Raw genomic sequence first — 224617 nt, 5'->3', positions numbered from 1 at the left:
TGCTGCCGACGTTCGCGACGGTGGCGCCGACCCTCGGCGAAACCGAGCCGCCGCGCGTGAGCTTCCCCGGCATCGAGATCGACCTGGCCAAGGTGGTGCACGGGCACCAGGAAGTAGTGGCGCACAAGCCGATTCCGGCTGCGGGCAAGGCGCTTTGGGCAGGCCGGATCGTCGAGATCTGGGATAAAGGCGCCAACGCGGTGATCGTGCAGGAGCACACCATCACCGGATCCGACGGTGAACCGCTGTGGACCGCGCGGTCCTCCATCTTCGCCAGGGGTGAAGGTGGCTTCGGCGGCGAGCGTGGTCCCAGTGCCCGCACCGAACTGCCCGACCGTGCCCCCGACGCGGAACTGCTCACCCCCACGTTGCCGCAGCAGGCCCTGCTGTACCGCCTCTCCGGCGACCGCAACCCGCTGCATTCGGACCCCGAATTCGCCCGTGGCGCAGGATTTCCCGCCCCGATCCTGCACGGGCTGTGCACCTACGGCACGGTGTGCAAGGCCATCACCGACGCCCTGCTCGACAGCGACGCGGGCCGGGTCGGCGGTTTCCGGGCCAAGTTCGCCGGCGTGCTCTACCCGGGCGAGACCCTGCGCACCAAGGTGTGGCGCGAGGGCGAGGAGTTGATCGCGGTCGTCACCGTGGTCGAACGAGACGATGCCCCTGTCCTCAGCGACGTCGCCCTGCGTATCGCCTGATCTGGACCACTGATCACCAGGTCGCCGGAGCGTGAAAACTCCGGTGGCCTGGTGATCATTTTTCAAGTGCGGTGATCGCTTGGGCGATGCGGCCGTCGGCGCACGCCGCTTCGATGGCCGCGAACCCGGCCGGGCGCATCCGCCCCGCGGCGATGAGAGCTTCGGCCTTGGCGACGTTGAGCTGCGACCAGGGGCTCCGTGCGCGACGCGGCGAGTATCGCTGCAGGTAGTGGTGGGCGTCGAAGCTGCGGCGATGGCTGTCGATCCAGCCGTAGCAGAGTGCGCCGTCCAGGGTTTCGCTGATCGTCACCGACTTCTCGGGGGCCTTCTTCTTCGAGATCAGCACCCACACGTCGCGGGCGTCGGCGTGGTTCGCCGCCAACCACGTGTCCCAGGCTTCGGCGTCGGGGCAGGTGATGAATTCGATGTCCATGCCTCCTATCCTCCGACTCAAAGCGCTCACCGAATGAGCACTTTGAATCACTCCGGTTCGAGTGTTGCCAGCAGGGCGCCGGCGGCTCGGGTGGCCTGCTCGGTCCGCCGGGAATCGACGACTGCCTGCAGGTGAAATGCCCAGTGCGCCTCGAACAGGCACGCGAGCCCGTAGGCGCTGGTCGCGACGCGATCCGCCGGGGCGGCCGGGTACGCGGCGGCGAGCTGTCGCTCCAGTTCGGGTAGCCACCGCTCGGTCCACAACTCCCGGAGGCTGTGCCGGACCGCCTCATCGCGTGCCGCGAGATTCACCAGTTCGCTCCACACCACCAGGTCGTCGCGGTTTCCGTAAGCGCCCGGTGCGAACATCCGTGCCACTCGATCCTCGATCGGCCCCTCGGCGCCCAGCCGCAGCTGCGCGTCACCGTAGGCGGCGACGGCCTCGGTGACGAAGGCCCGCATCAGCCCGTCTCGACTGCCGAAATAGTGCAGCACCAGCGTGCGCTGCACCCCGGCCGCCGCGGCCACCCGCGACAGGGTCGTCGCGGCGAAACCGTCGGTCGCCACGACGGAATGAGCGGCCCGCAGGATCTGACCGATCCGCTCCTTGGCCTTGCTCGGCCGCCCGACTTTATTTACTGTCATGTTAGTCAATATATTCGACGGGGAGGCAGTCATGCGAGTTCTGGCACTGGGTGGGGCAGGGGAGATGGGCAGGGTCGCCGCCCGCATCATGTACGGCGACGACAGGGTGACAGCACTGACGATCGCCGACCGGGACGAGGCCGCGGCGCGCGCGCTCGCCACTGAACTCGGCGCCAGCGCTTGTCGCCTGGACGCCACCGACGGCCCGGCGCTGACCGCGGCGATGCGGGATTTCGACCTGGTGGTGAATACCGTCGGCCCGTATTTCCGCTTCGGCCCACCGATCCTGGCGGCGGCGATCGCCGCGCGCTGCGACTACATCGACATCTGCGACGATCCCCAGCCGACCCTCGACATGCTGGAACTGGACGCGGCGGCGCGAGGCGCGGGGGTGACGGCGCTGGTCGGCATGGGCGCCAGCCCCGGTATCGCCAATCTGCTCGCCGTGCTGGCGGGCCGGGAACTCGACCGGGTCGACTCCGTGATCACCGGCTGGAACATTCACTCCGCGCACACCGAACCGGCCGGTCCGGGGGCGAGCGCGGCAGTGGTGCACGGCATGCGGCAGATCGCCGGTGACATTCCGGTCGTCCGCGACGGCGTGCGCGCCCAGCGCCCGGCGCTGGAACGGATGCGCATCGACTACCCGGGCCTCGGCACCGGCGAAGGCCGCAGCTTCGGTCACCCGGAGGCGATCACCGTGGCGCGAGCCTTCCCCGAACTCCGCGACGCGACCACCGTGGTCGTCGGCGACCGCTCGACCTCGGCGGCGCTGCTGGCACTGCGCTGGGTCATGGGCGCTCGCCTGTTGACGCTCGATCAGGCGGCCGGGGTGGCAGCCCGCGTCGAACGACTCCTCCCCGCCGATCCGGCGAAACTGATCACCGCCGGTGGCCTGCCACCGCTGTTCGCCGTCGCGACGGGCCTGCGGGCTGGAGTCGCCGCGACCGCCGCCACGGCGCTGTGTCAGGTCCCCGGTCTCACGATGGCCGACAACACCGGCGTGCCGTTGGCGGTCGCGGCACTGCTGCGGGCGAAGAGCCCCGGCGTCCACACGCCGGAGACCCTGCTCGATCCGCACGAATTCTTCACCGCGTTCGCCCCGCACTGTCTCGGCGCCCCTGGCCCGGCCGCGATGACGGTCACCACGCGCAGCTGGGACACCGAGGAGGCCAACGCCGCGGCACTGTCGTCCGCGCTGCTGACCGCACTGCTCACCGCGAGATGAGCTGGCTGCGACAGTGCACGCCGCGGAGGCCGTGACCGCCTGGTCAGGCCGGTCGATTCACAGCCAGGTGTCGAGGCTGGTGGTGGTGAGGAAGTGGTCCAGGTCCGCGCGCCAGGGGGCGGGGGTGGTCTTGTCCGGCTCGATGCCGGTGTACTGGCCGCGGTAGAACAGCAGCGGACGACCGCCGGTGGTGGCCGATTCCGAGAGCGCGTGGACCCGGCCGATCACGATGTAGTGGTCGCCGCCGTCGACGACGGAGTCGACCGTGCATTCGATGGTGGCCAGCGAATCGTCGATCACCGGAACCCCGAGTGCGGAGGTGCGCCACGCGACTCCGGCGAACTTGTCGGTCTCCCGCGAGCCGAAACGCGCGCACGTCGGCTGCTGTTCCTCGGAGAGCACGTTCACGCAGAACCTGCCCGCCGCCTCGATCGCCGCCCACGACCGCGACCCCTTGGTGGGGCAGAACAGCACAAGGGGCGGGTCGAGGGAGAGCGCGGCGAAGGACTGGCAGGCGAACCCGATGGGCTCACCCGCCGGATCGAGCGCGGTGATCACGGTGATGCCGGTGCAGAACTGTCCCAGCACGGTGCGGAACTGCCTGCCGTCGATCGCCGGTGTCTGTTCAGTCATGTCCTTCGCCGCCGTTCCTATTGCTGCTTGAATCCGACGGTGAAGTCGTGACCCCACAGGCTGACCGCGGTCGATTCGCGGGCGACCCAGGCGTGGTCGTCGACTTCCAGTCCTTCACAGCCGAATTCGATGTCGAATCCGCCGGGAGTCTTCATGTAGAAGGACAGCATCTTGTCGTTGATGTGGCGGCCGAGGGTGGCCGACATCTTCACTTTCTTGCGGTAGGCGCGATCCAGGCAGAGGCCGACGTCGTCGGCGTTCTCCACCTCGACCATCAGGTGCACGATGCCGGTCGGGTTGGGCAGCGGCAGGAACGCCAGCGCGTGGTGGCGCGGGTTGCAGCCGTAGAAGCGCAGCCAGGCCGGGTCGCCGTCGGCGGGACGGCCGACCATCTGCGGGGGCAGCCGCATGGAGTCGCGCAGCCGGAAGCCCAGGATGTCCTGGTAGAACGCCTGCGCCGCGGCATCGTCGGTGCAGGTGAGAACCACGTGGCCCAGACCCTGCTCGGCGGTGACGAACTTGTGGCCGTAGGGGCTCACGAAGCGGCGGCCCAGGTACTGCGCGCCGTAGAACGCCTCGAGGGTGTTCCCGGACGGATCCTGGAACCGGATCATGCCCTCGACGCGGCGCTCACCCAGCTCCTCCTTGGTGCCCTCGGTGAAGGCGACGCCGGCCTTGCTCAGGGTCTCCCGCAGCTGCTGCAGGCCCGGTCCATCGGTGACTTCCCAGCCCGAGACCAGCAGCCGGTCCTGCTCGCCGGGAACGATCACCAGTCGCGCGGCGAAATCGTCCATGCGCAGGTAGAGCGCGTCGGGGTCGAGCCCGGTGCCCTCCATCATGCCGAGAACCTTGAGGCCGTACTCGCGCCAGGCCGCCATGTCGGTGGCCTCGATGCGCATGTAGCCAAGGGCGCGAATGCTCATTACTTCTCCCCGAGGAAATCGACCGTGAGCCGGTTGAACTCGTCGAACTTCTCCAGCTGTGCCCAGTGCCCGCAGCCACCGAACACGTGCAGCTGGACGCGCGGGATCACCTTGGTGGCCACGAGCGCGCCGTCCAGGGGGTTCACCCGATCTTCGCGACCCCAGATGAGCAGCACCGGCTGACGCAGCTTGTACGCGTCACGCCACAGCATGCCCTTCTCGAAGTCGGCACCGGCGAAGGACTTGCCCATCGCCTTCATCGCGGCCAGCGACTCGGGGGTACTCGCGAAGGCGAACCGCTCGTCGATGAGTTCCTCGGTCACCAGGGACTGGTCGAAGACCATGATCCGCAGGAACTTCTCCAGGTTGTCCCTGGTCGGTTTGTAGGTGAATTTCGAGAGCAGCTTCACGCCCTCGGTGGGGTCGGGCGCGAACAGGTTGGTGCTCAGTCCGCCCGGACCCATCAGCACGAGTTTGCCCGCGCGCGTGGGGTGGTCGAGCGCGAACCGCACCGAGGCGCCGCCGCCGAGGGAGTTGCCGAGCAGGTGCACCCGGTCGGTGATCTCCAGATGGTCGAGCAGCGCGAGCAGCGCGTTCGAGCTGTGCACGAAGTACTGCGGGTGGTCGATCGGCTTGTCGGACTTGCCGTATCCCGGCTGATCGGGCGCGATCACGTGATAGCGCTCGGCCAGTACCGGGATGTTGCGGGCGAAGTTCGACCACGCCGAGGCGCCGGGTCCGCCACCGTGCAGCAGCACGATCGTCGGCCCGTTGCCCACACCGGCTTCGTGGTAGTGCAGCTTCAGATCGGGGGTGACCTGCGCGAAGCGTGAGGTCGATGCGTAAGTCAGTTCAGCGGTCCGGGTCATCGGCTACACCATGGCGTCGGTGACGGGCAGGCCGAACTCGTGCGTGCCGTACATGACGTAGGCGCGCTCGGGATCGTTGGCCGCGTGCACCCGCCCGGCATGCGCGTCACGCCAGAAGCGCTGCAGCGGCGTGCCGTTGGCGAGCGCGGTGGCGCCCGAGGACTCGAAGAGCTTGTCGATCGAGGCGATCACCCGACCGGTCGCGCGCACCTGGTCGCGACGGGCGCGCACGCGCAGATCGAACGGCACCTCCTCGCCCGCCACCAGCAGCGCGTACTCCTCGGCGACATTGCCCGAGAGCTGACGCCACGCGGCGTCGATATCGCTGGAAGCCTCGGCGACGCGCACCTTGGCGAACGGATCGTCCTTGGCGTTCTCGCCGGCGTAGGCGGCGCGCACGCGCTTGCCCTGATGCTCGACGTGCGCCTCGTAGGCGCCGTAGCCCATGCCGACGATCGGCGTGGAGATGGTGGTGGGGTGGATGGTGCCCCACGGCATCTTGAACACGGCGTCGGTGTTCTGCTCGAGGCCGGGCGCGCGGCCCTCGCTCATCGCGCGGAAGCTCAGGAACCGGTGCGACGGGACGAAGACGTCCTCGACGACCACGGTGTTGGAGCCGGTGCCGCGCAGGCCGACGACGTTCCAGACGTCATCGATGCGGTAGTCCGAGCGCGGGATCAGGAAGCTGCCGAAGTCGACCGGCTTGCCGTTCTTGATCACCGGACCGCCCAGCACCGCCCAGGTGGCGTGATCGGAGCCCGAGGACCACGCCCACGAGCCGCGCACGATGTACCCACCGTCGACGGCCTGTCCCGCACCCATCGGCGCGTACGAGGACGAGATGCGCACATCGGTGTCCTCGCCCCACACGTCCTGCTGGGCCTGCTGATCGAACAGCGCGAGGTGCCAGTTGTGCACCCCGATGATGCCCGCCACCCAGCCGGTGGAACCGCACGCGCTGGCGATCTTGCGCACGGTGTCGTAGAAGACCACCGGGTCGGCGGCGTGGCCGCCCCACTGCTTGGGCTGGAGCAGCCGGAAGAAACCGGTCTCCTGCAGCGCCTTCATGGATTCGTCGGGAATGCGGCGCAGGTCCTCGGCCTCCTGCGCACGCTCGCGCAGCGTCGGCAGCAGTGCCTCGACCCGTTCGGTCACTTCTTGCGTCATTTCGGAGCCCGCTCCTGCCCTTGTCGGATCGACAACCGGTTCTATTCGTCTCTGAGATTAGAACAGGTTCTCGTTTCTGTCGAGAAGATCGCCCTACCTCGGATATAACAGGAGTCAACAAGGAAGTTCGCTGGACAACTGGCGTGAAGTGGCTCAGTTTTGTAACGTGTTCTAGTGAACGAGGAGGGTTCGGGATGGCGATCAACCCCAAGGTGAGGGAACTCGATGTCGGCGCACCGCCGACGAGGTTCGCGCGCGGCTGGCACTGTGTCGGCCTGGCGTCGACCTTCCGTGACGGTAAACCGCACGCGGTAGAGATCTTCGGTACCAAGCTTGTCGTGTGGACCGATACCGACGACCAGATCCGCGTGCTCGACGCCTACTGCAGGCATATGGGCGGCGACCTGAGCATGGGCACGGTGAAGGGCGACGACATCGCCTGCCCGTTCCACGACTGGCGCTGGGGCGCCAGCGGAAAGTGCACCGCGATTCCGTACGCGCGCCGCGTGCCGCCGCTGGCCCGCACCCGGAAGTGGACCACGCTCGAGCGCAACGGTCAGCTGTTCATCTGGCACGACCACGAGGGCAACGAACCACCGCCGGAGGTCACGATCCCGCATATCGAGGGACCGTACACCGACGAACAGGGCAATCCGACCGAGACTCACAACAGCGGCTGGACCGACTGGACGTGGGACTCGTTGCTGATCGAGGGCGCCAACTGCCGCGAGATCATCGACAACGTCGTGGACATGGCGCACTTCTTCTACATCCACTACGCCTTCCCGACGTTCTTCAAGAACGTCTTCGAAGGGCATGTGGCGACGCAGTTCCTGGAGACCAAGGGCCGCCCCGACGTCGGTATGGCCGCCAAGCACGGCGGTGACACACTGCTGAAGTCGGAGGCGTCCTACTTCGGCCCGTCCTACATGATCAATCCGCTGGTGAACATCTACAGCGGGTACGAGATCAAGGTTCAGCTGATCAACTGCCACTACCCGGTGAGCCAGGATTCGTTCGTGCTGCAGTGGGGCCTGAGCGTCGAGAAGCCCAAGGGCATCCCCGACGAGGCCGCGAAGAAGCTAGCCGACACGATGGCCAAGTTCTTCGGCGACGGCTTCCTGCAGGACGTGGAGATCTGGAAGCACAAGTCCAAGGTCGAGAACCCACTGCTCTGCGAGGAGGACGGCCCGGTCTACCAGCTGCGTCGCTGGTACGACCAGTTCTACGTCGACGTCGCCGACGTGACCGAGAAGATGACCCAGCGCTTCGAATTCGAGGTCGATACGACCAAGGCGAATCAGGCGTGGGAGGCCGAGGTGGCGGAGAACCTGCGCCGCAAGGCCGAATCCGAGGAAGCGGGCGTCTGAGATGAGCTCGAGCGAGCCGCAAAGGTCCGGCGATCCGTCGCAGCTCGCTTCGGCGGAGCCCGGGTCGGGCGAGTCTCCGCAGCGTGCGGGGACTCGCCCGACCTGGGCGAAAGCCCCCGATTTCGCTGATCAACCCGCGCGACAGGCCGCGGTGCGGGCGCAAACCGTGGTCGACAAACAGCACTATCTCGACACGGGTCTGACGCCACTGCGGTGCCAGGCGTGCTCGGCGCAGGTGTTGGTGCGTAAGGCGAGCCAGCACCAGACCTCGGTGCAGTGGACCGAGCGGCCCGACGCGCACTGCCCGATCTTCGCGCAGCTGACCGCGCACGGCGCGCGACCAGGACGGCCGGAAACGTGTCCGTCACTGGAGAAGTCGATCAAGTGGGCGGTCGACGAGGGTGTGCTCGAAGTCGGCGAATAGTCAGCCGAACGGGGTGTGCGGACGATCCTGTCGCACCCCGTCGAGGTAGATCTCGACCTTCTCGTTGTAGAAGCACGCCAGCCCCGCCACCTTCTGGCTCTCCGGCAGCGGCGTGCGATAGATCCAGACGATGTCGGCGTGCTCGGTGTCGCCGACGCGCACGTTCCAGTAGTCGGCGGTGCCCTTGTACGGGCAGCTGGTGTGGGTGTCCGAGGGGGTCAGCAGATCCATCCGGACATCGGTGAGCGGCAGGTAATACCGTGCGGGCAAGCCGGTTTCGAACAGGATCCGGGGCGAATGCGAGTCCGCGACGGTCACTCCGTCGATCTCCACCCGCACGTGCCGGGAGCTGCCGAGAATGTCCACGCGCGAATACGGGTCGCGCGGATGGACGAAGACCTGCTCGTCTTCCTCGAACCAGTCGAACGCGGCGATGTCCAGGCGCACAGCGTCTTCGAGCTCGGGCAGCGGTGAATCGAGATAGCGCAGCGCCGCACCGTCGGCGCGCAGACCCTCGATCGTCACGTCGTACCCCGTCGAATCGCCGCGGCTGGGGGAGTGCTCGGTGATCCCGTTCGGATCGAGGTCGGCGCGCAAGTCGGTGAGCGGCACGTAGTAGGTCGGGTAGTACGGGATCTCCCAGACGAGCAGCGGCCGGAGCGTATCGGCCACCAACTTCCCGCGCAGATACACCCGCACTCGCTTCTGTCCCGTTTCCACCTTGACGCGCCCGCGTCGGTCCTCGGTCATGTCATCGACGCTACGCTCGAGACAGCGAATCGCCCCTGACACTCGTGGTACCAGGGGCGATTCGGATGCACCGACGGGGATGGATCAATCGCCGACGGTGATGACCTGTGCTTCTTCGACGGAGTGCGGGGCGGGGTCGTGGTCGTCGATGTGAGCGAGCGCCCCGCGCCCGATGTAGAGGACCGCGACCGCGGCGGCCGTCCAGACCGCGCCGAGCCAGAACGGCTGCGACATGTTGTGCTCACCGAGCTTGCCCGCCACCCACGGCGCGGCCGCACCGCCACCGAATCGGACGAAGCTGTACGCCGCCGACGCGGTCGAGCGCTCGACCGGCGCCGAGATCATCACGGCCTCGGTGATCAGCGTGTTGTTCACGCCGAGGAACGCACCGGCGATGACGACGCCGACGATCAGCACGATCTTGTGTTCGGTGAACATCGCCATCACCGCCAGGTCGATCGCGAACAGGGCCAGCGACAGGGCCATCATCGGCAGCGAACCGAAGCGCGCCTGCAGTTTCGGGGCGAGGAACACCGAGGACAGGGCGAGCAGGATGCCCCAGCCGCAGAAGATGAAGCCGATCGCGTAGGTGCCCATGTCCAGCGGGAACGGGGTGAACGCGAGCAGGGTGAAGAAGCCGAAGTTGTAGAGCAGCGCGGTGATGCTGACGGTCAGCAATCCCTCGTGTCGCAACGCCTTGAACGGCGCGGTGATCGAGGTCGGATGCGCTGCCTTCGGCATATCGGGCAGGAGCACGACGATCGCGATGAACGCGACGGCCATCAGCACCGAGACTCCGAAGAACGGTCCACGCCAGCTGATTCCACCGAGCACGCCACCCAGCAGCGGACCGGTCGCGATGCCGATGCCGAGTGCGGCCTCGTAGAGAATGATCGCCTTGGCGACGCCGCCGGTGGCCGCGCCGACGATGGTGGCCAGCGCCGTCGCGATGAACAGGGCGTTGCCAAGACCCCAGCCCGCGCGGAAGCCGATGATCTCGCCGATGCTGCCGGACATGCCCGCCAGCGCGGCGAACACGATGATGATCGCCAGCCCGGACAGCAGCGTCTTCTTCGCGCCGAAGCGGCTCGAGATCACGCCGGTGACCAGCATGGCGACGCCGGTGACGGCCATGTAGCTGGTGAACAGCAACGACACCTGCGACGGCGTCGCGTTCAGCTGTTCGCCGATCGGCTTGAGGATGGGATCGACGAGGCCGATGCCCATGAACGCGATGACGCTCGCGAAGGCGACGGCCCACACGGCCTTGGGTTGGGAGTTGGTGGTTGCGGCGTTGTCGTCGCGAGTCAGCTGGCGGGTGCTCACTGGCGCTCCTGGTTGCATCACTGATGACCGCGGGCAACCGCGCGAAGGGCTGTCAGCAGGTCGTTCATGTCGGTATCGAGGCGGATCAGCCGATCGAGATCGAAATCGGCCAGTCCGGGTGCCATGGCGGCGGCGAACGCGCGCCTGGCCTCGGTGAGGCGGGACCGGCCGGCCGGGGTGAGCTCGATGAGCACTGCCCGGGAGTCGTGCGGGTCTTTGGTGCGGGTGGCGAAGCCGTCGGTGACGAGTCGACCGATCAGCGCCGTTGCCGCCGGTTGGGAACATCTGTCGATCCGGGCGAAGTCGCTGACCCGCAGCCCGCCGTGCTCGTCGAGCACGGAAAGGGCCCGCAGGACCGCGCGGGGCAGGTCGTCGTTGCTGATGGCCCCGGCCAGCCGGGTGAGTCGACCCGCAGTGACCAACAGGTCGACCACGATGTCGTCTGCCGATGGCTGCGGTGTCTGTTTCACGGGAGTTAATATTACATAAGCTAACTATCTAAATCTAGGCCGGTCGGCCCCGCGGCCACGGTGAAATGGCGCACAGCATGCCGAAAGCCCTGGCCGCAAGGCTGCGACCAGGGCTTTCGGCGAATTCGGCTAAGCCGCGACCGGACGTCGGCCGGTGCCGAACAGCTCGGCGGTGGCATGGGCCCGCTTGAAATAGAGGTGGGCGTCGTGTTCCCAGGTGATGGCGATGCCGCCGTGCAACTGGATGGTCTCGGCCGCCACTGTGGAGAAGGCCTCGGTGCAGTGCTTGCGGGCGACCCACACGTCCTCCGCGGCGGACGGACTGTCCTCGGCCACCGCGAGGGCGGCGGCCAGCGCCGCCGATTCGGCCGACTCGACCAGCACGTACATATCCGCCATCCGGTGCTTGAGCGCCTGGAAGCTGCCGATCGGACGGCCGAACTGCACGCGCGAGGCCGTGTACTCGACCGTCATCTCGAGGCAGTGCCTGGCCGCGCCGACCTGCTCGGCAGCCAGTGCCGCCCAGGCGATTTCGCGCAGACGGCGGCGCAGCGCGGCCGGGTCGCCGGTGCCGATCCGAGTGGCCGGTGCATCGGTGAAGGTGATGGTGGCGAGCTTGCGGGTGGGGTCGAGTGCGGGCGTCGCGGCGACGGTCACGCCGGGGGCGTCCGCTGTCGTCTCGAACAGTCCGTCATCGGTCAGCACCAACAGCAGGTCGGCCTGCGCTCCGTGCAACACGTAATGGGCTGCGCCACTGAGCTTCCCGTCAGTCGCGCCGACCCCGGCCGAATCCCAGCCGCTGGCGTCTGCCCAGCACAGGGCCGCCGTGCGTGACCCGTCTGCCAGATCGGGCAGCAGCCGGGCGCAGGTCTGCTCGTCACCGGCCAGCAGGATCGCCTGCACCCCGAGCACCGCCGACCCGAGCATCGGCACCCCGCCCAGCGTGCGCCCCACTTCGCCGACGACCATCAGCGATTCGACGAGGCCCGCGCCCGCGCCACCCCACTCCTCCGGCACCGCGAGCGCGGCGACCCCGACCTGCTCACACAGCATCCGCCACAGCTTCGGGTCGTACCCGAGCTCGGTGTCCATCGCGGTACGCAGCGCGGCTGACGTGGCGTGCTTGCCGAGCAGCGCACGCACGGAAGTCCGGAATTCGAGTAGTTCATTCGATGACATGGGGTCCCTCGTAAGGCTCGGTGATCGCGTCGCAGGCGGCGCTGGGGGAGTGTCGGCGGCGGTTCGGCGGGATTCGGCTGCCACCGCGACAGACGCCTGTGCGGCATTCGGCAGGTGCTGCCGTCGGTGGCATCGCGGGTCTCAGCTCGTCGCGGCCGCGGGTTCGGCGGCGCGCAGGGCATCGGCGATCCTGCCGCGGTGGAAATCGGCGGTGCCCCAGGCAGTCCGCAGCGCGGCGACCTTGGTCAGCCACAGCGACAGGTCGAATTCCGCGGTGTAGCCGATCGCGCCGTGGACCTGAAGGCCCACCCGTGCGGCGCGGTGGGCGGCGTCGCCGCAGGCCACCAGGGCCGCGGAGACGTCGCGGGCGCGGTCGTTCGATTCCAGCGTGAGCGCCGCGCGGTACACCAGCGGTTCGGCCAGGTCCAACGCGATCAGCACATCGGCGAGCTGCTGCTTCACCGCCTGGAATTCGCCGATCGCGCGCCCGAACTGCTTGCGCTGCTTCGCGTAAGAGGTGGTCTGCTCGAGAATCGACCGGCCCGCACCGAGCAGCTGGGCGGCACAGGCGAGAACGCCGGCGTCGAAGGCGTAGTCGATGGCCGCTTCGACCTCGGGACCTTCGGCGATCAGCTCGTCGGGCGTGACGCGGAACAGCTTGCGGGCGGCGTCGATCGAGGTCAGCGCATCCGGCGCGGCAACGCCGAGGGTCAGTCGGCCGTCGGCGGCGACCAGCACCGGCTCGGCGATATCGGCGTCGAGAGCGATGCCGCGCTGCGCCTCGAAGGTGATGGTGCCCAGCGCCTCGCCGCTCGCGAGGGCGGACAACCATCGCTGGGCGGGTGCGTCGTCCGGAAGACGTTGCAGCAGCGCCGGAAGCACGGCGGCGGACTCGATCACCGGGCCGGGCGCGGCGCCGCGGCCCAGTTCGATCAGCGCGACGACGAGATCGACGGTGGTCGCGCCCGCACCGTCGTACTTCTCATCGACGATCAAGCCGAAGACGCCCATCTCGGCGATCTGCCGCAGCAGCGATCGTCCCTTGGCCGGGTCGCCATCGGCCCAGGCCCGCACTGCCGCGGGCACCTGTCCGGCATCGAGGATCTTGCGCAGCTCGGCCGCGAAGTCGAGCTGTTCGGTACTGAGCGCGAATCTCATCGCAGACCTCCTGTGTTCGGAAGGGCGATTCGGCCCGAATGATTGACGTTCATCGCTTGCTCTCGCGGGGCAGGCCGAGGATGCGTTCGGCGATGATGTTGCGCTGGATCTCGTTGGTACCGGCGTAGATCGGACCCGAGAGCGAGAACAGGTAGCCGTCGGTCCAGTTGCTGCGCTGTTCGGCGGCCCCGCCGAGCAGGTCGAGCGCCGTCTCGTGCATCGCGATGTCGAGCTCGGACCAGTACACCTTGGTGATCGACGATTCCGCGCCGAGCTGCCCACCGTCTTGGAGCCGGGTGACGGTGCCGAAGGTGTGCAGGCGATAGGACTCGGCGCCGATCCAGGCGTCCACCACCGCGTTTCGGGCGGCGGTGTCGGCCGGTTCGGTGGTCTCGGTCCACAGGTCGATGAGCCGCCGCGCGGTGGCGCTGAACCGGCCGGGGCTGCGCAGCGAGAGGCCACGTTCGTTGGACGAGGTCGCCATCGCGACGCGCCAGCCCTCGTTCACCCCGCCGATCACATCGTGGTCGGGCACGAAGACGTCGTCGAGGAAGATCTCGGCGAAGCCGGGTTCGCCGTCGAGCTGGGGGATCGGCCGCACGCTCACGCCCTCGGCGGTGAGCGGGAACATCACGTAGGTGAGTCCGTGGTGGCGCTGGGCCTCGGGATCGCTGCGGAACAGGCCGAACGCCCAATCGGCGAAGGACGCACGCGAACTCCACGTTTTCTGGCCGTTGAGCAGCCAGCCGCCCTCGGTGCGCCGAGCGGTGGAGCGCAGGCTCGCGAGGTCGCTGCCCGACTCGGGTTCGGACCAGGCCTGCGCCCAGATGTCGTCACCGCGCGCCATGCGCGGCAGGATCCGCGCGAGCTGTTCGGGGGTGCCGTGCTCGAACAGCGTCGGCGCGAGCAGGAAGATGCCGTTCTGCGCGACCCGGCCCGGTGCACCCGCGGCGTAGTACTCCTGCTCGAACAGCACCCATTCCAGGATCGACGCGTCACGCCCGCCGAACTCGTGCGGCCACGACACCGCGGACAGCCTGGCCTGCGCCAGCTTCGCTTCCCATTCCCGGTGCGCGGCGAAGCCTTCCGCCGTATCCATCGAGGGCAACGGCTCGGCCGGCACATTGGCGGCGAGGAACTCGCGCACCTCCAGCTGGAATTCCCGGGCAGCCGGGTCGATCTCGAGATCCACTTACTTCGTCCCGTTCTGTTCGGTGGAGGTGGCCTTCATCGAGCGGGCGTTCATCCCGCCGAGCGAATCGGTGCCGACCTCGGCGTTGTGCGCGTGCGCGAAATGGTGCAGCCCGAAGACCGAGTCCATGCCACTGCGCATGCCCATCAGATCCTCGGCCTGGTTGACGGCTTTCTTGGTGAGTGCCAGCCCGAATTGCGGCATGGCGGAGATCTTCTCGGCGAGGCCCATCACCTCGGCCTCTAGCTCCTCGCGCGGCACGACCCGGTTGACCATGCCCCACTCCTTGGCCTGCGCCGCACCGAAGCGGTCGCCGGTGAACAGGAACTCCTTGGCCGCGCGCGGGCCCATCACCCACGGATGCGCGAAGTACTCCACACCCGGAATGCCCATCCGGACGACGGGATCGGAGAAGAACGCGTCGTCGGAGCAGACGATCAGGTCGCACACCCAGGCCAGCATCAGCCCGCCCGCGATGCACGCGCCCTGCACCATCGCCACCATCGGCTTGGGGATCTCCCGCCAGCGCCTGCACATGCCGAGATACACCTCGGACTCCCGCGCGAACCGCTGATCACCGCCGGGGCGATCGAGGTGGTCCCACCACAGCGCGGCCTTGTTCTCGTAGTGCACGTCGTGGTCGCGGCCCGGCGTGCCGATGTCGTGGCCCGCGCTGAAGTGTTTTCCGTTGCCCGCCAGCACGATCACCTTGACCTCGGGATCCTCGACGGCCCGCACGAAGGCGGCGTCGAGGGCGTAGGTCATCTTCGAGTTCTGCGCGTTGCGGAAGTCGGGCCGGTTCATGGTGACGACGGCGACCGATCCGCGCACCGCGTAGGTGACGACCTCGGTCTCGGTTTCGGAACTCACGACTTCTCCTCACGTAGCTCACGCTTGAGCACTTTGCCCGCGGCGCTGTAGGGCAGCTGGTCGCGGAACTCGACAAGCCTTGGCACTTTGAAGTTGGCCAATTTGCCCGCGGCGAAGGCGATGACCTCGTCGGCGCTCAGCGTCGACCCGGCCCTGCGGACGACGACGGCCTTGCCGACCTCGCCCATCCGCTCGTCGGGCACGCCGATCACCGCCGACTCGGCGACGCCGTCGAGCCGGGCCAGGGTCTGTTCGATCTCGGCGGGGTACACGTTGAACCCGCCGGTGATGTACATGTCCTTGAGCCGGTCGGTGATCTTGAGATAGCCGCGCTCGTCGACGATGCCGATGTCGCCGGTGTGCAGCCAGCCCTCGGCGTCGATGGCCTCGGCGGTGGCCTCGGGGTCATCGAGGTAGCCGAGCATCACGTTCGGTCCGCGCAGCAGCACCTCACCGGCGTCGGACAGGCGCAGTTCGAAATCGGCGATCGGCCCGCCGCAGGTGTTGGCGATCGTGGCCGCGTCGTCGGAGGGGCGGCACATGGTGCCGAAACCGGCCGTCTCGGACAGGCCGTAGGCGGTGATCACCACCTCGAAGGCGAGATCGTCGCGCATCCGCTCGATCAGCACCACCGGCACGGTCGCCGCGCCGGTCACCGCCACCCGCAGCGAGCTCAGGTCACGCTCGGTGCGCTGGGGATGCTCGAGGATGGTCTGGTAGATCGTCGGTGGCCCGGTGAGCACGGTGATCTGTGCGGACTCGATGAGCGCCAGCGCGGCGGGCACGTCGAAGGTGGCCTGCGGCACGATCGTGGCCCCGGTGACCAGGCACGCGAGGATGCCCGCCTTGTAACCGAAGTTGTGGAAGAACGGCGGGATCACCAGATAGCGGTCGCCCGCGCGCAGGGTCGAGCACTCGACCCAGCCGCGCACCACGCCCAGCGCCTGCCGGTGCGCGACGAGCGTGCCCTTGCTGCGGCCGGTGGTGCCGGAGGTGAACAGGATGTCGGAGATGTCGTCGGGACGGACCTGGTCCGCCCGCTCCTCGCCGACCGCGTCGGGCACGGTCGCGGCCTGGGCGAGCAACTCGTTCCACGTCACCGTGGTGCGGTCGGGCGCGGCCGCGGCGGGGGCGTCGTCGTCCTCGATCGGGATGACGACGACGGTCCCGATGCCCAGTTCCGGCGCCGCCGCCGCGAGTTCGGCGGCCCGATCGCGACCGAGGAACGGACCGGCCACGAACAAGGCCTTCGCGTCGACGCGGGCCAGCACGTCGACAGCCTCGGCTGCCACGTAGCGGGTGTTCAGCGGAACCAGCGCGGCCCCGGCGGAGTGCGCGGCCAGGGCGGCGATCACCCAGTGATAGGTGTTCGGCGCCCACATCGCGACCCGGTCGCCGGGGGAGATGCCGCGGGCGATCAGGGCGCGGGCGGCCACCCGGACCTGGTCGAGTAGCTCGGTCCAGTCCAGGCGGATCGCGCCGTCGATCAGGGCAGGCTCGTGCGGATGCGCCGCTGCGATGTGTCGCAGCGCCCGCGGAGTGGTCTGTGCAGGGGGTGTCACGGGGTCCTCACCGTTGTGCGGTTCGCTGTTCTTCCGAAGCAGCTAACAAAGCAAGTGCTTGGTAGGTTATCCTACCGAGGTGGGCGTGATCCAGACCTCAGATTCCGATACCGCGACTTCCGACGCGGAGTTTCGCGCGGAAATACGCGATTGGCTCGCCGAAAATCTTTCGGGCGAGTTCGCTGACCTGCGCGGCACCGGTGGACCCGGCCGTGAACACGAATTCTTCGACGAGCGATTGGCCTGGGACCGCCACCTCGCCGCGGCGGGCTGGACCTGCCTCGGCTGGCCGGTGGAATACGGCGGTCGCGGCGCGAGTGTGCGTCAGCAGGTGATCTTCCACGAGGAATACGCCAAGGCCGACGCGCCCGCGCGGGTCTCGCACGTGGGTGAGGAACTGCTCGGCCCCACCGTGCTGGCCTTCGGCACCGAGGAGCAGAAGAAGCGCTTCCTGCCGGGCGTGCGCTCGGTCGGCGAACTGTGGTGCCAGGGCTACTCCGAGCCCGGCGCCGGTTCCGACCTGGCCGCCGTCGCGACCACCGCGCGCCTCGACGGCGACAAGTGGGTGATCAACGGCCAGAAGATCTGGACCTCGCTCGCCCACGTCGCCGACTGGTGCTTCGTGATCGCTCGCACCGAGCGCGGTTCGAGCCGTCACAAGGGCCTGTCCTATCTGCTGGTCCCGATGAACCAGCCGGGCATCGAAGTGCGGCCGATCGAACAGCTCACCGGCACCTCCGAATTCAACGAGGTCTTCTTCGACGATGCCGTCACCGACGCGGACCTGGTGGTCGGCGCGCCGGGCGACGGCTGGCGCATCGCGATGGGCACGCTCACCTTCGAGCGCGGCATCTCCACCCTCGGTCAGCAGATCCGCTTCGCGCGCGAACTCTCCGACATCGAGGACCTGGCGCGGCGCACCGGCGCCGCCGGCGACCCGCTGATCGCTGATCGCCTCGATCGCGCCTGGGTCGGGCTCCGGGTATTGCGCGCGCACGCGCTGCGCACCATGAGCGAGGACCACGACGACGCGGGCGGCGCCTCGGTGTCGAAGCTGTTGTGGGCCAACTGGCATCGCGACCTCGGTGAACTGGCGATGGCCGTCCAAGGCGCGGCGGGCCTGGTCACCGGCCCCGACGACATGACCGCCTGGCAGCGGCTGTACCTGTTCAGCCGCGCCGACACGATCTATGGAGGTTCGAACGAAGTGCAGCGCAACATCATCGCCGAGCGTGTGCTCGGTCTCCCGCGAGAGGCACGCCCGTGAGTGAGCAGAAGTTTTCGGGTGCGCCGCAGTCGCTGTCGATCGCGCCGGCCTCGATTTCCGGGCACGGTCTGCTCGCCGGCCGGACGGCTGTGATCACCGCCGCCGCGGGCACCGGCATCGGCTCGGCCACCGCGCGCAGGCTGCTCGAGGAAGGCGCCGATGTGGTCGTCTCCGACTGGCACGAGCGCCGCTTGACCGAGACCGCCGAGTTGCTGGCCAAGGAGTTCCCCGAGCGCCGGGTCGGCGCCGTGGTCTGTGATGTCCGCGACACCGCGCAGGTGAATCAGCTGCTCGCCGACGCGGCCGCCGAACTGGGCCGGATCGACATCATGGTCAACAACGCGGGTCTCGGCGGTGAGACCCCGGTGGTCGACATGACCGACGAGCAGTGGGACCAGGTTCTCGACATCACGCTCACCGGCACTTTCCGCTGCACCCGTGCGGCGCTGGGGTATTTCCGCGGCGCGGGCCACGGCGGCGTGATCGTGAACAACGCCTCCGTCCTCGGCTGGCGGGCCCAGCACGGCCAGGCGCACTACGCCGCTGCCAAGGCGGGTGTGATGGCGCTGACCAGGTGCAGTGCGGTGGAAGCCGCCGAATTCGGGGTGCGGATCAATGCCGTCGCGCCGAGCATCGCCCGTCACCCGTTCCTGGACAAGGTGAGCTCGACCGAGCTGCTCGACTCGCTCAGCGAGCGCGAGGCCTTCGGTCGCGCCGCCGAACCGTGGGAAGTCGCGGCGACGATCGCCATGCTGGCCAGCGATTACACCTCGTATCTGACCGGCGAGGTCGTCTCGGTGAGCAGCCAGCGCGCATGATCGCCGTCGCGGGTTCTCCGAAACCAAGCAAGTGCTTGGTTGTACGATGACGGGTGTGACCGCACCCGACACCGTGAAACGCACCCGCCGCGCCGAACTCCTCGACCTCGCCGCCGACCTGTTCGCCGAACGTGGACTGCGCGCCACGACGGTGCGCGACATCGCCGACTCGGCGGGCATCCTGTCGGGCAGTCTCTATCACCATTTCGACTCCAAGGAATCGATGGTCGACGAGATCCTGCGCGGATTCCTCGACGACCTGTTCGGCCGCTACCGCGAGATCGCGGGCGCGGGCATGAGCTCGCGAGACACCTTGGAGTCCTTGGTGATCGCGTCCTACGAGTCGTTCGACCGCCATCACGCCGCCGTCGCGATCTACCAGGCCGAGGCCAAGAACCTACGCGACGCCGAGCGGTTCGGTTACATCCGTGACTTCAACACCGAATTCCGCGACCTGTGGCACCGCGTGCTCGCCGCGGGCGTGGCCGACGGCAGCTTCCGGCCCGAACTCGACGTGGAACTGGCCTTCCGCTTCCTGCGCGACACCGTGTGGGTCGCGGTCCGCTGGTACACCCCCGGTGGCCCGATCACCGTGCAAAACCTTGCCCAGCAATATCTCACCATCGTGCTCGACGGGCTGACCCTGCCCGAGAGCACCGCGAAATAGGAGTTCCATCATGACCGCATCCGCCGAGCGCCGCCCCTACGCCCCGTTGCGGGAGGCCTATGTGATCGATGCGGTGCGTACCGCGGTCGGCAAGCGCGGTGGCGCGCTGGCCGAGGTGCATTCCGCCGACCTCGGTGCGGCCGCGCTGCGTGGACTCGTCGAGCGCACGGGCATCGACCCGGCCGTGGTCGACGACGTGATCGTCGGCTGCGTCGACAACCTCGGCCCGCAGGCGGGCAATATCGGCCGCACCATGTGGCTGGTCGCCGGCTACCCCGAAGAGGTCCCCGGCGTCACCGTCGACCGGCAGTGCGGTTCCAGTCAGCAGGCGATCAACTTCGGCGCGCAGGCCATCATGAGCGGCACCGCCGAGGTCATCGTGGCAGGCGGCGTGCAGAACATGAGCGCCATCCCGATCGGCGCCGCCATGCTCGCGGCCAAGCCGTACGGCTTCGAGTCCTCGTTCATCGGCGCGAAGGGCTGGGACTCGCGCTACGGCACCGGCGAGGTCTCCCAGTTCAAGGGCGCCGAGATGATCGCCGAGAAGTGGGGCATCAGCCGCGAGGACATGGAGCACTGGGCGCTGCAGAGCCATCAGCGCGCCAAGACCGCCATCGCCGAGGGCCGCTTCGACAACGAGATCGTGCCGGTCGGCGAGTTCACCGTCGACCAGGGCCCGCGCGAGACCAGTCTGGAGAAGATGGCATCGCTGCAGCCGCTGTCGGAGGGCAGCCCGCTCACCGCGGCCGTCGCCAGCCAGATCTCCGACGGCGCCAGCGCCACCCTGCTCGCCTCGGAATGGGCGGTCCAGGAGTACGGCCTCACCCCACGCGCCCGCATCCATCACGTCAGCGCGCGCGGCGCCGACCCGATCTTCATGCTCAGCGCGCCGATCCCGGCCACCCAGTGGGCGCTGGAGAAGACCGGCCTGACCATCGACGACATCGACGTCATCGAGATCAACGAGGCCTTCGCCCCGGTGGTGCTGGCCTGGATCAAGGAGATCGGCGCCGATCCGGCGAAGGTGAACGTCAACGGTGGGGCCATCGCGCTCGGCCACCCGCTCGGCGCGACCGGCGCCAAGCTGTTCGCCACACTGCTCAACGAGCTCGAGCGGGTGAACGGCCGCTACGGCCTGCTCACCATCTGCGAGGGTGGCGGCACGGCCAACGTGACGATCATCGAGCGGCTGGACGCCGGCGTGAAGTAGCTCCGGGGAATTCATCCCACCTATGATGGCCTGGTGAAGGTGCTCGGTGCATGCCCGCTGGACTGCCCCGACGCGTGCTCCTGGGTGGTGACCGTCGAGGACGGGGCCGCCACGGGGCTGCGTGGGAACAAGGAACACCCGGTCACGCGCGGTGCGCTGTGCGTGAAGGTGAACCGGTATCTCGAGCAGGTCGGTGCGCCGGGTCGGCTCCGGTATCCGATGCGCCGGGTGGGGCCGAAGGGGTCGGGACAGTTCGAGCGGATCAGCTGGGACGACGCGCTCGACGAGATCGCCGCGCGCGTCACCGGCATCATCGACGAATTCGGAGGTGAGGCGGTCTGGCCGTTCCACGGCACCGGCAGCCTAGGCTACATCCAGGGGATGGAGGGCTTTCCGGGCCGCCGGATGTTCAACCTGCTCGGGGCCTCGCATCACCGGCCGACCATCTGCTCGGTCGCGGGCGGTGCCGGGCTGCGCTATACCCTCGGCACCTCCGGCGGGATGGACCCCGAGGACTTCGCGCAGTCGAAGCTGATCCTGCTGTGGGGTACCAACCCGCTCACCTCCGGCCATCATCTGTGGAAGTTCGTGCAGGACAGCGGCGCGTACCTGGTGTCGATCGACCCCGTGCGCACCAAGACCTCCGAACGCTGCGACGAGCACATCGCCCCACTGCCCGGCACCGACGCGGCGCTCGCACTCGGCCTGCTGCACGTGATCGTCTCGCTCGGCGCGCAGGACGAGGAGTTCATCGCCGAGCACACCGAGGGCTGGCCCGAATTCCGGGACCGCATCGCCGAATTCACGCCGGAACGCACCGCGGCGATCACGGGCGTTGCCCAGGATCGGATCGTCGCGCTCGGTGAGCGGATCGCGCGCACCAGGCCGACGGCGATCCGCGCCTCCCAGGGCATGCAGCGCCACGCGGGTGGCGGGATGGCCCTGCGCGTGCTCGCCTGCCTGCCCGGCGTCACCGGTGACTGGGCGATACCCGGCGGAGGACTGCACTATTCGACCAGTGGGCACTTCCGGCTCGACGTCGACGCGCTGACCCGCGACGACCTGCTGGCGCAGCCGGTCCGCACACTCTCGATGACCAGACTCGGCGAAGCCCTGCTCGAGGCCGAAGAGCCACCCGTGAAGGCACTGTTCGTGATCGGGGCCAATCCGGTCGGCTCGAATCCCGACCAGCGTCGCGTGATCGAGGGGTTGTCTCGCGAGGACCTGTTCACCGTGGTCCTCGAACACTTCGGCACCGACACCGTCGACTACGCCGACATCGTGCTCCCCGCCACCATGCAGCCCGAACACCTCGACGTGCTCGCGGGCTACGGCCACCTGTACCTGATCTGGAACGAGCCCGCCGTCGAGCCGCCGGGCGAATGCCTTTCCACGACAGAGACTTTCCGCAGGCTCTCGCATCGGTTCGGTCTGACCGAACCGGCGCTGTACGACTCCGACGAAGAACTGGCCAGGCAGCTGCTGAAGGGCTACGACCTCGACCGGCTCAGAACCGACGGTTTCCTCAAGGTGCAGGCCGGTCCGGTGCCCGCGGGCAAGCTCCAGTTCGTGTCCGCCAGAGCGGAATCGGCAGGCCACGACCCGCTGCCGGGCTACACACCCCCCGCCGATACCGGCGACGGTCTGGTGCTGATCTCCGCCGCCTCGCACTACTTCCTGAACAGCTCCTTCGGCTCCAACCCCGAATTACGCCGTCGCGCAGGTGAATCCAGCATCACCCTGCACCCCGAAGACGCCGCCGCGCGGGGCATCGCCGATGGTGCCGCGGTGGTCGTCGCCAACGATCGCGGCTCCTTCGAGGCTGTCGCCGAGGTATCGGACCGGGTGCGACCCGGGGTCGCCGGTACCACCAAGGGCCGCTGGGCCAAGTTCACCGGCGGCGCCACCGTGAATGCCACGATCGCCGAACGAGATTCGGACTACGGCGGCGGCGCGGTGTTCCACGACAACCGCGTCGAGGTGCGTCCCCGCTGATCGCCGCGCCGCCGGGCCCCGCTCAGAACTCGACGGCGTCGCGGATCAGCGGGCAGGTCATGCAGTGGCCGCCGCCGCGACCGCGACCGAGTTCGGCGCCGACGATGGTGATCACCTCGACGCCTTCCTTGCGCAGGGCGGCGTTGGTGTGGGTGTTGCGGTCGTAGGCGAACACGACGCCGGGTTCGACGGCGACCAGGTTGTTGCCGCTGTCCCACTGCTGGCGTTCGTTGGCGTAGTAGCCGCCGCCGGTCTCCACCACCCGCAGCTTCGGCAGGTTCAGTGACGCGGCGACCACGTCGAGGAACGGCGCGGTCTCCTCGATCACCTCGACTCCGGGCGCGCGGTCGCTGGGCCGCAGGGAGAACGGGTGGATGCTGTAGACGATGTCGGGGTACACCGTGACCAGGTCGCGGTCGGCGAAGGTGAACACGGTGTCCAGGTGCATGGCCGAGCGCAGCTTCGGCATCCCCGCCACGATCACCCGCTCGGCGGCACCAGCCGCGAACAGCGACGCGGCGACCTGGGTGATCGCCTGCCGCGACGTTCGTTCACTCATCCCCACCAGGACCACCCCGTTGCCGACCGGCATCACATCGCCGCCCTCGAAAGTGGCCAGGCCCCAGTCCTGTTCGGGATCGCCCCACCAGATCTTCGCGCCGGTGAAGTCGGGATGGAAGGCGTAGATCGCGGCCATCAGCAGCGTCTCGTCGTGCCGGGCGGGCCAGTACAGCGGATTGAGGGTGACCCCGCCGTAGAGCCAGCATGTGGTGTCGCGGGTGTAGAGGGTGTTGGGCAGCGGCGGCATCAGATACTCGCGAACCCCGGTCTGCTCGCGCGCCAGCGCGAGGTACCCGGAACGGAATTCGGCGGGCAGGTCCGCGGTCGCGAGTCCGCCGATGAGGTAGGTCGCCAGGGTGCGGTCGTCCACCGAGTCCAGGTAGGCCCTGGTGTCGTCGATCAGCCCGAGCCCGACTTCGTTGGCCACGATCTTGCGGTCGAGAATCCAGTCCTTCGCGCCGGGCACGGCGAGGGTCTCGGCGAGCAGATTGTGCAGCTCCACCACCTCGACGCCGCGGTCGCGCATCTTGGTCATGAAGTCGAAGTGGTCGCGTTTGGCGTTCTGCACCCACAGCACGTCGTCGAAGAGCAGGTCATCGCAATTGGTCGGGGTGAGCCGTTCGTGCGCCAGGCCGGGCGCGCAGACCAGCACCTTGCGCAGGGTGCCGACTTCGGAATGGACGCCGAACGCGGTGGCGGGGGTTGCCGTCATTTCTGCTCCTCGAGATCGGGCGGACTCAGATCGAGATGGCGCCGGTCGCCAAGCCGACGATGCCGATGACGGCGCCGAGGGCGACGGCACCGAACAGGACCCCCTCCCAGAGCGAGAAGACTCGCTTGCCCGCTTCGCGACGGGTCAGGGCGAACAAGATGGTGCCGGGCGCGTAGATGATGCACGACAGCAGCAGGAATTCGAGGCCGGCCGCGACGAGCATGAACGCGGTGTAGAAGGTGGCGACGAAGGCGATCACGAGCTCTTTGGTGCGATCGCCCGGCTGGATCCGCTCGTAGGTCTCCCTGGTGTAGGCGAGCTTGAGCGCGTAGGCCGCGGCCAGCAGGTACGGCACCAGCGACAGCGAACTGCACAGCTTGAGCGTGAAGGTGAACGCGTCGTCGGAGAACAGCGTCGTGACCAGCACGATCTGGATCAGCACGGTGGTGAAGATCAGCGCGACCACCGGCACGTTCGCGGCGTTGACCCGGGCCAGGAACGACGGCATGTCCCGGTCTTTCGCCGCCACGAACAACACTTCGGCGGCCATCAGCGTCCAGGCCAGGTAGGCGCCGAGGACCGAGATGATCAGCCCGATACTGATGAACCAGGCGCCCCAGGTGCCGACGGCGGATTCGAAGACCGGCGACATCGACGGCTGCTGCGCCACGGCGAGTTCGTCGCGCGGCATGATGCCGAACGACACCATCGTCACCGACGCGAAAATAGCCAGCACGCTGAGGAATCCGAGCACGGTGGCGCGACCGATGTCCTCGCGCTTGCGCGCGTACCTGGAGTACACGCTCGCGCCCTCGATACCGAGGAACACGAAGACTGTCACCAGCATCGTCGAACGCACCTGTTCGACCAGCGATTCGGAATACGCGTCGCCGCCCCAGAAGTTGTCGGCGAAGACACCGGCGTCGAAGTAGAACAGCAGCACCACGATGAACACCAGGATCGGCACCAGCTTGGCCACGGTGACGATCTGGTTGATGGTGGCGGCTTCCTGGATCCCGCGCAGCACCATGAAATGGAACGCCCAGATGCACACCGTCGACAGCAGCACCGCGGGAACGGTGTTGCCCTCGCCGAAGATGGGCAGCACCTGCCCGAGGGTGGATTTGATCAGTACCCAGTAGCTGACATTGCCGACGCAGGCGCTGGCCCAGTACCCGAACGCGGAGAAGAAGCCGAGGTACTCGCCGAAGCCGGCCTTGGCGTAGGCGTAGACACCGGCGTCGAGGTCTGGTTTGCGCACGGCCAGCGTCTGGAAGACGAAGGCCAGCATCAGCATTCCGGTGCCGGCGATCGTCCAGGCGATGATCGCGCCGAATCCGCCGGTGGCCTGGCCGAAGTTACGCGGCAGCGAGAAGACGCCCGCCCCGACCATGGAGCCGACCACCATCGCCGACAAGGTCAGCAGCGGCATCTTCTTGGTCGCGGTCTGTTCCGAGGCTGTCATCGCGCTACTCCTGTGGGTCGGTGCTGGCGATGGGGCGGACACGGGCCGAGGGCCGCGGTGAGGAGGGTGGCAATCATCGCGCATACCGGCACCGTCGAGCCATGGACCTGCCGTGGAAACTCGGCGTCCATGCGACCTCCCGGTGCGATGTCGATGTACGGCAAACTTTAGGCGACCGGGCACCGTCGGGAGCGGGTTCGGGCGCGTGTCGCGACCACGAGACACCCTGAACCGACACAGCACCGGACCCGATGCGCACCTCGTGAGTGCGGCATCGGGTCCGGTGCTCGATCGCCCCGTGGGAGCGACGGTTGGCTCAGGGCCGTCGATCGGGGCGAGTTCGTGGCGGGAGCGGGGTGTGGCTCCGGGTCAGTGGGCTTCGGCGGCGGACTCGACGGTGAGCGCCGAGATCGCCTCGATCCGGGCGAGGGCGTCGGTGACGATTCCGTCGATCAGCTCCGCCACCGTGGGCAGGCTGTCGATGATGCCGGTGACCTGGCCCGCGGGCAGTACGCCCGCGTCGGTGCGACCCTCGACGAGACCGGCCTTGGTCAGCATCGCCGAGTTCGCCGCCATCACGACCTGAGACCAGCTGAGGTCCTTGGTCTTTCGCATGGCCAGACCGTCACGCATCAGCGTCGACCATTTCATGCCGGTCATGCTCTTGAACTTGGCCGCGTTCGACACCGCCGCCGACAGACCGCGCCAGCCGCCGGAGTGTTCGAGCCTGGTCACCAGTTCGGTGTTGAGCATCCGATGCGGCATGCCGTCGACCTTCACCGACACCACCGTGTCCCCGAGGCCACGTGCCAGGTACTCCTGTTTCACGGCCTCGGGAACGGTGCTCTCCTGGGTGAGCAGGAAGCGGGTGCCCATCGCGACACCGGCCGCACCGTAGGACAGCGCGGCGGCCAGGCCGCGACCGTCGAAGAAGCCACCCGCCGCGATCACCGGGATATCGACCGCGTCGAGCACCGACGGCAGCAGCAGCGTGGTGGCGACCGGACCGGTGTGCCCACCGCCCTCACCGCCCTGCACGATCACCGCGTCGGCGCCCCAGGACGCCACCTTCACCGCGTGCTTGGCCGCACCGATCGACGGAACAACCACCACACCGGCGTCTTTGAGCCGGGCGATGAGTTCCTTCTTGGGCGCGAGCGCGAACGACGCCACGCGGACCTGCTCGCGGATGAGCAGTTCGATGCGCTCGCCCGCGTCGGTGGCGTCGGCGCGGATGTTCACGCCGAAGGGCTTGTCGGTGAGCGACTTGGTCTTGGCGACCGCCGCTTCGAGCTCCTCGAACGTCATTGTCGCCGAGGCGAGAATGCCGAGTCCGCCCGCGTTGGCGGTGGCCGCGACCAGCCGTGGGCCGGCGACCCAGCCCATCCCGGTCTGCACGACCGGGTGTTCGATGCCGACCAGTTCGGTCAGCGGAGTCCGCAAGCGCGCGCTCATGCCGCTACTTCCTTCTCCCGGAAACCCTTGGGATCGAGCACGGTTCGGATGATCCGCAGCTCTTCCTCGGTCGGCAGCCTGGTCTCGCCCGCCGCACCCAGCTCGGCGATCTCGAAGGAGGTGTTCTCCGCGACCTCTTCCGGGCTCACGCCGGGGTGTAGCGACAGCGCGCGCAGGGTGTGATCGGGGCCGTTGAAGTCGAACACGCCCAGGTTGGTCACCACGCGGTGCAGGTGATGGAAACGGTAGGCGGGGTTCTCGGGATCGATTCTGTCGTAACCGATTCCGGAGATGATGTCGACGTTCTCGACGAACACCCGATTGTTGTGCCGGGGCACGAAGTAGCTGGTCGCGTGGTTGATCGTGTTGCCCGGCGCGCCACGTACACCGAACATCTGCCGGGTCGGCTGCTGGAGCGGGCCGAAGGCCGACAGGTTCTGGTTGCCGAATCGGTCGATCTGGTTGGCGCCCATCACCACATGGCGACGACCCGAGGCGACCACGTCGAACACCCGGGAGAACGGAATCCAGCCCTCGACAGGAGCTTTCGCGCCGATCGCCGGTACCTCGGCGAAGAACAGCGCCTCACCGTCGGACAGCAGCAGATCGGGTTCGAAGGTGAGCCGGGCGAGCCGGGCGCCGATGGTGGTGATCGTCGACATCGGGCTGGCCATGATCTCGCCCGCGCCACGGAAGATCTCCGCCGCCGCGACGACACAGACCTCGGCGCGGGTGATGGTTCCGCTCTGCACTGCGGTCATGACTTCTGCTCCTCGGCGAAAGTGGCTACGGCGGACTGGTATTCCTCTTCGGAGACATCCAGGTAGCGAGCCTTGAACTCGGCCCACGACTCCGGCGTCTTCGCGGCCGCCACATAGTGCTTCTGAAACTTCTCATCGCGCCCATAGCTGCCGGAGAAGGTGAAGTGCGCGCCACCGGGCGACTCCACCACGCCGTCGACCAGCATGCGATTGAGGATGATCGACTGTTGCGGAACGGCTTTCACCAGTTCCTCGGTCTCGACGAGGCGATCCACCGAGACATAGCGACGCTCGGCCGCGAGGCAGTACAGATCGTCGAAGTACGGATCGACGCCCGTGTAGGCGGCGTTGCCGTGCTTGTCGGCCAGATCCAGGTGCACGAACGACGCGTCGAGGTTCAGGGCGGGCATCGCGACCAGGGTCTCGACGCGGCCGTCGGCAGCGGGATACGGCGACGCGACGGTCTTCAGCTCGCCCTCCCAGAAGTCGAGCACCGACGAGCCGAGCCCGGCCCGGATCGGCAGGAAGGGCAGTCGTGCGGCGGCCGCTTGCAGCCCGCACTTCACCATTCCCTCGTCCATCTCGCGCACGGTGATCGCGCCCTCGGTGCGCGCCTTCGCGAACCACGGGTCGTAGAACGGCGCCGAATCCAGCGAGACGAACCCGTAGTACGCCTTGCGGACCTTGCCCGCCGAACACAGCAGACCCAGGTCGGGACCGCCGTAGGTGACCACGGTCAGGTCGGTGACATCGGAGCGCAGCAGCGCGCGCACCAGCGCCATCGGCTTGCGCCGTGAACCCCAGCCGCCGATGCCGATGGTCATGCCGCTGCGCAGCTCGCCGACCACCTCGTCGAGGGTCATTCTCTTGTCGCGCATGGCTTTCAGCTCTCCTTCTTCTGCGCGGCGAGATCGTCGTCGAAGCGCGCCCTGATCTCGTCGGCGACACCGGCGAGGTTGAGCTCCATCGTGAAGCCCTGTTCGTAGCGGTAGGAACGGTGCACGTCCTGCACATCGATGCCGTTGAGCGCGCGTTTGGCGGCGCGGATCACGCGGCCGTCCTTGTTCGCGATATTCTTCGCGACGTCCATCGCGGCGGCGTCGAGTTCGGCGCGCGGCACCACCTTGTACACCGAGCCGAAGTGGTGCAGCTGCTGGGCGGTGAGCTTGCCCGCGGTGTAGAACATGGTGCGCATCAGGTGCTGGGGGACCAGCCGGGCCAGGTGTGTGGCGGCGCCGAGCGCGCCACGGTCCACTTCGGGCAGGCCGAACGTGGCGTCGTCGGAGGCGACGATGACGTCGGAGTTGCCGACCAGGCCGATGCCGCCGCCGAGGCAGAAGCCGTTCACGGCGGTGACCACGGGTACCTCACAGTCGTACACCGCGGCGAAGGCGTCGAAGCAGCCGTGGTTGGCGCGGATCAGCGCGGTGTGGTCGGCGTCGGCGTTCATCTCCTTGATGTCGACGCCCGCGTTGAACCCGCGGCCTTCCGCGCGCAACACGACCACCCGGGTCTGCTGGTTGCGGCCCGCGGCCCGGACAGCGTCGGCCAGTGCGAACCAGCCGTCCGAGGGCAGGGCGTTGACCGGCGGGTAGTCGACTGTGACGACCTCTACCCCGTCGGCTTCGGTGTGACGGTTTATCCCCATCGCGATGTCTCCTCGTGCGCGCCCCGGCGAACCCGAGACAAAGCAAGCAATTGCTTGGTAGGTTAACACGGTGGCTGTAGAAATCGACCTTTCCGAGCAGATCGTTCTGGTGACGGGCGGCGTACGCGGTGTCGGCGCCGGCATCAGCCGGGCCTTCCTCGCCGCGGGCGCGACGGTGCTGACCTGCGCGCGCAGACCGGCCGACGAACCGATCGCGGTGGGGGAGCGCGGCACCGAACACCTCACCTGCGACGTGCGCGATGTCGACGCGGTGGCGGCCATGTTCGCCGAGATCGTCGCCAGGCACGGCCGGATCGACCATGTGGTGAACAACGCGGGTGGTGCGCCGTTCGCGATGGCCGACGCCGCGAGCCCTAAATTCCACGCCAAGATCGTCGAGCTGAATCTGCTCGCGCCCCTGCTGATCTCCCAGCAGGCCAACGCGCTGATGCAGAAGCAGGACGCGGGTGGCTCGATCGTGATGATCACCAGCGTCAGCGGCCATCGCCCCTCGCCCGGCACCGCCGCTTACGGCGCGGCCAAGGCGGGCCTGGACAACCTGGTCTCCTCGCTGGCCGTCGAGTGGGCCCCGAAAGTCCGGCTCAACTCCGTCGTCGTCGGCCCGGTGGAAACCGAACTCAGCCACCTGCACTACGGCGACGCCGACGGCGTGGCCGCCGTGGCGAAGACGGTCCCGCACGGTCGCCTCGCCAACCCCACCGACGTAGGCAACGCCGCCCTGTTCCTGGCCTCGCCCCTGGCCACCCACATCAGCGGCGCCGCCCTGCTCGTCCACGGCGGCGGCGAACGCCCCGCCTTCCTAGACGCCGCCAACACGAACCACTAGACGCCCATGCGAACCCTCAGTAGTCACCCCGCCTAGCGACTGAACATCCCCCACCTACCGCAACCAACGCCACCCACCCACCCCAACCACCACGATTTTCGGCCGCCTCGCATCCGAAGGGCGAGACGGAACGCCGAAGGCGCAGTATCGCCCTTCGGATGTGAGGCCCCCAGGGCCGAAAATCCCGCGGCGCCAGCCGCCAATAAACACAGGAGCTCAAGATGGATGACCAGATCTGCGCCGGGCGCACAGTGATCGTGACCGGCGCGGGCCGGGGTATCGGCCGTGCCCACGCCCTCGCCTTCGCCGCGGCGGGCGCCCGCGTGGTGGTCAATGATGTCGGCACCGCGCTCGATGGTGCCGCGACCACGGAAACCCCCGCTCAGCAGGTCGTCGACGAGATCGTCGCGGCCGGTGGCGAGGCCGTCGCCAACTACGACGACGTCGCCGACTGGGAGGGCGCCCGGCGGCTGATCCGTCAGGCCGTCGACACCTTCGGCGGGCTCGACGTGCTGGTCAACAACGCGGGCTTCGTGCGCGATCGCATGCTGGTGAACCTCGGCGAGGACGAGTGGGACGCCGTGGTTCGCGTGCACCTCAAGGGCCACTTCGCCACCATGCGGCACGCGGCCGAGTACTGGCGCGGCGAGTCGAAGGCGGGCCGCCCGGTGGACGCCCGCGTGATCAACACCAGCTCCGGCGCCGGCCTGCAGGGCAGCGTCGGCCAGGGCAATTACGGCGCCGCGAAGGCCGGTATCGCGGGTCTCACACTCACCGCGTCGGCCGAGTTCGGGCGCTACGGCGTGACCGTGAACGCCATCGCTCCCGCCGCCCGCACCCGGATGACCGAGACGGTCTTCGCCGACACCATGGCCGCCCCCGGCGCGGGCTTCGACGCGATGGCGCCGGAGAACATCTCGCCGCTGGTCGTGTGGCTCGGCAGCGCCGATTCCGCCGGCGTGACCGGCCGGATGTTCGAGGTGGAAGGCGGAAAGGTGGCGTTGGCGCAGGGCTGGCTGCACGGCACTCCGGTCGATCGCGGCGCCCGCTGGAATCCCGCCGAACTGGGTCCGGTCGTCAAGGAACTGATCGAGAAGAGCACCCCGCCGGAGCCTGTGTACGGTGCATAGCAAACTTTGAGTCGTGCGGCCGGGGAAAGTCCCCGGCCTGCACTTATGGCATGTCACACACGTCCAGGGGGCTGGACGACTCTTGCTCTCTTCTGCGGTCCCGGGACCGTGGGTTTACTATGGGCTACTGTTCGTCGATCCCGGAATGTGTCGCGACCGGGGGTAATTCTGCGCTGAATAACTAAGGGGATGATCTAGCGCATGGCCATTGGTCGCATGTTGCGCGTATTTGCCGCTGCGAGTGTGCTGGCCGGTTGTGCGCTCTTAGGGCCCGCGGTCGCCATGGCCGCCCCGGAAAAGCCGCCGACGCCCGCCGCCCAGCCTCCCGGTAGCGGCAGCGCCGGGCAGGGCAACGGCGGCGGTCAGGGCACTCCGGGGCCCAAACCCGATGAGCTGAGCCTGCCCGGTCAGGCGACCAACCCGGCTCCCGGTGTCGACCCGGTTCCCTCGCAGTCGGGCGCCCCGGTTGCCGACGAAGGCGAATGGACCCCGCTCACCATCCCCGGCCAGGCCGGCGCTGACGTCCCCAAGAAAGAAGTCGCGGGCCCTCTCTCCGGATCAGCCGCCGTCGGCTCCGCCGCAGGCGCGGGTTCGGCCGCCGCGGGCGCGGTCCTCGGCACCGGTTCCGCTGGCCTCGGAGTGCTGCTCGGTACCGGCTCGGCGGGACTCGGGGTGGTCCTCGGCACCGGCTCCGCGGGCGCGGCCGCCATCCTCGGCACCGGCTCGGCGGGTGCGGCCGCGGTCCTCGGCACAGGTTCGGCCGGTGCCGCGGCAGTACTCGGTACCGGCTCGGCCGCGGTCGGCTCGGCCGCCGCGGGGACCGGTTCGGCCGCCCTCGGCGCGGGCTCGGCGGTCCTCGGAACAGGTTCTGCGGCAGTGGGTTCCGCTGCTGCCGGTTCTGCCGCGGTAGGTTCCGCGGGCGCGGGCTCGGCCGCTGTCGGTTCCGCCGCCGTCGGTTCGGCGGCAGTCGGCTCGGCCTCGCCCCTGCTGTTGCTCCTGATCCCGATCCCTTCGGTACCGGCCGTACCCGCTCTTCCGTCGATCGCGATCCCACCCACGCCCGCGGTTCCCGGTGTCCCGAATATCGCTGTGGCAGTGCCTGTTCCGGCCGCAGCACCGCCGGCGGCCGAGGCTCCGGCACCTGCCGCGCCGCCCGCTGCGGCGGCACCGGTGCCGGCGGCCAAGCCGAACCACGAGTTCAAGCCGACCAGTGACAACAGTGGCCTGCCCGAACCCGAGCTGCTGTCGGTGATCGGCGGCCTGATCGCGCTGACGCTGGCCGGAACCGGCTCGGGCGCAGTGAGTTTCCAAGGTGCGGCGGCGGCCCAAGCGCGGGTGAACGCGGCGCGTGCCGAATTCTTCGGACCGAGGTCGTGAGGGGATCTTCGATGAGTAAGAGCACGACCCAGAGCACCTCCCGGTCCTATCGCCGCGTCGCCGCCGCCGTCGACGCGGTGTGCGCGGTGGCCGCCGACTCCGACGCCACCAGCCTCGACGAGGTGGTCTATGCCATCTCGCTGGAGCGCAAACGCGAGATCGAGATCACCAGCGCGAACCTGGGCCCCGGCGTCTGCGGTCAGCGCCGGTTCTATCCGGAACGCGACATCATCGTGCTCGCCGACGCCCTGCCGAGTCGCGATCACACCCTCGCGCACGAACTCGGCCACATCGTCTTCGACCACGAAGGCGCCCCCGCGGCGGAGACGACGCTGGAAGTCAGCGACGATCTGATCGCCTACATGCTCAGCCAGCGCGCCCACGCGCAGATCGTCGACGACGGCGCCGACGATCTGGCCGAATGGGAAGCCGAGACCTTCGCGGCCATGCTCATGACCCGTCTGCGCGTGTTCAGCAACCGGGGCGCAGGCGTCTCGGTCCTTCGATTCGATGAGGCACTCGGATGACACTCTGGTTGACAGCCCTGCTGGTCTGGGTTGCCGCGGGAGCGCGAGTGGGTCGCGTGCTGGTGAAGCCCGCGACGACCGCCCGTGTGGCGATCGTCGTCGCGGTCGCCGCCGTGGCACTCGCGGTCACCGTCGCCATTCCCGAGATGGCGGTTGCCATCGACAATCTGATGAAGAGCGGTGTGCACAGCGGCTGGCTGTCCACCGGCCTCGTGATCTCCGCCTGGATCCTGTTCACCACGGCCACCTCGGTGGTGGCCTCGGCCGCGTGGCCGGTGGTCTCGCGGCGCAATCTGCGCCAGGTCGCGATGGTCGTCTACGGCATCGGCGCGGTGGCGATCGCCATCACCCTGGCGTGGTCGTTCACCTTCGGCTGGATCGCGGTCGCGCTCGGCGCGGTGTTCATCGTCACCACCGGGCTGCGCAACCTGGACTGGACCATCCTCGGTCGCGGCATCGCCGTCTACATCACGGGTACCGCTCTGGTCGCGGTGCTCGCGGTCGCCAATGTGGGCCGCGCGTTCCAGCACGCCGCACCGACGCCGCCCAACGAACCGCTGTGGGGCTGGGCCGCGTGGGAGATCGCGGCGCTGCTGATCGCGCTCGGTGCCGTGTCGATCGTGATCGAGCTGTGGTGGCGGGCCAAGCTCCTGCTGCGCAAGATCCGGCCGCTGCACCAGTTGATGGTCGGCCGGTTCCCCGAGGTGGTCGCGCCCGAACAGAACGCCACCTCCGCACAGCTCAAGGCTTCCGATCACATGGCACAGGTGATGGACTCGCTGTATCTGCTCTCGGGCAGCGGCATCGTGATTTCGGCGGCCGGTGAGCCGCCGAATTCGGTGCCGCAGCGGGCCGCGGTGGTGGCCGAGTGGGCGCGAAATCCGTTGGGGGACTTGTTCGTCGACGCGCGCTGGATCGCTCCGCCGCCCGGCATCAGCCCCCGCGGCTGGGTGCTGGCGCTCGCGAATCAGTACGAGTACGCCGTGGCGGACGCGAAGGCGGCACCGCGGACCGCCGCTTCCCCGACCTAGGCCGATACGCAGAAAACGGGCCTGAGCTGGTGGTTTTCCACCGTCTCAGGCCCGTTGTCTGCGTATCCGACGTGTTTACGGCCGTACCCAGGACACCATCAGGTGCGTCAGGCCGGCCGCTGTGTGGATCCTATTCTGTTCCGTCCGGAGGAATTTCGGGCAAGCCTTCGCTGGCCCGTAGCTTCTCCGCCATCGAGGTGAGCAGATTCTGTGATTCTTCGGACAGATCGAATGCCCTACTCGACAGTCGACGAAGTCCGTAACCCTGTAGCTGCGCGAGCAGCTCCAGGTCGTGATCGATCTTGGCCGCGTAGATATCGTTGAAGAAGTAGTCAGGCTTGACCTTGAAGAACTTCGCCAGGGCGGCCACCGTCTCATCGGACGGATTCGTTCGTTGTCCCGACCGCAACTGCGAGAGATACGGCTTCGAGATCGGATGCCCGGAGGCAGTCAGCGCAGCCGCAACCTCTGCGTTGGTGTGCGGCTTGCGCCCCGGGGGATGCACGGTTTCGAACAGCTTGTTCAGCCGCGCCGCGAAATCAGCCATTGTGAGCCGCCCAATTCCCTTCACTGTACTAACAGTCGTTATCTCGGATACGTATCATTGATATTAGCGGCTCAGTAACTGAAAACCTACGCCTGATTGGGGATTTCTCTACGATTTCCGACGCTCACCTGCGTGCAGGGGCGGCGGTGAGCGTGTTTGCGGGTCACCCCAACGACTCTTGTCGAGCGCTGGGGTACCCGGGTTCGTGCCCGTCGCGGGGTTCTTCCACCACGCACCCATGATAGCCCAAAGATAGCTGACATCTCATGATCCCCCTGCCCCCCGTGACTTTGTGGCGTACGACACGTTCCGGGCGCCCTGGGATGAATGTTCAACCTGGGCGCCCGGTTTCGGTAAGGGGCAGTCTACAGACGCTCGATGATGGTCCCCGTCGCGAGTGCGCCGCCTGCGCACATCAGCACCATGGCAGTGCCCTGACCTGTGCGTTCGAGTTCGTGTAACGCGGTCGTGATCAATCGGGAGCCGGTAGAGCCGACAGGATGCCCGATTGCGATCGCGCCGCCGTTGACATTTACCCGTTCCATGTCAGGTTGATGTACGGCGGCCCACGAAAGTGCAACCGATGCGAATGCTTCGTTGATCTCGAATAGATCGATATCGCCAATCGTCATTCCGGAGCGCTCGAGCAGGCGGGCGCACGCCTGTACCGGACCGTCCAGATGGAACTCCGGTTCGGCGCCGACGAGTACCTGGGTGTGAATCCGGGCGCGCGGACGCAAACCCTTTCGGCGCGCGACGGTTTCGTCCATCAGCAGCACCGCCGCGGCGCCGTCGGAGATCTGCGACGAGGTGCCCGCGGTGTGGATGCCGTCGGCCACGACCGGTTTCAGTGCCGCCAGTCCTTCGCGGGTGGTCGCGCGCAGACCCTGGTCGCGGGCGACCTCCACCTTCTCCCCGGTGGCCACGCCCTCGCTGTCGAGCACCGGCGCCGAGACCGGGAGCACCTCGCGGTCGTAGCGGCCCTCCGCCCACGCCTTGGCGGCCAATTGCTGAGAGCGCAAGCCGAATTCGTCGATATCGGACCGGGTGATCCCGCGCCTGCGGGCGATGCGCTCCGCGGCCCCGAACTGGTCGGGCAGGTCGATCGACCACGAGGCGGGCCGTCGCGGTCCCGCCTCGGTGCCGACGTTGGCGCCGAGCGGCACCCGGCTCATCGCCTCGACGCCGCACGCGATGCCGACGTCGATCGCGCCGGTGGCGATGAGGCCCGCGACGAGGTGATTGGCCTGCTGGGCCGAGCCGCACTGGGCGTCGATCGTGGTCGCGCCGGTCTGCCACGGCAGGCCCGCGTGCAGCCAGGCCACGCGGGTGACGTTGTTGGATTGCTCGCCCGCCTGGGTGACGCAGCCGCCGATCACCTGCTCGACCTCGGCCGGGTCGAGGCCGGCTCGGTCGAGTAGTCCGCGCTGGGCCAAGCCGAGTAGTTCGGCGGCGTGCAGTCCCGAAAGTTGCCCTCGACGTTTGCCGATGGGGGTCCGCACGGCCTCGACGATCACGGGTGTGCCCATGTGATTCTCCCTCATAACTGCAACAGGTTCTGATCTTGAGCTCAGGGTAAAACCGCGAGGTTCTTCCGTCGCGGCGACCGCTATGCTTGAATGATTATAGAACGTGTTTCAGTTTGTCGAAGGAGACATCTGGTGGTAGATCCGAGCACCGAACACGCCGGCCCTGTGACGGGTGCCCGGCCGAACCTGCCGGACGGGTTCGACGTTACCGACCCGGCCATCTACGCCGAGCGGATTCCGGCCGAGGAGTTTGCCGAGCTGCGTCGGACGGCCCCGATCTGGTGGAACGAGCAGTCGCCCGAAGTGGGCGGGTTCCACGACGAGGGCTTCTGGGTAGTGAGTAAGCACGCCGACGTCAAAGAGGTGTCGCGGCGCAGCGATGTGTTCTCGACCTTCGAGAACACCGCGATCCCGCGCTTCAACGACGACATCCAGCGCGAGCAGATCGAATTGCAGCGCTTCGTCCTGTTGAACAAGGACGCCCCCGAGCACACCAAGCTGCGCAAGCTGATCGCCAAGGGCTTCACCCCGCGCGCGATCAACGGCCTGCGCGCCGAACTCTCGGCCCGTGCCGAGGGCATTGTGAAGCGAGCCCTCGAGTCCGGCAGCGGTGACTTCGTCACCCAGGTGGCGTGTGAGCTGCCGCTGCAGGCGATCGCCGAACTGATCGGCGTGCCGCAGGAGGACCGGATGAAGGTCTTCGACTGGTCCAACGACATGACCAGCTACGACGATCCGGACAGCACCGCTGATCCGGTCGCCGCGTCGATGGAGATCCTCGGCTACGCCTACCAGATGGCCGAGGCCAGGAAGGCCTGTCCGGCCGACGATCTGGTGACCACGCTGATCGAGGCGGACGTCGACGGCGAGCACCTCACACCGGAGGAATTCGGCTTCTTCGTGATCGTCCTGGCGGTCGCGGGCAACGAGACGACCCGCAACGCCATCACCCACGGCATGATCGCCTTCATGGAGAACCCCGACCAGTGGGAGTTGTTCAAGAAGGAGCGCCCCGCCACCGCGGCGGACGAGATCATCCGCTGGGCCACCCCGGTGACCTCCTTCCAGCGCACCGCGCTCGAGGACACCGAACTCGGCGGCGTGCAGATCAAGAAGGGTCAGCGGCTCGTGATGCTGTACCGCTCGGCAAACTTCGACGAGGACGTGTTCGAGAACCCGGAGAAGTTCGACATCACCCGCGCCGACAACCAGCACCTGGCCTTCGGCGGCACCGGCGCCCACTTCTGCGTCGGCGCGAACCTGGCTCGGCTCGAGGTCGATCTGATCTTCAACGCGATTGCTGACCATCTGCCCGATATCACGCAAATCGGTGATCCGAAACGTCTGCGTTCGGGTTGGCTCAATGGGATCAAGGAGCTGCCGGTCGATTACAAGCCCGCCGGCTGCCCCGTCGCGCACTGAGTCACTGACAACGAGAACAGCCCGAGACCGAAAGGTCCCGGGCTGTTCTCGCGTTTACCGCTATACGGGGCGCGTAGTTGCGACCGCGCGGTCTACTTCCCAGAAAGCGCGCAAGGCGGCGATCTTTCCGTCGGCGTCGACTTTGTAGGTGAACACACCCTCGGCGTCGATGACGTGCCCGGCCATGGTGGTGCGGATGAGGCCGGTGAAGGCGATTTCGTTCCCGCAGGCGAAGGAGTCCTCGAAGCGGAATTCGATGGATTCGGTCAGGGCGATGGCCTTGTCCCAGAAGGCGCCGATGGCCTCGTGGCCGCGGTGGCCCACGCCCTCGGGATCGAAACCAGAGGGACCGACGGGATCCTCGACGATGCCGTCCTCGGCGAACAGGGCGACCCAGGCCGCCCGGTCCTTCGCTCTGACCGCGGCCTGGGATGCCAGGCCCGCGGCACGGGCGGTGCGTTCGATGGTGGTCATGGCTACACCTTCGCGATGATGGGGTCGGCGATGTACTTCTCGGCGAACTTGCGCACCGAGTCCTGCTTGGCCGCCAGCTCGCCGTCGAACCCGATACCGTCGGCCAGCCAGGGCACCACGATGTTGTCGGTGACGCCCGCGTCGGCCAGATCCTGATAGCCGTCGCGGCCGAACTTGTCGATGCAGACGGACTGGATCTCGAAGGGCTCCTCGGACCGGCCGTATTCGGCACGCAGGTCGCGCAGCGTGTCGATGGTGGTGACCAGGTCGTCGAACTTCATCATCGCCGAGGTCCAGCCGTCACCGATGCGGGCGGCCCGGCGCAGCGCCGGACCGGTGTGCCCGCCGATGTAGAACGGCACTCGCTCGCTCGGCGCCGGGCTCATCTGCAACTGGTCGAAATCGAAGAACTCGCCGTGGAATTCGACCATGCCGCCGTCGAGAACGAGCCGGATGACCTCGATCATCTCGTCGACTCTGGCGCCGCGGCGCGCGTACGGGACGCCGCACCATTCGAATTCCTCCGGTGCCCAGCCGATTCCGATGCCGAACCCGAACCGGTTTCCCGACAGGTTGGCGATCGAGCCGACCTGGCGGGCCAGCAGCAGTGGATTGCGCGAGCCGAGCTTGAGGACATTGGTGTAGAACCGCAGGTCCGTGGTGACCGCCGCCATGGACGCGGCGGCGATCAGCGGATCCACCCACGGCGTCTCCGGGCCCCAGAAGCGGCTGCCGTCCGGGGTGTACGGGTAGTCGGCGGCCTGCGACTTCATGTAGAACAGCGAATCGGGCAGGCCGATGGAGGTGAACCCGCATTCCTCGGCCGTCTTGGCCAGCTCGGTGAGCTGGTCCAAGGGGCTCAGGGCGACACCGAGGGTGAACTTCACGCCGGACGCTCGCTTCCCACGACCCACATCGAAAAGTACTGGGAGCCACCGCCGTACGCGTGCCCGAGGGCCTTGCGCGCATTCGGCACCTGGTACGCGCCCGCGCGCCCCATCACCTGCTTGGCCGCTTCGGCGAACCGGATCAGGCCGGAGGCGCCGATCGGGTTGGACGAGAGGACGCCGCCCGACGGGTTCACCGGAATGCGTCCGCCGATCTCGGTTTCACCCTTGTCGGTGAGTTTCCAGCCGTCGCCCTCGGCCGCGAAGCCGAGATTCTCGAGCCACATCGGCTCGAACCAGGAGAACGGCACATAGATCTCGGCGACGTCGATCTCCTCCAGGGGATCGGTGATCCCGGCCGACTCCCACAGGGCCGCGGCCGCGACCCGGCCCGCCTGCGGATTCACCTGGTCGCGACCGGAGAAGGTTGTCGGCTCGGTGCGCATCGCGGTGCCGTGTACCCAGGCCACCTTCTTGCCCTCGGCTTCGACCACCGCGGCGGCCTCGGCATCTCCGATCACCACGGCGCACGCGCCGTCCGACGACGGGCAGGTCTCGTCGAAACGGATGGGGTCCCACAGCATTTGGGAGGCCAGCACCGACTCGATGGTGATGTCGGGCTGATGCAGGTGCGCGAGTGGGTTCTTCGCGCCGTTGCGCCGATCCTTCACCGCCACCATCGCACCGATGTGCAGTGGTGCGTTCGAGCGCCGGATGTAGGAGCGCACGTGCGGAGCGAAGTACCCGCCCGCGCCCGCGCCGACCGGCATGGTGAACGGCACCGGAATCGACAACGCCCACATGGCATTCGACTCCGACTGCTTCTCCCAGGCGATGGCGAGAACACGCTTGTGCACCCCGCCCTGCACCAGGTTGGCGGCGACGACGCCGGTGGAACCGCCGACCGAGCCCGCGGTGTGCACGCGGATCAACGGCTTGCCCGCCGCACCGAGCGCCTCGGCCATGTACAGCTCGGGCATCATGACGCCCTCGAAATAGTCGGGGGCCTTGCCGACGACGACAGCGTCGATGTCGGCGATGGTCAGACCCGCGTCATCGAGTGCGCGATCGATGGCTTCACGGCACATGCCCGCCATGGACACGTCCGCACGTTTTGTCACGTGATGGGTTTGGCCGGTGCCGAGCACCGCTGCGGGGAAGCTCACTTGACCTCCATGACGGCGACCAGATTCTGTTGCAGCGCGGGGCCGCTGGTCGCATGAGCGAGGGTCCGGTTCGCGGTGCCGGACATGATGGCTTGGGCGGCGCTGCCGATTCGTTCGAGACCCGCCGCGAACATCGGGTTGGCGGCGAGGGCGCCACCGGAGGGGTTGATGCGGGTGTCCGCGGACAGCCCGATCGCTTCCGCGAGGATCAACTGCTGGTGGCTGAACGGCGCGTGCAGCTCGGCGACGTCGAAGCTGGTGTTGCCGCCGGTCGCCAACGCGGCCGCCTTGGTGGTGGAGGGCGAGCGGGTCAGATCGCGACCGCCCAGTGCCTGGGCGTCGATGTTGTGCGCGATTCCGGTGATCCACGCGGGTCGCTCGCAGAGCTCGCGCGCGCGATCGCCGACCGCGAGCACGATCGCGGCCGCGCCGTCGGTGATCGGCGCGATGTCGTGGGCGCGCAGCGGGTCGGCCACATAGGGTGCGCCGAGATCACCACCCGCGACCGCCGCCATGTCCTGCTCGGTCCACCGGCCGGAATCCAGACCGGCCCGCGCCTGCAAACCCGCGACCGAGACCGCGTCGGGCCACAGCGGCGCGACCAGGTAGGGGTCGAGCTGCATGGTCAGCACCTGGCGCAGCGTGCCTGCCGACGACTTGCCGAAGCCGTACACGAGCGCGGTCTGCGCCTGTCCGGAACGCAGCTTCACCCACGCTTCGTAGAGGGCCCATGCGGCGTCCATCTCCACATGCGACTCGTTGATCGGTGGGACGGCGCCGATCGCATCGATCGCCGAGATGAACGAGAACGCCCGTCCGGCCAGGAAATCAGAGGATCCCGAGCACCAGAAGTCGATATCGGACTTGGTGATGCCGAGCTCGGCGTAGAGCTGCTGGAAGCACGGCACGAGCATCTCGACGCCGTTGGTGGTGCCGTGGGTTTCGGGTACGTGGGGTGCGTGGGCGAAGCCCACCACCGCGATCTCGGGCAGGCTCGCGTCGCTGCCGGAGGATGCTGATGTGGTCAACGTCGCCTCTCTAGAGGTGGTGCTGGTAGGACTCGTAGGGAGCGTCGGGCTCCCCGGTGGGCCGGAAGTGGTCGATATTGGCCAGCGTGTGGCCCCACTCCTCGCGGGGCTTCCACACCGCCTCGACCTGCATGCCCATCCGCACCTCGTCGGCCTCGCAGCCGAGGATCAGGTGCAGGAACGGGATGTCGGCGCCGTCGAGGAGCACGTAGGCGGCCACGTACGGCGGCTTGATCCGCTGGCCGAGGAACGGCACATTGACGATGCAGAACGTGGTCACCGTGCCCTTGTCGGGCAGTTCGACCAGGTCGTCGGTGGGCCTGCCGTCGGTGGGGTTGGCGCCGCGCGGCGGGAAGTACACCCGACCGCCCGCTTCGGAGCGACCGCCGATGAGCTTGCCTTCGGCCAGCCCGCGCAGGTAGACGCTCTCCTGGGGAGAGGCCGTGTGCTTGTAATCGAGGTCGACGGGCGTGGTCAAGATGGTGATCGGTGTTTGTTCGGAGTAGTCGGCGGGGCTGGTGCTCTCGCCGGGTTCGAAGTGGGCGATGTCCTGGATTCGGCCGGTGCGCTCGTCGGCCCAGCGGGCACTGACCCGCATTCCGGTGCTGAGTTGTGCTGGGTCGGTCACATCCAGCGCGTGCAGCAACGACGTGTCGGCGCCGTCGAGCTGGATCAGCGCCCACGCGAACGGACGGTCGAACGGCTGGCCGGGCAACGGCTCGGACACCCACGTCCAGGACGTGACGGTGCCGGTCGCCGCGACCTCGACCAGTTCGGCCAGCGGTGCGCTGGTGTGCGGATCGTATTCGGGCGGTGGCACGAGTATTCGCCCGTCGCTGCCGCGCGCGCCGAGTATCCGGCGTTCGCGCAGTCCGGTCAGAAAGGCGCCGATGATGGGTCCGACGGACCTGGTGTAGTCGAATCGCACCCTCAGGGGTGCACTCAATACTTCCACTGCGGTATTCCCCTGGGTCACGATATCGAGTAGAACAGGTTCTTATTCTGCTCGCAAGGATTCGCCGAAAGGGCGCCGATCATGAAATTCGGATTGCAACTCGGATACTGGGGCGCGCGGCCGCCCGCCAACGCAGGCGAGCTGGTGGTCGCGGCCGAGGAAACCGGCTTCGACGCGGTGTTCGCGGCCGAGTCGTGGGGCTCGGACGCCTTCACTCCGCTGGCCTGGTGGGGATCGTCCACCGAGCGCGTGCGACTGGGCACCTCGGTCGCGCAGATGTCGGCCCGCACTCCCGCGGCGGCCGCGATGCACGCGCTCACGCTCGATCACCTCAGCGGCGGCCGGGCCATTCTCGGCCTCGGCGTCTCCGGTCCGCAGGTGGTGGAGGGCTGGTACGGACAGCCCTTCGCGCAGCCGCTGCGGCGCACGCGCGAGTACGTCGACATCGTGCGCAAGGTGCTGGCTCGCGAGGCGCCGGTGACGTCGGACGGCAAGCACTACGGCCTGCCGTACACCGGCCCCGCCGCGACCGGGCTCGGCAAACCGCTCAAGCCGATCGTGCATCCGCTGCGCGCTGATCTGCCGATCTGGCTGGGTGCGGAGGGTCCGAAGAACGTCGCGCAGACCGCTGAGATCGCCGACGGCTGGCTCGCGATCTACTACGCACCCCGACTGGCCGGGATGTACAACGAGTGGCTCGACGAGGGCTTCGCGCGGCCGGGCGCGCGTCGTTCGCGCGACGATTTCGAGATCGCGGCGAGCGCGCAGGTGGTGATCACCGACGATCCGGCGGCGGAGATCGAGCGGATGCGCTGGGTGAGCGCGCTCTACATCGGCGGCATGGGCGCACCCGAGCTGAATTTTCACGCCCAGGTGTACCGGCGGATGGGCTACGGCGCCGAGGTCGACGAGATCTCCGCGCTGTTCCAGGCGGGGCGCAAGGCCGAGGCCGCGGCGGCGGTGCCCGACGAGCTGATCACCGACACCGCGATCTTCGGCGACGAGGCGCACGTGCGCTCCCGGTTGAAGGAATGGGAGGACGCGGGCGTGACGATGATGCTGATCTCGGTCTCCGACGCCGAACAAATGCGTAGGCTCCAACCCCTTGCCGCCATGTAGAACACGTTCTAAATTCGAGGGGTGAGCCAGCAGACAACGGAAGTCCTCGGACTGTGGAATATCGCCGCGACGGATCCCGAGCGGATCGCCGTCGTCGACCCGGACGGCAGGGAGATCACCTACCGAGAATTGGCGACCTTGGCCAACCGCTACGCCAACGGGCTACGTGGCATCGGATTGAAGACCGGCGACGTCGTTGTCAGCATGCTGCACAACGGTGTCGAGGCGATCGCCGCGTATTTCGCCGCGTATCAGGCGGGGCTGTACATCGTCGCGGTGAACTGGCATCTGACCGCGCCGGAGATCGCCTACATCCTCGGTGACAGTGACGCCGCGGCGTTCCTGGCCAGCGAGCGGTTCGCGGCCACCGCCGCCGAGGCCGCCGACCTCGCCGAACTGCCGGAGAACGCCCGGTTCGCGGTCGGCACGGTGCCGGGCTTCCGGCCGGTGTCGTGGCTCGGCGCGGCCGATACCGGCAGGCCCTCGGAGCGTTCGGTCGGCGCGCCGATGCTCTACACCTCGGGAACCACGGGGCGGCCCAAGGGTGTTCGCCGTCCCCTGACCGGGGCCGACCCCGATGAGGTCCCCGCACCGAACAAGGCCTTCTTCAGCCTGTTCGGGCTCGCGCCCTATGACGAGCACGTCCACATCTGCGGTTCGCCGCTGTACCACACGGCTGTACTGAACTTCTCCACCATCTCGATCCAGTTGGGGCACAAGCTCGTTCTGATGGATCGCTGGGACGCGCAGGACATGCTGGCGCTGATCGAGCGGCACAAGGTGACGCACAGCCACATGGTGCCCACCCAGTTCCATCGCCTGCTCGCCCTGCCCGACGAGGTCCGAGCCCGCTACGACGTGTCCTCGCTGCGCAGCATGGTGCACGGCGCGGCACCGTGCCCGCAGCAGACCAAGCGGCAGATGCTCGACTGGTGGGGCCCGGTCGTCACCGAGTACTACGCGGCGACCGAGGGCGGCGGCACCGTGATCAACGGCGCCGAGTGGCTGCTCAAGCCGGGCTCGGTGGGCAAGGCGTGGCCGTGGTCGGTGATCAAGGTGCTCGACGAGACCGACGGCACCGAACTCCCTGCGGGTAAAGAGGGCCTGGTCTACATGCGGATGGGCGCTTCGAGTTTCGAGTACCACCACGCCAAGGAGAAGACCGAGGAGTCGCGCGTCGGTGACCTGTTCACCGTCGGCGACATCGGCTACCTCGACGAAGACGGCTATCTGTTCCTGTGCGACCGGCGCTCGGATCTGATCCTGTCCGGTGGCGTGAACATCTACCCGGCCGAGATCGAGGGCGTGCTGATGAGCCACCCCAAGGTGGCCGACGTAGCGGTTCTCGGTGTGCCGGACCCGGATTGGGGCCAGCAGGTGAAGGCGTTCGTGCAGCCCGTCGAAGGGCTCGCCGGCGAGGAATTCACCGCCGAACTCCTGGAATTCGCCGCCGGGCAGCTCGCGAAGTACAAGCTGCCCCGCACGGTGGAATACCGTGCGGAGCTGCCCCGCGATCCCAACGGCAAGCTGTACAAGCGTCGCCTGCTGTGAATTGCGTTCCCGCTCAGACGGGCTCGCGCCACTCCGGCTCGAGCCCGAAGAGCGGAAACAGGCGCTGGGTGTCGAGGAAGAAGTTGAGGCCGGCGATGGTGTCGCCCTCGAGTTCGAGCACCGTGATCGACCACGGCACCCAGACGCCGGGCTCCTCGCTCGGCTTGTAGTGGCCGAAGGCGGGCGAACCGTTGGCGCCGACCAGCGGCACCATCCGCGAGTTGCGGCACGCGCTGCCCGTGCTGAGCATGAACGCGGCCACGTTCTCCGGGCCCGAGATCCACAGATCGAACGGCGGCATCGACAGCGCCACATCGGCTTTGAGCAGGGTGGTGAGCGTGTCCATGTCGTAAGCCTCGAACGCCTTGACGAAATCGTCGATCAGTTTGCGCTGGTCCGGATCGGTCTCGTCGAAGCTGTCGGACACGGTGGGCTGCACCTTCGACATGGTGGCCCTGGCCCGCTGTAGCGCGCTGTTCACCGACGCGGGCGACATCATCAGCGCCTCGGCGGTCTCACCGGCGGAGAAGCGCAGTACCTCGCGCATGATCAGGATCGCGCGCTGGGTGGCGGGCAGGTGCTGGCAGGCCGCGACGAAGGCCAGGCGCAGCGTGTCCCTGGTGGAGGCGTGGTCGGCCGGGTCGGCGCCGAAGGCCAGCGCGTTCGGGATCGGTTCGATCCACACGTAATCGGGCTGGGGCATGGGCAGCGGGGAATCCGGGCGGCCCGGCCCGTTGAGATCCATCGGTCTGGCGCGACTCTGGGGACGGTCGAGCATGTCCAGACAGATATTGGTGGCGATCTTGTACAGCCACGAGCGCAGACTCGCGCGGCCTTCGAAGGAATCGTAGGAGCGCCAGGCGCGGGTGAAGGTTTCCTGCACCGCGTCCTCGGCCTCGAAGGAGGAGCCGAGCATCCGGTAGGCATACGCGCACAACTCGCGCCGATGCGTCTCGAATTCGGCGAGTACAGCGGGATCGGGGCCGGTGGTGGCGGTTGTGGCGTCGCTCATAGTTTCACGATGCCACAGGGGTCCGACAGTCGACAGAGGCGAAAACGGACTATCGCGATTTCGCGAACTTCGCGCCGATGCGATGAATTCGCGTCGACCGCCACGTCTACATGTTCGAGACCGCAACGACGCCCCGAAAGGCTGAATCCCATGACCAACAAGATGATCTTCATCAACCTCCCCGTCGCCGACCTCGACCGCTCGAAGAGCTTCTACGAGGCGCTGGGCTGGAAGGTCAACGAGGATTTCACCGATCAGAACGCGTCGTGCATCGTCATCGATGACAACATCTGCCTGATGCTGCTGACCAAGCCGTTCTTCTCGACCTTCAGCACGCGCCCGATCGCCGACACCATCAACACCGCCGCCGCCGGGTACGCACTGTCGCTGGCCAGCGCCGACGAGGTCGACGCGCTGACCGACGCCGCCGTCGCCGCGGGCGCCACCGAACAGACCAACGACGACAAGCGCGCCCAGGAGGCCCAGGTCGGCATGCACGGCCGCACCTTCCTCGACCCCGACGGCCACCAGTGGGAGCCGTTCTACATGAACTACCCGGGCGCGTAGGTCCTCAGCGCGGTCAGGGCGCCGGGCGCAGAGCCCGGCGCCCTGAGGCGTGTCAGGAGCCGGTGAAGTTCGGCTTGCGCTTCTCGGCGAAGGCTCGCGGCCCTTCCTTTGCGTCGGCTGATCGGAACACCTCGATGCCGATCTTCGCCTCGATGGGAAACGCCTCGTTCTCCGGCATGGCCTCGGTTTCACGCAGGGTGCGCAGCATCGCCTGGACGGCGAGCGGGCCGTTGTCGGCGATCTGGCCGGCCAGCGCCATGGCCTTGTCGAGGGCGGTTCCGTCGGGGACGACGTGGCCGATCAGGCCGATCTCCTTGGCCTCGGCGGCGGTGATGTGCCGACCGGTCAGCAGCAGATCAGCGGCCACCGTGTACGGGATCTGCCGGGCCAGCCGCACCGCGGAACCACCCAGCGGGAACAGGCCCCAGCGGGCCTCGGAGACGCCGAACTTGGCGCTTTCCCCGGCCACGCGCAGATCGGTGCCCTGCAGGATCTCGGTGCCACCGGCAATGGCAGGGCCCTCGACGGCCGCGATCAGCGGCTTGGCCAGGCGCCGCCCCTTCAGCAACGCGGGGAGGTAGGCGGGGTCCCAGCTGCCTGCGGAGGCGGTGTCTCCCGGATGCTGCGAGCTCATCGCCTTCAGATCCATCCCCGCGCAGAAGGCCCCGCCCGCACCGGTGAGGATCGCGACGCGGATGTCGGGATCGCTGTCCACCTGGTCCCAGGCGTCGCGCATGATCGCCATCATCTCGCCGGACAGGGCGTTGCGCGCCTCCGGCCGGTTCATGGTGACGATGAGGACATGGTCGCGTTTCTCGACCAGGCAGTCGGCCATTTTCGTACTCCTGACAAGTTGAGTCTTGTCAGAAACAGTAACACGTTCTATTTTTGTCCTTGTGAGCTACAACATAGCCGATCTCGTCGAACATGCCGTCGACTTGATGCCCGACCGGATCGTGCTGGTCGGCGAACATCGAGAGTCGACCTACGCCGAACTGGAGGAGCGGGCCAACAAGTTGGCCCACTACCTGCTGGAACAGGGTGTGCGTCCCGGCGACAAAGTCGGAATCTATTCCAGGAACACCGTCGAGGCCGTCGAAGCGATGGTGGCCGTCTTCAAGGCGCGGGCGGTGATGATCAACGTCAACTTCCGCTACGTCGAGAACGAGTTACTGCACATCTTCGACAACTCCGACATGGTCGCGCTGATCCACGAGCGCCGCTACACCGACAAGGTGGCGGCGGTTCGGGAGAAGGTGTCCGCCCTGAAGACGGTGATCGTCGTCGATGACGGCACCGATGGGCCCACCGGCGCGGACACTGTGGAGTACGAAGCGGCCCTGGCCGATTCGTCGGGTGAACGTGACTTCGGGGAGCGCTCGCCCGACGACATCTACATGCTCTACACCGGCGGCACCACCGGCCTGCCCAAGGGCGTGATGTGGCGGCACGAGGATGTCTGGCGGGTGCTCGGCGCCGGCATCAACTTCGTCACCGGCGAGTACACCAAGGACGAATGGGAGCTGGCCAAGGTCGGCGCGGCCAACCCGCAGATGGTGCGCTTCCCGATCCCGCCGATGATCCACGGCGGCTCGCAGTGGGCCACCTTCCACAGCCTGTTCGGCGGTGGCAAGGCCGTGATGATTCCCGAGTTCAGCGGGCACGGAGTGTGGCAGGCCGTCGACAAGCACGGCATCAACCTGATCTTCATCACCGGCGACGCGATGGCGCAGCCGATGCTCGACGCGCTGGCCGAAGGCAACCCGGAAACCGGTGAGCCCTACGATCTTTCGACCCTGTACGTGCTGGCCAGCAGTGCGGCGCTGTTCTCGCCGTCGCTCAAGGACAAGTTCCTCGACGTGCTGCCCAACCGGATGATCTCCGATTCCATCGGCTCCTCGGAGACCGGTTTCGGTGGTCTTTCCCTGGTCGCCAAGGGCGCCACCCACACCGGTGGCCCCCGGGTGAAGATCGACGCGGCCACCCAGGTGCTCGACGAGGAAGGCAATCCGGTCGAACCGGGTTCCGGCGTCGTCGGTCTGCTGGCGCGCAGCGGGCACATCCCGCTCGGTTACTACAAGGACGAGGTCAAGTCGGCCGCGACGTTCAAGGAGTTCAACGGCGTTCGCTTCGCGATCCCCGGCGACTACGCGCGCGTCGAGGAGGACGGCTCGGTCACGATGCTCGGCCGTGGTTCGGTGAGCATCAACAGCGGTGGCGAGAAGATCTACCCGGAAGAGGTGGAGGGCGCCCTCAAGGCGCACCCCGAGATCTTCGACGCGCTGGTGGTCGGTGTCGAGGACGCCCGCTGGGGCCAGCGAGTCGTCGCCGTCGTCCAGTGTCGTGGCGAGAACCGCCCCACCCTGGCCGAACTGAAACCGATCCTCTCCCAGGAGATCGCGTCCTACAAGCAGCCTCGCAGCCTGTGGTTCGTCGACGAGATCAAGCGCTCGCCCGCGGGCAAGCCGGACTACCGCTGGGCCAAGTCACAGACCGATGAGCGGCCTGCGGACGAGCACGCGGAGGCGGGCTCGGCGTAGAACCCTCTACCACGAAATAGCCCGCCCGGCAGTATCGCCGGGCGGGCCTTCGTCGTGTCCGGAACCGTTTGTGGGGAAAGCGTTCCGGTCAGTGATTCAGCGCGGTGGCGAGGCGGGATGCGATCTCGGGGACGTCTACAACCGTGCCACTGGCGACGTCGATCACGAGGTCGTAGGCGAGGTCTTCGTCGAGGGCGTGCGTGTCGATTCCGTTGTAGGCCAGGAAAACGATCGCGCCCGCGATGGCAAGGCGTTTGTTGCCGTCGACGAGTGGATTGTTGGCCGCAATCGAATGGAGGAGCGCTGCGGGCTTCTGCCAAATGCCAGGGTAGGCATCGGTGCCGAACACTGTGGTCGCCGGGCGCGCGGCCGCAGACGCGAGCAGGCCTGCGTCGCGTACGACGTACGGCCCTGCCACATCCTCGGTGATCGCTCGCAGGTCGGCGACGGTGAGGTAGTAGATCTTCGTTTCGCTCACTCGGCGAGCCTGTCGAGCAGGCTCCTGTGACGCTCGGCGAATTGTCGCGACAGTGCGCGGACTTGGCTGTCTGCGGTCTCTGCCATCGAATCCGGCACCACGGCTGCTACGCGGCGGCCGTGGCGGGTCAAGTGCACAACGGTGCCGCCTTCGGCAGCCGCGATAACTTCGGCGAAACGCTCCCTGGCTTCACTGACCGGGAGCTCCCAGTTCTCGGACGAGGATGCGGCGGTCATGCCATGAATTGTACATCTTCACCGATAGTTCGTACGAATTGTCGGTGAAGGGCAAGCTCGCCAGTTCCGCGCCGACGCCCTTCGCTGAGCGGTTGTCATCGGTCGCTCAGTTCGTCGCACGGAGTAATTGTGCGAGCGCGGTCAGCGGTTGCCGAGTTCGGCGAGTTGGTAGGCCAGCGTGGTGCGGACTGCGGGAATGCGGGTGAGTAGGCGGAAGACGGTGTTGCGTGCGGTGCGCGCGAGGGCGGACTGGACGGTGGCCATCGTGGTCATGCGGTCGGTGAAGGCGACGACGTCGCGAGCGATCGGCCTGCGGATGGTTTCGTAGGTGTCGAGAATCGAATCCGGTTCGCCTGCGGTGACTTTCGTCAGCAGGGTGCCCAGCAGGGCCGCGTCCTGGATGCCGGTGTTCATGCCCTGGCCGCCTGCCGGGCTGTGGACGTGGGCGGCGTCGCCCGTGAGGAAAACGCGGCCTGCGCGGTAGTGGTCGGCCACGCGGTGGTGGACCCGGAAACGGGAGCTCCACAGGACTTCGTCCACACGGATCTCGCCTGCCGGGCCGCGGGTGTTCAGCAGAGCCTGGATGTCGGTGCGGGTGGGGTGCTCCGGTGCCTCGTCGACGGTGGCGACCACGCGGTAGCGGTTGTTCGCCTCGTCGGGCAGTGGCGCCACCACGGTGACGCCTTCGGGGGACAGGTGCAGCGAGACTTCCGAGCGCGGAGCCGGCCAGCTCATGTGGACGTCGGCGAGGATGAACGAGGCCGGGTAGGTGTCGCCGGTGAAGCCGATGCCCGCGTGTTCGCGCACGACGCTGTGCATGCCGTCGGCGCCGATGACGTAGTCGGCCTCGATCTCGCCTCGCTGGTCGTTCTCGTCGAGGTATTCGACTGTGACGCTGTTGTTCTCGTCGGTGACCCGGGTGACGGTGAGCGGCCGGTGCACCGTGCCGCCCAGTTCGCGCAGTCGGTCGAGGAGCACCTGCTCGGTGACGTTCTGCGGCACCATCAGCGTGTACGGGAAGGCGGTGGGGAGATCGCCGAATTCGATGGTGGCCAGCGTCTTCGCGCCGTCGTGGAGCTTGAAGGTGGGCACCCGGATTCCGAGTTCGACGAGCTTGCTCGTGACGCCGAGTCCGTCGAGCACCTCGAGCGTCCTGGCGTGCACCACCGCGGCCCGGGAAGTGTTGGCGCCCTCGCCGATCCGGTCGATGAGCACGTGGTCGACGCCGGCTTCGGCGAGCACGATCGCGGCGGTGAGCCCCGCGGGCCCCGCGCCGACGATGACAACGGAGGTGGCTTCGGGCAGGGAGATGGCGGCCATTTCGACTCCTGGTCAACGCTTGTTTGCCAACTCTTGTAGGCATAACGGTAAACCCGCTCACAGATGAAAGTCAACAGTTGTTGGCCTACAATCGTTGACATGCCTGACCAGGAGATTCCCACCCGTCGTTCCGATGCGACGAAGGCTGCCATTCTCGAGGCCGCCCGTGCCCGCTTCGCCGCCGACGGCTACGCCAAGGCCACGATCCGCGCGATCGCCGCCGACGCCGAGATCGATCCCTCGATGGTGATGCGCTATTTCGGCAGCAAGGACGGCCTCTTCGCCGCCGCCGCTCAGATCGACCTCGACCTCCCCGACCTGAGCGCCGCAGACCCGAACACCATGGGCGAGTTGATGATCCGCCGCTTCCTCGAGATCTGGGAGGGCAACGACAACACGGTCCTGCTGATCCTGCTCCGCTCCTCGATCACCGACGATGCGGTCGCGGCCCGCTTCCGAGAGATCTTCGCCGACCAGGTCCTACCCGCCGTCCTCCGCTTCGGCACCCCCGCCGACGCCCCCCGTCGAGCGGCGCTGATCGTCACCCAGCTGCTGGGCCTTGCCCTGTGCCGCTACGTCCTGCGACTGCCCCCGGTGGTCGCGCTCACTCCGCGACAGATCATCGAAGACATCGCCCCCACCCTTCAGCGCTACTTGACCGCAGCGGCATGACCGGGGCTTTGGCGCAAGACGCGACAGGGCCGGTACGGATCGGATTCGATCGGTACCGGCCCTGGAGCGAGAGTGAAGCTAGCTCGCCAGCTCCGCGCCAAGGGCGAGCAGGTGCGGGGTGGCGCCGCCGAGGGCGAATTCGTGGTGCTTGGCGGCGGTGAAGTAGTTGTGGGTGATGTGGTCGCGGTCGATGCCGAGGCCGCCGTGGACGTGGACCACGGTGTGGGCGACCTTGTGGCCCGCTTCGGCTGCCCAGAACTTGGCGATGTGGACGGCCTCGGCGGCGGGCAGGTCCTCCGCCAGGCGCCAGGCGGCCTGGGTGACCGTGAGGCGCAGGCCGCCGATGTCGATGTAGGCGTCGGACAGGCGCTGGGCGACGGACTGGAACGAGCCGATCGGCTTGCCGAACTGTTCGCGGGTGCGGGTGTGCTCGGCGGTCAGCTCGAGCGCGCGCTCCAGCGTGCCGAGTTGCAGGGCAGACAGGCCGAGCCAGGCGTGTTCGCGCAGCCAGGTGAGGATGTCGGCGCCGGCCTCGATGCTGCCGAGCAGTGCGGCCGGGGTGGCGGCGAGGTCGACGACGAACTCGGGGCTCAGGTCCACGATCTGCTGGGCGGTGCGGGTCACCGAAGCGTGTTCCGGATCGACCACGAAGACGCCGACACCGGTGGAGGTGATGGCGGGCACCAGGATTCGTTCGGCGCGATCGGCGACGGCGACGGTGGTCGCGGTACCGGTGAGCGTCCACCCGGCACCGGCGGCCTCGGCGACGATCCCGGGCGCGTCGGTGGTGGCGCGCAGTTCCTCGGCGAGCGCGGCGGTGAGCACGATCTCGCCCGCTCCCGCCCGCGCCGCCAGCTGCTGCTGGTCGGCGTCGCCGAACTTCGCCAGCGCGCCCGCGCCGAGGACGATCGACCACAGGTAGGGCACCGCGGCGACGACGCGGCCGAGTTCACGCAGGACCGCGGACTGCTCGAGGATGCTGAAATCGCTGCCGCCCAGGGCTTCCGGCAGCGCGGCGGCCAGCACGCCGGTCTCGGCGAGCGACTTCCAGAGCTGTTCGTCGAAGCGGTCGGCGGTGTCGAGTTCGCGCAGGCGATCGGCGGTGACGAGCTTGGCGCAGATCTCGCCGGTCAGCCGGGCGAGATCGGTCTGGGCTTCGGTAGGAGTGAAATCCATGGGGAGATACCGGCTTTCGAGATCAGCGGGCTGAGGCGGGCTGGCGCAGGGCGGTCATGGCGATGATGTCGCGCTGCACCTCGTTGGTGCCGCCGCCGAAGGTGAGGATCAGTGCCGCACGGTGCATCCGCTCGAGCCTGCCGAGCATGCGCGCCCCGGGGGAGTCCTGGCGCAGGTAGGCGTGCGGGCCGACGACTTCCATCAGCAGGCGGTAGGTCTCGGTGGCGAGTTCGGTGCCGTAGACCTTGCACGCGGACGCGTCCCACGGCTTGGGCGCCGCTTCGCCGCCCAGATCGGCGCGACTGGCGATCTCCCAGTTCAGCAGCTTGAGGTATTCGACCTTGGCGTACACGCGAGCCAGGTTGAGCCGTACCCATTCCTGATCGATCACGCGCTTGCCGTCGGCCAGGGTGGTTTCCCTGGCCCATTCGACGGTCTGCGCGACCGCGAGGCTCAGCGGACCCGCCGAGGTCAGGGCGACGCGCTCGTGATTGAGCTGGTTGGTGATCAGCGACCAGCCGCCGTTCTCCGGTCCGACCATCGCCGAGGCGGGCACCCGCACGTCCTGGTAGTAGGTGGCGCTGGTGTCGGGCCCAGCCATCGTGTGCACCGGCGTCCAGGAGAACCCGTCGACATCGGTCGGCACGATGAGCATCGTGATGCCCTTGTGCTTCTTGGCGGCCGGATCGGTGCGCACGGCCAGCCAGATGTAGTCGGCGTAGGCGATGAGGCTGGTCCACATCTTCTGGCCGTTGATGACGAAGTCGTCGCCGTCGCGGACCGCGGTGGTCCGCAGCGAGGCCAGGTCGGTACCGGCGCCCGGCTCGGAGTAGCCGATGGCGAAGTGCAGCTCACCGGAGGCGATCTTGGGCAGGAAGAATTTCTTCTGCTCCTCGGTGCCGTACTGCATGATCGTCGGCGCCACGGAATTGAGCGTCAGGAAGGGGACCGGCGCGCCCGCGATGGCCGCTTCCTCGACGAAGATCAGCTGATCCATCGTGGTGCGGTCCTGGCCGCCGTACTCCTTGGGCCAGCTCAGGGTGAGCCAGCCGTCGCGGCCCATCTGGCGCACGACCTCGCGGTAGACATTGCCGGAGCCGTATTCGCCGGTCGTCATGCTCAGCGCCGCGCGGCGTTGCGGCGTCATCAGCTTCGCGAAATATTCGCGCAGCTCGGCGCGCAATTCTTCCTGCTGCGGCGTATACGCGACGCGCATGCTTCCTACCTCGGTGTCGAGCTGAAAGGGCGGGTGGCGGGGCGCAGGGGGCGAGCCCCGCCGAAACCGATCATTGCATATGAACTGGAACATGTTCCAGTATTGAAGGTGATTCGGTGCCTGTTCCGCCTCGGGGGCCGGGCTGTCTGGGTTAGTGTCGCGAAGACCGTGTGGAAGGAAGTTCTCATGAAGATCATCGTCGATTTCGACCGATGTGAAGCGAACGGCGTCTGTGTAGGAATCGCCCCTGACATGTTCGAACTTGATGACGACGACATGTTGACCGTCGCCGAGGGCGATGTCGCGCCCGATCGACTCGCCGACGCGGAGGAGGCCGTGGCGCAGTGCCCCAAGGCCGCGCTGAGGTTGGCGTGATCCGCTCTTGTCGGATGGTGGAACACGTTCTAGAGTCGGCCGAATGAGTGTGACGCAGATTTCATTGGAGGGCCGGGTCGCCGTCGTGACCGGTGCGGGCGCCGGGCTCGGCAGGGCCGAAGCTCTCGCGCTGGCGTCGGCCGGTGCGGCGGTGGTCGTCAATGACCTGACCGAGGACGCGGCGGCCGAGACCATCGCCGCCATCCGCGAGCTCGGTGGCAAGGCCGAATTCGTCGGCGGCTCCATCGCCGAACGCTCGACGGCCGACGCGCTCGTCTCGACCGCGCAGGAATCGCTCGGCGGGCTCGACATCGTCGTCAACAACGCGGGCATCACCCGCGACCGCATGCTGTTCAACATGTCCGACGAGGACTGGGACGCGGTGATCGCGGTGCACCTGCGCGGACACTTCCTGCTCACCCGCAACGCGGCCGCCTACTGGCGCGCGGCGTCCAAGGCGGCGGGCGAGCCGGTCTACGGCCGACTGGTCAACACCTCCTCGGAGGCGGGCCTGCTCGGACCGGAAGGCCAAGCGAACTACGGTGCGGCCAAGGCCGGCATCACCGCTCTCACGCTGACCGCCTCGCGCGTCCTGTCCAGGTACGGCGTGCGCGCCAACGCGATCTGCCCCAGGGCCAGGACCGCGATGACCGAGGCGGTCTTCGCGGACGCGCCCGACGGCGCGGTCGACCCGCTGGCGCCCGAGCACGTGGCCAAGCTCGTCGCCTACCTCGCCTCGCCCGCCGCCGACGCCGTGAACGGTCAGGTCTTCGTCGTCTACGGACCGATGGTGGCGCTGATGGCGGCGCCGACGGTCGAGCAGCGCTTCGATGCCGCGGGCGCGGAATGGTCCGAGGCCGACCTCGCCGCCACCCTCGGTGGCTACTTTGCGGAGCGCCCCGCGGATCACACCTTTTCGGCGCGCGACCTCCGCGATCTGGGCTGAGTAGCCCGGTCCACGGTTTGCCCGATGTTGGCCGGCCGCACACCCCGCCGGATTTGTCTCGCCTGTCGTGTTGATCACCAGTCCAGGTATTGGTAGACATGACCGTCGGGGTGTGTGACGCCTCACAGGAAGGCCGCCGATTTGAATAAGTATCCGTTTCAGTTTTGACAGCGTTTTACGAGAAAAAGTCCTGCTCTGAGTCTACGAATATGGCAGACATTAGTAGGAACATGTTCTAGTCTTTGGGCAGTCTTCAGATCGGGGTGGCGGTGAAGTACGGGTACGCGGACAAATCGGTCCGCCCGTCGAAAGAGGAGGACTCGGTATGAACAACCTCCTTGCTGTCCCGTTGCGGGCGGTCGGCGGATTCTTCGAACTCGGCGCGGAAGTGGCACGTGCCACCGTCCGCAAACCATTCCAATGGCGTGAATTCGTCGACCAGGCCTGGTTCGTGGCGCGCGTCTCGATCGTGCCCACACTGCTGGTCGCCATCCCGTTCACGGTGCTGGTGGTCTTCACGCTCAACATCCTGTTGCGCGAGATCGGTGCCGCCGACCTCAGTGGCGCGGCCGCCGCGTTCGGCGCCGTCACCCAGGTCGGCCCGATCGTCACGGTGCTGATCGTGGCGGGCGCGGGCGCCACCGCGATCTGCGCCGACCTGGGCGCACGCACGATTCGCGAAGAGATCGACGCGATGAAGGTGCTCGGCATCGACCCGGTCAGCCGGCTGGTCGTGCCGCGCGTGTTCGCCTCGATGTTCGTGGCACTGATGCTCAACAGCCTGGTGTGCACCATCGGCATCGCCGGCGGCTTCGTGTTTTCGGTCTTCCTCCAGGGCGTGAACCCCGGTGCGTTCGTCAACGGGATTCCGCTGCTGACGAATCTGTCCGAGCTGATCATCTCCGAAATCAAGGCGGGCCTGTTCGGTCTGATCGCCGGAATGGTCGCCTGTTATCTCGGGCTCCAGGTCAAAGGCGGACCCAAGAGCGTCGGTGACGCGGTGAACCAAACAGTGGTATTCGCGTTCATGGCGCTGTTCGTGGTGAATGTCGTTGTCACCGCGATCGGCCTGAAATTCACGGTGCGGTGACCACGATGGCATTCATAGTTCGCAGCAAGTTTCCGCGCACGGTCCGCCGTTTCGACCGGATGTCGAAATCGGTGGATTCCCTGGGAGATCAGGCGATCTTCTACGTCAAGGCGCTCGGCTCGGTGCCGCGCGCGCTGGTGCACTACCGCACCGAGACCATCCGCCTCATCGCCGAGATCAGCATGGGCAGTGGCGCATTGGCCGTGATCGGCGGCACTGTGGTGATCGTGGGCTTCCTGACTCTCATGGCAGGCGGCACCATCGCGGTGCAGGGCTACAGCTCGCTCGGCAATATCGGTGTCGAGGCGCTGACCGGCTTCTTCGCCGCGCTCATCAATGTGCGCATCGCGGCACCGGTGATCTCGGGCATCGGCCTGGCCGCCACCATCGGCGCCGGCGCGACAGCGCAGCTGGGCGCGATGCGCGTGGCCGAGGAGATCGACGCGCTGGAATCGATGGCGATCCGGCCGATTCCGTTCCTGGTCGGCACCAGGGTGCTGGCCGGCATGATCGCGATCGTGCCGCTCTACGCCCTCGCGGTGATCGCCTCGTTCATCGCCAGCCGGTTCGCGACCGTCGTGATCTACGGGCAGTCGGCAGGCGTCTACGATCACTACTTCTCGACCTTCCTCATCCCGAGCGACATCCTGTGGTCGTTCGCGCAGGCGATCGTGATGGCACTGGCCGTGATGCTCATCCACACCTACTACGGTTTCCACGCCGCGGGTGGTCCGGTCGGCGTCGGCATCGCGGTCGGTAACGCGGTGCGGTCGTCGCTGATCGCTGTCGTCACAGTGACGCTGCTGATCTCGCTGGCCATCTACGGCACCTCCGGCAACTTCCACCTCTCGGGATAGCGTGATGGACACTTCACGGATCGTTGCCGCATTGCAGGGCGGGCTCGGGCGCAAGCTCGCCGCGCTCACAATGGTCGGCTTGCTGGTCGGGCTCGCGGCCTTCGCGTTCGCCCTTTTTCAAGGTGTGTTCACCACCACCGCCAAAGTGCTTGTCGACGCTCCGCGCGCGGGCCTGGTGCTCGACCCCGACGCCAAGGTGAAGGTGCGCGGCGTCGAGATCGGCCGCGTCGCCGAGATCAGCCTGCGCGACGACGGCGCGCAGATCCTGCTCGAGGTCGACCCCGAACAGCTGAAGCTGGTGCCGTCGAACGCGGGTGTCGACATTCGCTCGACCACGGTGTTCGGCGCCAAGTACGTGAACTTCGTTGTCCCCGAACAACCGTCGTCGAGCTCGCTGCAGCCCGGCAGCACGGTCGCGGCGACGTCGGTGACGGTGGAGTTCAACACGCTGTTCCAGCACCTGTCCGATGTGCTCGCCCAGGTGGAGCCGGAGAAGCTCAACGCCACACTGACCGCGCTCGGCACCGCACTGCAGGGCCGTGGCGACAAGTTCGGCGACCTGCTCGTCCGGTCGGATCGCTACCTGCGCGAGATCAACCCCTATCTGCCCACGCTGCAACAGGATCTGGACAAGACGGCTCAGGTGACCAATATCTACGCCGATGCCTCCGGCGCGCTGCTACGCACCGTGGACAACGCCACGGTCACCGCGAAGACGCTGTCGCAGATGCAAGCCGAGCTCGACAATGTGCTGGTGAACGTGATCGGGCTGTCGGATACCACCGGTTCGGTGCTGCGGGAGAACGAAGCCGACCTCGTCACTGCGCTCGACCTGCTGCGGCCGACGACCAGCCTGCTGTTCGAGTACGCACCCGCGCTGAGCTGCATCATCGACGGCCTCGGCCCGCTGATGCCGTTGGCCGAGGAGGTATTCGGCGGCCTGCTGCCCGGCGTCGGTATGAACGCCTCGCTCATGCCCGGCTCCAAGCCCTACACCTACCCCAAGGACCTGCCCAAGGTGAACGCCACCGGCGGACCGCATTGTGAGGGCGTGGTCACCCGCGCACCGGACAGCCACTCGAACTATGTGGTGACCGATACCAGTCAGGGCACGGTGTACACACCGAGCACCACGCCGCTCGGATTGAACGACAGCGCACCAAAGGTTTTCCAGCTCTTGCTGGAAGGACTGCCGGGAGTGACACGGTGAAAAACACGGCGACGACGGTCAAGCTCGCGATCTTCACCGTGGTGATGACGTTGGTGTTCGCCGGCTTGGCGATCGTGCTGAGTCAGGCAAGGTTCTCCAGCGAGAACGGGTACAAGGCGGTGTTCACCAACTCCTCGGGCATGCTGCCGGGATCGAAGGTGCGGATCGCGGGCGTGCCGGTCGGCTCGGTGACCTCGGTGAAGGTCGGCGACGACGATCTCGCCCATGTCGAGTTCGACGTGGACACCAAGTACTCGGTGCTCTCCAGCACCCGCTTGGCGATCAAGTACGAGAACCTGGTCGGCGACCGGTACTTGGAGCTGAAGGAAGGTCCGGGCTCGGCCCGCGAGCTGCCCGACGGCGCCACCATCGGCAAGGAGCAGACCACGCCCGCACTGGATCTGGACCTGCTGCTCGGCGGTTTCAAGCCGCTGCTGCGTGGGCTCGATCCCGGCCAGGTCAACGACCTGACCTCGGCGCTGCTGCAGATCTTCCAGGGTCAGGGCGGCACGCTGGTCTCGCTGCTCAACAGCGGTGGCAGCTTCGCCAAGACCCTCGCCGACCGCGATGCCCTGATCGGCAGCGTGATCGACAACCTGAACACGGTGCTGGCCACCATCGACGATCGCGACGAGCAGTTCGCCACCACGATCGACGAATTGCAGCGCCTGGTCAGCGGTTTGGCCGCCGAGCGCGATCCGATCGGCGCCGCGCTACCGCGGATCGCCGGTGCGACCAAGGAACTCAACGACCTGCTGACCACCGCACGCCCCGATCTGCGCAACACCATCGAGCAGACCGGCAGGCTCGCCACCAACCTCGACAACGGCTCCGACCATCTCCAATGGGTGCTCGAGAAGCTGCCGCAGACCTACAAGCAACTCGTCCGCGTCGGTGCCTACGGTTCGTTCCTGCAGCTGTACATCTGCGGCACCAACCTCGTCGTCGACGGCCCGAACGGCCAGCCGATGGAAGTGCACATGCCGGGCCTGCAGGCGACCGGAAGGTGTACGCCCAATGAGTGAGAAGAAGTCGTCGGCCGTCACCATCGGCATCGTCGGCATTGTGCTGGTGGTGACGATCTCGCTCGCCACCCTGCAGTACACGAAGCTGCCGTTCATCCGCTCCGGCGCCACCTTCACCGCGTTCTTCGTCGACGCGGGCGGGCTGGTGCCGGGCGACCCGGTGCACGTGGCCGGTGTGCGTTCCGGCGAAGTCGAACAGGTGTCGCTCGACGGGCCGAAGGTGCTGGTGAAGTTCACCCTCGACGAGTCGATTGTGCTGGGCCAGAAGACATCCGCCGCGATCAAGACCAACACGGTTCTCGGTCGCAAATCCCTGGATGTGGTGCCGACCGGACAGGGCGCGCTGCGTACCTCCGACACCATTCCGCTCGACCGGACCACCTCGCCGTACTCGCTCAACGAGGCCCTCAGCGACCTCGGCGCGACCGTCCGCGATCTCGACCTGGATCAGGTCGACCAGACCCTGGATGTGCTCTCGGCCGCCTTCGCCGATACGCCGGGCCCACTGCGCAACGCCCTCGACGGTGTCACCGCGCTCTCGCGCAGCATCAACACGCGCGACCAGGCGCTCACCGATCTGCTCGGCCGGGCGCAGAACGTCACCAAGGTGCTGGCCGACCGTAGTTCGCAGCTCAACGCGCTCCTGCTGGACGGCAACAACCTGCTCGGCGAACTCGACAACCGTCGTGCTGCCATCAACCAGCTCATCGTCTACGTCGACTCGGTTGCCAAGCAGCTCTCCGGGCTGGTCGCCGACAACGAGGCGCAGATGAAACCGACACTGGACCGGCTCAATTCGGTGCTCGGCCTGTTGCAGCGCAACAAGGAGAACCTGACGGAGGCGCTGGAGGGTATCGGCCCCTACGCCTCGGCACTCGGCGAGCAGGTCGGCAACGGTCCGTGGTTCAACGCCTACGTGGTGAACGCGACGAGTACCGAGTTGCGACCACTGGTGGATGCGCTGGTCTGGCCCGAGCACCTGCCGCAGGACCTGATCGACATCTTCACGCACCCGAGGACGCCGAGCATCCAGCCGACCGAGGAGGATCCGCCGCGATGACCATCGCATCGAAAATCCGCGGCGTGCCGCGCTGGACGCTCGCGGTCGCTGTGGTGGTGATCGTCGCGCTGGTCGCGGTCGGGGTCTACACCACCCTCGGCATCGGCAAGACCAAGATCACCGCCGCCTTCACCTCGACCACCGGCCTGTACGAGGGCGACGAGGTGCGGATGCTCGGAGTCAAGATCGGCAAGATCGACTCGATCGAGCCCGGCGAGGGCCGGGTACAGGTGCGGATGTCGGTCGACCGCGGCATCGACCTGCCCGCCGACGCCCGCGCCGTGCTGATCGCGCCTTCGCTGGTGTCGGCCAGGTTCATCCAGCTCGCGCCCGCCTACGACGGTGGCCCGAAGATGGCCGACGGCGCGCAGATCCCGATCGAGCGCACCGCCGTCCCGGTGGAGTGGGACGACATCAAGGCCGAACTCTCCAATCTCGCAACCGCTCTCGGGCCGGTCGGCGATGACCCGCAAGGCTCGTTCGGGCGTTTCGTCGACACTGCCGCCAACAACCTCGACGGCAACGGCCAGAGGTTCCGTGACACCCTGCGCGAGCTGTCGGCGACGCTGAATACGTTGTCCGACGGGCGAACCGACCTGTTCGGCACCATCCGCAACCTGCAGAAGTTCGTCGAGGTGCTCTCGGCGAGCAACGAGCAGATCGTGCAGTTCGGCGGCCGTCTGGCCTCGGTGGCCTCGGTTCTCGCCGGTGCGTCGGAGGAGCTGGGTGCGGGACTGGACAGTCTGGATGTGGCGCTCGCCGATGTGAAGCGTTTCCTCGAAGGCAGTGGCGCCGAGCTCACCGAAGGTGTCGAGCGGCTCGCCGATGTCACCCAGACGCTGGTCGACAAGCGGCCGGAGATCGAACGGCTGCTGCATTCCGCGCCGACCGCGCTGGTGAACTTCTACCAGATCTACAAGCCGGCCCAGGGTTCGCTCAGCGGCTCTGTGTCACTGAACAATACGTCCAGCCCGCTGACCTTCCTCTGCGGTTCCATCCGCGCGCTCGAGCACAACGACTCGGACCGGTCGGCGGATCTGTGCGCGGAATTCATCGCCCCGGTGATCAGTTCGCTGGCGATGAACTATGTGCCGATCATGCTCAACCCGGTCGGCGGCGCGCAGGTCCTGCCCGGCCAGTTGACGTACAGCCCGCCGAGTTTGGCCGCGGAGGTGCCGTCCGCGCCTGCGTCCCCGGCGACGGCGCCGATCACCGTGCCGAACGGTCTTGCCGGACTCGCGGTTCCAGGAGGACAACGATGACGCCCCAACGGATGCTCGCCGGGTTGGCGGTGGGCGTCGCCGTGACGCTCGGCGTGACCGGCTGTCAGTGGGACGGGCTGAACTCGCTACCCATGCCCGGCTCCGAGGGCTCCGGCCCCGGTTCGTACACGGTGCGGATCCAGATGCCCAATGTCACCACGCTGACCCGGAATTCGCCGGTGCGCGTGGACGACGTCGAGGTCGGCAATGTCACCGGGATCGAGGTCGAGGGCTGGCACGCGCTGGTCACGGTGTCGCTGAATCCCGAGGTGAAACTGCCCGCCAACGCGATCGCCAAGATCGGGCAGACCAGTCTGCTCGGCAGCAATCACGTCGAACTGTCCCCGCCGACCGAGACGCCCGCCGAGGGCCAACTGCGAAACAACGACGTGATCCCGCTGGAGCGCGCCGGTGCCTACCCGACCACCGAGCAGGTGCTGTCCTCGCTGTCGGTCGTGCTCAACGGCGGCGGCATCGCCCAGCTCGAGACCATCACCAGGGAGATGAACGCGGCGCTCAACGGTCGCGAGGCCGAGATCGCCGACCTGCTGCCGCAGCTCAACGAGCTGACCACCGGCCTGGACCGGCAGACCGGCAACATCATCGCCGCGATGGAGGGCCTCGATCGGCTGGCGGGCAATTTCGCCGACCAGAAGGACGTGCTGGCCCGCGCGATCGACGAGATCCATCCCGCGCTCACCGCGCTCGCCGACCGCACCGCCAACATCACCAGGGCGGTTACCGCGCTGGGTGAGCTCAGCGATGTCACCGAGCGGATCATTCAGACCAGCGGTGACGATCTGAAGGCCAACCTGGCCAGCCTCGGCCCGGTGCTGGAGACCCTGGCGAACACCGGCACCAACCTCGTCGACGCGATGGGCATCATCCCCTCCTTCCCGTTCCCGATCAAGAACATCGGCAACGCGATCAAGGGTGACTACCTCAACCTCTACATCACCTTCGACCTGACCGGTAAGCGCTTGGACAGCAACTGGCTCACCGGCACACCGCTCGGCGGGCGCTTCGGTGGCGTCGAGGGCGTGCTCGGTAGTTTCGCGCCGTCGACGGCAACCGACGCGGGCGATCCGACCAAGCTCCCGCAGGCGCCCGCGCCCAGTGCGGCGCCGACGCCCACTCTGCCCGGATTGCCGTCCATTCCCGGCCTGCCTGCCATCCCCGGAATCACCGTGCCGCTGCCCGGCCAGGAAGGGGCGGGACGATGAAACTCACCAGGTTCGTTCACGTTCAGCTCGCGATCTTCGCGGTACTCACCGTGATCGGTCTCGTCGTGATGGGCGGGACATACATCCAGCTACCCGCGATGTTCGGGATCGGCCGCTACGGGGTGACGGTCCAGCTCGCCGCCACCGGCGGGCTGTATCCGACCGCCAACGTCTCCTACCGCGGCACCAATATCGGCAAGGTCGAGGCAGTGCGGCTCACCCCGGCGGGGGTCGAGGCGGACCTGTCGATCGACAGCGACTACAAGGTGCCGTCGGACTCGATCGCCTGGGTGCGCAGTGTTTCGGCGATCGGCGAGCAGTACGTCGACCTGGTGCCGGAGGCGAATTCCACCTCGGGCGATCTGCGTAACGGTTCGGTGATCCCGGTGGAGCGCACCAAGCTGCCGCAGGACGTCGGCTCGCTGCTCGATCAGACCGACAAGCTGCTCTCGACCGTCGCCGATACCCGGCTGCGCCAGGTGATCGACGAGGCGTTCCTGGCGTTCAACGGCGCGGGCCCCGACCTGCAGCGGTTCATCGACTCGGCGGCGCTGCTGGTGCAGCAGGCCGAAACCGATGTGGAACCGACGAAGAAGCTGCTCGATCAGATCGGCCCGCTGCTGGACACCCAGATCCAGTCCGATGCCAATATCCGTTCCTGGACAACAGATCTCGCGACCCTCACCGATCAGCTCCGCCAGTCCGACCCGACCTTGCGAAACCTGTTGCGCGACAGCCCTTCCGCGATGCAAAAGGTGACCGAGCAGTTCCAGAGTCTGCGTCCGACACTGCCGCTGCTGGCGAGCAATCTGGTGAGCCTCGGCCAGGTAGGGGTGACGTATCACGCTGGTCTCGAACAACTTCTGGTCGTCTTCCCGCCGTTGATCGCGGCGTTGCGGACGGTCCTGCGCGGACCCACCAAGTACGGCGCGATGGTCGACTTCATGACCGTGGTCCACGACCCGCCCGCCTGCACCACCGGCTTCCTGCCCCCCGATCAGTGGCGTGAGCCGAGTGACTTCAGCCCGATCGACACTCCGGAAGGGCTGTACTGCAAGGTAGCGCAGGATTCTCCGATCGAAGTGCGCGGTATTCGCAACAGTCCGTGCATGGAGTATCCCGGTGTCCGGGCACCCACTCCCGAACTGTGCCGGACGGGGTACGTGCCGCAGGGCACGAACCCGCCGTTCGGCGCGCCGCAGCCGGTAGCCCCGGCCTCGGCCCCCACCGGCGCGTCCACCGGCGGAGTCACCCCCGCCGTCGCGCGCCCCTATGATCCGTCCACGGGCAGCTATCTCGGCCCGGACGGACGCATGTACCGCCAAGGTGATATCGCCTCCGATGGCTCGGGCGCTGTCCCGGCCAGCTGGCAGGCGATGTTGGAGGAGCAGCAGAGATGAGTGAGAGCAACAACGGCCGCCCGCGTCGGCGGGCAGCCAGGTCGGCGGGTCCGCCGGTGGAGGATGTGCGGGTCGTCGACGTGACAGTCGACGCGGCTGCGGTCGAATCGGCTGCAGTGGCCGATGCCGAGGTGGCTACGGACGAGCAAGCCACAGTCGTCGCGGCTCCCGTCGAGTTGACGAAGGCCGCGGTGGTGGACGAGGAGGCCGACGATGACTCGGCCGAGCTCGACGAGGAAGACGCGAAGCTGACGCGGCTCGGGCAGATCATCGGGCTCGCCGCCGCCGCGGTGCTGGTGCTGGCCCTGGTCGCCGGTGCCACGTTCACCGCGCTCGCGGCGCGGTCGGGCAATCAGGACGAGGATCTGCGCGCGCAGTACACCCAGACCGCGCGGCAGGCGGTCATCAACCTGACCACGATCCGCGCCGACTCCGCCAAGGAGGACATCGACCGGATTCTGGCGGTGGCCTCGGGCGAGTTCAAGAACGAGTTCGACGGTCGCGTCGACCCGTTCATGGATGTGGTGAAGCAGGCGAAGGTGGTCTCCACCGGCGAGGTCGTCGAGTCGGGGATCGAGTCCGTCGACGAGAACTCGGCCAAGGTGCTGGTCGCCGCGAAGCAGATGGTGAGCAACACCGGGTCGGCCGAACCGCAGGCGCGCCAGTACCGATTCCGGATCACCGTGTCGAAGGGCGATTCCGGGATGACCGTGTCGAAAGTGGAGTTCGTGGGATGAGCAAGCACATCAAGATGGTCTTCGGCGCCCTCGCCGCGGCCGGCGTGATCGCGGCCGTTGTCCTGGGCGTCAGCGGGTATCAGCTGTGGCAGCAGGACAAGACCGAGCAGGCGCGCACCGACGCCATGAGCACCGCGAGCCGGACGGTGAGCGCGATGTTCACCTATGAGCCCGCCACCGTCGACACCGAACTGCCGAGGGCCGCCGACAATCTCACCGAGTCGTTCCGGGCCGATTACCTGAAACTGATCGAGCAGGCCATCGCGCCGGGCGCCAAGGAGAAGCAGCTCACCGTCAAGGCCACCACCCAGGCCGAGGGCGTCGTCTCCGCCGACCCGGAGAAGGCGGTCGTCCTGCTCTACCTGAACCAGCTGACCACCAGCAAGGACTCACCGGAGGGCGCCACTTCGGGCAGCCGCGTCCGGGTATCGCTGGACAAGTCCGGCAACCGCTGGCTGGTCTCCCAGGTCACGCCGGTCTGACTTATTCGCCGCGCGGCAGGCGCACGACGAACGTCGCACCGCCGCCCGGCGTGGATTCGACGCGCACTGTGCCGCCGTGCGCCGCGACGAGCGCGGCCACGATCGACAGACCGAGCCCGCTCCCGCTGCGGTTGTCGCCGCGGCGGGTGCGGGAGATGTCCGCGCGGTAGAAGCGCTCGAAAACGTGGTCTGCTTCCTCGTCGGTGAGCCCGGGGCCGGTGTCGACGACCTCGAGCTGAACCTCGTCGGCCGCGGGGGTCAGGCGGACGGTGATCGAGGTGCCGTCGGGGGTGTGGGAGCGGGCGTTGTCGAGGAGGTTGGTGAGGACCTGGCGGAGGCGGTGTTCGTCGCCGCGGACTTCCAGGGTGCCGGTGCCCGCGGCGATCTCGAGGGTGATCGGACGGTGTTGTCCCGCGGCGGCTTCCACCGCGCGGGCGCTGTGGACGGCCTCGCCGGCCACCGCCAGCAGGTCCACCGGGCCCAGTTCCACGGGGCGCTGGGCGTCGAGGCGGGCCAGCATGAGCAGGTCTTCGACCAGCAGGCCCATGCGCTGCGCCTCGTGTTCGATGCGGTTCATGAACATCGCCGGGTCGGTGGTCGCGCCCTGGCGGTACAGCTCGGCGAAGCCGCGGATCGTGGTGAGCGGGGTGCGCAGTTCGTGGCTGGCGTCGGCGACGAAACGGCGCATCTTCGCCTCGGAAGCCCGCGCGGCGGTCTCGGAGGCCTCGGTGGCGGCGAACGCCTGCTGGATCTGGGTCAGCATGCTGTTCAGCGATCGTGACAGTCGATCGACCTCGGTGACGTTGCCGTGCACCGGGATTCGATGGTGCAGCTCGCCTCCCGCGATCGCCGCCGCTGTCGCTTCGACCCGATGCAGCGGTCGCAGACTGCCGCGCACCACGAAATAGGCCGCGACAGCCAGCGCGAGCAGCACGATCGCGCCGACGATCAGTTGCAGCACAACGAGCTTGCGCACCGTTTCGATGTTCTCGGCCAGCGGCCACGCGACCGTCGCCGAGGCGCGATGACCGTTGACCGTGAGCACCCGCCACTGATCGCCCGAGTCGTCCGACGAGCCGACCGTCACCGGCTGTAGCGCAGGCGGGTTGGGAAGATCGGGCTGGGCGTCCGTACCGAAGACGTTGTCGAGAAGTACCTTTCGGGTCCCGTCGATACTCTCGGCTTTCACGAAATAGCGCCCGGGCGGCTGACCGGACTCCGAGGAGGGCGGAGGCAGATTCGGCGCGGGCAGCCCCACCCGCCGCTCCCATTCCATCGCCGCGTCCTGCAACTGCTGATCGGTGCGGTTCTGCAGCGAGTTCTCCATCGCCTTGGTCACCACGAAACTCGAAGCGACCAAACCGAATCCGGCCAGCGCGACCAGCATCAGTACCAGCGTCACCCGCAGGGGGAGTCTGCTCACCGCGTGGGCTCACGCATCACATAGCCGACACCGCGCAGCGTGTGGATCAATCGCTGTTCGCCGGTATCGACCTTCTTGCGCAGATACGACACGTAGGTCTCCACCACGCCCACCTCGCCACCGAAGTCGTAGCGCCACACGTGATCGAGGATGCGAGGCTTACTCAGCACGCTGCCCGCGTTCACCATGAAGTAGCGCAACAGCGTGAACTCGGTGGGGGACAACGCCACCGGTTCGCCCGCCTTCCACACCTCGTGCGTGTCGTCGTCGAGTTCGATGTCGGCGAAGCGCAACCGGGTGCTCGCCTTCTCGGGTTCGGTGTGGCCCGCGCGACGCAGGATCACCCGCAGCCGCGCCACCACCTCCTCCAGGCTGAACGGCTTGGTGACGTAGTCGTCGGCGCCGAGGGTGAGCCCGGTGATCTTGTCGTCCACCTCGTCGCGCGCGGTCAGGAACAGCACCGGCGCGTCGATCCCGTCGGCGCGCAGCCGGCGCAGCAGGCCGAACCCGTCCATGCCGGGCATCATCACGTCGACGATCAGCGCCTGCGGGCGGAACGTGCGGGCCCGATCCAGCGCCTCGGCGCCGTCGGCCGCCGTCGCCACCTCGAACCCCTGGTAGCGCAGGCTCACCGCCAGCAGTTCGACGATCATCGGCTCGTCGTCGACGACGAGTACCCGCGCCTCGGGCACATCAGGCACACCGCTCATGCCCCTATGCTCCACCACCCCGCTGGGAAGTGGCTGGACCGACGCTGTGAGGTCGCTGTGTGCCGCTAGCGTTGGTCGGCGGGGTAGGTCTGCTCGTCGCTCATCAGCGCCGAACCCGCCACGTTGCCCTGCGACAGAGCGTCGAGGAAGGCACGCGCCCAGCGTTCGACATCGTGGGTGAGCACCTGGCGGCGCAGGGACCGCATCCGGCGGCGTTTGGTGTCGCGGTCGTCGTCGAGTGCGCCGATGATCGCGTCCTTCACGCTGTCCAGGTCGTGCGGGTTGCACAGGTAGGACTGACGCAGCTCGGCCGCGGCACCGGTGAACTCGCTCAGCACCAGCGCGCCGTTGAGGTCGCTGTGACAGGCCACGTACTCCTTGGCGACCAGGTTCATGCCGTCGCGCAGGGGCGTCACCAGCATGGCATCGGCGGCGATGAAGAACGCGATCAGCTCGTCGCGGGGGATCGGGCGGTGCAGGTAGTGCACGACCGGGTAGCCCACGCGAGCGAATTCGCCGTTGATCCGGCCCACCTGACGTTCGATGTCGCCGCGCATCTTGATGTAGCTCTGCACGCGTTCGCGGCTGGGGGTGGCCAGCTGCACCATCACCGTCTCGGTCGGGTCGACGCGGCCCTCCTCGAGCAGTTCCTGCAGCGCGTTGAGCCGGATGTCGATGCCCTTGGTGTAGTCGAGGCGGTCGACGCCGAGCATGATGTTTTTGGGATTGCCCAGCTCCGCACGGATTTTCGCGGCACGCTCCCGTACCGAACGACGCCGGGACGACTCGTCGAGTTCGGCCGAATCGATCGAGATGGGGAACGCGCCAACGCGCACCGTGCGGAAACCGACCTGCACGACACCCAATTTCGAGCGAACCCCGATCGTGCCGCGGGAGGTGGGCTGACCGGCCAGTCTGCGGGCCAGGTAGAGGAAGTTCTGCGCGCCGCCGGGCAGGTGGAAGCCGATCAGGTCGGCGCCGAGCAGGCCCTCGACGATCTCGGTGCGCCACGGCATCTGCATGAACAGCTCGACCGGCGGAAACGGGATGTGCAGGAAGAAACCGATGGTCAGATCGGGGCGCAGCATGCGCAGCATCTTGGGCACCAGCTGCAGCTGGTAGTCCTGCACCCACACCGTGGCGCCCTCGGCGGCCACCTTCGCGGTCTCCTCGGCGAACCGCCGGTTGACCTCGACATAGGCTGCCCACCACGCCCTGTCGTACACCGGGCGCACGATCACGTCGTGGTACAGCGGCCAGAGCGTGCCGTTGGAGAACCCTTCGTAGTAGTCCTCCACCTCCTGCGCCGTGAGCGGCACCGGGTACAGCTCGAGCCCGTCTTCGATGATCGGTTCGACCTCGACGTCGGGCACACCTGCCCAGCCGACCCAGGCGCCCTTGTTGCTGCGCAGCACCGGTTCCAGCGCGGTCACCAGCCCACCGGGGCTGCGCTTCCACCTGGTGGTGCCGTCGGGCAGTCGCTCGAGATCGACCGGCAGCCGGTTGGCGACGACAACGAATCCCGAACCAGCGCCGTTCGGCACGAGGGTTTCACTGTTTTCGGACGGACGGTCGTTGGACGGTTGATCGATCATTTGGTCCACTCACGCATCCTTATGCGTCGCAGGGGTGCGCTGTGTCAGGCGGGGGCGATGCCGAGCATCGACAGCAGCATGCGGCATTCGTCGGCGTCTTCGGCGTGTGCCGCGACGACCTTCTGTGCCTGGCGGGCGGTCTCGTCGGCAAGCGGCTCGAGTTCGTCGTCGGCGATGTCGTTGGCGGTGCTCTTCGCGGCCATAATGGGTTCGTCCTCCCGGTTTCCCTGCGCTCTACCTGCGAGTGGTCAATACTATCGGGCGCCGGCGCACGGCCGATGAAGTAGCGACGCGGAACACCCCGCCCCGGTGCCGTGTCGTGGCGGTCCCGTTACCGTGGGGGAGTACACGATCGACCCCGGAGAGAGGTTTCTTTCATGCCACTGGCCACGGTGAACGGCATCGCACTGAACTATCAGGTCAAGGGCGACCGTACCAAGGGCACCGACGTCAAGGGCGGTGGTCCGCTGGTGGTGTTGATCATGGGGACGGGCTCGCCGGGGCGAGTGTGGGAGCTGCATCAGGTTCCCGCGCTGGTCGCGGCCGGTTACCGGGTCTGCGTGTTCGACAACCGCGGAATCGCGCCGTCGTTCGAGGCCCCGGGCGGGATGCGGATCGAGGAGCTGGTCGCCGATACCGCCGCGCTGATCGAGTTCCTCGACGAAGGCCCCGCGCTGATCGCGGGTACCTCGATGGGTGCGCGGGTGGCGCAGGAGCTGGCGCTGGCCCGCCCCGACCTGGTGCGCAAGGCCGTGTTCATGGCCGGACACGGCAGGCTGGACCAGTTCCAGAAGACGCTGTCGGTCGGTGAGCAGGAGCTCGACGCCTCGGCGGTGAAGCTGCCCGCGAAATTCGAGGCGGCGTTGAGCGCCGTGATGAATCTGTCGCCGGCGACGATGGCCGACACCAACACGGCGCGCGATTGGCTCGACCTGTTCGAGTTCAGCGTGGGGACGCCCTCAGCCGGTGTCCGTGCCCAGCGGGCGATGGACCACGAATTCGATCGGGTCGCCGCGTACCGTTCGATTACGGTGCCCTGCTTGGCAATTGGGTTCGCCGATGATCGGATGATTCCGCCGTACCTCTCGCGCGAGGTCGCCGAGGCCATTCCCGGCGCCCGCTACCAGGAGGTCCCGGATACCGGTCACTACGGCTACCTGGAGCGACCCGAGGCGGTCAACAAGATCCTGCTCGATTTCTTCGCCGCCTGACCGACCCGACCGGGGCAGCATCGGGTAACTCCCTACCAGTAACGTATGCCTTGCTAGGGTCGACACAACGCTCGTGGCTTCGCGGCCGCGCAGTGATCCTGTACACAGCGCCAGTATCCAGTGAGGTGAAATGAGCACCAACCCCTTCGACGACGAGGACGGCCGCTTCTTCGTTCTGGTCAACGATGAAGAGCAGCACTCCCTGTGGCCCGCGTTCGCGGAGGTCCCGGCGGGCTGGCGTGTCGTGTTCGGCGAAGAGAGCCGGGCCGCGTGCGTCGAGTACGTCGAGAAGAACTGGACCGACATGCGGCCCAAGAGCCTGCGTGACGCGATGGCCGCCGACGACGCAGCCCGCGCCCAGTCCTGATCTCCTCCGCCACCGCGTGATACCAATCCGGTGTCGCGCGGTTGGCGTGCGCGGCTAAGATAGTCGCGCACCACCCGCCTCCTTAGCTCAGTGGTAGAGCACCGCTCTTGTAAAGCGAAGGTCGTCAGTTCAATCCTGACAGGGGGCTCAACCGGCGCCCCGGGTTCTTCCCGGGGCGCCTTCTGTATGCGGTGCTCTGATCCGCGCTATGGGCGGTCGTAGATTCCGTGGTCGCCGATTCGTCGCCAGACCAGGATCGGCTCGCTCTCGTTCGTCTTCTCCAGGTGGAACGTGGCCCTACCGTCCGGTGAGGTGAAATTCCACGTGAGTGAGTAGACCTCGCAGTTGCTCAGTTTGTGAATCCGCAGGCGTGTCGGCCAGGGTGGTGAGCCCGCGAACGCTCCGGCGTCGATGGCGGGCAGGAATTGTGAGCGTAGGGCTTGCTGAAACATGCGTTGATGTTCAGCGGGCAGACGTCGCAGATCTCGATCGAACGATGCCAGCGTCCGGTATTTCACTCCACTGCCTCGGTGGGACCCGATGCCAGGGTGTCGAGGTGCGCCAAGAACGATTCGGCGTCGTCGAAGGTGCTGTGCCGCCCAGCCTCGACATCGGCTTCGGCCTCGCGTTCAGCTGCCTGGTGGCCCTCGTTCCAGAACCAGATCTCATCGACCGGGACCGGCAACGTGGGCCGTAGCTCGATCACGCCGTCTTCGCGTTCGGTGATCTCCAGCTGCGCACCTGGCTCGTCCAGCCGGTACTTCTTCCGGAGCTCGGCGGGCAGTGCGACCGTGCCACGTCCCTGGATTGCCGCATATCCGCGAAAATTGCCCATCGCCTCACTATCCCATTGAGCAGTAAAGCCGTCAAGCAGCAAAGCTGCTGTACCGGAATACGCGAGCCTCGTGGATCGATGCGCCTATTTCGGAGAAAATCGAGGAATCTCGTCGAGAGTTGTCGTATCCGGGTCGGTCTGTTCGTGGTGTGGGTAGAGGCGGCCGACCGGCAGCCACCGAGGAAGGGAAATCGCCATGACTCAGTACCTGCTTTCCGTTGTTGTCGACCCGAGTGTTTATGACATTCCGCAGGAGGAGGCGCAGCCGCAGTACGAGGCGACGGGGAGGTTCAACGACGAGCTCAAGGCCGAAGGGGCGTGGGTGTTCGCGGGTGGGCTCGGGCGGATCGACGAGGCGACCACGGTCGACAACACCGGTGCTGACGTTGTTGTCACCGATGGGCCGTATGCCGAGACCAAGGAATGCCTCGGCGGGTTCTGGGTCGTGACGGCGCCCGACCTCGATGCCGCGCTGAAGATCGCCGCCAGGGCGTCGAAGGTCTGCGAGCAGAAGATCGAGATCAGGACGTTCGACGGCGCATGAGCGACGGCACTCGCGCCAGGATCGATCGGATCTATCGCGAGGAGTACGGCCGGGTGGTCGCCTCGCTCGCCCGGCGTTTCGGCGATCTCGACCTCGCCGAGGACGCCGCGGGCGAGGCCCTGCTCACCGCCATCGAACGGTGGCCGGTCGACGGCATACCGCCCAACCCGGGCGGCTGGCTGACGAAGACCGCGGGCAACCGCGCGATCGACCGGATCCGCCGGGAATCACTGCGCGACGCGAAACACCAGGCAGCCATGATCATCGACGATCACACACCGCACGAACCGACCGGACCGATCAACGACGACCGTCTCCGGCTCGTCTTCACTTGTTGCCATCCGGCATTGGCGCCGGAGGCGCGAGTCGCGCTGACACTGCGCCTGCTCGGCGGGCTCACGGTCGGCGAGATCGCTCGTGCGTTTCTCGTTGCCGAAACGACCATGGCGCAACGCATCACCCGCGCCAAGGCCAAGATCAAAGCCGCGCGCATCCCGTTCCGGGTACCCGATCGCGATGACGTCACCGATCGGCTCGGCGGTGTGCTGGCCGTCATCTACCTCATCTTCAACGAGGGCTATCTGGCCGGCACGCAGTCTGTGCGGGCCGACTTGACGGCGGAGGCCGTTCGGCTCGGCCGCATCATGCGCGATCTGCTGCCCGATGACGGTGAGGTTGCCGGGTTGCTGGCGCTGATGTTGCTCATCGACGCCCGCGGCGCGGCACGTTTCGCGGGCGGGGAGCTGGTGACGCTCGACGAGCAGGACCGCGGCGGCTGGGACCACACCCTCATCGCGGAGGGGCACACGCTGGTACGTGAATGCCTGCGCCGAGTGGCGGCGGGCGGTGACCCGCCTGGTCGCTATCAGATCATGGCGGCGATCAACGCGGTGCACACCGACGCGGCCGATGCCCGCGACACCGACTGGAACCAGATCGTCGCCCTCTACGACCAGCTCTACGCCGTGACCCCGACCCCGATCGTCGCTCTCAACCGAGCCGTCGCCGTCGCCGAACTCGACGGCCCCAATGTGGCCCTGGCACAGATAGATTCACTGCCACTCGACGGCTACCACGCCTGGCACGCCGCCCGCGCCGATCTGCTCCGCAGGCTGGGGCGCAGTGCCGAGGCGAGGTCCGCCTACGACGCCGCGATCGCCGCCACCCAGAACCCGGCTGAGCGCGCGTACCTGACCAGGAGGCGCGAGCATCTTGTGTAGAACTGCCGGGGGCTATCCAGGGGAGAGCGCGCAGTGTGCGTCGGCGCAGGCATGCTCGGTCATCGCGGCCCGTTCGTGTTGAGGTAGAGGACAGGGCCGTCGCCGAATGCGCCCCGCTCGTTCATCGCCAGGAGCGCCGCCATGGCCTTGGCGGTATAGACGGGTTCGAGGTGCAGGTGCTCGCCGTCGGCTGACAAGGTCTGGGCGCGTGCGCCTTCCGGCGTGGGGTGGCCGTAGCCGCTGCCGAGCCAGTCGGTGACGATGTCGATGTCCTCGACTCGTGGTTCGAGGCCGGACAGATCCGCGCCGCGCTGACGCAGCAGGTGCGCAGTACGGCGGGCGAGCCGGGTGATCGTCGCCGGGTCCAACCGCAGCGTGTCGTTGACGACGACACCGACTGCTCGGGTGGTCAAGCCCGCCATCCGCAAACCGAGTTGCAGTCCCGCGATCGTGCCGCCGGACCCGACGGCGGTCACGATGTGGGTGGGCTCGGGTAGCTCGCCGCGGCGTACTTGTCCGGCCAGTTCGAGCGCGGCCTCGACGTATCCGAGGACACCGACGGGCGAAGATCCGCCGGGCGGCAGGTAGTAGGGCAGATGGCCCCCGCTGGTGTGCCGGGCGAACAGCATCGGCGCGGTGAGGATGGTCCGCGTCTTCGAATGCGTGAAATACAGCTCGGCGCCACAGTTCTCGAGTCGGCTCAGCTGGGCGCGTACGTGCTCGTCCACGGGCTGGTCGACGAGGGCGAGCACGGTGGCGAGCCCGTGATCGCGCGCGTACAGGGCGACGGCCAGTCCCCAGTTCGTCCCCTATCCGCCGACGGTCAGAATCGTCCGGGCGCCGCGCCGGTGTGCGTCGGGGAGAATCCATTCCAGCTTGCGGACCTTGTTGCCACCCCACCCGCCGTCACCGAATGCGCCGTCGTCTTTGAGCCAGACCGGCGCGCCACCGGCAGGCAGCGCCTCGAGCCGGCGAACCGGTGTCGGACCGGAGCTCAGTCCGATATGCGGCAGGGTTTCGCGTAGGCGTGGAAAACGTTGGTGCAGAAGAGGAGTGTCCATCGGCTGGCTGACGAGCGCTACAGCACGGAGAGATCTGCGCCGGAGCACTGCATGGTTTGCCCCGCGGACAGGCCGGAGGTTCCTACCGCACCGGTCAGACGGACCGTGCCCCAGCCGGTGTTCACGTCGAAGCTGGGCATGTTGCCGCCGACGGTGCCGTCTTGGGCGACGACGCCGGATTCGCCGGTATCGAGATTGGTCCAGTTCACGGTCGCGTGGTAGCCGAAGGGGCCGAAGTTCGACTCGCCGCGCGGCTGGACCGAGACGGTGCCGGGCCGGTCGTCCGACGAGGTCGCCACCAGCGACAGATAGAACGGGTACAGATGAAAATTCGCGTTCGAACCGAGGCACTGAACCTTCGCCTCGCGTACCTCCGCCGCCGCAGTTCCGGCCCCGAGCAGGGACATCGCGACGATGGTGGTGAGCCCAACGATCAAACGCATCCGCGAAACCTCCCGATAGGAACGAACCGGAACCCAGTACATCGTTTCCTGAGCGAAAGAACAAGTGTCAGAAAACCGGGCTACAGAGGAAATCGTGCCCAGACACCCCGGGCTGTACACGATTTCCGCTGTGGATTCTCCACCAGTGCCGTTGGCTACCAGGCTGATTGGCGGGTGGCGGCGGTGGCCTTCTCGATCAGGTGATGGAGGTGGGCTTCGATTCGGTCGGGGGTGGTGGGGGTTACTTCCACTCGTTCGCCTTCTTGGATGAGGTAGCGGCCGTCGTCGGTGTAGTCGACCAGTTGGAGTGTGGTGCCGCCTTCTTGCCAGCCGTCCAGGGCCGGGCCGGTGGCTACGCGGAATTCCGCGTAGGCGGTGAAGGGGCGTTTGAGGAATTTGAGGGCGTGTTCGGCGGGGGTGCGGTGGCGGGCGTAGGGGTCGGGGGTGGTGGTGAAGTCGTCGCGGTGGACGTTGAAGCCGCCGGTGGTGCCCGCCGGGGTTTTCGGGAGGATGGCCAGCAGGCGGGTGACGATGGCGTGGGCCGGGCGCAGCGAGATCAGGATGTTGCCGCCCTGGCCGTATTCCGGACCGGGGAGCTGGGCGGCGACGACGCCGTTGCTCGCTTCGGTGGTCGCGCACGCGCGGACCATCCGGGTGCGGCCGTCGAAGCGGTGCCCGAACAGTTCCACGCGGATATCTGGGTGCGCCAGGGCGTGTAAGGCGTGGTAGAGGGATTCGTCGGTGCCCATCTTGGCAATCAGCGAATCCGCGGCGCGCCGGCATTCCCGGTCGAACTCGACCTGCGTTTCGACACCCGCCGTGAAGGTGAGGGGCCAGGGCATGCGATCGCGGCCGAGCGTTTCCCAGGCGACCCAGAATTCGAACGGGGTCAGCTCCCAGGTGTCGGTCATGCGTCGCCGCCGATCACCGGCGGAACGTGCAGGCGTTCGGGGCCGAGCAGTTCTTCGTGGACGCCGCGCAAGTAGTCGGGGGCCTGGTGCTCGTTCTCGTCGTCCTTGCCGCCGCCGCGCGCGCCGGGGGCGCCCATTCCGCCCATGCCGGACATGCCAGAGCGGCCCGACGACGCACCGGAACCCGCACCCGCTCCCGCACCGGCGCCCTGCTTCTGACCGGCGGTCCCGGGGACAGCCGCGCCGGGTGTGCCCGCACCTGCTCCGGCACCAGCGCCCGCGCCTGCTCCGCCACCGGAGCCGAGTCCGCCGGTGGACGTGCCGGCCGGGGTCGTGCCCGGAGTGGTTCCTGACGGGGTAGTGGTCGTGGGGGTTTCCGGAGTTGTCGTGGCGGCGGTGGTCTCGTCGCCGGTGGTGTCGTCAGTGGTGCTGTCGTCGGTGGTGTCGTCACCGGGGTCGGTGGTGGTGGAGGTTTCCGGCTCCGTGGTAGACGGGGTGGTGTCGTCGGTGCTCGGCTTGTTGGTGGTGCCGGTGGGTTTGTCGGTGGTGGTGCCGGTCGGCTTGTCCTTGGTGGTGTCGCCGGTCGGCTTGTCGGACTGGGGTTTCGCCGGTGTCGGTACCTTCGGCACCTGGGTGTCGGACTGTTGCGCGACTGGCTTGTAGACGGTCTCCATCACCTGGCGAGCCGCGGCCTGGGCGGCCTCGGAGCGGCCTGCGCTGGTGCTGTCCATGAGGAGTGAAGTGGCGCCGCCGCTGCCGGGCACGATCGCAGATGCGAGCGTGGACAAGGCTATTCCGGCTACGGTGCTGCTCTGTTTGTCGGACTCGTGCGGTACCGAGTACTTCACCTGGTTGAAGCCGGAGTAGGCCTCTTCCATCTTGTTGCCGATCAGGGATGCGGCCTGGTCGACCTTGTGTACGTCGGCGAGATAGCTTTTGGTGCTTGCCAGCGCCTGGCTCGCCGCGCTCCCTGACCAGCCCCGTTCCATTTCCTTCTGGATATTGTCGTGGAACGCAGTGGCTTTCGTTGTGGTATCGGTCGCCAACTGCCGCCAGGCTTGAACGCTGGTGCTCATCGTCGCGGGGTTGATCGACTCGACAAATTTCATGATGTCCGAGTGGCTCATAGTGAGGAACGGTTCCATGACGGGCGGCACGACCTGCGGCGTGAACTCGCCGGAAAATCCGGTGGCGAGGCTGGAATTCTCGGCGTAGATGCGAGAGCGTGCGCTGTTTCCGGCAGCCTGGGCGTCAAGCTCGGACTGCGTGGCGGAGATGTCGGAATCGAACAACGAGCCGATTCGGTCGCTAATTCTGGACGGGCTCGACGCTGTCAATGCGACGCTGCCCAGTTTGCTCATGAAATCTGAGAAAGTCATTTATCCCCCCGGATTCAGTCTACTTTGTTGGTCTGTTGCTTGATGGCGAGCTGAGTGGCTTCGTCGCAGTTCTTGTACGCGGCACCGGCTTTGCGGTACATATCCGCCATCTGTGTAAGTATCTCGATATGCTGACGGGCCGCGTCGAGGTAGGAACCGGTCCCCTCGCCGCCGTCAGCCAGGTCGGCGAACTTCTTCGCTAGGGTCTTGGCGGAGTTGAGGTTGCCGAACGAGTCGGCGTCGACCATCCTCCTCGTGCGCGAAGACAGGTTTCGAAGATCGTTGATGTAGTCGTCGCACCACTTTGCGCAACGCTCCGCTGCGTCATACTCGATAATGAGTCGGCCTGCAGCTGCTTCGCCGGACAAAGTCTGGAAGTCTTTTGCTAGTGCATTCATGTCTGCCATTGCTGTAACTGTCTCCCCGTAGATATGGCCACGACTAGCGTGGAATGGACCCTACGAAATGCGGGGCGGCATTCGTGGCCAGCGTGCATGGATCGGTCGAGGATTTACTATCCACGAATTTGCTCGCGTTGATGAGAGCCCGGCCCTGAGTGGTATCGAACGCTATTTCGCATTCCACTGGGGGCGTCTCGTTGCCGATATAGAACTGGAGGCCATCCCGGCCGTTGACTGCTACATTTTTGAAGTCGTGGTATCGGTCGTTCGAGCGGATCTCGTCAGTGGTGTAGACCGTCGACATGAACGATATGAAGTAGCCATCCGCGCGCCAACCACATCCCTTCCACTCAGCGCGGGGAACCGAGAACAAGTTGCTGTCCTTTGACGCGGGGTCAAGACCCGCCGCCTGCAGCACACTGTCCGACACCGTGCACGGATCGAACAGCTGCTCCTTGGTCAGCGGAGCCCCACTGGCCTCGGGCTGCCCGTCGACCGCCTTGGAACATCCGGCGAGCGCCACTACAGCGCACACCCCGGCGGCAAAGCCAACCAGTCGCATCGTCTCTCCTCTTTCGCACACAACGACCACTCGATGTCTTAGACGCGTGCCCGGTCGTTTCGGTTCCATCCAGGGCAGAACTCAGGCTGGGACGTTCGCTCCGTGGCCGAGGTCGCGGAGGGCGGCTTTGATCTTGGACTGGGCTTCGTCGAGGGATTCGGGGGTGGGGTCGGTGTTCGCGCCCGAGATGTCGAAGTCGCCCATGGTGTAGGCGGGGAAGACGTGGGTGTGCAGGTGGGGGACCTCGAGGCCGGCGATGAGCAGGCCGGCGCGGGGGGCGTCGAAGGCGGCGCGGACGGCCTGGCCGATCGTCTGGGCGACGCCCATCATCCGGGCCATCACGGCGGGATCCACGTCTTGCCACTGGTCGATCTCCGCGCGCGGGACGACGAGGGTGTGGCCCTGGGTGACGGGGCCGATGGTGAGGAAGCCGACGAACTCGTCGTCCTCCCAGACGAAGCGGCCGGGGATCTGACCTGCGATGATCGCGCTGAAGACGGATGCCATACCGGTGAGCGTAGCTAGATCGACACGAAATGCGACAGGATGCCCTGCACCTCGTAGATGTCGACCTGACGGTTGAAACGCTGCTTGACCGGCTCGCCGCCACTGCCGATCCAGATGTAGAGCTCCGCGTCGAGGTCGAAGGTGCCCGCGGTTTCGACGGCGAAGTGACTGATCGAACGGTAGGGGATGCTGTGGTAGCTCACCTTGCGGCCGGTGACGCCCTGTTTGTCGACCATGATCAGGCGGCGATTGGTGAACAGCATCGCGTCGCGGACCAGGATGAACGCGGCGTACACCTGCTCGCCCTGGCCGAACAGTTTCGCGTATTCCTGCTGGGCGGCGGCCGGATCTATGCGACCGGCATTGCCCATCATCCCGTCGAGCAGGCCCATGACATTCCCCCGTTTCGGTGGCGGCCGCCGCGCCACACCTGGTTCCATTGTGGCGCAATCGAACCCGTGTCGCGAGGGCTGAACCGCATCGTCACGGCCCGATCGCCTGCCCGCGGCGCCTTCGCGGCGGGTGACGATCGCGCTACCCGATCGCGGACCTCGGATCGGCACGGGGCGTGCGAAGTGCGTGCGAAGTGCGCGACTAATCTGAGGCAGTGCGCGTACTCGTCATCGGTTCCGGAGCCCGTGAACATGCCCTCGTCCTGGCGCTGCGCCGGGATCCGTCCGTGACGGCGGTGATCGCTGCCCCGGGCAATCCCGGCATCGGCCAGCACGCCGAGCTACGTCCGGTCGATCCCTGCTCCGCCGGTGATGTCGCCGCGCTGGCCGGTGAAGTGGCCGCCGACCTGGTGGTGATCGGCCCCGAGGTGCCGCTGGTGCTCGGCGTCGCCGACGTCGTGCGCGCGGCCGGATTCCCGGTGTTCGGCCCGTCGGCCGACGCGGCGCGGATCGAAGGGTCGAAGGCGTTCGCGAAAGACGTGATGGCGGTGGCCGGGGTGCGGACCGCGCACAGCGAGATCGTCGACAATCCGGCCGAGCTGGACGCGGCGCTCGACCGCTTCGGCCCGACCTGGGTGGTCAAGGACGACGGTCTCGCCGCGGGCAAGGGCGTGGTGGTGACCGCCGACCGGCGCGCGGCCCGCGATCACGGCGCCGAACTGCTCGAGCAGGGACATCCGGTGCTGCTGGAATCGTTCCTCGACGGGCCGGAGGTGTCGCTGTTCTGCCTGGTCGACGGCGAGACCGTGATTCCGCTGCTGCCCGCGCAGGACCACAAGCGGGTCGGCGACGGCGATTCCGGCCCGAACACCGGCGGGATGGGCGCCTACACGCCGCTGCCGTGGCTCCCCGCGGAGACGCTGAACGAGATCGTCGACGACGTGGTGAAGCCCGTCGCCGCCGAGCTCGTCGCGCGGGGCAGCTCGTTCTCCGGCCTGCTGTACGCGGGTCTGGCGATCGGCACGAACGGTCCGGCTGTCGTCGAATTCAATTGCCGCTTCGGTGATCCCGAGACCCAGGCGGTACTCGCGCTGCTGGACAGCCCGTTCGCCGAACTGCTGCACGCCACCGCGACCGGGCGCCTCGCCGAGGTCGACGCACCGCGCTGGAAGGACGGTTCCGCGATCACCGTCGTGCTCGCCGCCGAGAACTACCCGGCGCGACCGCGCACCGGCGATGTGATCACCGGCGCCGACGACGGCGCGCTGGAGGGCGAAACGCTGGTGTTGCACGCCGGTACGGATCAGCGCGCGGACAAGGCGCTGGTGTCGGCGGGCGGGCGGGTGCTGAACGTGGTCGGTGTCGGTGCGGATCTCGCGCAGGCGCGGGAGCGGGCCTACGCGCGACTCGCGGGAATCAAGCTCCCCGGCAGTCATTTCCGGACCGATATCGGCGCGACCGAAGTTGTCGTCCCGGAACGTAACAGCGTCACGGGGTAATCGCGCGATCGGTGATCAGCGGTGCGCGACCGCTGATCACGATCGTGCGGGAAAGGTGGCACAGAACCGTTGCGCGGCTGCGCCGATCAGGCGGTGAGGTCGAGGATCTGGGCGTTCGGAGCATTCGTCTGAATGGAGGCGATCCCCTTCTTGGCGCCTTCCTTGCTTTCGTATCCCTGACTTTCGAGGACGATTTCGCCGTTGCCGGCCTTCAGGTGGAAACGGAACTTTCCCGCCTTGTCCTTGAACACCTCGAACTTGCCTGCCATGGTTGCCTCGCTTCGGTTCGGAGGAAAACACTCGACAGGTCTCACATTAACGTTCTCGTGATGTGGGTGGTCTCGACGCGATGTCAATCGAGACGCAATCCATGCATCGCGAGCCAGGCCTGCGGATCCACATGTTGGCCGTTCTGCACGATTTCGAAATGCAGGTGCGGGCCGGTGGAATCGCCGCGATTGCCGATGCGCGCGATCTGCATTCCGGCGGGGACGCGCTCGCCCTGGGAGACGAAGAAGTCGTACATGTGGCCGTAGATGCTGATGGTGCCGTCGTCGTGGCGGATGCGCACCCACAGGCCGAAACCCTGCGCCGGACCCGCCTCCACCACGGTGCCGTCGGCGACGGCGTAGATGGGGCTGCCGATGGGGCCCGCGATGTCGATGCCGCGGTGCATGGTGCCCCAGCGCGAGCCGAAGCCGGAGGTGAACGCGCCCTTGGCGGGCAGGCTGAACCCGCCGACGGACGGGGTCGAGCCGGGCACCGGCACCATCGCGCCGGGGACCACCGGGGCGCGCTGGCCCATCCAGTCCTGCCATGCGCCCGATGCCGCGGCCGCCGCTTCCGCTTTCGCGCGTTCGAGCGTGGCACGGGCCGCCGCGGCGACCACTTGTGCCTCGCGGCGCTTCTCACCCGCGTCGATGGCAGCGAGCAGGCGGGTCGCCGACTGTGGGTTGGGGAGCAGTTGCGGGGGATAGGCGATGGCGACGTGGATCGCTTCGCCGGGTGCGGGTGGGGGACCGTCGACGACGGCGCCGAACTGTCCGTCGGCTGCCACGAACACCGCCACCGCGGCCATCCCGGCGATGAGTACGCGCCGCTCGACCAGCACCTCACGCACCCGATCGCGACTCGGCCGGCGCGCCCACAGGTCTTGCGCCTGCGCCTTCGGCCGCCGCCAGAAGACCTTGCGCACCTCACCGCTGCGCAGCTCACCGGCGATCTCCCCGACCATCGGGTACCGCGCGGCCCACTCCGTCATACGATCGCGCGCCGCTACCTTCGACGGCAACTGCTCCCGCCAGTTCGCCTGCAAGATACGGCCGTTGACGCTGACAGCCCGACGGCTCGCACGCGCACCGGTTCTCGATCGCGTCGACTCGGCTGAGCCGCTACCCGCTGTCGACGCGTTCGCCGTCTCAGTGTCTCCCGCGGACCCGCCCGTCGCTGTCGATTCCGCGTCCCCGCCGGACGCGCGAATGTCGGCGGCGGGCTGCCCGGATTCGGTGTCCACGCTGTCCTCGGGCGTGCTCGCCCGCACGTTCCGCGCCGTTCCTGTCCGCTTCATCCCGCCCCCGCGCCCCGGCCCCGACGTGACCGCGGGGGTCGCGTCGGTGGCTGCGTATTCGCTGTCGGAGCCATTGTGCCGACCATATCCGTGAACGTCGGCAATCGGGTGCTCTACCGTCTCTCGGGTGTCCAGAGAATCGCGCCGGTCGGCCATTGCCCCTTTCTACGTCATGGATGTGTGGAAAGCGGCCGCTGAACGCGCCAGGTCGCACGGCGATGTGCTGGTGCTCGCGGCGGGGCAGCCGTCCACGCAGGCGCCCGCGCCGGTGCTGCGGGCGACCAGGGCCGCGATCGATCACGAATTGCTGGGCTACACCGAGACTTTCGGCATTCTGCCGCTGCGCGAGGCCATCGCGGGGCATCACAGCGAGACCTACGGCTACGACGTGCACCCGGACGAGGTGGTGGTGACGACCGGGTCGTCGGGTGCTTTCACGCTGATCTTCCTGGCCGCCTTCGACGCGGGCGACACCGTGGTGGTGGCGCGCCCCGGCTATCCCGCTTACCGCAACACGCTGTCCGCGCTCGGCTGCGAGGTCGTCGAACTGGACTGCGGCCCGCAGACCAGATTCCAGCCGACCGTGGCGATGCTCGAGGCCCTGCCCGAACCGCCCGCGGGTCTGGTGGTGGCCAGTCCGGCCAATCCGACCGGCACCATGATCGACCCCGCCGAACTCGCCGCGCTGGCCCGCTGGTGCGAACAGCACGGCACGCTGCTGATCTCCGACGAGATCTATCACGGCATCACCTACGCGGGGGCGAGCACGCCGACCTCCTCGGCGTGGGAGTTCTCCCGCGAATCGGTGGTGATCGGTTCGGTGTCGAAGTACTTCTCGATGACCGGCTGGCGGCTGGGCTGGATGCTGGCCCCGGCCGACCTGCGCCCGGCGCTGCAACGGCTGGCGTCGAATATGACGGTGTGCCCGCCCGCCATCTCCCAGTACGCGGCCGTGCACGCTTTCGGGCCGGAAGCCAAGGATGAGCTGGACGGGCATGTGCGCCGGTACGCGCGCAACCGGGCGCTGCTCCTGGAGGGTCTGCCCGCGATCGGAATCACCGATCTCGCGCCCGCCGACGGCGCCTTCTACGCCTACGCCGATATTGGTCATCTGACCGATAATTCCCGCGCCTGGTGCGCCGAGGTACTCACCGAAACCGGCGTCGCGCTGGCGCCCGGACTGGATTTCGACACCACAAATGGAAACCACACGGTCCGTTTTTCCTTCGCGGGTGCCACCGACGACATCGCCGCAGCACTGGAGCGTCTGGGACGGTACCTGAAGGGCTGATCTGGACACTTGTCAACAGTGATGTGCGACAACAACTTTGCGTAGTACGAACACATCTGTGCCGGGATACGGTAAAACTCAGTTATCCCGAATTCCCAGTGTTTCCCCGATGACGATTGCGCACGGTTGAACTGATGATGACTGGCACTCCTGCACGGTGACCACCGCAACGACCCCGAAAGGCGAACGACGTCGGCAGGCTCTGGTGGCGGCGGCGGCTGAGCTGTTGCTCGAAGGCGGCTTCGACGCCGTGCGACATCGTTCGGTGGCCTCCCGAGCCGATCTTCCACTCGCGTCGACCACCTACTACTTCGAATCGCTGGAGGATCTGATCGCCCGCGCCGTCGAGTTCAGCGGCGCGATCGAACTCGACGCGATGCGCCGCCGCGTCGGTGAGGTCAGTCATCGCAGGCGCGGCACCGAGGCGACGGTCGAGCTCGTGCTCGACGTGCTCGTCGGCCCCGACGACGGCGACCTCGACGCCCGCGGCCAGCTCATCGCCCGCTACGAGCGTTCCGTGGCGTCGGCCCGTCACCCCGAGTTACGTGAGGTCCAGCTCCGACTACGCACCCAGCTCGAAGAACTGCTCGCCGACGTGCTGCGCCGCTCCGACCGAGTGGTGCGCCCCGAGCAGTTACGCAGGATGGTGGCCGTCGTCGACGGCGCGGTGGTCGCCGCGCTGATCGAAGGCCACCCCGAACCTCGCAGGCCCGCCAGGGCCGGTCTGCTCGAAATGATCGATATCGTCGCCCCGCCCGTGGTCCCCAACATGATGCCCCAGCAGGCCGAACGGGTGCGGCAATTAGACTGAGTGCTCGTGAGCCTCGTCCCGAATGTCCTCGCCACCCGATACGCCAGCCCGGAGCTCGTCGCGCTCTGGTCGCCCGAGCACAAGATCGTGCTCGAGCGCCGGCTGTGGCTGGAGGTGCTGCGTGCGCAGGCCGAACTCGGAATCGATGTCCCCGTAGGGGTTGTCGACGACTATGAACGCGTCATCGACCACGTCGACCTGGCCTCGATCGCCGAGCGTGAGCGGGTCACCCGCCACGACGTGAAGGCGCGGATCGAGGAATTCAACGCGCTCGCCGGGCACGAACACGTGCACAAGGGCATGACCAGCCGTGACCTCACCGAGAACGTCGAGCAGCTGCAGATCCGGCTGTCGCTCGAGCACGTCTACCGCCACGGCATCGCCATCGCCGCGCGACTGGCCGAGCGGGCCGCCGAATACCAGACCCTGGTGATGGCCGGGCGCTCGCACAATGTCGCCGCGCAGGCCACCACGCTGGGTAAGCGCTTCGCCTCCGCCGCCGACGAGATGCTGGTGGGCCTGGCGCGCGTGCGCGACCTGATCGACCGCTACCCGCTGCGCGGGATCAAGGGCCCGATGGGCACCGCCCAGGACATGCTCGACCTGCTCGACGGTGACGCGAACAAGCTCGCCGCCCTCGAGCAGCAGGTGGCCACCCACCTCGGCTTCGCGAATGTGTTCACCAGCGTGGGGCAGGTGTATCCGCGCTCGCTCGATCACGATGTGCTGTCGGCGCTGGTGCAGCTGGGCGCGGGGCCGTCGTCGTTCGCGCACACGATTCGGCTGATGGCCGGTCATGAGCTGGTCACCGAGGGGTTCCAGCCGGGCCAGGTCGGCTCGTCGGCGATGCCGCACAAGATGAACACGCGCTCGTGTGAGCGGGTGAACGGCCTGCAGGTGATCCTGCGCGGCTACGGCTCGATGGCCGCCGAGCTGGCGGGTGCCCAGTGGAACGAGGGCGACGTGTTCTGTTCGGTGGTGCGCCGCGTCGCGCTGCCCGACGCGTTCTTCGCCATCGACGGGCAGATGGAGACCTTCCTGACCGTGCTCGCCGAGTTCGGCGCCTACCCGGCGGTGGTCTCGCGTGAGCTCGACCGCTACCTGCCGTTCCTGGCGACCACCCGGATCCTGATGGCGGCGGTGCGCGCGGGCGTCGGCCGCGAGACCGCGCACGAGGTCATCAAGGAGCACGCGGTGGCGGTGGCGCTGGCCATGCGCGAGCAGGGCCGCGAACCCGACCTGCTGGATCGTCTCGCCGCCGATGCGCGGATGCCGCTGGACCGCGCCGGACTCGACGCGGCGCTGGCCGACAAGGCGGCGTTCATCGGCGCGGCATCGGACCAGGTCGCCGAGGTCGTCGCGCAGGTGCAGAAGCTGGTGGAGGCGAATCCGGAAGCCGCGCGCTACACGCCGTCGCCGATTCTGTAGTCCCGTGCGAATCAGCCCGCCACTGCCGCCTTTTCGGCGCCGGTGGCGGGCTTTCGTGCGTCGAGGCCGCTACCGTGTCCGGGTGAATCCGTACACGATCTTCGCCGACATCATCGCCGGAGCCGCCCCGTCCTCGAAGGTCTACGAGGACGACGACATGCTCGCCTTCATGGACATCCGTCCTGTGACGCCGGGGCATGTGCTCGTGGTGCCCAAAGTGCCCGCACCGAGTCTGGCCGATCTCGATCCCGCGTTGGGCGGCAAGCTCTTTCAGGTCGGGCAGCGGATCGCCGCCGCGCTGCGCAGCAGTGAAGTGGCGGCCGACGGGGTGAATTTCTTTCTCGCCGACGGGGTTACGGCGGGGCAGGAGGTCTTCCATGTGCACCTGCACGTGATCCCGCGAACGCCCGGTGACGGCTTCGGTCTGCGTGCGCGGCCGACGTCGCCCGCGCGGGCGGATCTCGACTACCTGGCCGGTTCGATTCGGGGCGCCCTCACCCGCTGATCCGAATTCCGGGCGGAGCGGTCGTGGGAAACCGTGAAGTTTGCTGAAGAAACGCCCGAAACGCCGAATGCTTCCGATTCGTTCATCCGTGGGTTACCTTGGACTGTCACTGGCATGCGGTTACGGAGGGTAGATCGTGCGTCGTACAGGTGTTGCTGCTGCAGTGCTGACAGTTGCTCTCGGTGTGCTCGGACCGGCGGTGGTTCACCCCACGACGGCGTCCGCGGCGCAGATCATCGGAGTCACCGAACTGAGTCCGCACCGGACGGCGATCACCGTCACCTCGCCCGCGATGGGCCGCAACGTTGATCTCCAGGTCCTGCACCCCGCGGGCGGTGGCTCGCGCGGCACGTACTACCTGCTCGACGGCCTCGACCCCGGCATCGGCCAGAGCACCTGGACCAACGCCACCGACGCCGAGGCCTTCTTCCGCGGCAAGAACGTCAACGTGGTGCTGCCGATCGGCGGCCAGGCCAGCTACTACACCGACTGGATCGCCGATGATCCGCGTTTCGGCCGGTACAAGTGGGAAACGTTCCTCACCCAGGAACTGCCGGGCCTGATCGACGGTCAGTTCAACGGCAACGGGCTGAACGGCATCGGCGGGCTGTCGATGGGCGGCAACGCGGCCTACATCCTGGCCGCTCGCCACCCCGGCCTCTACCGTGCCGTAGCCGGCTACAGCGCCTGTCCGGACATCGCGATGGCGGCGGGCGCGATGATGTTCTCCATCGTCAACCGTGGCGGCAATCCCGGCAACATGTGGGGCGCGCCCGGCAGCCCCGAGTGGGCAGCGCACGATCCGGCCCTGATGCTCGATGGGCTGCGCGGCAAGGCGCTGTACATGTCGACCGGCACCGGCATCCCCGGCCCGCACGAGGCCGAACTCAAGCCGACGCTGGCCGAGAACATCTTCCTCGGCGGACCCATCGAGCTCGGCGTCAACACCTGCATGGTGGCCTTCGACCAGCGCCTGCGCGCCGCGGGCATCGGTGCCAGGATCGACTACCACCCGGTGGGCACACATTCCTGGTCCTACTGGCAGGACGCCCTGCACGCGTCGTGGCCGGTCCTCGCCCCCGCGCTCGGGGCTTGAGAATCTCCCCACGCGTTCGGGTCACCTCGCGGAGCGTCGACGCAGGACGACGCTCGCGATCACGCCGATCAGCGACAGCCCGGCGACGATCAGGACGTAACCCGCGGGCAGACCGAGGATTTCGACGTATTCCTTGCTCACCACCCGGTCCCGTACCGGCACATCCTCGGGCGCGGGGCCGAGGAGGAAATCGCTGGTGATCGTCGCCGGATCGGGGATGTAGATCGAGAGTTCGGTGAGGTAGTTGCCGCTCGCGGCAAGCTCTTTCAGGACCGGGTCGCCGGGTTCGCCGACCGGAGAGGCGAATTCGGTGGTGATGGTGTGGGGTTCGACATCGGGGTCGATGCGTGCCACCCGGTGGTCACTGAAGACGTAGAGGTGGACCGATTGTGGTGTGGTCGCCGCGGACGACATGCGCATCGGGTACACGAGGCGGTCGGAGTCGAAGGTGAGACGGACCGGGTCCAGGGCCCCGGAGAGGGGCTTCGCGCTGGTGAGGCGCATGGCGACGAAGGACCAGCCCTCGCGGAGATAGGGATCGAGCGTGGCGCTCACCTCGGGTCGGAGCTGATAACCGTTGGTGTCGAGCCACTCTCGGACACCGGTGAGATCGCCGCCGCGCAAAGTGGTCGCCTGCAGCGGGCCCAACTGCACCTGACTCAGCACGTCGGGACCTGAACCCGGAGCGGCGCCGGACGCGTCGCCGCCGAGCGAACCGCTGCCGAACCAGTCGTACTCGGTGACCCGCTCGGGTGCGGTCATGCGCGACAGCTCCCTGAACGAGTCCGCACTGCCTGCCGAGACGGTCGCCGGGGTGGGCGTCGGCACGATCAGGGCCGCGTCGGCGCCGGTGAACTGCATTCCCAACCGCATCAGCACGGTCTCACGCCGCCCGTCCCAGCCCAGGATCGCGGACTCGTTGTTCACCCGCGCCGAACTGTCCGCGCTCACCACGCCGCCGCACGCGCACGCGTTCGCCGGCAGCACCGCCCCCGATCCAGCGGCCAGAGCAACCCCGGCGGTCACGACCAACGAACGCACTGCGTACCGCATCCCCATGCGGGTCAGGCTACGCACACCGGGCCTTCGGCAGATGCGCAGAAATACTCAGTCATGGGGTGCGCGGCCGGCGTGAGCCCGGTGCCGCCGGTCGTTGACGGCCGAGTTGGCGGGCCCGGTTGGAGTGGGGCGGCTACGGTGGACGGATGGCTGGCGAGAATGAGACCGTGTCGGCGCCGATCGCGAAGCGGGCGCCCTTCGAGCGGGTCCACCACGGTGACACGTTCGTCGACGACTACGAGTGGCTGCGGGACAAGGAAGACCCCGAGGTCATCGCGTACCTGGAGGCGGAGAACGCTTACACCGCGGCGCAGACCGACCAGCTGCAGCCCCTGCGGGACAAGATCTTCGACGAGATCAAGGCCAGGACGCAGGAAACCGATCTCTCGGTGCCGACGCGACTGGGCGACTACTGGTACTACTCGCGTAGTTTCGAGGGCAAACAGTACGGCGTGCACTGCCGCTGTCCCGTCGACGCGAAAGCCGAGGGCATCGACGCCTGGACGCCGCCCCAGCTGGAGGTCGGCTCGGCGATCGAGGGCGAGCAGGTGCTGCTCGACAGCAATATCCTCGCCGAGGGGCTGGACTTCTTCGCGCTCGGCGCGTTCTCGCTGAGCCACGACGGCAACCTGCTCGCCTACTCCGTGGACAGCTCCGGCGACGAGCGCTACACGCTGCGCATCAAGGATCTGCGCACCGGTGAGCTGCTGGCCGACGAGGTGGCCGGCGCGGCGCCGGGGGCGACCTGGTCGCTGGACGGCACGCACATCTTCTATCAGACGGTCGACGAGTCGTGGCGGCCCGACACCGTGTGGCGCCACCGCGTCGGCACCGGGTCCGACGCCGATGTGACGGTGTTCCACGAGCCCGACGAGCGCTACTGGGTGAGCGTCGGCGCGACCCGCTCCGAGAAGTACCTGATGGTCTGGCTCGGTTCCAAGATCACCACCGAGGGCTGGGTCCTGGAATCGGACAACCCCGAGGGCGAGTTCCGGGTGCTGCTGCCGCGTCGCGAAGGCGTGGAGTACTCGGCCGAGCACGCGGTGATCGCGGGCGAGGACAAATTCCTGATCCTGCACAACGACGTGGTCGACGGAGTGAAGGCGGAGAACTTCGTCCTCGCCGTCGCGCCCGCCACCGATCCGTCGGACATGACGACCCTGATCGGGCATCGCGAGGACGTGCGGCTCGAGGACATCGACGCCTTCGCCACCCATCTGGTGCTCGGTTACCGGCGGGACGCGCTGCCGCGCCTGTCGGTGTGGCCGCTCACGCCGGAGGGCTTCGGCGAGCTGACCGAGCTCGACTTCGGCCTCGAATTGTTCTCCGCCGGTGCTGGTTCGAGCCCGGAGTGGGAGCAGCCGACGTTGCGCGTCGGGGTCACCTCGTTCATCACGCCGATGCAGGTGTTCGACTACGTGCCCGCCACCGGCGAGCTGCTGCTGCGTAAGGAGCAGCCGGTGCTCGGCGGCTACGACGCCGATGACTACGAGCAGCACCGGGATTGGGCTGTCGCCACCGACGGCACCCGCATTCCGATCTCGATCATCAAGCGCAGCGGGCTGCCCGACGGGCCGAAACCCACACTGCTGTACGGATACGGCTCCTACGAGGCCAGCATCGATCCGTCGTTCTCGGTGTCGCGGCTCTCGCTGCTCGATCGCGGCATGGTGTTCGCGGTGGCGCATGTGCGCGGCGGCGGCGAGATGGGCAGACTCTGGTACGAGCACGGCAAGACGCTGCTGAAGAAGAACACCTTCACCGACTTCGTCGCGTGCGCGAGCCATCTCATCGATACCGGCGCCACCGCGTCCGACCGCTTGATCGCCGACGGCGGCAGCGCGGGCGGGCTGCTGATGGGCGCGGTCGCCAACCTGGCGCCGGAACTGTTCACCGGCATTCTCGCTAATGTGCCCTTCGTCGACCCCCTCACCTCCATCCTCGACCCGTCGCTGCCGCTGACGGTGATCGAATGGGACGAGTGGGGAAATCCCCTGGCCGACAAGGACGTCTACGAGTACATGAAGTCGTACTCGCCCTACGAGAACGTCGAGGCCAAGGACTACCCGGCCATCCTGGCGATCACCAGCCTCAACGACACCCGCGTTCTCTACGTGGAACCGGCCAAGTGGGTCGCCAAGCTGCGCGCCACCAAGACCGGTGACAACGAGGTGCTGCTCAAGACGGAGATGACCGCAGGCCACGGTGGTGTGAGCGGGCGCTACGAGAAGTGGAAGGAAGTCGGCTTCGAGTACGCCTGGGTCCTCGACCGAGTGGGTCTCGCGGACGCGTGATCCGCGTGGGCTCCGGCTTCGGCCGGGGCCCACTTTTCTGTCAGGACCGGGGTTCGGTGAGGAGAAGCTTGCCGAGCAACGCGGTGAGCTGGGTGCGTTCGGTGGGGGTCAGCGCGGCGAAGGCGCTGTCGAGGAAGGCGGGGGTGGCGGCCTCGGCGCTGCGCAGGCGATCGGTGCCCGCGGGGGTGAGAGTCACGGCGTAGGAGCGGCGGTCGAGCGGGTTGCGTTCGCGCCGAACGTATCCGGATGATTCGAGGTCGTCGCAGACCGTCACCATCACGCTGCGGTCGATGCGCAGTTCCTCGGCCAGTGCCTGCTGGGAGCAGGCGCCGACCTCGGCGAGCATCTTCAGTACCAGGTGCTGGCCGACGCCGAGACCCTGCGCGCTCGCGTGTGCTTCCGCCGCGCGCGCGAGGGCTGTCGATGCCCGGCACAGGGCGATGTCGGGTCGTTCGGCGGCGAGCTGGGGGAAGTAGGTCGGCTTGGGCGGCATGTGACTCCTCGGGTCCGTGCCTTCATTAAATCATCTGTGCACAGATTGTTTGACGGAAGATGGTTAGCGCTCTAGCGTCATAATCGTCTGAGCGCAGATTGTCCGGTGCCAGACGATTCCTGCGTGGCACGAGGAGCGCCCATGACTCTCGATCTGACCCCGGACCAGCTGCTGTCGACCACCCGCGCGGTGCGCAAACGGCTCGACTTCGATCGGCCGGTGCCCCGGTCGCTCATCGAGGAGTGCGTCGACCTGGCCACCCAGGCGCCGACCGGGCGCAACCGGCAGCGCTGGCACTTTCTGGTCGTCACCGACAAGGCGCGCCGTGGCGAGCTGGCCGACATCTTCCGGCGGTCGCTGCCGCTGAGCCAGGGGACGCCGCTCACCGCGCGGGACGCGGAACGGATGAACGTGTCCCCGCGCTCCACCGAGCGGGTCTTCGACGGCTTGCGCTATCTGACGGCCAACATCCACCGGGTGCCCGCCTTCGTGATCCCGGCTGTGGAAGGCCGCACCGACCGCGCCTCGGTGGAAGTCCAGGCGGGTACCTGGGGCTCGATCCTGCCGTCGGTGTGGAGTTTCATGCTCGCCGCGCGAGCCCGCGGCCTCGGCACCGTGTGGACCACCGCGCAGGCGCCCCTGGAACGGGAACTCGCCGCGGTACTGGGCGTTCCGTACGACAAGGTCATGCTCGCGGCCTTTCTGCCGCTGGCGTTCACGATCGGCACCGACTTCAAACCCGCGGTGCGGGTGCCGCGCGAACAGGTACTGCACTGGCAGGGATGGTGAGAAGTGCGGCGGAATTCGTCGTGGCGTCATCGGGGTAGCACGCCTGCGTCACCTCGAGCTGTCACCGTGGGTCCATGAACGCTGAGTTGATCGTTTCGGTGTCGGGGATCCGGGATACGACTCGCGATGCCGCGATCGAGTTCGCCGCGGAGATGGACGCGCGGGGCGTGCGGCTGTCGTTGCTGGTCGCGCCGCGATTGAAAGGAAAGTACCGGCTGGTCGACGACCCGGCGACGCAGTCGTGGCTGCGCGGTCGGCGCCTCGAGGGCGACGCGATCGTGCTGCACGGCTACGACCAGGCCGCCACCAAGGCGCGGCGCGCGGAGTTCGCCGATCTGCCCCGCCACGAGGCGACGCTGCGACTCAAGGCCGCTGATCGGGTGATGGAGCGGGTGCAACTGCGCACCCGGCTGTTCGCCGCGCCGCGCTGGGACGCCTCGAGCGGCGCGCTCGCGGCGCTGCCCGACGTGGGCTTCCGAATGGCGTTCGGGCTCACCAGCATGCTCGACCTGGAACGCGATGTCGCCCAGCGTGCTCGGGTGTACGGGATCGGCGAGGGATTTCGTGCCGAGCCGTGGTGGTGCCGGGCGCTGGTGATGGGCGCCGCGCGCACCGCTCGACGCGGCGGCGTGCTGCGGTTGGCCGTGTCGGCGGCGCAGTTGCAGCGGTCGGGGCCGCGTCAGGCCATGCTCGACGCTGTCGACCTCGCGCTCTATCACGGCGCCCACAGCGACGTGTACCGCTGGGAGTCCTTCCCGGCTGTTCGAGCCGCCTGACCCCGCCACCGCCGCGCGCGTACCGGCGATGAGCGCGCGGCGGTGGCCTCGATACCTCCCTACGCGATTTATCATTCATCCGTTGATCGAGTGGTTTCCGCTAGTTGTGTGAACACAGCAGGAGGCAGCGCTGATGACGGGCACGTCGACGAAAGTCGCGACGACGACGAAATATATGTCCTGGGTGACATTGGCGCTGATGACCACGAGTTCGGTGGCGAGTCTGCGATCAGCGCCCACCATGGCCGTGTACGGATTGGCCTGTGTATTCCTCTATGTCATTCCCGCGATTCTATTTCTGATGCCGACCTCGCTGGTCGCCGCGGAACTCGCGTCGGGATGGCAGGGCGGTGTCTATCAATGGATCAGTCAGGGGTTGAGTAAGCCGCTCGGATTTCTTGCCGTCTGGTGCCAGTTCGCCATGACGATCTTTTACTATCCGAGCCTGCTCGCTTATGTGGCAAGCACTTTCGCGTACATCATTCATCCGTCGCTGGCCTCCAACGGCCTGTATGTGGCGATCGTGATCATCACCGTCTACTGGGCGGGTGTGTACGTGTCCTCGCAGGGCACCAAGACCGTGGCGGGGCTGTCGAGCATGGGCCTGATCATCGGCACGCTGATCCCGGGCACCTTGCTGGTCGTGCTCGGCCTGGTCTTCCTGGCGCAGGGCAATCCGTCCGCGGCGCCGATGGATTCGTCGCATCTGCTGCCCGCCTGGGCCGGATTGGCGAGCCTGGTGCTGATCGTGAACAACTTCCTGTCCTACGCGGGCATGGAGATGAACGCGGTGCACGTGTCGTCGCTGAGGAACCCGGCCAAGGAATTCCCGAAGGCGATGTTCCTGTCCATGGCCCTGGTGCTGGTGATCTTCATCCTGCCCGCGCTGGCGATCAGCTGGGTCGTCCCCGCGGCGAGCCTCAGCCTCACCGCGGGTGTGATGCAGGCCTTCGACGCCTTCTTCGCGCACTTCGGAATCGGCTTCCTCACCCCGATCGTCGGCATCGCGTTGGTGGCCGCGGCCGTCGGCGGCATGCTGACCTGGCTGGCCGGACCGTCGAAGGGGCTGTTGCTGATCGGGCGCAGCGAGGGGTATCTGCCGCCGTTCCTGACCCGGCTCAACAAACACGGCGTGCAACAGAACATGCTCGTGGCGCAGGGTGTGTTCACCACGTTCATCGCGTTGCTCTACGCCTTCATCCCCGATGTCTCCAGCGCGTACTGGATTCTGTCGGTGATCACCACGCAGGTGTATCTGATCATGTACGTGCTGATGTTCGCCGCGGCCGCCAAGCTGCGTCGCGACGATCCGGACCACCCGCGCGGCTACCGGGCGCCCGCGCTGATGGCGCTGTGCGCGCTCGGCGCGGCCTCCTCGATCGCCGCGTTCACGATCGGCTTCGTGCCGCCCTCGCAGTTCGGCGCGGGCAGCCCGTGGGTGTACGTGCTCATCGTGGGTGGCGGCCTCGGCATCGTCGGCCTGCTCATTCCGTATCTGTTCTACCGAAACCGCAGGGACAGCTGGAAATTCGCCGTACCGGAAGGGCAGCAGGCATGACGACCGGAGACGCCCCCGACCACAAGCGACGCTGGATCTACATCACCTCCGGTGGGCTGCTCGTGGTGTTCGCCCTGATCGGGCTGTTCACCTTCACCGCGATCCGCGAGAACACCCAGGCGAGCGCGAAAGCCGAACAGCTGCACAGCAATCTGGTCGCCGCGGGTCTGCCCGCACCCGAGGCGAACGTGATCGCCGACGCGCTCGGCGACGACGGCGGGTCGGTCTGCCAGGACCCGAGTTCGCCCATGATCAAGGCGAAGTATCAGGCCTCGATCACCAACGGCGCGGCCGGGCCGGGCCAGCGTCCGGTGATCGGCCCGCGCGCCACCGCCGAGGCGGTGGCGCTCACGATCGCCACCTACTGCCCGGATCGCCTGCAGGACTATCTTTCTCATCTCGACACCCTGAAACTCGACGATACGACGAAGTGAGGCGCGAAGAGATGACCGACGATGTGACGGCGCTGCGCGGCAAGGTTTCCGGGCTGATGGGCCAGGCGAAAAAGGATCTGGCCCAGCTCGTTTCGTTCGAATCGGTCGCCGATCCGCGCCAGTTCCCACCGGAAGGGTGTGAGCAGGCCGCGCAGTGGGTGGCCGACGCGTTCGCCGCGGCGGGGTTGACCGAGGTCGGCCTGCACGAGACGCCCGACGGCAGCAAGGCCGTCATCGCGTCGAAGCCGGGGCCGCCCGGAACGCCGACGGTGCTGCTGTACTGCCACTACGACGTACAGCCCCCGCTCGACGATGCCGCGTGGAAGACACCGGTCTGGACGCTGACCGACAAGAACGGACGCTGGTACGGGCGTGGTGCGGCCGACTGCAAGGGCAATATCGTCACGCATCTGACCGCCCTGCGCGCGATCGGACCCGACTTCCCGATCGGCATCACAGTGGTGGCCGAGGGGTCGGAGGAGCAGGGCACCGGCGGTCTGGAGAAGTTCGTCGTCGCCAATCCCGCTCTGCTGCAATCGGATGCGATCCTGGTCGCCGACTGCGGCAATTTCGCGGTCGGGGTGCCGACGTTCACCCAGACCCTGCGCGGAATGGTGAATGTGGTGCTGACAGTGACAACGCTGGAAGGGCCGATGCATTCGGGAATGTTCGGTGGCCCCGCGCCGGACGCGCTCGCCGCGATGATCCAGCTGCTGTCGTCGTTGCGCGATGCCGAGGGCAACACCACGATCGACGGGCTCACCGGCGATCAGACGTGGACCGGCGCGCAGTATCCGCCGGCGGACTTCCGATCGGACGCGGGTGTGCTCGACGGTGTCGGCCTGCTCGGCAGCGGAACCGTGTCCGACATGCTGTGGGCGCGGCCCGCGCTGACCGTGCTGGGGATGGACGTGCCCGCGGTGGTCGGCTCGTCGGCGGCCATCCAGCCGAGCACCAGGGCCAGGCTCAACCTGCGCATTCCGCCGGGCACCGAGCCCGAGCAGGCTTACGACCTGCTGGCGAAGCACCTGCGCGCGCACGTGCCGTGGAACGCCGAACTCGACATCGAGGTCGAGGCGCTCGGCGAGCCGTTCGTCGCGTCCACGCAGGGCCCCGCCCGCTCGGCCATGGAAAAGGCGATGGCGACCTCCTACGGTCGTGACGTCACCACCGAGGGGCAGGGTGGGTCGATCCCGCTGTGCAACGTCTTCGCCGATACCTACCCGAAGGCCGAGATCATGCTGATCGGCGTCGAAGAGCCGAAATGCCTGATCCACGCGCCCAACGAGAGCGTCGACCCCAGCGAGATCGAGCACATGGCACTGGCCGAGGCGTTGTTCCTGACCAGCTACCGCTGACTCAGAACTGGCCCTGGTCCTCGGGTTCGATGACCCGGAACTCGGTGCCGGCCGGGGCCATCTCGGTCAGTCTGCCGAAGTAGATGCCCTGGGCCGACGGGGTGATGATGCCGTGGTGGATGGGCACCGCGGTGCGGGGGTTCACGGCGCGTAGGTAGTCGACGGCCTCCGCGATGCGCATCCACGGGGCGACGGCCGGGATGGCGAGTACGCCGACCGGGACCGGCGGCACCCAGAGCGAGTCGCCGGGGTGGACCAGCTGGGCGGGGTCGGCCTCGGTGCCGAGCTGGAAGACAGTGTTGTCGATCACCGGGATCTCCGGGTGGATCACCGCGTGCCTGCCACCGCCGCCGGTGATCTGTAACTCACCGATATCGAGCACCTGACCGGCCGACACCGGCTCCCAGCCCTCGCTGCGCTGCTGCGCGGTCTGCGGATCCGAGAGCAGCCGGGCCGTGGGATTGTTCTCGATGAGAGCGCCGATCCGATTCGGATCGATGTGGTCGGGGTGCTGATGGGTCACCGCGATCGCGTCCAAGCCGGTGATGCCCTCGAAACCGTGCGCGAAGGTTCCGGGGTCGAACAGCACTTTCACGCCGTGCAGTTCCACGAGGATGCAGGAATGACCGAAGTGGGCGATGCGCATACCCGATGCTAAGCCGCCGTGACCCCGGAACGCGGGCACGACGGCCCGGTCAACTAAGATTTCCGAGGTAACCCCCACATCACTTGAGGAGCAACGCGTGGCACGAGTCGTGGTCGAGGTCATGCCGAAGGCCGAGATTCTGGACCCCCAGGGACAGGCCGTGGTCGGCGCGCTCCCGCGTCTGGGATTCGCCGGAATCTCGGATGTGCGGCAGGGCAAGCGATTCGAGCTCGAGGTGGACGACAGCGTGTCGGACGCTCAGCTCGAGCAGATCGCCGAGGCGCTGCTGGCGAACACGGTGATCGAGGACTGGAAGGTCGTTCGGGTCTCGTGAGCGCACGTATTGGTGTTATTACCTTCCCGGGCACGCTCGATGACGTCGACGCTGCGCGCGCGGTGCGGTTGGCCGGCGCTGAGGCGGTGAGCCTGTGGCATGCCGATGCCGATATCAAGGGTGTCGACGCGGTGATCGTGCCCGGTGGGTTCTCCTACGGCGACTACCTGCGCTGTGGGGCGATCGCACGGTTCGCGCCAGTGATGGGCGAGGTCGTTCGCGCGGCCGGGCAGGGTCTGCCGGTGCTCGGCATCTGCAACGGATTCCAGGTGCTGTGTGAGGCCGGGCTGCTGCCGGGCGCGCTGACCCGCAACGAAGGGCTGCACTTCATCTGCCGCGACCAGTGGCTGAAGGTCGAAGGCACCGATACCGCGTGGAGCTCGCGGTACGAGCCGGGTGCGCAGATTCTCGTTCCGCTGAAGTCGGGCGAGGGGCGTTTCCAGGCTTCGGAGAAGGTGCTCGACGAACTCGAAGGCGAAGGCCGCGTGGTGTTCCGCTACGCCGGTGACAACCCGAACGGTTCGCAGCGCGGGATCGCCGGGATCTCCTCGGCCAACGGGCGCGTCGTCGGTCTGATGCCGCACCCCGAGCACGCGACCGAGGCATTGACGGGTCCCAGCGACGACGGCCTCGGCATGTTCTTCTCGGTGATCGATAGTTTCGTCAAGGCCTGACAACCCCGCATCGGCACTAGAGCGTGTCGATGATGTCGAAGTCGACCCCGTTCGCCATTGCCAGGTGGGCGGGGCCTACTGCTTGATTGCCCAGGAAACCTCGGCGGGTGGCGGGGCCGTCCAGCACCAGGCCGGTTTCCGCCGCCGCGATGATGGTCTGCACGTCGAGGGTGCCGGTGGTGTCGGCCAGGGTGTTCAGCAGGTGGATCGCTTCGTAGGTGGAATTGCTGAAAGTGGTCAGCGCGGGGGCGAATCGGCCCTGATGCCGGTGGTAGCGGGCGCGCCGGGAGCGGCCCTCGGCGCTGTGGTTGTCGAGGAAGAAACTCGAGGCCACATAGAGGTTGGCGTTCGCCGACGGGCCCGCGCTGAGCAGGACGTTCTCGTCGACCGCCGGGCTGAGCCGGGGCATCATGGCGGGCAGGCCGGTGGCAGAGAACTGGCGATTGAAGCGGGCGGTGTCGGCGCCGACCATGAGGATCAGGACCGCGTCGGCGAGCAGCAGCGTCGGGTTGCCAAGGAAATCGCCGAAATCGGTGGTGCCGAGAGGCACGTAGTGCTCGACGATGATGTCGTAGGGATTCGGCAGGGACCGGCGCAGGGCACGGGCGGTTCGGCGGGGCCAGATGTAGTCGTTGCCGATGACCGCCCAGCGACGCACGCCCAGCTCGCGGGCCATCCACGCGGCCGCGGGAACTGTCTGGTGGTCGGGATGTTCGCCGACCAGCAGGACGCCGGGGCGTTCGTCGGGCAGGCCCTCGTGATCGGTGGCATAGAGGTAGGGAACGCGGGCGTCCACGGCCTCGGCGACGGCTCGACGTACCGCCGAGGTGTGCCAACCGGTGATCGCGCCGACCATTCCGGTGGCCAGGAAGGCCGCTACCTCGGTGGCGACCTCGTGTGGTTCGCGGCCGCCGTCGAGGGTGGTGAGACGGATTTCACGGCCGAGAATTCCTGTGCCGCTATTGATTTCGTCTACTGCCAGGGAAATCGCCGCGGTACACGATGGCGCGATGATGCCGCCGGGGCCTTGTGTGGGCACAATCGAGAGAATCTCGATCGTTTCATCCCGGCTCTGATCCGACGAGGGCATTCTGTACTCTATCGCCAAGTGCGAACAGGGTTGTTCGAATGAATTTCTCGGCAGGTGGGAATGCGATCGGTGTCCATCATAAGTGGGTATTCCACGCTGCACGGCGCCCTGCGCTCCGCGGAGCGCAACTGGGTAGGCCGGCTCGAATCGGCGCTGTCGGCTGACAATCTCACGGCCGATCACTGGGCGATCCTGTCGCAGTTGTCCACCGACGACGGGATGACGATGTCGGAACTGGCCGCCCAGGCGCGGCTGGCCCCGTCCTCGGCCACCCGGCACGCGGACAATCTCGCCGAACGCGGCTTGATCTTCCGGGTCGCCGCCACCGACGATCGTCGCCGGATCCTGATCGGCTTGAGCAGTCTCGGGGCCAAACTGGCCGCCAGGATCCGCGCGCAGGAAAAGCTCGCGGAGGAAGAACTGCGCTGCCGCCTGGGGAATCGCCGCTACGGCGAATTACTCACCGCGCTCGCGGTGATCGGCGAACACGACGACTGATCCGAGCGCGGTATTCCGGGACGGGGTGCCGGGGCGCGGCATCGTGCCTAGGATCGCAGGATGCCGGTTTCCCTGACAGCGGCCACGGCCAGCGGATTGTGTGCCTTCATCGATGCGTCACCCTCGCCCTTCCACGTGTGTGCGACGGTGGCGGCCGAGCTCGACGGCAACGGGTTCACGCCGTTGACGGAGGCGTCGGCGTGGGATGACGCGGGCGGGAAACACTATGTGGTGCGCGGTGGTTCGCTGATCGCGTGGGCCGACTACGACGCCGTGCCCGCTGCTCCGTTCCGGGTGGTCGGCGCGCACACCGACAGCCCCAACCTGCGCGTGAAGCAACATCCCGATCTGGCGGGGGCGGGGTGGCAGCTCGTCGGGCTGGAGCCGTACGGCGGTGCCTGGTTGAACTCCTGGCTGGACCGCGAGCTCGGTCTCTCGGGGCGGCTCAGTGTGCGCGAGGGCGCGCGGATGCGCGACGTGCTGGTGCGGATCGACGAGCCGATCCTGCGGGTGCCGCAGCTGGCCATCCATCTGTCCGAGGACCGGCGTGGGGTCACCCTCGACCCGCAGCGGCACGTGAACGCGATCTGGGGAATCGGCGACGCACCGGCCTCGTTCCTGGACTTCGTCGCCGAGCGGGCCGAGGTCGACGGCGCCGATGTGCTCGGCTGGGAACTGATGACCCATGACCTCGCGTCGAGCACGATCGTCGGTCGCGACCTCGATCTGGTGAGCGCGCCGCGGCTCGACAACCAGGGCACCTGCTACGCCGGATTGCAGGCTTTCCTCGCGGCCGCCGACGAGCCGGGTGCGGCGACGGCGGTGCTGGTGATGTTCGACCACGAGGAGGTCGGGAGCCAGTCCGATCGTGGGGCGCAATCGGATCTGCTGCCCGCCGTGCTGGAGCGGATCGTGCTGGCCCGTGGTGGTGGGCGCGCGGATTACCTTGCCGCGCTTGCCGGTTCGGTGGTCGCCTCCGGTGATATGGCGCACGCGACGCACCCGAACTACCCGGACCGGCACGAGCCGGCGCATCGCATCGAGGTCGGCGGTGGGCCGGTGCTCAAGGTGAATCAGAACCTGCGCTACGCCACCGACGCGGCGGGCGCGGGCGCGTTCGCTCTCGCGTGCGCGCAGGCAGGCGTGCCGCTGCAACGGTATGTCCATCGGGCCGATCTGCCCTGCGGCTCGACCATCGGCCCGATGACGGCGGCTCGCACCGGCATGTCGACCGTCGACGTGGGCGCGCCCCAGCTCGCCATGCACTCGTGCCGCGAACTCATGGGCGCCGCCGACGTTCCCGCCTACGCCTCGGCCCTCGCGGCGTTCCTGACCCCGGAACCGGCGGACTGACAGCGGCGAGGTCCGGCCTCGGATACCGGGGTCAGGCCGTCGCGAGTTCCGGGGTAGCCGAGGGCTTTCGGCTGGGGTGATAGGTGATCACCGCGTAGACGATCACGGCGAACGTGGTCCACACGTAGCTGCTGCCGATGATCTGCTGCCACCAGGCCCAGGCCAGTTCCTTGTCGCCCGAATGTGGCAACACCCACTGCGGGCCCACGATGAACATCACCGTGAACACGGCGACGAGAGTGGTGAAGGCGCGGGAGCGGCGGCTGACGGCCAGGCTGACCGCGACGACCAGCGCGGGCGCGACCCAGACCCAGTGATGCGACCACGACACCGGTGAGATCAACAGCACGGCCGCCGCGTTCACCAGCAGCGCACCGACTTCGTTACCCACCCCGATCAGGCGGTACATCCACACCGCGGCCAGCGCGATGGTGACCGCCGACAGGCCGAGCCACAGGCCCGTCGCCAGCGACTCGTTCATGCCGAGGCGGAACAGGGTGCCCTTGATCGACTGGTTGCCCGCGAAGTAGGGCGTGCCGATGCGGCCGGTGTCGGAGACGGTGTGGAACCAGTACTCGACCGAGTCCTTGGGGAACAGCAGGAAGCCGACGCCCACCGCGCCCGCGGCCGAGACGACCATGGTGGCCGCGGCCTTCCAGTCCCGGCGGAGCAGGAAATACAGCAGGTAGCCCGCCGGAATCAGCTTGATCGACACCGCGATGCCGATCAGCATCCCGCGCGGCCAGAACGGCTTGCGCACGAGAATGTCGAGGGCGACCGCGGCCATCAGGATCAGGTTGATCTGGCCGAAGTTCACGGTCTGGCGGATCGGTTCGAGGTACTGGGCGAGGCCGAGTCCGGCGATCAGCACGGTGAGGACCGAGATCCGGTCGAGCTCGGGGCGCACGCGAACCAGCACCAGCCACAGCACGATCCCCAGGCTCGCCAGCGAGGTCAGCAGCACGACGACCTCGGCCACCACCAACGGCATCAGGGCCAGCGGCACGAAGAACATCGCGGCCAGCGGGGGATAGGTGAACGGCAACCCCAGCCCGTACACCGGCGGCATCGGGCCGTACAGGTCGCCGCCGTCGAGCCACACCCGCGCGCCGTTGCGGTAGACCTGCAGGTCGATGAATCCGTGCCACCAGTGCGCCAGCAGCGCGACGGCGGCGGAGACCACGAACAAGCCGATGGCAACGGTCAGCCGGCGTCGTTGGCGGTCCGGGTTGCCGGGATCGGGAATACGCGGCTCGACCTGCTCGGTAACCCCCGGACTTTCGTTCACGGCGCCAGAATAACGGGTACTCCGATGCCCCAACCGCAAGTGTGACCAGACCGAATCCGGCCACCTCCCCAGCGTGAGGGCAGTACGGGCGGCAGACGGTTACCCCGCAACCATTAGACTCTGCAGATCAAGTTCCCCCCGGCCGAAAGGACCCTGGTCTCCCGTGACACTGCAGGTCGACACCGTCGCTACCGCCGCAGCCACCCCGGATGCTCCGCAGCCGTACAAGGAACTCGGTCTCAAAGACGACGAGTACGCCCGCATCAAGGAGATTCTGGGCCGTCGGCCCACCGATGCCGAGCTGGCGATGTACTCGGTGATGTGGAGCGAGCACTGCTCCTACAAGTCCTCCAAGGTGCATCTTCGCTACTTCGGTGAAACCACCACCGACGAGATGAAGGCATCCATGCTGGCCGGGATCGGCGAGAACGCCGGCGTGGTCGACATCGGCGACGGCTGGGCCGTCACCTTCAAGGTGGAGAGCCACAACCACCCGTCCTACGTGGAGCCGTACCAGGGCGCGGCCACCGGCGTCGGCGGCATCGTGCGCGACATCATGGCCATGGGCGCGCGCCCGATCGCGGTGATGGACCAGCTGCGCTTCGGCGCGGCGGACGCCCCCGACACCCGTCGCGTGGTCGACGGCGTGGTGCGCGGCGTCGGCGGTTACGGCAACTCGCTCGGCCTGCCCAATGTCGGCGGCGAGACCGTCTTCGACGCCTCCTACCAGGGCAACCCCCTCGTGAACGCGCTGTGCGCCGGCGCGATGCGCGTGGAGGACCTGCACCTGGCCTTCGCCTCCGGCAACGGCAACCGGATCATCCTGTTCGGCGCGCGCACCGGCCTCGACGGCATCGGCGGCGTCTCCGTGCTCGCCTCGGACTCCTTCTCCGGCGACGAGTCCGGCACCGGCCGCAAGAAGCTGCCCGCCGTGCAGGTGGGCGACCCGTTCACCGAGAAGGTGCTCATCGAGTGCTGTCTCGACCTGTACGCGGCCGGGCTGGTCGTCGGCATCCAGGACCTCGGCGGCGCCGGGCTGTCCTGCGCCACCTCCGAACTCGCCGCCGCGGGCGACGGCGGCATGCACATCGACCTGACCAAGGTCCCGCTGCGCGCCAAGCACATGACCCCCGCCGAGATCCTGTCGAGCGAATCGCAGGAGCGCATGTGCGCGGTCGTCACACCGGAGAACGTGGACGCGTTCATGGCCGTCTGCAAGAAGTGGGACGTGCTGGCCACCGACATCGGTGAGGTCACCGACGGCGACCACCTCGTGATCACCTGGCACGGCGAGACCGTGGTGGACGTGCCGCCGCGCACCGTCGCCCACGAGGGCCCGGTGTACGAGCGCCCCGTGCAGCGCCCCGACACCCAGGACGCGCTGATCGCCGACACCACCGCCACCCTGACCCGGCCCAAGACCGGCGACGAGCTGCGCGAGACCTTGCTCACGATGATCGCCAGCCCGCAGCTGTGCAGCCGCAAGTGGATCACCGAGCAGTACGACCGCTACGTGCGCGGCAACACCGTGCTGGCCGAGCACGCCGACGCGGGCGTCGTGCGCATCGACGAGTCCTCGGGCCGCGGCATCGCCCTGGCCACCGACGCGTCGGGCCGCTACACCAAGCTCGACCCGTACACCGGCGCGCAGCTGGCGCTGGCCGAGGCGTTCCGCAATGTCGCCACCACCGGCGCCACCCCCAAGGCCGTCACCAACTGCCTGAACTTCGGTTCGCCGGAGGATCCGGGCGTGATGTGGCAGTTCCAGCAGGCCGTGCGCGGTCTCGCGGATGGTTGTGCGGCTCTTGGCATTCCGGTGACCGGCGGCAACGTGAGCTTCTACAACCAGACCGGCAAGGACGCCATCCTGCCGACCCCGGTGGTCGGCGTGCTCGGCGTGATCGACGATGTGCACCGCCGCATCCCGACCGGCCTCGGCCTCGAGCCGGGCGAGTCGCTGATCCTGCTCGGCGACACCCGCGACGAGCTGGACGGCTCGATCTGGTCGCAGGTCGTGCACGACCACCTCGGTGGCGTGCCGCCGCAGGTCGACTTCGCCCGTGAGCAGCTGCTCTCGGAGGTGCTCACCTCGGGTTCGCGTGACGGCATGATCTCCGCCGCGCACGACCTGTCCGAGGGTGGTCTGGCGCAGACCGTCATCGAGGCCGCGCTCGCGGGCGAAACCGGTTGCCGCATCGTGCTCCCCGAAGGTTCGGACCCGTTCGTGCAGCTGTTCTCCGAGTCGGCCGGGCGCGTGCTCGTCGCCGTGCCGCGCTCGGAGGAGACCCGGTTCACCAAGATGTGCGACGCGCGGCAGCTGCCGTGGGTGCGCATCGGTGTGGTGGACCAGGGCTCGGACTCGGTCGAGGTCCAGGGTCAGTTCTCCGTGACACTCGCCGAATTGCGCGAGGCATTCGAAGCCACGCTGCCTAAGCTGTTCGGAGCGCACACCGCCTGATCGGACAGAGGAGTCGAGCTTGTGACCACTGAGGATACGAGCACGGCTTCTCCACCGGCAGTTCGCGAGAACCTCTTCATCAGGGGAATTCACCTGGTGGAGAGGTTTTTTCATCCCAACTACGTCGGCCTTGTCGTGGCGACGTTGTTCTTCGGGCTGTCGCTGACACCCTCGCTGCTGCCGCGTGACTGGTTCTTCCAGGGTCTGGTCAGCGGCATCAACGCCACGATCGGCTACGGGCTCGGTTGCTTGCTGGCGTGGGCTTGGCGTAAATGGGTCGCGCCACGCATCACCTGGCCCGAGCGGGTGCGCACGGCATGGGCCCGGCGGCCGAGCTGGTTGCCGGTGGCGCTGCAGAGTGCGGTCGTGGTGGCGTGCCTGATCTTCGCGGTGCTGATGAGCGTCCAGTCCTCGAAGTGGCAACGGCAGATCACCGACCTGATGGGGATGGAGCCGGTGTCGGACGCGGGGTATCCGCGCACGGTACTGGTCGGCGCGGTGGTGGTCGGTCTGCTGATCTGGATCTCGCGTCTGGCGGTGCGGTTGGTGCGCGCGGTGGCGCGGGCGCTGAACCAGTGGGTGCGGATTCCGGCGGCGTTCGCGCGGCCACTCGGGGTGATCGTCGTGCTGGTGGCCGCGGTGCTGTTGTTCAACGGCGTGCTGGCGAAAGGGTTCTTCGCCGTAGCCAATTCGGCGTTCAGCGCGCGCAACAGCCACACCTCACCGAACGCGGTCCAGCCGACCCTGCCCGAACGTTCCGGCAGCCCTGAGTCGTTGGCCAAGTGGGACACGCTGGGTTCGGAAGGCCGATGGTTCGTCGCGAACGCGCCGACCGCTCTCGCGATCGGGCAGGTCACCGGAAAGCTTGCGCGCGAACCGATTCGGGTCTACGCGGGGCTGGAATCCGCGGACGGGGTCGAGGCGCAGACCGACGTGGCCATCGCCGAACTCGACCGCACCAAGGCCTTCGAACGCGAAGTGCTGGTGGTGATCAGCACCACCGGCACCGGCTGGGTCGATACGATCAGCGCCGAGGCGATCGAGTTGATGTTCGGCGGCGACACCGCGCTGGTGGCGACGCAGTACTCGTATCTGCCCAGCGCGCTGTCGTTCCTGTCCGACCGGGACAAGTCGATGACCATGGGGCGCACGCTGTTCGACAAGGTGTACGACCGCTGGTCGGCGCTGCCCGAAGACGCGAGGCCCAAGCTGCTCGTCTACGGCGAGAGCCTCGGTTCGCAGGGGTCGGAGGGCGCGTTCTCCGGTCTGGCCGACATCCGTAACCGCACCGACGGCGTGCTGTGGGTGGGACCGCCCAACTCCAACCGGCTGTGGTCGGAGTTCGTGGCCAGACGTGACCCGGGCACCGACGAGATCACCCCGATCTACGCCGACGGGATGTCGGTGCGGTTCGCCGCCGCCGCCGATCAGCTGGCCCGGCCGACGCCGACCTGGAACGACCCGCGCATCACCTACCTGCAACACGCTTCCGACCCGGTGGTGTGGTGGTCGCCGGATCTGCTGTTCAGCCAGCCGGATTGGTTGCGGGAGAAGCGCGGACCCGATGTGTCGCCGGCGATGTCGTGGTATCCGATCGTCACGTTCTGGCAGGTCGCGGCGGATCTGCCGCGCGCGCAGACGGTTTCGGACGGGCACGGTCACAACTACGGCAACCTGGTGCCCGACGCGTGGGCCGCGGTGGCCCAGCCATCGGACTACACACCGGAATTGGCTGCCCGGATTCGGGTGTTCCTCGAAGAATCCATGGCCACCGAGCGTCAGTTGAAGTGACGAACCGGGGGCGCCGAACCCCTCGATCGGCGCCGCCCGGCTCGGCTCACGACACCGATTTGAACGGATTGTGTTCGGCGATCAGCTGTTCCAGCCGCGCCTCGTCGATCCGCCCGATCAGTGACTGAGTCTCCTGCTGGTCGCGCACGACCTTGGCGAGGGTGAAGCAGCTGGTCACCAGGAACAGGCCCGACATCGCCAGGAAAGCGCGCTGCCAGCCGTCCAGCGGCAGATAGGCGATTCCGGCGCCGGTCCCGAACAGGCTGACAGCGAACGCGATCGCGGCCTGGGCCATGTAGGCCGAGGTGTTCTTCGGCTTGGTGTTTGTGCTCATGGTTCTCAGTGTGCTGATCCGCGATGGCGCGATCGCGCGTACAACTACTCGAGTGCGGTACGTAGTTTGTGAGCGGCTCCGCAGTCACAAATCCGGTGATTGTCTTCTACCGGCCGCCATACTGGGGCGGTGACCGAGCACGCTTCGACTTCAGCGATGCTGCGTGCGCGCGGCACCGCGGTCCTGCGGCGCGTCGAGGTCGTCATCGATCTGAACTACGTGGGATTGGTGCTGGCGACGCTGTTCTTCGGGCTGTCGGTGACGCCCTCGCTGGTGCCGCGTGACTGGCTGTTCCAGGGGCTGATCAGCGGGATCAACGCCGCGATCGGCTACGGGCTCGGATGTGTGCTCGAGTGGTTGTTCCGGTGGTGGGTGCGGTCGCGGATTCCGATTCCGAGCCCTTCCGATCGGGTGCGGTACGCGATCAAGGCGATCGTGCTGGTGGGATGTGCGCTGGTGGCGGCGCTGATGCTGGTGCAGTCGGCGCGGTGGCAACGCGAGATCACCTCACTGATGGGGATGGCGGGCACCACCACGCCCGCCTATCTGCGAACCGGGCTGCTCAGCGTGGCCGTCGGGGTGGCGGTGGTGGCCGCGTATCGGACCGTGCGCGTCATGGTGCTCGGCCTGGCTCGTCAGCTCAATCGGTGGGTGCGGGTGCCGCGTGAGGTGGCGCCCGCCGCCGGGTTGCTGGTGCTGGTCGTGCTCACGGTGACGATCTTCAACGGCGTCGCCTCGCGGGCGTTCTTCGCGGTGGCCAACTCGGCGTTCAGCGTGCGCAACGACCGGACCACGCCGTACGCGGTGCAGCCGATCGCGCCGGAGCGTTCGGGCAGTCCCGGGTCGCTCGCGCCATGGGTGACGCTGGGGTTCGAAGGGCGGTGGTTCGTGTCCAACGGTCCCAGTGCCGCCGCGATCACCGAGGTGACGGGAAAGCCCGCGCGCGAACCCATCCGGGCGTACGTGGGGCTGGAATCGATGGCTCGGGACCAGACCGCGGCGCAGTTGGCCGTCGCCGAACTAGAGCGGACCGAAGCCTTCGAACGTGAGGCGATGGTGGTGGTCACGACGACCGGGACCGGGTGGGTCAACGGGATGGCGGCGGGCGCGGTGGAATACCTCTACGGCGGTGACACGGCGATCGTGGCGACCCAGTTCTCGTATCTGCCCAGCGTGCTCTCGTTCCTGTCGGACCGGGAGAAGGCGGCCGCGGCCAGCCGGGAGCTGTTCGACGCGGTGTACGAGCGGTGGTCGGCCCAGCCGGAGGGTCATCGGCCGAAGCTGTTCGTCTATGGGGAGAGTCTGGGTTCACAGGGGTCGGAGGAGGCGTTCGACGGGCTGGCCGATCTTCGTGAGGAGGTCGATGGCGCGTTGTGGGTGGGGCCGCCGAACTCGAATCGGCTGTGGAGCCAGTTCGTCGATCGCCGCGACCCGGGGTCACCCGAGGTGGCGCCCGTGTACGCGGACGGACTCGTCGTTCGATTCGCCGATGACGCAACGGATTTCGATGGTTCGGAGCCGTGGCGCGAACCCCGCATCGCCTACCTGCAACATCCGTCCGACCCGATCGTGTGGTGGTCGGCCGATCTGATCTTCACGCAGCCGGATTGGTTGAGCGAGCCACGCGGTCCCGATGTGTCGACACAGATGCGGTGGGCACCGTTCGTGACGTTCTGGCAGGTCACAGCCGATCTCACCAACGCGCAGGGAGTGGTCGACGGGCACGGGCATCGGTACGGGAGTTTGGTGCTGGACGGGTGGTTGGCCGTCGCGGCGCCACCGGGGGTGGACCGCGATGAAGTCGAAAACATCCGTGCCGCACTGGAATCGGCGGAGATCTACGAGCGGGAGGTGAAGTGAGAAGGCTCGAAGCTGTTGCCGCGCTGGCCCTTCCGCTGCTGTGGAACAACCGGGTTCTGCCTGGCCTCGATCTCCCGCTGCGTGGTCGCACCGCGGCGAACATCGCCTTCGCGACGGGATACACGAAAATCTTCCGGGGCCATCCGAACTGGTTGTCGCCCAGTGGTTTCCGCTGGGGTCTCGGCAGCGCGGCCATCGTCGCCGCAGGCTATGCCGTCGCCCTGTCGATCCCGTCCCTGCGACGCCTGCCACTCGAGATCGCGGTCCGCGCACCGGAGACATCGACCCTCGAATGGATCGGCCTGCACATTCCCGTCGGCACCGTCCTGGCCGAGGAAGCCGTCTTCCGGGGCACCCTCGATCGGGTGCTCGCCGAGAGCGCCGGATCGCCGGCGCCCGTGATCGGCGCCCTCGATTTCGGGCTCTGGCACATCCAACCGGCAAGAGCCGCGGGCGATCCGGTGGTCCCCACGGTTGCGGCCACCACCCTCGCCGGTCTCGTCTTCACCGAACTCCGCCGCCGGTCGGGCAGCGCCACCGCGCCCGCGCTCCTGCATCTGGCGATCAACGCCGGGGGAGCGCTCGCGCCCGCCGCCGCTCGATGGGTCGACGGGCTGCGGCGGTAACCCCGCTCAGGCAGTCGCGACGAAATCGGCGACGGCCTCGGTGAAGGCGTCGTTGTCGTCGCCCGCGGCGGTATGGGCCGCGGCGCTGATCTCGGTCAGGCGGGCGTGCGGTGTGAGCGCCAGGAACGCCGCGGCGCCCTCGTCGCTGACCACGTCGGACTTGCCGCCGCGGATCAGCAGGACCGGGATGGTGAGTGCCTCGGCGGCGGCTTCCATCTCGATGATGCGGGCGTCCGGGTCGTCGTTGACGTCGCTGATCAGGTCGGGGTCCCAGTGCCAGTACCAGCGGCCGTCGCGCTGACGCAGATTGCGCAGGAGACCCTCGGCGTTGTCGGGGCGCGGGCGGTGCGGCAGGTAAGCGGCGACTGCGTCGGCCACCTGGTCGAGGGTGTCGAAACCGTCGCGGTGCCTGCCGAGGAAGTCCATCACGCGCGCCACGCCCGTGGACTCCGAGCGGGGCACGATGTCGACCAGGACCAGTGCGCGGATCGCGCTCCCGCCCGGCGTCGCGGTGGCGAGCAGTCCGGTGATCCCGCCCATACTGGCCCCGACCACCACCGCGCCCGCCTCCCGCGTCGCGCCGAGCTGCTCGAGCACGGCGTGCAGGTCGGCGACCATCACGGTCCTGGAGTAGTCCGCCTCCGGCGACCAATCGCTGTCACCGTGTCCGCGCGCGTCGACGGCGACAACCCGCATCCCCGCCGCGGCCAGCGCCCGTCCCGTCCGCTTCCACGAATACCGGTTCTGTCCACCTCCGTGCAGCATCACGACCAGCGGGCCGTCCTCCGCACCGAAGCTGTCGGCGACCAGGGTGAGCCCGTCGGCCGCGCGCAATCGCAGCGTTGTCGGCTCGAGGGGATCGGTGACACTCATAGGACGAATGTACGACGAGTCCCACCGATCGGCGCCGTCGGGCGTTCGATCGGCAGTCGGGGCGTTTGCCGTGAGCCCCCTCGGTCAGCTGTCGGACCTGGTCCAGGTCAGGTACTCGGCGTCGCGGGACGGCGTGCCGTTCCAAGGGTGCTCCAGGAAATTTTCGTCGCGCACTTCGGTACGGCCCGGGAGGTGGGCGCAGACGCAGGCGACGGTCAATGCGGCTGTGCGGGAGCCGAGTTCGTCGGCCTTGAGGTCGCGGGCCAGGTCGGTGGCGACCGGGAGCAGGTCGTCGGGCGTCTGGCAGGCGGCGATCAGCGTCGCCGCGGGGATCGAGATCAAGGCTGTCGCACGTCTCATCGGAAATCACGCTAGCGGGTGTTCGCCGTTCGAGTCACGGAGTCGGCTCGGGCGCCGGAATGTCAGTGAACGTCGGTAGCGTTTCGCGGTATGGCTGGACGGAATGTGGTCGATCCCGCGCAGGTGCGGGCGGCTGTGCTGGGTGTGGGGGAGTGGTTGCGGGATCCGGCGTTGCCGGAACCGGGGCGGCGGGAGTTGGGGGCCGCGGTGAAGGGGACGGTGCGGGCCCTGGCGGGGAGTGCGCCGGGGCATTCGGTGGAGGTGCGAGTGCCGCCGTTCGTGGCGGTGCAATGTATCGAGGGGCCTCGGCATACCAGGGGGAATCCGCCGAACGTGGTGGAGACGGACGCGCGGACCTGGTTGTTGCTGGCTACCGGGCTGCTCGGGTTCGAGGACGCGGTGCGGGCCGGGGTCGTGAGTGCGTCGGGGACAAGGGCGGGCGAGATCGCCGGGTGGCTGCCGATCGTGCCGCTGCGCACGGCCGACGACCCCGCCCTCGGGTAGGTCAGGCCGCGGCCTTCTTCTTGTCGATCAGGTTCTCCCGGTGCAAGCCCTTGTAGTCGTAGTACTTGGTGATGACGACACCGCCGACCAGGGCGAGGAGCAGGCCGAGCAGTGACATCCAGATTCCGCGACCCAGGCCCGCGGTGTAGTCGGATTCGAAGTACAGGATCGAGCGCATGCCCAGGTAGACCTGGTGCATCGGCTCGAACTCGGCCAGCCAGGCGATGTAGGTCGGGGTCGCCTGGATCGGGACGGTGCCGCTCGACGAGGGCAGCCCGAGGATGACGAAGACGGCCAGATTGATCAGCAGGCCCGCGGTGCCGAAGGCAGCCAGCGAGGCCATGCAGGTCATGCCGACCGCGACCAGCGCCAGCACCGAGAACAGGAACAGCTGCATCGGCTGGTGCCCGGCGACGCCCAGGATCTTCGCCACGACCAGATAGATCAGCGAGACCACGACGGTGACGAAGGCCATCACGCCCCACTTGATCAACAGGGTGTGAAATCTCGAGATCGGGGTCGGCGGATAGTGCACGTACCAGGGGCCGTACTCGGTGGGCTGGAAACCCAGCTGCGCGTCGACCATGGTGTGGATGACCATCGCGCCGACCACGCCGGCCATCAGGATCAACAGCGCGTAGAAGAAGGCTGTCAGGCCGAGGCCGGCACCCGGGCTCAGCGGTCGCCACTCCTGCTCGACCACCTGGATCGGCTGGGTCAGCGTCAACTGGGCGGCGCCGGAGATCTGTGGCGTCGGCGCGCCCTCCGGTGTCGCGGCGAGCGTGTCGCGGACCTGCGTGGTCAGCTGCTGTCCGACCTGCTTGTTCACTTCCGTCATCGCCCGCTCGCCGATGCGGGTCACGATGCCCGCGGAGTACGGGCCCATCCCGGGATTGGTCTGCACGGTGATGATCGGGCGCTCGATCTCACCGCCGACCACGCTGCCCACCCCGAGGATGCCCAGTCGTTTGCTGAAGTCGCTGGGGATGATGATGGCGCCGTAGATCTGGGCGGTGCGCATCAGCCGCTCGGACTCGCTGATCCCGACCACGCGCACGTCGACCTGATCGGCGGGCATGCCCGCCACCAGCGCGTCGGCCACCTGCTTGCCGAAATTGACCTGCTCGGTCCGGCCGTTGATGTCGGTGGTGTCACCGACATCCTGATTGACCAGCGCGATCGGGAAATCGTGCAGATTCGCCTCCGGATCGGAGATGTAGGCCAGATACATCACGCCGAGCAGGGACAACACGATCGCGAGGACTACGGTCGGCGCCAGTACGATCCGGGCCCACCGCCGGGGTGGAATCCGGACTGTGTCCAACGTCGCTTCCCTTGGCCGCGGCGAATCGGAATCCTTCGCTACCGAATCGACGTTGTCTGTGGGAGACGCTGGGGAATCAGCAGGTTCGTGCGCACTGTCATCGGTGGTCACGAACCGCACCGTAACAGCTGGGACTCCGGAATTCGGGTGATCAGAACGCCTCGATTGCGCCGGGTTTGCGCCGTGGTGTACGTCGAGGCCCGAATCACCCGTAGAATGACGGGTGCCCCCAGCCCGCCCGAACAGGGAGCAAACGGTGACCGACGCCGATCGCACGATCGACAGCACATCCACTCTTGCCGACGAGCCCGAGAACGAGCCGCGCGAGGAGTGTGGCGTCTTCGGCGTCTGGGCTCCCGACGAAGACGTGGCGAAGCTCACCTACTACGGCCTGTACGCCCTGCAGCATCGCGGGCAGGAGGCGGCCGGTATCGCCGTTTCCGATGGTTCCCAAATCCTGGTCTTCAAGGATCTCGGCCTGGTCTCCCAGGTCTTCGACGAGCAGACCCTGGCGGCGATGCCGGGGCACATCGCCGTCGGGCACTGTCGCTACTCCACCACCGGTGGTGTCACCTGGGAGAACGCACAGCCGATCTTCCGCACCACCTCCGTCGGCTCCGGCCTGGCGCTCGGCCACAACGGCAACCTGGTCAACACCGCCGAATTGGCCGGTCGCGCACGCGAACTCGGCCTGATCGGCGCCGGGGTGATCGACGGCCGCCCGCAGATGACGGGCGCCACCTCCGACTCCGACATCGTCACCGCTCTGCTGGCGCACGCCTCGGCCGATTCCAGCATCGAGGCCGCCGCGATGGAACTGCTGCCGCAGCTGCGCGGCGCGTTCTGCCTCACCTTCATGGACGAGCACACCCTCTACGCCGCGCGTGACCCGCACGGTGTGCGCCCGCTGGTGCTTGGCAGGCTCGATCGTGGCTGGGTCGTGGCCTCCGAAACCGCCGCCCTCGACATCGTCGGCGCCGCGTTCGTCCGCGAGATCGAGCCCGGCGAGCTGCTGGCCATCGACTCCGATGGCGTGCGCTCCATGCGCTTCGCCAATCCCGAGCCCAAGGGTTGCGTCTTCGAGTACGTGTACCTGGCGCGCCCCGACACCACGATCGCCGGTCGCTCGGTGCACTCCACCCGCGTGGAGATCGGCCGCAAACTGGCCAAGGAACATCCGGTCGAGGCCGACCTGGTGATCCCGGTGCCCGAGTCGGGTACGCCCGCAGCGGTCGGCTACGCCCAGGGCTCCGGCATTCCGTACGGCCAGGGCCTGATGAAGAACGCCTATGTGGGCCGCACCTTCATTCAGCCCAGCCAGACGATCCGTCAGCTCGGCATCCGCCTCAAGCTCAACCCGCTGCGCGAAGTGATCCGCGGCAAGCGACTCATCGTCGTCGACGACTCCATCGTGCGGGGCAACACCCAGCGCGCGCTGATCCGCATGCTGCGCGAGGCCGGTGCCCTCGAGATCCACGTGCGCATCGCGTCGCCGCCGGTGAAGTGGCCCTGCTTCTACGGCATCGACTTCGCCTCGCGCGCGGAGCTGATCGCCAACGGCACCGGCGCCGACGACAGCTATGCCGACATGGTCGAGAACGTGCGTCGCTCCATCGGCGCCGACACTCTCGGCTACGTCTCCACCGAGGGCATGATCGCCGCCACCGAGCAGCCGCGCTCGCGCCTGTGCACCGCCTGCTTCACCGGCGACTACCCGATCGAACTGCCACCGGAGGCCGCGATCGGCAAGAACGTGCTCGAGGGGATGCTCTCGGGCAAGGCCGAGTCGAAGCTGCTCGGTGAGAACGCCAACGTGGACGCGCTCAGTCGTCCGTAACACGCATTGCCGTAAGACGCCGCCCGAGAGGGGCCGGACAGGATAAACCTGATCGGCCCCTTTTGTGTTGTGTACGAGAGTAATTCCGGTAACCGGCAATTTCGTAAGATTAGTTCATAACGTGGCGGCAATAATTCGGACCATTTGAAACTGGGCGGTAATGGTTCACCTGTACGGTCCCTCGATATATCGCTAGCTCACCATGTAGTCGTCGCCTCCGTGATCCGGGTGCGACGGCTGCGCGGCGTTCGAGAATGGGACCTGATGTTGAACAAGGCACGAAGCATGCGCGCGAAACAAATTGCCGCAGTGGGTATTACCGCCGCTGTCGCCGCCGCGCTGGCCGGCTGTGGCTCCGGCCGCACCGATGAAGCGGGCTCCGGTGCGGGCCTGGTCGTCGGCACCACCGACAAGATCTTCTCGCTCGATCCCGCCGCGGCGTACGACAACGGTTCGCTGCTGGTGGAGAACCAGATCTATTCGTATCTGCTGAACTTCGCGCCGGGCGATACCACGCCGAAGCCCGATGCGGCGGAAAAGTGCGAATTCACCACTCCCACTGTGTACACCTGCAAGATCAAGCCCGGGCTGAAATTCGCCAACGGCAACCCGCTGACCGCCAAGAGCGTGAAGTTCTCCTTCGACCGGATGGTGAAGATCAACGATCCGCACGGTCCCGCTTCGCTGCTCGGCAATCTCGACAAGACCGATCTGATCGACGATCTCACCGTCGCGTTCACTCTGAAGGTCGCCAACGATCAGACCTTCCCGACGATCCTGCCCACCCAGGCCGGTCCGATCGTCGACGAGAAGTCGCTGCCTGCCGACAAGGTCGCCACCGACGACGAGGTCGTCAAGGCCAAGGGCTACTCCGGCCCGTACACGATCTCGAGTTACGACAAGAACAAGCTGGTCGAATACCAGGCCAACCCCGACTACCAGGGCATCCTCGGCACGCCGAAGAACAGCACGGTGTCGACCAAGTACTACGCCACCTCCGACAACCTGAAGCTGGACCTGCAGAACGGCGCCATCGACGTCGGCTACCGCTCGTTCACCCCCACCGACATCGACTCCCTGCGGGCCGATTCCAAGGTGAAGGTCACCGACGGCCCCGGCGGCGAGCTGCGCTACGTGGTGTTCAACATGAACACCATGCCGGGCAACACCCCGGAGCAGAAGCTGGCCGTACGCAAGGCTTTCGCGTCCTCCGTCGACCGCGAGGCGCTGGCCAACGGCGTCTACAAGGGCACCTATCAGCCCGCCTTCGGTTACGTGCCCGCGGGCATGGCCGGTGCGGCCGAGCCGCTCAAGGATCTCTACGGCGCCAAGCCGGACAAGGCCGCGGCCGCGAAGTTCCTCGCCGACGCGGGCGTGGCCACCCCGGTGACGCTGAACCTGCAGTACAACCCCGATCACTACGGTTCGAGCTCCTCGGAGGAGTACGCGGCGGTCAAGTCGCAGCTGGAGGCCTCGGGGCTGTTCAAGGTGAACCTGCAGTCCACCGAGTGGGTGACCTACCAGAAAGAGCGTGCCTCCGACGGGTACCCGATGTACCAGTTCGGCTGGTTCCCGGACTTCCCGGACGCCGACAACTACCTGACGCCGTTCTTCGGCCCGAACAACTTCCTGCAGTCGCACTTCGAGAACCCCGGCATCAACGCCCAACTCACCGCCGAGACCACCGAGGGCGACCCCGCCAAGCGGGCCGAGTTGCTGAAGAAGATCCAGACCGATCTGGCGCAGAACTTCCTGCCGACCCTGCCGTTGCTCTCGGGTAAGCAGGTCGCGGTGTCGAAGCCGGGCGTCAACGGTGTCGATCAGACCCTCGACGGTTCCTTCAAGTTCCGGTTCACGGTCCTGAGCAAGTGAGTGACGTTGCCGCTGCGCCCGGATCACCGATCCGGGCGCGGCGTTTCGGGTGGATGCGCGGCGGGGGTTCCCGCCAGGTGGCTTTGCTGCGGTACCTGCTGATTCGGCTGTTGCTGATTCTGCCGACCGCGTGGTTGCTGGTGACAGTGGTGTTCTTCCTGATGCGGGTGATCGGTGACCCGATCAGCGCGGCCATGGGCGGCCGGCTGACCCAGGACCAGATCGAGGACCGCAAGGAAGCCGCAGGACTCAATCGCCCTATCCTGACGCAGTATTGGGAGTACATCACCGGCTTCCTGCACGGTGACTTCGGACGGACCCAGGACAACCAGGCGATCAGCGATGTGGTGATCACCTACGGCGCCGCCACGTTCGAGCTCGTCTTCTGGGGTCTGCTCGTGGCGTTCGCCGTCGGTGTTCCGCTGGGCAGATACGCCGCGACACACCGGGATACGCCCTCGGACGCGTTCCTGCGGTTCGCCGCGGTGCTGGCCTACGCGGCGCCGGTGTTCTTCGTGGGCATGCTGCTCAAGCTGGTCTTCTCGGTGTGGCTGGGCTGGTTCCCGGTCGGCGGGCGCGCCAGCACCGACGTAGAGCTCGCGCTGCAACATGTCTCGCCGAAGACGAACATCCTGATCGTCGATGCGATCCTCTACGGCGAACCGTCCTATGTGCTCGACGTCCTCGAACACGCGGTGCTGCCCGCGGTGGCCCTCGGGTTGCTCACCGGCGGCATCTTCTTGCGGCTGGTGCGGGTGAACTTGATCCAGACGCTGCGCAGCGATTTCGTCGAGGCCGCGCGGGCGCGGGGATTGTCCTCGCGGGTGGTCACCGGCAGGCACGCGGTCCGCAACGCGCTGATCCCGATCATCACGGTGATGGGCATGTGCATCGCGATGATGCTCGGCGGCGCGGTGCTCACCGAGACCACGTTCGAATGGAAAGGCTTGGGCTATCAGCTCGCCGAGTATCTGCGGGCGCGCGACTTCATCGCCGTGCAGGGCATCGTGGCGTTCATCGCGCTGGTCGTCGCGGTGATGAGCTTCGTCGTGGACGCCATCGTCGCGCTGATCGACCCGAGGGTGAGGTTCTAGATGAGCACCGCTGTGAAACGCCGGCGTCTGCCCGGCGCCGAACTGTTGTCGAAAACCTCGGGGCTGCAACGGGTCACCCTCATCACCGGCTTGGTGCTGGTCGGTGTGTTCGTGTTCGTGGCCGCGTTCGCGCCGTTACTCGCGCCCTACGGGCTGGCCCAGAACTCCGCTGACGGTGTGGCTTTCGTGCCGCAGCAGGGTCCCTCGGCCGAGCACTGGTTCGGTACCTCGGTGCGCAGCGAGGACGTGCTCTCGCGGGTGCTGTTCGGCGCGCGCACCGCGCTGCTGGTGATCGCGATCTCGGTGACGCTGTCGCTGCTGATCGGCGTACCGCTGGGGCTGCTGTCGGGGTTCGTGGGGCGCTGGGTCGACAAGACACTGGTGCTGATCATGGACGCCATCTACGCGTTCCCGTCGTTGCTGCTGGCCATCGTGGTGTCGATCGTCGTCGCGGGCGGCACGTCGAGCAGTCTCGGCGGCATGCTGTCGGCGGCCATCGCCATCACGGTTGTCTATGTGCCGCAATACTTCCGGGTGGTACGCAACGCGACGGTGGCGGTGAAGACCGAGCCCTACGTGGACGCCGCCCGGGTGACCGGGGCGTCGACGGCGCGAATCATGTTCCGCCACATCCTGTCCAACGTCACCGGCTCGCTGCCGGTGATCGTCACGATCAACGCCGCGGACGCCATCCTCACCCTCGCCGCGCTCGGCTTCCTCGGGTTCGGCATCGAACCCACCCAGGCCGCCGAGTGGGGCTACGACCTGAACAAGGCACTCAACGATGTCTCCAACGGCATCTGGTGGACCTCGATCTTCCCCGGCACCGCGATCGTGCTGGTGGTGCTCGGGATGACACTGGTCGGCGAGAGCCTCGACGAAACGCTGAACCCGCTGCTGCGCACCCGGCGTGCGGTCACCTCGGCAGACAAGGAACCAGTCGATGAGTGACAAGACTGCCGCACTGGCTGTTTCGGGACTGTCGGTCACCTTCTCGACCGACAGCGGGCCCGTGAAAGCGGTGCGCGATGTGTCCTACGAGGTGTTCCCCGGTGAGGTGCTCGCCATCGTCGGCGAGTCCGGGTCGGGCAAATCGGTGAGTTCGCGCACCGCCATCGGGCTGCTGCCGCATTCCGCGTCGGTGCGCGGGCTGGTGACCATCGGCGACCGGCCGGTCACCTCGATGACCGAACGTCAGCTCACCGCGCTGCGCGGCGGCGAGGTGTCGATGGTGTTCCAGGAACCGGCGCGCGCGCTCGACCCGCTGTTCACCGTCGGCTTCCAGATCGGCGAAGCGCTGCGCGCGCACAGCGGGATGGGCCGAAAAGCCGCCAAGGCCAAGGCGATCGATCTCCTGCGCCTGGTCGGGCTGCCCGATCCCGAGCATCGCGTCGACTACTACCCGCACCAGCTCTCCGGCGGGCAGAAGCAGCGCGTGATGATCGCGATCGCCATCTCGTGTGAGCCGAGGGTGATCATCGCCGACGAGCCGACCACCGCGCTCGATGTCACCGTGCAGGCCGAGATTCTGGAACTGCTGCGCGATCTGCGCGATCGGCTCGGCAGTGCGATCGTGCTGATCACCCACAACATGGGTGTGGTGGCCGACCTCGCCGATCGGGTGGTGGTGATGCGCGCCGGCGAGGTGGTCGAACAGGCGCCCGTGCACGAACTGTTCGCCGACCCGAAGGCCGACTACACCAGGGCGCTGCTCGATGCCGTTCCGCATCTCGGCGCGGCGACCAGCGAGCGACCGGTGATCGACCGGACCGTCGAGCCGGTGCTCGATGTGCAGGATCTGGTCGTCACGTTCCCCGGGCCGTTCGGCCGGCCTGCTTTCCGGGCCGTCGACGGCGTCAGCTTGCAGATCCGGCCGGGGGAGACCCTGGGGCTGGTCGGCGAATCGGGATCGGGCAAGTCGACCATCGGGCGCTGTGTCGCCGCGTTGCAACGGCCGAGTGCGGGGCACGTGCTGATTCGCGGGCAGGACATCGCGGATCTGTCCCAGCGCAAGCTGCGGCCGATCCGGCGGCGGTTCGGGTTCGTGTTCCAAGATCCGGCCGGTTCCCTCAACCCGCGCCTGACCGTCGGCGAATGCGTCGCCGAGCCCCTGGTCGTGCACGGCATCGGGGACAAGGCGAGCATCCGCGCGCGGGTCAGGCACATGCTCGACGACGTGCAGCTGCCCGCGGGCACCGAGAATCGGTACCCGCACGAACTGTCCGGCGGGCAGCGTCAGCGGGCGAGTCTGGCGCGCGCGCTCGTGCTCGACCCGGATCTGCTCGTGGCCGACGAGCCGACCAGCGCGCTGGATGTGTCGGTGCAGGCGGCGGTGCTCGAGCTGTTCGCCGAGTTGCAGCGGGGTTGCGGTTGGGCGTGTCTGTTCATCAGCCACGACCTCGCCGTCGTCGACCAGCTCGCGGACCGGATCATGGTCCTGCGCGAGGGATCCTGCGTCGAGGAAGGCGACAACGAACAGATCCTGCGCAACCCCCAACACGAGTACACCCGCCGCCTCGTCGCCGCCGTTCCGGTCCCCGACCCGGTCGAACAGCGGCGCCGGCGCGCCGAGATCGCCGCCACATTCGCCACCGAACTGGAACAATGACCTAGGCGCACCTCCGCCTTCGCTCCGGCCGTGCGCGAAGGGCCGAGGAGCGCTGCGCGCCTGTGACCACTAGGAGCCGCACGACACCCGAACTGGCGGATCACCTAGAGTTACTAGGCATCTATCCGCCGATTCGGTTTGGAGCTTTCCCCCACAATGACTGAACAGACACCCAGCGGTGCAGGCGCTTCCTACGCTGCGGCGGGCGTGAGCATCGAAGCCGGTGACCGCGCCGTCGAATTGTTCGGACCATTGGCCAGGAAGGCCAGCCGACCCGAGGTGCAGGGCGGGATCGGCGGCTTCGCCGGGCTGTTCGCGCTCAAGGGCGGATACCGGGAACCGCTGCTCGCCGCCTCCACCGACGGCGTCGGCACCAAGATCGCCGTCGCCCAGGCCCTGGACAAGCACGACACCGTCGGGCTCGACCTGGTCGCCATGGTCGTCGACGACCTGGTGGTGTGTGGCGCCGAGCCGCTGTTCCTGCAGGACTACATCGCCATCGGCAAGGTGATCCCGGAGAAGGTCGCCGAGCTGGTCTCCGGCATCGCCGAGGGCTGCATCAAGGCCGGTTGCGCGCTGCTCGGCGGCGAGACCGCCGAGCACCCGGGTCTGATGGATCCCGATGACTACGATCTGTCCGCCACCGGCGTCGGCGTCGTCGAGGCCGACGCGGTGCTCGGCCCCGACCGGGTGCGTCCCGGCGACGTCGTGATCGCGATGGGGTCCTCGGGCCTGCACTCCAACGGCTACAGCCTGGCGCGCAAGGTGCTGCTCGACATCGACCGGATGTCGCTCACCGGTTACGTCGAGGAGTTCGGCCGCACCCTCGGTGAGGAACTGCTCGAGCCGACCCGCATCTACGCCAAGGACTGCCTGGCGCTGATCGCCGAAACCGATGTGCGCACCTTCTCGCACGTCACCGGTGGTGGCCTGGCCGCCAACCTGGCTCGCGTGCTGCCCGCCGGCCTGGTGGCCGAGCTGGATCGTGGCACCTGGAACCCGGCGCCGGTGTTCAAGATGATCGCGCAGCGCGGACGCGTCGAGCGGATCGAGATGGAGAAGACGTTCAACATGGGCGTCGGCATGGTCGCGATCGTGGCGCCCGAGGATGCTGATCGTGCGCTGGCGGTGCTCACGGCCCGCCACATCGACTGCTGGACGCTGGGTCAGGTCAAGAAGGCCGCCGACGTCGAAGCGCCGCGTGCGGTGCTGCTGGGCGATCACCCCAGGTTCTGATCCGCCCCACACACTGAGCCGGGTCGCGAGGGATCGCGGCCCGGCTCACGTGCGTTCAGGGTTTGTTCCGGCCACCGAGTGGCTAACCCACACCCGGAGGGTTTTTCCCGTCGGCTCGGGGTGGTCGGGGCCTCGAGGCGGCGAACACGACGAGCGTCCTGTGTGTGCACAGGACGCTCGTCGTGTATTCAGGTATTCGCCGTAACTGCTACTGCGAGCCTGTCGTCACTCACCTGAGAACGGCTGGAAGGGGGAGGCCACCAGGCCTCCCCCTTCGTCGCTGTCAGGTCAGCGGCGCCAGCTGTCGTAGCCGTCGTCCTCGTCGTTCCAACGAGACGGCGACTCGTCCGCATCATGCTCATCGGACAGCACTGCACTACTCCTGGGTTGGGAGTAGGGCGGAGCATCGCTATCCGACAGCTCGCGCTGAAGGCTCGCGAAGTCGGTCGGCGCGGAGCTGTACTTGAGCTCACGTGCGACTTTGGTCTGCTTTGCCTTAGCCCGGCCACGGCCCATGGCTGACCCCCTCGCGTCACTGCGGGGCGGCCTGGGGTTTGTTGGCGGCCCCGTTCGAATTAATACTCTTCCTGACAGACACTTTAGCGTGTGTCAGGGCGTCGCGCTCCCAGGAGTGGGTGAAGACCTGTCGAAGCGCCCCGGTTTGCCCCTTCTTCGCCCAGACCGCCCGGTCTCAGATGACTCCCGGGATCGCGCGGATCACACCTACTCTGGCGTCGCCGCCGAATACCGCGGTGGCCGCGAGCTGTGTGTGCTGATCGGTCCACTCGACGCCGAGTTCGCGCAGAATCGCCAGCGTCAGAGGCATCCGGGCCCGATCGTGACCGTCTTCGATCTTGTACGCGAAGGCCCTTCCGTCGGGTAGCGCACCCGCGTGCACGCCGTCGGCGCCGATCTTGCAGAACAGTCCGGGGGTCGCCGACATGGCCAGCAGATCCGGGCCGCTCGTGCCGGAAATCACTCGTGGATTCGCCCGAACGGCATCGGCGATCCGGCGCGGCGCGGTACCGGACTCGGCCGTGGTGAAGCCGGCGAAGGCGCGCGCGAGGTTGATCAGCGAGACGGGCACGATCGGCAGGCCGCAGCCGTCGATGCCCAGATCGGTCTCCGGTTCGCCGGTGACGTCGGCGACGGTGGCCAGGACCGCTTGCTGCAACGGGTGTTCGATCTCGAGATATCCGGTGCGCGGCCAATCGTTGATCGCGCAGGTCGCCAACATCGCGGCGTGTTTGCCGGAACAGTTCATGTACAGCGGACTCGGGCCCGCGCCGGTGATCGCGGCGGCGCGGGCCTTCTCCTCGAAGGGCAGGTCGGGTGGGCAGGCGAGGTCGTCGGCGGTGCAGCCGAAGCGGTCGAGCAGGCGACGGACCAGGGCGATGTGGTCCGGTTCACCGAAGTGGGAGGCGGTGGCGATGGCGAGTTCGTCGTCGTCGACGGGGTCGAAACCGTTGCGCAGCAGGGCCAGTGCCTGCATCGGCTTGTTGGTCGAGCGCGGGAAGATCGGGCCGTGGATCTCGCCGAGCTCGAGGGTGGGGGTGCCGAAGGCATCGAGGATGACGACCGAGCCGCGATGCACGCACTCGCGAAAGCCGGATCGGACGACTTCGACCAGTTCGACACTCATGCTGTCTCCCTCGGGCAGGCTCGGGCGCCCCGCGTGGTTACGTGAGCTGCCGCCGCCGGGCGCCGACCGCTCATGCCCGGACCTGCACGGTGCGGGTTCGGGTGTGGCGGTCGATCTGCATGCGGACATCGGCGGAGATGGTCGGTTCCTCGGCGCGCAGGCGTTCGAGGCGGGCGGGATCGGCGCCGGTGAACAGGTCGCGGACGGTGATGGCGTGTTCGGGGACGTGGACTACGCGGACCTCGTCGCCCGCGCCGATGGTGCCCTCGGTCAGGACCCGGAAGTAGGCGCCGGTGTCGGATCGCAGGGCGAAGCGCTTCACCCAGCGCGGTTCGCCGGACCACTGCTGGAAGGTCGCGCAGGGGACGCGGGGCGCGCTGACCTCGAGCAGGGTGTCGCCGATCGCCCAGTGCGCGCCGAGCACCGCGTCGCTGACCGGGAGACCGGTCAGGCGCAGGTTCTCGCCGAACCAGCCCGCGGGCAGTTCGCGCTCGAGCTCGCCGGCCCAGCGGCGGGCGTCTTCGTCGGCGTAGGCGTACACGGCCTGGTCGACACCGCCGTGGTGCGCGGTGTCGCACACGTGGTCACCGGCCAGGCCGAGCGCGGCGACCGCTACCCGGCCGTCGACCGGGCGCTTGTCGATGGCACTGCGGCCGACGCGCGTGCGCACCTCGATATCGGCGTGCACCACGCAGACGGCCTCGACGCGGCCGGTGTCGCCGACGCGCATGAGCGGACGGTTCATCGCCCGCGCAGCCGGTCGACGGCGGCGCGGCCCGCCTGCACGGTGTCGTCGGCGGGGACCGAATCGGGGTCGATGGCGGCGGCCGTGCTGCCGACGACCAGTTCGGTGCCTGCGGGGACCGAACGCTTGACCAGGGCCAGGGCGATCGGGCCGAGTTCGTAGTGGTCGACCACGGTGCCGAGGCGGCCGACGGTGCGGCCGCCCGCGGTCACGTCGTCACCGGTGGCGGGGCGCTCGTCGGCCGAGCCGTCGAGATGCAGCAGCACGAGATTGCGCGGGGGCTTGCCGAGGTTGTGCACCCGCGCCACGGTCTCCTGGCCGCGGTAGCACCCCTTGTCGAGGTGTACGGCCCCCTGCTCGGCGATGCCGCCGATCCAGCGGGCCTCGTGCGGGATGGTGCGTTCGTCGGTGTCGACGCCGATGCGGGGCCGCAGCGCGGCCACCCGCAGCGCCTCGTAGGCCCACATGCCCGCCGGTGCGGCCCCGGCCGCGGTGAGCTTGCTCCACCAGGCCGACAGCTCGGTCCGCGGCACGATCAGGTCGAAGGAGTTCGGCATCCGCCGCAGGAACCCGCCGCCGGGCAGCGCCGTGGCGATGTAGGTCTCGGGCAGCTGCTCGATGCCGAGCGTGTCGAGCAGGGTGTCCACCCGGGGGCCCAGCAGGCTCAGCACGGCGTGATCGGGGGCGGCTTCGGGTTTGGCGTCGGCCCAGAACACCATCTTCTGCAGGAACGACAGCAGATCGGCGCCGCGCGCGCCTTCGGTGTCGAGCCAGACGGTGCCGTCGAGGTCGGTGAGCACGAAGTGGTGCAGCACCCGGCCGTTGAGATCGAGGTCGAGATTCTCGGCGCTGTGCCCGTCGGGGAGCGCGGCGACGTGCTGACTGGTGATGGTGTGCAGCCAGCTCAGGCGCTCGGCGCCGGTGATCGTGGCGACGCTGCGATGGGAGCGATCCACGACCGCGACCCGCTCCGCGGCGGCCTTCTGCTCACCGAACGGATCACCGTAATGCCAGGCGACCGCGGCGTCCGGGGTATCGGGTGCACCCGCGACGGCACCCGGAGTATGGAGAACAGGACTGGGGGAGACGACCTGTGACACGACACCCACTGTAGGCGCGTCTGCCGACACGCGCCGCACGTGGTCGTCTTCGCGGCGCGCGTCGCGAGCTCGATTCGATGCAGCCGTAGGCATAACAGAGCGATAACGCCTACGCTCGGCACATGGGAGAACGGGTTCTTGTGACACTCGACGGGACGGTCGCTGACGCGAACGTGCCGTCGCTCTATGCCGACGACATCGGCGCACTTCGCGGCGATGGCGTATTCGAAACGATTTTGGTGCGCGGCGGCACGGCCACCGCGCTGGAATTCCACCTGGCGCGGTTGCGTCGCTCGGCTCAGGCGCTGGAACTGCCGGAGCCCGGCCTGTCGAGGTGGCGCACCGCGGTGGAGCTGGCCGTGAAGGAATGGGGATCGGAAGAGGAAGGAATGTTGCGGCTGATCTACACGCGCGGCCGCGACTCGGAATTCGACGCGCCGCGCTCGGAGCTGGCACCGGAGGATCCGCAACCCACCGCGTATGTGCTCGTCTCCCCGGTACCCGCGCGGGTCGCGACGGCGCGCGCCGAGGGCGTGAAGGTGATGTCGCTGGCGCGCGGCATCTCGGTCGACCTCGCGCAGGCGGCGCCGTGGCAGCTGCTCGGCGCGAAGACCCTGTCGTACGCGACCAATATGGCCGCGCTGCGGTTCGCCCGGCGGATGGGCGCCGAGGACGTGATCTTCCACAGCACCGAACACAAGGTCCTGGAGGGCCCGCGCTCGTCGGTGGTGATCGCCCGCGGCAAGCAGTTGATCACCGTGCCGGCCAAGAGCGGCGTGCTGCCCGGCGTCACACAGCGTGCGCTGTTCAACGTGGCGGAGAAGTCCGGCTGGGAGTGCAAGTACCAGACACTGTTCACCGCGGACCTTTTCGACTGTGACAGTATCTGGCTGCTGTCGAGCATCACGCTCGCCGCGCGCGTGAACCAGCTCGACGGGATTCGCTTGTCGGCGCCCGACAATGCTCAGGAGATCATCGACATGGTCGACCTCGGGATCGACCGGCCGGGGACCATCGGAGACTGGTGATCCGTGTGTGGGGCACGGGTGGGCGTGCCCCTGCGGGAAGGGTTTCCGCGGGCCGTGGCGGTTGTCACGCTCGAACGGGGTGATTCCGCGCGTAGGATCTACTACAAGTTGTCGTAGTAGATCGGTGGAGGTCGGATGGACACCCTTGATGTCTCCCGGTGGCAGTTCGGGATCACGACCGTCTACCACTTTCTGTTCGTTCCGCTGACCATCGGCCTCGCGCCGCTGATCGCGATGATGCAGACCGCCTGGGTGATCACCGGCAACGAACGCTGGTACCGGCTGACCAAATTCTTCGGCAAGCTGTTCCTGATCAACTTCGCCCTCGGCGTCGCGACCGGGATCGTGCAGGAATTCCAGTTCGGGATGAACTGGAGCGAATACTCCCGCTTCATCGGCGACGTCTTCGGTGCGCCACTGGCGCTGGAAGCGCTGATCGCCTTCTTCATGGAGTCGACATTCATCGGGTTGTGGATCTTCGGGTGGACCCGGCTGCCCAAGCTGGTGCATCTGGCGACCATCTGGATCGTCGCCATCGGGGTGAACGCTTCGGCGTATTTCATCGTCGCCGCCAATTCGTTCATGCAGCATCCGGTGGGGGCCCGGTACAACCCGGAGACCGGACGCGCTGAGCTGGAAAGCATTTCGGCGCTGCTGACCAACAACACGACATTGGCCGCGTTCCCGCACGTTGTCGCGGGCGCGTTTCTCACCGCGGGCACCTTCGTCGCGGGCATTGCCGGCTGGTGGATGGTGCGCAACGCGCGCAGTGGTGATGCGGTGAAACGCGAAGAGGCGCAGACGATGTGGCGCCCGGTGGGGCGATTCGCCCTCGTGGTGGTGGCGCTGTCCGGTGCGGCCTTGATCTTCACCGGCGATATTCAGGGCAAGCTGATGTTCGAACAGCAGCCGATGAAAATGGCATCGGCGGAATCGTTGTGCCACACGGCGACCGACCCCGACTTCTCCGTTCTCACCGTGGGTACGCACAACAATTGCGACGGCGTGATCCACGTACTCGAGGTGCCCTATGTGCTGCCCTATCTCGCCAAGGGCGAGTTCAGCGGGGTGACGCTCGACGGGGTGGTGGATCTGCAAAAGACCTACAACGTCGCCTACGGGCCAGGGGATTACCGGCCCAACCTGTTCGTCACCTACTGGTCCTTCCGCGCCATGATCGGGCTGGCGGGCGGGTCGGTGCTGCTGTTGCTGGCCGGGTTCTGGGTGACGCGCGGTGGCCGGGTGCCGGATCAGCGGTGGTTCTCCTGGCTGAGCCTGCTCGCGATCCCCACGCCGTTCCTGGCCAACAGCGCGGGCTGGGTGTTCACCGAGATGGGGCGTCAGCCGTGGGCGGTGGTGCCCAATCCGACCGGTGATCCGAACATCCGGATGACGGTGCAGCAGGCGGTCTCCGAACACTCCGCCGGGACCGTGATGTTCTCGCTGGCGGTGTTCACGCTGCTCTACGGGGCGCTCGCGGTGGTGTGGTGCTACCTGATGCGACGGTACGTCGTCGCCGGGCCGGACACCGGGGCGCACGCCGAGAGTTCGGACAGCACCGACACTCCCCAACTTTCCTTCGCGTACTAGGAGCCGACGATGGATCTGCAACAGTTCTGGTTCCTCCTGATCGGTGTGCTGTTCACCGGCTACTTCGTGCTGGAAGGATTCGACTTCGGCGTCGGCATGCTGATGCCGATTCTCGGTAAGGGCTCCGATACGCGCAGGCGCGTCGTGCTCAATACGATCGGGCCGGTCTGGGACGGCAACGAGGTGTGGTTGATCACCGCCGCCGGTGCGCTGTTCGCGGCCTTTCCCGAGTGGTACGCCAGCATGTTCTCCGGGTTCTATCTGGCGCTGCTGCTCCTGCTCGTCGCCTTGATTCTGCGGGTGTGCGCGATCGAATACCGGGGCAAGATCAACGATCCGACCTGGCGGGCCTGGTGCGATATCGGGATCGGGATCGGGTCCTGGATTCCGGCACTCGCCTGGGGCTGGGTGTTCGCGAACATGGTGCGGGGCGTGCCGTTGAACGCGGAGAAGCAGATCACCGGTTCGGTCGCGGATCTGCTCAGCCCGTACGCGCTACTCGGCGGGCTGAGCACCGCTGTTCTCTTCGCGCTGCACGGTGCGGTATTCCTGGTGCTCAAGACGGCGGGTGACGTTCGGACGGATGCCGTGCGGATCGCCAGGTCGCTGCTGATCCCCACCGCGGTGGTAGTCGGCGGATTCGGATTGTGGACGCAGCTCGCCTACGGCGCCGGGTGGACCTGGATCGTGCTGGTGACCGCCCTGCTCGGGCTCGCGCTCACCGCGGTGGCGAATATCGCGGGGCGTGACGGCTGGGCCTTTGTCGGCACGACGCTCGGTGTCGTCTCGGCGACGGTGTTGATCATCGGGTCGATGTATCCGAATGTGCTGCCGTCGACCATCAGCCCGCTCCACGACCTCACCATCCACAATGCGTCCTCGTCGCCGTATACGTTGAAGGTGATGAGCTGGGCGGCGTTGCTCGCTACGCCGGTCGTGCTGATTTATCAGGGGTGGACCTATTGGGTTTTCCGGCAGCGGATTCGGGTCGAACAGATTCCGCCGCCGGTGGGTCTGCCGCGCAGCGGTAAGGGCTGACAGATGGCGTCGGCCCCGTCTCGGGAAATCGTCGCTCGCGAAAGGTCGGACGCTGTGGTGTCGGAGAGCTTGTCGCAGGAGGGACCCGAGCCGGGCGCGGTGACGCCGGCACGGTCGAGGCGCGGCCCGGTGGATCCCCGGTTGTGGCGGTACGCGCGGTCGGCGCGGCCGCATCTGGTGATCGCGCTCGCGCTGGCGCTGGTGATCACGGCGACGATCGTGGTGATCGCCATCGTGCTGGGGCGGGTGCTCGCCGGGGTCATCACGGATCCGGGCAAGCGTGAGTTCGGTGCGTGGACCACGGAATTGGTGGTCCTCGCGGTAGCCGTCGCGGTGCGGGGGCTGGCGAGTTGGTGGCAGGCGCGGTTGGCTCATCGGGCCGGAAGCGCGGTGGTCGCGGAGCTCGAGACGGCGGTGCTGCGGGCAGGCGCCGAGCTGCCGCCCCGGGAACTGGACGTGCGGCGAACGGAGATCGCGGTCGTCGTCGGCAACGGTCTGAGCGGGTTGCGTGGCTGGTTCACCGGCTATCTGCCCGCCCTGTTGCTGGCCTGTCTGGTGCCGCCGGTGGTGTTGGTGGTCATCGCCCTGCACGACCGGACCTCGGCGCTGATCGCGGTGATCACCGTGCCGTTGATCCCGATGTTCATGGTGCTGATCGGGCTGCTCACCCAGGGGCGAGCCGAGGCGACGCTCGCCGCGACCACGCGGTTGTCGGACCAGATCCTCGACCTTTTCGCGGGCATGCCCACCTTGCGCGCGCTCGGGCGTGAGGGTGCGGACGGGCCCTCGATGGTGAATCAGGTCCAGGCCCTTGGCGATTCGCTGCGGCAGCGGACCATGCGCGCGCTGCGGATGGCGTTCCTTTCCTCGATGGTGCTGGAAAGTCTCGCGACGCTGAGTGTCGCGTTGATCGCCGTCGCGATCGGGCTGCGGCTGGTGTTCGGCGAGATGGCGTTGTACAGCGGGCTGGTGGCGTTGATTCTCGCGCCGGAGGTGTACTGGCCGCTGCGGCAGGTGGGGGAGAAGTTCCACGCGGCGCAGGACGGAATGGCCGCCGCTGACCGGGCTTTCACGGTACTGGAACCGAAACGCCGACAGGGCGAGGCCGTGCCCGCTCGCGCCGCTTGGGGCGAGGTCGTCGTATCCGGTAACCGGGCGGCGCGCGGGTCCGGCCCCTCCGCCGCGGGTGCGGGACCGGCGCGAATCGCCCTGCACGGACTGTCTGTCGCCGCCAGGACGGGCACCGCGCCCGCTCATCTGACGGCCGTGCTCGAACCCGGACTGGTGACCGCCTTGACCGGGCCGAACGGATGCGGGAAATCGACTACGGTGCAGGCGATTCTGGGTCTGATCCAACCCGATGAAGGCGCCGTCTTCGTAGACGGTATCGATTTACGTGAACTCGACCCCGATCGCTGGTGGAGCCGGATCGCCTGGCTGCCGCAGCGACCGGTGCTTGTTCCCGGTACCTTGCGCGAGAACGTCGAGCTGCTCGGGGCCATCCCGGACCCGAGTGCGGATGATCTTCGAGCCGTCAGCGCCGCGACAGGATTCGAGAGCGTGCTGGCCGAACTCCCCGACGGCTGGAATACCGTCGTCGGCCGGCACGGCACCGGCCTCTCGCTGGGCCAACGCCAGCGTCTCGCTCTCACCCGGGTGCTCGCCGCCCACCGCCCGATCCTGCTCCTCGACGAACCCACCGCCCACCTCGACTCCGAGAGCGAGCAGCGCGTGCTCACCACCCTGCGCGAATACGCCGCCGCCGGTGCGACCGTCGTGGTCGTCGCCCACCGCCCGACGGTGCTGGCGGCGGCCGATGTGGTGATCGAGGTAGTCGCGGCGGACGCGCCGTCGAGGGACAGGGCGGTGGCGGTCTCATGATCGGCGATCTGCGGGAGATGTGGCGGTTGCTCGCGCTGTCGCCCGCGCGGGTCGCGGTGGCGATCGCGTGGGGTGTCGCGGCATTGGGGAGCGGGCTCGGGCTGGCCGCGCTCGCCGCGTGGTTGATCGCGCGGGCCTGGCAGATGCCGCCGGTGCTGGATCTGAGCGTCGCGGTGGTCGCGGTGCGGGCACTGGGCATCTCGCGGGGGCTGTGCCGGTACCTGGAGCGGCTGGCCACCCACGATGTGGCGCTGCGGGCGATGACAACGGCGCGCACCGCGGTGTATCGCACCTTGGTGCAGTCGGATGTCCGGTGGTGGCGAGACCGAAGCGGCTCGTCGGCTGGGTCGACCGGCGAGGCGGACCGCGCGGGCGCTGTCGGCAGCACGGGGCGTGCGCTGCGGCGCGGGGATGTGCTCGTCCGGATCGGCGCTGATATCGACGATCTCGGGGCGGTGGTTGTCCGGGTGCTGGTGCCCGTGGCGGTCGCGGTGGTGTTGTCGCTGGCCGCGGTGGGACTGATCGCGATCATTTCGCCACTGGCCGCGGTGATCTTGGCGGTCGCGCTGGCGGTTTCGGGGATTCTCGCGCCGTGGATGTCGGCGGCGGCCGCGCGGGAAGCGGAGCGGGCGGTGCGGGCCGATCGGGGCGAGTTCACCGCCGAGGGGCTCACGGTGCTCGATCACGCTGCCGAGCTGCGGGTCGCGGGGCGGCTGGAGGCGGCACTCGCCGTGGCGGACAAGGCTTCTCAGCGGGCGGTGATCGCGGAGGATTCGGCTGCCTCGCGCAGCGCGTGGGCGGCTGCGGCCACGCCCCTGTCGATCGGGGTGAGCGCGTTCGGTGCGCTGCTGGTCGGCATCGCCGCCTACGGGCCGACCGGCGGACTGCCCGGCGGCATGACTCCGATGGCTTTGACGATTCTGGTGCTGGTCCCGCTGTCCGCCTTCGAAGCCGTGGGCATGCTTCCCGCCGCCGCGACCACCCTCACCACGTCCCGCGCTGCCCTGCACCGCCTCCGTGGCATCTCGGCAGGAACCCGCAGCGCCGACAGCGGCGGGAGCGAGTGCTTGGAGTGGGCGGAGGTCGAGCCTGCTTCCGCTGACCTCGACCGGGGACCAGCGGGGGCTCGAGAACGTGCGCGGTCGGTGGTCGCTGCCGAGCCGGAGCCGGGTCCCTGGGGCGAGCTGACACCGATGCCCGAAGGGTCGCGGGTGGTTGTCGTCGGGCCCAGTGGGTCGGGGAAGACGACGTTGCTGATGGCATGGGCGGGCCTGTTCGATACGCCCCGGGACGGTGTCACGTTCTTCGCGGAGGACGCGCATCTGTTCGGCACCTCGATTCTCGAGAACCTGCGAGTCGCGCGTGGCGACCTCACCCTCGACGAGGCCGAAAGCGCCCTGCGCGCAGTCGGTCTCGGCCCGTGGCTGGATTCACTGCCGGACGGCCTGCACACCTCGCTCACCGCGGGTGCCGCCGCCGTATCCGGTGGTCAGCGCCGTCGTATCCTGCTGGCCCGCGCCCTGGTTTCCCCTGCGCACACCCTGCTCCTCGACGAACCGACCGAACACCTGGCCGCCGCCGAAGGTGACCAACTCCTGCTCGACCTCCTCGACCCGGACAGCGGCCTCGTCGCCCCCGATCGCACCGTTGTCGTTGTCACCCACCAGCTTCCGCGCGGGTACAGGGCCGGCGCCGTCGTCACCGTCGACGCGACCGGCGCCTGCCACATCGAGAATCCCCACGCCACGACGTACTCGGCGACGTGACGTATTCGCCCAGGTCAGACCCGTAATTAAATCAATTGCCGAGCGCGCCGGGCGCGGATAGATTCATCAGTACACAAGAGAGGAGGTGGTCTGAAGAATGTATGTTCAACGGATGCGTGAGGTGGCTGCCCGCTAGCAGCTCCACTGCGGGAGATTCCCCAGCGGTGCGCTGAGCGAATCCCAGGCAGTCACCCGACCCCCGAGCCCCCGGACGATCCAACCGGGACCATCGCGTTCACAGAATGCGGCGGAAGGCTCGGGGGTCGCTCCATTTCCCGACGAGAACGGCCCGCCCAGAGCGATCTGGACGGGCCGTACGCGAAGAATCTCAGCCGATGTAGCGGACCAGCCGCGCCGACAGGCGAGGCACGAGCGCGCCGTCGGGGTCCACGCGTTCTTCCACGTAGGCGAGGTCGCCGTTGTCGACGATGCCGTAGAGGCGTTTCGCGCCGCCCACCACCGCGCCGGAGGTGCTGCGGATGGAGACGTCGGTCGCGAGCTCCCAGGAAGCCTGGTTGCGGGCCTTGCCGTAGTACAGCTCGATGACGCCGTTGCTGTGGGTGAGCAGGAATTCGAGCAGCTCGTCGGTGCCCTCGCCGCCGACCCGCCAGTAGCCGCTCTCGCGCAGATCAGGGCCGATGTAGTTGCCCTCGGCGTCGAGCTTCCAGGTCTGCGATTCCCAGGCCAGGTAGTCGCCGCCGTCGTGGGAGACGATGATCTGCTGGCCGAACCGGTAGTCACCCTCGGTGGGGTGATTGCCCTCGCCCTCGCCACGCCACACACCGACCAGCGGCAGCAGGGCCAGCATGGCGTGGTTCAGATCCGGGCCGAGACGCAGATTGGCGGTGTCTTCGGGCAGGGGAAGACCAGGAAGGACCGAAATATTGCGGGCGCCGGTCTCTTTCGCCCGTTCAGCGGCGACATTCACTGCCTCGTCGCCACTACGACGCTCGGCCGGAGCGTCCTGCTCTGTGCTCGCTCGCTCGGCCCGTTCGTTACCTTCGCCGGCGAGCCCGCTCATGACTCGGTGAAGAGCCGGTAGAAGACGTACAGGCCGAACCAGCCGATGAGAATCGACACGGCGACAAGGAGTACCTCGAAGAAGATGACCACCCTCGGAGTCTAGCTACTCCTCGCAACAGAGACGACAACGGCCCTGGTAGTTCCCGCACAGGAACTACCAGGGCCGTTGTGAGCTTCTTACTTGGCGACCGCGACGTCGACGGCGTGAATGCCGGCGCCCTCGGGGCTGATCTCGGCGGAGCCGTTGCCCGACGAGGACAGCGCGCGCAGGGTCCACGAACCCGGCGCGGCGAAGAAGCGGAAATCACCGGTGCCGGAGGCGACGACCTCGGCGGTGAAGTCACCGTTGCCGTCGAGCAGACGCACGAACGCGCCGCCGACGGGCTGGCCGTCGGTGCTCAGGACACGGCCGGTGATGACCGTTTCCTTCTCCACATCGACGCCGGCCGGGATGGCCTGACCCTGGGTAGGTGCAGCACACATATTGATTACGCTCCCAACTCGATAGGCGCTCCGACGAGGGAACCGTATTCGGTCCAGCTGCCGTCGTAGTTCTTGACGTTCTGGTGGCCGAGCAGCTCCTGCAGCACGAACCAGGTGTGCGAGGAACGCTCGCCGATGCGGCAGTAGGCGATGGTCTCCTTCTCGCCGTCCAGGCCCGCGTCCTTGTACAGCTCGGCCAGGTCGGCGTCGCTGCGGAAGGTGCCGTCCTCGTTCGCGGCCTTGCTCCACGGCACGTTGATCGCGCCCGGGATGTGGCCGGGACGCTGGCTCTGCTCCTGCGGCAGGTGCGCGGGGGCGAGGATCTTGCCCGAGAACTCGTCGGGGCTGCGCACGTCGACCAGGTTCTTGGTGCCGATGGCCGCGATGACCTCGTCACGGAACGCGCGGATGCTCAGGTCGGGAGCGGCGGCCTTGTACTGGGTGGCCGGGCGCGAGACCGCGTCACGCGAGAGCGGACGACCGTCGAGCTCCCACTTCTTGCGGCCGCCGTCGAGCAGCTTGACGTCGTTGTGGCCGTACAGCTTGAAGTACCAGTACGCGTAGGCCGCGAACCAGTTGTTGTTGCCGCCGTAGAGCACCACGGTGTCGTCGTTGCCGATGCCACGCGCCGAGAGCAGGTCGGAGAACTGCTCCTGGTTCACGAAGTCGCGACGGACCTGATCCTGCAGGTCGGTCTTCCAGTCCAGGCGAACGGCGCCTTCGATGTGGCCACCCTCGTAGGCGGAGGTGTCCTCGTCGACCTCGACGAAGACGACGCCGGGGGCGTTGAGGTTCTCTTCGGCCCAGTCAACGGAGACCAGGACATCGGAGCGAGCCATGTTGTTCCTTTCAGAGATGACGTGCAAGGGGGTCAGTTCGGTGCCGGAGCTGGATGCCGGCGGAATCGGGCTACCAGGGGATAGATCTGGCAACCCAGGCAGACCCCGAACGCCGCGTTCAAGAACGCCGCGAACAGGGCGAAGCCGGCGAACACCGCGCCGACGATCGAGGAGCCGAGCGCGAAGCCCAGCAGGGAGAGACCGGCGAACACGAAGCCGAGCGCTTGCGCGAAACGCAGCGGCGGCACGGGCTCGGTCTCGGTGGGCGGACCGTTGCGCGGCGCGACGAACGCGGCGTAGATCCGGCCGTAAGGGTGCTTGGCAGGGCCGCCGATCGCGCCGATCGCGAAGACGACGGCCTGCAGGCCGATCAGGATCGCGGCCGCGGCGGTCGAGAAAGCGCTGACGAGCAGCACGAGAACCAGGACGCCGGTGGTGATCCAGGCCACGAAACGCGGGCCGCGGACATCGACGCGAGGGGGAGATTCAGAGGAAGGGGTCATTGTGCGCACTCCTTGGCTTGGATAAGTCAGAGGGATCTGCCTGGTCACCGGGGGATCTGGAGGATCACTCGCACGGCGGGCACAGATCGACGTCAGAAATCTCGAGAGAGAAAAAGCCGATCGGTCAGCAGCACAGGCAGCAACAACCACCGAGGCGACACAGATCAACTGTGCGGCGTCGGGTGAGCATCAGCTCGTGGTCGGTTTGCACGAGAAGTAGTTTACCCGGTCTCCCCGGAGAATGTCTCGGCCCCCCGGAATAGGGGGCTGGATCACACTGTCAGGGGCTCGAGGGCGGAGCGCAGGTCGCCCGCCTTGGGGACGCCGGAAATACGGAAGCGCTCCTTGCCCTCGGCGTCGAAGACGAAAGTCGTCGGCAGGGAGAGGACGTTGAGCTCGCGGGCCAGCGCGGGATCGGCGTCGATGTCGATCTCGATGTCGCGCGGGGCATTCGGGGACTCCGACAGGTCGGCGGTGACACCGGCGACGACGCGGCGGACCGCGTCACACGGGCCGCACCAGTCGGCGGAGAAATGCAGCACCGCGGGCGCCTCGCCGGTCACACCGGCGGCGTCGAGCAGGCGGGCGCGCTGCTGCGTCTCGGGGTCGAGGGTGGCGGGACGAACCTGCCCCTGCTTGCGCGACAGGTAGAACCCGACCGCGACGGCGGCCGCGATGACGGCGGCCAGAATGACGATCTCGATCATGGTTGCTGCAATCGGTCCAGGTCGATGGTGACGTTGCGGCCGACACCCTCGACGACGATCTGGCCGCCGAGCGCCGACACCTCGGTCGGTGCGACACCGAACGGCAACTCCTTGATATCGATCGTACGGCTGAATCGGGCGAGGACAGCGGCGTGATCGGTCTCGGGGATCTTCGAATCGGTCTTGACCGCGGCGGTCGTGTCGACCGTGCTGGTGGTGTCGGTGTAGAAACCGGTCGCCTGGATGCGGACCTTGTCGCCCTCGAGCAGCAGGTCGGCCTGGATCTGCACCGGCACGCGCGTCGCGGAACTGGACGGGGTGACACCGGCGGGCAGGACGCGCCCGTTCGCCGCGGTCGGCAGGGTGCCCTTGAGGACGAGGACGCCCGCGGTGGTCATCCCGGACCCGCCGGAGCCGCCCGTGCCGTCGGACTTGTCGGCCGGCGGGGTGTGGACCTGCAGGTCCGGGATGCCGAAGAGTTTGCCGAGCTCGGTGGGCTCGAAACGCATCAACGCGTCGATCCGGTCGACCTGCGCCGTGCGCGCCGCGCCGTCGAGCAACTCGCTGGCCGTGGCGTGCAAGCCCTGCAGCTTGGCCTCGATGCCGACCTCGCCGGGGATGTCGGGGCGCACCGCGCGGGCGCGGATCGTCACGTCGTCGTAGCGGCCGCTCATCGCCTGGGCGGCGAACGGGAAACCGTGGAACGTGACTTCCGGGTCGGCGGACAGATCCGCGCCTGCCCGCAGTTGACGGGAGACGTGGTACTCCGAATAGGCGGCGGCGCCGAAATCGATGACCACCGCCAAACCGGCCAGGCAGAGAAGCCCGATGATCAGCTTGCGCATGCTCTGACACTAGCGGCTGGTGCCGCGGGTCGCGGGCCCCTGGTCCGGCCGGCGCGAGAGCGAACGACACAAAATGGACGCCGTGTTGCGAGGTAGTGGCTGTGGAGGCGCTAATGTTGCACACGACTTAACCTGTGTTTCGGCGACGTAGCTACGCGGCTGCTGTCGTCCGCGGAGCAACGAGATAGGAGGAGAGCCCCATGGAGCTGCTCCTACTGACCTCCGACCCCAACCCCGATGCGGTCCTGCCTTCGTTGACGCTCCTGGCGCACAACGTCCGGCCCGCGCCGACCGAGGTGTCGTCACTGCTGGAGGCGAGTAGCGCCGATGTCGCGCTGGTAGACGCCAGAACCGACCTCGCCGCCGCGCGCGGGCTGTGCCGGCTGCTCGGCAGCACCGGGTCCTCGGTTCCGGTCGTCGCGGTGCTGACCGAAGGCGGCCTGGTGGCCGTCAACGCGGACTGGGGCCTGGACGACATCCTGCTGCCCGGGACCGGCCCCGCCGAGCTCGACGCGCGCCTGCGGCTGCTGGTCGGCCGCAACGGTGGGGTCGCCAGCCCGGAGAACACCGGCAAGATCACCCTGGGTGAGCTGGTGATCGACGAGGGCACCTACACCGCGCGCCTGCGCGGCCGCCCGCTCGACCTCACCTACAAGGAATTCGAGCTGCTCAAGTACCTCGCCCAGCACGCAGGCCGGGTGTTCACTCGCGCCCAGCTGCTGCAGGAGGTCTGGGGCTACGACTTCTTCGGTGGCACCCGCACCGTCGACGTGCACGTGCGGCGCCTGCGCGCCAAGCTCGGCACCGAGTACGAGTCGCTGATCGGCACCGTGCGCAACGTCGGCTACAAGGCGGTACGCCCGGCCCGCACGGCCACGGCCAAGGGCGAGCCCGCGGTGACCTTCGTCGACGAGGACATCGACGGCGACGACTCCTTCGCCCCGCTCAACGGCACCGCGCAGTAGCAGCAGCAGCGCACCGAGGAGGATGGCGATGCCGGATACAGCAACCTTGACCTGGGCTGATCAGATCGAGCCCGGCACCGCGAACACGGTGCGCGCCCTGCTCCAACGCGCGGCCGATCTCGACGGCGTCGCCCCGGTCTCGGAGCAGGCGGTGCTCTCGCTCGCCGAAGCCGATCCGTCCACCCGGCATCTGCTGGCGATACGCGGGGGCGAGGTGGTGGGTTACGCGAATCTCGTTGCGGCACATGACGAACACCCCGCGATGGCCGAGGTCGCCGTCGATCCCGCCGCACGTGGTGCCGGGATCGGCACCGACCTGGTCCGTGCCGCACTGGCCGAGGGTGGCACGGGCGCCAGGGTGTGGGCGCACGGTGACCTGCCCGCCGCCACAGCGCTGGCGACCGGCCTCGGGCTGGTCACGGCTCGCGAGTTGTGGCAGATGCGCCGCTCGCTGGCGACCCCGGAGCTACCGGAACTCGAGCTTCCCGAAGACCTTGTCCTGCGCACCTACGCGGGCCCTGTCGACGACCTCGAGATCCTGCGGGTGAACAACGCGGCTTTCGCCTGGCATCCCGAGCAGGGCGGCTGGACCGAGCGCGATATCGCCGCTCGTCGCGCGGAATCGTGGTTCGAACCGGCCGGTCTGTTCTTGGCGTTCGACGTCGCCGACCCGGACCGCCTGCTCGGTTTCCACTGGACCAAACAGCACCCCGATGCCGCCCCCGCCGGCGAGGTGTACGTGGTCGGGGTCGACCCGTCCGCGCAGGGGCGTGGCCTGGGCAGATTGCTCACCCTGGCCGGTCTGCGGCACCTGCGCGCCGCAGGCTCCACGGAGGTCCTGCTCTACACCGAGGCTGACAACACCGCCGCCGTGAACACCTACACCAAACTCGGATTCGCTCCCGCCCACGTCGACGTCGCGTACTCCCTGCCCTGATGCGAGTCACCTCACATCCGAGGTGAATTCTGGTGCGCGAGGAGAATATTGCGCGGATGACCGGGTAAGTGCGAGTAAAACTGGGGCTAACGTCACATTCGCGGCATTGATCGCGCCGGGCTGTTCATTCTCCGTTAACCCACATCGGGCCAACTGTCAACCGGACGACTTTAGGTTACTTCTGGGCGGCACAGTCGTCGCCTGGTGCGCGCGTTCCTTCAGGGACAGCGAGTACCACCCAGCCTCGCTCGGGCCGGTGAGGGACCGAGTGAGACACCCAGCATTGTCGGAGGAAAAGTGAACTTCAAGCGCACCAGTGCCCTGGTCGGCGTCTTCGCCGTGGGCGCCATGACCCTGGCCGCCTGTGGCAGTGACGACAACACCACCAGCGGCGACGCCAGCAATGCCGCCAACACCAGCGTTGCCTGTGGTGGCAAGAAGGCGCTCAAGGCGTCCGGTGCTTCCTCGCAGAAGAACGCCATGGAGCGTTTCGTCGCGGCCTACGAGAACAACTGCGACGGCTACACCCTGAACTACACCTCGAGCGGCTCGGGCGCCGGCGTCAACGAGTTCCTCGGCGGCCAGACCGATTTCGGTGGCTCCGACTCGGCGCTGAGCTCCAAGAAGGAAGAGCCGGCCAAGGCCGCGGAGCGTTGTGGCGCCCCCGCGTGGAACCTGCCGACCGTCTTCGGCCCGATCGCCGTGACCTACAACGTCGACGGCGTCACCGACCTGGTGCTCGACGGCCCGACCGCCGCCAAGGTGTTCAACGGCTCCGTCGCCACCTGGGATGCCCCCGAGATCAAGGCGCTCAACCCCAACGCCAAGCTCCCCTCGGAGAAGATCGCCGTGATCTTCCGCTCCGACGAGTCGGGCACCACCGACAACTTCCAGCTCTACCTCGACGCGGCCTCGGACGGCGCGTGGGGCAAGGGCGGCGGCAAGACCTTCAACGGCGGCGTCGGTGAAGGCGCCAAGGGCAACGAGGGCACCTCGGCCGCCATCAAGAGCACCAAGAACTCGATCACCTACAACGAGTGGTCCTTCGCCAAGGCGCAGAACCTGTCCATCTCGCAGATCATCACCTCCGCGAGCAAGGACCCGGTCAAGCTGTCGGCCGAGTCGGCCGCCAAGGCCATCGACGGCGTGAAGATCAAGGGCGAGGGCAACGACCTGGTTCTCGACACCAGCTCGTTCTACAAGCCGACCGCCGCGGGCTCGTACCCGATCGTCATGGCCACCTACGAGGTCGTGTGCTCCAAGTACGCCGACGCCGAGACCAGCAAGGCCGTCAAGGCATTCCTGACCTCCGCCGTCACCAACGGCCAGTCCGGTCTGACCGAGGCGGGCTACGTGCCGCTGCCCGACGCGTTCAAGACCAAGCTGACCACCGCGATCAACGCCATCTCCTGATCGCTTTCTGGCCATGACCATGCACCCCGAGGTGACCGCAGTGGGCTCGTCGAATTCGACGAGCCCACGGGCGGCCGGAGATACTGCGAATATGCCGACCGAACCGAAAATCGACAAGGCCCCTGACGGGGGTCGTACCGGCCGCCTGAACGCCGAGACGATCTTCCGGTGGACGGCCACCGCGGCAGGCGCGACGATCGTCGCGGCCATCGCGTTGATCGCGCTGTTCCTGCTGATCCGCGCGGTCCCCTCGATCAGGGCTGACGAGGTCAACTTCTTCACCAGTACCGAATTCTCGACCGGTGACGCGAACAACCTGCGCTTCGGTATCCGCGACCTGTTCATGGTCACGGTGCTGAGCTCGGTGTTCGCGCTCATCGTCGCGGTGCCGATCGGTGTCGGTATCGCGCTGTTCCTGACGCACTACGCGCCCTCGCGACTGGGTAGGCCGCTCACGATGCTGGTCGACCTGCTCGCGGCGGTGCCGTCCATCGTGTTCGGCCTGTGGGGCTTTTTGGTGCTGGCACCCAAGATCGTGCCGGTCCAGGAGTTCCTGAACGAGAACCTCGGCTGGTTCTTCCTGTTCTCCCACACCGAAGGCGGAATCTCGATCAGCGGCGGCGGCACGATCTTCACCGCCGGTGTCGTGCTCGCTGTCATGATCCTGCCGATCATCACCTCGGTGTCTCGTGAAGTGTTCTCGCTGACGCCGCGTGCGCACATCGAGGCGGCACAAGCGCTCGGCGCGACGAAGTGGGAAGTCGTCCGGATGACTGTCCTGCCCTACGGCCGCAGCGGTGTGATCGCCGGTTCCATGCTCGGCCTCGGTCGTGCGCTCGGTGAGACGATCGCCGTCCTCGTCGTGCTGCGGACGGCCTCCGTGCCCGGCGAATGGTCGCTGTTCGACGGCGGCTACACCTTCGCCTCCAAGATCGCCTCGGCTGCTTCGGAGTTCAGCTCGCCGCTGCCGACCGGCGCCTATATCGCCGCGGGCTTCGTCCTCTTCGCGCTGACCTTCGTCGTCAACGCACTGGCCCGCTTGGCCTCCGGTGGAAAGGTGAACGGCTGATGACCACCACAACCACTCTCGACAAGCCGGTCAAGGCTCGCACATTTCGTGAGGTCAGTACCGCCCGGCGGATCAAGAACAACATCGCCACCGGCCTGGTCACGCTGTGTTTCGTCATCGCGCTGATTCCCCTGGTGTGGGTGCTCGGCCTCGTGATCACCAAGGGCATCACCGCGGTCGCGTCGGCTGACTGGTGGATGAACTCGCAGAAGGGCATCCTGCCGGATCAGACCGGCGGCGGTGTTTACCACGCGATCTACGGCACGATCGTGCAGTCGCTGGTCGCCTCGATCATCGCGGTGCCGCTGGGCATCATGGGCGCCGTCTACCTGGTCGAATACGGTCGCGGTCGACTGGCCAAGGTCACCACCTTCATGGTCGACATCCTGGCCGGTGTGCCCTCGATCGTCGCCGCGCTGTTCATCTTCGCGCTCTGGATCGCCACCTTCGGCATGCCGCAGAGCTCCTTCGCCGTCTCGCTGGCGCTGGTGCTGCTGATGCTGCCGGTGGTCGTTCGCAGCACCGAGGAAATGTTGAAGCTGGTGCCCGACGAGCTGCGGGAGGCGTCCTACGCGCTGGGTGTGCCGAAGTGGAAGACCATCCTGCGGATCGTCATCCCCACGGCGGCGCCCGGCATGATCTCCGGCATCCTGCTCTCCGTGGCCCGGGTCATGGGTGAGACCGCGCCGGTGCTCGTGCTGGTCGGCTACAGCAAGTCGATCAACCAGAACATCTTCGACGGCAACATGGCCTCGCTGCCGCTGTTGATCTACCAAGAGCTGGCCAACCCGGAGGCCGCCGGCCGCGAACGTGTCTGGGGTGCGGCGTTCACGCTGATCCTCATGATCGCCCTGCTGTACCTGGCCGCCGCCGGCGTCAACAAGCTGCTCACCCGGAACCGATAGAAGCGAACGGAATACTCCTCATGGCCAAGCGGATCGACGTCAAAGATCTCAACATCTATTACGGCAGCTTCCACGCCGTGGCGAATGTGGAACTGACCGTGCTGCCGCGCAGCGTCACCGCCTTCATCGGTCCCTCCGGCTGTGGCAAGTCCACCGTGCTGCGCTCGCTCAACCGCATGCACGAGGTGACCCCGAACGCCCGCGTCGAAGGTGCCGTGCTGCTCGACGGCGAGGACATCTACAGCTCGGCGATCGACCCGGTCGGCGTGCGCCGCACCATCGGCATGGTGTTCCAGCGCCCGAACCCGTTCCCCACCATGTCGATTCGCGACAACGTGGTGGCCGGGCTCAAGTTGCAGGGTGTGCGCAACAAGAAGGAACTCGACGAGGTCGCCGAGCGCTCCCTCAAGGGCGCCAACCTCTGGAACGAGGTCAAGGACCGCCTCGACAAGCCCGGTGGCAGCCTCTCCGGTGGTCAGCAGCAGCGTCTGTGCATCGCCCGCGCCATCGCGGTCTCGCCCGACGTCCTGCTGATGGACGAGCCGTGTTCGGCGCTGGACCCGATCTCCACCCTGGCGATCGAGGACCTGATCACCGAGCTCAAGAAAGAGTTCACGATCGTCATCGTCACCCACAACATGCAGCAGGCCGCGCGGGTGAGTGACCAGACCGGTTTCTTCAACCTCGAGGCCCAGGGCAAGCCCGGCAAGCTGATCGAGATCGACGACACCGAGAAGATCTTCTCCAACCCCACCCAGCGCGCCACGGAGGACTACATCTCCGGCCGCTTCGGGTAAAGAGCACAGGGAAAGCCCCGCACTCCTTCTGAAAGGAGTGCGGGGCTTTGCTTTGCAACTCAACGGGAGTCCACGCAAAAACGCTCGACCGGGAAACCTCGGCCGAGCGTATTGCGTGATCTAGCTACCGCCCGTTATCAGCGGTGTTTGCGACGATCCCGAAGTTCGAATCATTCTCAGGCAATGATCCATCCGTACGCGCCCTGGCCGTATGAATAGCACAACCACTTCGTCCCGCCCTCGTACTGAACGTTGCCAACGTGATACGCATCGCAAGGCGCTGTTGGCGCGGCCGCAGCTTGCGGGGCAAGCAACGTCGCGGTCAAGATCGTGGCCGCACCGACCAGTGCACCGGCGAACAATCGTATTGCCATCGCGAAACCTCTTTCAATAGATCCCCACAGAGGTTGCGCTGTTCCAACCCCCCTTGTTAGGTAGCCTACCGAACCGTGTTGACGGAAACAATGGCTGTCGACAATCGAAATGATCAGGGCGGCAGCAGAATCCGGCCAAAAAGGTCGATTACCTGTAGGGCATCGCCCCGATGCCGTCGAGCGCTTTCGTTGTGCCACCGACACGAAAAAGCCCCCGCGGTGAGCGGGGGCTGACTCGTGATTCTCAGCTGGTTTCGAGGTCCTCGTCGCCGGGGAGAACACCGGTCACCAGGAAGATCACGCGACGGCCGATCTCCACGGCGTGGTCGGCGAAGCGCTCGTAGTAGCGGCCGAGCAGGGTGACGTCCACAGCGGCGGCCACACCGTACTTCCAGTCGCGGTCCATCAGGAGGGTGAACAGGTGGCGGTGGAGGTCGTCCATCGCTTCGTCGTCCTGGTTGAGCTGGGCGGCGCGCTCGGGGTCGCGGGACTCGAGTACCTCTTTGGCGCCCGCGCCCATGTTGACCGCGATGCGGCCCATCTCGGCGAAGTAGCCGTTGACCGACTCGGGCAGGGCGTGGGCGGGGTGGCGGCGGCGGGTCACCTTGGCGACGTGCAGCGCGAGCGCGCCCATCCGGTTGACGTCGCCCACGATCTGGATCGCGCTGACGACCTGGCGCAGGTCGCCCGCGACGGGGGCCTGCAGTGCGAGCAGCGCGAAGGCCTTCTCCTCGGCCTCGGTGATCATCACCGAGATTCGATCCTGCTCACCGATGACCTGCTCGGCCAGACCCAGGTCGGCCTGCAGCAGTGACTGGGTGGCCTGTTCCATCGCCTGGCCAGCGAGACCGGCCATCTCACCAAGAAGGTTGGCGAGGTCGGCCATTTGCTCGTTGTAGATGACACGCATGATTGCAGACCCTAGTGGGTACCCGGACCCCTGTCACCCAACGCCGGGTTAATGCGACATGGCAGTGTCGTGGCAGGTCAGCGGCTGTGCCCATTCCACAGCGGCGGCACACCCTACTTGCAGGTGTCGTCGGCGGCGTTCATGTGCTCGAGGTCGGAGGGCAAAGCGACCGGGGCCGCGCTGTGCGGCTGCCCCATCGGCACGGACGGCAGTTCCGTGCCGACCGGTGTCACCGTGCGGACGGTGCCCGCGAAATCGGTGCCGACCACCACTTCGATGATGCTGCCCAGCTCGTTGGCCTGCTCCAGGACCGCGCCGGGAATCGTGCTCGCCACGGTGGCGGCCTCGGCTTCCAGACCCGCGGCGAAGCGGATCGTCGAGGTCGACGCGGTACCGCCGGAGTAGTTGCCGGTGCTGTAGATCCCGAAGCCCTGGTAGCCGAGCTTGGAAGCGACGGTCCTGGCCGCGCCCACCGTGCCCGAACCGTTGGACACCAGCAGCGACATCGTGCCGGGGGCCACCGCGTACTGCTTGGGCGCGACCGGGGCCGGTGACGGCGCCGAACTCTGCACCTCGGGAGCCTTGGTCTCACCGGGCAGCGGCTGGTCGTCGATGACGGCACGGAAGATGGCCTTGATATCGGATTCGCGCGGAATCTCGTTGCCGTAGGAGGTGGTGCCCGCCGTCGGGATGGTCAGGAACGTCACCGCGCCCGCGTCCATCTTCTGCAGGGAACGGCCGAGCAGCAGCAGGTCCTGCGGCGTCACCTTGTCGACGAAGGTGTGGGCGGTGAACGCCTGGATGAACCCGTTGAGCTTGCCCGGATCGAAGAGCACCTTGCCCGACAACGCCCCACGCAACAGCGACGCGAGGAAGCGCTGCTGGCGGTTGATCCGGTCGTAGTCGCTGCGTTCCTCACCGACCACGTGCCTGGCGCGCACATAGTTGAGCGCGGTCTCGCCGTTGACCCGCTGCTTGCCCGAGGTCTCGAGCACCGGGCCGAGGACGCCGTCGATGATCGGCTTGGTCGAGCACACCTCGACGCCACCGATCTGATCGACCATGGCCTGGAAACCGGCGAAGTCGATGCCGATGAAGTGGCCGATGGTCAGGCCCGACATCTTGCGGATCACGTCGACCAGGCACTTGGGCCCGCCACGGGCGTAGACGGCGTTGAGCTTGTCGCTCATGGCCGACGGGAGTTTCTGGTCGGTATAGGTGGCTGTGTCGTTGTCCCATTCCGAGCACACCGGACGGGAGACGTCGAGGTCGCGCGGGAACGACACGACCACCACGCGCGAGCGGTTCTTCGGGATGTGCACCAGCATCGCCGTGTCGGCGCGGGCGCCTTCGGTATCGGCGGCGGAGCCCGCGCCCATCTCGGCGTTGACGCCCGCTCTGGTGTCGGTGCCGACGATGAGGTAGTTCTCGTCGCCGAGCTGCATATTGCCGTCGAGGACGTCGCCGGTATCGCCGCCGCCGAGCGCGTCGACCTGGGTGAAGCTGTTGTTGGTGGCCTGCAGGTAGCTCCAGCCGCCGCCGGTGATCACCAGCGTGAGCACCGCGACGAAGGTGAGCGTGACGCGCCCCGCCATCCGTGCCTGCTTGTTCCGGCGCTCTCCTGTGCCCGTACGGCCGTCCGGACGACGTGGCGGTGCCGCGGACGAGGTTTTGGCCGGCCGGGCGCGCTGGGGCTCGGCGGCGGGGTTCACCGTGGGCAGGATGTCGGTGGGCGGATCGACCGGACCGCCCACCCGCCGTGCCGGGGCGGCGGTGCGTACCGGCTCCTTGGACTGGGCGGGCAGTGCGGTGGTCGCGGTGCGGTCGGCGGGGGATTCGGCGCGATGGGGCGCGGTGCCCACGATGTCGTCGACGACGGGGGAGCCGTCGGTGCGAGGCGCGATGTCGGGACGTGGGGTGGGGCGCGGTGCCTGTTCGCGGGCTCGGCGGCCCGCGCGTGACGCGGGTTCGGCGCTCTCGGCGGGCGGAACGCGTCTGCCGCGCCTGGTGCGTTCGCTGTCGACGCGGTTCACCAGGTCGGCCACTGTCAGCGGGGCCGAACCGGCGTCCTGCGTCGCGTCGGCGTGACGCGAACGTCGCGAGCCGCTGTCCGGTTGTTCGGTGGGTTCGGCCGTCGGGTAGCGCTCCCAGGGGGCGCGATTTCCGGGCCGGGGCGTACGCCCGCGCCGATCGTCACCCACCAACGAACCTCACTTCTCTATCTGGCGCAGCCTGCGCGTCACCGCCCGGCTCCGATTCGAACCAGAGTCGAACGATCCCGCAATGATAACGATTCCGCCACGAGTGGCCACTCCAGTGCACACGGGAATCGCGGACGAATTGATCGCGAAGGTCGAACCGCCACTGAAAAGCCCTGCTCGAGCGGGTGCCCTCGGACGAAAACGCGGCGGCTTACGAATTGATGTCGACCCGTTAGCGCCGGCTGGTCAGCCGCCGCTGTGCATCACATCGGCCGCGGCTGGGACGGTGTCGTCCTCCGGGTCGTCGAGCCAGCCCTCCGGCAGCACCACCTTGGTCTGCGGCGAACCCTGCCGTCCGCGCGGTCCGAGCGCGTCGGTGGGGAACGGCACGGCCGGATCGAGCTGCCCGACCAGGTCCTCGATCTGCGACAGCTTCGACACGGTGGCGAAGCAGCGCCGCAGCTGCGAGCCGACCGGGAAACCCATCAGGTACCAGGCCATGTGCTTGCGGATATCGCGCATGGCCTTGTCCTCACCGTCGTGTTCGGTGAGCAGGGTGGCGTGCCGCACCAGGATCTCCCCGACGCGGCCGAGCGTGGGCCCCTCCGGGATCGGTTCGCCGCGCAGCGCCGCGCTGAGTTCGGCGAACAGCCACGGGCGGCCGAGGCAGCCGCGGCCGACGACCACGCCGTCGCAGCCGGTCTCGTTCATCATCCGCAGGGCGTCGTCGGCGGTGAAGATGTCGCCGTTGCCGAGGACCGGGATGGAGGTGACGGCTTCCTTGAGCCGGGCGATGGCCGACCAGTCGGCCGCGCCCGAGTAGAGCTGGGCCGCGGTGCGCGCGTGCAGCGCCACGGCGGCGGCGCCCTCGGCCTCGGCGATGCGGCCGGTGTCGAGGTAGGTGTGGTGATCGTCGTCGATGCCGATGCGGAACTTGAAGGTCACCGGAACGCCCGCCGGTTCGGCCGCGGCCACCATCTCCCGGACGATATTGGCGAACAGCCTGCGCTTGTACGGCAGCGCCGAACCGCCGCCGAGCTTGGTCACCTTGCGGACCGGGCAGCCCAGATTGAGGTCGATGTGGTCGGCCCAGCCCTCACCGACGATGATCCGCACGGCCTCGCCGAGCGTCTTGGGGTCCACCCCGTAGAGCTGCATCGAGCGCGGATGCTCGTCGGCGTCGAACGACATCATGTGCAGCGTCTTCTCGTTGCGCTCGACCACCGCGCGGGCGGTGATCATCTCGCACACGTAGATCGAGGTCGCGCTACCGAACTCCCGGCACAGCCTGCGGAAGGCGCGGTTGGTGATGCCCGCCATCGGCGCGAGCACAACCGGCGGATCGACCGGGTAGGGCCCGATCCGCAGCGCGGTGGGCGCCTGGGGCAGTGTGGTGGTCACGGCTGCCATTCTCTCATCCGGCCCGATGTGATCGATCTCGCGCATCGAGGACTTTGCCCGGGTCATGACCGCCATCACGACCGCACGCCTCGTTTTACCTGTTACTCGGAGTACGAGCATTGTTCCCGACTCAGTAGCCTGGACGCGCTGGCATCGTCGCCTCCGGCGGTGCGCTGTCCCCACTCAATCGGAGAAGACCCCTCATGGCCGAAAGCAACGAAGGCGCCACCGACCTCACGAAAACCTCCGCCGAGCCCGCGAAGGGCACGGTCGCCGTGCGCGTCTCGTCGCTGGTGGGCGGTGCCGTGATCGCCGTCCTCGCGATTCTCGCACTGGTGCTCGGCGTGCTGCTCGGCTCGGCCCGTTCCGAGATCTCCGACATGAAGGACCAAGCCGCCGACGACGCGAAGGCCGAGCAGATCGCCCTCGACTACTCCGTCGGCTCGGCGACCCTGAACTACCAGGACGTCAACGCCTGGGTGGCGAAGCTCAAGGCCGGAACCTCGCCCGAGCTGTCGAAGAAGTTCGATGCCACCGGCGCGAAGCTCGAGCAGATCATCATCCCGCTGAAGTGGACCTCCACCGCCACGCCGATCACCGCCAAGGTGCTCTCGCACGAGGGCGAGGTCTACAAGGTCGCGGCGTTCGTGGACGTGAGTACCACCAACGCGCAGAACCCCGACGGTCTGCGCAACACGGTCACCTACAACATCACCGTCGACGCGGGCCAGGACTGGAAGATCACCGATGTCGGCAGCGCCGACGGTGCCCTCCCGATGAAGTAATTCCGCACAAAAAAGCGCCGCCCACCTCTGATCGAGGTGGGCGGCGCTTTTTGTGGAATTGCTAGACGCTCACCATTTCGCGGCGCTTGGCTTCGCGAGCGAGCATCTTGTCGCGCTGCTCCTCGAACTTCAGCACGTCCTGGCCCAGCTTGTCCAGGAAGCCTGCCAGCCGCTCCCGGGTGGCCTCGCCACGCGCGGTGAAGTCGGTGCGGTCGAAGACGTTCCACTTCTTGAGCACCGGCTGCACGACCTCTTCGAGGTGCTGACGCAGGTCGTAGATGCCGTGCTTGGCCATCAGCACGCCGTTGCGACGGAAGTTCGGCATGCCGGCGCCGGGCATCTGGAAGTTCTCGACGATCATCGAGATGGCCTCGATGGTCTGGTCGGGGCTCAGGTCCATCGCCGCGCCGCAGAGGTTGCGGTAGAAGATCATGTGCAGGTTCTCGTCGGCGGCGACGCGCTGCAGCATGCGGTCGGCGATCGGGTCGTCGCACACCTTGCCGGTGTTGCGGTGACTCACGCGGGTGGCCAGCTCCTGGAAGGTCACGTAGGCGACCGAGTGCAGGAAGCCCGCGTCGACCTCGGTGGGGGAGGCGAAGCCGTTGGTCATGTGGATCATCCGGGCCTCTTCGAGGGCCACCGGGTCCACGCCGCGGGTGACGACCAGGTAATCGCGCATCACGATGCCGTGCCGGTTCTCCTCGGCGGTCCAGCGACCCACCCAGGTGCCCCAGGCGCCGTCCTGGGAGAAGTTCTCGGCGATCTCACGGTGGTAGGACGGCAGATTGTCCTCGGTGAGCAGATTGGTGATCATGGCCGCCTTGGCGACCTCACTGAGCTTGGACTGCTCAGGATCCCAATCGATGCCGCCCATGGCGGCGAAGTTGCGGCCCTCGTCCCACGGGACATAGTCGTGGGGGTGCCACTCCTTGGCCAGCGACATGTGCCGGTTCACGTTTTCCTCGGCAACCGGCTCCAACTCCGTGAGCAGTTCGAGTTGAGTCAGATCCCTTGCCATGTAAAAAACCCTTCGCTGTCGTGCTTGCGGTCGAACGTCGCGATGCGGCCATACCTTACGGCACCGTAGGTGTGATGCGAAACGCAACAGAGCGGTTTTCCGACGATGTTGAGCAACGCCACAACTCGTCGGTAGATCCGATGGTCGTGCTGACGAGTCTAGGCGTTCGGCCCGCAGCATAGGGACTATCGCTGCGGGCCTCGCGACGTTAACTACAGGTAGATGAACATCTCAGCGCTTGCCGCCGAGCAGGCCGCCGAGCACGCTGCCCAGCGCGCCTCCGGCGTTCTTCGACAGGGCGTCGCCGATCATGCCGCCGAGCCCGCCGGTGTTGCTGCTGCCGCCGAGCAGCCCGCCCAGCAGATCGCCGAGACCGCCGCCGGAGGACTGCGTCTGCTGCGGTGCCGGGGCCGCGCCGCCACCGCCGGTGAGCTGCTTGGCCAGGTAGGCGAGCACGATCGGGGCGAGAATCGGCAGCAGCTTGCCGATCAGGTCGTTGCCACCGGTGCCGCCGCCCGCGCCGAGCGCGCTGATGACGGTGTTCTTCTCGTCACCGAAGACGTTGTCGACGATCTTCTCGCCGTCGCCGACGTCCACCTGCCGCAGATCCACCGCGCCGTCGCCTTCGACGAGGCCGCCGTGGTTGTCGAGCGCGCCGAGCAGTGAGGCCGCGCCCTGCGGCTGGGCGGCGTTGGCCTGGAGGCCGCCGAGCAGGGTCGGCAGCGCGGCCTGCACGGCCGTGCTGGCGGTCGCCTGGTCGACACCGAGCTGGTCGGCGATCTGGGCGATGGGTACTTGGGAGAGCAAATCGTCGAAGGAAGTCATCTCACTCCGCCTGAGGTTGTGGGCGCCCGGAAGCCCGGGTCGCGCTCAGATTAGGTGAGTCGGCACACGGAACCAGCGGTTTCGGCGGCGTCTGTGCTTGGCGCGTCGCCACGTGACGATGGTCACGGTGGCAATCGTGGTGCCCCCTGTAGGACTCGAACCTACGACCTAGTGATTAAAAGTCACCAGCTCTACCAACTGAGCTAAAGGGGCGCGCAGCGGAGTCTAGCGGACGCTGTGCCGAAGAGCCGAATAGTGGTCCCCGGGTCGAGTCGTGGGCAGCTGATCGTCGCTGGTGGCGGCCGGTAACGACGTGGACGTGCGCGACGATTCCCGGTAAACACCTGGTGCCCAGCGCCGTTCGATCCTCGGGTTGCGTATGGTCTTCGAATAATGTTGTATCGCAACATCTTTCGACAAGCAGGGGTGCAGCAGCGATGGAGAGGTCCAAGGTGGGCGCCGGTCTCGCGACCGTTCGGCGAACGTCGGCGGTGCCCGCGCGGTGTTCAACCGGGCTGCGCGCCTGGGGAATTCGTACCCGAAGTAACCATTCCGGTTGCGCTTCGTTTGCTGGTTTGGTTAACCGGACCGGATGTTCGGATGGGTACTCCAATCGCCGCGTGTCGGCTCGCGAATGCGGGTACGGTGATCGCCTGGTGAATTTCGAAACAATCACCGGTGCCGCGTTTTCCGTGGTTCCGGTGCAGGGTGTGGCGTTTCGGGAATTCACCGGCAGATCGCAGGCCGAGGTGATCGCGATGGGTGCGCGAACTCCCGGCAAAGGGGTAGTCGTTACCGCAGGAGGAGGCGGTTCTCACTGGTGGCGGGGCCGCTGTGCGAGGCACCGCGAGTCTTTCATACCGAAAGTTTGAATTAAAACCACAATTCGCACCAACGGTCTGTATTCGACCGTCGGCGTCGAGAAGGTTCGGAGGCGTTTCGAGCATGGCACGGCAGCAAGAGCGGGCACGCCGGACACGCGCGGCGATAATCAAGTCCGCGGCCGTCGAGTTCGGGAAGAGCGGATATGCCGCGGCATCGCTCAACCGCATTCTGGAAGGTTCGCGCGCCACCAAGGGGGCGATGTACTTCCATTTCGACTCCAAGGAAGACTTGGCGCGCGCGGTGCTCGATACCGCGGTCGAGCGGTACCGGATCTGCGCGGAGCGCTGGCTCGCGCGCGCCGACCTCGGTCCGCTCGATGTGCTGCACGGCATGGTCGACGAGATCGCCCTCCGCCTGGAACACGACACCATCGTGCAAGCCGAGTACCGCCTCGTGATCGAACCCGACTTCCATCGCGACAACGGCAACGGCGGCGGACGGATCGTCGGCCGCGCCACCCGCGTGCTCGCGGTACGCGCCATCGACGACGGTCACCTGCGCGCCGACGCCGACCCCGACCGCTTCACCCGGACCCTGTCCGCGGCGCTGGCCGGCCAGCGCTATCTGGTCGACCCGATCTCCAACGGTTCCGCCGCCGACCTGCGCGCCCGCTTCGCCGAGGTGCTGGAGGTTATCGTGGAGGCGATGGCCACCCCGCTGTGGATCCAGAACTTCCGCACCGAGGGCTGGCGCGAGCAGGCACGCCTGGATGACCTCGGTTTGGGCGCCTGACCAGGCGATTTGGAACTCTGCGCACACCTGTCATAAGCTATGCGAGCTCCCAACGGAAACGTTGAAGCCGCCCCGGAGAGATTCGGAACGAGCCCCCTTCGTCTAGCGGCCTAGGACGCCGCCCTTTCAAGGCGGTAGCGCGGGTTCGAATCCCGTAGGGGGTACAGTCTTCGGACTGTGTCTAGCAGTACTGCAGAAGCATGGCCCTGTAGCGCAGTTGGTTAGCGCGCCGCCCTGTCACGGCGGAGGTCGCGGGTTCGAGTCCCGTCAGGGTCGCACGTAGTACCAGAGCAATCCGGTACTTCCGGCCAGGTAGCTCAGTTGGTACGAGCGACCGCCTGAAAAGCGGTAGGTCGCCGGTTCGATCCCGGCTCTGGCCACCTTCGATCCCCTCACCAGACAACTCGGTGAGGGGATTTTTTCGTTCGACCGCGCCGGTCAGTTCGTCAGCGGCAGCCGCAGCGCGTTCGCCCACAGCCGGGTCACCGTGTAGACGAGCTCCTCGATCGGGAGCGGCTTGCCGTCGAGAAGCCCGTCGCCGATGACGAAATAGTTGAAGGCCAGCCGGCTGACCATCCCCGACAACGCCCGCGACGACAGCATCGGGTCCAGTTCGGGATCGGCCAGCCCGCGCTGCTGGAGATCGGCGATACTGCGTGCGTTGCGACGGATGAACGCGTCGGCCCGTTCCTGGCGGAGCTTGCTGAACTCGGGGTCGATATTGGCGACCTGCTCGAGCAGCCCCATCAACTTCGCATTGCGCTTGTACGCCTCGAAGTACGCCAGATTGCTGGCCTCGATGATCGACACGGGATCGTCGTCACCCGTCACATGCTCCATCCCGGGATGCATCATGTCTTCCTGGGCGTGCTCCAGGATCGCCGCGAAGATCTCGTCCTTCCCGGCGAAGTAGGTGTAGAAGGTGCCCGAGGAGCATTTGGCCTCCTGGGTGATGTCCAGGAGGCGGGTATCGAGATACCCCATGCGCTCGAACACCTTCCGGCCCGCGTCGATCAGCGCTGTCCTGGTGCGCAGCCCACGCGGCGTGGCGGGCAGCTCGCGCAGCAGCGAGGTGCGCGCCATCGAGGGCGGCGCACTGTCGCCTGCGGTCTCCGCACGTCGTTCCATGTCCTATTTATAGCCGGGGGTGGAAGACGAGTCTGCCGACGGTATCGCCGTCGCCGAGGCGGCCGAGTCCGTCGGGGACGTCGCCGAACGAAAGACGTTCGCTGATCAGTGGTCTCACCGCGCCCGCCGCGGCCAGCCGGGACAGCTCGGCGTGGCAGTCGGCGATCGCCTGCTGGTTGTACTGCTTGTAGAGACCCCAGTGCAGGCCGATGATCGAATAGTTCTTGATCAGCGCGTGATTGAGCGCGGGCTGGGGAATCGTGCCGCCCGCGAAGCCGATCACCAGGATGCGGCCTTCGAAGGCGATGCATTTGGTGGACTTGGCGTAGGCGTCGCCGCCGACCGGGTCGTAGACCACATCGGCGCCACGACCGCCGGTGAACTCCTTGACGATGGGTACGAAATCCTCGGTACGCCGGTCGATCACGAGGTCGGCGCCGAGGCGGCGGCAGTAGTCGGCCTTCTCCGGTCCGCCGACGACACCGATCACCCGCGCGCCCGCCGCCTTGCCCAGCTGCACGGCGGAACTGCCGACGCCACCCGCGGCGGCATGCACCAACAGCGTTTCGCCCGGCCGCACCTGGGTGCGCCGGTGCAGGGCGAACCAGCTCGTCTGATAGCCGATGACGAGGGCGGCGGCCTCGGCGTCGTCGAGGGAATCCGGCGCGGGAAACGCGCTGTCGGCATCGAGCACGGCCAGCTCGGCGAACGCGCCGCCGGGCAGGTTCGTGGTGCCGACGACCCGGTCACCGATCGCGAAGCCGGCGTCGTCGCCGACCGCCACCACTTCACCGCACAGCTCGACGCCGGGCGTGAACGGCAGCGGCGGCTCGACCTGGTACTGCCCACGACACAGCAGCACGTCGGGGAAGTTGGCCGGCGTCGCGAGGACCCGCACCAGCACCTGCCCCGGCCCGGCCACCGGATCGTCGATATCGTTGAACTGCAGCACATCCCGCGGTTCACCGAGTTCGGTTACCTGCCATGCTCTCATCGGTGATCAGTCCTTCGGTCCGCCGGCGACATAGATGACCTGGCCGGAGACGAACCCCGCGCCCGCGCTGGCCAGGAACGACGCGGTGTGCGCGATGTCCTGGGGCGTCCCGGTCCGGTTGACCGGAATCTGCGCGGCCGAGACCCGCTTGAACTCCTCGAAGTCCATCCCGATCCGCGCGGCCGTCGCGGCGGTCATCTCGGTCTCGATGAAGCCGGGTGCGATGGCGTTGGCGGTGACGCCGAACTTGCCGAGTTCGAAGGCCAGGGTCTTGGTGAAGCCCTGCATCCCCGCCTTCGCGGCGGCGTAGTTGGCCTGGCCGCGATTGCCCAGCGCCGAGGTGCTCGACAGGTTGACCACGCGGCCGAAGCTCGCCTCGACCATGTGCTGCTGCACTGCGCGGGTCATCAGGAAGGCGCCGCGCAGGTGCACGTTCAGCACCGCGTCCCAGTCGTCGGTGGTCATCTTGAACAGCATGTTGTCGCGGATGATGCCCGCGTTGTTCACGAGCACGGTGGGTGCGCCGAGTTCGGCCCGCACGTGCTCGACGGCCGCGGCGACGGAGGCTTCGTCGGCCACATCGGCACCGACCGCGAGCGCGGTGCCGCCCGCCGTCTCGATGGCGTCGACCGTTGTCTGACAGCCTGATTCGTCGAGGTCGAGCACGGCGACGGCCATGCCGTCGGCGGCCAGCCGGATCGCGATGGCGGCGCCGATGCCGCGGGCAGCGCCGGTGACGATGGCGGTGCGAGTCATGTCTGCTCCTGTCTAGATCTGTTCGGTGACGTCGAGTGCCTTGTGCACGATCGCGTCGATCCGTTCGACGGTCGGGGTGCCCGCGGCTGCCCTGTTCTGCGGTGTGTCCCGCGCTCGGCGCAGCACGCCCTCGGCGATGACGGCGAGCTTCCACAGCCCGAAGGCGTGCCAGTAGCGCAGGGCGGCCGGGTCGCGCCCGGTCAGCGCGAGGTAGGCCGCCGACATCTGCGCGCGGTTCGGGAAACCGGGCAGCGCGGACGCGGGGAAGTCGCCGCCGATGGTCTCGCCCGGTTCCGCCCAGTAGGCGAGCAGGCTGCCCATGTCGGCCAGCGGGTCGCCGAGGGTGGACAGTTCCCAGTCCAGCGCGGCCACGACTTCGCCGGTGTCGTGCGCCGTGATCACGTTGCGCAGGTGGAAGTCGCCGTGCACGAGGGTGACTTCCCGCTGTTCCGGGATGGCGGCGGTCAGCCTGCGGGTGAGCTCGTCGAGCTCCGGCAGCTCCCGGGTCTTGGACTGCTCCCACTGCCCGCCCCACCGTTTGAGCTGGCGGGCGGCGTAGGGCTTGTGACTCGCCAGATCGGCGAGGCCGACGGCGGCCAGATCGACCGCGTGGATCTTCGCCAGCGTGCGCGGGAGCGACTCGGCGATGGCCTGACGACGCTGTGGGGTCAGCGCTTCCACGATCGCCATGGTGTCGACCACCTGCCCGTCGACGAATTCCATCAGCACCAGCGGTGCCTCGCACACCGCCGGATCGTCGACGGCACCGAGAATTCGCGGCGCGGGGACATCGGTGGATTCGAGCGCCGCCATGATCCTGGCCTCGCGCACCACATCGTGCGCGGAGGCGAGCAGGTGCCCCAGCGGCGGCCTGCGCAGCACCCACCGGCGGTCCGCGTCGTCGCGCACCAGGTAGGTCAGGTTCGATTGGCCGAGGCCGATCCGGTCGAAACGCAGTGGCGCGGTGTGCTCGACGCCGATCGTGGTGAACCATCGACCGACGGCGACCGGGTCGACGCCGACCACCTCGTGCACGTCAGGCACCGACCGGTGCTCCGTTGCGGAACGGGGCGACGTCGCCGAGCCGCTGGCCGCCGTCGATCACCATGGTCTCGCCGGTGATCCAGCTCGCCGCGTCGGAGACCAGGAAGGCCACCGCGGCGGCGACGTCGTCGGGCTCGCCGATCCGGTCCAGCGCGGTCGAGGCCGAGAGCTCCTGCTCCTGTTCCTGCCACAGCGCCTCGGCCAGCTTGGTCCGCACCACGCCCGGCGCGACCGCGTTGACGCGCACCTTCGGCGACAGTTCCATCGCCAGCTGCTTGGTCAGGTGGATCAGCGCCGCCTTCGACGCGTTGTACAGCCCGATGTTCGGCTCGAGGCTCAGCCCGCCGATGGAGGTGGTGTTGACCACGGCGCCGCCGTGCTCGCCCATCCAGGCGCGGGTCACCAGCGACGTCCACAGCACGGGAGCCCACAGATTCACGTCGAAGATCTTCGCGAAGCGGGCGTGATCCTGGTCGATCGTCGGACCGAACGCCGGGTTGGTGCCCGCGTTGTTGACCAGGATGTCGACGCTGCCGAACCGTTCGATGGTCAGCTCGACGCAGCGCCGTGCGGCGTCTTCGTCCACCACGTGCGCGCCGACGCCGATCGCGGTACCGGTGATCTGTGCCGCGGCCGCGTCAGCGGATTCCTGTGTGCGCGCGGTCAACACGACGTTCGCGCCCGCGGTGGCCAGCGCCTGGGCGATCGACAGTCCGATGCCGCGCGAGGCGCCGGTGACGATGGCGGTGCGGCCGGTGAGATCGAGTCCGGTCATCTCAGTTGCTCTCCTTGTACTTGCTCAGTTCCTGGCGTGCGATGGCACGCTTGTGTACTTCGTCGGGGCCGTCGGCGAGCCGGAGTGTGCGCAGGTGCGCCCAGGCGGCGGCGAGTGGGAAGTCGTCGGTGACACCGCCCGCCCCGTGCACCTGAATGGCCCGGTCGACAACGCGGAGCGCGATGTTGGGCGCGGCCACCTTGATGGCGGCGATCTCGGTGCGCGCGGCCTTGTTGCCGACCGTGTCCATCAGATGCGCGGCCTTGAGCGTGAGCAGCCGGATCATCTCGATGTCGATGCGCGACTCGGCGATCCAGTCCCTGATGTTGGCGTTGTCGGCGATGGGCCTGCCGAAGCTCACCCGTGACTGCGCGCGCTTGCACATCAGCTCCAGCGCGCGTTCGGCCATTCCGATGCTGCGCATGCAGTGGTGGATGCGGCCGGGACCGAGCCGGGCCTGGCTGATCGCGAAACCCTCGCCCTCGCCTTTGAGCACGTCGGTGGCGGGCACGCGCACGTCGGCGAAGTCGATTTCGGCGTGGCCTTCGCGTTCCTGGTAGCCGAACACCGGCAGCCCGCGCAGGATCGTGACGCCCGGTGCGTCGATCGGGACCACCATCATGGTCTGCTGCCGGTGCGGCGCCGCGGTGGGATCGGTCTTGCCCATCACGATCATCACGCGACAGTTCTTGTGCAAGGCGTTGGTGGCGAACCACTTTCGGCCGTTGAGGAGGTAGTCGTCGCCGTCGCGCACCATCGACAGTTCGATATTGGTGGCGTCGGAACTGGCCACCCGCGGTTCGGTCATCGCGAACGCCGACGCCATGGTGCCGTCGAGCAGGGGCTTCAGGTACTTCTCTTTGTGCTCCTCGGTGCCGAACAGCTCGAGCACTTCCATGTTGCCGGTGTCGGGGGCGTTGCAGTTGCAGGCCTCGGCGGCGAGGTGGCTGCGGCCCATGATCTCGGCCAGCGGCGCGTACTCGAGGTTGGTCAGTCCTGGCCCGCGGCCGGGGTGCGGGTGGAAGAGGTTCCACAGGCCGCGCCGTTTGGCCTCGGCTTTGAGCTCTTCGAGGACGGGCGGCTGGAAGTGGGGGTCGCCGGATTCGCGCATCTGCGCGTCGTAGACGGCTTCGGCCGGGTAGACGTGCGCGTCCATGAAGGCGAGCAGGTCGTCGGAGTACTTCTTCGCGCGATCACTCAGATCGAACAGTGACATGACATTCTCTCTCGCTCAGTGAGTTTCGGACAGCAGCGACGACTGGTAGCGACGCATGCCGTGCAGCCAGCGGTCGTAACCGGCGCCCTTGTGGCGGTACATGTCCAGCACCTGTGGATGCGGCAGGATCAGGAATTCCTCGGCGGCCATGGCCGCGAGCACGATGTCGGCCACGTCGGCGGGTTCGAGGACCTCGCCCGCCGAGACGACGGCGCGAGTCGCCGCGGCACCGAGCTCCTCGCCCGAATCCTGGCCCGCGTACAGCAGTTTCGTGTTGACGCCCATCGGGCACAGGCAACTGACGCGCACCCCCTGGTCGCCGTAGGTGACGCTGAGCCACTCGGCGAACCCGACGGCGGCGTGCTTGCTCACCGAGTAGGTGGCCGAACCGATCTGGGTGAGCAGTCCCGCGGCTGAGGCGGTGCTGACGAAGTAGCCCGCACCGCGTTCGACCCACTCGGGGACCAGCAGCCGTGCGGCGCGGATGTGGGCGCGCAGGTTCACGTCCAGCGAGCGGTCCCATTCGTCGTCGGTGACGTCGAGTCCGGTGGCGCCGACGATGCCCGCGTTGGCGAAGTACAGATCGACCGGCCCGAAGTGTCGCTGTGCCACCGCGATCAGACCGCGGATCTCCTCGGTGACGGCGGCATCGGCGCCGACGCCGACAGCAGCGCCGGGGTGTTCGGCATTGATCTGCTCCGACACCGCCAGCGCGGCGGGTTCGTCGAGGTCGGACACCACTATCTTGGCGCCCGCCGCGGCGAGTGCGGCGGCCAGCGCGGCGCCGATGCCCGCGCCGCCACCGGTCACGATGGCCACTTTGTCGGCAACTCTCACGAGAAATCCTTCCGTTCGTTTCTGAATGTATTGAAAGTTGACGTCAACTTCAAGTCTGTGCGCATGCCCGGTCGGTGGGACCGATCGGAGCGGGAATCAGGTGGTCGAGCTGCTCGGTGACCCTGCGCGCGCCCGGCTGTCGACGAGGGTGGCGATCCAGGTGCGGGTGTCGGCGGGGTCGATCACATCGTCGAGTTCGAAACCCGTCGCGGCGGTGAGGGCTTTGCCCTGCTGGTAGCCCATGGCGAGCAATTGCTGGAACAGCGTCTCGCGCTCGTCCGGATCCGCCACGGCGGCGAGCTCTTTGCTGAAGCCGAGCCGAACGGCGCCCTCCAGCCCCATGGGCCCGATCTCGCCGGTGGGCCAGGCGACGGTGAACCGCGGCGCGCGGAAGTGGCCCGCCGCCATCGCCATCGCGCCGAGTCCGTAGCCCTTGCGCAGGATGACGGTGCCGAACGGGACGCTCAGTTGCGCGCCGAGCACGAACAGCTTGCTGAACCGGCGCACCGTCGCGGTCTTCTCCGCCTCCGGGCCGACCATGAAACCCGGTGTGTCACACAGGGAGACGACCGGCAGCCCGAACGATTGGCACAGCGTGAGGAACTCGCCCATCTTGTCGGCCGCCTCGGCATCGATCGCGCCACCCAGATGGTGGCTGCTGTTGGCGATCAAGCCGAACGGTTCGCCGTGCACCCGCACCAGCGCGGTGACGACGCCGACCCCGTAGTCCGGCCGCAATTCGAGCACCGAGCCCACGTCGACGATCGCGTCGATGGCGTGATGGATGTCATAGGCGCGCAGCCGGTTCTCCGGCACCACGTGCCTGGCCAGCCGTGGATCCGGCGCCTCGAAATCCTCGACCCGGCCCTGGAAATAGCCGAGGTACCGCTTGGCCAGCGTTACCGCGTGCGCCTCGTCGTGGGCGACCAGGTCGACGACGCCGTTGCGTCGCTGCACGTCGATCGGGCCGATGTCCTCGGGGCGGTAGGCGCCGAGCCCGCCGCCCTCGATCATCGCCGGTCCGCCCATGCCGATATTGGCGTCCGGCGTCGCGATGATCACGTCGCAGACGCCGGCCAGGGCGGCGTTGCCCGCGAAGCAGCGACCCGAGACGATCGTCACCAGCGGCACCTTGCCGCGCAGGGCGCCGAGCGCGCGGAAGGTCGTCACGTCCAGGCCCGTGCCGGTCCAGTCGGTATCGCCCGGCCTGCCGCCGCCGCCCTCGGCGAACAGCACCACCGGAACCCGTTTGCGTTCGGCGAGTTCGAAGGCGCGGTCGGTCTTGGCGTGATTGTTCTTGCCCTGGGTGCCGGCGAGCACGGTGTAGTCGTAGGAGATCACCACCGCCTCGGCGTTGTCGAAGCGGTCGGCGCCGATGGTCGCCAAGCCGGTGACCAGGCCGTCGGCGGGGGTGTTGGCGATCAGGTCCGCTTCGGCGCGCCTGCTGCGCTGCGCGGCGAACGCGAGCGCGCCGTATTCGACGAAGCTGCCCTCGTCGACCAGGTCGGCGATGTTCTCCCTGGCGGTGCGGCGACCGAGCTTGTGCCGTGTGGCCACGGCCGCCGGGCGGGACTCGTCCAGCGTCACGAGGTGCCTGGCACGGATCTCGTCGACATCGGCGCGAGCGCGGCCGGGATCCAGATCGGCGTGTGCGCCGCCGTTTTCGTCCGCGCCGGTGCGGGCGATGACGACCAGTGGGTCGCCCGGTGCGACGACCTGGCCGGGGCGGACCAGCACTCGGACGGTCCTGACAGCATCGGGCGCGGTGATCACATGCTGCATCTTCATCGCCTCGAGCACGACGAGCTGACCGCCCGCGCCGACGTGGGCACCCTCGTCGGTCACCTCGACCACCGTGCCCGCGAGCTGAGCGCGCACGGCCTCCTGCCCTGGGTACAGCTCGATCGCGGTGACCGCGACCTCGGGCTGATCGGTCTGTGCCGCCGCGACCAGCTCGGTCAGCCGCTCGGTGAGGAATCCGGTGGTGGTGAGTCCCGTCTGGAAGGTGCTGTCGGCGAGGATCTCCCGAAGGAACGAGATGTTCGTACCGATGCCGGTCACGGTGAACTCGGCGAGTGCCGTCGCGGCCTTGCGGGCGGCGGCGGGGAAGGACTGCCCGCGGGTGCGGGTGATCACCTTGGCCAGGAGCGAGTCGTAGCGCGGGCTCGGAGTCAGTCCGGCGCGGCCGAAGGTGTCGACCCGCACGCCGGGACCGGTCGGCGGTGCGAAGGTGGTCAGGGTGCCCGCGGTCGGCACCGCCGCACCGTCGGCCGCCATCGTTTCCATGTTGACCCTGGCTTGGATCGCGATGCCGTCGGCGGTGGCCGGGTCGCCGGTGGATCCTGTTCCGGTGGAGACGATTCCACTCGGCAATCCCAGTTCACCGAACGGCGTGCCCTGGGCGATCGCGAGCTGCACGGCGACCAGATCCACGCCGGTCACCTCCTCGGTCACCGTGTGCTCCACCTGGATGCGCGGATTCACCTCGAGGAACACGAATTCGCCGTCGGAGACCAGGAATTCGACGGTGGCCAGCCCGCGATAGTCGACGTGGGCGCACAGCCGGGCCGCCGCTGTGTGGACTCGCCTGCGCAGGCTGTCCGAAAGACCCTGCGCGGGTGCGATCTCGAGCAGCTTCTGATGTCTGCGCTGGACGCTGCAATCGCGATCACCCAGCGCCAGTGCCGTGCCGCCGGTGGCGACGATCTGTACTTCGATGTGCCGGGCGTTCTCGAACAGCGTCTCGGCGAAGACCGCCGGATCGCCGAAACCGAGCTTCGCCTCCGCGGCACACTGCCGGTAGGCGTCGTCGATCTCCTCGGCGGTTCGCACCACCCGCATGCCACGGCCGCCGCCACCGGCCAGCGCCTTGATCATGATCGCGCCGGGATGCGCGCCGAAGAACGCGTGGACGTCCGCGACGGTGGTCGGGCCTTCGGTCGCGGGTAGGACGGGGACACCGGCGGCCACGGCGGTCGCGCGGGCAGCGGATTTGTCGCCGAACAGATCGAGCACCGACGGATCGGGCCCGACGAACGTGACGCCGTCGGCCGCGCACGCACGGGCGAATTCGGCGTTCTCGCTGAGGAATCCGTAGCCGGGATGGAGGTAGCCGGCGCCGGATTCCTTGGCGGCGGCCAGGATGGCGGCGTGGTCGAGGTAGGCCGCCGCGCCGGTGCCGGCCAACCGGATCGCCTCGCCCGCCGCGTGTACATCGGGATTGCCCGCGTCGTCTTCGGCGTACACCGCCACGGTGTCGATGCCGAGCTCAGCGGCGGTGCGCAGGACGCGCAGGGCGATCTCGCCGCGGTTGGCGATGAGCAGCTTCACTGATCGCCCCGGCGCGGCCCCGCGGTGTCGCTGCGCGCCGACCGGGCCCGCGCTTCGTTTGTGGTCACCGTCACAAGTGTTATTAATGTTGACGTCAATGTCAACACTTGATCAACCCGCTGACCTGTTCGGTTACCGAAACCGGCACCGACCGGGTAATATCCCCCGACGTAACGAAGCAAGGCCCTGTAGCGCAGTTGGTTAGCGCGCCGCCCTGTCACGGCGGAGGTCGCGGGTTCGAGTCCCGTCAGGGTCGCAACACCACGAAGTCCCCCACACCGATCCCGGTGCGGGGGACTTCGTCGTTTCAGCGGACTCGGGGCATCAAGACACGGCCACCACGGTGGTGAGGCCGCCGAGGACCAGGCACAGCGGCGCGTAGACGCGCCGGTTGAGCCGCCGGTAGACCGCCGGGGCATCCGCCGACCCGCTGCTCGGGTCGAACAGGCCCGATGCACCCCGGGCGAGCAAGATGCCCGCGACCGTCCACGCGGCGACCGTCACCATCCAGTCGGGAAACGGCGAGCCCCAGATCCCGGCGCGCAGCACAAGGACGTAGCCCGCGGCGGTCAGCGCGGCGGTGACGGCGAGGCAGGCGGGGACGAACCAGCGCCCCGGAGGTTCGTCGTGTGTCCACCCCATGGCGGCGTGCGCCAGGTCGAGGTGAGTTTTCCAGGGCCACGGGGAGACGGTCCACAGTGCGTGGAGCAGGCCGGCAGCGGTCAGCAGCACGGCGGTCGTGGCAGCGATAGCGCTCATGCTTCAACGATCGCGGGCGCGCCGACGATGTTCTTCGGCCGCTGGTCTCGATGTTCTCCTCCTCCAGGATGAGGAGAGCTCAACGCCTCGACGGCCCCACCAAACCGGTTTCGTAGGCGAGCACAACGGCCTGAACCCGGTCGCGCAGACCCAACTTGGCGAGCACGTGACCGACGTGGGTCTTGACCGTGGCCTCCGACAGGTGCAGGCGCGCGGCGATGTCGCGGTTGGTGTCGCCGGTGGCGATCTCGAGCAGGGTGCCGAATTCGCGCGGTGTCAGTGCGGCCCGAATGCGCACCGCGGCAGCGGAATTCGCACTCGGTGCGGCGGCGACATGGGCGATGAGGCGACGCGTCGTCGTCGGAGCGATCACGCCGTGCCCGGCATGGACCGTGCGGATCGCGTCGATGATCTCCTCTCCCCGTGCGTCTTTGAGCAGGAAGCCGCTGGCACCGGCGCGGATGGCCGGGAAGACGTAGTCGTCCAGGTCGAAGGTGGTCAGCGCGATCACGCGGCAGCGCGGTTGTTCGGCGGTGATCAGCGCGGTCGCCTCGATGCCGTCGAGCTTGGGCATGCGCAGATCCATCAGCACGACATCGACCCGGCGGGTGCGCACCGCCGCCACCGCCTCGTCGCCGTCGGCCGCCTCGCCGACCAGCTCCAGGTCGGGTTGGCTCTGCACCATCATGCGCAGGGCCGATCGCATCAGCTCCTGGTCGTCGACGATCAGGACTCGGACGGGCTCGGGGTCGCTCAGCACGGCACCCGCACCTCGACAGCCCAGCCGTCGCCGGTCGGCCCGGCGGACAACGTTCCGCCGACCGCGTCGACTCGTTCCCGCATGCCGATCAGCCCCTTGCCCGAGCCGGTCGCCGCCGTCGACGGGCCGGTATCGGTCACCCGCACCTCAATGTCGGCGCCGACCGTGGTCAGGCTGATCCGAGCTCGCGGCCGTCGGCCGGCGTGGCGGGTCACGTTGGTCAGTGCCTCCTGGACAACGCGGTAGATCGTGAGGCCGACCGCGGGCGTGGCTCGCAGCCGGTCGTCCATCGACAGCTCCACCTCGACGCCGGTCGCACGGACGCGCTCGACGAGCGCGGGCAGCTCGGCCAGCCCGGGTTGCGGCTGCGTCGACGCCGCGTCATCGCGGAGCACGCCGAGCAGACCGCGCATCTCGGTGAGCGCTTCGCGTCCCGCGTCGGCGATGGTGGTGAGGATTTCGGTGGCGCGTTCGGGCGAGTTCGGCACCACGAGCCGACCGGCCTCGGCGTGGCTGACCATCACCGCCAGGGAATGGGCGACGACATCGTGCATCTCGCGCGCGATCCGGCGACGTTCGTCGGCCGCGGCTTGTTCGGCGAGCTGCGAGGTCCACGCGGCCCGGGTGGCGCGGTAGCGGCCGAGCGCCCACGCGGCGGTGGTGCCACCGAACGCTGTGGTGGACAACAGCAGCCACCACGCCCACGCCTCGATGGGCGCGGCCGTGAATTCCCACAGCCTCGCCAACGTGAGCAGGCTGCCGGTCAGCCCCACGCCGAGCGCGACGGTCGGCCACGGTGGTGCCGTATGCGCGCTGACCGCGTACACCAGGGCGAAGAAGCACAGAATGCTCGGTAACAGGACCGGGCTGTAGCGGCTCGATTCCGAGAAGTCGGTGACACCGTCGATGTCGGGTGCGACTAGCAGTACCGCGCATCCGGCAACGCCGATCGCGAACGACGGAACCGGCCATCGGCGGGCGGTGGCGACGCAGACGTGCAGCGCGAGCAGCGAGCCGGTCAACGCGAGCGCCCACGGGGCAGGCACCCCGCTCACCCGAACCGATTGCAGACTCGCGGGCAGCAGCACCGCTGCCATGACCACGGCTAACGCCAGCTGTGCCCCATGCCCGAACAGCCGAGGACCGTCCCTCTGGATCGACACGAGCTCAATCTACGCGGGCCGGTGTTCAGATGCGGTGGTCGATGCTGGTGATGCGGTGGCGGCCGGGGGCCACCTCGGTAGTGCGCATGATCTGGTTGATTTTCTCGGTGGTGGCGTCGCCCGGCCATTTCTGGTGGATGGTGACGTTCCAGAGCGTGGGGTCGGCGGCGTCGGCTTTGGTGATGTGGACGCAGTATTTGACGTCGAGGGGCAGCGAGCCGATGCCTGCGGCCAGGGCGGAGGCATCGCCCACGTGGGCGTTGTCGGTGACGAAGGAACGGGCCTTGGCGGCGTCGCGGTCGACGTAATAGCTGTATTCGAAGCCGAGGATGGCGCCCTCGGGGCTGGCGGTGTCGCCGCGTTCGGCGCTGATGGTGATCGAGGGCGTGCGGAAGGACTCGCAGCCGGACAGGGCGTGGGCGGGTAGTGGGGGAACCACGGTGGAGGTGGTCGCCCGCGAGCCGGGCACGGCGGCCTGCGTGGTGGCACCCGTTTTCTCGGCGGGGCCGAGAAAGATGGTGGCGGCCACGCCGAGCACGACGACGAAGGCGAGCGCGCCGACCACGCCCTTGATCGCGGCGGCGGCTTTCGCCCGGCCGCCGCTGTCGTCGTAGCGTTCGTCGTCGAAGTTCTTGCGGGGGCGCCGGGCGATCTGGCCGCCGCCGCCGAAGTCCTTGAGTCGCGGTAGCACCGGCATCTCTACGTGGTCGCCGCTCTGTTCGGTGGCGGTGGTGGTGGCCCAGTCGTTCCAGTCGACATCGTCGCCGCGCTGTGTCTTCACCGGCGCGTCGCCGTCGTTCCAGTCGTTCCAGTCGCCGGTGAACCCGTCGTCGTCGGCGGGGTTTCGATATACCGGCTGAACGGGGGCGGGCTCGAACGGGTCGTTGTTGTCGAACGGTTCCGGGTCGGGTGGCGGCCAGGTCTCGGGGTTCGTGCCGATCGTCTGCGGCTCGGCCTCACGGCGCCGCCTACGTCGCCGTTTACCCTGCGGGCGACGGCGACCGGACGGCGTGGCGTCCGGCGACGTGAAGTAGGCACCGAACGGATTCTCCATCCGGGGGTCCTACGCCGGCGCCGGGACGACTCCCGGTTGACCGTGTTTGGGTGCGGCGGAGGGCTTTTCGGTCTCCTGATCCTGCTGCGGACGACTGCCGGGCGGAACCACCCCGCCTTGCATCGGCTGCTGGGCGGGCGCCGGCGTGCTCGGAGCCTGTTGGGGCTGTTCGGTTTTCGGCGCCTGGTTGGATGGGAACGGCGCGGACGGCGCGGGGGTGTCCGGCTTCGCCGACGCGCCACTGTCGTTGCCGGCCCCGGTGCTGGTGCCGCCGCCGGTGCTGGTGCCGCCGCCCAGACCGCCGAACAAGGTATTCGTGCCGGTGCCACCGCCATTGGTCGACGGTGAAGTGGGTGCGGTGCCCGCGGGAGTGGTGGCGGTGGTGCCCTCGGTGCCGGTGGCATTCGCGGCGAGAGTGTCGATTCCGGTCGTCGCCAGCTCGGAGCCCGCGTCGATCCCGTGCATCGCGACTTCGGCGATCTTGTCGATCAGGTGCGTCCCGAAGGTGACACCGGCGTCGATCGCCGCGGTTCCCAAGGACACCCCACCGTCGATCAGGGCCTCTTGCAACGCGATCTGCGCCGCTGTCGCCGGATCGATGTTGTCGTCGTCGTCATCCCACGACGAGTCGTCCCACGACGAGGTATCGGACCCGCCGGTGCCCAGCACATAGACACCGGGCGCCACCTCCGTCGCGCCGACCGGAACGGTCACCCCGTTGGTCCCGCCGAGATCGCTGGTGAGCCCCTTGGTGTCCCGCGTGTACCGGTCCATCTCGGTGCTGGCGTTGCCCACCACCCCGATCGCTTCCGAAATGGCCTCTTCGGCCAGCTCGACGATGGCGTCCAGGTTGTTCTCGTTCACCGCGGGCGCGGCCTTCTTCGCCTTGGCCCGGAAATCGGCGATGATCGCGTCGACCTTGGCGGCCGCGGTCGACTGGGTCGAATACGCCTGCCCGAGCAGGGAGCTCAAACTGGTCCCGCGATCGGCCGCGGCCGAGACCTCGGTCGCGGTCTGCCGCAGCGCGGGCGTCGCCGGTGCCGCGGTCTCGGTCGACTCGAGCGCGTACAGCCCGAGTCGATGCGGGTCTTCGGTGGCCGTGGTCGCGGCCGACGCCGACGTCAGCGCGGCGACCACGGACGCGTCGGGATCGGCGGAAGTGTTGCTGCCCAGCGAGCGACGCAACTCGAGCAACGGCACTTCGAGCAGCGCGATCACCGGCTCGATCTTCGCCTCGGCCTCGGCGGGGGTGATCGTGCTGACCGTGGTCTCGGTGACCAGCGACTTGGACCGCATCACGCCACCTCTCCTTCGGCTGCTCGCAGATCGCCCGCCACCCCGGTATCGATCCCGGTCACGCTGGCGCCGAAGCGATTCAAGATGTCCTGATAGGCGGTGACCAGATTGCCCGCCGTGCTCAGGGTCGACGCGTGGTCGCCCGCGGCCTGTGTCCAGGCGGCGGCGAATTCCCGCCCGAGCACCCCGAGCCCGGACAGGTCGACCCCGGCCGCGGTCGTCGTCTCTGTGGCCGCTGTGCCAAGAAGTTCGGAAACCCGAGCCGCCGCACGCTGATAAGCGTCGAGCGCTGACGGGTCGAATGACATTTCTGCCACGATGTCTGCCCCTTCACGATCGCGGATCCCGGCACGGCCGGTGCTGAAAAGCGTAACCACCGAGCGCCGTTTGCGGGGGAGTCCAGTCCAGATGGCAGGATCGATTTCGAGACCGCGCAGGTCAAGGACTTTCGCCGCGACGTTCGGCTGGTGCTGGTGTGACTGACGGGTCAGCGGCCGAAAGATGACCGGCGAGTAGGGTCAGCCACGTCATGGATGGGTATCGACTGTTGGCCCTGCTCGGGTTCGCTCTGCTCGACGCGCTCGACGTGCTGCTGGTGGCGATCACCACGGCGGTGGTCGCCGACGCCAGGCTGACCCGGCGTTCGCCGATGACGGGTGTGCTCAGCTTCCTCGGCGGCGTCTTCGCGATCTCCGTGGTCTTCGGCGTGTGCACCGTGCTCGGCATCGACTTCCTGGTCCGGCTCCTCGACTTCGAGCTGACTCCCACCCTGCGGTACTGGGGCGAGCTGGTGATCGGCCTGGTGCTGATCGCGGTCGCCGTGCTGCCGGTGGACACCACCGCGCCCACCGGTGGTCGCTGGGTCGAGCCCGTGCGCAAGCATCCGTGGCTGATGGGCGTGCTCGGGTTCACGCTGGGTCTGGCGAAGGTGCCGACCTCGGTGCCCTACCTCGCGGCCCTCGCGCTGTTGTCCGCACAGCGCCCGCTGCCGGTGGTGTGGCCGGTGATCGTGGCCGGCTATTGCGCGATCGCGCTGATCCTGCCGCTGGTCGTGCTCGCTGTGGCCATGCGGCGGACACCGCGCGCCCGGCGGGTATACCGCCTGCTCGTGCGGGGCATCACCCGGTTCGGGCCGCCGGTCATCAGGGTGCTTTTCGTCGTGTTCGGCATCGGATTGATCATCGACGCGCTGGTCCACGCGGGTCGGCTGTGGTGAGCGCCCGCACGGCCACTCAGGAAAGCGTCAGGACCATCGAGTACCGTCATAACGAATCGATGACATGCCCCGTGCCCGCATCCTGGGCCGCGGGGCTATCCAGGTGAGCAGGGAGGGCGACCCTTGAGGGTTACCGTTGTTGTGCCGACCTACAACGAGCGGGAAAATCTGCCGGTGGCGGTGGAGCGGCTGACGGCTCTGCCGGTGTCCGATCTGCACGTGCTGGTCGTAGATGACAATTCACCCGACGGCACGGGTGATGTCGCCGACAAACTGGCCGCTGAGCTGCCGAATGTGGTGAGCGTGCTGCACCGCACCGAGAAGGACGGCCTCGGCCGCGCCTACATCGCGGGCATCACCGCGGCGCTCGACGAGGGCGCCGACGTGGTGATCCAGATGGACGCCGATCTGTCGCACCCCGCCGAGGTGATCCCGTCGATGCTCGAGAAGCTGAGCTCCGACGACGTCGGTGTGGCGCTGGGGTCGCGCTATGTGCCCGGTGGTTCCACCGCCGCGGAGTGGAAGTGGTACCGCAAGGCGCTGTCGGCCTGGGCCAACTTCTATGTGAACCTGATCTTGCGCCTCGGTGTGAAGGACGCGACCGCCGGTTTCAAGGCTTGGAAGGCCGACACCCTGCGCGCGATCGACGTGGCCTCGATCCGCAGCAACGGCTATTCGTTCCAGGTCGAGATGAACTACCGCGCGATCAAGAAGGGCTACACGATCGCCGAGGTGCCGATCCGCTTCGAGGAGCGCACCGTCGGCGCGTCGAAGATGAGCCTGAAGGTGCAGCTCGAATCGGCGCTCATGCCGTGGAAGCTGCTGTTCGGCCGCTCGGTCTAGTACTCGGCACGCGAAAGGCCCCGCCGTTTTCCCGGCGGGGCCTTCGCTGTGTGTTCGGGTCACTGCGCGGTGATGCTGCGACGCACACCTTCCAGCGCGATCACCACGACCGGAACCAGCACCACGTGCATCACCGACAGGGCGATGGTGGAGGCGGTGTCGAAGTCCGTGGACACGGTCAGCGCGATGGTTCCGATCGACAGCACCGACCCGACCACGGCGGCGGTCCGCAGCACGCCGGTCCACACGTAGGACACCAGGACGGCGACGGTCAGTCCGATCAGCAGCGGCACGGCCGACATCATGATCACCCCGCCGGGCGCGACGCTGGCCTCCTTGCCCTGGTCGGTCATGATGAACGACCCGCCCGCCGCGGCGCCGATGGCCCAGACGATCAGGTTCAGCACCACCGCGGCGGCAGCGGCGCCCAGCACGGCCACGGGCCGGTTCAGTGCGGGAACGGAGTAGGTGGTGGGGGCGGTGGTGGTGGTCATGATGTTCTCCCTCATTCGGTGGTGAGACCATCATCAAACCCAAACTATAGTTAAGGTCAAGCCTTTCTTCGGAATTCGGGTGCGGCGCCGGTGAGATCCCGGTCATACGCCCTCATCTCGGCGTCTACGACACGTAGTCGTAGCATGGCGGCGTGCGTTCACCGAGGGATCACACCGCGCGCTTACGCGGCGCCGCGGTGGGTGCCGCCTCCGGTGCGGTCGCCGTGCTCGCGCACGGACTCGGTGGCGCTACCGCCTTTCCCGCCGGCTCGTCGATGGCTCTGCTGTTCGCCGCCTGCGCCCTGATCGGCGTCGTGGTCTGCGCGCTGCCACGCGGGAACAGTCCGGTGTCGACCATGGCCGTGCTCGCTGCCGGCCAGTGCGCCGGGCACACCGCGATGTCGCTGGGACATGTCCAGCACCATCCCCTTTCGGCCGCGATGGTGCTCGCGCACCTGGTCGCGATCCCGATCGGCGCGCTCGCGATTCGCGCCGCCGAAGTCGGGGTACGCCGGGCGATCACCAGCGTGCGTCAGCTGGTCCTCGTGTCGGGCGGGGTCGTGTGCCCGCACGCGCGTCCGATCCGGCTACCCGCCGTCGACGAGCGCGCGGTGCTCCGGCAACTCCTGCTGCGACCGGACATCGGGCTGCGTGGTCCGCCCGGGGTTGGCGCGACCGTACTCACCCCCGTTCCGGCGTAGCTCAACGCCGTCGAAATCCGCCGCCCGGTGGATGATTCGCTGTGCCGACAGGCCGGTCCGGGGTCCATTCCCTCCCGATGATCGGAGTTCTCCCATGTCCGCGTACACCCGTATGCACCTGCGTTCGCCCCGCGCCGCCCGCCGTCTCGGTGCCACGACGGCACTGTCGGTGCTCACCTTCTTCGCCACCGCCTGCTCGGGTTCGGAACCCGCACCCGCTGCCCCCGCGCCGGCGGGGGACCGGGTCACGATGAGCGACCAGTGGATCAAGGCCGCCGACTCCGGCATGTCCGCCGCCTTCGGCAACCTGCGCAACACCGGGGACGCGCCGGTGACCCTGGTCGCCGCGACCAGCCCGGCCTCGGACCGGGTCGAGATCCACGAGGTCGTGCCCGACAGCACCGGGGCCAAGACCATGCGCCCCAAGGAAGGCGGCATCACCATCCCGGCACACGGTGCGGTGACACTGAAGCCCGGCGCCGAACATCTGATGTTCATGGACCTGAAGCAGCCGCTGCGCACCGGCGCCGAAACCTCGCTCACTCTGACCTTCTCCGACGGCTCGAGCACCGTCGTCAGCGCCCAGGTGCGCGATTTCGCGGGCGGCAAGGAGAATTACACGCCGGGCGCCGAGAACCCGACCCACGGTGGCTGATCCGCATGCCGGGCTCTCCCGCCGCCGGTTGCTCGGCGGGGGAGCGGCGGCAGCGGGCGTCGTCGGCGCGGCCGGAATCGGTTGGGGCGCGGCCGGTCTCCGGGACCGGGACCGAGAACCCGGCGACGCGCTCGACGTGGTGCCGTTCTACGGCCCCCACCAGGCCGGCATCGAGACGACGCCACCCGGTCACGTGGCCTTCGCCGGTTTCGACCTCGCACCCGGCGCCGGGCGCGAGGACGTCATCGGTCTGCTCCGGATCTGGACCGACGACGCGTCGCGGCTCACCCAGGGCATTCCCGCGCTGGCCGACACCGAACCGGAACTCGCGGCCCGGCCCGCCCGGCTCACGGTCACGGTCGGTTTCGGCCCCGAGCTGTTCACCGCCACCGGTCTCACCGCACGACGACCGAGCTGGCTGCGGCAGCTGCCTGCGTTTCCCGTCGACCGGCTGGAGCCCGCCTACACCGGCGCGGACCTGGTTCTGCAGGTCTGCGCTCAGGAAGCGACGACGGTAGCGCACGCGGTGCGGGTGCTGTCCAAGCATGTGAAGTCGCTGGTGACAGTGCGGTGGGTGCAGCGCGGCTTCCGGGACGCGCCACGTGGCCAGACCATGCGCAACCTCATGGGCCAGGTCGACGGCACCGTCAACATCGCGCCGCGCACGGTCGATTTCGATCGTCTGGTGTGGGACGACGGCGCGTCGACGCCGTGGCTGACGGGCGGCACCTCGCTGGTACTGCGCCGGATCGCGATGGATCTAGACAGCTGGGACGAACTCGACGCCGACGGTCGAGAACTGACCGTCGGCCGAAAGGTCACCACCGGTGCGCCGCTCACCGGCACCGCCGAGCACGACGAACCCGATCTGGCGGCGGTCGACCGCAACGGCATTCCGGTGATCCCGCCGTCGTCGCATGTCGCCCGTGCCAGGCACACCCACGACGGTGAACGGTTCCTGCGGCGCGGATTCAACTACGACGAGGCGCCCGCGCCGGGGCAGCTGTCGAATTCGGGACTGCTGTTCGTTGCTTACCAGCGCGACGTCGACGCCCAGTTTCTGCCTGTGCAGCAGCGGCTGGCGGAGTTCGACGCGCTGAACGAATGGACGACACCGGTCGGCTCGGCTGTGTTCGCGATCCCGCCCGGCGTCCCCGCTGCCGGGAACTACCTCGGACAGCAGTTGTTCGAGAGCTGAGCGAGTCCGGCCGGGCGCACGCCGCGCCCGGCCGGATGTCAGTCGGGTTGCGGCCAGTTCAGCAGGGTGGTTTCGAACAGCTGCCGAACGCCTTCCACCTCGGCGTCCATGTCGGCCGGGTCCCAGCCGGAGACGTCGATCGGCGGCAGTACCGCCACGTCGACGATGCCGGAGCGGGCGATCGGTGAATCCCGCCAGGCGATCTCGCCCGCGTTGCGGACCACCACCGGAATCACCGGCACGCCCGCCTGGATGGCGATATGGAAGGCGCCTTTCTTGAACGGCCCGACGCCAGGGGTGAACGAGCGAGTTCCCTCCGGTGCGACCGCGATCGAGAGCCCGTCGCGCAGGGTCGACACCACCGGGGCGAGAGCGGCTTTCGCGCGCTCGGTATCGGTGCGGTCGATGAAGGTGACCCCGACGAATCGCATCAGCGGGCCGAACAGGGGGTGGTTGGCGAGTTCCTTCTTGCCGATGCCGGTCACCGCGCCGTCGAGGACCTTCGGGACGATGATCACGTCGAACTGGCTCTGATGGTTGAACAGGAACACCGCGGGTCTGGGCGCGCGGGCATTCTCGGCTCCGACCACGCGCAGTTGGACGTCGATCGCGCGCAGGGTGGCGGTGGTGGCGTCGTGCATGAGCGCGTCGGCCATCGTCTGGCGTTTGCCGGTGTGGGACTTGCGAAGTACGCCGATCAGCGCACCGCCGATGAGCCCGGCGAAGCCGGCTACGGTGCGCAGGTAGTCGACGGGGCGCGGGGCCCGGCGCAGGCGGAAGGTGAGGGTGGGCCAGTCGTTGCCGATGGCGACCGCGGCCAGAGCCGGGTCCGGGTCGATCACGGTCGGCCGGGCGGCGAGTTCCAGCAGGGGCAGATCGGTCACGCTGTCGGCGTAGGCGTAGCCGATCTCGAGGTTCGCAGCGAATTCGGCGACGGCCGTGGACTTTCCGCTGCGCCACAGCGGGGCGCCCGCCGTGTGGCCCGTGAGAACACCGTCCTGGACGGCGAGTTCCGTGCACAGCACGTTGTCGATGCCGAGCCGCTCGGCCGCGGGCCGGACCTGGAAACGGGTGAGCTCGCTGACCAAGATCACGGTGTGCCCGGCCAATTGGTGCGCGCGAACGAGCTGCCACGCCTCGGGAAACAGCCGCCCGTAGATCTCCTTGGCGAAGGCCTTGCGGCCCAGCTGCTCGAGCTCGGATTCCGCAGCGCCCGCCCAGTTCTGTTCCACGGCGTGCAGGAAGCGTCCGTAGTCACCGTCGGTGCCACCGCGCTGGATGCCGCCGAGCAGAGTGGCCAGGCGACCGTCGCCACGACGCAACACCTTGCGTGCCAGTCCACGTCGCGGCAGACCGTCGACGACGGTGCCACCGAAATCGAACACCGCGGCGACCTGCGCGCCCTGCGGACCCGACCGGATCGCGGCCACGGCTTCGGCGAGTGTGCTCATCAGTTCGTGTTCCTGTTCGACGGATCGAGCGAGGCCGCCCGGGCGATGCGATCTCCGAGATCGCGCAGCTGGTCGGCGAATTCCTGGCGCTTGCCGATCAATTCGGCTTCGGCGCCCGCGGCGGCGGGCGCGACGAGGCCGTGGTTGTCGGCCAGTTTCCACGCGCTGGTGAACAGTTCCGACGACACCGATTCCGGGCTGTGCAGCCGCTGCTGCAACAGCATCTGCTTGCCGACCGCCACGCACTCGTCGATGAACTCCTTGCGATCGATCGTCGCGTCGGCGGAGCGGGCGACCAGGCGCTCGGCCACCACCAGCTGCGCGTCGAAGAACGAGCGCAGTACCCGGTGGGCCATCACGAACCCGGATTCGGTGACAGCGCCGAGGAATTGGCGATCGAGCCGGTCGTCGGGGGTGTGCTCGTCCCATTCGGGCACGATGAGGCGCACCTCCTCGATGATCTGCTCGGCGAACTCCTGCCGTTCCGGGAAGAAGAATTCGAACTTGAGCAGATCGCGCAGCGCGAAGGCCGCCTTCCACGCCGCCCGCAGCGGGTCGTCGCCCGGCTGTTCCACGGCGGTCAGGGCGGCCAGCTCGAGGATGGCGCGGTTGACGAACCAGTGCACCGCGCTGTTGCGGTAGAACGCGGCCTCCAGGTGCGCGCCGGCTTCGATCGCGTAGACCGGTTCCAGCCCACCGCGATACACGGTGACCACGCCCGCCAGCGCGAGCTGCTCGAGCACCACTCGCAGGCCCTGTTCATCACGCAGCGTGGTGAGTTCGCCGCTGGGCAGGCCGCGGCCGGCGATGTAGCCGAGCACCGGATCCAGTACCGTGCGCACCTGGCCCAGCGTGAGCGCGCGCTCGTGCACGCCGAGCAGCGCCAGGGTGACCAGCGCGTTGACCGTGATCGGGGTGACCTCGTTGATGCCGACCGCGACGTCGAAAGCCAAGCGCTGCACCGCTTTGTGCTCGGCGTCGGCCAGCGTCGTCTCGTCGGGAACGCTGGCGGAACCGGTCTCGGTGTCGCGCAGCGGAATCGTCACCGGCCGCCGATCGAGCGGATCGCCGTACCCGCCCAGCCGCTCGCGCGCCGAAATGGCCTCGCCGAAGCGCACATAGACGCGTCCGGCCGAGTGTTGCTGGCTGCGAACATATCTCGCGAGCCACCCGATACCCTCCGGCTTCTTCTTGCCGCCGGCCTGTTCGCTGGCGATCGCGCCGAGCTCGTTGAGCCGCTCGTAGGTGATCGAGACCGGCACCAGCATCACATCCTCGACGCGCCGCGAACGCACCGCGGAGGCAAGGTAATTGAGCAGCCCGTAGCGCGGCGGGCGAAGCTTGCCCGTCCTGGTGCGACCGCCCTCGAAGTACCACTCCATATTGAATCGCTTGGCCAGCAGGTAGGCGAAGTACTCCTCGACGACCGCCTTGTAGACCTCGTCGTCGCCGAAGCTGCGCCGGATGAACACCGTGCCCGTGCGGCGCGCGATCGGTCCCATCGGCCAGAAGTTGAGGTTCGCGCCGCCGATCACATGGTTGGGCGGAAAGTCGTTGCGCGCCAGCACGTCACCGAGGACGAACGCGTCGACATAGGAGCGGTGCGAGGGCAGGAACACCAGCGGGTGCTTGCGGTTGAGTTTGCGCAAGGCGTCGAGGCCGCGCAGATCGGTGTCGACCTTCCAGGTCGAGGCGTGCACCGGTCGCATCGCCTGGGTGAACAGGTCCGAGACCAGCCGGCTCTGCGCGGCGACCAGTTCGCGCAGTGCCTTCTCCGCGTTGCGATACACCTGGTCGGGTTCGGCGCCGGTCTCGTCGGCGATGTAGTCGAGCTTGCGCTGGAATTCGGGCGAGTCGAGGATCTCCTCGGCCACCAGCTGGGGCACCTTGTACCGATCGCCGATCACGGTGCGTTCGGCGCGTTCGAGCGCGACCACGGCGGCGCGTACGACCGCGCGCGCGAACGGGTCCGCCGAGCCCGCGCGCAGCAGCGCCGCGGCTTCGGGATTGTTGGTGCGCAGCGCGCTGAGCCGGGCGGGCGCGCCGACCAGCACGCGGTGCCGGTCGGGTTCGGTGCGCAGCAGCCTGCGCTGGACGAGCCGATTGGGTTTGCGTGGATTGGTGAGCATCGCCAGATCGGCGAAGGTCACCCGGCGCACGCCGTCGCGTTCGGGCGGCAGCCACAGCACCCGGACGGGCACCACCAGCGGGTCGTCGTTGCGGCCTGCGAGTCGCCGGGTGATGGCCTTGGCGTCGAGGTCGAGCTGGGTCACCGGGGCCGTGGAATCGATCTCCCGGCCGAGACCACCCTGGGCGATCCAGTCGCCGATCACTGCGCGTTCGACGCCGGAGGTCGCGTCGACCAGGGCGACCACCGAGTCTGCCTGCGGGCCGCGCCGCCCACCTGTGTCGATCATTGCTCCATTCAAGCCGCAGATCTGGTTCGGCGCATCGAACTTGGTCCACAGCGCGTTGCGCGGCGCGCGCGCAGCAGTGCTGGCGGTTTGCTCGGTGGAGCGGGAGTGGCGAAGAATACCCAGTACGGGTCTGGTCAAACGGCGAGGTAATGCTAACCTAACCACGAAAAGTTAGGTCAGCTTTACCTTGGAGGATCGTTGTCGTCGACGGAACAACCCGTACGGGTGGAGTATGTGACCGACCCGGCGGCAGCGATGTCACGTCTGGCCGTGTCCGATCGATTCGGTGAGTACGTGATGTACGAGCGGCCCGGGGTGTGGGTGTTCGCCGCCGATCCGCTCGGCAGCGTGGAACTCGATGCCGGTGAGTTGCGCACTGTCTGGGAGGGTGAGACCACCGCTAGCGCCTGGACCGGTAGCCCCGCCACCGCCCTCGACACCGCGCTGGCCGGCCTGCCGCTCGACGGCCGCAACGCCTACGGCTGGATCGGTTTCGAATTCTGCGCCTACTCGCTGTCGGCGACCCACTATCTCAATCCGCTGACCTCGTTGGCGCACCTGATGATTCCGCGGATCGAGGTGCGCGTCGACGCCACCGGCGTGCGGATCAGCGGCGCCACCCCGAGCGAGGCGTGCGACATCCACGACCTGATCGCCGGCTCGCAGGGGGCCGATCTGCCCGCCCCGACGCCGGTCGACGTGCGATCCGACCCGACGAACTACGAAGAGCGCGTGGCCACGGCGGTCGCCGAAATCCGTTCCGGCAGCTACCAGAAGGTGATTCTGTCGCGCAAGGTCGAGCTGCCGTTCCCGGTGGACGTGCCGGCGACCTATCGCCTCGGCCGGGCCGGCAACACCCCCGCCCGCTCGTTCCTGCTGCGGCTGGGCGGGCTCGAAGCGGCCGGGTTCAGCCCCGAGCTGGTGGCCTCGGTCGACGACGATCGCATCGTCACCACCGAACCACTGGCGGGGACGCGGGCGTTCGGGCTCGGCGCCGAGGCCGACGATGCCGCCCGCGCCGACCTGCTCGCCGACCCCAAGGAGATCGTGGAGCACGCGATCTCGGTGCAGACCTCCTTCGCCGAGATCGCGGAGGTCGCCGTGCCCGGCACGCCCGCGGTCTCCGATTTCATGGCGGTGCGCGAGCGCGGCAGTGTGCAGCACCTGGCGTCCACGGTGCGCGGCACCCTGGCCCCCGACCGCACCGCGTGGGACGCGCTCGAGGTGCTGTTCCCGTCGGTGACCGCCTCCGGTATCCCCAAGCGCGCGGGCGTCGACTCGGTGTTCCGCAACGATCATGGTCCGCGTGGGCTGTACTCCGGTGCGGTGGTCTGCGTTTCGCCGACCGGTGCGCTCGAGGCGACGCTGGTGCTGCGGGCGATCTACCAGACCGGCGAAGGCGCGTGGTTGCGCGCTGGTGCCGGGATCGTGGGGCAGTCGCGTCCCGAGCGTGAGTTCGAGGAGACCTGCGAGAAGCTGGGCAGCGTGGCGCCTTACGTGGTCAAGGCTTATACCGCCTCTGCGTGACTTCTGCCGGCCGTGGGGTGCGTGAGGCTTGGGCGCCGGGCCGGCGGAATCGATCATGGGTAACTTGCCGGGCGTTCCCGGCGAGTTACCCATGATCGTGCGAAATCAGTTGTCACTCAGCCGTGCAGGGCGCGCAAGGCTTTCTTGTCGATCTTGCCGACCGCGGTGATCGGCAGGGCGTCCGCCTGCCGGACCAGGTCGGGGAGCTTGTAGGTGGCCAGGCCGCGTTCGGTGAGGAAGGTCTTGATCTCGCCGAGGGCGGGCAGCTCGCCGGTGACCACCAGGACCACACAGGCCTTTTCGCCCAGCGAGGCATCGGGCAGGCCGACCGCGGCGGCATGGCGGACAGCGGGGTGGGCGAGCAGGTGCTCCTCGAGTTCATCGCAGGAGATGTTCTCGCCGCCGCGGTTGATCACGTCCTTGATCCGGCCGCTCACCACGAGATGGCCGCTGGGCAGCTGGCGGACGAGGTCGCCGCTGCGGTAGAAGCCGTCGGGAGTGAAGGCGCGCGCATTGTGCTCGGGCGCACGGTAGTACCCGCGCAGCGTGTAGGGGCCGCGGGTGAGCAGTTCGCCCTCGTCGCCCTGGGCGACGTCGTTGCCGTCGGCGTCGACGACGCGCAGTTCGTCGGCGGGGCAGAGCGGGCGGCCCTGGGTGGTGTACACCAGCTCTTTGTCATCGTCGAGCCGGGTGTAGTTGAGCAGCCCCTCGGCCATCCCGAACACCTGCTGCAAGGTGCACCCCAGCGCGGGCTCGACATCGCGGGCGTTCACCTCGGCCAGTCGCGCGCCGCCCACCTGGAGCAAGCGCAACGAGCTCAGGTCGGCGTCTTCCCACTCCACTGCCGCACTCCACAATTGGGCCAGCGGCGGCACGACGCCGGTGACGCTCACCCGGTGCTTCTCGATCGCGGCGAAGGCGGCCTCGGGGCTGGGGTCGAGGGTGAAAGCGATGGCTCCGCCGGTCGCGACGGTGCCGAGGATGCCGGGGCACGCCAGCGGAAAGTTGTGGGCCGCGGGCAGTGTCGTGAGGTAGACGTCGTCGGGGGTGAGCTCGCAGACCCGCGCGCTGGCGGTCGCGTTGTAGACGTAGTCGTCGTGGGTGCGCGCGATCAGCTTCGGCAGGCCGGTGGTGCCACCGGAGACCAGCATCACCGCGATGTCGGACGGGTCGATCGCGGGCAGCGAATCACCGTCGCGCGCCACCGAATCCAGGGCGACGAACCCGGATGTCGCGCCGTCCTCGGTGCCCGGATCGCCTGCTACCAGCACGTGGCGCAGGCCCGGCACCGCCTGCCGCACGGTCGTGGCCAGCTCGCGGTAGTCGAAGTCGCCGAGGCGGTCGGGGATGAGATAGGCGACCGCTTCGGACAGTGCGGCCAGGTGCTCGATCTCGGCGCGGCGGTGCGCGGGCAAGGTGAGGACGGGGATGATTCCCGCGCGCAGCACGCCGAACAGGGCCGTCGCGAACTCGGGAATGTTCGGCAGTTGCACGATCACGCGATCACCGGGCTCGATGCCGAGGGCCAGCAGTCCGTGCGCCATCCGATCGGCGGCGGCGTCGAGTTCGGCGTAGGTCCGCGCACCGGCGTCGCTGAGCACCGCCGGACGCTGTGGCCGGTTCCGCGCGGTGTCGCGGAGGAGGTCGCCCAGGGTTCGTCCGGTCCAATAGCCCGCTGCCCGGTATTCCTGCGCGGCGGCTTCGGGGAAGGGGACGTAGCCCTCGCGGTGGCCGGTTGCCGATGTCGACGTCACGTCTGCCTCACTCGAGTCTCGCTACACTTGCAAAGGTTAGGCAACCCTATCTCAATGGAGTAGGCTGCCGCCGGGCAGTACCGAATCCGTCCAGGCTGGACGGCGAGCAAGGAGTGATCGGCAGATGGAGACAGCACCCGCAGGCGGCGCCGGGATCGACCGCGCCGAGATCCGTGCCGCGATCGCCCGCCACCTCGACATCACCGCCGATGCCGTCGCCGAGGCCGACGACCTGATCCAGCTCGGCCTCGACTCCATCCGCACCATGAAGCTCGCGGGCGCCTGGCGCAAACGCGGCATCGCCGTGAACTTCGCCCTCCTGGCCGCCCACCCCACCGTCGACGCCTGGCACGCCCTCCTCAACGGCGCGGACCCCGATGCTCTCGCGGCGGTCGGTACCGACGAGTCGAGCGTGGCCGCCCCGGCCGTCGCGGTGGCCGAAGCGGTGGCCGAATCCGCGATCGTCGCCGACGACGGCACGCCTTTCGCGCTCGCGCCCATGCAGCACGCGTACTGGATCGGGCGTTCCGACTCGCAGGAGCTCGGTGGCGTCGCGGCGCATCTCTACGTCGAATTCGACGGTGCCGATGTGTATCCCGAGCGGCTCGAGCAGGCGGTCGAGCAACTGCTGTCGCGCCACCCCATGCTGCGCACCCGGTTCCTGCCCGACGGCACCCAGCAGACCCTCGACCGGCCCGGTCGCGCGGTGTTCGGCGTGACCGATCTGCGCGAGGCCACCGCCGACGAGGCCGAGCAGCGGCTCGCGGAGTTGCGCAGCACGCGAACCCATCAGCGGATGGCGGTGGAGGACGGCCAGGTGATCGATATCGCGCTCACCCGCCTCGCCGACGGCCGCACCCGCCTGCACCTCGATGTCGACATGCTCGCCGCCGACGCGATGAGCTACCGCATCCTCATCACCGACCTCGCCCGGCTCTACCACGGCGAACAGCTACCGCCGCAGGACTACACCTTCCGCCAGTACCTGGCCGAGCACCGGCGCGACAGCGCCGCGACCCACGCTTCGGACCACGCCGCCGCGCAGCAGCCGGATACGGCCGCGGGCCAAGGGCAGGGCGCCATCGCCGACGAGCGGGCCCGTGACCGTGCCTGGTGGCAGGATCGCCTGAGCGAGCTGCCGGGCGCTCCGGAACTCCCGCTGGCCCAGCACATCTCGGAACCCAACCGGACGATCCGCCTGCATCGCTGGCTGTCCCCGCAGGCCAAAGCGCAGGTCTTCGACGCCGCTCACGCCCGCGGCATCACCCCGGCGATGGCCCTGGCCTCGGTGTTCGCCGAAACCATCGGCGGCTGGTCGGCCCAGCGCCGCTTCCTGCTGAATCTGCCGCTGTTCCACCGTGAACCGGTGCACCCGCAGGTCGACGGTGTCGTCGGCGACTTCACCTCCTCGGTCCTGCTGGAAGTCGATGTCACCGCGCCCGCCACCGTCGCCGACCGTGCCCGCGCCCTTCAGCAACGCCTCCACGAAGCGGGCGCGCACTCCGCGTACTCGGGTCTGGAAGTCCTGCGCGACCTCGGCCGTCACCGCGGGGAACCCGTCCTGGCTCCCATCGTCTACACCAGCGCCCTCAACCTCGGCGAACTCTTCCCCGACACCGTCACCGACACCTTCGGCGACCCGGTCTGGATCATCTCCCAGGGCCCGCAGGTGCTGCTCGACGCCCAGATCACCGAGGTCCGTGGCGGTCTGCTGCTGAACTGGGACATTCGCGAATCCGCCTTCCCCGCGGGTGTGGTCGACGCCATGTTCGCCCGCTACATCGAAGCGATCGAACGTCTCGGCGGCCAGCCTTGCGAGCTCGCCGAGGCATCGGCCGATGCCGCGGAGTCCGGCGGCGCGCGGCCGACGGCAGTCGAGTCCGCCCGGACGGAGGAGACCTCGCCGGTGCTACCCGCTGACGCGGCCCCGGTTTCGGCCGGGCGCACGCGGGTCGCCGGGGGAGCGGGGTGGCAGGCCGAGGCCGGAGTGCGCATTCCGGTGGAGCAGGCCGCGACGCGGGCGCGCGTGAACGCCACCGCGGGGCCGGTGAGCGGCGGGCTGCTGCATACCGGGTTCTTCGCGAACGCGGCCACGAATCCGTCCGCGCCCGCGGTGCTCTGGGAGCCGGCCGGGCAGCTGACCTACGGCGAACTGGCCGCCGACGCGCTGGCCGTGGCCGGTGCGTTGCGGGAAGCCGGGGTGGCGCCCGGTGATTCGGTCGCCGTGCAGCTCCCGAAGGGGCCCGACCAGATCGTCGCCGTGCTGGGCGTGCTCGCGGCGGGCGCGGTGTACGTGCCGATCGGCTTCGATCAGCCGGCCGCTCGTCGCGCCGAGATCCTGCGCACCGCGGGCGCGGTCGCCGTGCTCACCGTCGGTGGGGCGCGGATCCCGGATGCTCGCGCGATCGACCTCGCGCAGGCGCGCACGCACACGGAACCGCTGGCCCGCCCGGTCTTCGGCGACCCGGAGAACATCGCCTACGTGCTGTTCACCTCCGGCTCCACGGGCAAGCCCAAGGGTGTCGAGGTGCCCCATCGGGCCGCGATGAACACCATCGACGACCTCAACGAGCGCTTCGACCTCGGCCCGGCCGACCGCGCGCTCGCCCTCTCGGCCCTCGAATTCGACCTTTCCGTCTACGACATCTTCGGCCTGCTCGCCGTGGGCGGCGCGGTGGTCACCGTCGACGACGCGCAGCGCATCGACCCCGCCGTCTGGGTCGAACTCGTTCGCCGCCACCAGATTTCGATGCTCAACTGTGTGCCGAGCCTGCTCGATATGCTGCTCACCGCCGCGACGCGGGGCGAGCCGCTCCCGTCGCTGCGCGCGGTGATCCTCGGCGGCGACTGGGTGGATGTGGCGCTGCCCGCACGCCTCGCCGCGGTGGCCCCGAACAGCCGTTTCGCCGGTCTCGGTGGCGCCACCGAGACCGCGATCCACTCCACCATCTGCGAGGTCGTCGACGCGCGGGTCCCCGTCGAGTGGACCGCCGTGCCCTACGGCACCCCGCTGCGCAATGTGCGGTGCCGCGTCGTCGGACCGGCGGGCAACGACTGCCCCGACTGGGTCAGCGGCGAGCTCTGGATCGGCGGTGACGGCGTGGCCGCCGGCTACCGCGACGATCCCGAACGCACCGCCGACCGCTTCGTCACCCACGAGGGTCTGCGCTGGTACCGCACCGGCGACCTGGCCCGCTACCTGCCCGACGGCGGCCTGGAATTCCTCGGCCGCGCCGACCACCAGGTCAAGATCCGGGGCTACCGGGTGGAACTGGGCGAGGTGGAGAGCGCGCTGCGCGCCGTGCCCGGCGTTCGCCACGCGGTCGCCGCCGTGGTCGGCACGGCCGCGCCGAAACTGGTCGCGCTGGTGGTGCCGACCCCGGGCACGGTCCTCGACGTCGACACGGTGCTCGCCGCGACCGCCGAACTGGTCCCGGTCTACATGGTGCCGACCCGGCTCGAACTGCTGGCCGAGCTGCCGCTCACCTCGAACGCCAAGCCGGACCGCAAGGCCATCCGCGCGGTCCTCGACAAGGGCGAGGGCACCGAGGAATTCGTGGCGCCGCGCACCGATCTCGAACGCGCGCTCGCCGCGGTCGTCGCCGAGGTGCTGGCCACCGAGCGGATCGGTGTCACCGACGACTTCTTCGCCCTCGGCGGCGACTCGGTGCTCGCCACCACCGCGGTGGCCCGCATCCGCGAATGGCTCGATGCCCCCGGAACCATCGTCGCCGACCTGTTCACCGCCCGCACCATCGAAGGTCTCGCGGCACGAATGGTGCGGCGGGAAGCGGAATCCGGTGACAGCGGCAGGCTGGACGCGGTCGCCACCATGTATCTGGAAGTCGCCGCGATGACCGACGACGAGATCCTCGCGCAGTCCTGATGCCGACACGTGACGCTGGGGCGAACCCCGCACCGGCCCTTGCCGATTCGCGCATTGCCCCAGCGTCGCTAGACTTTCCCCAGTGAGCAAGTGGACTACCGCGAACCTGCCGGACCAGACCGGCCGCACGATCATCGTCACCGGTGCCAACAGCGGTCTGGGCGCTGCCACCGCGCGGGCGCTTTCGGGGGCGGGTGCGCGCGTGATCCTGGCCTGCCGCGACACCGCCAAGGCCGAGCGGGTCGCCGCGGGGCTGCGCGGGGCGACCGAAGTCCGTGAACTCGACCTGGCGAACCTGAACTCGGTGCGCGCCTTCGCCGATTCGATCGAGCGCGTGGACGTGCTGATCAACAACGCCGGTGTCATGGCCCTGCCGTTGCGCCGCAGCGCCGACGGTTTCGAAATGCAGTTCGGCACCAACCATCTCGGCCACTTCGCGCTCACCAACCTGTTGCTGGACCGCATCACCGATCGTGTGGTGACGGTGTCGAGTGTCGCCCACCGCATCGGCAAGATCGATCTGGCCGACCCCAACTGGGAGCAGCGCCGCTACGACCGCTGGCTCGCGTACGGCCAGTCCAAGCTGGCCAATCTGATGTTCGCCTTCGAACTCCAGCGTCGCCTGGCGGGGGAGGGCGCCGCGGTGATCTCGGTGGCCGCCCATCCCGGCTACGCCGCGACCGAACTCATGTCGCACACCGAGTCCATCCAGGACGCGATCATGTGGCTGGGCAACCGCACGCTCGCCCCCACCGCCGAACAGGGTGCGCTGTCCACTCTGTTCGCCGCCACCGCCGATGTGGTGCCCGGCGCGTTCTACGGTCCCGACGGTTTCCTCGGGCTGCGCGGCAACCCGGGCCGCGCGGGTAGTGCGCGCTCGGCGAAGGACCGCAAGGTCGCCGCCGAATTGTGGGAGCTCTCCGAGAAGCTCTGCGGCCTGATCTGATTCGGTGATCGGCGTCACACGCGCCGATGTCACACCGTGCACGGCTGCCTCGTCGTCTCTGTGAACCCCACGACGAAGGAGTCATCATGGAAGCGCGCTTCAACCTCTACGGCAACGCCATCACCACGAGCTTCAGCAAGCGAATGGTCATGGCGGGCAAGGTCATCGACGATTCACCGCTGCCCAAGACCACCCACGAACTGGTGAAGATCCGGGCTTCGCAGATCAACGGCTGCAGCTACTGCGTCGACATGCACACCAAGGACGCCGCCCACGCGGGCGAAACCTCGGTGCGGATCAACCTGGTCGCCGCCTGGCGGGAAACCAATGTCTTCACCGAGGCGGAGCGGGCCGCCCTGGCTCTCACCGAGGAGGCGACCCGCACCGCCGACGGCGGCCACGTCAGCGACGACACCTTCGACCAGGTCCGCAAGCACTACGACGACGACCAGATCGCGGCCCTGATCGCCGCCATCGCGATGATCAACGCCTGGAACCGGCTCAACGCCATCGCCCACACTCCCGCCGGTGACTACGTCCCCGGTCAGTGGAGCTGATCAACCGAACCGGTGCCCGTGCTCGGCCGCCCACTGCGCGAAGGTGCGCGCGGGTCGGCCGAGCACCTGTTCCACCGTCGGGTCGACCGTGTACGACTCGGGAGTCGACTCGGCGTACCAGCCGATCACGTAGTCGGCGTCGGCCTTCGAGACACCCGTCGCGATCAGCCTGTCTACCGCTTCCTGGTGGGTGATCGTGGCGAAGGTGAGCTCGCGGCCCGCGGCCTGCCCCAGAATCGCCAGCCGTTGCGGCGGGGTGAGCGCCTGTGGGCCGGTGAGGTTGTAGGCGCGGCCCGCGTGCCCGTCTTCCAGCAGTGCGACGGCGGCGACCGCGCCGATATCGGCCTCGTGCACCAGCGCGCTCGGATGGGCGTACGGCTCACGCACCACGCCGTCGGTCCGGATCGGATCGAGCCAGGTCAGCGTGTTCGACATGAACTCCTGTGGCTCGAGCCGCGTCCACTCCACGCCGGACTCCGCGATCGCCTGCTCGACCGGGCCGACCCCGCCACCCCAGACGACGGTGATGCGGCGCACGCCGGCGTCGATCGCCTTGCCGATCAGCTCGGCCCCCACCTCGGCGAGACCGTTGGTCACCGTCACATGCAACCGGTCGACGCCGTGCCACGCATCGTCGAGTGTCGACGGCACGCTGTGCGTCCCGGTGAACAGTTCCACCTCAGGGCCGAGGAGTGCGCGTGCGGCGGCGGCATCGCGGGTCACCGCCCTGACCTTCTCGCCACGGCTGACGAGTTCCCGTACCACCTGGCGACCGGTGTTGCCGGTCGCGCCCGTAACCAGTGTTGTCACAGTCGTTTTCCTTTCCTCGACCACCGACGCTAGAAGCTCGAGCAAGGTAGAGGTCAAGGACTTTCGCGTCGGTTCGGCGGATCTGCGCGATGTGACGGTCCACACTCCGGGCGACCGTGGCTCACCTTTCGATGTTTAGCCGGTGGTAGAGTCCTTCCCATGCAGCGCGCATATTTCTGGTTTAGCTATCCGGCCCTGGGTGGGCCGGTCAGCGACCCTGCGCGCTGACTTCCTCCACCTCGAGCCGGATAACGCCCGGCTCGACGGTAGCGATTTCCGTGGGTCGGCCTCCTAACGCAAAGGACCCACATCTCATGACCACCGCAGCTGATGTCGACTCGCGGCATTCCGATCTAGACGACCAGCGCACCCTCAGCGTGAGCCCCCTGCGCTCGCCCGCCGAGGTCCGCATGGTTCACCAGATCACCGACGCCCTCGCCGACACTGTGCGTTCGGGCCGCAAGGCCACCGTCGATGTGCTCAACGGCGACGACGACCGCCTCATGGTGATCGTCGGCCCGTGCTCGGTGCACGACCCCGCCGCCGCGCTGGAATACGCCCGCAAGCTGGCCGAGAAGGCCGCCGAGCTGAGCGACCGGCTGCACATCGTGATGCGCGTGTACTTCGAGAAGCCGCGCACCACGCTGGGCTGGAAGGGTCTGATCAACGATCCGCACCTGGACGGCTCGTTCGACGTGAACACCGGTCTCGGCATCGGCCGCAAGGTGCTCGTCGACATCACCGCCCTCGGCCTGCCGGTCGCGTGTGAGTTCCTCGACCCGATCACCCCCCAGTACATCGCCGACCTGGTCTCCTACGGCGCGATCGGTGCCCGCACCGCCGCCAGCCAGGTGCACCGGCAGCTGTCCTCGGCGCTGTCGATGCCGGTCGGCATCAAGAACGGCACCGATGGTGACGTGCAAGTCGCCGTCGACGGCGTGCGCGCCGCCGCCGCCAGCCACGTCTTCCCCGGCACCGACCTCGACGGCCGTTCCGCGCTGATCCGCACCTCGGGCAACCCCGACTGCCACGTGATCCTGCGCGGCGGCAGCAATGGCACCAACTTCGACGCCGCGTCCTGCGCCGAGGCCAAGCTGCGCCTGGAGAAGTCGTCGCTGGCCCAGCGCCTGGTCGTCGACGCGAGCCACGGCAACAGCAACAAGGACCACAACAAGCAGGTCGACGTCGTCACCGACATCGCCGACCGGATCGCCGCGGGCGAGCAGGGCGTGGTCGGCGTGATGCTGGAGTCGTTCCTCGTCGCGGGTCGCCAGGATCTGACTCTCGGCAAGGCCGCCGACCTGACCTACGGCCAGTCCATCACCGACGCGTGCATCGACTGGAACACCACCGCCACCCAGCTCGACCGGTTGGCCGACGCGGTGGCCGCCCGCCGCGGGTAACACCGTCGATCGACAGTGCGGGCCTCGGATTCCGGGGCCCGCACTGCTGTGACTATTGGTTCTGTACCGCGAGGCGTCCCGCGAGGGCGACGAAGGAGACGCCGAACACCCGCCGCATCCACCGGACCACCACCGGTCGTGACAGCACATAGGTGCGCATCGCGGCGGCGACTGCCCCGTAGCCCGCGAACACCACGAACGTGGCCAGCATGAACAGCCCGCTGAGCTCGAGCATGCGGCCCAGCGCGTTCGGTGCGCCGGTCGGCACGAACTGCGGCAGGAACGCGAAGAAGAAGATCGTCAGCTTCGGGTTCAGGATATTGAGCAGCACCGCCGAGGTGACGACCTGCCGCGCCGAGGGCTCCACCACTACGCGCCCGTCCGGAATCGCCAGTGCGCCCTTGTCCCGCAAGGTATTCCACGCCATGTACAGCAGATACGCGACACCCAGATACTTCAACGTCTGGAACGCGACCGCGCTGGTGTTCAACAGCGCGGCCAGCCCGGTGACCGCCGCGATCATGTGCGGAACGATCCCCAACGTGCACCCGAAGGCAGCGATCACACTCGCCCGTGTCCCTCGGGAAAGCCCGGCCGCGAGGGTGAACAGGACCCCGGTACCCGGCGTGGCGACGATGACAAGCGTGGTCAACGCGAACTCGATGCTCATCTCCCGCAGCGTAACCGCCGATCGAGCGCTGGGAAATACCTGGCGATGCCCTGGTCGGCCGCCGGGTGGCGGCGACAGCGGGTCGCCGGGCGGCTGGCGAGGCGGGCCGGCGGGGCGGCAGACTGGTCGGCGATGAAGCTTCCTGAACTTCCCGATCTTCCGGTGCGGCCGGCGCTGGAGCGGATCGCCGTGACCTTGGCTGATCGTGGGGTCGCGGTGCTGGTCGCGCCGCCGGGTACCGGGAAGACCACGTTGGTGCCGTTGGCGCTGGCGGCTGGGTCGGCGGGGCGGATCGTGGTGGCTGAGCCGCGGCGGTTGGCGGCGCGGGCGGCGGCGGCGCGGATGGCGGCGTTGATGGGGGAGCGGGTGGGGGAGACCGTCGGGTATGCCGTGCGCGGGGATCGCAAGGTCGGGGCGCGGACGCGGATCGAAGTGGTGACCTCGGGGTTGCTGGTGCGGCGGTTGCAGAACGATCCGGAGTTGGTGGGGGTCGCCGCGGTGGTGCTCGATGAGTGTCACGAGCGGCATCTGGACGCTGATCTGCTGTTGGCACTGTTGCTCGACGCACGGTCGGGGTTGCGACCGGACCTGCGGGTGCTGGCCACGTCGGCGACAGTGGCCGCGGATCGTCTGGCACAGCTGCTCGGCACCGGGGAAGAGCCCGAGAGTTCGCGTGCCCCGGTTCTGGAAGTACACGGGCGGACCTATCCGGTCGAGGTCGACTACCTGCCCGCCCTTCCTCGGGAGCGGATCGAAGCGCAGGTCGCGCGGGCTGTCCGCACGGCGCTGGCCACCATCGACGGTGATGTGCTCGTCTTCCTGCCCGGTGTCGGCGAGATCAACCGCACAGCAGGGCTGTTGCGCGATCTCGACGGGGTCGACGTAGTCCCGCTGCACGGCAGACTCGCGGGCGCGGCCCAGGACCTCGCGCTCCGGCCGGGATCGCGGCGGCGGGTCGTCTTGTCCACTGCCGTCGCCGAATCCAGCCTCACCGTTCCCGGCGTGCGCGCTGTCGTCGACTCCGGTCTGTCCCGTGTCTCCCGAGTCGATCACCGGCGCGGCCTGTCCGGGCTTGCGACAGTGCGTGTTTCGGCGGCGGTGGCCGAACAGCGCGCGGGCCGCGCGGGCCGCGAGGCACCGGGCCACGCTTGGCGTTGCTGGCCGGAGTACGAACACCAAACCCTGCCCGCCTATCCCGAACCCGAGATCCGCACCGCCGAACTCACCCGTCTCGCACTGGAGTTGGCCTGCTGGGGCACCCCCGACGGTACCGGCCTCGCCTGGTGGGACGCCCCGCCCGAAGGTGGCCTCGCGGCAGCGCGCACGGTCCTGCGCGCCCTCGGCGCTCTCGACGATGCCGACCTCATCACCCCGCGCGGCAAGGCCATGGCCGACCTCGGCCTTCACCCCCGCCTCGCCCGCGCGCTCCTCGACGGCGCCGCCCGAGTCGGTGCGAAGGCCGCCGCCGAGATGGTGGTCCTGATGGACGACGACTCCCTCGCAGGCACCACCGACGCGGCGGCGGCCTTGCGTACCCTCCGCACTGAACGCCCACCCCGCTGGACCCGCGAAGTCCAGCGCCTGACACGGCTCATCACGACCATGTCATCGAGCGACGAGCCCGACCAACCGCTCGCCGAGGGCACACAGGCTGATACCTCGCGCGGGGCGGGCCGGCATGCGGGGTGGGGCTCCGGCGGGCCGCGGGTCGTTGTCTCTTCCGGTGTATCGAACTCGGGCTCGGCGCCCGGTCGACCAGGTGCTGGTTTCGACGCCACGAACGAGAGTGGCGGCTCCGGAACCGATGTCGCGGCGCTGTTGATCGCGCTGGCGCAGCCGGAGCGGCTGGCTCGGCGGCGGGCGAGCGGGTCGTCCACCTATCTCATGGCGGGCGGCACCGCGGTGACACTGCCGCCGGGGTCGGGCCTGGCAGCAGCGGAGTGGCTCGCGGTCGCGGTCGCCGAACGCGATCCGGGGCGGGCCGAAGGGCGAATTCGCCTGGCGGCCATCGCCGATGAGGATCTCGCGCGGGAGGCGGCGCCCGGGCTGGTGGTCGTGACCGATGAGGTGCGGTGGGACGGCGGTGACGTGGTGGCCCGACGGGTGGAGCGATTGGGCGCGATCATCCTGTCGGAGAAGCCATTACGTCAGCCGGAGCAGGATCTGGTGGAACAGGCTGTGCGACAAGGGCTTCAGGTGGAAGGTCTGGGCCTGCTGCGCTGGAGCGATGACGCGCGCAGCTTGCGTCAACGGCTCGACTTCCTGCACCGCACCCTCGGCGCGCCATGGCCCGCCGTCGACGACGACGCACTCCTCGCCGACCTCGCCACCTGGCTCGGCCCCGAATTGTCCACCGCCCGCCGCCGTTGCGACCTCGCCCGCGTCGACGCCGGCACCGCACTGCGCCGCCTGCTTCCGTGGCCGGCCGCCACCCGCCTGGACGAACTGGCCCCCGAACGCCTGGAAGTCCCCTCCGGCAGCCGCGTCCGCCTCGACTACTCCGCCGATCAGCCGGTCCTCGCGGTCAAGGTCCAGGAAGTCTTCGGCTGGACCGACCCGCCGACCCTCGCCGACGGCCGCGCCCGGATCCTGCTGCACCTGCTCTCCCCGGCTCAGCGCCCTGTCGCCGTCACCGCCGACCTGGCCTCCTTCTGGCAGAACGGCTGGCCCCAGGTCCGTGCCGACCTACGCGGCCGCTACCCCAAACACGCCTGGCCCGAAGATCCGGCCACGATCTCCGCCCACCGGGGAACGGCCCGCCGAGCCACCAATCGACCGAACTGACTGTTCATCACCGGGCGCCGGGGGCACACTCGAGCGCGTGCTCGGCCATGGTGCCGGCGAACCAGTCGAACCGCGCGTCATCGGCCGATCTCGGTGGGCCACCCGTCGACCGGCACGGCGGGGTCGGCGGGGAGCCGGGCCGCGACCCATTCGTCGACCCGCTCTCCGCGCTGGACCCCGCCCGATCGAGCCAAACCCTCGTAGTGGAAGCCGTTGCGGCGGACGGCGGCGGCGGAGGCGCGATTGCCCACGATCGCGCGCCAGATGATCCGGTCGAGGGCGAGACCGTCGGCGGCGAAACCGAAGTCGCAGACCAGCGTGATCGCCCGCGACATCAGCCCGCGCCCACGGTGCGCGGGAGTGAGCCAGAAGCCGATCTCACAGGCGCCCGGCCCGCGGGTGTGCAGGCCGACCATGCCTTCGACCCGGCCGTCCTCGGCGGTGCGGATCGCCCAGACCGGCGCGTTGTCCGCCCAGCCGGGGGCCACGACCCGGTCAAGGAATTCCTCGGTGTCGCGGCGGTGGTACGGAACGGGGACCGTGGTCCAGCGCTGCACATCGGGGTCCTGGCAGCACTCGACGATGCGATCGATGTCGGCCCCGGTCGGGCGGGTGAGCCAGACGGTGCCGTCGGTGAGCGTGTGCTCGTACATTCGGCCATCCTGACAGTCGACGCCGAAATTCTCGCCGGATTTTCCCGGCCTGCCCGCGCCCGGCGTGGGGGCGGGGCCGGTGCCGACCCGTGAGGCGGAGCGCGAGTGGGTACTCCGTAGGATCTGTCCTGATGGTTTCCCCGTTTCTCGCCGACCTGTTCGAATCGCATCGAACGCACTTGCTTTCGGTCGCCTACCGGCTCACCGGAAGCGTCGGCGACGCCGAGGACGCGGTGCAGGAGAGCTGGCTGCGGATGGCGGGCGTGCACCAGTCCGAGATCGACGACCTGCGCGCCTGGCTGACGACCGTGGTCAGCCGAATCTGCCTCGACCACCTGCGCAGCGCCGCCGTGCGCCGCGAAACCTATGTGGGGCAGTGGCTTCCGGAGCCGATCGTGTCGGCGGCCTCGTCATCGCGCACCCCCGATCCCCTGGACGTGGTGGTGCGCGATCAGGACAGCCGGATGGCCGCGCTGGTGGTGCTCGACGCGTTGACCCCGCAGCAGCGGGTGGCACTGGTGCTCCACGAGGGATTGGGTGTGCCCTTCGACGAGATCGCCGAGATCCTCGGCGTCTCCGCTGATGCCGCAAGACAATTGGCGGTCCGCGCACGCCGGGCGGTGGCCAGAGCGCCGGAACCGGTTGCCGACGATGTGCACGATCGGGCGGTGCGGCGGTTCCTCGCCGCATTGGCCACCGGTGATGTCGCCGCGGTAGCCGCCACGCTGCATCCCGACGTGACGTTCACGGCGGATGCCGGCGGCACCACCAAGACCGCGCTGAATGTTGTTGCCGGACAGGAGAAAGTCGCCCGCCTGGCGCTCGGTCTCTGGCGAAAGCATCAGGAAGAACCCGGCCTGGATCTGGGCGCGGCGACGGTGAACGGGCAATCGGGGCTGGTACTCACCGATCCCAACTCCCCGTTCGGCCGACCGGTGCGGGTGCTCGCCTTTGCGGTGCGGGACGGAAAGATCTGGGCGACATACGATTTCGCCAATGTGACGAAACTGTCCGGCGCCCGCCTGCGCTGACCCCGCAGCACCGTCGAGGACTGCGAGGTCAGCTGATCGCCATAGCGATGCGGTCCAGCGTGCGCCGCTGACTGCTACGGGTAGGTGGAGCCCCAGTTGTGATCACCGGTCGATGATCCGAGGTTGAAGTCCCCCGTCGAGGAGCCCATGTTGTTGTTCGGCGTCGCCGAACCCGTGAACCAGTCGACGATCGGGCCGGCGACGAGGTGATCGTGGATGAATCGCAGGGCCGAACCGGCTACCTCCGACGCAGCCGGTTGCAGGATGAGGTCGAGCAGAGGTGAGGCCATGTGAGCCCCTTTCGATATACCACCACGCAGTGGTGTGTGAGGTAGAACACGGCGAGGCTAGCTGAGGTTGGGGAACCGCACAATAGCGCAGGTCAAAGCAGGAAAACGTTTGTGAAACATACATGTTCGCTATCGTTCGGCAACGTCGGGTAATAGTGGGATACGCTGCGGAGATGCCGCCTGTGCCGCCCACCGTCGCCCGCCTGCGCCCCTTCGGATCGACGATCTTCGCCGAGATGACCGAACTGGCCGTCCGCCACGACGCGGTGAATCTGGGCCAGGGCTTCCCCGATACCGACGGACCCTCCGGCATGCTCGAGGTGGTCCGCGCGGCCATCGCCGACGGACTCAATCAGTACCCGCCCGGGCGCGGGATGCCGGTGCTGCGCCAGGCGATCGCCGATGACCGCGCCCGCCGCTACGGCACCGCCTACGACCCGGCCACCGAGATTCTGGTGACCGTCGGCGCGACCGAGGCGATCAGCGCCGCCGTGCTCGGGCTGGTGGAGCCGGGTCAGGAGGTGGTACTGATCGAGCCGTACTACGACTCCTACGCCGCCGCGATCGCCCTCGCCGGTGCGCAGCGGCGAACGGCTCGCCTGGTGCCCGACGGCGAACGATTCGTGCTCGACCTGGACAGTTTGCGCGCCGCGATCTCCCCGAAAACCCGCATGCTGATGGTCAATTCGCCGCACAACCCCACCGGCGCCGTGCTCGGCCGCGCCGATCTCACCGCGATCGCCGAGTTGGCTGTCGAACACGATCTGGTGGTGCTGACCGACGAGGTGTACGAGCACCTCGTCTACGACGGCACCGAGCACATCAGCATCTCCACACTGCCCGGAATGCGCGAACGGACCGTCGTGGTGTCCAGCGCGGCGAAGACGTTCAATGTCACCGGATGGAAGATCGGATGGGCCTGCGCGCCCGCGCCGCTGCTCGACGGTGTGCTCGCGGCCAAACAGTTCCTCACCTTCGTCGGCGGCGGGCCGTTCCAGCCCGCCGTCGCGTACGCGATCAACGAGGAAGCGGACTGGGTGCTCGCCCAGCGTGACGGACTGGCGGACAAGCGAACGCGGCTTTCGGAGGCATTGCGCGACACCGGTTTCACGGTCTCGGCCAGCGACGGTGGCTACTTCGTGTGTGCCGACATCCGGCCGTTGGGCGCCGAGGACGGCCTGACATTCTGCCGGGAACTACCGGCGCGACTCGGTGTCGCCGCGGTGCCGGTCAGCGTTTTCGCCGATCACCCCGCCGACTGGAAACACCTGGTGCGCTTCACCTTCAGCAAGCGCGACGAGACGATCGACGAAGGAATACGCCGGCTTCGGGCCGGAATGATGGTGCGCTGACGCCTGGTTCGCGAGGTAGCCGGGTACCGGTCAGTCGCGGGCGTGGCGGGCCAGCGGCGCGTGCCACTGGTAATGGCGGGCCAGCAGGCGAAAACCCACCGCACCCGCGGCGGCGAGCAGCCCGGTCCATGCCCGGTACACGTCGAAGTGCAGCAGCGCGGCAGTGGCAGCCGCCCCGAACAGGGCCGGGATCGCATAGAGGTCCTGGTCGGGGCGCAGGACGCTGGGTACTTCGCCGCTGAGCACATCGCGGATCACGCCGCCACCGATCGCGGTCGTCATGCCGAGCAGGGCGGCGGTGGGCGCGCCGAGCCCGGCCGAGTCGGCGATCACGGTCCCGGTGACGCAGAACAGCCCCAGCCCGATCGCGTCGGCGATTTCGAGCGGTCCCTTGGTGAGCCGGCGCGAGGGCGCGATGAAGTACAGGACCAGCGCGGTCAGTATCGACGCGGACAGGTAGGTCAGGTCGGTGAACGCGGCCGGGGGAGTTCGCCCGATCAGCAGGTCACGCACGATGCCGCCGCCGAGCGCGGTCGCACACGCCAGCACGACCATTCCGAACAGGTCGAGCCGCTTGCGCACCGCGACCAGCGCACCCGACGCGGCGAAGGAGATGACCCCCATCATCTCGCCGCCCCGATGCACCGCGTTCACCGCCGAGTCCAGCTCGCTGACCGAAGGCCCGGCCAACGCCGCCACCAGCACACCTACGCTCACCACGCAATCCTTCCGCCTCGCCGCTCCGAAGCAGCGTGACACGCAGACACGCGGTGACGGCGACCGGCCCACGCGCTGGTGGAGATCCGATTCCGCAGGGATTGTGGCGGCGGCACGAACCTCAGGCGGGGGTGGGGCGGGCCTTGTCGGTGGCGAGGAGGACGGCGATCGTGCCGAGAGCGGTGCCCATGAGGTAGCGCTGGGTGCGCAGCCACAGGGGGCGGGCGGTGAGGAAGGTGGCCAGGCCGGCCGCGCCGAGGACGATCATGGCGTTGACGGTGAGGGCGACCGTGATCTGGATGGCGCCCAGCGACAGGCTCTGCAACCAGAGGGCGCCGCGAGCGGGATCGACGAACTGGGGGATCAGCGCCATGTACATGATCGCGATCTTCGGATTGAGCAGGTTGGTGGCCAACCCCATCGTGAACAGGCGCCGGGCCGGATCGTGCGGCAGGTCGGCGGGCGCGAACACCGACACCCCACCCGGCCGGATCGCCTGCCAGGCCAGCCACAGCAGATACGCCGCGCCTGCCAGCTTCACCGCCAGATACAACCCGGGAACGACAGCGAACACCGCCGTGATCCCCGCCGCGGCCGCCAACAGGTAGACACCGAAGCCCGCCGCGACCCCCAGCAGCGAGATCATCCCCGCCCGGCGCCCCTGCGCGACGGTGCGCGAGACCAGATACATCATGTTGGGCCCCGGCGTCAGCACCATGCCGAGCGCCGCCGCCGCCACCCCGAGAACCGCCGTTGTCTGAAGCATCCACCGAGTTTGCCCCGGTCAGGAACACGTTGTCGCGGTCCAGTCGACACCTGCTGGACCGGCCGACCATCGCTGTCCCTGTCTGTCCGCCCAGGTCATGTCGGTCCTGATCCGTACAATCGACAAAAGCCACGTTTACTCACCCGGGATCCGGGGTTCCGTCACGAGTGAAACGCCGCACCAGACGAGCCCACCTACGGACTCCCAACTCGCCCACCACGTTTTCGGCCGCCCCGGATCCGAGGGGCGAGACGTAACGGCGAAGCCGGAGTATCGCCCCTCGGATCCGGGGTTACGAGGCCGAAAACCCGCGGCGCCAGCCGCCGAAAAACACAGGAGCAACGTGTGACCGACGGTCCGCTGATCGTGCAAAGTGACAAGACTCTGCTGCTCGAGGTCGACCACGAGCTGGCGGGGAACGCCCGGCAGGCCATCGCGCCGTTCGCGGAGCTGGAACGCGCGCCCGAGCATGTGCACACCTATCGGATCACGCCGCTGGCGCTCTGGAACGCCCGCGCGGCGGGCCACGACGCCGAGCAGGTCGTCGACGCGCTGGTGAACTTCTCGCGGTACGCGGTGCCGCAGCCGCTGCTGGTCGACATCGTCGACACGATGGGCCGCTACGGCCGGTTGCAGCTGGTCAAGCATCCCGCGCACGGATTGTGCCTGGTCAGCCTGGATCGCGCGGTGCTCGCGGAAGTGCTGCGGCACAAGAAGATCGCACCCATGCTCGGCGCCCGCATCGACGACGACACCGTGATCGTGCACCCGTCCGAGCGCGGCCACATCAAGCAGATGCTGTTGAAGATCGGCTGGCCCGCGGAGGACCTGGCCGGTTATGTCGACGGTGAGGCGCACGACATCGGCCTCGATTACACCGAGGGCAAGTGGCACCTGCGCGACTACCAGGAGATGGCCGCCGATTCGTTCTGGGCAGGCGGTTCCGGCGTGGTCGTGCTGCCGTGTGGCGCGGGCAAGACGATGGTCGGCGCGGCCGCGATGGCCAAGGCCAAGGCGACGACATTGATCCTGGTCACCAATACCGTGGCGGGCAGGCAGTGGCGGCGCGAGCTGCTGGCGCGGACCACGCTCACCGAGGAGGAGATCGGCGAGTACTCCGGTGAGCGCAAGGAGATCCGCCCGGTCACCATCGCCACCTACCAGGTCATCACGCGCAAATCGAAGGGCGAGTACAAGCACCTCGAGCTGTTCGACAGCCGCGACTGGGGCCTGGTGATCTACGACGAGGTGCATCTGCTGCCCGCGCCCGTCTTCCGGATGACCGCCGACCTCCAGTCGCGCCGCAGGCTCGGTCTCACCGCCACGCTCGTGCGGGAGGACGGCCGCGAGGGCGACGTGTTCTCGCTGATCGGCCCGAAGCGCTACGACGCGCCGTGGAAGGACATCGAGGCGCAGGGATGGATCGCACCGGCCGACTGCGTCGAGGTGCGGGTGACGCTCACCGACGCGGAGCGGATGGCCTACGCCACCGCCGAGCCGGAGGAGCGCTACAAGCTGTGCTCCACCGCGCGCACCAAGATCCCGGTGGTCGAGTCCATCCTGGCCCGGCACCAGGGCGCGCCGACCCTGGTGATCGGCGCGTACCTGGATCAGCTCGACGAGCTCGGCGTCGACCTGAACGCCCCGGTCATCACCGGCGCCACCAAGAACCGGGAACGCGAGGCGCTGTTCGACGCCTTCCGCTCCGGCGAGATCCCCGTACTGGTGGTGAGCAAGGTCGCCAACTTCTCCATCGATCTGCCGGAAGCCTCGGTGGCGGTGCAGGTTTCGGGTACCTTCGGTTCCCGGCAGGAGGAGGCCCAGCGCCTCGGCCGGCTGTTGCGGCCGAAACAGGATGGGGGACAGGCGCATTTCTATTCGGTGGTCGCGCGCGACACGCTCGACGCCGAATACGCCGCGCACCGGCAGCGCTTCCTCGCCGAGCAGGGTTACGCCTACCGCATCGTCGACGCCGACGACCTGCTGGGTCCGCCGATCGGGGACGGCGTGTAGGACTGTTCGCCAGGTCAAAGGGGGGTAGCGTGCGATGTGCGAACCCCTCGGCAGATAAGTGGAGGCAATTCCTCCGCAACTTGTGCTAGGAAGGAAGGCGTGCGCCGCTTCGAATTCGTGGTCGACCGTGAACACGCTCATGCGGTGAACGAGACGTTCACCGGGTTACGCCGGTTGCGCCTGGTCGCCCTGCTGGTCGCCGGTCTCGCCGTCGCGGCCACGGTGGCGCTGGTGTGGAGCGGACAGGCGTGGGGATTTCTGCTGGCGGTGGTGTGCGTGCTCATCGCGGGCATCGCGCTGTGGGTGGCGTTGTGGACGCCGCATCGCTCCAGCATCGAGAAGCTCTACCACGACGGGGTGCTCGTCCCCGCCGTCGTCAGCGATGCCGAGCCGGGCGGCATCGTCTTGCTCGCCCTGGTCGATATCTCCGAACCGGCCGCGCCGGAGCGCAGTTGGGCGTTGATCACCCGCAAGGTGCGCACGCTGCCCGGCCACGCGCCGCGGCCCGGTGAGCGGGTGCCCGCCGTCGCGGTGCGCACCGACCGTGCTCCGCGCCAGGTCGGCGAACGCTGGCAGCTGGTCACCGCCATGCCGATCGCCTGGGGCACGCGCGACGACGCGGTGATCGAGCGGGCGTGCGACGCCATCAACGAGGTCGAATGGCGGCTGCTCGCACAGAACCTGGCGCTGGCTTCGCGCGTGAAACGCACCGCTACCAAGCGCCTGCTGCTCGACCCGCAGCACCTGCCCTCCGACCTGGGCTAGCGGCGCACCTGCGACGATGGTTCGGTCCGTGCGATCCGGTCGACGAAAGGTGTCCTCGACATGCGCTGGTCGGCCGGGTTGTGCGTGGTGTTCGCGCTGGTGGCGCTGGGAATTCCGCCGGTAGCGGCCGATTCGGCCTCGATCGGGGCGCCGGGACTGGGTGATCCGTACTATCCGCTCGACGGGAACGGCGGCTACGACGTCGCCCACTACGACGTGTCGATCGACTACGAACCCGGTGACCACCACCTGCGCGGCACGGCCCGCATCGACGGCCGCGTCACCCAGCCGCTGACACAGTTCAACCTCGACTACAGCGGGCCCGAGGTGCTGATGGTGACCGTCAACGGCCAGCCCGCGGGGTTCGCCCACGACGGGGCGCACGAACTCGTGGTCACGCCACTGCTACCGCTGCCGCCGGGGCTGCCGATGCGGATCATCGTCGACTACGCCGGCACGGCAGCGGATACCGAGGGCGAGGGCTGGACGCACGCGCCCAACGGTGGCGCGTTCGCCGTCGGCGAGCCGCACAGCGCGAGCACCTGGTACCCGCTCAACGACACCCCCTTGGACAAGGCGACTTTCACGCTGCACGCCGCCGTGCCCGCCGACTGGGAAGTCATGTCGACCGGTGATCGCACCGAGCACGTGGTGCGCGACGGCCGGTTGCACACCACGTGGGAGACGCGACAGCCCACGATCGGCTACCTGACCACGGTCGCGGTGGACCATTTCACCTTCCTCGAACAGCGGCGCGCGAACGGAACCGCGGTGCTGAGCGCGTTCGCCCCGGAATCCGACGGCAATCGCGACGACGAGCAGCGGCTGCCCGAGATCCTCGACTTCCTCGAAAATCTGTACGGGCCTTACCCGTTCGATGTGGCCGGTGGAATCTATGTGGATACGGCGCTGCCGTTCTCGCTGGAGACCCAGACCCGGCCGACCTACGCGCCGTGGGCCGATCTGAACACCGTGGTGCACGAGCTGGCCCATCAATGGTGGGGCGACACCATGTCGGTGCGGCAATGGTCCGACATCTGTCTCAACGAATGCTTCGCCAGCTATACCGCCGACTACCTGTGGCCGGAGCGGATCGACCAGGCCGACGTGGACACCGAGTATCGCGAGACCGTCGCGAACAACCTGGACGATCCCGGATTCTGGAAGATCGCGCTCGCCGCTCCTGGCGTGGGCAACGAGTTCACGTCCGTCTACTATCGCGGGCCGCTGTTCCTGCACGCCCTGCGCAAGTTGATCGGTGAGGATGTGTTCTTCACCGCGATCAAGGATTTCGTGAACGCGCATCGCGACGGCCACGCGTCGATGCCGGAGTTCCGGGAGTTCCTGCGGAGCCGGACATCGATGCCGCTGGGTGAGTTCCTGGCCGAATGGCTGGACGGGACGAGACCACCGCGTGACGCGTTCCTCTACCCGGGCACCCTGCGTCCCTAGTCGTCGGTGAGCCGAGCGCGGGCGCGCTCGACCCAGCGCTGCATGCGATCGAATTGACTACGCGCAGCCGCGAATTCGCCGCGCGCTCGATGTTCGGCGGTGTGGGCGAAATGACGTTGCTGTTCGGCGTGTTCGAGTTCAGCGCGCAGGTCGGTGATGCGGGTTTCGATCTCGTCGAGGTCGGATTTCGCCTGCGCGGCAGCGGCTTCGGCCTCATCGCGATCGGCCAGGGCGGCTGCCAGGCCGGATTCGGCGTCGTCGAGTTCCTGTTGGGCCTGCGCGCGACGCTCGGCTTCGGTGTCCTTCGGAGCCGAGCGGGGTTTGCTCGCGCGCTTGGGGGCGGCCTTGCCGCCGGTGATCGCGACCAGACCGGCCGGACCGAAGCCGTCATAGGTGACGGTGGTGGGCAGCACCGCGGCGCGAACCAGGCCGGCGACATCGGGGTCGGCCAGCGCCGCGGTGAGGGTTTGACCGACCTCGCGCAGCACCTGTTCGCTCGCCGGGCGGTCGTGCTCGGCGGCCAGTTCGCCGGCGCGCTTGGTCATCGCGTTCACGACTTGTTGACGCTGGGTGCCGAGGGCGCGCAGTTTGTCGCCGGAAAGCTGACGCTGGGCCGACCGCAGGGCGTCGCCCAGATCGAGCAGGGCGGCGATCTCCTGCGGTGCGTGACGGGCCAGCAGGTTGACCGTCCAGGCCGCGACCGTGGGTTTGCGCAGGGCGGTGATGGCCTTGGCCAGGTCGCGGTCGCCGTCGGCGCGGGCCTGGGCGGCGCGCTCGGCGCGGGTTGACACGAAGTCGCCGGGGTCGAGGCTGTACAGCTCGCCTGCGACGTCGTCGAGGGTCATCTTGTGATGGTAGACAGGTTGCGCGACGGGGGAGCGCGGGCGCGGGGCACTTGGGTATCGTCACCGGCGGTTGTGTTCACCCTGAACTGTTCGGTGAGTGAGGTTTTCAGTGATTTTCCCGGAGAAGCGGCTGTTGGCGCGGATCGTGCTCGGGCCGGTGGCCGCGATGGCCCTGGTCGGTGCGGTGGTTTCGTGCTCGTCCGATGATTCGTCGTCGGCGGGTGCGGTCGCGGTGGGGTCGTGCGTGGAGGTCGGTGACAACGCCGCCGACGCGATGAAGGCGACGGTCGGTGACTGCTCGTCGGCGAAGTCGAACTACCGGATCGTGAAGGTCGGGGCGGACTGCGCCGCCGACAATGCCGCGTTCAACGGCACGGTCGGGGACGCGAAGAGCACGCTGTGTTTGGCGCCGAACTTCGCCGAGGGAAGCTGCTACGCGGATGCGGGGAAGCGGCCCGCCGAGTCGGTCGACTGTACGGCGGCCGAGGCGTCGTTCAAGGTGGTCAAGCGGATCGACGGGCAGACCGACGAACTGCTGTGTGGCGCGGACGCCACGCAGTTCCGGACGGTTCCCGACCCGAAGACGACCTTCTGCCTGGCCAAGCCCTAATCGAGCAGGGCCACCGACGCGATGCGGTGGAGGGTGAAGTGGCGGGTGGCCCCGCTCACCGGGTCCACCGCGTCGAGTTGGCCGTTGCCTACCCGGAGTGGCTCGACTACCCGCTGGGTGGCTACCCCCTGGGCGTCCACGTAGCCGATGTTCACCGGTCGGCCGACCCTCGCCGCCAGCTGGAGCAGCGCGAGGGTGGCCGCGGTGCCGGTGCGGGTGCCGTCGGTGCGCACCGATTGTCCGGTGCGGGCACCCGCGGCGCGTTCGCCCGCGCGCAGTTCGGTGACCAGCTGGGCGAGCTGGTCGTCGTTCGGCGGGGTCGGTCGGTAGGGCCTGCGGGCCAGCGGGCGGACCGAAATCCGCGCGCCGCGGGGTCGCAGGTCCACGATGGCGCCGCCGGAATCCTCGCCCGCGGGGGCGAAGCCCGCCTTGCGGAGCTGGTCGAGCATCTCGGCCAGGGGCGCCAGGGCGATCGCCACGGTGGGGGCGATGGCGCGCAGCGCGAGGGTTTCGGCCACGGGCGCGGCGAGCACCTGGGCCAGCAGGGCCGGGTCGTCGCTGCGCAGGAACGACTGGGCCATGCCCACCCGGAGCTGGCCGTGGCGACGGGCGACGTCGTCGATGAGGTAGGTCAGCGATTGCGGCACGGGGGTGCGGGAGTGGGTGGCGAACAACGCGTGCAGCTCGGCGGCGGTGAGACCGGCATCGAGTGCGCGCCGGACGGTGGCGTCGCTGACCCGGTACACCGTGGCGGCGCCCGCTGATTCGACGTCGGCGACCAGGGCGACCTTGGCGCGCAGTTCCGGCACCAGCGGGCCGGGGGCGATCACCGTCAGGTCCGCCTGGACCAGGACGTGGTCGACCGGTTCCGGCAGCGCCGCGGCCATTTCCGATTCGGCGTCGGCGACCGAACCGTGCAGCAGAGCTCGTCCCGCCGAGTCGAGGGCGCCACGGCCGAGCAGTCCGACGACCGCCGCCTCGGCGAGCGTCGCGGTGACGGCATCGAGGCGGAAGTGCCTGCGGCGGCGTGGCATTCGCCAAGCCAGCAGTTTGCCGATATCGGCGGGAGTCACCGCGGTGCCGGTCGGATATTCGGCGAGCAGGCCGAGGATCGCCGCACGGTCGCGCACCGCGTGGGGCACGCGCAGCTCCGCCGACAGGGCCGCGATCGGTTTGTCGGCGGCGTCGCGCAGGCCGATCATCCACGGCATCCGGTCCAGCTCCAGCCACGCCTGCGCGAGTGTCACCCAGCGGGTCGCGGGCGGGGCGTCCAGCCAGGAATCCGCGGCGGGCGTGGGGGCCCAGAAGTCGTCGGTGGAGTCGAGGTCGGGTGTCGGTTCGGGCAGGCCCTTCTCGACGAGTTTCGCGGCGGCCAGCAATTCGAGCAGCAGGCCGGTGCGCTGTTCGTCGATGCCGGTCTGTTTGGCCAGCCTGCGCAATTCGCGCACGCCGAGCCCGCCCGCGCGCAGGGCGGGGGCGGGCAACGCGCCGAGCGCGTCGATCAGGTCGCCCGCGTCGCGCAGCAGTTCGCCGACCTCGCCCGCGCCGACGGCGTTCACCTCGGTGGCGGCGTTCTTGCCGAGGGTGGGTTTGGGCGGGGCGAGCGCGTGCGGGTCGGTGACGGGTTCGCCGCGCAGGACCTGGCCGACGGTGACGGGCAACTCCACGGTCTCGTCGTCGATCCGGTGCAGCAGCCGGGCGGCCAGCAGGCGCGGCACGGGCCGGTCCGGGTCGGCGCCCGGGGCGGCGTCCCTGGTGCGACCGCGGGGCCCGGTGGTGGCGAGTTTGTCCAGCAGCGCGCGTTCGGGCGGGCTCGCCGTGGCCAGCGCGGCCGTTACCTCGGGCTCGGTGAGGGCGTCGGGGAGCGCTGTCGTCGCGCCCAGCGGCCAGGGCAGGGCTTCGGCGGCACTGGGTGTCAGGTCGAGGTCGTCGCCGACCTGCCAGACGAGTGCGCGGTCGAGCAGGCGGGTCAGCGCGGCGGTGAACGCGGTCTTGGTGACGCGGTCCTCGAGCTGCGCGCGCAGGGTGGTGCGAGTCAGCGGCGTGAGTGCGGTGCCGATCGTGCGAGCGTCCTCATTGGCTGTCAGCGCCTCGATGATCGCGAACTCGAGCGTGTCCAGATCGTCGGCGGCACGCAACACCGACGCGCGCTGCTGAGCGCGCACGGCGAGTACCGACATCGACGCGGGCAGCGGCACCGCGAGGTCGGGCCGCAACTGCAGCAATTTCACCAGCTGGGCATCGGTGCGCGCACCGAGCCAATCGGCGAGAGAGTCTGTCGCGATCACCGATCGAGCCTACAGTTCTCGGCCGCCTTGACCTGGACTGACCGGAGGGTGCGACGAAGGAGCGCCCGGAGGGAAGGAAGGTCGAGGGTACAGGCCGAGAACTTGCGGCACCAGCCGCCGAAAAACGCGGTATGCCAGAATGAGCCGGTGGTGAACAAATCGAAGAAACCCTACGTCGACAACGGCTGGCCCGAGGTGGCCGACGGCGAGCACGCCGTGACCGAACTGTCGTCGACCCGCGCCGGTAATCTCTCGCCTTTCGGTGAGGACACCGAGTTTCCCGTCCCGGCCGCGACGCTGCCGTACGTGCACCCCCAGACCACCATCAACCGGGTGTAATTCGGACGAGAAAAACAAGAGCCCGCATCCTCCGAGGATGCGGGCTCTTGTTGTGTCTGCGGGCGATCAGGAGGGCAGCAGACCCTTGTTCGCCTGGAAGAAGTCGATCACGGCCGGGTCCAGCTGAGAACCCTTGGCGGAGTTGACGAAGTCGAGAGCCTGCTGCGGCACGGCGATGCCCTGCTGCTGCACGACGGTGAGTGCGCGGTCGACGGCCGAGAACACTTCCTGGCTCGGGTCCTGGACCTGCGGCACGTTGACCTGCGGAGCCCAGCTCGGCGCCGAGGGAGCGACACGCTCGGACGGTCCGCTGCTCAGACCCAGCTGCGAGGAGCAGGACGGCCAAGCGCCCCAACCCTGGGAAGCGAGAACCTTTTCGGCGACCACGATCTGCTGTTCGCGGGTGGCCTGGTTGGCGGAGGCGGCGTATTCGCCACCACCGTGTGCGTTCCAGGTGGAGGGCGAGAACTGCAGCCCGCCCTGGTAACCGTTGCCGGTGTTGATGCCCCAGTTGCCGCCGGCTTCACACTGTGCGAGGCGATCCCAGTCGGAGTCAGGGGCCGCGCTGGCGTTTCCTGCGAGGGCAGCGGCTGCGGTGCCGAAGATCGCGCCGGTGACGGCGACCTTGGCAGCAGTGCGCCCGGTGGAAGTCGGCTTGCGGTGGCGTCCACTCATATCGGGTTTCTTCCTCTCGTTCGCACCTGCATGTGGCCCGGACTGAGAGGTCTCCCGGTCCGCCCTCATCCCTTGTTTCCAATCGGGGTCCGGTACCCGCGGGGTGAGGTTCGGTGCGGCGGGCCGGTGGTTCCGGGGGTTACCCCGGCTGAGAGAAACGGTACGACGGTCAGCGGCGAATGTCACTATTTGGTAACCGGCGGGTCCCGGTGGGTCTCGGGGTCGTCTCAGGGTGATCCCTGATGTGTCCGCGCAGGTAGTCGCGGTGCCGAATGTGCGCGACAGCTGTGCGCTCACTTCGTGACCGTGCCGTTATGTGACGAAGGTCACATGTTTGGCTGGATGACTTTCGGTGGGGTAATTGGTTGACGCATCAACGCGCGCGTCGGCCCGACCACAACGCGAAAACCAGCGCGAGCAGGAAGCCGACGGGTGCGAGCATCGCCAGGCCGTAGAGCCACAGTCCCGGATCGCTGTCGGACACGATCGATGTCACGAAGATCGCGATCACCGCCAGGATCCCGATACCGAACAGGACGAGGGCCACGCGCAGCAGGCGATCGCCGGAGCGTCGGGGAGCGGGTGAGGCCGGATCTGGTGAGTTCGTCACCGATGAACCGTAAAACTGATGTGCTCGCGATATAGCCACCGGGGTAGACTCGCACCACATCGCGTCCCGCCTTGTTGGGGGGCGCGTTCTTTTCGCGACAAGCAGAATTGTGTAACCCGGGCCACAAGGGTTCGGGTGCCGAATGATGAACGGGTGAGCGCAGTGCCGACCGGCCGGGTGAAGTGGTACGACGTCGAGAAGGGCTTCGGCTTCCTGTCTCAAGACGAGGGCGAGGACGTCTATGTCCGCTCGTCCGCGCTGCCCGAGGGCGTCGAGGGACTCAAGCCCGGACAGCGTGTCGAATTCGGCATGGCCGCCGGTCGCCGTGGGCCACAGGCGCTCAGCGTGACGGTGCTGGAAGCGCCGCCGACCGTCGCCCGCGATCGCGACCGTGGGCAGGCGCCCGCGCGCAAGGACGCCGGTCCGCGCAAGTCACCCGACGAACTGCACGGCCTGGTCGAGGACATGATCACGCTGCTCGAGAGCACCGTGCAGCCGGACCTGCGCCGAGGCAAGTACCCGGATCGCAAGATGTCCCAGCGTATTTCCGAGGTCGTGCGGGCCGTGGCTCGCGAACTCGACCACTGAGATTTCGCGCAACCGGCCCCGAACGAATGTCGTTCGGGGCCGGTGTCGTTTTCGGGCTCAGGACTCGCGAGGCTCGGGCTCGGGAGTGACGATCGACCAGGCGGCGTGCGGGATGTAGCTTTCCTGCCCGGTGGCGATGTCGCGGGCCAGGATCGGGAGCTGCACTTCGATGCCGATCAGGCGCAGGTCCGGTTCCGGCTTCGACTCGATGGTGAGTGCCCTGGCGCGGTCCGGGTAGTCGGCGAAGCTGAGCACCCGATCCAGCTGTTCGCCGCTGGGGCGCTGGTAGATCAGCTGGATGAGCCAGGGTGATTCGGAAACCGCGTCGGGCAGCGAGAGCTGCACGGGTTCACCGGCGGGGACCTCCAGCGGCGTGGTCTCGCCGTACCGGCAGTTCTCCATCCGCACCGTGCAGTACATGAACGGGTCGACGGTGATGGTCGTGCCGTGCGCGTACGCGGTGAGCTGCGGGCTGTGCGCGGGCGCCTTCGATACCGCCACCCCCACCCACACCGCGGTCACCGCGACGACCGCGAACAGTCCGGCCGCGACCAGCGCGACGATCGTTCGAGCGTTGAGCTTGCTCACCAGGTGGGGTCTCCTGTCCCTCTCGGATGGGTGCTTGGCACTTCCTGCTCGACGTGCTGGGGGCGATTACCGCCCAGACCCGGCAGCAGCGAGTGCCCGGTATAGCTGACGAACGTCTGGAGCAGTCCGGCCAGCAGGATCACGCTGATCAAGGCGAAACCCTTCCAGTACTCGATCGGCATCAGCACACCGGCCGCTCCGCCGACGACCCAGCTCAATTGCAGCACGGTCTCCGAGCGGCCGAACCCGGACGCGATCGACTCCGGCGGGAGGTCGTCCTGGATGGCGGCGTCGAGCGACACCTTCGCGAGCGCGCTGGCCGCCGAAGCCACCAGCGCGGCGACGGCGGCGCCGAACAGATTCCCGGTGAACGCGGCGAACAGCGCGACCACCGCGCACGCGCCGGTGCAGCCGAGCACCACCGGCGACGGCTTGCCCAATGGCAGCCGGGCGCCGGTCGCGTTGCCGCCGAAGTTACCGATGGCCGCCGCGGCGCCGACCAGCCCGAGCATCGCCGCCTGTTCGGTGGGACTGCCGCCCGATCCCTTGGCGACGAAGGCGATGTAGAAGGTGAGGAAGCCGGTGAGCACGCGGATCGAACTGTTGCCCCACAAGCCGGTGACCACGGCGCGTCCCAGCGGCTGACGCCGTTTGCGCGGCGGCACCGAGGACTGTTCGCCGCGGTGGATGACCTCGGTGTGCGCGTCGGGACCGTGGTAGGTCAGTGTCGCGGGGACCTCTCCCTCGGTCACCTCGACCCAGCGCGGAATACGTAAGCTGAGGAACACGCCCGCGACGGCGATGCCGGTGGCGAAGATCAACGCGCCGGTGGAACCGGCGATCATGGCGGTGAGCGCGGCCAGGGCGCCCGCGCCGATGGTGCCGCCGACCAGGCCGAACACGGTCAGCCGGGAATTGGTGCGCACCAGGTCGATATCCGGAGGGAGCACGCGTGGCGTCACCGCGCTCTTGAGGACGGCGAAGGACTTCGAGCCGACCATCATGCACAGGGCCAGCGGATACAGGCCCCAGGTGTCGATGTTGAAGATCAACAGCAGCGCGAAACCCGCGCGCAGGCCGAAAGTCGTCGCCAGCGCCAGCCTGCGACCGCGTTGCAGCCGGTCGAGCAGCGGTCCGATCAGCGGCGCGATCAGCGCGAACGGCGCGATGGTGATCAGCAGGTACAGGGCCACCTTGGTTTTGGATTCGGCGGTGGCGCTGGCGAAGAACAGGGTGTTGGCCAGGGCGACGGCGATCGCGGCGTCGAGCGCGAAGTTCGCCATGGTGGCGTAGGTGAGCGCGGTCAGGCCGGACTGGTCGGCGCCGTCGGCCTTGGCGGCGCGCTGGAAGGTGGCGATGCCGCGTTCGGTGAGTTCGCGGCTGCGCATGGCCGCGACCCGGGTGACGGTGAGTTTGCGGGGGACGCGCTGGTGGACCGAGTCGTCGACGCCTTCGTCGCGCGGAAAGGGACGGGTTGGCGCCGGGCCGGTGTCGCCCCCGGGCCGGTCGGAGCGCCCTTGCTCGTCGCGGGGGGCGGGGGGTCGGCCCCGATCGTCTACCTGCGGCCCGTCGTGCGGCTGCTCGGCGCGTGGTGCGGCCGGTCGGCCCCGATCGTCGAAGGGCGGACGCCGCTTCGGGTAGTCGTCCGGCGTGCGTCCGGCGGGCGCCGCGTTCGGCACGGGCGTGGTCGGGGCGGCCGGGTCGACGGGGCGGTGGCGTCGGAACAGGCTTTTCGACCGGACCGTCGGCGGCTCGGCGGGCAGCGGCCGTTCGGGCCGGGGGAAGACCTTGCGCGGTGCGCGCGGCGGGTACTGCCCATAGCCGGGGTGTGGGTCGGCGGCGGTACCGTCCCGGCGACCACGGTCAGGACCGGATGGATCGCGGGGCGTAGTCACAAGTCCAATTCTGTCGCACTCGGGCGGCGCGTGTTCACTCGCGCCGCGGCAATGTCGGCCACACCCGGGTTATTTCCCGACGAAACGCACTTCGAACATGCGGGGCCAGTACTTGCCGGTCAGCAGGAACCGATCGGTGCCGGGCAGGTGAGCGATGCCGTTGAGCACGTCGGTGCCCGCCCGTTCGGCGGGGGTGAGCAGTCCGCCCGCCTCGATGACGGCGAGAATCCGGCCGGTCTCGGGATCGATGTGCAGAATCTCGTCCGTCGGGTAGTTGTTCGCGTAGACCGTGCCGTCTTCCGCGCAGTCCAATTCGTTCGGCTTCGGATCGCGATAGCCGGACAGCGTCACCGAACCGGTCTGCGCGAAGGTCACCGGGTCGCGGAAGGTGAGGGTGCCGGTGCCGTCGCTCATCACCAGCCGCTGTGGCTGTGCGCACAATCCCCAGCCCTCACCCTGATAGTCGGCGCGACCGGTCTCGGCGAGGGTGACCGGGTCGCGGGCGATGGCGAAGCCGTCCTGCCAGGTCAGCTGCCAGACGATCGCGCCCGCCCTGGTCATGCCCTCGCCGAACACGCGCCCGGGCAGGGCGACGCGCGCTGTTTCGGCGCCCGTGCGCTGGTCGGTGGCCCGCGCGGTCGACACGCCCCACATTCCGGTGCTCTCGTAGCGGACGCCGTCGACCACTTCCAGGCCCTGGGTGAAGGCCTGCGGATCGTGCGGTGACGAGCCGATCACCTCGACGCGCAGGCGCGGCGGTCCGGGCTCCGCGGAACCGCTACAAGCCCCCGCGCCGAGCACACTGACCAGCGCTGCGACGGCCAACGAACTGCGATTGCACTTCATACGGCAAAATGTATGCCGTGAGCGCAGTATCTGTTTCGGAGTCCGGCGTGCGTCCCGTTCTGGCCGACGCGGCCGAGGTCGCACGTCGTGCGCTCGTCGCGTTGGAACCCGAGGGGGTCGGAGCCCATCTGGGGGTGAGCGCCGAAGACGAGACCGCGGCCACCCACCGGTTCGAGGCGACGCTGCCGGGCTACCGCGGCTGGCAGTGGGCCGTCGTCGTCGCCGCGCCCCCCGGCGCCGACCACGCGACGGTGAGCGAATCGGCGTTGCTGCCTGCCCTCGATGCCCTGATCGCCCCCGATTTCGTCCCGTGGGAACAACGGGTCCGTCCCGGCGACCTCGGTCCCGGCGATCTGCTCGCCGCCCCCGCCGGCGACCCCCGCCTCGTCCCCGGCTACGTCGCCACCGGCGATCCGGTGATCGACGAGGTGGCCCGTGAGGTCGGCCTCGGCCGCGTCCAGGTGCTCAGCCTCGAAGGCCGCGCCGACGCCGCCCAGCGCTGGTTCACCGAGTTCGGCCCCGACACCGAGATGGCCAAGGCAGCCCCCGCCACCTGCGGCATGTGCGGCTTCTACCTGCCACTGGCGGGCGCCCTGCGCGAGTCCTTCGGCGTCTGCGGCAACGCGATGGGTGCCGACGGCCACGTCGTCCACATCGAATACGGCTGCGGCGCCCACTCCGACGTGGTCGCGCCCAGCGGCAACGGATCCCCGCTGTACGAGGCATTCGACGACCACGCGGTGGATTTCGTCGAGATCGTCCGCCCTGCTGTCGAGGACGCGATCGACAAGGCCGCAACCCAGACCGTTGACGAAGGCTCGGCAACAGAGACTGCGCCCCAGACGCCTGCCGAGGACCCGGCAACAGAGGCTGCGCCCCAGACGACCACCGAAGGCTCGGCATCGGAGTCTGCGCCCGAGGCGGCTGCCGAAGGCCCGGCGACAGTGGCCGACGAGGTGACGGCCGAGCCTGCCGACGTTGATTCTGTGACGGCGGTTGTGGAGGTTGTCGCGGAGGCGTCCGCCGACCCGGCAATCGAGGTCGTGGAGGTAACGGCCGAAACGGTCGCCGCTGTCCCGGCGACCTCGGACACCGAGCCGAGTTCGGCTGACGCGTCGCCTGAGGTCGGTGAGGCTGCGGCGGAGCGGGCCGGCGGTCAGCAGGAAACCGCGGATGCCGAGGCGAGTTCGGCTGACGCGTCGCCTGAGGTCGGTGAGGCTGCGGCGGAGCGGGCCGGCGGTCAGCAGGAAACTGCCGAGGCCGAGCCGAGTTCGGCTGACGCGTTGACCGAGGTCGGTGAGGCTGCGGCGGAGCGGGCCGGCGATCAGCAGGAAACCGCCGAGGCCGAGGCGGTCGCCGCCGTGGTCGCGGAGCGTTCCGCGCTCGCCGAGGGCACGCTGCCGGAGTCGGCCGACGAGGTCGTCACCGCCGAAATCACTTCGGATACCGAGGTTTCCGCCGAGACTGTCTCGGCCGAACCCGCCGCCGAGACCGAAGCTGTTGCTGGGGAGGCGCCGATCGCCGAGGGCGCATCCGAGGTCGAAGACACTTCGGGTGCCGAGGGCGTATCTGCCGCCGAGTCCGGGTCGGGCGCGGAGGGTTCCTCCGGGACTGCCGATGTGCCCGCCGAAGGCGAGGCCGCGGTGTCGGGCGGTGCGGAATCCGGTGACGCGGCGCAATCGGCTGGTCTGAGTGAGCACGGATCGTCGGTGTCGCGCTGAACGGAGCGGGGGACCCGTTCGGTACCGCGCAGCTGCGGGCCGGAGTACTTGCCGCGTGGCGGGATTCGCCGACGCGGTTGCGCGAGGACAGCGCCAGCGAGGCGGATCTGGTGGCCGCGGGCTACCGGGATCGGTTGTTCACCGAGCTCGCGCAGAACGCGGCCGACGCCGCCGCGAAGGCCGGTGTCGCGGGTGAGCTGATCGTGCGGGTGCTGGACGGGCGGCTGCACGTCGCGAATACCGGCGCGCCGCTGAGTGTTTCCGGAGTGCACGCGCTGACGGCACTGCGTGCCTCCGGCAAGGCAGGCGCCGCCCAGGTGGGTCGCTTCGGTGTCGGCTTCACCGCGGTGCGGTCCGTGGGAGACGAGATCGAGGTCCGCTCGACGACCGGATCCCTGCGCTTCTCCCGCGTCGCCACGCTGAACGCCCTGCACGACACCGGAATCGGCATCCCCGACGACCTCACGACCATCGCGCCCCCGGTCCTGCGGCTGGCCTGGCCGGTGCCCACCACCCCACTCACCGGCACCGACACCGAAATCGTCGTGCACCTGCGCGACGACATCGATCCCGAGGCCCTCCTCGATTCCATGCGTGCCGAGGCCCCCGACCTCCTCCTGGAACTACCGGCGCTCCAGCGCATCCGAATCGAAACCGACCGATTCACCAGCGCGGTAACGATCCTCGCCGCCCAGGACCAGCCGCTCGAGGCCATCCGTTCCGGCGCCACACGACCGACCGCCGCCGCTGCCACCACCATCGCCGATGCCGTCAGCGCCCCCGATGCCAGCGACGGCGGCGATGCCGACGCCACAACAGCAGCCGACGGCTCCATCGTCGTCGACGAGTTCGGTGCCAGCGAGTTCGGCGTTAGCGTGCCCGGCGTCAGCGAGTTCGGCGCCAGCGTGCCCGGCGTCAACGTGCCCGGCGTCAGCGAGTTCGGCGTCAGCGTGCCCGGCGTCAGCGTGCCCGGCGTCAGCGTGCCCGGCGTCAGCGTGCCCGGCGTCAGCGTGCCCGGCGTCAGCGAGCCCGGCGTCAACGAGCCCGGCGTCAACGAGCCCGGCGCCAGCGTGCACGGTGCTGACGCGCCCGGGACTCTTTCTCAGCTGACGATCACCCTCCCCTCCGGCGTACGCCGAGCGTGGTGGCAGTACCGCACTCCCAGAGCCCGCTGGCTACTTCCACTCCGTCATGGCCGCCCCGTCGCGACTGCCCCGGACGTCCTGCGCGCGCCCACTCGGTCCGACGAGGAACTCTCCCTCCCCGCGATCCTGGTCGCCGATATCCCGATGCAACCAGACCGCCGCCGCCTCCTCCCCGGTGCCCGCCTCACCGAATTGACCACGGGTTACGCGGATTTCGCCCGCGCGCTCCCACCTCGCGACCGCCTCGTCCTGGTCCCGACGCCCGGCTTCGCCCGCAGCGAAGCGGACGCGATCCTGCGTGAAGCTCTCATCACCGAACTGCGCACCCACCCTTGGCTCCCGGTGTGCGCCACGCGCGACATCGCCGTAGCCGACCTCGCTGACTCCTCGGACCTGCGCCCGAGCGGCGCCGCGCCGGACAACGCTCCCGACTTCGAGGATCTCTTCGCGTTGGAAGAACCCGGGAGCCCCGGCGAGCGGCTCGCGACACGATCGGCCCGTGGCGCGTCGGCCCCGGAGGGCCTGCCGGATCTGGCGGCTCTCTTCGCATCCGACGAATCCGAAGCGCCCGGCAGCGACGGACGCCTCGCGAACGAATTCGCTCCACACAGCGACCCTTTCGCGTCGGATGAGCCCGTCTACGAACCGGCCGCAGCGGACGCACCGTGCAGCACACCGACCCGCGCGAGCGTATTCCCCGATCTCACACCGGAATTGGCCGTGATCCTGGCCGAGATCACCGGACCGCTGGTGATTCCGGAGCTGTCCGGCCGTGCCGGTCAGGACAAGCTGGCGGTCCTCGACGTCCATCGGCTCGGCCCGGCCGCGGTGGCCGAGCTGTCGAGCGGACTGGAACGCCAACCACGGTGGTGGCGGCGGTTCTACGCCGCCCTGGAACCATTCGTCGTCGATACCAGGACGGCCGAGGAATTCGGCGCCCTGGCCGTGCCGCTCACCGACGGACGGCTGGTCACCGGGCCGCGGACCGTGGTGCTCGATGATCAGCTCACGGTGGCCGTGCCGGTGCACTGGGCGCGCCTGGTGCACCCGGACGCCACACACCCGCTGCTCGGTCGGCTGGGGGCCCGCAGCGCGAGTTCGGACGACCTGCTCACCGACCCGGCGCTGCGCGACCTGCTCGAGCACGATCCGGCCGACCCGGACACGGTCGCCGCGGTCCTGCGGCTGGCTCCCTTCGCCTCTCATGGCTCGCTGCCCGACTGGCTCGGACTACTCGAATTGCCCAACGACACAGGCGAACTGAGCCCCGCCGACGAGCTGCTGCTACCCGGTGCGCCGCTGGCCGGGGTCCTGGCGGCCGACGCGCCCTTCGGCACCGTCGCCGATGCGGCCGTCGCGGAGTACGGCGAGCAGGCCCTGCGCGCGATCGGTGTCGGCTGGGGTTTCGCGGTGCTCACCGATCCGGAACCCACCGGCCCCGATCACGACCTCGACGACGAACAGGATTGGTGGAACAGCCTTTCCGACGATCCCCGCGAGCTCACCGCGGTACGCGACCTCGACCTGGTCGACGAAGACCGCTGGCCGGAGGCGTTGCGCCAGTTGCTGTCCGAGCCGCGCACCCGCGCCCTGCTCGCCGATCGCGACGGCTACACCGCCTGGTGGCTGCACCGCCACGCCCACATCGACGGCGTCCCGCTGGGCCGGCTCCACCACCCCGACGACAACGAATTCGACGGTCTCCTACCGGTGTTCGCGGCGATCGGCATCGAAGGCTCCGACCTCGATGCCCTTCGCCCCGCTCTCGTCCGCCCCGACATCATGTCGGCCGAGCTGGCCGAGGAGCTCCTCGACGCACTGGCCGATCCGTCGAAATCCCCTGCCCCCGAGGTGATCACCCGAACCAACGCACGTCTGGCCGCCGCGGTCGCGTCGGGTGCCCTCGATCCGCGCGAACTGGATCTCCCCGAGCAGATCCGCGCACTGTCCGGCGACGTCGTCGACGCGAGTACCGCCATGGTCCTGGACCAGCCCTGCTTCGGACTCGTCGTCCCGCCGCAACGCCTCGTCGTCGGCGACACCGCGCACGCTGAGGCGCTGGCCACCCTGCTGGATCTGCCGCTGACCTCGGAGCAGGTCAGCGCGGAGGTGCTCGGCACCGGCCGCTGGAGTACTTGGGCCGCGGAGCCCGTGGGTGTGGTGCTGCGGCAGCTGTGGTCGCCGCAGGACGTCAGCGGGGAGCTGGTACTGCACGAAACCCTCGAAGTGCATCTGCGCGGGGCGATCTCGGGGACTGTCCACGTGCCCTGGTGGTGCGAGGGCAACGTCACCCACGTACAGGTGCCGCGCGGCTGACCTATTCCGCGTGCGCGGCGATCATCTCGGCGAGCAGATCGAGCTGAACCTGCACGGACTCGCTGTCGTCATCGACCAGCCATCGCAGCACGATCCCGTCGATCACATTGAGCATGAACCGGCTCAGCGTCGTCACCGGCGTATTCCACCGCGTTTCGGTCGCCTCGCTGCAATGGTGGATCACATCGGCGATGGTGCTGTCGTTGAACCCGTACTGCTCGCGGGCGATCGCGAGTTTGGCCGGCGTCGACTCACCCTCGCGCAGCGCGTAGGTGGTGGTTTCGTAGGTCAGCAACTGCCGTTCGGGAGTGGCTTCGATGTTGCGCCACATCAGTTCCAAACCGCGGCGCACCAATTTCTGAAGTGCTTCTTTTCCTGTTCCGGCGTCTTCCCATACCGTTTCATCGGCATCGACGGAATCGCGCAATTCCATCGAGAGCGCTTTGACCAGCTCGGTCATCAGCGCGTCCTTGTTTTCGAAACAGTAATGCACCACACCTAGCGAGACGCCCGCCGCTTGGGCGACATCGCGCGTGGTCACGCCCGCCACGCCCTTTTTCTCGGCGAGACCGATCGCTGCCTCGATCAGGTGGGCTCGTCGTTCTTCGACGCTCAATCGGGAGGACACTGTGCGAGTTAAGCGCCCACGCCACGAACAGTCAATTCGCCGGTCCGCCAGAAAATCCTGGACATTTGACCAGTTGATGTGGTTGTCTCCGAAATGGAAGTTGCGAAGGAGTCGTCCGATGTCCCTGTCCCGCCGCACCATGCTCGCTGCCTCGGCACTGGGTGCCACCGCCCTGCCTGTCCTGTCGAACAGTGGAATGCCGGTCGCACGCGCGAATCCCGAGGGATTCGAATTCGGGCTCGGTAGCGCCGATCTCACGGGCCCGGCCGCGGAATGCGGCATGATGGGCTACTCCCAACTCGAACAGACAACGGCGGGAATTCATCTGCGCCCGCGCACCCGTGCGTTCGTGATCGGTGCGCGCGGATTTCGGATCGCGTTCGTCGCGGTGGAGAACGGCGCGGTGTTCGGCTCGGTCCACGGCGCGGTGCTGCTCGCGCTCGCCCGCCGTTTCGGTGACCGGTATTCCGAACGAAATGTCGTTCTCACCTCCACGCACACCCACGCCGGTTGTGGCGGTTCCGCCCACGACTACGCCTACACGCTGGCGACGCTGGGATTTCAGCAGCAGGTCTTCGACGCCGAGGTCGACGGAATCGTCGAGGCGATCGTCGCGGCCGACGCGGACTTCGCGCCGGGCGCCATCAGCCTGGGTCGCGCGGAACTGCACGACGCCAGCGTGAACCGCTCGCGGGTGGCCTTCGACCGCAATCCGGCCGCCGATCGCGCGGTCTTCCCCGAGGCGATCGACCCCGCGGTGACCACGTTGGTGTTCGCCAGAAAAGGTCGTCAGGTCGGCGCGCTCACCTGGTTCGCCACCCACAACACCTCGATGACCAACGCGAACCGCCTGATCAGCTCCGACAACAAGGGCTACGCGAGCTACGCCGCCGAATACCTCGAGCACGGCGTCCGCCACCTCGACGGCGCCGGCTTCATCGCCGCGTTCGCGCAGACCAACGCCGGTGACATGTCGCCCAATCTCGACCTCACGCCCGGCCACGGGCCGACCGCCGACGAGTTCGACAACACCAGAATCCTCGGCGAACGCCAGCACCATGCGGCGAAAAGGGCGGCGGCACAGGCAGCCGCGCAGCAGGCCGAGGTCGCCTCGATGCTCTGCTACATCGACCTCGCCGCGCTCACGATCGAGGGCCGCTTCACTCCCGACGGCGCCCCGCGCCGCACCTCCCCGGCCGCGGCGGGCGTCTCGCTGGCGGCGGGCAGCGTCGAGGACGGCCCCGGCCTGCCCGGCGGCCCGATTCCCGAAGGTGTGCGCAACCCGATGGTCGACTTCCTCGGCGGCATCGACCACCCGCACCCCGCCTGGCTCGCCGACGCCCAAGCCCCCAAGGCGATCTTCGCCCCGCTCGGGCTGATGCCGCCCGTTCCGTGGGTGCCGAATGTGGTGCCGATCCAGCTGATTCGCATCGGTGGCCTGTATCTGGCCGCCGCGGGCGCGGAATTCACGATCGTCGCCGGGCTGCGCGTGCGGCGCGCGGTGGCGGCGGTGCTCGGCGTCGAGCTGGAACAGGTGCTGCTACAGGGCTATTCGAACAGCTACCACGAATACGTCACCACTCCGGAGGAATACGACTCGCAGCAGTACGAGGGCGCTTCGACGTTGTTCGGCCGCTACACGCTGTGCGGGTATGTGCAGGAATTCACCAAGCTGGCGGAGGCGTTCGGGGCGGGGCAGCCGGTCGGGCGCGGTCCGGCGCCGCGCGATGTCTCCGCGTTGCAACCGAACTTCGCCGCGGCGCCGGGACCTGACGCGACTCCGCCGGGCCGCGCTTTCGGTGATGTCCTGGTCCAGCCGTCGGCCTGTCGACGCGGCGAACAGGCGGCTGTCGAATTCGTCTCGGCCCACCCCAAACACAATCCGCGCCGCGGTGACACCTTCCTGCACGTGCAGCGAAAGACCGCGGCGGGCTGGGATCGAGTGGCCAACGAAGGGGAATGGGACGTCCGCTTCCACTGGCGCACAGCGGGCGGCGCGGTCTCGATCGCCCGCTTCACCTGGGATATCCCCGCGACGGCCGAACCCGGCGTGCACCGATTCGTGCACTACGCCGACGCACTGGGCGCCGACGGCACGCTTCGCCCCGTCACCGGAACCAGCGCCGAATTCGCGGTGAGCTAGTCGGTGTCCAGGCCCACCTGGGCGCCCTTGTCGCCGCGTCGCGCGGAACGCCGCTGCGCGAGGAAGATCGACGACCCCAGCACGCCCACCACGAGCCCCATCAGGCACACCGGGCGGGCATCGGCCCAGCTCGCGTTCATCCACACGACCACGGTCGCGATGACCCACAGGGCGAAGCCACCCAGCACAACAGGGCGTGGGTCGACCAGGATTCGGGGCAGTTGAGGTATCTCGGGACTGACAGGTCCGGCGTCCATACCCAAACAGTAGCCGTGTGAAACCCGTCAGCCCAGCCGGATTTACCGTAGAGTTCTGCACTGTGACAATGCCATCGGACGTCCGTGCCCTGGCCGGTGATCTTTCACTGGCCGTCGTGCGGCTCACGAGACACCTGCGCGGACGCCGTTCCGATGCGCAGATCTCGCTTACTCAGCTGTCGGCTCTGGCGACGCTGGCCCGTGATGGCGCGATGACGCCCGGCGCGCTGGCAGGCAAAGAACGCGTGCAACCACCGTCGATGACCCGGGTCATCGCCTCGCTCGCCGATCTCTCCCTGGTCCAGCGCCGTCCGCACCCGACCGACGGCAGGCAGATCATCGTCTCGCTCTCGCCCGCCGGTCGCGCGCTGATCGCCGACGAGACCAATGCCCGCGAAGTGTGGATGACCGGTCAGCTCGCCGGACTGCGCCCCGAGCAGATCGCGGTGCTCGGGGAAGCCGTCGGCATCATGAACCAGATCGTCGCCGAATCGGAGTGATCAGCTCGATGGCCGCACCGCGTCGGCCGAGACCACCTCATGGCCGAGCGGGAACAGCGACAGCGGTACCAGCTTGAGATTCGCCCAGGCGAACGGCAGGCCGATGATCGTCACCGCCAGCGCGATGCTGGTGAACACATGCCCGAGCGCCAGCCACCAGCCCGCGAAGACGAACCAGATCACATTGCCGATCAGCGAGCCCGCGCCCGCGCCGGGTTTGTCGACGACTGTGCGGCCGAACGGCCACAGCACGTACCCGGCCAGGCGTAGTGAGGCGATGCCGAACGGGATGGTGACGATCAGGATGAAACAGATCAGTGCCGCGAGCAGGTACCCCAGCGCCATCCAGAACCCGCACAGCACCACCCACAGCACGTTCAAGATCAACTGGACAATCTTCATGCTTCCAGCATGCCAGGATTAGCCGGTGGCCGAAGTGATCGATATCGACGACCCCACCGACCCGCGCGTCGACGACTTCCGTGACCTGTCCAATGCCGACCGCAGGCCGGACCTGCCGGGCCGAAAAGGCCTGGTCATCGCCGAGGGCGTAGTGGTGGTGCAGCGAATGCTCGACTCACGGTTCGCCCCGAGCGCCCTGCTCGGTGTCGGGAAGCGCTTCGAGACCCTCGCCGGCGATCTCGCCGATCGCGATCTGCCGTACTACCGCGCGAGCGCGGAGGTGATGGCCGAGGTGGTCGGCTTCCATCTCAATCGCGGGGTACTCGCCGTGGCGCCGCGTCCGGCGGAGCTCACCGTCGACGAGGTGCTCGACGGCGCCCGCACGGTAGCGGTCCTGGAAGGGGTCAACGACCACGAGAACCTGGGTTCGATGTTCCGCAACGCCGCCGGGCTCGGCGCGGACGCGGTGCTGTTCGGCGACCGGTGCGCCGATCCGCTCTATCGGCGGGCGGTACGGGTGTCGATGGGGCATGTGCTCCGGGTGCCCTTCGCGCAACTGCCACAGTGGCCGGAAAGCCTGGATCTGCTGCGGAACAAGGGTTTCCAGATCATCGCGTTGACACCGAACCCCGCGGCGGCGAATCTGGCGACGGCGATGACGGGGGAGAAGGTGGCGCTGCTGCTCGGCGCCGAGGGGCCCGGCCTGACCGAGGAAGCCATGCGCGCCACCGATGTTCGCGCGCGCATCCCGATGTCACCCGGCACCGATTCGCTCAACGTCGCGACCGCGGCGGCGATGGCGTTCTACGAACGAGTGCGCACATCATGAGCCAGGAATGTGAGGGACCGTATCGGGCGCAAGCGGATTCGGTGCCGTGGGCGGCCGGCGGCACCGTGGTCGTGCTGGTCGCGCTGCTCGGCGGGGTCGCGGTCTACGCCTTCGGATGTGCGCTGGCCGCGGTCAATCCGCTGCTGGCGATCGCGGTGAACGTGGTGGCGGCGGTCGGGGTGGCGCCGACCGCGTGGCGGTGGCGCTTCACACCGGTGGTGCGGTGGGTGCTGGCCGGTGCGGCCGGGGCGGTGGTGCTCGGCTGGATCGCGGTGATCGTCGACCAGCTCAGCTGAGGCTCACACCACCCGATCGGCACTGCGCAGCCATCCGAAGAGACCGCGCTTGCGCCGCGTCGCCGCACCGGGCCGACCGACCGGCGCGCGTTTCTGCTCAGGGGCCTGGCCTTTCGGATACAGCGTGAAACCGCAGACCGCCAGGTCGCCGGGGGCAAGTCGGCCGGAAGACGCCGGTGCCAGGTAGCGGAAACCGAGCCATTCGTCATTGGCGGCGTCGGCGAAATCCGGTGGATCGAACGGCAGCGACTGCGGTTCGGGATGGTCCGAACCCCGCCATGGCACCGGATGCTCACCCGCCCAGAAGGTGCGCTCCCAGACCATCGGAAGCCCTTCGTTCTCGAGAATGTCCACCCGGGTGGAACTGAACGAGCGCCGGAACTCCCCACGCTCCCAATGCGCGAACGCACCCCAGTGCAGTGTCGCGTCGTAGGACACGAGATAGGTGTGCTCGGAAGCGAGCGGGCGCACCAGCAGATCGGGCAGCTTCGTCGGATGAACCAGCGCGGCCTCGGCCGTGCACACCACGGTCAACCCGGGGTAGCACCCGATATAGACCTCGTCCCGATCCGGAGCGGCGCACCCGGCCAGCGTCCCGACCATGTGCGGGCGAACGTCGTGGTCGCCGTACAGCTGCCCGGCCAACGCCGCCGCCGCGACAGGATCGGATTCGATAGTCCCGGTCAGCACCGCCACCGGATCAGGCGTATCGACATACCAGAGCGTAGAAGCCACTGTCCCGCCTCTCCGGGTATTCAAGCCAGACTCAGGTGGGTGGCTCGACGGGGTCGGCGGCTGACGGTTGGCGGACGTGGTACGTCAGTTCGTTCCCGACGAGTTACCCATGTTCTTGCGCGATATGGCGACCGGGCCCCGGACCGTCCGCATGCTTTCAGTTGCCGGAGCTGCGTACGCCCAACAGGACGTCTTCCCATGAAGGCATGGGCGCCTTGCCGCGCTTGGTGCGCGCGGGCTTCGGTGCGGGCTTCTCGGCGACCGGCTCCTCGGCGGGCTTCTCCGCTTGGGCCGCAGGCTGGCTCGGCGTGGCGGGAACAGCGGGCTTCGGTGCGGCGGGTTTCGGCGCAGCCGGGATCGGCGTGGCGGGGATCGGTGCCGCGGGGATGGGCGCGGCCGGAATCGCCGCCGTCCCACCGCCTGCCGCGACCTGACGCGGTTCGTAGTACTCGTCGACGTTCGGTGCCGGACGACTCTGCGGACGCGCGGCGGGTGCGGCGATCTGCTCGCGCGGGCGCGGCTCCACCGGGGTGGGCGGTTCGAGCACCGGCGAGGCGGCAGGGACCGGCGTGGGCAGGATCGTCGCCAGCCCACGCAGCGCGCGGCCGAAGTCGGGATCGATCAGGTCGTTGGCCGGGTCGTCGAGCGGGGACACCGAGCCGCCGTGCGCGTCGGGCTGGTAGCGCCAGTGCGCGGCGATCTCGGAGTGACCGTGGCGCCACTGCAATTGGGCGACCCAGAAACCCTTTTCGTCTTTCCAGGCGTCCCACTCGGCCTGCTCGATGGTGTGGCCGCGCTCGGCGAAGGCCGCCGTGACGATCTCGTGCAGCGTTTCCACCGAGGGGCCGTCGGGCCGCACCGGGTGCGCCTTCTGCGCCAATTCGGCGGCGCGCGCACGCTCGAGCAAGACGGGGTAGGCGAATCGTTCGACTTTGGATTCCGGCATGCCGGACTCTGCCGTGACCTGCTCGACGGACGCTCCAGCGCGAATACGGGCCTGAATATCGCGAGGACGCATAGTCGCCTCCGTTTCGATCTCGATCTGGCCGAATCGTGCGAGGTCGCCGCGCGCCGCCGCGCGGAGCTTGTCGTCGGCGGGCAACCGGAACTTGGTACCGGACTCGGTGTCGCTGCACACGATGTGCGTGGAGTCGGGCGTCACCCCGATCACTCGAAGTTCACGCACCGTTACCTCCCTATCGCGTCGGCTACGACACCGCCCACTTTCCTAGACAGTAGTGCACATTACTTGGCCGCCGCAGCAGACACGCACGACTTAAATCGCACGCCTTGGCTGCCCAGGGGGCTAATCTGAGCGGCTCACCGTACGAATTCCGCTTGTGTACAGGCGTTTTGGTGATAGATCAACATCAAATCTCGGTACCGAGATCTGTCGAAACTCGGCGAATATTGCGAATGTGTGCAGTCATGGCAAAGAAGGGCCGGTGTGCCGCGAACCGAAAGAGTTCGCCGCACACCGGCCCGATGTCGGTCTTATCTCAGAGCTGACCGACGACCCAGTCGATCGAACGGGTCAGCTGCGAAACATCTTCCGGGTCGATCGCCGGGAACATGCCCACACGCAGCTGGTTACGGCCCAGCTTACGGTAGGGCTCGGTGTCGACGATGCCGTTGGCGCGCAGGATCTTGGCGACCTGGGCCGCGTCGACCGCGTCGTCGAAGTCGATGGTGCCCACGACCTGCGAGCGGTGCGCGGGGTCCGACACGTACGGGGTGGCGAAGGAGCTCGACTCGGCCCACGAGTACAGCCGCGAGGACGAGTCCAGGGTGCGCTTCACGGTCCAGTCGAGGCCGCCGTTGGCGTTCATCCACTCGATCTGGTCGGCGAACAGCAGCAGGGTGGCCAGCGCCGGGGTGTTGTAGGTCTGGTCCTTGGAGGAGTTGTCGACCGCGATCGGCAGCGACAGGAACTCCGGGGTCCAGCGACCCGATTCCTTGATCTCGGCGACGCGGGCCAGCGCGGCCGGGCTCATGATCGCAATCCACAGGCCACCGTCGGCGGCGAAGCACTTCTGCGGGGCGAAGTAGTACACGTCGGAGTCGGCGATGTTCACCGGCAGACCGCCCGCGCCGGAGGTGGCGTCGATGGCGATGAGGGCGTTCTCCGAACCGACCGGACGCGAAACGGGGATGGACACACCGGTGGAGGTCTCGTTGTGGGCCCAGCCGATGAGGTCGACCGAGGGGTCCGACACGGGCTCGGGCGCGCTGCCCGGCTCGGCCTTGACGACGATGGGGTCGCCGATGAAGGGGTTGCCCTTGGCCACCGAGGCGAACTTCGAGGAGAACTCGCCGTTGGTCAGGTGCAGCGAACGCTCGCGGATCAGGCCGAAGGCGGCGGCATCCCAGAACGCGGTGGTGCCACCGTTGCCGAGCACGACCTCGTAGCCGTCGGGCAGGGAGAACAGGTCACGCAGGCCGTTGCGAACGCGGGCGACCACGTCCTTGACCGGCTTCTGGCGATGCGAGGTACCGAAGACCGAGGCGCCGACAGTCACCAGGGACTGCAGCTGCTCCGGGCGGACCTTGGAGGGGCCGCAGCCGAACCGTCCGTCGGCGGGCTTGAGGTCAGCGGGAATTGTCGGGAACGCACTGGTCATGGGGGCGAGTTTAGTGGTCGGCCGAAGCTCGTACGCGCACGGGGGCGGGTCGGGAAGTGGCTGTGAGACGGCCCACTCGCGTTCGCCGCCGATCCTCAGCGCACGCCGGTCATGAAGTCGGCCAGCCCGAACGGCGCGCTGTCGGCGATACACAGGTCGAGGGTGGGCGGTGCCAGGTGCGCGGCGTCGCCGAGCAGGGTGACACTGCGGGGGCGAGTGTGGAACGGTGTTCCAGAAGTGTCAAGATGGTGTGCATGGCGACACACACCCAGCGGACCCGGCGCGCCGACGCGCTGTCGAAGCAGCGGATCGTCGACGCCGCGATCGAGATCCTCGACGCCGGCGGCGAGCGCGCGCTCACCTTCCGTGCGCTGGCCTCGCGGCTGGAGACCGGCAGCGGGGCGATCTACTGGCATGTCGAGAACAAGAGCGACCTGCTCGTCGCCGCGTCCGACGACGTCATCGCCCGTGTCCTCGCGAGCACGGACGGCAACGTGGAGCCCTTCACCGCGATCCGTGCCGTCGCGCTCGGGATGTTCGACGCGATCGACGCCCACCCATGGGTGGGCGCCCAGCTCGTCCGGGAGCCGTGGCAGCTGGCGATGCTGAAGATCTATGAGCGGGTCGGCGCGCAGTTGCGGATACTCGGCGTCCCCGAGCGGTCGCTGTTCTATGCCGCGTCCGCGCTGGTGAACTACATCCTCGGCGTCGCCGGGCAGAACGCGGCGAACGCTCGGCTCGACGCGCACGAGGGAGACCGCTCGGCTTTCCGCGGGGCCGTCGCCGCCCGCTGGACACAGCACGATCCGGCGCAATTCCCGTTCGCCCACCAGATCGCCGAGCAGCTGCGCGAGCACGACGATCGCGAACAATTCCTCGCCGGAATCGATTTCATCCTCGCCGGGATCGCCGCCCTCGGCTGACCACGCGGCCGCGGTGAGTGCGGGGAATTTGCCCTTGCGCGAAGGGCGTTCGCATTACCCTTCTGCCATGAGCCTCGTTGTGGCCGACTCGGGTCGGACCCTGCTCGACCGGTGTGTGTGGGCTTTCGGGCGGCGGCCGGGATTGCTGTCCGAGGGAGCGCGGCGGGAACTGCTGATCAGGGGGCTGCCCGCGATGGCGAGCGTGCTGTCGGTCCGGACGCGCCGGGGGGAGGGTGGCTATCGGTTCAGCGTGCGGGTGGCGGTGCCGGGGGAACTGGCCTACGACGCGCGGGTCCGGCAGCGGGTGCGTAGCCAGGATCTGGAGTGGATGCAGACCGGCGACGTGGTCGGTTGTCGAGTAGATCCGGGGGACCGGGAGCGAGTGGTGCTGTTCGTGCCCGAGGTACCGGAGTCGGGGCGCAAGGCAGCGGCCAAGATCTTGGCGAACGGTCGGCGGGCCGAGGCGACGGTGCTCGCGGTGGCGCCGATCGCCGCTGATTACACCGGGCGCGACGATCCGGTGCTCCGGCTCGATCTGGAGATGCGGGCCTGGGACGAGCCGTTGCCGTGGCGGGTGCGGTTGATCCAGCCGGTGCCGCTCTCGGCGGTCGGGCAGATCGAACTCGGTACGCGCTTGGCGGCAGCGTTCTTCACCGTCGACCGGGGGGCCTCGGTCGCGATCGATTTCGCGGCGCTGACGCGCTGAGCGCCGCAGCTGCGCTACAAGTGGACGAACGTGAAGCCCGCTGCCCGCAGGGCCGGTAGCGCCGCGGCCATCCCGGCCGCGGTCCCCGATCGGGGACGGTGCATATGCGCGAGCGCGATGCCGCCGGGAGTGGCCGCGCTCATCGCCCGCTGCACCTGTGCCGCCGACGCGGTCGCCCCGAAGTCGGCATTGACGGTGAAACCCAGTGGGATCTCGCCCAATTCGTGCACGACCGCGACGGCCACCTCGTCGTAGTGCGCGGTGCCCGCGCGAAAGAATCGCGGTGCGCGGCCGGTGAGCTCGATGATCCGCTGATGGTTGTCCCAGACCTCGTAGGCGGCCTCCTCGGCGGAGGCGGTGCCCGCGACCCGGTAGACGGACCGCCCGGACACCGAGAGGGGCTTGTGCGCGCTACCGTGATTGGCCAGTTCGAACAGCGGATTCGCCGCGAGTCGCCGCACCCGCGCCGGGTCGGCGTCGACCCAGCGTTTGTTGAGGAACAGGGTGGCCGGGATCTGCTCGGCGGTGAGCAGGTCGATCAGGGCCTGGTCGATCTCACTGTTGCCGGGACCGCCGCACGCGTCGAACGTGAGCGCGAACTGTTTGCCGGATACGGGGAAGCTGCTGGTGATGCCCGCCAGCTCCACGCCCCATGACTGCGGGCGCGCGCCGGCGTGCCGGGCGGCGACAGCGGCGGGGGAGACCGGGGGTGGGGGTATGACATTCGAGATCGGGCGAACAGGCGCGATGTCGTCCTGCACCTGCGGCGCGGCCGAATCTCCTTGTGCCACACTGCATCCCGCGAGAAAGCCCATCGCGAGCGCGGTGCCGACGCCGAACATCGCGCGTCGGGAGATACCCGCGTTGTGCACAGCCCACCTCTGTCGATCAACTCGACAGAACCGTACCGCCGAGAGCTATCACCCGTCCGGATTTCAGGCCGTCCGGATCGCGCCGGCAGATCATCACGCCGCGAGTTTGCCGACAGCCGAACTGCCGGTAGCTCGAAAACGACCGGGCGTGGGCACCCCCCGATGGGGGGGGCCCCCGGGGGGGGGGGGGGGAAGGGGCCGGTTGCCGCGGGGGGGGGCCCCCCCCGAACCACCGCCGGCGGGCGCCGGCCGGGGCCC

At 68.1% G+C, this 224617-nt stretch carries 217 protein-coding genes, 6 tRNA genes and 1 pseudogene (1 of these 224 only partly in view); 109 read left to right on the top strand and 115 right to left on the bottom strand.

Features of this window, described 5'->3' with window-relative positions:
- Positions 1-701, top strand: the 3' portion of a protein-coding gene (locus ACFWFP_RS16300) for a MaoC/PaaZ C-terminal domain-containing protein (RefSeq protein WP_379295761.1). The gene continues 160 nt to the left of window position 1, outside the view; 701 of the gene's 861 nt are visible here — the last part of the coding sequence; its start codon lies off the left edge, out of view; the stop codon is at positions 699-701.
- Between the two features lie 55 nt (positions 702-756).
- Here ACFWFP_RS16300 and ACFWFP_RS16295 read toward each other — a convergent pair whose 3' ends face one another.
- Both ACFWFP_RS16295 and ACFWFP_RS16290 read right to left on the bottom strand, forming a co-directional pair.
- A complete protein-coding gene (locus ACFWFP_RS16295) occupies positions 757-1134 on the bottom strand; it encodes a YdeI family protein (RefSeq protein WP_379295759.1) in 378 nt (125 codons plus the stop codon).
- Between the two features lie 47 nt (positions 1135-1181).
- Positions 1182-1778 carry a TetR/AcrR family transcriptional regulator gene (locus ACFWFP_RS16290; protein WP_379295757.1) on the bottom strand — a complete coding sequence of 199 codons (597 nt, stop codon included), beginning with the start codon at positions 1776-1778 and terminating at the stop codon, positions 1182-1184.
- A gap of 31 nt (positions 1779-1809) precedes the next feature.
- On the opposite strand from ACFWFP_RS16290, the gene ACFWFP_RS16285 reads away from it, so the two are divergent.
- Positions 1810-3006: a saccharopine dehydrogenase family protein gene (locus ACFWFP_RS16285; protein ID WP_379295755.1), complete on the top strand. Its 1197-nt coding sequence runs from the start codon at positions 1810-1812 to the stop codon at positions 3004-3006.
- Positions 3007-3063: 57 nt separating this feature from the next.
- Here ACFWFP_RS16285 and hsaB read toward each other — a convergent pair whose 3' ends face one another.
- From hsaB to hsaA, 4 genes are read right to left on the bottom strand one after another with little or no spacing between them, the layout of a single operon-like run.
- Positions 3064-3639, bottom strand: a complete 576-nt coding sequence (hsaB, locus tag ACFWFP_RS16280; RefSeq protein WP_379295753.1) for a 3-hydroxy-9,10-secoandrosta-1,3,5(10)-triene-9,17-dione monooxygenase reductase subunit — start codon at positions 3637-3639, stop codon at positions 3064-3066.
- A gap of 17 nt (positions 3640-3656) precedes the next feature.
- Positions 3657-4562: an iron-dependent extradiol dioxygenase HsaC gene (gene hsaC / locus ACFWFP_RS16275; RefSeq protein ID WP_379295751.1), complete on the bottom strand. Its 906-nt coding sequence runs from the start codon at positions 4560-4562 to the stop codon at positions 3657-3659.
- On the bottom strand, positions 4562-5431 hold the full coding sequence (gene hsaD / locus ACFWFP_RS16270; protein ID WP_379295749.1) for a 4,5:9,10-diseco-3-hydroxy-5,9,17-trioxoandrosta-1(10),2-diene-4-oate hydrolase: 870 nt from the start codon (positions 5429-5431) through the stop codon (positions 4562-4564). Before hsaD ends, hsaC begins: the two co-directional genes overlap by 1 nt.
- A gap of 3 nt (positions 5432-5434) precedes the next feature.
- Positions 5435-6598 carry a 3-hydroxy-9,10-secoandrosta-1,3,5(10)-triene-9,17-dione monooxygenase oxygenase subunit gene (hsaA, locus tag ACFWFP_RS16265; RefSeq protein ID WP_379295747.1) on the bottom strand — a complete coding sequence of 388 codons (1164 nt, stop codon included), beginning with the start codon at positions 6596-6598 and terminating at the stop codon, positions 5435-5437.
- A gap of 194 nt (positions 6599-6792) precedes the next feature.
- Between hsaA and ACFWFP_RS16260 the strand changes: the two genes are divergently transcribed.
- Positions 6793-7968 (top strand): Rieske 2Fe-2S domain-containing protein, encoded by a 1176-nt coding sequence (locus tag ACFWFP_RS16260; RefSeq protein ID WP_379295745.1) that lies wholly within the window; start codon positions 6793-6795, stop codon positions 7966-7968.
- Position 7969: 1 nt separating this feature from the next.
- Complete coding sequence (locus ACFWFP_RS16255) at positions 7970-8392, top strand: hypothetical protein (RefSeq protein WP_379295743.1); 423 nt, start codon at positions 7970-7972, stop codon at positions 8390-8392.
- On the opposite strand, the gene ACFWFP_RS16250 is transcribed toward ACFWFP_RS16255, so the two are convergent.
- From ACFWFP_RS16250 to ACFWFP_RS16215, 8 genes are all read right to left on the bottom strand, one after another.
- Entirely contained in the window at positions 8393-9142 is a 750-nt protein-coding gene (locus ACFWFP_RS16250; protein ID WP_379295741.1) for a DUF427 domain-containing protein, read from the bottom strand.
- Positions 9143-9226: 84 nt separating this feature from the next.
- The gene (locus ACFWFP_RS16245) at positions 9227-10468 is read right to left on the bottom strand and encodes an MFS transporter (RefSeq protein WP_379295739.1); all 1242 of its coding nucleotides are present in this window, start codon (positions 10466-10468) and stop codon (positions 9227-9229) included.
- 17 nt (positions 10469-10485) lie between these two features.
- A complete protein-coding gene (locus ACFWFP_RS16240) occupies positions 10486-10938 on the bottom strand; it encodes a MarR family winged helix-turn-helix transcriptional regulator (protein ID WP_379295737.1) in 453 nt (150 codons plus the stop codon).
- Between the two features lie 129 nt (positions 10939-11067).
- The gene (locus tag ACFWFP_RS16235) at positions 11068-12117 is read right to left on the bottom strand and encodes an acyl-CoA dehydrogenase family protein (protein ID WP_379295735.1); all 1050 of its coding nucleotides are present in this window, start codon (positions 12115-12117) and stop codon (positions 11068-11070) included.
- A 141-nt stretch (positions 12118-12258) separates the two neighbouring features.
- The gene (locus ACFWFP_RS16230) at positions 12259-13275 is read right to left on the bottom strand and encodes an acyl-CoA dehydrogenase family protein (RefSeq protein ID WP_379295733.1); all 1017 of its coding nucleotides are present in this window, start codon (positions 13273-13275) and stop codon (positions 12259-12261) included.
- A 49-nt stretch (positions 13276-13324) separates the two neighbouring features.
- Positions 13325-14467 carry an acyl-CoA dehydrogenase family protein gene (locus tag ACFWFP_RS16225; protein WP_379295731.1) on the bottom strand — a complete coding sequence of 381 codons (1143 nt, stop codon included), beginning with the start codon at positions 14465-14467 and terminating at the stop codon, positions 13325-13327.
- Positions 14468-15337 carry an enoyl-CoA hydratase gene (locus tag ACFWFP_RS16220; protein ID WP_379295729.1) on the bottom strand — a complete coding sequence of 290 codons (870 nt, stop codon included), beginning with the start codon at positions 15335-15337 and terminating at the stop codon, positions 14468-14470.
- A complete protein-coding gene (locus tag ACFWFP_RS16215) occupies positions 15334-16899 on the bottom strand; it encodes a FadD3 family acyl-CoA ligase (protein WP_379295727.1) in 1566 nt (521 codons plus the stop codon). Before ACFWFP_RS16215 ends, ACFWFP_RS16220 begins: the two co-directional genes overlap by 4 nt.
- A 79-nt stretch (positions 16900-16978) precedes the next feature.
- On the opposite strand from ACFWFP_RS16215, the gene ACFWFP_RS16210 reads away from it, so the two are divergent.
- From ACFWFP_RS16210 to ACFWFP_RS16190, 5 genes are read left to right on the top strand one after another with little or no spacing between them, the layout of a single operon-like run.
- Entirely contained in the window at positions 16979-18166 is a 1188-nt protein-coding gene (locus tag ACFWFP_RS16210; RefSeq protein WP_379295725.1) for an acyl-CoA dehydrogenase family protein, read from the top strand.
- A complete protein-coding gene (locus tag ACFWFP_RS16205) occupies positions 18163-18984 on the top strand; it encodes an SDR family oxidoreductase (RefSeq protein WP_379295723.1) in 822 nt (273 codons plus the stop codon). Before ACFWFP_RS16210 ends, ACFWFP_RS16205 begins: the two co-directional genes overlap by 4 nt.
- Before the next feature lie 46 nt (positions 18985-19030).
- The gene (locus tag ACFWFP_RS16200; RefSeq protein ID WP_379295721.1) at positions 19031-19651 is read left to right on the top strand and encodes a TetR/AcrR family transcriptional regulator; all 621 of its coding nucleotides are present in this window, start codon (positions 19031-19033) and stop codon (positions 19649-19651) included.
- Between the two features lie 46 nt (positions 19652-19697).
- Positions 19698-20861, top strand: coding sequence for an acetyl-CoA C-acetyltransferase (locus tag ACFWFP_RS16195; RefSeq protein ID WP_379296005.1), 1164 nt, complete (start codon positions 19698-19700; stop codon positions 20859-20861).
- Between the two features lie 33 nt (positions 20862-20894).
- Complete coding sequence (locus ACFWFP_RS16190; RefSeq protein WP_379295719.1) at positions 20895-22856, top strand: molybdopterin-dependent oxidoreductase; 1962 nt, start codon at positions 20895-20897, stop codon at positions 22854-22856.
- 22 nt (positions 22857-22878) lie between these two features.
- On the opposite strand, the gene arcA is transcribed toward ACFWFP_RS16190, so the two are convergent.
- The 6 genes from arcA to ACFWFP_RS16160 all read right to left on the bottom strand — a co-directional run bounded on the left by arcA (position 22879) and on the right by ACFWFP_RS16160 (position 29458).
- On the bottom strand, positions 22879-24129 hold the full coding sequence (gene arcA / locus ACFWFP_RS16185) for an arginine deiminase (protein WP_379295717.1): 1251 nt from the start codon (positions 24127-24129) through the stop codon (positions 22879-22881).
- A gap of 25 nt (positions 24130-24154) precedes the next feature.
- Positions 24155-25594, bottom strand: coding sequence for a basic amino acid/polyamine antiporter (locus ACFWFP_RS16180; protein ID WP_379295715.1), 1440 nt, complete (start codon positions 25592-25594; stop codon positions 24155-24157).
- A gap of 369 nt (positions 25595-25963) precedes the next feature.
- Positions 25964-27049, bottom strand: coding sequence for an NAD(P)H-dependent flavin oxidoreductase (locus ACFWFP_RS16175; protein WP_379295713.1), 1086 nt, complete (start codon positions 27047-27049; stop codon positions 25964-25966).
- On the bottom strand, positions 27046-27810 hold the full coding sequence (locus tag ACFWFP_RS16170) for a CoA-transferase subunit beta (protein WP_379295711.1): 765 nt from the start codon (positions 27808-27810) through the stop codon (positions 27046-27048). Before ACFWFP_RS16170 ends, ACFWFP_RS16175 begins: the two co-directional genes overlap by 4 nt.
- Complete coding sequence (locus tag ACFWFP_RS16165) at positions 27807-28697, bottom strand: CoA transferase subunit A (protein ID WP_379296003.1); 891 nt, start codon at positions 28695-28697, stop codon at positions 27807-27809. Before ACFWFP_RS16165 ends, ACFWFP_RS16170 begins: the two co-directional genes overlap by 4 nt.
- Positions 28694-29458, bottom strand: coding sequence for an enoyl-CoA hydratase family protein (locus tag ACFWFP_RS16160; protein WP_379295709.1), 765 nt, complete (start codon positions 29456-29458; stop codon positions 28694-28696). Before ACFWFP_RS16160 ends, ACFWFP_RS16165 begins: the two co-directional genes overlap by 4 nt.
- Before the next feature lie 70 nt (positions 29459-29528).
- Between ACFWFP_RS16160 and ACFWFP_RS16155 the strand changes: the two genes are divergently transcribed.
- The 5 genes from ACFWFP_RS16155 to ACFWFP_RS16135 all read left to right on the top strand — a co-directional run bounded on the left by ACFWFP_RS16155 (position 29529) and on the right by ACFWFP_RS16135 (position 34370).
- Positions 29529-30305, top strand: a complete 777-nt coding sequence (locus ACFWFP_RS16155; protein WP_379295707.1) for an SDR family oxidoreductase — start codon at positions 29529-29531, stop codon at positions 30303-30305.
- A gap of 221 nt (positions 30306-30526) precedes the next feature.
- Complete coding sequence (locus tag ACFWFP_RS16150; RefSeq protein WP_379295705.1) at positions 30527-31435, top strand: SDR family oxidoreductase; 909 nt, start codon at positions 30527-30529, stop codon at positions 31433-31435.
- 201 nt (positions 31436-31636) lie between these two features.
- Positions 31637-32812, top strand: a complete 1176-nt coding sequence (locus ACFWFP_RS16145; RefSeq protein WP_379295703.1) for a hypothetical protein — start codon at positions 31637-31639, stop codon at positions 32810-32812.
- Between the two features lie 11 nt (positions 32813-32823).
- Positions 32824-33339, top strand: coding sequence for an ImmA/IrrE family metallo-endopeptidase (locus tag ACFWFP_RS16140; RefSeq protein ID WP_379295701.1), 516 nt, complete (start codon positions 32824-32826; stop codon positions 33337-33339).
- Positions 33336-34370, top strand: a complete 1035-nt coding sequence (locus tag ACFWFP_RS16135; protein WP_379295699.1) for a hypothetical protein — start codon at positions 33336-33338, stop codon at positions 34368-34370. The genes ACFWFP_RS16140 and ACFWFP_RS16135 overlap by 4 nt, the downstream gene beginning before the upstream one ends.
- A 130-nt stretch (positions 34371-34500) precedes the next feature.
- Here the strand turns inward: ACFWFP_RS16135 and ACFWFP_RS16130 are convergent, their stop codons facing one another.
- Positions 34501-34917, bottom strand: coding sequence for a helix-turn-helix domain-containing protein (locus tag ACFWFP_RS16130; RefSeq protein WP_019044759.1), 417 nt, complete (start codon positions 34915-34917; stop codon positions 34501-34503).
- Positions 34918-35282: 365 nt separating this feature from the next.
- Positions 35283-36446: a steroid 3-ketoacyl-CoA thiolase gene (locus tag ACFWFP_RS16125; protein WP_379295697.1), complete on the bottom strand. Its 1164-nt coding sequence runs from the start codon at positions 36444-36446 to the stop codon at positions 35283-35285.
- A 132-nt stretch (positions 36447-36578) separates the two neighbouring features.
- On the opposite strand from ACFWFP_RS16125, the gene ACFWFP_RS16120 reads away from it, so the two are divergent.
- Entirely contained in the window at positions 36579-37868 is a 1290-nt protein-coding gene (locus ACFWFP_RS16120) for a cytochrome P450 (RefSeq protein ID WP_379295695.1), read from the top strand.
- Between the two features lie 60 nt (positions 37869-37928).
- Here the strand turns inward: ACFWFP_RS16120 and ACFWFP_RS16115 are convergent, their stop codons facing one another.
- The 5 genes from ACFWFP_RS16115 to ACFWFP_RS16095 are packed head-to-tail and all read right to left on the bottom strand — an operon-like array spanning position 37929 to position 42399.
- The gene (locus ACFWFP_RS16115) at positions 37929-38342 is read right to left on the bottom strand and encodes a nuclear transport factor 2 family protein (protein WP_379295693.1); all 414 of its coding nucleotides are present in this window, start codon (positions 38340-38342) and stop codon (positions 37929-37931) included.
- A 2-nt stretch (positions 38343-38344) separates the two neighbouring features.
- Positions 38345-39229: a TIGR03619 family F420-dependent LLM class oxidoreductase gene (locus ACFWFP_RS16110; RefSeq protein WP_379295691.1), complete on the bottom strand. Its 885-nt coding sequence runs from the start codon at positions 39227-39229 to the stop codon at positions 38345-38347.
- Entirely contained in the window at positions 39226-40395 is a 1170-nt protein-coding gene (locus tag ACFWFP_RS16105; protein WP_379295689.1) for a thiolase domain-containing protein, read from the bottom strand. Before ACFWFP_RS16105 ends, ACFWFP_RS16110 begins: the two co-directional genes overlap by 4 nt.
- Positions 40392-41387, bottom strand: a complete 996-nt coding sequence (locus ACFWFP_RS16100) for a thiolase domain-containing protein (RefSeq protein WP_379296001.1) — start codon at positions 41385-41387, stop codon at positions 40392-40394. The genes ACFWFP_RS16105 and ACFWFP_RS16100 overlap by 4 nt, the downstream gene beginning before the upstream one ends.
- Positions 41388-41433: 46 nt before the next feature.
- Positions 41434-42399, bottom strand: coding sequence for a Zn-ribbon domain-containing OB-fold protein (locus ACFWFP_RS16095; RefSeq protein WP_379295687.1), 966 nt, complete (start codon positions 42397-42399; stop codon positions 41434-41436).
- A 60-nt stretch (positions 42400-42459) separates the two neighbouring features.
- Between ACFWFP_RS16095 and ACFWFP_RS16090 the strand changes: the two genes are divergently transcribed.
- Positions 42460-43497: an LLM class F420-dependent oxidoreductase gene (locus tag ACFWFP_RS16090; RefSeq protein WP_379295685.1), complete on the top strand. Its 1038-nt coding sequence runs from the start codon at positions 42460-42462 to the stop codon at positions 43495-43497.
- Between the two features lie 21 nt (positions 43498-43518).
- The gene (locus ACFWFP_RS16085; RefSeq protein ID WP_379295683.1) at positions 43519-45048 is read left to right on the top strand and encodes an acyl-CoA synthetase; all 1530 of its coding nucleotides are present in this window, start codon (positions 43519-43521) and stop codon (positions 45046-45048) included.
- A 13-nt stretch (positions 45049-45061) separates the two neighbouring features.
- Here ACFWFP_RS16085 and ACFWFP_RS16080 read toward each other — a convergent pair whose 3' ends face one another.
- Positions 45062-46060 carry a sigma-70 family RNA polymerase sigma factor gene (locus ACFWFP_RS16080; RefSeq protein WP_379295681.1) on the bottom strand — a complete coding sequence of 333 codons (999 nt, stop codon included), beginning with the start codon at positions 46058-46060 and terminating at the stop codon, positions 45062-45064.
- 150 nt (positions 46061-46210) lie between these two features.
- Here ACFWFP_RS16080 and ACFWFP_RS16075 point away from each other — a divergent pair, with 150 nt between their 5' ends.
- Entirely contained in the window at positions 46211-46627 is a 417-nt protein-coding gene (locus tag ACFWFP_RS16075) for a VOC family protein (RefSeq protein WP_379295679.1), read from the top strand.
- Positions 46628-46679: 52 nt separating this feature from the next.
- On the opposite strand, the gene ACFWFP_RS16070 is transcribed toward ACFWFP_RS16075, so the two are convergent.
- A complete protein-coding gene (locus ACFWFP_RS16070; RefSeq protein ID WP_379295677.1) occupies positions 46680-47462 on the bottom strand; it encodes a crotonase/enoyl-CoA hydratase family protein in 783 nt (260 codons plus the stop codon).
- Positions 47463-47523: 61 nt separating this feature from the next.
- Between ACFWFP_RS16070 and ACFWFP_RS16065 the strand changes: the two genes are divergently transcribed.
- Complete coding sequence (locus tag ACFWFP_RS16065) at positions 47524-49167, top strand: acyl-CoA synthetase (protein WP_379295675.1); 1644 nt, start codon at positions 47524-47526, stop codon at positions 49165-49167.
- A gap of 88 nt (positions 49168-49255) precedes the next feature.
- On the opposite strand, the gene ACFWFP_RS16060 is transcribed toward ACFWFP_RS16065, so the two are convergent.
- The 3 genes from ACFWFP_RS16060 to ACFWFP_RS16050 all read right to left on the bottom strand — a co-directional run bounded on the left by ACFWFP_RS16060 (position 49256) and on the right by ACFWFP_RS16050 (position 51201).
- Positions 49256-49645 (bottom strand): type II toxin-antitoxin system death-on-curing family toxin, encoded by a 390-nt coding sequence (locus tag ACFWFP_RS16060; RefSeq protein ID WP_379295674.1) that lies wholly within the window; start codon positions 49643-49645, stop codon positions 49256-49258.
- Positions 49642-49881, bottom strand: a complete 240-nt coding sequence (locus tag ACFWFP_RS16055; RefSeq protein ID WP_379295672.1) for a type II toxin-antitoxin system Phd/YefM family antitoxin — start codon at positions 49879-49881, stop codon at positions 49642-49644. The genes ACFWFP_RS16060 and ACFWFP_RS16055 overlap by 4 nt, the downstream gene beginning before the upstream one ends.
- Before the next feature lie 141 nt (positions 49882-50022).
- On the bottom strand, positions 50023-51201 hold the full coding sequence (locus tag ACFWFP_RS16050; RefSeq protein WP_379295670.1) for an FAD-dependent monooxygenase: 1179 nt from the start codon (positions 51199-51201) through the stop codon (positions 50023-50025).
- Between the two features lie 99 nt (positions 51202-51300).
- Here ACFWFP_RS16050 and ACFWFP_RS16045 point away from each other — a divergent pair, with 99 nt between their 5' ends.
- Positions 51301-51873, top strand: coding sequence for a TetR family transcriptional regulator (locus ACFWFP_RS16045; RefSeq protein ID WP_379295668.1), 573 nt, complete (start codon positions 51301-51303; stop codon positions 51871-51873).
- Between the two features lie 78 nt (positions 51874-51951).
- Here the strand turns inward: ACFWFP_RS16045 and ACFWFP_RS16040 are convergent, their stop codons facing one another.
- Entirely contained in the window at positions 51952-53049 is a 1098-nt protein-coding gene (locus tag ACFWFP_RS16040) for an acyl-CoA dehydrogenase family protein (protein ID WP_379295666.1), read from the bottom strand.
- Positions 53050-53071: 22 nt separating this feature from the next.
- Positions 53072-54265 carry an acyl-CoA dehydrogenase family protein gene (locus ACFWFP_RS16035; protein WP_379295664.1) on the bottom strand — a complete coding sequence of 398 codons (1194 nt, stop codon included), beginning with the start codon at positions 54263-54265 and terminating at the stop codon, positions 53072-53074.
- Between the two features lie 186 nt (positions 54266-54451).
- Between ACFWFP_RS16035 and ACFWFP_RS16030 the strand changes: the two genes are divergently transcribed.
- From ACFWFP_RS16030 to ACFWFP_RS15975, 12 genes are all read left to right on the top strand, one after another.
- A complete protein-coding gene (locus ACFWFP_RS16030) occupies positions 54452-54640 on the top strand; it encodes a ferredoxin (RefSeq protein ID WP_056819344.1) in 189 nt (62 codons plus the stop codon).
- Between the two features lie 43 nt (positions 54641-54683).
- Positions 54684-55586 (top strand): 3-oxoacyl-ACP reductase, encoded by a 903-nt coding sequence (locus ACFWFP_RS16025; RefSeq protein ID WP_379295662.1) that lies wholly within the window; start codon positions 54684-54686, stop codon positions 55584-55586.
- Between the two features lie 325 nt (positions 55587-55911).
- Positions 55912-56676, top strand: a complete 765-nt coding sequence (locus ACFWFP_RS16020) for an MlaE family ABC transporter permease (RefSeq protein WP_379220081.1) — start codon at positions 55912-55914, stop codon at positions 56674-56676.
- A gap of 5 nt (positions 56677-56681) precedes the next feature.
- A complete protein-coding gene (locus tag ACFWFP_RS16015; RefSeq protein WP_062982725.1) occupies positions 56682-57533 on the top strand; it encodes an ABC transporter permease in 852 nt (283 codons plus the stop codon).
- A 4-nt stretch (positions 57534-57537) separates the two neighbouring features.
- A complete protein-coding gene (locus tag ACFWFP_RS16010) occupies positions 57538-58743 on the top strand; it encodes an MCE family protein (protein WP_379295660.1) in 1206 nt (401 codons plus the stop codon).
- Positions 58740-59768, top strand: coding sequence for an MCE family protein (locus ACFWFP_RS16005; RefSeq protein ID WP_379295658.1), 1029 nt, complete (start codon positions 58740-58742; stop codon positions 59766-59768). Before ACFWFP_RS16010 ends, ACFWFP_RS16005 begins: the two co-directional genes overlap by 4 nt.
- Positions 59761-60828 (top strand): MCE family protein, encoded by a 1068-nt coding sequence (locus ACFWFP_RS16000; RefSeq protein WP_379295656.1) that lies wholly within the window; start codon positions 59761-59763, stop codon positions 60826-60828. Before ACFWFP_RS16005 ends, ACFWFP_RS16000 begins: the two co-directional genes overlap by 8 nt.
- Positions 60825-62090: an MCE family protein gene (locus tag ACFWFP_RS15995; RefSeq protein ID WP_379295654.1), complete on the top strand. Its 1266-nt coding sequence runs from the start codon at positions 60825-60827 to the stop codon at positions 62088-62090. The genes ACFWFP_RS16000 and ACFWFP_RS15995 overlap by 4 nt, the downstream gene beginning before the upstream one ends.
- Positions 62087-63313: an MCE family protein gene (locus ACFWFP_RS15990; protein ID WP_379295652.1), complete on the top strand. Its 1227-nt coding sequence runs from the start codon at positions 62087-62089 to the stop codon at positions 63311-63313. The genes ACFWFP_RS15995 and ACFWFP_RS15990 overlap by 4 nt, the downstream gene beginning before the upstream one ends.
- Positions 63310-64713 carry an MCE family protein gene (locus ACFWFP_RS15985; RefSeq protein ID WP_379295650.1) on the top strand — a complete coding sequence of 468 codons (1404 nt, stop codon included), beginning with the start codon at positions 63310-63312 and terminating at the stop codon, positions 64711-64713. Before ACFWFP_RS15990 ends, ACFWFP_RS15985 begins: the two co-directional genes overlap by 4 nt.
- A complete protein-coding gene (locus tag ACFWFP_RS15980) occupies positions 64710-65450 on the top strand; it encodes a hypothetical protein (RefSeq protein WP_379295648.1) in 741 nt (246 codons plus the stop codon). Before ACFWFP_RS15985 ends, ACFWFP_RS15980 begins: the two co-directional genes overlap by 4 nt.
- Complete coding sequence (locus ACFWFP_RS15975) at positions 65447-65932, top strand: h domain protein (RefSeq protein WP_379295646.1); 486 nt, start codon at positions 65447-65449, stop codon at positions 65930-65932. The genes ACFWFP_RS15980 and ACFWFP_RS15975 overlap by 4 nt, the downstream gene beginning before the upstream one ends.
- A gap of 1 nt (position 65933) precedes the next feature.
- On the opposite strand, the gene ACFWFP_RS15970 is transcribed toward ACFWFP_RS15975, so the two are convergent.
- From ACFWFP_RS15970 to ACFWFP_RS15955, 4 genes are all read right to left on the bottom strand, one after another.
- On the bottom strand, positions 65934-67355 hold the full coding sequence (locus ACFWFP_RS15970) for a sensor histidine kinase (RefSeq protein ID WP_379295644.1): 1422 nt from the start codon (positions 67353-67355) through the stop codon (positions 65934-65936).
- Complete coding sequence (locus ACFWFP_RS15965; protein ID WP_379295642.1) at positions 67352-68065, bottom strand: response regulator transcription factor; 714 nt, start codon at positions 68063-68065, stop codon at positions 67352-67354. The genes ACFWFP_RS15970 and ACFWFP_RS15965 overlap by 4 nt, the downstream gene beginning before the upstream one ends.
- Positions 68066-68130: 65 nt before the next feature.
- Positions 68131-69660, bottom strand: coding sequence for a trehalose-6-phosphate synthase (locus tag ACFWFP_RS15960; RefSeq protein WP_378990802.1), 1530 nt, complete (start codon positions 69658-69660; stop codon positions 68131-68133).
- Between the two features lie 44 nt (positions 69661-69704).
- Entirely contained in the window at positions 69705-69863 is a 159-nt protein-coding gene (locus ACFWFP_RS15955) for a hypothetical protein (protein WP_165610244.1), read from the bottom strand.
- 174 nt (positions 69864-70037) lie between these two features.
- Between ACFWFP_RS15955 and ACFWFP_RS15950 the strand changes: the two genes are divergently transcribed.
- From ACFWFP_RS15950 to ACFWFP_RS15940, 3 genes are all read left to right on the top strand, one after another.
- Positions 70038-70871, top strand: a complete 834-nt coding sequence (locus tag ACFWFP_RS15950) for an alpha/beta fold hydrolase (protein ID WP_379295640.1) — start codon at positions 70038-70040, stop codon at positions 70869-70871.
- Positions 70872-71001: 130 nt separating this feature from the next.
- A complete protein-coding gene (locus tag ACFWFP_RS15945) occupies positions 71002-71238 on the top strand; it encodes an MbtH family protein (RefSeq protein WP_022565839.1) in 237 nt (78 codons plus the stop codon).
- Positions 71239-71314: 76 nt separating this feature from the next.
- Positions 71315-71386, top strand: a tRNA-Thr gene (locus tag ACFWFP_RS15940).
- Positions 71387-71444: 58 nt separating this feature from the next.
- Here the strand turns inward: ACFWFP_RS15940 and ACFWFP_RS15935 are convergent.
- Together ACFWFP_RS15935 and ACFWFP_RS15930 are read right to left on the bottom strand one after the other, a co-directional pair.
- Positions 71445-71690 carry a hypothetical protein gene (locus tag ACFWFP_RS15935; protein WP_379295638.1) on the bottom strand — a complete coding sequence of 82 codons (246 nt, stop codon included), beginning with the start codon at positions 71688-71690 and terminating at the stop codon, positions 71445-71447.
- A 62-nt stretch (positions 71691-71752) separates the two neighbouring features.
- Complete coding sequence (locus ACFWFP_RS15930; RefSeq protein ID WP_379295636.1) at positions 71753-72073, bottom strand: AbrB/MazE/SpoVT family DNA-binding domain-containing protein; 321 nt, start codon at positions 72071-72073, stop codon at positions 71753-71755.
- A gap of 196 nt (positions 72074-72269) precedes the next feature.
- On the opposite strand from ACFWFP_RS15930, the gene ACFWFP_RS15925 reads away from it, so the two are divergent.
- A complete protein-coding gene (locus ACFWFP_RS15925; protein ID WP_379295634.1) occupies positions 72270-72617 on the top strand; it encodes a YciI family protein in 348 nt (115 codons plus the stop codon).
- Positions 72614-73837, top strand: a complete 1224-nt coding sequence (locus ACFWFP_RS15920; RefSeq protein WP_379295632.1) for an RNA polymerase sigma factor — start codon at positions 72614-72616, stop codon at positions 73835-73837. Before ACFWFP_RS15925 ends, ACFWFP_RS15920 begins: the two co-directional genes overlap by 4 nt.
- A 59-nt stretch (positions 73838-73896) precedes the next feature.
- Here ACFWFP_RS15920 and ACFWFP_RS15915 read toward each other — a convergent pair whose 3' ends face one another.
- From ACFWFP_RS15915 to ACFWFP_RS15875, 9 genes are all read right to left on the bottom strand, one after another.
- Complete coding sequence (locus tag ACFWFP_RS15915) at positions 73897-74631, bottom strand: pyridoxal-phosphate dependent enzyme (protein ID WP_379295999.1); 735 nt, start codon at positions 74629-74631, stop codon at positions 73897-73899.
- A 15-nt stretch (positions 74632-74646) separates the two neighbouring features.
- Positions 74647-74898 carry a hypothetical protein gene (locus ACFWFP_RS15910; RefSeq protein ID WP_379295630.1) on the bottom strand — a complete coding sequence of 84 codons (252 nt, stop codon included), beginning with the start codon at positions 74896-74898 and terminating at the stop codon, positions 74647-74649.
- 17 nt (positions 74899-74915) lie between these two features.
- The gene (locus ACFWFP_RS15905) at positions 74916-75341 is read right to left on the bottom strand and encodes a hypothetical protein (protein ID WP_379295628.1); all 426 of its coding nucleotides are present in this window, start codon (positions 75339-75341) and stop codon (positions 74916-74918) included.
- 155 nt (positions 75342-75496) lie between these two features.
- On the bottom strand, positions 75497-76252 hold the full coding sequence (locus ACFWFP_RS15900; protein ID WP_379295626.1) for an ESX secretion-associated protein EspG: 756 nt from the start codon (positions 76250-76252) through the stop codon (positions 75497-75499).
- On the bottom strand, positions 76249-77631 hold the full coding sequence (locus tag ACFWFP_RS15895; protein WP_379295624.1) for a hypothetical protein: 1383 nt from the start codon (positions 77629-77631) through the stop codon (positions 76249-76251). Before ACFWFP_RS15895 ends, ACFWFP_RS15900 begins: the two co-directional genes overlap by 4 nt.
- Before the next feature lie 14 nt (positions 77632-77645).
- On the bottom strand, positions 77646-78038 hold the full coding sequence (locus ACFWFP_RS15890; RefSeq protein ID WP_379295622.1) for a hypothetical protein: 393 nt from the start codon (positions 78036-78038) through the stop codon (positions 77646-77648).
- Positions 78039-78072: 34 nt separating this feature from the next.
- Entirely contained in the window at positions 78073-78594 is a 522-nt protein-coding gene (locus tag ACFWFP_RS15885) for a DUF3558 domain-containing protein (RefSeq protein WP_379295620.1), read from the bottom strand.
- Between the two features lie 81 nt (positions 78595-78675).
- Positions 78676-79101: an HIT family protein gene (locus ACFWFP_RS15880; protein ID WP_379295618.1), complete on the bottom strand. Its 426-nt coding sequence runs from the start codon at positions 79099-79101 to the stop codon at positions 78676-78678.
- Positions 79102-79115: 14 nt separating this feature from the next.
- Positions 79116-79493, bottom strand: coding sequence for a PH domain-containing protein (locus ACFWFP_RS15875; RefSeq protein ID WP_378913857.1), 378 nt, complete (start codon positions 79491-79493; stop codon positions 79116-79118).
- Positions 79494-79708: 215 nt separating this feature from the next.
- On the opposite strand from ACFWFP_RS15875, the gene purD reads away from it, so the two are divergent.
- Positions 79709-80992, top strand: a complete 1284-nt coding sequence (gene purD / locus ACFWFP_RS15870) for a phosphoribosylamine--glycine ligase (protein WP_379295616.1) — start codon at positions 79709-79711, stop codon at positions 80990-80992.
- Positions 80993-81078: 86 nt separating this feature from the next.
- On the opposite strand, the gene ACFWFP_RS15865 is transcribed toward purD, so the two are convergent.
- The gene (locus ACFWFP_RS15865; RefSeq protein WP_378631730.1) at positions 81079-81261 is read right to left on the bottom strand and encodes a YegP family protein; all 183 of its coding nucleotides are present in this window, start codon (positions 81259-81261) and stop codon (positions 81079-81081) included.
- An 83-nt stretch (positions 81262-81344) separates the two neighbouring features.
- Positions 81345-82253 (bottom strand): M23 family metallopeptidase, encoded by a 909-nt coding sequence (locus ACFWFP_RS15860; RefSeq protein ID WP_379295614.1) that lies wholly within the window; start codon positions 82251-82253, stop codon positions 81345-81347.
- A gap of 64 nt (positions 82254-82317) precedes the next feature.
- Between ACFWFP_RS15860 and ACFWFP_RS15855 the strand changes: the two genes are divergently transcribed.
- From ACFWFP_RS15855 to ACFWFP_RS15830, 6 genes are all read left to right on the top strand, one after another.
- On the top strand, positions 82318-82653 hold the full coding sequence (locus tag ACFWFP_RS15855; RefSeq protein WP_379295612.1) for a hypothetical protein: 336 nt from the start codon (positions 82318-82320) through the stop codon (positions 82651-82653).
- A gap of 33 nt (positions 82654-82686) precedes the next feature.
- A complete protein-coding gene (locus ACFWFP_RS15850) occupies positions 82687-83850 on the top strand; it encodes a pyridoxal phosphate-dependent aminotransferase (protein WP_379295610.1) in 1164 nt (387 codons plus the stop codon).
- 157 nt (positions 83851-84007) lie between these two features.
- Positions 84008-84661 carry a TetR/AcrR family transcriptional regulator gene (locus ACFWFP_RS15845; protein ID WP_101464611.1) on the top strand — a complete coding sequence of 218 codons (654 nt, stop codon included), beginning with the start codon at positions 84008-84010 and terminating at the stop codon, positions 84659-84661.
- 6 nt (positions 84662-84667) lie between these two features.
- Entirely contained in the window at positions 84668-86089 is a 1422-nt protein-coding gene (purB, locus tag ACFWFP_RS15840) for an adenylosuccinate lyase (RefSeq protein ID WP_379295608.1), read from the top strand.
- Positions 86090-86171: 82 nt separating this feature from the next.
- Entirely contained in the window at positions 86172-86594 is a 423-nt protein-coding gene (locus ACFWFP_RS15835) for an HIT family protein (RefSeq protein WP_379295606.1), read from the top strand.
- 163 nt (positions 86595-86757) lie between these two features.
- Positions 86758-87690: an alpha/beta hydrolase gene (locus ACFWFP_RS15830; RefSeq protein ID WP_379295604.1), complete on the top strand. Its 933-nt coding sequence runs from the start codon at positions 86758-86760 to the stop codon at positions 87688-87690.
- A gap of 21 nt (positions 87691-87711) precedes the next feature.
- Here the strand turns inward: ACFWFP_RS15830 and ACFWFP_RS15825 are convergent, their stop codons facing one another.
- The gene (locus ACFWFP_RS15825) at positions 87712-88749 is read right to left on the bottom strand and encodes a DUF2330 domain-containing protein (protein WP_379295602.1); all 1038 of its coding nucleotides are present in this window, start codon (positions 88747-88749) and stop codon (positions 87712-87714) included.
- A 146-nt stretch (positions 88750-88895) separates the two neighbouring features.
- On the opposite strand from ACFWFP_RS15825, the gene ACFWFP_RS15820 reads away from it, so the two are divergent.
- On the top strand, positions 88896-91043 hold the full coding sequence (locus ACFWFP_RS15820) for a S9 family peptidase (protein ID WP_379295600.1): 2148 nt from the start codon (positions 88896-88898) through the stop codon (positions 91041-91043).
- Between the two features lie 40 nt (positions 91044-91083).
- Here the strand turns inward: ACFWFP_RS15820 and ACFWFP_RS15815 are convergent, their stop codons facing one another.
- The gene (locus tag ACFWFP_RS15815; RefSeq protein ID WP_379295598.1) at positions 91084-91536 is read right to left on the bottom strand and encodes a MarR family winged helix-turn-helix transcriptional regulator; all 453 of its coding nucleotides are present in this window, start codon (positions 91534-91536) and stop codon (positions 91084-91086) included.
- A gap of 141 nt (positions 91537-91677) precedes the next feature.
- Here ACFWFP_RS15815 and ACFWFP_RS15810 point away from each other — a divergent pair, with 141 nt between their 5' ends.
- The 5 genes from ACFWFP_RS15810 (at position 91678) to ACFWFP_RS15790 (ending at position 96451) form a co-directional block, all read left to right on the top strand.
- A complete protein-coding gene (locus ACFWFP_RS15810; protein WP_378990602.1) occupies positions 91678-92325 on the top strand; it encodes a nitroreductase family protein in 648 nt (215 codons plus the stop codon).
- Between the two features lie 74 nt (positions 92326-92399).
- Positions 92400-93101: a DUF2334 domain-containing protein gene (locus tag ACFWFP_RS15805; protein ID WP_379295596.1), complete on the top strand. Its 702-nt coding sequence runs from the start codon at positions 92400-92402 to the stop codon at positions 93099-93101.
- A gap of 133 nt (positions 93102-93234) precedes the next feature.
- On the top strand, positions 93235-94659 hold the full coding sequence (locus ACFWFP_RS15800; RefSeq protein ID WP_379295594.1) for an APC family permease: 1425 nt from the start codon (positions 93235-93237) through the stop codon (positions 94657-94659).
- Positions 94656-95093 carry a hypothetical protein gene (locus tag ACFWFP_RS15795; protein ID WP_379295592.1) on the top strand — a complete coding sequence of 146 codons (438 nt, stop codon included), beginning with the start codon at positions 94656-94658 and terminating at the stop codon, positions 95091-95093. The genes ACFWFP_RS15800 and ACFWFP_RS15795 overlap by 4 nt, the downstream gene beginning before the upstream one ends.
- Before the next feature lie 11 nt (positions 95094-95104).
- Entirely contained in the window at positions 95105-96451 is a 1347-nt protein-coding gene (locus tag ACFWFP_RS15790; RefSeq protein WP_379295590.1) for a dipeptidase, read from the top strand.
- Between the two features lies 1 nt (position 96452).
- On the opposite strand, the gene ACFWFP_RS15785 is transcribed toward ACFWFP_RS15790, so the two are convergent.
- Positions 96453-97097 (bottom strand): MBL fold metallo-hydrolase, encoded by a 645-nt coding sequence (locus ACFWFP_RS15785; RefSeq protein ID WP_379295588.1) that lies wholly within the window; start codon positions 97095-97097, stop codon positions 96453-96455.
- Between the two features lie 97 nt (positions 97098-97194).
- On the opposite strand from ACFWFP_RS15785, the gene purS reads away from it, so the two are divergent.
- Together purS and purQ are read left to right on the top strand one after the other, a co-directional pair.
- Positions 97195-97431 carry a phosphoribosylformylglycinamidine synthase subunit PurS gene (purS, locus tag ACFWFP_RS15780; RefSeq protein WP_056818769.1) on the top strand — a complete coding sequence of 79 codons (237 nt, stop codon included), beginning with the start codon at positions 97195-97197 and terminating at the stop codon, positions 97429-97431.
- Positions 97428-98105, top strand: coding sequence for a phosphoribosylformylglycinamidine synthase subunit PurQ (purQ, locus tag ACFWFP_RS15775; protein ID WP_379295586.1), 678 nt, complete (start codon positions 97428-97430; stop codon positions 98103-98105). Before purS ends, purQ begins: the two co-directional genes overlap by 4 nt.
- 16 nt (positions 98106-98121) lie before the next feature.
- Here purQ and ACFWFP_RS15770 read toward each other — a convergent pair whose 3' ends face one another.
- Positions 98122-99195, bottom strand: coding sequence for a substrate-binding domain-containing protein (locus ACFWFP_RS15770; RefSeq protein ID WP_379295584.1), 1074 nt, complete (start codon positions 99193-99195; stop codon positions 98122-98124).
- Between the two features lie 60 nt (positions 99196-99255).
- Between ACFWFP_RS15770 and ACFWFP_RS15765 the strand changes: the two genes are divergently transcribed.
- Positions 99256-99693: a MarR family winged helix-turn-helix transcriptional regulator gene (locus tag ACFWFP_RS15765; protein ID WP_379295582.1), complete on the top strand. Its 438-nt coding sequence runs from the start codon at positions 99256-99258 to the stop codon at positions 99691-99693.
- 60 nt (positions 99694-99753) lie between these two features.
- The gene (locus ACFWFP_RS15760) at positions 99754-101046 is read left to right on the top strand and encodes a M18 family aminopeptidase (RefSeq protein WP_379295580.1); all 1293 of its coding nucleotides are present in this window, start codon (positions 99754-99756) and stop codon (positions 101044-101046) included.
- 31 nt (positions 101047-101077) lie between these two features.
- On the opposite strand, the gene ACFWFP_RS15755 is transcribed toward ACFWFP_RS15760, so the two are convergent.
- A complete protein-coding gene (locus ACFWFP_RS15755) occupies positions 101078-102334 on the bottom strand; it encodes a glycosyltransferase 87 family protein (RefSeq protein WP_379295578.1) in 1257 nt (418 codons plus the stop codon).
- Between the two features lie 163 nt (positions 102335-102497).
- Between ACFWFP_RS15755 and purL the strand changes: the two genes are divergently transcribed.
- Together purL and ACFWFP_RS15745 are read left to right on the top strand one after the other, a co-directional pair.
- Positions 102498-104792, top strand: coding sequence for a phosphoribosylformylglycinamidine synthase subunit PurL (purL, locus tag ACFWFP_RS15750; protein ID WP_379295576.1), 2295 nt, complete (start codon positions 102498-102500; stop codon positions 104790-104792).
- 96 nt (positions 104793-104888) lie between these two features.
- Positions 104889-106583: an alpha/beta hydrolase gene (locus tag ACFWFP_RS15745; RefSeq protein WP_379295574.1), complete on the top strand. Its 1695-nt coding sequence runs from the start codon at positions 104889-104891 to the stop codon at positions 106581-106583.
- A gap of 46 nt (positions 106584-106629) precedes the next feature.
- On the opposite strand, the gene ACFWFP_RS15740 is transcribed toward ACFWFP_RS15745, so the two are convergent.
- Entirely contained in the window at positions 106630-106917 is a 288-nt protein-coding gene (locus ACFWFP_RS15740; protein ID WP_056818759.1) for a YiaA/YiaB family inner membrane protein, read from the bottom strand.
- 156 nt (positions 106918-107073) lie between these two features.
- Here ACFWFP_RS15740 and ACFWFP_RS15735 point away from each other — a divergent pair, with 156 nt between their 5' ends.
- Positions 107074-108777 carry an alpha/beta hydrolase gene (locus tag ACFWFP_RS15735; RefSeq protein ID WP_379295997.1) on the top strand — a complete coding sequence of 568 codons (1704 nt, stop codon included), beginning with the start codon at positions 107074-107076 and terminating at the stop codon, positions 108775-108777.
- Entirely contained in the window at positions 108774-109403 is a 630-nt protein-coding gene (locus tag ACFWFP_RS15730) for a CPBP family intramembrane glutamic endopeptidase (protein ID WP_379295572.1), read from the top strand. Before ACFWFP_RS15735 ends, ACFWFP_RS15730 begins: the two co-directional genes overlap by 4 nt.
- Positions 109404-109409: 6 nt before the next feature.
- Here ACFWFP_RS15730 and ACFWFP_RS15725 read toward each other — a convergent pair whose 3' ends face one another.
- Positions 109410-110276 (bottom strand): alpha/beta fold hydrolase, encoded by an 867-nt coding sequence (locus ACFWFP_RS15725; RefSeq protein ID WP_379295570.1) that lies wholly within the window; start codon positions 110274-110276, stop codon positions 109410-109412.
- An 84-nt stretch (positions 110277-110360) separates the two neighbouring features.
- Positions 110361-110636, bottom strand: a complete 276-nt coding sequence (locus tag ACFWFP_RS15720) for a hypothetical protein (protein WP_379295568.1) — start codon at positions 110634-110636, stop codon at positions 110361-110363.
- Between the two features lie 90 nt (positions 110637-110726).
- On the opposite strand from ACFWFP_RS15720, the gene ACFWFP_RS15715 reads away from it, so the two are divergent.
- Positions 110727-111140: a sterol carrier family protein gene (locus tag ACFWFP_RS15715; protein ID WP_379295566.1), complete on the top strand. Its 414-nt coding sequence runs from the start codon at positions 110727-110729 to the stop codon at positions 111138-111140.
- A gap of 1 nt (position 111141) precedes the next feature.
- Here the strand turns inward: ACFWFP_RS15715 and ACFWFP_RS15710 are convergent, their stop codons facing one another.
- The gene (locus tag ACFWFP_RS15710; protein WP_379295564.1) at positions 111142-112464 is read right to left on the bottom strand and encodes a YhgE/Pip domain-containing protein; all 1323 of its coding nucleotides are present in this window, start codon (positions 112462-112464) and stop codon (positions 111142-111144) included.
- 256 nt (positions 112465-112720) lie between these two features.
- Here ACFWFP_RS15710 and purF point away from each other — a divergent pair, with 256 nt between their 5' ends.
- From purF to purM, 6 genes are all read left to right on the top strand, one after another.
- Positions 112721-114301, top strand: coding sequence for an amidophosphoribosyltransferase (gene purF / locus ACFWFP_RS15705; protein WP_379295562.1), 1581 nt, complete (start codon positions 112721-112723; stop codon positions 114299-114301).
- A 285-nt stretch (positions 114302-114586) separates the two neighbouring features.
- Positions 114587-116173, top strand: a complete 1587-nt coding sequence (locus ACFWFP_RS15700; protein WP_379295560.1) for an ABC transporter substrate-binding protein — start codon at positions 114587-114589, stop codon at positions 116171-116173.
- Between the two features lie 53 nt (positions 116174-116226).
- Complete coding sequence (locus ACFWFP_RS15695; protein ID WP_379295995.1) at positions 116227-117267, top strand: ABC transporter permease; 1041 nt, start codon at positions 116227-116229, stop codon at positions 117265-117267.
- A complete protein-coding gene (locus tag ACFWFP_RS15690; RefSeq protein WP_379295558.1) occupies positions 117268-118218 on the top strand; it encodes an ABC transporter permease in 951 nt (316 codons plus the stop codon). It begins immediately after the preceding gene.
- Positions 118211-119875 (top strand): ABC transporter ATP-binding protein, encoded by a 1665-nt coding sequence (locus tag ACFWFP_RS15685; RefSeq protein WP_379295556.1) that lies wholly within the window; start codon positions 118211-118213, stop codon positions 119873-119875. The genes ACFWFP_RS15690 and ACFWFP_RS15685 overlap by 8 nt, the downstream gene beginning before the upstream one ends.
- 156 nt (positions 119876-120031) lie before the next feature.
- Positions 120032-121111 carry a phosphoribosylformylglycinamidine cyclo-ligase gene (purM, locus tag ACFWFP_RS15680; protein WP_101464588.1) on the top strand — a complete coding sequence of 360 codons (1080 nt, stop codon included), beginning with the start codon at positions 120032-120034 and terminating at the stop codon, positions 121109-121111.
- Between the two features lie 288 nt (positions 121112-121399).
- Here the strand turns inward: purM and ACFWFP_RS15675 are convergent, their stop codons facing one another.
- The 4 genes from ACFWFP_RS15675 to ACFWFP_RS15660 form a co-directional block, all read right to left on the bottom strand.
- Positions 121400-121627, bottom strand: coding sequence for a DUF3073 domain-containing protein (locus tag ACFWFP_RS15675; protein ID WP_301904780.1), 228 nt, complete (start codon positions 121625-121627; stop codon positions 121400-121402).
- Positions 121628-121802: 175 nt separating this feature from the next.
- A complete protein-coding gene (locus ACFWFP_RS15670; protein WP_379295554.1) occupies positions 121803-122753 on the bottom strand; it encodes an asparaginase in 951 nt (316 codons plus the stop codon).
- 70 nt (positions 122754-122823) lie between these two features.
- Complete coding sequence (locus ACFWFP_RS15665) at positions 122824-123483, bottom strand: MOSC domain-containing protein (RefSeq protein ID WP_379295552.1); 660 nt, start codon at positions 123481-123483, stop codon at positions 122824-122826.
- 11 nt (positions 123484-123494) lie between these two features.
- The gene (locus ACFWFP_RS15660) at positions 123495-124598 is read right to left on the bottom strand and encodes a YgfZ/GcvT domain-containing protein (protein ID WP_379295550.1); all 1104 of its coding nucleotides are present in this window, start codon (positions 124596-124598) and stop codon (positions 123495-123497) included.
- Between the two features lie 122 nt (positions 124599-124720).
- Between ACFWFP_RS15660 and ACFWFP_RS15655 the strand changes: the two genes are divergently transcribed.
- The 5 genes from ACFWFP_RS15655 (at position 124721) to cydC (ending at position 131901) form a co-directional block, all read left to right on the top strand.
- The gene (locus ACFWFP_RS15655) at positions 124721-125626 is read left to right on the top strand and encodes an aminodeoxychorismate lyase (RefSeq protein ID WP_379295548.1); all 906 of its coding nucleotides are present in this window, start codon (positions 124721-124723) and stop codon (positions 125624-125626) included.
- A gap of 135 nt (positions 125627-125761) precedes the next feature.
- Complete coding sequence (locus ACFWFP_RS15650) at positions 125762-127216, top strand: cytochrome ubiquinol oxidase subunit I (RefSeq protein ID WP_379295546.1); 1455 nt, start codon at positions 125762-125764, stop codon at positions 127214-127216.
- Positions 127217-127225: 9 nt separating this feature from the next.
- Positions 127226-128254 carry a cytochrome d ubiquinol oxidase subunit II gene (cydB, locus tag ACFWFP_RS15645; protein WP_379295545.1) on the top strand — a complete coding sequence of 343 codons (1029 nt, stop codon included), beginning with the start codon at positions 127226-127228 and terminating at the stop codon, positions 128252-128254.
- A gap of 3 nt (positions 128255-128257) precedes the next feature.
- A complete protein-coding gene (gene cydD / locus ACFWFP_RS15640) occupies positions 128258-130135 on the top strand; it encodes a thiol reductant ABC exporter subunit CydD (protein WP_379295543.1) in 1878 nt (625 codons plus the stop codon).
- A complete protein-coding gene (cydC, locus tag ACFWFP_RS15635) occupies positions 130132-131901 on the top strand; it encodes a thiol reductant ABC exporter subunit CydC (RefSeq protein WP_379295541.1) in 1770 nt (589 codons plus the stop codon). The genes cydD and cydC overlap by 4 nt, the downstream gene beginning before the upstream one ends.
- Positions 131902-132229: 328 nt before the next feature.
- On the opposite strand, the gene ACFWFP_RS15630 is transcribed toward cydC, so the two are convergent.
- The 6 genes from ACFWFP_RS15630 to ACFWFP_RS15605 all read right to left on the bottom strand — a co-directional run bounded on the left by ACFWFP_RS15630 (position 132230) and on the right by ACFWFP_RS15605 (position 136301).
- Entirely contained in the window at positions 132230-132922 is a 693-nt protein-coding gene (locus ACFWFP_RS15630; protein WP_379295539.1) for an FABP family protein, read from the bottom strand.
- A 179-nt stretch (positions 132923-133101) separates the two neighbouring features.
- Positions 133102-133407 carry a DUF1416 domain-containing protein gene (locus tag ACFWFP_RS15625; protein ID WP_056818727.1) on the bottom strand — a complete coding sequence of 102 codons (306 nt, stop codon included), beginning with the start codon at positions 133405-133407 and terminating at the stop codon, positions 133102-133104.
- 5 nt (positions 133408-133412) lie between these two features.
- The gene (locus tag ACFWFP_RS15620) at positions 133413-134246 is read right to left on the bottom strand and encodes a sulfurtransferase (RefSeq protein ID WP_378910250.1); all 834 of its coding nucleotides are present in this window, start codon (positions 134244-134246) and stop codon (positions 133413-133415) included.
- A 32-nt stretch (positions 134247-134278) separates the two neighbouring features.
- Complete coding sequence (locus ACFWFP_RS15615; RefSeq protein ID WP_379295537.1) at positions 134279-134749, bottom strand: DUF4395 domain-containing protein; 471 nt, start codon at positions 134747-134749, stop codon at positions 134279-134281.
- Positions 134750-135021: 272 nt separating this feature from the next.
- Positions 135022-135456, bottom strand: coding sequence for a thioredoxin family protein (locus ACFWFP_RS15610; RefSeq protein WP_379295535.1), 435 nt, complete (start codon positions 135454-135456; stop codon positions 135022-135024).
- Positions 135453-136301, bottom strand: a complete 849-nt coding sequence (locus ACFWFP_RS15605; protein ID WP_378631811.1) for an LmeA family phospholipid-binding protein — start codon at positions 136299-136301, stop codon at positions 135453-135455. The genes ACFWFP_RS15610 and ACFWFP_RS15605 overlap by 4 nt, the downstream gene beginning before the upstream one ends.
- Before the next feature lie 200 nt (positions 136302-136501).
- On the opposite strand from ACFWFP_RS15605, the gene ACFWFP_RS15600 reads away from it, so the two are divergent.
- From ACFWFP_RS15600 to pstB, 6 genes are all read left to right on the top strand, one after another.
- Positions 136502-137266 carry a response regulator transcription factor gene (locus ACFWFP_RS15600; protein WP_101464573.1) on the top strand — a complete coding sequence of 255 codons (765 nt, stop codon included), beginning with the start codon at positions 136502-136504 and terminating at the stop codon, positions 137264-137266.
- A 28-nt stretch (positions 137267-137294) separates the two neighbouring features.
- The gene (mshD, locus tag ACFWFP_RS15595) at positions 137295-138203 is read left to right on the top strand and encodes a mycothiol synthase (protein WP_379295533.1); all 909 of its coding nucleotides are present in this window, start codon (positions 137295-137297) and stop codon (positions 138201-138203) included.
- Between the two features lie 297 nt (positions 138204-138500).
- A complete protein-coding gene (gene pstS / locus ACFWFP_RS15590) occupies positions 138501-139616 on the top strand; it encodes a phosphate ABC transporter substrate-binding protein PstS (protein ID WP_379295531.1) in 1116 nt (371 codons plus the stop codon).
- Positions 139617-139707: 91 nt separating this feature from the next.
- On the top strand, positions 139708-140685 hold the full coding sequence (pstC, locus tag ACFWFP_RS15585) for a phosphate ABC transporter permease subunit PstC (RefSeq protein ID WP_379295529.1): 978 nt from the start codon (positions 139708-139710) through the stop codon (positions 140683-140685).
- Positions 140685-141590, top strand: coding sequence for a phosphate ABC transporter permease PstA (gene pstA, locus ACFWFP_RS15580; protein WP_379295527.1), 906 nt, complete (start codon positions 140685-140687; stop codon positions 141588-141590). The genes pstC and pstA overlap by 1 nt, the downstream gene beginning before the upstream one ends.
- 20 nt (positions 141591-141610) lie before the next feature.
- A complete protein-coding gene (gene pstB / locus ACFWFP_RS15575) occupies positions 141611-142387 on the top strand; it encodes a phosphate ABC transporter ATP-binding protein PstB (protein WP_379295525.1) in 777 nt (258 codons plus the stop codon).
- A gap of 618 nt (positions 142388-143005) precedes the next feature.
- On the opposite strand, the gene phoU is transcribed toward pstB, so the two are convergent.
- From phoU to dusB, 3 genes are all read right to left on the bottom strand, one after another.
- Positions 143006-143671: a phosphate signaling complex protein PhoU gene (phoU, locus tag ACFWFP_RS15570; protein WP_378658005.1), complete on the bottom strand. Its 666-nt coding sequence runs from the start codon at positions 143669-143671 to the stop codon at positions 143006-143008.
- Between the two features lie 113 nt (positions 143672-143784).
- Positions 143785-145872 (bottom strand): LCP family protein, encoded by a 2088-nt coding sequence (locus tag ACFWFP_RS15565; protein ID WP_379295523.1) that lies wholly within the window; start codon positions 145870-145872, stop codon positions 143785-143787.
- Positions 145873-146118: 246 nt separating this feature from the next.
- On the bottom strand, positions 146119-147240 hold the full coding sequence (gene dusB, locus ACFWFP_RS15560; RefSeq protein WP_379295993.1) for a tRNA dihydrouridine synthase DusB: 1122 nt from the start codon (positions 147238-147240) through the stop codon (positions 146119-146121).
- Positions 147241-147476: 236 nt separating this feature from the next.
- On the opposite strand from dusB, the gene ACFWFP_RS15555 reads away from it, so the two are divergent.
- Positions 147477-148058 carry a hypothetical protein gene (locus ACFWFP_RS15555; protein ID WP_379295521.1) on the top strand — a complete coding sequence of 194 codons (582 nt, stop codon included), beginning with the start codon at positions 147477-147479 and terminating at the stop codon, positions 148056-148058.
- Positions 148059-148119: 61 nt separating this feature from the next.
- On the opposite strand, the gene ACFWFP_RS15550 is transcribed toward ACFWFP_RS15555, so the two are convergent.
- The 3 genes from ACFWFP_RS15550 to ACFWFP_RS15540 form a co-directional block, all read right to left on the bottom strand.
- Complete coding sequence (locus ACFWFP_RS15550; protein WP_379295519.1) at positions 148120-149076, bottom strand: acyl-ACP desaturase; 957 nt, start codon at positions 149074-149076, stop codon at positions 148120-148122.
- 231 nt (positions 149077-149307) lie between these two features.
- Positions 149308-149901 carry a DUF937 domain-containing protein gene (locus tag ACFWFP_RS15545; RefSeq protein WP_379295517.1) on the bottom strand — a complete coding sequence of 198 codons (594 nt, stop codon included), beginning with the start codon at positions 149899-149901 and terminating at the stop codon, positions 149308-149310.
- A 137-nt stretch (positions 149902-150038) separates the two neighbouring features.
- Positions 150039-150114: transfer RNA gene (locus tag ACFWFP_RS15540), tRNA-Lys, on the bottom strand.
- A gap of 732 nt (positions 150115-150846) precedes the next feature.
- Here ACFWFP_RS15540 and ACFWFP_RS15535 point away from each other — a divergent pair.
- From ACFWFP_RS15535 to ACFWFP_RS15520, 4 genes are all read left to right on the top strand, one after another.
- Positions 150847-151518, top strand: coding sequence for a TetR family transcriptional regulator (locus ACFWFP_RS15535; protein ID WP_378990557.1), 672 nt, complete (start codon positions 150847-150849; stop codon positions 151516-151518).
- 91 nt (positions 151519-151609) lie between these two features.
- A tRNA-Glu gene (locus ACFWFP_RS15530) sits at positions 151610-151682 on the top strand.
- 38 nt (positions 151683-151720) lie between these two features.
- Positions 151721-151794 (top strand) — tRNA-Asp (locus tag ACFWFP_RS15525).
- A 30-nt stretch (positions 151795-151824) separates the two neighbouring features.
- Positions 151825-151898, top strand: a tRNA-Phe gene (locus ACFWFP_RS15520).
- A gap of 58 nt (positions 151899-151956) precedes the next feature.
- On the opposite strand, the gene ACFWFP_RS15515 is transcribed toward ACFWFP_RS15520, so the two are convergent.
- The 8 genes from ACFWFP_RS15515 to ACFWFP_RS15480 all read right to left on the bottom strand — a co-directional run bounded on the left by ACFWFP_RS15515 (position 151957) and on the right by ACFWFP_RS15480 (position 161598).
- On the bottom strand, positions 151957-152646 hold the full coding sequence (locus ACFWFP_RS15515) for a TetR/AcrR family transcriptional regulator (protein WP_379295515.1): 690 nt from the start codon (positions 152644-152646) through the stop codon (positions 151957-151959).
- 7 nt (positions 152647-152653) lie between these two features.
- A complete protein-coding gene (locus tag ACFWFP_RS15510) occupies positions 152654-153640 on the bottom strand; it encodes an NADPH:quinone oxidoreductase family protein (protein ID WP_379295513.1) in 987 nt (328 codons plus the stop codon).
- A 6-nt stretch (positions 153641-153646) separates the two neighbouring features.
- Complete coding sequence (locus tag ACFWFP_RS15505; RefSeq protein ID WP_379295511.1) at positions 153647-154396, bottom strand: SDR family oxidoreductase; 750 nt, start codon at positions 154394-154396, stop codon at positions 153647-153649.
- Positions 154397-154408: 12 nt separating this feature from the next.
- Positions 154409-155440 carry a phosphotransferase family protein gene (locus tag ACFWFP_RS15500; protein WP_379295509.1) on the bottom strand — a complete coding sequence of 344 codons (1032 nt, stop codon included), beginning with the start codon at positions 155438-155440 and terminating at the stop codon, positions 154409-154411.
- Complete coding sequence (locus ACFWFP_RS15495) at positions 155433-156215, bottom strand: SDR family oxidoreductase (protein WP_379295507.1); 783 nt, start codon at positions 156213-156215, stop codon at positions 155433-155435. The genes ACFWFP_RS15500 and ACFWFP_RS15495 overlap by 8 nt, the downstream gene beginning before the upstream one ends.
- Position 156216: 1 nt before the next feature.
- Positions 156217-157431 (bottom strand): acyl-CoA dehydrogenase family protein, encoded by a 1215-nt coding sequence (locus ACFWFP_RS15490; RefSeq protein ID WP_379295505.1) that lies wholly within the window; start codon positions 157429-157431, stop codon positions 156217-156219.
- A gap of 15 nt (positions 157432-157446) precedes the next feature.
- Positions 157447-158268: an SDR family oxidoreductase gene (locus tag ACFWFP_RS15485; RefSeq protein WP_379295503.1), complete on the bottom strand. Its 822-nt coding sequence runs from the start codon at positions 158266-158268 to the stop codon at positions 157447-157449.
- A gap of 96 nt (positions 158269-158364) precedes the next feature.
- Positions 158365-161598 carry a carboxyl transferase domain-containing protein gene (locus ACFWFP_RS15480; RefSeq protein WP_379295501.1) on the bottom strand — a complete coding sequence of 1078 codons (3234 nt, stop codon included), beginning with the start codon at positions 161596-161598 and terminating at the stop codon, positions 158365-158367.
- A 182-nt stretch (positions 161599-161780) separates the two neighbouring features.
- Here ACFWFP_RS15480 and ACFWFP_RS15475 point away from each other — a divergent pair.
- Positions 161781-161854 (top strand) — tRNA-Asp (locus ACFWFP_RS15475).
- 68 nt (positions 161855-161922) lie between these two features.
- Here ACFWFP_RS15475 and ACFWFP_RS15470 read toward each other — a convergent pair.
- From ACFWFP_RS15470 to ACFWFP_RS15445, 6 genes are all read right to left on the bottom strand, one after another.
- Positions 161923-162357, bottom strand: a complete 435-nt coding sequence (locus ACFWFP_RS15470) for a DUF3995 domain-containing protein (RefSeq protein ID WP_379295499.1) — start codon at positions 162355-162357, stop codon at positions 161923-161925.
- A gap of 79 nt (positions 162358-162436) precedes the next feature.
- Positions 162437-163117, bottom strand: a complete 681-nt coding sequence (locus ACFWFP_RS15465) for a response regulator (protein WP_379295497.1) — start codon at positions 163115-163117, stop codon at positions 162437-162439.
- Entirely contained in the window at positions 163111-164280 is a 1170-nt protein-coding gene (locus ACFWFP_RS15460) for a sensor histidine kinase (RefSeq protein WP_379295495.1), read from the bottom strand. The genes ACFWFP_RS15465 and ACFWFP_RS15460 overlap by 7 nt, the downstream gene beginning before the upstream one ends.
- 25 nt (positions 164281-164305) lie before the next feature.
- A complete protein-coding gene (locus tag ACFWFP_RS15455; RefSeq protein ID WP_379295493.1) occupies positions 164306-165334 on the bottom strand; it encodes a hypothetical protein in 1029 nt (342 codons plus the stop codon).
- A 9-nt stretch (positions 165335-165343) separates the two neighbouring features.
- Positions 165344-166633, bottom strand: coding sequence for a hypothetical protein (locus ACFWFP_RS15450; protein ID WP_379295491.1), 1290 nt, complete (start codon positions 166631-166633; stop codon positions 165344-165346).
- Positions 166630-166947, bottom strand: coding sequence for a hypothetical protein (locus ACFWFP_RS15445; protein ID WP_379295489.1), 318 nt, complete (start codon positions 166945-166947; stop codon positions 166630-166632). Before ACFWFP_RS15445 ends, ACFWFP_RS15450 begins: the two co-directional genes overlap by 4 nt.
- A 212-nt stretch (positions 166948-167159) precedes the next feature.
- Between ACFWFP_RS15445 and ACFWFP_RS15440 the strand changes: the two genes are divergently transcribed.
- The gene (locus ACFWFP_RS15440; RefSeq protein WP_379295487.1) at positions 167160-167846 is read left to right on the top strand and encodes a GAP family protein; all 687 of its coding nucleotides are present in this window, start codon (positions 167160-167162) and stop codon (positions 167844-167846) included.
- A 123-nt stretch (positions 167847-167969) separates the two neighbouring features.
- A complete protein-coding gene (locus ACFWFP_RS15435; RefSeq protein ID WP_228536832.1) occupies positions 167970-168689 on the top strand; it encodes a polyprenol monophosphomannose synthase in 720 nt (239 codons plus the stop codon).
- A gap of 59 nt (positions 168690-168748) precedes the next feature.
- Here the strand turns inward: ACFWFP_RS15435 and ACFWFP_RS15430 are convergent, their stop codons facing one another.
- Positions 168749-169183: a DUF6069 family protein gene (locus ACFWFP_RS15430; protein ID WP_379295485.1), complete on the bottom strand. Its 435-nt coding sequence runs from the start codon at positions 169181-169183 to the stop codon at positions 168749-168751.
- Positions 169184-169335: 152 nt separating this feature from the next.
- Here ACFWFP_RS15430 and ACFWFP_RS15425 point away from each other — a divergent pair, with 152 nt between their 5' ends.
- From ACFWFP_RS15425 to ACFWFP_RS15415, 3 genes are all read left to right on the top strand, one after another.
- Positions 169336-169884: a hypothetical protein gene (locus ACFWFP_RS15425; protein ID WP_379295484.1), complete on the top strand. Its 549-nt coding sequence runs from the start codon at positions 169336-169338 to the stop codon at positions 169882-169884.
- Between the two features lie 94 nt (positions 169885-169978).
- On the top strand, positions 169979-170539 hold the full coding sequence (locus ACFWFP_RS15420) for a copper chaperone PCu(A)C (RefSeq protein ID WP_379295483.1): 561 nt from the start codon (positions 169979-169981) through the stop codon (positions 170537-170539).
- Positions 170532-171737 (top strand): Dyp-type peroxidase, encoded by a 1206-nt coding sequence (locus ACFWFP_RS15415; RefSeq protein ID WP_379295482.1) that lies wholly within the window; start codon positions 170532-170534, stop codon positions 171735-171737. Before ACFWFP_RS15420 ends, ACFWFP_RS15415 begins: the two co-directional genes overlap by 8 nt.
- 38 nt (positions 171738-171775) lie before the next feature.
- On the opposite strand, the gene ACFWFP_RS15410 is transcribed toward ACFWFP_RS15415, so the two are convergent.
- Positions 171776-173188 (bottom strand): HAD-IB family hydrolase, encoded by a 1413-nt coding sequence (locus tag ACFWFP_RS15410; protein WP_379295480.1) that lies wholly within the window; start codon positions 173186-173188, stop codon positions 171776-171778.
- Positions 173188-175605, bottom strand: coding sequence for a glycerol-3-phosphate 1-O-acyltransferase (locus ACFWFP_RS15405; RefSeq protein WP_379295478.1), 2418 nt, complete (start codon positions 175603-175605; stop codon positions 173188-173190). The genes ACFWFP_RS15410 and ACFWFP_RS15405 overlap by 1 nt, the downstream gene beginning before the upstream one ends.
- Positions 175606-175830: 225 nt before the next feature.
- Between ACFWFP_RS15405 and ACFWFP_RS15400 the strand changes: the two genes are divergently transcribed.
- On the top strand, positions 175831-177132 hold the full coding sequence (locus ACFWFP_RS15400; RefSeq protein ID WP_379295476.1) for a salicylate synthase: 1302 nt from the start codon (positions 175831-175833) through the stop codon (positions 177130-177132).
- A 116-nt stretch (positions 177133-177248) separates the two neighbouring features.
- On the opposite strand, the gene ACFWFP_RS15395 is transcribed toward ACFWFP_RS15400, so the two are convergent.
- Entirely contained in the window at positions 177249-178886 is a 1638-nt protein-coding gene (locus ACFWFP_RS15395) for a (2,3-dihydroxybenzoyl)adenylate synthase (RefSeq protein ID WP_379295474.1), read from the bottom strand.
- Positions 178887-179010: 124 nt separating this feature from the next.
- Between ACFWFP_RS15395 and ACFWFP_RS15390 the strand changes: the two genes are divergently transcribed.
- From ACFWFP_RS15390 to ACFWFP_RS15380, 3 genes are all read left to right on the top strand, one after another.
- A complete protein-coding gene (locus tag ACFWFP_RS15390) occupies positions 179011-182772 on the top strand; it encodes an amino acid adenylation domain-containing protein (RefSeq protein ID WP_379295472.1) in 3762 nt (1253 codons plus the stop codon).
- 82 nt (positions 182773-182854) lie between these two features.
- Positions 182855-183718, top strand: a complete 864-nt coding sequence (locus ACFWFP_RS15385; protein ID WP_379295471.1) for an oxidoreductase — start codon at positions 182855-182857, stop codon at positions 183716-183718.
- Positions 183719-183804: 86 nt separating this feature from the next.
- Positions 183805-184275 carry a carboxymuconolactone decarboxylase family protein gene (locus ACFWFP_RS15380; RefSeq protein ID WP_379295469.1) on the top strand — a complete coding sequence of 157 codons (471 nt, stop codon included), beginning with the start codon at positions 183805-183807 and terminating at the stop codon, positions 184273-184275.
- Here ACFWFP_RS15380 and ACFWFP_RS15375 read toward each other — a convergent pair whose 3' ends face one another.
- Positions 184276-185085, bottom strand: coding sequence for an NAD(P)H-binding protein (locus ACFWFP_RS15375; RefSeq protein ID WP_379295467.1), 810 nt, complete (start codon positions 185083-185085; stop codon positions 184276-184278).
- Between the two features lie 314 nt (positions 185086-185399).
- Between ACFWFP_RS15375 and ACFWFP_RS15370 the strand changes: the two genes are divergently transcribed.
- Positions 185400-186488: a 3-deoxy-7-phosphoheptulonate synthase gene (locus ACFWFP_RS15370; protein WP_379295465.1), complete on the top strand. Its 1089-nt coding sequence runs from the start codon at positions 185400-185402 to the stop codon at positions 186486-186488.
- A 52-nt stretch (positions 186489-186540) separates the two neighbouring features.
- On the opposite strand, the gene ACFWFP_RS15365 is transcribed toward ACFWFP_RS15370, so the two are convergent.
- Positions 186541-187158, bottom strand: coding sequence for a LysE family translocator (locus ACFWFP_RS15365; protein WP_379295463.1), 618 nt, complete (start codon positions 187156-187158; stop codon positions 186541-186543).
- 132 nt (positions 187159-187290) lie between these two features.
- Between ACFWFP_RS15365 and ACFWFP_RS15360 the strand changes: the two genes are divergently transcribed.
- On the top strand, positions 187291-189942 hold the full coding sequence (locus ACFWFP_RS15360; RefSeq protein ID WP_379295461.1) for an ATP-dependent RNA helicase: 2652 nt from the start codon (positions 187291-187293) through the stop codon (positions 189940-189942).
- A gap of 77 nt (positions 189943-190019) precedes the next feature.
- On the opposite strand, the gene ACFWFP_RS15355 is transcribed toward ACFWFP_RS15360, so the two are convergent.
- Positions 190020-190595 (bottom strand): GNAT family N-acetyltransferase, encoded by a 576-nt coding sequence (locus ACFWFP_RS15355; RefSeq protein ID WP_379295459.1) that lies wholly within the window; start codon positions 190593-190595, stop codon positions 190020-190022.
- Between the two features lie 131 nt (positions 190596-190726).
- Between ACFWFP_RS15355 and sigJ the strand changes: the two genes are divergently transcribed.
- Positions 190727-191626 carry an RNA polymerase sigma factor SigJ gene (gene sigJ / locus ACFWFP_RS15350; RefSeq protein WP_379295457.1) on the top strand — a complete coding sequence of 300 codons (900 nt, stop codon included), beginning with the start codon at positions 190727-190729 and terminating at the stop codon, positions 191624-191626.
- 74 nt (positions 191627-191700) lie between these two features.
- Here the strand turns inward: sigJ and ACFWFP_RS15345 are convergent, their stop codons facing one another.
- Positions 191701-191916 carry a hypothetical protein gene (locus ACFWFP_RS15345; protein WP_379295455.1) on the bottom strand — a complete coding sequence of 72 codons (216 nt, stop codon included), beginning with the start codon at positions 191914-191916 and terminating at the stop codon, positions 191701-191703.
- 173 nt (positions 191917-192089) lie between these two features.
- Between ACFWFP_RS15345 and ACFWFP_RS15340 the strand changes: the two genes are divergently transcribed.
- Entirely contained in the window at positions 192090-193268 is a 1179-nt protein-coding gene (locus ACFWFP_RS15340; RefSeq protein WP_379295453.1) for a pyridoxal phosphate-dependent aminotransferase, read from the top strand.
- 30 nt (positions 193269-193298) lie between these two features.
- Here ACFWFP_RS15340 and ACFWFP_RS15335 read toward each other — a convergent pair whose 3' ends face one another.
- On the bottom strand, positions 193299-193895 hold the full coding sequence (locus ACFWFP_RS15335) for a trimeric intracellular cation channel family protein (RefSeq protein ID WP_379295991.1): 597 nt from the start codon (positions 193893-193895) through the stop codon (positions 193299-193301).
- Between the two features lie 211 nt (positions 193896-194106).
- Positions 194107-194751 (bottom strand): LysE family translocator, encoded by a 645-nt coding sequence (locus ACFWFP_RS15330; RefSeq protein WP_379295451.1) that lies wholly within the window; start codon positions 194749-194751, stop codon positions 194107-194109.
- Positions 194752-195096: 345 nt separating this feature from the next.
- Here ACFWFP_RS15330 and ACFWFP_RS15325 point away from each other — a divergent pair, with 345 nt between their 5' ends.
- The 3 genes from ACFWFP_RS15325 (at position 195097) to ACFWFP_RS15315 (ending at position 198981) form a co-directional block, all read left to right on the top strand.
- Positions 195097-196764: a DNA repair helicase XPB gene (locus ACFWFP_RS15325; protein ID WP_378990517.1), complete on the top strand. Its 1668-nt coding sequence runs from the start codon at positions 195097-195099 to the stop codon at positions 196762-196764.
- Between the two features lie 99 nt (positions 196765-196863).
- Positions 196864-197529, top strand: coding sequence for a DUF3239 domain-containing protein (locus ACFWFP_RS15320; protein WP_379295449.1), 666 nt, complete (start codon positions 196864-196866; stop codon positions 197527-197529).
- 60 nt (positions 197530-197589) lie between these two features.
- The gene (locus ACFWFP_RS15315) at positions 197590-198981 is read left to right on the top strand and encodes a M1 family metallopeptidase (RefSeq protein WP_379295447.1); all 1392 of its coding nucleotides are present in this window, start codon (positions 197590-197592) and stop codon (positions 198979-198981) included.
- Here ACFWFP_RS15315 and ACFWFP_RS15310 read toward each other — a convergent pair.
- Positions 198978-199826, bottom strand: coding sequence for a hypothetical protein (locus ACFWFP_RS15310; protein WP_379295445.1), 849 nt, complete (start codon positions 199824-199826; stop codon positions 198978-198980). The two genes, ACFWFP_RS15315 and ACFWFP_RS15310, sit on opposite strands and share 4 nt — an antisense overlap.
- A 109-nt stretch (positions 199827-199935) precedes the next feature.
- Between ACFWFP_RS15310 and ACFWFP_RS15305 the strand changes: the two genes are divergently transcribed.
- Entirely contained in the window at positions 199936-200436 is a 501-nt protein-coding gene (locus tag ACFWFP_RS15305; RefSeq protein WP_379295443.1) for a hypothetical protein, read from the top strand.
- Here ACFWFP_RS15305 and ACFWFP_RS15300 read toward each other — a convergent pair.
- The gene (locus ACFWFP_RS15300) at positions 200433-202724 is read right to left on the bottom strand and encodes a helicase-associated domain-containing protein (protein WP_379295441.1); all 2292 of its coding nucleotides are present in this window, start codon (positions 202722-202724) and stop codon (positions 200433-200435) included. The genes ACFWFP_RS15305 and ACFWFP_RS15300 overlap by 4 nt on opposite strands.
- A 147-nt stretch (positions 202725-202871) precedes the next feature.
- Between ACFWFP_RS15300 and ACFWFP_RS15295 the strand changes: the two genes are divergently transcribed.
- Positions 202872-203063 carry a hypothetical protein gene (locus tag ACFWFP_RS15295; RefSeq protein ID WP_056818634.1) on the top strand — a complete coding sequence of 64 codons (192 nt, stop codon included), beginning with the start codon at positions 202872-202874 and terminating at the stop codon, positions 203061-203063.
- Between the two features lie 66 nt (positions 203064-203129).
- Here the strand turns inward: ACFWFP_RS15295 and ACFWFP_RS15290 are convergent, their stop codons facing one another.
- Together ACFWFP_RS15290 and ACFWFP_RS15285 are read right to left on the bottom strand one after the other, a co-directional pair.
- A complete protein-coding gene (locus ACFWFP_RS15290) occupies positions 203130-203738 on the bottom strand; it encodes a transglycosylase family protein (protein WP_379295439.1) in 609 nt (202 codons plus the stop codon).
- Between the two features lie 373 nt (positions 203739-204111).
- Positions 204112-204348 carry a hypothetical protein gene (locus ACFWFP_RS15285; protein WP_379295437.1) on the bottom strand — a complete coding sequence of 79 codons (237 nt, stop codon included), beginning with the start codon at positions 204346-204348 and terminating at the stop codon, positions 204112-204114.
- A gap of 162 nt (positions 204349-204510) precedes the next feature.
- Between ACFWFP_RS15285 and ACFWFP_RS15280 the strand changes: the two genes are divergently transcribed.
- Positions 204511-204936: a cold-shock protein gene (locus ACFWFP_RS15280; protein WP_358071059.1), complete on the top strand. Its 426-nt coding sequence runs from the start codon at positions 204511-204513 to the stop codon at positions 204934-204936.
- Between the two features lie 57 nt (positions 204937-204993).
- Here the strand turns inward: ACFWFP_RS15280 and ACFWFP_RS15275 are convergent, their stop codons facing one another.
- The 3 genes from ACFWFP_RS15275 to ACFWFP_RS15265 all read right to left on the bottom strand — a co-directional run bounded on the left by ACFWFP_RS15275 (position 204994) and on the right by ACFWFP_RS15265 (position 208265).
- Positions 204994-205524 carry a DUF2771 domain-containing protein gene (locus ACFWFP_RS15275; protein ID WP_379295435.1) on the bottom strand — a complete coding sequence of 177 codons (531 nt, stop codon included), beginning with the start codon at positions 205522-205524 and terminating at the stop codon, positions 204994-204996.
- Complete coding sequence (locus ACFWFP_RS15270; protein WP_379295433.1) at positions 205521-207419, bottom strand: MFS transporter; 1899 nt, start codon at positions 207417-207419, stop codon at positions 205521-205523. Before ACFWFP_RS15270 ends, ACFWFP_RS15275 begins: the two co-directional genes overlap by 4 nt.
- Positions 207420-207488: 69 nt before the next feature.
- Complete coding sequence (locus tag ACFWFP_RS15265; RefSeq protein WP_379295431.1) at positions 207489-208265, bottom strand: glutaminyl-peptide cyclotransferase; 777 nt, start codon at positions 208263-208265, stop codon at positions 207489-207491.
- Positions 208266-208273: 8 nt separating this feature from the next.
- Between ACFWFP_RS15265 and ACFWFP_RS15260 the strand changes: the two are divergent.
- Both ACFWFP_RS15260 and ACFWFP_RS15255 read left to right on the top strand, forming a co-directional pair.
- Positions 208274-209122, top strand: a pseudogene (locus ACFWFP_RS15260) (DUF3027 domain-containing protein); the annotation flags it as partial.
- Between the two features lie 860 nt (positions 209123-209982).
- Complete coding sequence (locus ACFWFP_RS15255; RefSeq protein WP_379295989.1) at positions 209983-213447, top strand: sacsin N-terminal ATP-binding-like domain-containing protein; 3465 nt, start codon at positions 209983-209985, stop codon at positions 213445-213447.
- Between the two features lies 1 nt (position 213448).
- Here ACFWFP_RS15255 and ACFWFP_RS15250 read toward each other — a convergent pair whose 3' ends face one another.
- Complete coding sequence (locus ACFWFP_RS15250) at positions 213449-214216, bottom strand: TetR/AcrR family transcriptional regulator (protein ID WP_379295429.1); 768 nt, start codon at positions 214214-214216, stop codon at positions 213449-213451.
- On the opposite strand from ACFWFP_RS15250, the gene ACFWFP_RS15245 reads away from it, so the two are divergent.
- The gene (locus ACFWFP_RS15245; RefSeq protein WP_379295427.1) at positions 214194-216218 is read left to right on the top strand and encodes a neutral/alkaline non-lysosomal ceramidase N-terminal domain-containing protein; all 2025 of its coding nucleotides are present in this window, start codon (positions 214194-214196) and stop codon (positions 216216-216218) included. The genes ACFWFP_RS15250 and ACFWFP_RS15245 overlap by 23 nt on opposite strands.
- On the opposite strand, the gene ACFWFP_RS15240 is transcribed toward ACFWFP_RS15245, so the two are convergent.
- The gene (locus tag ACFWFP_RS15240; protein ID WP_379295425.1) at positions 216215-216475 is read right to left on the bottom strand and encodes a DUF2530 domain-containing protein; all 261 of its coding nucleotides are present in this window, start codon (positions 216473-216475) and stop codon (positions 216215-216217) included. The two genes, ACFWFP_RS15245 and ACFWFP_RS15240, sit on opposite strands and share 4 nt — an antisense overlap.
- 68 nt (positions 216476-216543) lie before the next feature.
- Between ACFWFP_RS15240 and ACFWFP_RS15235 the strand changes: the two genes are divergently transcribed.
- Complete coding sequence (locus ACFWFP_RS15235) at positions 216544-216975, top strand: MarR family winged helix-turn-helix transcriptional regulator (RefSeq protein WP_379295987.1); 432 nt, start codon at positions 216544-216546, stop codon at positions 216973-216975.
- Here ACFWFP_RS15235 and ACFWFP_RS15230 read toward each other — a convergent pair whose 3' ends face one another.
- Positions 216976-217377, bottom strand: a complete 402-nt coding sequence (locus ACFWFP_RS15230) for a YccF domain-containing protein (RefSeq protein ID WP_379295423.1) — start codon at positions 217375-217377, stop codon at positions 216976-216978.
- Positions 217378-217402: 25 nt separating this feature from the next.
- Between ACFWFP_RS15230 and ACFWFP_RS15225 the strand changes: the two genes are divergently transcribed.
- Together ACFWFP_RS15225 and ACFWFP_RS15220 are read left to right on the top strand one after the other, a co-directional pair.
- Positions 217403-218206, top strand: coding sequence for a TrmH family RNA methyltransferase (locus ACFWFP_RS15225; protein ID WP_379295421.1), 804 nt, complete (start codon positions 217403-217405; stop codon positions 218204-218206).
- A complete protein-coding gene (locus ACFWFP_RS15220; RefSeq protein ID WP_379295419.1) occupies positions 218203-218502 on the top strand; it encodes a DUF2537 domain-containing protein in 300 nt (99 codons plus the stop codon). The genes ACFWFP_RS15225 and ACFWFP_RS15220 overlap by 4 nt, the downstream gene beginning before the upstream one ends.
- Positions 218503-218505: 3 nt before the next feature.
- Here ACFWFP_RS15220 and ACFWFP_RS15215 read toward each other — a convergent pair whose 3' ends face one another.
- The 4 genes from ACFWFP_RS15215 to ACFWFP_RS15200 form a co-directional block, all read right to left on the bottom strand.
- A complete protein-coding gene (locus ACFWFP_RS15215) occupies positions 218506-219237 on the bottom strand; it encodes a DUF6928 family protein (RefSeq protein WP_379295417.1) in 732 nt (243 codons plus the stop codon).
- A gap of 157 nt (positions 219238-219394) precedes the next feature.
- Positions 219395-220423 carry a septation protein SepH gene (sepH, locus tag ACFWFP_RS15210; protein WP_379295415.1) on the bottom strand — a complete coding sequence of 343 codons (1029 nt, stop codon included), beginning with the start codon at positions 220421-220423 and terminating at the stop codon, positions 219395-219397.
- 313 nt (positions 220424-220736) lie between these two features.
- Positions 220737-221858 (bottom strand): phosphoserine transaminase, encoded by a 1122-nt coding sequence (serC, locus tag ACFWFP_RS15205; RefSeq protein ID WP_379295413.1) that lies wholly within the window; start codon positions 221856-221858, stop codon positions 220737-220739.
- Positions 221859-221953: 95 nt separating this feature from the next.
- On the bottom strand, positions 221954-222124 hold the full coding sequence (locus tag ACFWFP_RS15200) for a hypothetical protein (RefSeq protein WP_379295411.1): 171 nt from the start codon (positions 222122-222124) through the stop codon (positions 221954-221956).
- Between ACFWFP_RS15200 and ACFWFP_RS15195 the strand changes: the two genes are divergently transcribed.
- Together ACFWFP_RS15195 and ACFWFP_RS15190 are read left to right on the top strand one after the other, a co-directional pair.
- Complete coding sequence (locus tag ACFWFP_RS15195; RefSeq protein WP_379295409.1) at positions 222113-222781, top strand: TetR/AcrR family transcriptional regulator; 669 nt, start codon at positions 222113-222115, stop codon at positions 222779-222781. The genes ACFWFP_RS15200 and ACFWFP_RS15195 overlap by 12 nt on opposite strands.
- 67 nt (positions 222782-222848) lie before the next feature.
- Positions 222849-223487: a hypothetical protein gene (locus tag ACFWFP_RS15190; protein ID WP_379295407.1), complete on the top strand. Its 639-nt coding sequence runs from the start codon at positions 222849-222851 to the stop codon at positions 223485-223487.
- A 14-nt stretch (positions 223488-223501) separates the two neighbouring features.
- Here ACFWFP_RS15190 and ACFWFP_RS15185 read toward each other — a convergent pair whose 3' ends face one another.
- On the bottom strand, positions 223502-224359 hold the full coding sequence (locus ACFWFP_RS15185) for a polysaccharide deacetylase family protein (protein WP_379295405.1): 858 nt from the start codon (positions 224357-224359) through the stop codon (positions 223502-223504).
- Between the last annotated feature and the right edge of the window lie 258 nt (positions 224360-224617).

It is taken from the genome of Nocardia sp. NPDC060249, assembly GCF_042728755.1.
In the GTDB taxonomy this organism is placed as follows: domain Bacteria; phylum Actinomycetota; class Actinomycetes; order Mycobacteriales; family Mycobacteriaceae; genus Nocardia.
The sequence above is the reverse complement of the archived record's forward strand: the minus strand, read 5'-3'. Positions and strand labels throughout refer to the sequence as shown.

What these genes read in the sequence shown, in the direction of transcription:
- ACFWFP_RS15815 (WP_379295598.1), bottom strand. Translation starts at nt 91,536, where the DNA reads ATGCCGCCCAAGCCGACCTACTTCCCCCAGCTCGCCGCCGAACGACCC.
- purM (WP_101464588.1), top strand. Translation starts at nt 120,032, where the DNA reads ATGACTGAACAGACACCCAGCGGTGCAGGCGCTTCCTACGCTGCGGCG.
- ACFWFP_RS15935 (WP_379295638.1), bottom strand. Translation starts at nt 71,690, where the DNA reads ATGTTTCAGCAAGCCCTACGCTCACAATTCCTGCCCGCCATCGACGCC.
- ACFWFP_RS16235 (WP_379295735.1), bottom strand. Translation starts at nt 12,117, where the DNA reads ATGTCATCGAATGAACTACTCGAATTCCGGACTTCCGTGCGTGCGCTG.
- ACFWFP_RS15470 (WP_379295499.1), bottom strand. Translation starts at nt 162,357, where the DNA reads ATGAGCGCTATCGCTGCCACGACCGCCGTGCTGCTGACCGCTGCCGGC.
- ACFWFP_RS16180 (WP_379295715.1), bottom strand. Translation starts at nt 25,594, where the DNA reads ATGACAGCCTCGGAACAGACCGCGACCAAGAAGATGCCGCTGCTGACC.
- ACFWFP_RS15885 (WP_379295620.1), bottom strand. Translation starts at nt 78,594, where the DNA reads ATGCGACTGGTTGGCTTTGCCGCCGGGGTGTGCGCTGTAGTGGCGCTC.
- ACFWFP_RS15720 (WP_379295568.1), bottom strand. Translation starts at nt 110,636, where the DNA reads ATGAGACGTGCGACAGCCTTGATCTCGATCCCCGCGGCGACGCTGATC.
- ACFWFP_RS16070 (WP_379295677.1), bottom strand. Translation starts at nt 47,462, where the DNA reads ATGGCCGACTGCCTGGTCGAGAAACGCGACCATGTCCTCATCGTCACC.
- ACFWFP_RS16040 (WP_379295666.1), bottom strand. Translation starts at nt 53,049, where the DNA reads ATGGATTTCACTCCTACCGAAGCCCAGACCGATCTCGCCCGGCTGACC.
- ACFWFP_RS16045 (WP_379295668.1), top strand. Translation starts at nt 51,301, where the DNA reads ATGCCTGACCAGGAGATTCCCACCCGTCGTTCCGATGCGACGAAGGCT.
- ACFWFP_RS15555 (WP_379295521.1), top strand. Translation starts at nt 147,477, where the DNA reads ATGGCCGAAAGCAACGAAGGCGCCACCGACCTCACGAAAACCTCCGCC.
- ACFWFP_RS15955 (WP_165610244.1), bottom strand. Translation starts at nt 69,863, where the DNA reads ATGGCCGCGAAGAGCACCGCCAACGACATCGCCGACGACGAACTCGAG.
- ACFWFP_RS15890 (WP_379295622.1), bottom strand. Translation starts at nt 78,038, where the DNA reads ATGGCAGACATGAATGCACTAGCAAAAGACTTCCAGACTTTGTCCGGC.
- hsaC (WP_379295751.1), bottom strand. Translation starts at nt 4,562, where the DNA reads ATGAGCATTCGCGCCCTTGGCTACATGCGCATCGAGGCCACCGACATG.
- ACFWFP_RS16035 (WP_379295664.1), bottom strand. Translation starts at nt 54,265, where the DNA reads ATGCGCGTCGCGTATACGCCGCAGCAGGAAGAATTGCGCGCCGAGCTG.
- ACFWFP_RS15545 (WP_379295517.1), bottom strand. Translation starts at nt 149,901, where the DNA reads ATGACTTCCTTCGACGATTTGCTCTCCCAAGTACCCATCGCCCAGATC.
- ACFWFP_RS15950 (WP_379295640.1), top strand. Translation starts at nt 70,038, where the DNA reads ATGCCACTGGCCACGGTGAACGGCATCGCACTGAACTATCAGGTCAAG.
- ACFWFP_RS15360 (WP_379295461.1), top strand. Translation starts at nt 187,291, where the DNA reads ATGAAGCTTCCTGAACTTCCCGATCTTCCGGTGCGGCCGGCGCTGGAG.
- ACFWFP_RS15905 (WP_379295628.1), bottom strand. Translation starts at nt 75,341, where the DNA reads ATGCGTTTGATCGTTGGGCTCACCACCATCGTCGCGATGTCCCTGCTC.
- ACFWFP_RS15240 (WP_379295425.1), bottom strand. Translation starts at nt 216,475, where the DNA reads ATGGACGCCGGACCTGTCAGTCCCGAGATACCTCAACTGCCCCGAATC.
- ACFWFP_RS15370 (WP_379295465.1), top strand. Translation starts at nt 185,400, where the DNA reads ATGACCACCGCAGCTGATGTCGACTCGCGGCATTCCGATCTAGACGAC.
- ACFWFP_RS15975 (WP_379295646.1), top strand. Translation starts at nt 65,447, where the DNA reads ATGAGCAAGCACATCAAGATGGTCTTCGGCGCCCTCGCCGCGGCCGGC.
- ACFWFP_RS15455 (WP_379295493.1), bottom strand. Translation starts at nt 165,334, where the DNA reads ATGGAGAATCCGTTCGGTGCCTACTTCACGTCGCCGGACGCCACGCCG.
- sigJ (WP_379295457.1), top strand. Translation starts at nt 190,727, where the DNA reads ATGGTTTCCCCGTTTCTCGCCGACCTGTTCGAATCGCATCGAACGCAC.
- ACFWFP_RS15790 (WP_379295590.1), top strand. Translation starts at nt 95,105, where the DNA reads ATGACCGACGATGTGACGGCGCTGCGCGGCAAGGTTTCCGGGCTGATG.
- ACFWFP_RS16090 (WP_379295685.1), top strand. Translation starts at nt 42,460, where the DNA reads ATGAAATTCGGATTGCAACTCGGATACTGGGGCGCGCGGCCGCCCGCC.
- ACFWFP_RS15605 (WP_378631811.1), bottom strand. Translation starts at nt 136,301, where the DNA reads ATGCGCAAGCTGATCATCGGGCTTCTCTGCCTGGCCGGTTTGGCGGTG.
- ACFWFP_RS15910 (WP_379295630.1), bottom strand. Translation starts at nt 74,898, where the DNA reads ATGGACACTCCTCTTCTGCACCAACGTTTTCCACGCCTACGCGAAACC.
- ACFWFP_RS15675 (WP_301904780.1), bottom strand. Translation starts at nt 121,627, where the DNA reads ATGGGCCGTGGCCGGGCTAAGGCAAAGCAGACCAAAGTCGCACGTGAG.
- ACFWFP_RS15195 (WP_379295409.1), top strand. Translation starts at nt 222,113, where the DNA reads ATGGCGACACACACCCAGCGGACCCGGCGCGCCGACGCGCTGTCGAAG.
- ACFWFP_RS15245 (WP_379295427.1), top strand. Translation starts at nt 214,194, where the DNA reads ATGTCCCTGTCCCGCCGCACCATGCTCGCTGCCTCGGCACTGGGTGCC.
- ACFWFP_RS15250 (WP_379295429.1), bottom strand. Translation starts at nt 214,216, where the DNA reads ATGGTGCGGCGGGACAGGGACATCGGACGACTCCTTCGCAACTTCCAT.
- ACFWFP_RS16050 (WP_379295670.1), bottom strand. Translation starts at nt 51,201, where the DNA reads ATGGCCGCCATCTCCCTGCCCGAAGCCACCTCCGTTGTCATCGTCGGC.
- ACFWFP_RS15655 (WP_379295548.1), top strand. Translation starts at nt 124,721, where the DNA reads ATGGGAGAACGGGTTCTTGTGACACTCGACGGGACGGTCGCTGACGCG.
- phoU (WP_378658005.1), bottom strand. Translation starts at nt 143,671, where the DNA reads ATGCGTGTCATCTACAACGAGCAAATGGCCGACCTCGCCAACCTTCTT.
- ACFWFP_RS15715 (WP_379295566.1), top strand. Translation starts at nt 110,727, where the DNA reads ATGGCTGGACGGAATGTGGTCGATCCCGCGCAGGTGCGGGCGGCTGTG.
- ACFWFP_RS15990 (WP_379295652.1), top strand. Translation starts at nt 62,087, where the DNA reads ATGACGCCCCAACGGATGCTCGCCGGGTTGGCGGTGGGCGTCGCCGTG.
- ACFWFP_RS16140 (WP_379295701.1), top strand. Translation starts at nt 32,824, where the DNA reads ATGAGTAAGAGCACGACCCAGAGCACCTCCCGGTCCTATCGCCGCGTC.
- cydC (WP_379295541.1), top strand. Translation starts at nt 130,132, where the DNA reads ATGATCGGCGATCTGCGGGAGATGTGGCGGTTGCTCGCGCTGTCGCCC.
- ACFWFP_RS15380 (WP_379295469.1), top strand. Translation starts at nt 183,805, where the DNA reads ATGGAAGCGCGCTTCAACCTCTACGGCAACGCCATCACCACGAGCTTC.
- ACFWFP_RS15365 (WP_379295463.1), bottom strand. Translation starts at nt 187,158, where the DNA reads ATGAGCATCGAGTTCGCGTTGACCACGCTTGTCATCGTCGCCACGCCG.
- ACFWFP_RS15650 (WP_379295546.1), top strand. Translation starts at nt 125,762, where the DNA reads ATGGACACCCTTGATGTCTCCCGGTGGCAGTTCGGGATCACGACCGTC.
- ACFWFP_RS15505 (WP_379295511.1), bottom strand. Translation starts at nt 154,396, where the DNA reads ATGACTCGCACCGCCATCGTCACCGGCGCTGCCCGCGGCATCGGCGCC.
- ACFWFP_RS16025 (WP_379295662.1), top strand. Translation starts at nt 54,684, where the DNA reads ATGAGTGTGACGCAGATTTCATTGGAGGGCCGGGTCGCCGTCGTGACC.
- ACFWFP_RS15600 (WP_101464573.1), top strand. Translation starts at nt 136,502, where the DNA reads ATGGAGCTGCTCCTACTGACCTCCGACCCCAACCCCGATGCGGTCCTG.
- ACFWFP_RS16115 (WP_379295693.1), bottom strand. Translation starts at nt 38,342, where the DNA reads ATGACCACCATCGAACGCACCGCCCGTGCCGCGGGCCTGGCATCCCAG.
- ACFWFP_RS16170 (WP_379295711.1), bottom strand. Translation starts at nt 27,810, where the DNA reads ATGACCGCAGTGCAGAGCGGAACCATCACCCGCGCCGAGGTCTGTGTC.
- ACFWFP_RS15820 (WP_379295600.1), top strand. Translation starts at nt 88,896, where the DNA reads ATGGCTGGCGAGAATGAGACCGTGTCGGCGCCGATCGCGAAGCGGGCG.
- ACFWFP_RS16030 (WP_056819344.1), top strand. Translation starts at nt 54,452, where the DNA reads ATGAAGATCATCGTCGATTTCGACCGATGTGAAGCGAACGGCGTCTGT.
- ACFWFP_RS15865 (WP_378631730.1), bottom strand. Translation starts at nt 81,261, where the DNA reads ATGGCAGGCAAGTTCGAGGTGTTCAAGGACAAGGCGGGAAAGTTCCGT.
- ACFWFP_RS15740 (WP_056818759.1), bottom strand. Translation starts at nt 106,917, where the DNA reads ATGAGCACAAACACCAAGCCGAAGAACACCTCGGCCTACATGGCCCAG.
- ACFWFP_RS15805 (WP_379295596.1), top strand. Translation starts at nt 92,400, where the DNA reads ATGAACGCTGAGTTGATCGTTTCGGTGTCGGGGATCCGGGATACGACT.
- ACFWFP_RS15875 (WP_378913857.1), bottom strand. Translation starts at nt 79,493, where the DNA reads ATGGGCCTGCTCGACGGGATGATGGGCAATGCCGGTCGCATAGATCCG.
- ACFWFP_RS15550 (WP_379295519.1), bottom strand. Translation starts at nt 149,076, where the DNA reads ATGGCAAGGGATCTGACTCAACTCGAACTGCTCACGGAGTTGGAGCCG.
- ACFWFP_RS15510 (WP_379295513.1), bottom strand. Translation starts at nt 153,640, where the DNA reads ATGAGAGCATGGCAGGTAACCGAACTCGGTGAACCGCGGGATGTGCTG.
- ACFWFP_RS15945 (WP_022565839.1), top strand. Translation starts at nt 71,002, where the DNA reads ATGAGCACCAACCCCTTCGACGACGAGGACGGCCGCTTCTTCGTTCTG.
- ACFWFP_RS15410 (WP_379295480.1), bottom strand. Translation starts at nt 173,188, where the DNA reads ATGAGCACACTCGCCGAAGCCGTGGCCGCGATCCGGTCGGGTCCGCAG.
- ACFWFP_RS15670 (WP_379295554.1), bottom strand. Translation starts at nt 122,753, where the DNA reads ATGAGTGTCGAACTGGTCGAAGTCGTCCGATCCGGCTTTCGCGAGTGC.
- ACFWFP_RS15900 (WP_379295626.1), bottom strand. Translation starts at nt 76,252, where the DNA reads ATGACCGACACCTGGGAGCTGACCCCGTTCGAATTCTGGGTCGCCTGG.
- ACFWFP_RS15345 (WP_379295455.1), bottom strand. Translation starts at nt 191,916, where the DNA reads ATGGCCTCACCTCTGCTCGACCTCATCCTGCAACCGGCTGCGTCGGAG.
- ACFWFP_RS16145 (WP_379295703.1), top strand. Translation starts at nt 31,637, where the DNA reads ATGGCCATTGGTCGCATGTTGCGCGTATTTGCCGCTGCGAGTGTGCTG.
- ACFWFP_RS15925 (WP_379295634.1), top strand. Translation starts at nt 72,270, where the DNA reads ATGACTCAGTACCTGCTTTCCGTTGTTGTCGACCCGAGTGTTTATGAC.
- ACFWFP_RS16055 (WP_379295672.1), bottom strand. Translation starts at nt 49,881, where the DNA reads ATGACCGCCGCATCCTCGTCCGAGAACTGGGAGCTCCCGGTCAGTGAA.
- ACFWFP_RS15825 (WP_379295602.1), bottom strand. Translation starts at nt 88,749, where the DNA reads ATGGGGATGCGGTACGCAGTGCGTTCGTTGGTCGTGACCGCCGGGGTT.
- hsaA (WP_379295747.1), bottom strand. Translation starts at nt 6,598, where the DNA reads ATGACGCAAGAAGTGACCGAACGGGTCGAGGCACTGCTGCCGACGCTG.
- ACFWFP_RS16200 (WP_379295721.1), top strand. Translation starts at nt 19,031, where the DNA reads ATGACGGGTGTGACCGCACCCGACACCGTGAAACGCACCCGCCGCGCC.
- ACFWFP_RS15880 (WP_379295618.1), bottom strand. Translation starts at nt 79,101, where the DNA reads ATGGCATCCGTCTTCAGCGCGATCATCGCAGGTCAGATCCCCGGCCGC.
- ACFWFP_RS15980 (WP_379295648.1), top strand. Translation starts at nt 64,710, where the DNA reads ATGAGTGAGAGCAACAACGGCCGCCCGCGTCGGCGGGCAGCCAGGTCG.
- ACFWFP_RS15810 (WP_378990602.1), top strand. Translation starts at nt 91,678, where the DNA reads ATGACTCTCGATCTGACCCCGGACCAGCTGCTGTCGACCACCCGCGCG.
- ACFWFP_RS15765 (WP_379295582.1), top strand. Translation starts at nt 99,256, where the DNA reads ATGCGATCGGTGTCCATCATAAGTGGGTATTCCACGCTGCACGGCGCC.
- ACFWFP_RS15515 (WP_379295515.1), bottom strand. Translation starts at nt 152,646, where the DNA reads ATGGAACGACGTGCGGAGACCGCAGGCGACAGTGCGCCGCCCTCGATG.
- ACFWFP_RS15930 (WP_379295636.1), bottom strand. Translation starts at nt 72,073, where the DNA reads ATGGGCAATTTTCGCGGATATGCGGCAATCCAGGGACGTGGCACGGTC.
- ACFWFP_RS16260 (WP_379295745.1), top strand. Translation starts at nt 6,793, where the DNA reads ATGGCGATCAACCCCAAGGTGAGGGAACTCGATGTCGGCGCACCGCCG.
- ACFWFP_RS15315 (WP_379295447.1), top strand. Translation starts at nt 197,590, where the DNA reads ATGCGCTGGTCGGCCGGGTTGTGCGTGGTGTTCGCGCTGGTGGCGCTG.
- ACFWFP_RS15695 (WP_379295995.1), top strand. Translation starts at nt 116,227, where the DNA reads ATGCGCGGCGGGGGTTCCCGCCAGGTGGCTTTGCTGCGGTACCTGCTG.
- ACFWFP_RS16285 (WP_379295755.1), top strand. Translation starts at nt 1,810, where the DNA reads ATGCGAGTTCTGGCACTGGGTGGGGCAGGGGAGATGGGCAGGGTCGCC.
- ACFWFP_RS15620 (WP_378910250.1), bottom strand. Translation starts at nt 134,246, where the DNA reads ATGGCTCGCTCCGATGTCCTGGTCTCCGTTGACTGGGCCGAAGAGAAC.
- ACFWFP_RS16010 (WP_379295660.1), top strand. Translation starts at nt 57,538, where the DNA reads ATGGACACTTCACGGATCGTTGCCGCATTGCAGGGCGGGCTCGGGCGC.
- cydB (WP_379295545.1), top strand. Translation starts at nt 127,226, where the DNA reads ATGGATCTGCAACAGTTCTGGTTCCTCCTGATCGGTGTGCTGTTCACC.
- ACFWFP_RS15440 (WP_379295487.1), top strand. Translation starts at nt 167,160, where the DNA reads ATGGATGGGTATCGACTGTTGGCCCTGCTCGGGTTCGCTCTGCTCGAC.
- ACFWFP_RS15330 (WP_379295451.1), bottom strand. Translation starts at nt 194,751, where the DNA reads ATGCTTCAGACAACGGCGGTTCTCGGGGTGGCGGCGGCGGCGCTCGGC.
- mshD (WP_379295533.1), top strand. Translation starts at nt 137,295, where the DNA reads ATGCCGGATACAGCAACCTTGACCTGGGCTGATCAGATCGAGCCCGGC.
- ACFWFP_RS15785 (WP_379295588.1), bottom strand. Translation starts at nt 97,097, where the DNA reads ATGCGCATCGCCCACTTCGGTCATTCCTGCATCCTCGTGGAACTGCAC.
- ACFWFP_RS15630 (WP_379295539.1), bottom strand. Translation starts at nt 132,922, where the DNA reads ATGAGCGGGCTCGCCGGCGAAGGTAACGAACGGGCCGAGCGAGCGAGC.
- ACFWFP_RS15685 (WP_379295556.1), top strand. Translation starts at nt 118,211, where the DNA reads ATGAGTGACAAGACTGCCGCACTGGCTGTTTCGGGACTGTCGGTCACC.
- cydD (WP_379295543.1), top strand. Translation starts at nt 128,258, where the DNA reads ATGGCGTCGGCCCCGTCTCGGGAAATCGTCGCTCGCGAAAGGTCGGAC.
- ACFWFP_RS16250 (WP_379295741.1), bottom strand. Translation starts at nt 9,142, where the DNA reads ATGACCGAGGACCGACGCGGGCGCGTCAAGGTGGAAACGGGACAGAAG.
- ACFWFP_RS16255 (WP_379295743.1), top strand. Translation starts at nt 7,970, where the DNA reads ATGAGCTCGAGCGAGCCGCAAAGGTCCGGCGATCCGTCGCAGCTCGCT.
- ACFWFP_RS15770 (WP_379295584.1), bottom strand. Translation starts at nt 99,195, where the DNA reads ATGCCCTCGTCGGATCAGAGCCGGGATGAAACGATCGAGATTCTCTCG.
- hsaD (WP_379295749.1), bottom strand. Translation starts at nt 5,431, where the DNA reads ATGACCCGGACCGCTGAACTGACTTACGCATCGACCTCACGCTTCGCG.
- ACFWFP_RS16295 (WP_379295759.1), bottom strand. Translation starts at nt 1,134, where the DNA reads ATGGACATCGAATTCATCACCTGCCCCGACGCCGAAGCCTGGGACACG.
- ACFWFP_RS15405 (WP_379295478.1), bottom strand. Translation starts at nt 175,605, where the DNA reads ATGATCGACACAGGTGGGCGGCGCGGCCCGCAGGCAGACTCGGTGGTC.
- ACFWFP_RS15665 (WP_379295552.1), bottom strand. Translation starts at nt 123,483, where the DNA reads ATGCGCGTCGGCGACACCGGCCGCGTCGAGGCCGTCTGCGTGGTGCAC.
- ACFWFP_RS15290 (WP_379295439.1), bottom strand. Translation starts at nt 203,738, where the DNA reads ATGAGTGGACGCCACCGCAAGCCGACTTCCACCGGGCGCACTGCTGCC.
- serC (WP_379295413.1), bottom strand. Translation starts at nt 221,858, where the DNA reads ATGACCAGTGCGTTCCCGACAATTCCCGCTGACCTCAAGCCCGCCGAC.
- ACFWFP_RS16020 (WP_379220081.1), top strand. Translation starts at nt 55,912, where the DNA reads ATGAACAACCTCCTTGCTGTCCCGTTGCGGGCGGTCGGCGGATTCTTC.
- pstC (WP_379295529.1), top strand. Translation starts at nt 139,708, where the DNA reads ATGCCGACCGAACCGAAAATCGACAAGGCCCCTGACGGGGGTCGTACC.
- ACFWFP_RS15390 (WP_379295472.1), top strand. Translation starts at nt 179,011, where the DNA reads ATGGAGACAGCACCCGCAGGCGGCGCCGGGATCGACCGCGCCGAGATC.
- arcA (WP_379295717.1), bottom strand. Translation starts at nt 24,129, where the DNA reads ATGACGGCAACCCCCGCCACCGCGTTCGGCGTCCATTCCGAAGTCGGC.
- ACFWFP_RS15420 (WP_379295483.1), top strand. Translation starts at nt 169,979, where the DNA reads ATGTCCGCGTACACCCGTATGCACCTGCGTTCGCCCCGCGCCGCCCGC.
- ACFWFP_RS16135 (WP_379295699.1), top strand. Translation starts at nt 33,336, where the DNA reads ATGACACTCTGGTTGACAGCCCTGCTGGTCTGGGTTGCCGCGGGAGCG.
- ACFWFP_RS16125 (WP_379295697.1), bottom strand. Translation starts at nt 36,446, where the DNA reads ATGGGCACACCCGTGATCGTCGAGGCCGTGCGGACCCCCATCGGCAAA.
- pstB (WP_379295525.1), top strand. Translation starts at nt 141,611, where the DNA reads ATGGCCAAGCGGATCGACGTCAAAGATCTCAACATCTATTACGGCAGC.
- ACFWFP_RS15355 (WP_379295459.1), bottom strand. Translation starts at nt 190,595, where the DNA reads ATGTACGAGCACACGCTCACCGACGGCACCGTCTGGCTCACCCGCCCG.
- ACFWFP_RS15495 (WP_379295507.1), bottom strand. Translation starts at nt 156,215, where the DNA reads ATGACCGGACTCGATCTCACCGGCCGCACCGCCATCGTCACCGGCGCC.
- ACFWFP_RS15760 (WP_379295580.1), top strand. Translation starts at nt 99,754, where the DNA reads ATGCCGGTTTCCCTGACAGCGGCCACGGCCAGCGGATTGTGTGCCTTC.
- ACFWFP_RS15795 (WP_379295592.1), top strand. Translation starts at nt 94,656, where the DNA reads ATGACGACCGGAGACGCCCCCGACCACAAGCGACGCTGGATCTACATC.
- ACFWFP_RS16075 (WP_379295679.1), top strand. Translation starts at nt 46,211, where the DNA reads ATGACCAACAAGATGATCTTCATCAACCTCCCCGTCGCCGACCTCGAC.
- ACFWFP_RS15310 (WP_379295445.1), bottom strand. Translation starts at nt 199,826, where the DNA reads ATGACCCTCGACGACGTCGCAGGCGAGCTGTACAGCCTCGACCCCGGC.
- ACFWFP_RS15985 (WP_379295650.1), top strand. Translation starts at nt 63,310, where the DNA reads ATGAAACTCACCAGGTTCGTTCACGTTCAGCTCGCGATCTTCGCGGTA.
- ACFWFP_RS16000 (WP_379295656.1), top strand. Translation starts at nt 59,761, where the DNA reads ATGAGTGAGAAGAAGTCGTCGGCCGTCACCATCGGCATCGTCGGCATT.
- ACFWFP_RS15995 (WP_379295654.1), top strand. Translation starts at nt 60,825, where the DNA reads ATGACCATCGCATCGAAAATCCGCGGCGTGCCGCGCTGGACGCTCGCG.
- ACFWFP_RS15920 (WP_379295632.1), top strand. Translation starts at nt 72,614, where the DNA reads ATGAGCGACGGCACTCGCGCCAGGATCGATCGGATCTATCGCGAGGAG.
- ACFWFP_RS15860 (WP_379295614.1), bottom strand. Translation starts at nt 82,253, where the DNA reads ATGACGGAGTGGGCCGCGCGGTACCCGATGGTCGGGGAGATCGCCGGT.
- ACFWFP_RS15735 (WP_379295997.1), top strand. Translation starts at nt 107,074, where the DNA reads ATGCTGCGTGCGCGCGGCACCGCGGTCCTGCGGCGCGTCGAGGTCGTC.
- ACFWFP_RS15800 (WP_379295594.1), top strand. Translation starts at nt 93,235, where the DNA reads ATGACGGGCACGTCGACGAAAGTCGCGACGACGACGAAATATATGTCC.
- ACFWFP_RS16150 (WP_379295705.1), top strand. Translation starts at nt 30,527, where the DNA reads ATGGATGACCAGATCTGCGCCGGGCGCACAGTGATCGTGACCGGCGCG.
- ACFWFP_RS15700 (WP_379295560.1), top strand. Translation starts at nt 114,587, where the DNA reads ATGCGCGCGAAACAAATTGCCGCAGTGGGTATTACCGCCGCTGTCGCC.
- ACFWFP_RS15220 (WP_379295419.1), top strand. Translation starts at nt 218,203, where the DNA reads ATGAGCCAGGAATGTGAGGGACCGTATCGGGCGCAAGCGGATTCGGTG.
- ACFWFP_RS15335 (WP_379295991.1), bottom strand. Translation starts at nt 193,895, where the DNA reads ATGATGGGGGTCATCTCCTTCGCCGCGTCGGGTGCGCTGGTCGCGGTG.
- ACFWFP_RS15960 (WP_378990802.1), bottom strand. Translation starts at nt 69,660, where the DNA reads ATGATCGATCAACCGTCCAACGACCGTCCGTCCGAAAACAGTGAAACC.
- ACFWFP_RS15535 (WP_378990557.1), top strand. Translation starts at nt 150,847, where the DNA reads ATGGCACGGCAGCAAGAGCGGGCACGCCGGACACGCGCGGCGATAATC.
- ACFWFP_RS16080 (WP_379295681.1), bottom strand. Translation starts at nt 46,060, where the DNA reads ATGAGCGACGCCACAACCGCCACCACCGGCCCCGATCCCGCTGTACTC.
- ACFWFP_RS15230 (WP_379295423.1), bottom strand. Translation starts at nt 217,377, where the DNA reads ATGAAGATTGTCCAGTTGATCTTGAACGTGCTGTGGGTGGTGCTGTGC.
- ACFWFP_RS15725 (WP_379295570.1), bottom strand. Translation starts at nt 110,276, where the DNA reads ATGAGTGTCACCGATCCCCTCGAGCCGACAACGCTGCGATTGCGCGCG.
- ACFWFP_RS15625 (WP_056818727.1), bottom strand. Translation starts at nt 133,407, where the DNA reads ATGTGTGCTGCACCTACCCAGGGTCAGGCCATCCCGGCCGGCGTCGAT.
- ACFWFP_RS16015 (WP_062982725.1), top strand. Translation starts at nt 56,682, where the DNA reads ATGGCATTCATAGTTCGCAGCAAGTTTCCGCGCACGGTCCGCCGTTTC.
- ACFWFP_RS15690 (WP_379295558.1), top strand. Translation starts at nt 117,268, where the DNA reads ATGAGCACCGCTGTGAAACGCCGGCGTCTGCCCGGCGCCGAACTGTTG.
- ACFWFP_RS15190 (WP_379295407.1), top strand. Translation starts at nt 222,849, where the DNA reads ATGAGCCTCGTTGTGGCCGACTCGGGTCGGACCCTGCTCGACCGGTGT.
- hsaB (WP_379295753.1), bottom strand. Translation starts at nt 3,639, where the DNA reads ATGACTGAACAGACACCGGCGATCGACGGCAGGCAGTTCCGCACCGTG.
- ACFWFP_RS15615 (WP_379295537.1), bottom strand. Translation starts at nt 134,749, where the DNA reads ATGACCCCTTCCTCTGAATCTCCCCCTCGCGTCGATGTCCGCGGCCCG.
- ACFWFP_RS15340 (WP_379295453.1), top strand. Translation starts at nt 192,090, where the DNA reads ATGCCGCCTGTGCCGCCCACCGTCGCCCGCCTGCGCCCCTTCGGATCG.
- ACFWFP_RS16175 (WP_379295713.1), bottom strand. Translation starts at nt 27,049, where the DNA reads ATGAGCGCGCGCTTGCGGACTCCGCTGACCGAACTGGTCGGCATCGAA.
- ACFWFP_RS15965 (WP_379295642.1), bottom strand. Translation starts at nt 68,065, where the DNA reads ATGAGCGGTGTGCCTGATGTGCCCGAGGCGCGGGTACTCGTCGTCGAC.
- ACFWFP_RS15895 (WP_379295624.1), bottom strand. Translation starts at nt 77,631, where the DNA reads ATGACTTTCTCAGATTTCATGAGCAAACTGGGCAGCGTCGCATTGACA.
- ACFWFP_RS16230 (WP_379295733.1), bottom strand. Translation starts at nt 13,275, where the DNA reads ATGAGATTCGCGCTCAGTACCGAACAGCTCGACTTCGCGGCCGAGCTG.
- ACFWFP_RS16290 (WP_379295757.1), bottom strand. Translation starts at nt 1,778, where the DNA reads ATGACAGTAAATAAAGTCGGGCGGCCGAGCAAGGCCAAGGAGCGGATC.
- ACFWFP_RS15235 (WP_379295987.1), top strand. Translation starts at nt 216,544, where the DNA reads ATGCCATCGGACGTCCGTGCCCTGGCCGGTGATCTTTCACTGGCCGTC.
- ACFWFP_RS15610 (WP_379295535.1), bottom strand. Translation starts at nt 135,456, where the DNA reads ATGATCGAGATCGTCATTCTGGCCGCCGTCATCGCGGCCGCCGTCGCG.
- ACFWFP_RS15265 (WP_379295431.1), bottom strand. Translation starts at nt 208,265, where the DNA reads ATGAAGTGCAATCGCAGTTCGTTGGCCGTCGCAGCGCTGGTCAGTGTG.
- ACFWFP_RS16160 (WP_379295709.1), bottom strand. Translation starts at nt 29,458, where the DNA reads ATGGGGATAAACCGTCACACCGAAGCCGACGGGGTAGAGGTCGTCACA.
- ACFWFP_RS16130 (WP_019044759.1), bottom strand. Translation starts at nt 34,917, where the DNA reads ATGGCTGATTTCGCGGCGCGGCTGAACAAGCTGTTCGAAACCGTGCAT.
- ACFWFP_RS15490 (WP_379295505.1), bottom strand. Translation starts at nt 157,431, where the DNA reads ATGTCACTGTTCGATCTGAGTGATCGCGCGAAGAAGTACTCCGACGAC.
- ACFWFP_RS15430 (WP_379295485.1), bottom strand. Translation starts at nt 169,183, where the DNA reads ATGACCACCACCACCGCCCCCACCACCTACTCCGTTCCCGCACTGAAC.
- pstA (WP_379295527.1), top strand. Translation starts at nt 140,685, where the DNA reads ATGACCACCACAACCACTCTCGACAAGCCGGTCAAGGCTCGCACATTT.